This is a genomic window from Pseudomonas shirazica (assembly GCF_015168335.1).
In the GTDB taxonomy this organism is placed as follows: domain Bacteria; phylum Pseudomonadota; class Gammaproteobacteria; order Pseudomonadales; family Pseudomonadaceae; genus Aquipseudomonas; species Aquipseudomonas asiatica.
Map to the genome: position 1 here is coordinate 4,336,830 of NZ_CP063456.1, position 226,835 is coordinate 4,563,664.

General features: G+C 62.7%; 213 protein-coding genes, 3 tRNA genes, 2 pseudogenes and 1 riboswitch (2 of these 219 cut by a window edge). Of the genes and pseudogenes, 81 read left to right on the forward strand and 137 right to left on the reverse strand.

Annotated features, from left to right (window positions below; all coding sequences use genetic code 11):
- From IMX18_RS19975 to trmJ, 22 genes are all read right to left on the reverse strand, one after another.
- Positions 1-46: the 5' end (the start) of a pyridoxal phosphate-dependent aminotransferase gene (locus IMX18_RS19975; protein ID WP_217190028.1), read on the reverse strand. 1,103 nt of this gene lie to the left of the window's left edge; the window shows 46 of its 1,149 coding nt (coding positions 1-46); it begins with the start codon at positions 44-46; its stop codon lies off the left edge, out of view.
- Between the two features lie 382 nt (positions 47-428).
- Complete coding sequence (locus IMX18_RS19980; protein ID WP_217190027.1) at positions 429-1,370, reverse strand: RHS repeat-associated core domain-containing protein; 942 nt, start codon at positions 1,368-1,370, stop codon at positions 429-431.
- Between the two features lie 131 nt (positions 1,371-1,501).
- Positions 1,502-1,912: a transposase gene (locus tag IMX18_RS19985; protein ID WP_100413264.1), complete on the reverse strand. Its 411-nt coding sequence runs from the start codon at positions 1,910-1,912 to the stop codon at positions 1,502-1,504.
- A gap of 90 nt (positions 1,913-2,002) precedes the next feature.
- Positions 2,003-3,466 (reverse strand): ribosome biogenesis GTPase Der, encoded by a 1,464-nt coding sequence (gene der, locus IMX18_RS19990; protein ID WP_013971029.1) that lies wholly within the window; start codon positions 3,464-3,466, stop codon positions 2,003-2,005.
- 117 nt (positions 3,467-3,583) lie between these two features.
- The gene (gene bamB, locus IMX18_RS19995; protein ID WP_013971028.1) at positions 3,584-4,726 is read right to left on the reverse strand and encodes an outer membrane protein assembly factor BamB; all 1,143 of its coding nucleotides are present in this window, start codon (positions 4,724-4,726) and stop codon (positions 3,584-3,586) included.
- On the reverse strand, positions 4,727-5,365 hold the full coding sequence (locus IMX18_RS20000) for a tetratricopeptide repeat protein (protein ID WP_015269019.1): 639 nt from the start codon (positions 5,363-5,365) through the stop codon (positions 4,727-4,729).
- Positions 5,366-5,404: 39 nt separating this feature from the next.
- Complete coding sequence (hisS, locus tag IMX18_RS20005) at positions 5,405-6,694, reverse strand: histidine--tRNA ligase (protein WP_100413263.1); 1,290 nt, start codon at positions 6,692-6,694, stop codon at positions 5,405-5,407.
- Between the two features lie 25 nt (positions 6,695-6,719).
- On the reverse strand, positions 6,720-7,829 hold the full coding sequence (gene ispG, locus IMX18_RS20010; protein WP_003257869.1) for a flavodoxin-dependent (E)-4-hydroxy-3-methylbut-2-enyl-diphosphate synthase: 1,110 nt from the start codon (positions 7,827-7,829) through the stop codon (positions 6,720-6,722).
- Positions 7,830-7,831: 2 nt separating this feature from the next.
- Positions 7,832-8,875 (reverse strand): RodZ domain-containing protein, encoded by a 1,044-nt coding sequence (locus IMX18_RS20015; RefSeq protein WP_217190026.1) that lies wholly within the window; start codon positions 8,873-8,875, stop codon positions 7,832-7,834.
- Entirely contained in the window at positions 8,872-9,633 is a 762-nt protein-coding gene (gene pilW, locus IMX18_RS20020; protein WP_015269015.1) for a type IV pilus biogenesis/stability protein PilW, read from the reverse strand. Before pilW ends, IMX18_RS20015 begins: the two co-directional genes overlap by 4 nt.
- Before the next feature lie 14 nt (positions 9,634-9,647).
- Complete coding sequence (rlmN, locus tag IMX18_RS20025) at positions 9,648-10,793, reverse strand: dual-specificity RNA methyltransferase RlmN (protein WP_013971022.1); 1,146 nt, start codon at positions 10,791-10,793, stop codon at positions 9,648-9,650.
- A 24-nt stretch (positions 10,794-10,817) separates the two neighbouring features.
- Complete coding sequence (ndk, locus tag IMX18_RS20030) at positions 10,818-11,249, reverse strand: nucleoside-diphosphate kinase (protein ID WP_013971021.1); 432 nt, start codon at positions 11,247-11,249, stop codon at positions 10,818-10,820.
- Between the two features lie 89 nt (positions 11,250-11,338).
- Complete coding sequence (gene iscX / locus IMX18_RS20035; RefSeq protein WP_003257859.1) at positions 11,339-11,539, reverse strand: Fe-S cluster assembly protein IscX; 201 nt, start codon at positions 11,537-11,539, stop codon at positions 11,339-11,341.
- A 10-nt stretch (positions 11,540-11,549) separates the two neighbouring features.
- Positions 11,550-11,891 (reverse strand): ISC system 2Fe-2S type ferredoxin, encoded by a 342-nt coding sequence (fdx, locus tag IMX18_RS20040; RefSeq protein WP_013971020.1) that lies wholly within the window; start codon positions 11,889-11,891, stop codon positions 11,550-11,552.
- A gap of 3 nt (positions 11,892-11,894) precedes the next feature.
- Positions 11,895-13,757 (reverse strand): Fe-S protein assembly chaperone HscA, encoded by a 1,863-nt coding sequence (hscA, locus tag IMX18_RS20045; RefSeq protein ID WP_015269013.1) that lies wholly within the window; start codon positions 13,755-13,757, stop codon positions 11,895-11,897.
- A 42-nt stretch (positions 13,758-13,799) separates the two neighbouring features.
- Positions 13,800-14,321, reverse strand: a complete 522-nt coding sequence (hscB, locus tag IMX18_RS20050; protein ID WP_015269012.1) for a co-chaperone HscB — start codon at positions 14,319-14,321, stop codon at positions 13,800-13,802.
- Positions 14,322-14,329: 8 nt separating this feature from the next.
- Positions 14,330-14,653 carry an iron-sulfur cluster assembly protein IscA gene (gene iscA, locus IMX18_RS20055; protein ID WP_003257854.1) on the reverse strand — a complete coding sequence of 108 codons (324 nt, stop codon included), beginning with the start codon at positions 14,651-14,653 and terminating at the stop codon, positions 14,330-14,332.
- Between the two features lie 28 nt (positions 14,654-14,681).
- Complete coding sequence (gene iscU, locus IMX18_RS20060) at positions 14,682-15,068, reverse strand: Fe-S cluster assembly scaffold IscU (protein WP_003248539.1); 387 nt, start codon at positions 15,066-15,068, stop codon at positions 14,682-14,684.
- 46 nt (positions 15,069-15,114) lie between these two features.
- The gene (locus IMX18_RS20065) at positions 15,115-16,329 is read right to left on the reverse strand and encodes an IscS subfamily cysteine desulfurase (RefSeq protein WP_013971017.1); all 1,215 of its coding nucleotides are present in this window, start codon (positions 16,327-16,329) and stop codon (positions 15,115-15,117) included.
- Positions 16,330-16,375: 46 nt separating this feature from the next.
- A complete protein-coding gene (gene iscR, locus IMX18_RS20070) occupies positions 16,376-16,867 on the reverse strand; it encodes a Fe-S cluster assembly transcriptional regulator IscR (RefSeq protein WP_008092572.1) in 492 nt (163 codons plus the stop codon).
- 179 nt (positions 16,868-17,046) lie between these two features.
- The gene (gene cysE / locus IMX18_RS20075; protein ID WP_013971015.1) at positions 17,047-17,832 is read right to left on the reverse strand and encodes a serine O-acetyltransferase; all 786 of its coding nucleotides are present in this window, start codon (positions 17,830-17,832) and stop codon (positions 17,047-17,049) included.
- A 3-nt stretch (positions 17,833-17,835) separates the two neighbouring features.
- Positions 17,836-18,591: a tRNA (cytosine(32)/uridine(32)-2'-O)-methyltransferase TrmJ gene (gene trmJ, locus IMX18_RS20080; protein ID WP_015269011.1), complete on the reverse strand. Its 756-nt coding sequence runs from the start codon at positions 18,589-18,591 to the stop codon at positions 17,836-17,838.
- Positions 18,592-18,742: 151 nt separating this feature from the next.
- Between trmJ and suhB the strand changes: the two genes are divergently transcribed.
- Positions 18,743-19,561 (forward strand): type III secretion system regulator SuhB, encoded by an 819-nt coding sequence (gene suhB / locus IMX18_RS20085; protein ID WP_003257850.1) that lies wholly within the window; start codon positions 18,743-18,745, stop codon positions 19,559-19,561.
- Between the two features lie 216 nt (positions 19,562-19,777).
- Here the strand turns inward: suhB and IMX18_RS20090 are convergent, their stop codons facing one another.
- The 6 genes from IMX18_RS20090 to queA all read right to left on the reverse strand — a co-directional run bounded on the left by IMX18_RS20090 (position 19,778) and on the right by queA (position 25,843).
- Complete coding sequence (locus IMX18_RS20090) at positions 19,778-20,320, reverse strand: glycine zipper 2TM domain-containing protein (RefSeq protein WP_013971012.1); 543 nt, start codon at positions 20,318-20,320, stop codon at positions 19,778-19,780.
- 119 nt (positions 20,321-20,439) lie between these two features.
- The gene (gene secF / locus IMX18_RS20095) at positions 20,440-21,348 is read right to left on the reverse strand and encodes a protein translocase subunit SecF (protein ID WP_013971011.1); all 909 of its coding nucleotides are present in this window, start codon (positions 21,346-21,348) and stop codon (positions 20,440-20,442) included.
- Positions 21,349-21,358: 10 nt separating this feature from the next.
- On the reverse strand, positions 21,359-23,221 hold the full coding sequence (gene secD, locus IMX18_RS20100; RefSeq protein ID WP_015269010.1) for a protein translocase subunit SecD: 1,863 nt from the start codon (positions 23,219-23,221) through the stop codon (positions 21,359-21,361).
- 64 nt (positions 23,222-23,285) lie between these two features.
- Positions 23,286-23,621 (reverse strand): preprotein translocase subunit YajC, encoded by a 336-nt coding sequence (gene yajC, locus IMX18_RS20105; RefSeq protein ID WP_003259111.1) that lies wholly within the window; start codon positions 23,619-23,621, stop codon positions 23,286-23,288.
- 42 nt (positions 23,622-23,663) lie between these two features.
- Positions 23,664-24,779, reverse strand: coding sequence for a tRNA guanosine(34) transglycosylase Tgt (tgt, locus tag IMX18_RS20110; RefSeq protein WP_013971009.1), 1,116 nt, complete (start codon positions 24,777-24,779; stop codon positions 23,664-23,666).
- Positions 24,780-24,793: 14 nt separating this feature from the next.
- Positions 24,794-25,843 (reverse strand): tRNA preQ1(34) S-adenosylmethionine ribosyltransferase-isomerase QueA, encoded by a 1,050-nt coding sequence (gene queA, locus IMX18_RS20115; protein WP_217190025.1) that lies wholly within the window; start codon positions 25,841-25,843, stop codon positions 24,794-24,796.
- 107 nt (positions 25,844-25,950) lie between these two features.
- Here queA and IMX18_RS20120 point away from each other — a divergent pair.
- Positions 25,951-26,035 (forward strand) — tRNA-Leu (locus IMX18_RS20120).
- Positions 26,036-26,084: 49 nt separating this feature from the next.
- On the opposite strand, the gene IMX18_RS20125 is transcribed toward IMX18_RS20120, so the two are convergent.
- Positions 26,085-26,990, reverse strand: coding sequence for a LysR family transcriptional regulator (locus IMX18_RS20125; protein WP_013971007.1), 906 nt, complete (start codon positions 26,988-26,990; stop codon positions 26,085-26,087).
- A 107-nt stretch (positions 26,991-27,097) separates the two neighbouring features.
- Here IMX18_RS20125 and IMX18_RS20130 point away from each other — a divergent pair, with 107 nt between their 5' ends.
- Both IMX18_RS20130 and IMX18_RS20135 read left to right on the forward strand, forming a co-directional pair.
- Entirely contained in the window at positions 27,098-28,369 is a 1,272-nt protein-coding gene (locus IMX18_RS20130; protein ID WP_217190024.1) for a D-amino acid dehydrogenase, read from the forward strand.
- A gap of 27 nt (positions 28,370-28,396) precedes the next feature.
- Positions 28,397-29,299: a transporter substrate-binding domain-containing protein gene (locus tag IMX18_RS20135; protein ID WP_054573177.1), complete on the forward strand. Its 903-nt coding sequence runs from the start codon at positions 28,397-28,399 to the stop codon at positions 29,297-29,299.
- Between the two features lie 153 nt (positions 29,300-29,452).
- Here the strand turns inward: IMX18_RS20135 and IMX18_RS20140 are convergent, their stop codons facing one another.
- Positions 29,453-29,749 (reverse strand): addiction module antidote protein, encoded by a 297-nt coding sequence (locus IMX18_RS20140; protein ID WP_039613839.1) that lies wholly within the window; start codon positions 29,747-29,749, stop codon positions 29,453-29,455.
- A 191-nt stretch (positions 29,750-29,940) separates the two neighbouring features.
- Here IMX18_RS20140 and IMX18_RS20145 point away from each other — a divergent pair, with 191 nt between their 5' ends.
- A complete protein-coding gene (locus IMX18_RS20145; RefSeq protein ID WP_100413260.1) occupies positions 29,941-30,834 on the forward strand; it encodes a bestrophin family protein in 894 nt (297 codons plus the stop codon).
- A gap of 139 nt (positions 30,835-30,973) precedes the next feature.
- On the opposite strand, the gene phnE is transcribed toward IMX18_RS20145, so the two are convergent.
- The 4 genes from phnE to IMX18_RS20165 are packed head-to-tail and all read right to left on the reverse strand — an operon-like array spanning position 30,974 to position 34,228.
- Positions 30,974-31,741 carry a phosphonate ABC transporter, permease protein PhnE gene (phnE, locus tag IMX18_RS20150; protein ID WP_015269003.1) on the reverse strand — a complete coding sequence of 256 codons (768 nt, stop codon included), beginning with the start codon at positions 31,739-31,741 and terminating at the stop codon, positions 30,974-30,976.
- On the reverse strand, positions 31,738-32,565 hold the full coding sequence (locus tag IMX18_RS20155) for a PhnE/PtxC family ABC transporter permease (protein WP_015269002.1): 828 nt from the start codon (positions 32,563-32,565) through the stop codon (positions 31,738-31,740). Before IMX18_RS20155 ends, phnE begins: the two co-directional genes overlap by 4 nt.
- Positions 32,559-33,353, reverse strand: coding sequence for a phosphonate ABC transporter ATP-binding protein (locus IMX18_RS20160; protein WP_100413274.1), 795 nt, complete (start codon positions 33,351-33,353; stop codon positions 32,559-32,561). The genes IMX18_RS20155 and IMX18_RS20160 overlap by 7 nt, the downstream gene beginning before the upstream one ends.
- Positions 33,354-33,373: 20 nt before the next feature.
- A complete protein-coding gene (locus tag IMX18_RS20165) occupies positions 33,374-34,228 on the reverse strand; it encodes a putative selenate ABC transporter substrate-binding protein (RefSeq protein WP_015269000.1) in 855 nt (284 codons plus the stop codon).
- Positions 34,229-34,355: 127 nt separating this feature from the next.
- On the opposite strand from IMX18_RS20165, the gene selD reads away from it, so the two are divergent.
- Positions 34,356-35,390: a selenide, water dikinase SelD gene (gene selD / locus IMX18_RS20170; RefSeq protein WP_015268999.1), complete on the forward strand. Its 1,035-nt coding sequence runs from the start codon at positions 34,356-34,358 to the stop codon at positions 35,388-35,390.
- Positions 35,390-36,502, forward strand: coding sequence for a tRNA 2-selenouridine(34) synthase MnmH (gene mnmH, locus IMX18_RS20175; RefSeq protein ID WP_217190023.1), 1,113 nt, complete (start codon positions 35,390-35,392; stop codon positions 36,500-36,502). Before selD ends, mnmH begins: the two co-directional genes overlap by 1 nt.
- A 122-nt stretch (positions 36,503-36,624) precedes the next feature.
- Here mnmH and IMX18_RS20180 read toward each other — a convergent pair whose 3' ends face one another.
- The 15 genes from IMX18_RS20180 to hmpA form a co-directional block, all read right to left on the reverse strand.
- Positions 36,625-37,011 carry a lysozyme inhibitor LprI family protein gene (locus IMX18_RS20180; protein WP_100413257.1) on the reverse strand — a complete coding sequence of 129 codons (387 nt, stop codon included), beginning with the start codon at positions 37,009-37,011 and terminating at the stop codon, positions 36,625-36,627.
- 19 nt (positions 37,012-37,030) lie between these two features.
- Complete coding sequence (locus IMX18_RS20185; RefSeq protein ID WP_015268996.1) at positions 37,031-37,570, reverse strand: hypothetical protein; 540 nt, start codon at positions 37,568-37,570, stop codon at positions 37,031-37,033.
- Positions 37,571-37,582: 12 nt separating this feature from the next.
- On the reverse strand, positions 37,583-38,146 hold the full coding sequence (locus IMX18_RS20190) for a GNAT family N-acetyltransferase (RefSeq protein ID WP_012270565.1): 564 nt from the start codon (positions 38,144-38,146) through the stop codon (positions 37,583-37,585).
- A 196-nt stretch (positions 38,147-38,342) separates the two neighbouring features.
- Entirely contained in the window at positions 38,343-38,594 is a 252-nt protein-coding gene (locus tag IMX18_RS20195; protein ID WP_015268995.1) for a DUF3077 domain-containing protein, read from the reverse strand.
- Positions 38,591-38,845 carry a hypothetical protein gene (locus IMX18_RS28115; protein WP_013970985.1) on the reverse strand — a complete coding sequence of 85 codons (255 nt, stop codon included), beginning with the start codon at positions 38,843-38,845 and terminating at the stop codon, positions 38,591-38,593. The genes IMX18_RS20195 and IMX18_RS28115 overlap by 4 nt, the downstream gene beginning before the upstream one ends.
- A gap of 385 nt (positions 38,846-39,230) precedes the next feature.
- Positions 39,231-39,614 (reverse strand): YkgJ family cysteine cluster protein, encoded by a 384-nt coding sequence (locus IMX18_RS20205; RefSeq protein ID WP_003259127.1) that lies wholly within the window; start codon positions 39,612-39,614, stop codon positions 39,231-39,233.
- A gap of 159 nt (positions 39,615-39,773) precedes the next feature.
- Positions 39,774-40,901, reverse strand: coding sequence for a PH domain-containing protein (locus IMX18_RS20210; RefSeq protein ID WP_100413255.1), 1,128 nt, complete (start codon positions 40,899-40,901; stop codon positions 39,774-39,776).
- Between the two features lie 131 nt (positions 40,902-41,032).
- Positions 41,033-42,241 carry an alanine transaminase gene (gene alaC, locus IMX18_RS20215; RefSeq protein WP_013970982.1) on the reverse strand — a complete coding sequence of 403 codons (1,209 nt, stop codon included), beginning with the start codon at positions 42,239-42,241 and terminating at the stop codon, positions 41,033-41,035.
- Positions 42,242-42,517: 276 nt separating this feature from the next.
- A complete protein-coding gene (gene cyoE / locus IMX18_RS20220; RefSeq protein WP_100413254.1) occupies positions 42,518-43,405 on the reverse strand; it encodes a heme o synthase in 888 nt (295 codons plus the stop codon).
- An 11-nt stretch (positions 43,406-43,416) separates the two neighbouring features.
- Complete coding sequence (cyoD, locus tag IMX18_RS20225; RefSeq protein WP_003259128.1) at positions 43,417-43,749, reverse strand: cytochrome o ubiquinol oxidase subunit IV; 333 nt, start codon at positions 43,747-43,749, stop codon at positions 43,417-43,419.
- Positions 43,749-44,372: a cytochrome o ubiquinol oxidase subunit III gene (gene cyoC / locus IMX18_RS20230; protein ID WP_023661242.1), complete on the reverse strand. Its 624-nt coding sequence runs from the start codon at positions 44,370-44,372 to the stop codon at positions 43,749-43,751. Before cyoC ends, cyoD begins: the two co-directional genes overlap by 1 nt.
- Positions 44,373-44,375: 3 nt before the next feature.
- Positions 44,376-46,394 (reverse strand): cytochrome o ubiquinol oxidase subunit I, encoded by a 2,019-nt coding sequence (gene cyoB / locus IMX18_RS20235; RefSeq protein ID WP_013970980.1) that lies wholly within the window; start codon positions 46,392-46,394, stop codon positions 44,376-44,378.
- A 3-nt stretch (positions 46,395-46,397) separates the two neighbouring features.
- A complete protein-coding gene (gene cyoA / locus IMX18_RS20240) occupies positions 46,398-47,342 on the reverse strand; it encodes a ubiquinol oxidase subunit II (RefSeq protein ID WP_015268993.1) in 945 nt (314 codons plus the stop codon).
- A gap of 559 nt (positions 47,343-47,901) precedes the next feature.
- Complete coding sequence (locus tag IMX18_RS20245; RefSeq protein ID WP_039613829.1) at positions 47,902-48,408, reverse strand: disulfide bond formation protein B; 507 nt, start codon at positions 48,406-48,408, stop codon at positions 47,902-47,904.
- 533 nt (positions 48,409-48,941) lie between these two features.
- Complete coding sequence (gene hmpA / locus IMX18_RS20250) at positions 48,942-50,120, reverse strand: NO-inducible flavohemoprotein (RefSeq protein WP_100413253.1); 1,179 nt, start codon at positions 50,118-50,120, stop codon at positions 48,942-48,944.
- Between the two features lie 154 nt (positions 50,121-50,274).
- On the opposite strand from hmpA, the gene norR reads away from it, so the two are divergent.
- The 11 genes from norR (at position 50,275) to IMX18_RS20305 (ending at position 64,602) form a co-directional block, all read left to right on the forward strand.
- A complete protein-coding gene (gene norR, locus IMX18_RS20255) occupies positions 50,275-51,828 on the forward strand; it encodes a nitric oxide reductase transcriptional regulator NorR (RefSeq protein WP_100413252.1) in 1,554 nt (517 codons plus the stop codon).
- Positions 51,829-52,020: 192 nt separating this feature from the next.
- Positions 52,021-52,920 (forward strand): chemotaxis protein, encoded by a 900-nt coding sequence (locus IMX18_RS20260; RefSeq protein ID WP_015268990.1) that lies wholly within the window; start codon positions 52,021-52,023, stop codon positions 52,918-52,920.
- A gap of 87 nt (positions 52,921-53,007) precedes the next feature.
- The gene (locus tag IMX18_RS20265; protein ID WP_015268989.1) at positions 53,008-53,319 is read left to right on the forward strand and encodes a hypothetical protein; all 312 of its coding nucleotides are present in this window, start codon (positions 53,008-53,010) and stop codon (positions 53,317-53,319) included.
- Positions 53,316-54,050: a YkgJ family cysteine cluster protein gene (locus tag IMX18_RS20270; protein WP_015268988.1), complete on the forward strand. Its 735-nt coding sequence runs from the start codon at positions 53,316-53,318 to the stop codon at positions 54,048-54,050. Before IMX18_RS20265 ends, IMX18_RS20270 begins: the two co-directional genes overlap by 4 nt.
- A 492-nt stretch (positions 54,051-54,542) precedes the next feature.
- Positions 54,543-55,706, forward strand: a complete 1,164-nt coding sequence (locus IMX18_RS20275) for an efflux RND transporter periplasmic adaptor subunit (RefSeq protein ID WP_096009903.1) — start codon at positions 54,543-54,545, stop codon at positions 55,704-55,706.
- Positions 55,703-58,795 (forward strand): multidrug efflux RND transporter permease subunit, encoded by a 3,093-nt coding sequence (locus IMX18_RS20280; protein WP_085720791.1) that lies wholly within the window; start codon positions 55,703-55,705, stop codon positions 58,793-58,795. Before IMX18_RS20275 ends, IMX18_RS20280 begins: the two co-directional genes overlap by 4 nt.
- Positions 58,796-58,804: 9 nt before the next feature.
- Positions 58,805-59,479: a heavy metal response regulator transcription factor gene (locus IMX18_RS20285; protein ID WP_015268985.1), complete on the forward strand. Its 675-nt coding sequence runs from the start codon at positions 58,805-58,807 to the stop codon at positions 59,477-59,479.
- On the forward strand, positions 59,454-60,857 hold the full coding sequence (locus tag IMX18_RS20290) for a heavy metal sensor histidine kinase (protein ID WP_085720792.1): 1,404 nt from the start codon (positions 59,454-59,456) through the stop codon (positions 60,855-60,857). Before IMX18_RS20285 ends, IMX18_RS20290 begins: the two co-directional genes overlap by 26 nt.
- Before the next feature lie 267 nt (positions 60,858-61,124).
- The gene (locus tag IMX18_RS20295) at positions 61,125-61,349 is read left to right on the forward strand and encodes a hypothetical protein (protein WP_054572341.1); all 225 of its coding nucleotides are present in this window, start codon (positions 61,125-61,127) and stop codon (positions 61,347-61,349) included.
- A 205-nt stretch (positions 61,350-61,554) separates the two neighbouring features.
- On the forward strand, positions 61,555-62,889 hold the full coding sequence (locus IMX18_RS20300; RefSeq protein ID WP_054572342.1) for an OprD family porin: 1,335 nt from the start codon (positions 61,555-61,557) through the stop codon (positions 62,887-62,889).
- A 222-nt stretch (positions 62,890-63,111) separates the two neighbouring features.
- Positions 63,112-64,602: a GGDEF domain-containing protein gene (locus tag IMX18_RS20305; RefSeq protein ID WP_015268981.1), complete on the forward strand. Its 1,491-nt coding sequence runs from the start codon at positions 63,112-63,114 to the stop codon at positions 64,600-64,602.
- Here the strand turns inward: IMX18_RS20305 and IMX18_RS20310 are convergent.
- On the reverse strand, positions 64,599-65,075 hold the full coding sequence (locus IMX18_RS20310) for a ferritin-like domain-containing protein (RefSeq protein ID WP_013970965.1): 477 nt from the start codon (positions 65,073-65,075) through the stop codon (positions 64,599-64,601). The two genes, IMX18_RS20305 and IMX18_RS20310, sit on opposite strands and share 4 nt — an antisense overlap.
- Positions 65,076-65,278: 203 nt before the next feature.
- On the opposite strand from IMX18_RS20310, the gene IMX18_RS20315 reads away from it, so the two are divergent.
- Positions 65,279-65,500 (forward strand): DUF3820 family protein, encoded by a 222-nt coding sequence (locus IMX18_RS20315; protein ID WP_015268980.1) that lies wholly within the window; start codon positions 65,279-65,281, stop codon positions 65,498-65,500.
- Positions 65,501-65,621: 121 nt separating this feature from the next.
- On the opposite strand, the gene IMX18_RS20320 is transcribed toward IMX18_RS20315, so the two are convergent.
- Genes IMX18_RS20320 through ptsP form a run of 3 tightly spaced genes read right to left on the reverse strand, consistent with a single transcriptional unit; the run spans position 65,622 to position 71,158 of the window.
- Entirely contained in the window at positions 65,622-67,361 is a 1,740-nt protein-coding gene (locus IMX18_RS20320; RefSeq protein ID WP_015268979.1) for a PTS fructose-like transporter subunit IIB, read from the reverse strand.
- The gene (gene pfkB, locus IMX18_RS20325; protein WP_015268978.1) at positions 67,358-68,305 is read right to left on the reverse strand and encodes a 1-phosphofructokinase; all 948 of its coding nucleotides are present in this window, start codon (positions 68,303-68,305) and stop codon (positions 67,358-67,360) included. The genes IMX18_RS20320 and pfkB overlap by 4 nt, the downstream gene beginning before the upstream one ends.
- Complete coding sequence (ptsP, locus tag IMX18_RS20330; protein WP_217190022.1) at positions 68,306-71,158, reverse strand: phosphoenolpyruvate--protein phosphotransferase; 2,853 nt, start codon at positions 71,156-71,158, stop codon at positions 68,306-68,308.
- Between the two features lie 284 nt (positions 71,159-71,442).
- Between ptsP and cra the strand changes: the two genes are divergently transcribed.
- Both cra and IMX18_RS20340 read left to right on the forward strand, forming a co-directional pair.
- Positions 71,443-72,438, forward strand: a complete 996-nt coding sequence (gene cra, locus IMX18_RS20335; protein WP_004376064.1) for a catabolite repressor/activator — start codon at positions 71,443-71,445, stop codon at positions 72,436-72,438.
- A gap of 2 nt (positions 72,439-72,440) precedes the next feature.
- Positions 72,441-73,217 (forward strand): TatD family hydrolase, encoded by a 777-nt coding sequence (locus tag IMX18_RS20340; RefSeq protein ID WP_102083587.1) that lies wholly within the window; start codon positions 72,441-72,443, stop codon positions 73,215-73,217.
- A gap of 126 nt (positions 73,218-73,343) precedes the next feature.
- Here IMX18_RS20340 and ampE read toward each other — a convergent pair whose 3' ends face one another.
- The 3 genes from ampE to IMX18_RS20355 form a co-directional block, all read right to left on the reverse strand.
- A complete protein-coding gene (ampE, locus tag IMX18_RS20345) occupies positions 73,344-74,174 on the reverse strand; it encodes a regulatory signaling modulator protein AmpE (RefSeq protein ID WP_015268975.1) in 831 nt (276 codons plus the stop codon).
- Positions 74,171-74,743 (reverse strand): 1,6-anhydro-N-acetylmuramyl-L-alanine amidase AmpD, encoded by a 573-nt coding sequence (gene ampD, locus IMX18_RS20350; protein WP_096009897.1) that lies wholly within the window; start codon positions 74,741-74,743, stop codon positions 74,171-74,173. Before ampD ends, ampE begins: the two co-directional genes overlap by 4 nt.
- A gap of 209 nt (positions 74,744-74,952) precedes the next feature.
- Complete coding sequence (locus IMX18_RS20355) at positions 74,953-77,100, reverse strand: DUF1631 domain-containing protein (RefSeq protein WP_217190021.1); 2,148 nt, start codon at positions 77,098-77,100, stop codon at positions 74,953-74,955.
- Positions 77,101-77,342: 242 nt separating this feature from the next.
- On the opposite strand from IMX18_RS20355, the gene nadC reads away from it, so the two are divergent.
- Positions 77,343-78,191 carry a carboxylating nicotinate-nucleotide diphosphorylase gene (gene nadC / locus IMX18_RS20360; RefSeq protein ID WP_004376060.1) on the forward strand — a complete coding sequence of 283 codons (849 nt, stop codon included), beginning with the start codon at positions 77,343-77,345 and terminating at the stop codon, positions 78,189-78,191.
- A gap of 63 nt (positions 78,192-78,254) precedes the next feature.
- Here nadC and trxB read toward each other — a convergent pair whose 3' ends face one another.
- Entirely contained in the window at positions 78,255-79,217 is a 963-nt protein-coding gene (gene trxB / locus IMX18_RS20365; protein WP_015268972.1) for a thioredoxin-disulfide reductase, read from the reverse strand.
- A 329-nt stretch (positions 79,218-79,546) separates the two neighbouring features.
- Here trxB and cysZ point away from each other — a divergent pair, with 329 nt between their 5' ends.
- A complete protein-coding gene (cysZ, locus tag IMX18_RS20370; protein ID WP_015268971.1) occupies positions 79,547-80,275 on the forward strand; it encodes a sulfate transporter CysZ in 729 nt (242 codons plus the stop codon).
- A 45-nt stretch (positions 80,276-80,320) separates the two neighbouring features.
- Here cysZ and IMX18_RS20375 read toward each other — a convergent pair whose 3' ends face one another.
- The 4 genes and pseudogenes from IMX18_RS20375 to IMX18_RS28570 all read right to left on the reverse strand — a co-directional run.
- Complete coding sequence (locus tag IMX18_RS20375) at positions 80,321-80,938, reverse strand: GAD-like domain-containing protein (RefSeq protein ID WP_015268970.1); 618 nt, start codon at positions 80,936-80,938, stop codon at positions 80,321-80,323.
- Positions 80,939-80,956: 18 nt separating this feature from the next.
- Positions 80,957-82,303 carry a DUF6861 domain-containing protein gene (locus IMX18_RS20380; RefSeq protein WP_096009882.1) on the reverse strand — a complete coding sequence of 449 codons (1,347 nt, stop codon included), beginning with the start codon at positions 82,301-82,303 and terminating at the stop codon, positions 80,957-80,959.
- Between the two features lie 226 nt (positions 82,304-82,529).
- Positions 82,530-82,961: a methyl-accepting chemotaxis protein gene (locus IMX18_RS28565; protein WP_371034491.1), complete on the reverse strand. Its 432-nt coding sequence runs from the start codon at positions 82,959-82,961 to the stop codon at positions 82,530-82,532.
- Between the two features lie 156 nt (positions 82,962-83,117).
- Positions 83,118-83,963: pseudogene (locus IMX18_RS28570) on the reverse strand (PAS domain-containing protein); the annotation flags it as partial.
- 56 nt (positions 83,964-84,019) lie between these two features.
- Here IMX18_RS28570 and IMX18_RS20390 point away from each other — a divergent pair.
- Positions 84,020-85,210: a glycosyltransferase family 4 protein gene (locus IMX18_RS20390; RefSeq protein WP_217190778.1), complete on the forward strand. Its 1,191-nt coding sequence runs from the start codon at positions 84,020-84,022 to the stop codon at positions 85,208-85,210.
- Between the two features lie 128 nt (positions 85,211-85,338).
- Here IMX18_RS20390 and IMX18_RS20395 read toward each other — a convergent pair whose 3' ends face one another.
- Complete coding sequence (locus tag IMX18_RS20395) at positions 85,339-85,821, reverse strand: glutathione peroxidase (protein WP_015268966.1); 483 nt, start codon at positions 85,819-85,821, stop codon at positions 85,339-85,341.
- Positions 85,822-85,965: 144 nt separating this feature from the next.
- Entirely contained in the window at positions 85,966-86,451 is a 486-nt protein-coding gene (locus IMX18_RS20400; protein WP_003259610.1) for an FKBP-type peptidyl-prolyl cis-trans isomerase, read from the reverse strand.
- Here IMX18_RS20400 and IMX18_RS20405 point away from each other — a divergent pair.
- Both IMX18_RS20405 and pta read left to right on the forward strand, forming a co-directional pair.
- Positions 86,450-86,752, forward strand: coding sequence for a DUF3565 domain-containing protein (locus tag IMX18_RS20405; RefSeq protein ID WP_015268965.1), 303 nt, complete (start codon positions 86,450-86,452; stop codon positions 86,750-86,752). The two genes, IMX18_RS20400 and IMX18_RS20405, sit on opposite strands and share 2 nt — an antisense overlap.
- A 31-nt stretch (positions 86,753-86,783) precedes the next feature.
- Positions 86,784-88,871, forward strand: coding sequence for a phosphate acetyltransferase (pta, locus tag IMX18_RS20410; protein ID WP_085720802.1), 2,088 nt, complete (start codon positions 86,784-86,786; stop codon positions 88,869-88,871).
- Positions 88,872-89,006: 135 nt separating this feature from the next.
- Here pta and IMX18_RS20415 read toward each other — a convergent pair whose 3' ends face one another.
- From IMX18_RS20415 to IMX18_RS20460, 10 genes are all read right to left on the reverse strand, one after another.
- The gene (locus tag IMX18_RS20415; protein ID WP_015268963.1) at positions 89,007-89,717 is read right to left on the reverse strand and encodes a YiaD family glycine zipper/OmpA-like lipoprotein; all 711 of its coding nucleotides are present in this window, start codon (positions 89,715-89,717) and stop codon (positions 89,007-89,009) included.
- A 108-nt stretch (positions 89,718-89,825) separates the two neighbouring features.
- Complete coding sequence (locus tag IMX18_RS20420; RefSeq protein WP_013970945.1) at positions 89,826-90,470, reverse strand: MBL fold metallo-hydrolase; 645 nt, start codon at positions 90,468-90,470, stop codon at positions 89,826-89,828.
- A gap of 18 nt (positions 90,471-90,488) precedes the next feature.
- Positions 90,489-90,836, reverse strand: coding sequence for a type II toxin-antitoxin system ChpB family toxin (locus IMX18_RS20425; protein ID WP_015268962.1), 348 nt, complete (start codon positions 90,834-90,836; stop codon positions 90,489-90,491).
- Positions 90,833-91,111, reverse strand: coding sequence for an AbrB/MazE/SpoVT family DNA-binding domain-containing protein (locus IMX18_RS20430; protein ID WP_003259615.1), 279 nt, complete (start codon positions 91,109-91,111; stop codon positions 90,833-90,835). Before IMX18_RS20430 ends, IMX18_RS20425 begins: the two co-directional genes overlap by 4 nt.
- A 168-nt stretch (positions 91,112-91,279) precedes the next feature.
- Positions 91,280-91,972, reverse strand: coding sequence for a sensor histidine kinase (locus IMX18_RS20435; RefSeq protein WP_025337711.1), 693 nt, complete (start codon positions 91,970-91,972; stop codon positions 91,280-91,282).
- A complete protein-coding gene (locus tag IMX18_RS20440) occupies positions 91,969-93,576 on the reverse strand; it encodes a tetratricopeptide repeat-containing response regulator (RefSeq protein ID WP_015268960.1) in 1,608 nt (535 codons plus the stop codon). The genes IMX18_RS20435 and IMX18_RS20440 overlap by 4 nt, the downstream gene beginning before the upstream one ends.
- 159 nt (positions 93,577-93,735) lie before the next feature.
- A complete protein-coding gene (locus tag IMX18_RS20445; protein WP_217190776.1) occupies positions 93,736-96,453 on the reverse strand; it encodes a winged helix-turn-helix domain-containing protein in 2,718 nt (905 codons plus the stop codon).
- 353 nt (positions 96,454-96,806) lie between these two features.
- Entirely contained in the window at positions 96,807-98,171 is a 1,365-nt protein-coding gene (locus IMX18_RS20450; protein WP_013970939.1) for a DUF1329 domain-containing protein, read from the reverse strand.
- A gap of 25 nt (positions 98,172-98,196) precedes the next feature.
- The gene (locus tag IMX18_RS20455; RefSeq protein WP_039613806.1) at positions 98,197-100,083 is read right to left on the reverse strand and encodes a DUF1302 domain-containing protein; all 1,887 of its coding nucleotides are present in this window, start codon (positions 100,081-100,083) and stop codon (positions 98,197-98,199) included.
- Positions 100,084-100,414: 331 nt separating this feature from the next.
- Positions 100,415-102,097 carry a fatty acid--CoA ligase gene (locus IMX18_RS20460; protein ID WP_100413024.1) on the reverse strand — a complete coding sequence of 561 codons (1,683 nt, stop codon included), beginning with the start codon at positions 102,095-102,097 and terminating at the stop codon, positions 100,415-100,417.
- Between the two features lie 250 nt (positions 102,098-102,347).
- On the opposite strand from IMX18_RS20460, the gene IMX18_RS20465 reads away from it, so the two are divergent.
- From IMX18_RS20465 to IMX18_RS20475, 3 genes are all read left to right on the forward strand, one after another.
- Positions 102,348-103,313 carry a 2-hydroxyacid dehydrogenase gene (locus tag IMX18_RS20465; protein ID WP_217190775.1) on the forward strand — a complete coding sequence of 322 codons (966 nt, stop codon included), beginning with the start codon at positions 102,348-102,350 and terminating at the stop codon, positions 103,311-103,313.
- Between the two features lie 54 nt (positions 103,314-103,367).
- Positions 103,368-104,366 carry a methyltransferase gene (locus tag IMX18_RS20470; protein WP_191471967.1) on the forward strand — a complete coding sequence of 333 codons (999 nt, stop codon included), beginning with the start codon at positions 103,368-103,370 and terminating at the stop codon, positions 104,364-104,366.
- Between the two features lie 39 nt (positions 104,367-104,405).
- Positions 104,406-104,546: riboswitch (yybP-ykoY riboswitch) on the forward strand.
- Between the two features lie 87 nt (positions 104,547-104,633).
- Positions 104,634-105,218: a TMEM165/GDT1 family protein gene (locus IMX18_RS20475; protein ID WP_085720808.1), complete on the forward strand. Its 585-nt coding sequence runs from the start codon at positions 104,634-104,636 to the stop codon at positions 105,216-105,218.
- Positions 105,219-105,368: 150 nt separating this feature from the next.
- On the opposite strand, the gene IMX18_RS20480 is transcribed toward IMX18_RS20475, so the two are convergent.
- From IMX18_RS20480 to IMX18_RS20495, 4 genes are all read right to left on the reverse strand, one after another.
- Positions 105,369-106,184, reverse strand: a complete 816-nt coding sequence (locus IMX18_RS20480; protein ID WP_013970933.1) for a M48 family metallopeptidase — start codon at positions 106,182-106,184, stop codon at positions 105,369-105,371.
- A 179-nt stretch (positions 106,185-106,363) separates the two neighbouring features.
- Positions 106,364-106,984: an SOS response-associated peptidase gene (locus tag IMX18_RS20485; protein WP_003260669.1), complete on the reverse strand. Its 621-nt coding sequence runs from the start codon at positions 106,982-106,984 to the stop codon at positions 106,364-106,366.
- A gap of 15 nt (positions 106,985-106,999) precedes the next feature.
- On the reverse strand, positions 107,000-107,260 hold the full coding sequence (locus IMX18_RS20490; RefSeq protein WP_003260668.1) for a putative signal transducing protein: 261 nt from the start codon (positions 107,258-107,260) through the stop codon (positions 107,000-107,002).
- Positions 107,260-107,442 carry a CPXCG motif-containing cysteine-rich protein gene (locus IMX18_RS20495; RefSeq protein ID WP_003260667.1) on the reverse strand — a complete coding sequence of 61 codons (183 nt, stop codon included), beginning with the start codon at positions 107,440-107,442 and terminating at the stop codon, positions 107,260-107,262. Before IMX18_RS20495 ends, IMX18_RS20490 begins: the two co-directional genes overlap by 1 nt.
- Positions 107,443-107,567: 125 nt before the next feature.
- Between IMX18_RS20495 and IMX18_RS20500 the strand changes: the two genes are divergently transcribed.
- Entirely contained in the window at positions 107,568-108,734 is a 1,167-nt protein-coding gene (locus IMX18_RS20500; protein WP_024086266.1) for a 1-acyl-sn-glycerol-3-phosphate acyltransferase, read from the forward strand.
- A gap of 116 nt (positions 108,735-108,850) precedes the next feature.
- On the opposite strand, the gene IMX18_RS20505 is transcribed toward IMX18_RS20500, so the two are convergent.
- Both IMX18_RS20505 and IMX18_RS20510 read right to left on the reverse strand, forming a co-directional pair.
- Positions 108,851-109,111 carry a hypothetical protein gene (locus IMX18_RS20505; RefSeq protein ID WP_013970930.1) on the reverse strand — a complete coding sequence of 87 codons (261 nt, stop codon included), beginning with the start codon at positions 109,109-109,111 and terminating at the stop codon, positions 108,851-108,853.
- 197 nt (positions 109,112-109,308) lie between these two features.
- Positions 109,309-109,893 carry a YajG family lipoprotein gene (locus tag IMX18_RS20510; protein ID WP_013970929.1) on the reverse strand — a complete coding sequence of 195 codons (585 nt, stop codon included), beginning with the start codon at positions 109,891-109,893 and terminating at the stop codon, positions 109,309-109,311.
- Between the two features lie 145 nt (positions 109,894-110,038).
- On the opposite strand from IMX18_RS20510, the gene IMX18_RS20515 reads away from it, so the two are divergent.
- Entirely contained in the window at positions 110,039-110,272 is a 234-nt protein-coding gene (locus IMX18_RS20515) for a hypothetical protein (RefSeq protein WP_217190774.1), read from the forward strand.
- 600 nt (positions 110,273-110,872) lie between these two features.
- Positions 110,873-112,381, forward strand: coding sequence for a malate dehydrogenase (quinone) (gene mqo, locus IMX18_RS20520; RefSeq protein ID WP_217190773.1), 1,509 nt, complete (start codon positions 110,873-110,875; stop codon positions 112,379-112,381).
- Positions 112,382-112,559: 178 nt separating this feature from the next.
- On the opposite strand, the gene IMX18_RS20525 is transcribed toward mqo, so the two are convergent.
- The 4 genes from IMX18_RS20525 to IMX18_RS20540 all read right to left on the reverse strand — a co-directional run bounded on the left by IMX18_RS20525 (position 112,560) and on the right by IMX18_RS20540 (position 114,610).
- The gene (locus IMX18_RS20525) at positions 112,560-112,850 is read right to left on the reverse strand and encodes a PA4642 family protein (RefSeq protein WP_015268954.1); all 291 of its coding nucleotides are present in this window, start codon (positions 112,848-112,850) and stop codon (positions 112,560-112,562) included.
- Positions 112,851-112,918: 68 nt separating this feature from the next.
- On the reverse strand, positions 112,919-113,389 hold the full coding sequence (locus IMX18_RS20530; RefSeq protein ID WP_217190772.1) for a hypothetical protein: 471 nt from the start codon (positions 113,387-113,389) through the stop codon (positions 112,919-112,921).
- Positions 113,390-113,576: 187 nt separating this feature from the next.
- On the reverse strand, positions 113,577-114,050 hold the full coding sequence (locus tag IMX18_RS20535) for a WbuC family cupin fold metalloprotein (RefSeq protein ID WP_015268953.1): 474 nt from the start codon (positions 114,048-114,050) through the stop codon (positions 113,577-113,579).
- A gap of 2 nt (positions 114,051-114,052) precedes the next feature.
- Entirely contained in the window at positions 114,053-114,610 is a 558-nt protein-coding gene (locus IMX18_RS20540; RefSeq protein WP_003256346.1) for a hypoxanthine-guanine phosphoribosyltransferase, read from the reverse strand.
- A gap of 161 nt (positions 114,611-114,771) precedes the next feature.
- On the opposite strand from IMX18_RS20540, the gene upp reads away from it, so the two are divergent.
- Together upp and IMX18_RS20550 are read left to right on the forward strand one after the other, a co-directional pair.
- Positions 114,772-115,410, forward strand: a complete 639-nt coding sequence (gene upp / locus IMX18_RS20545; protein WP_011532223.1) for a uracil phosphoribosyltransferase — start codon at positions 114,772-114,774, stop codon at positions 115,408-115,410.
- A gap of 2 nt (positions 115,411-115,412) precedes the next feature.
- Positions 115,413-116,687 (forward strand): uracil-xanthine permease family protein, encoded by a 1,275-nt coding sequence (locus tag IMX18_RS20550; protein WP_013970921.1) that lies wholly within the window; start codon positions 115,413-115,415, stop codon positions 116,685-116,687.
- A gap of 132 nt (positions 116,688-116,819) precedes the next feature.
- Here IMX18_RS20550 and hemH read toward each other — a convergent pair whose 3' ends face one another.
- Together hemH and IMX18_RS20560 are read right to left on the reverse strand one after the other, a co-directional pair.
- Positions 116,820-117,833 carry a ferrochelatase gene (gene hemH / locus IMX18_RS20555; RefSeq protein WP_038408702.1) on the reverse strand — a complete coding sequence of 338 codons (1,014 nt, stop codon included), beginning with the start codon at positions 117,831-117,833 and terminating at the stop codon, positions 116,820-116,822.
- Positions 117,834-117,846: 13 nt separating this feature from the next.
- Positions 117,847-118,752, reverse strand: coding sequence for a TIGR01777 family oxidoreductase (locus IMX18_RS20560; RefSeq protein WP_054572345.1), 906 nt, complete (start codon positions 118,750-118,752; stop codon positions 117,847-117,849).
- A gap of 187 nt (positions 118,753-118,939) precedes the next feature.
- Here IMX18_RS20560 and IMX18_RS20565 point away from each other — a divergent pair, with 187 nt between their 5' ends.
- The 5 genes from IMX18_RS20565 (at position 118,940) to IMX18_RS20585 (ending at position 124,024) form a co-directional block, all read left to right on the forward strand.
- A complete protein-coding gene (locus IMX18_RS20565) occupies positions 118,940-119,926 on the forward strand; it encodes an NAD(P)/FAD-dependent oxidoreductase (protein ID WP_015268950.1) in 987 nt (328 codons plus the stop codon).
- 100 nt (positions 119,927-120,026) lie between these two features.
- Positions 120,027-120,995, forward strand: a complete 969-nt coding sequence (locus tag IMX18_RS20570) for a YbgA family protein (RefSeq protein WP_217190770.1) — start codon at positions 120,027-120,029, stop codon at positions 120,993-120,995.
- On the forward strand, positions 120,985-121,884 hold the full coding sequence (locus IMX18_RS20575; RefSeq protein ID WP_085720812.1) for a MerR family transcriptional regulator: 900 nt from the start codon (positions 120,985-120,987) through the stop codon (positions 121,882-121,884). The genes IMX18_RS20570 and IMX18_RS20575 overlap by 11 nt, the downstream gene beginning before the upstream one ends.
- Positions 121,875-123,317 (forward strand): deoxyribodipyrimidine photo-lyase, encoded by a 1,443-nt coding sequence (gene phrB / locus IMX18_RS20580; protein ID WP_137137907.1) that lies wholly within the window; start codon positions 121,875-121,877, stop codon positions 123,315-123,317. The genes IMX18_RS20575 and phrB overlap by 10 nt, the downstream gene beginning before the upstream one ends.
- On the forward strand, positions 123,314-124,024 hold the full coding sequence (locus IMX18_RS20585) for an SDR family oxidoreductase (RefSeq protein WP_043935321.1): 711 nt from the start codon (positions 123,314-123,316) through the stop codon (positions 124,022-124,024). The genes phrB and IMX18_RS20585 overlap by 4 nt, the downstream gene beginning before the upstream one ends.
- A gap of 231 nt (positions 124,025-124,255) precedes the next feature.
- On the opposite strand, the gene IMX18_RS20590 is transcribed toward IMX18_RS20585, so the two are convergent.
- The 6 genes from IMX18_RS20590 to hemA form a co-directional block, all read right to left on the reverse strand.
- Entirely contained in the window at positions 124,256-124,774 is a 519-nt protein-coding gene (locus IMX18_RS20590; RefSeq protein WP_015268945.1) for an acyloxyacyl hydrolase, read from the reverse strand.
- Positions 124,775-124,875: 101 nt separating this feature from the next.
- Positions 124,876-125,673, reverse strand: a complete 798-nt coding sequence (gene murI, locus IMX18_RS20595; protein WP_015268944.1) for a glutamate racemase — start codon at positions 125,671-125,673, stop codon at positions 124,876-124,878.
- The gene (locus tag IMX18_RS20600; RefSeq protein WP_013970911.1) at positions 125,666-126,421 is read right to left on the reverse strand and encodes a molybdopterin-synthase adenylyltransferase MoeB; all 756 of its coding nucleotides are present in this window, start codon (positions 126,419-126,421) and stop codon (positions 125,666-125,668) included. Before IMX18_RS20600 ends, murI begins: the two co-directional genes overlap by 8 nt.
- On the reverse strand, positions 126,415-127,245 hold the full coding sequence (gene prmC, locus IMX18_RS20605; RefSeq protein WP_054572347.1) for a peptide chain release factor N(5)-glutamine methyltransferase: 831 nt from the start codon (positions 127,243-127,245) through the stop codon (positions 126,415-126,417). Before prmC ends, IMX18_RS20600 begins: the two co-directional genes overlap by 7 nt.
- Positions 127,245-128,327: a peptide chain release factor 1 gene (gene prfA, locus IMX18_RS20610; protein WP_013970909.1), complete on the reverse strand. Its 1,083-nt coding sequence runs from the start codon at positions 128,325-128,327 to the stop codon at positions 127,245-127,247. Before prfA ends, prmC begins: the two co-directional genes overlap by 1 nt.
- Positions 128,324-129,601, reverse strand: coding sequence for a glutamyl-tRNA reductase (gene hemA, locus IMX18_RS20615; RefSeq protein ID WP_015268942.1), 1,278 nt, complete (start codon positions 129,599-129,601; stop codon positions 128,324-128,326). Before hemA ends, prfA begins: the two co-directional genes overlap by 4 nt.
- A 1,044-nt stretch (positions 129,602-130,645) precedes the next feature.
- On the opposite strand from hemA, the gene IMX18_RS20620 reads away from it, so the two are divergent.
- From IMX18_RS20620 to IMX18_RS20630, 3 genes are read left to right on the forward strand one after another with little or no spacing between them, the layout of a single operon-like run.
- A complete protein-coding gene (locus tag IMX18_RS20620; RefSeq protein WP_015268941.1) occupies positions 130,646-131,134 on the forward strand; it encodes an Hcp family type VI secretion system effector in 489 nt (162 codons plus the stop codon).
- A 9-nt stretch (positions 131,135-131,143) separates the two neighbouring features.
- A complete protein-coding gene (locus tag IMX18_RS20625) occupies positions 131,144-132,121 on the forward strand; it encodes a hypothetical protein (RefSeq protein ID WP_054572929.1) in 978 nt (325 codons plus the stop codon).
- Positions 132,118-132,477, forward strand: a complete 360-nt coding sequence (locus tag IMX18_RS20630; protein ID WP_015268939.1) for a hypothetical protein — start codon at positions 132,118-132,120, stop codon at positions 132,475-132,477. Before IMX18_RS20625 ends, IMX18_RS20630 begins: the two co-directional genes overlap by 4 nt.
- Before the next feature lie 59 nt (positions 132,478-132,536).
- Here the strand turns inward: IMX18_RS20630 and IMX18_RS20635 are convergent, their stop codons facing one another.
- On the reverse strand, positions 132,537-132,761 hold the full coding sequence (locus tag IMX18_RS20635) for a hypothetical protein (protein ID WP_015268938.1): 225 nt from the start codon (positions 132,759-132,761) through the stop codon (positions 132,537-132,539).
- A gap of 1,149 nt (positions 132,762-133,910) precedes the next feature.
- Between IMX18_RS20635 and IMX18_RS20640 the strand changes: the two genes are divergently transcribed.
- The 9 genes from IMX18_RS20640 (at position 133,911) to IMX18_RS20680 (ending at position 142,713) form a co-directional block, all read left to right on the forward strand.
- Positions 133,911-135,632 carry a tetratricopeptide repeat protein gene (locus IMX18_RS20640; RefSeq protein WP_217190768.1) on the forward strand — a complete coding sequence of 574 codons (1,722 nt, stop codon included), beginning with the start codon at positions 133,911-133,913 and terminating at the stop codon, positions 135,630-135,632.
- A gap of 4 nt (positions 135,633-135,636) precedes the next feature.
- A complete protein-coding gene (lolB, locus tag IMX18_RS20645; RefSeq protein ID WP_013970898.1) occupies positions 135,637-136,254 on the forward strand; it encodes a lipoprotein insertase outer membrane protein LolB in 618 nt (205 codons plus the stop codon).
- A gap of 3 nt (positions 136,255-136,257) precedes the next feature.
- A complete protein-coding gene (gene ispE / locus IMX18_RS20650; protein WP_013970897.1) occupies positions 136,258-137,118 on the forward strand; it encodes a 4-(cytidine 5'-diphospho)-2-C-methyl-D-erythritol kinase in 861 nt (286 codons plus the stop codon).
- 20 nt (positions 137,119-137,138) lie between these two features.
- Positions 137,139-137,213: transfer RNA gene (locus IMX18_RS20655), tRNA-Gln, on the forward strand.
- A 47-nt stretch (positions 137,214-137,260) separates the two neighbouring features.
- Positions 137,261-138,202, forward strand: coding sequence for a ribose-phosphate pyrophosphokinase (locus IMX18_RS20660; RefSeq protein ID WP_003247410.1), 942 nt, complete (start codon positions 137,261-137,263; stop codon positions 138,200-138,202).
- A gap of 121 nt (positions 138,203-138,323) precedes the next feature.
- Positions 138,324-138,917 (forward strand): 50S ribosomal protein L25/general stress protein Ctc, encoded by a 594-nt coding sequence (locus IMX18_RS20665; protein ID WP_013970896.1) that lies wholly within the window; start codon positions 138,324-138,326, stop codon positions 138,915-138,917.
- Positions 138,918-138,996: 79 nt separating this feature from the next.
- Positions 138,997-139,581, forward strand: a complete 585-nt coding sequence (gene pth, locus IMX18_RS20670) for an aminoacyl-tRNA hydrolase (RefSeq protein ID WP_008099045.1) — start codon at positions 138,997-138,999, stop codon at positions 139,579-139,581.
- 24 nt (positions 139,582-139,605) lie between these two features.
- A complete protein-coding gene (gene ychF / locus IMX18_RS20675) occupies positions 139,606-140,706 on the forward strand; it encodes a redox-regulated ATPase YchF (RefSeq protein ID WP_013970895.1) in 1,101 nt (366 codons plus the stop codon).
- 294 nt (positions 140,707-141,000) lie between these two features.
- Positions 141,001-142,713: a SulP family inorganic anion transporter gene (locus IMX18_RS20680; RefSeq protein ID WP_054572319.1), complete on the forward strand. Its 1,713-nt coding sequence runs from the start codon at positions 141,001-141,003 to the stop codon at positions 142,711-142,713.
- A gap of 119 nt (positions 142,714-142,832) precedes the next feature.
- Here the strand turns inward: IMX18_RS20680 and IMX18_RS20685 are convergent, their stop codons facing one another.
- From IMX18_RS20685 to IMX18_RS20720, 8 genes are all read right to left on the reverse strand, one after another.
- Positions 142,833-143,843 carry a DUF2955 domain-containing protein gene (locus tag IMX18_RS20685; protein WP_054572318.1) on the reverse strand — a complete coding sequence of 337 codons (1,011 nt, stop codon included), beginning with the start codon at positions 143,841-143,843 and terminating at the stop codon, positions 142,833-142,835.
- Positions 143,833-144,930 (reverse strand): HlyD family secretion protein, encoded by a 1,098-nt coding sequence (locus IMX18_RS20690; RefSeq protein ID WP_217190765.1) that lies wholly within the window; start codon positions 144,928-144,930, stop codon positions 143,833-143,835. The genes IMX18_RS20685 and IMX18_RS20690 overlap by 11 nt, the downstream gene beginning before the upstream one ends.
- Positions 144,927-146,447: an efflux transporter outer membrane subunit gene (locus IMX18_RS20695; protein ID WP_054572316.1), complete on the reverse strand. Its 1,521-nt coding sequence runs from the start codon at positions 146,445-146,447 to the stop codon at positions 144,927-144,929. The genes IMX18_RS20690 and IMX18_RS20695 overlap by 4 nt, the downstream gene beginning before the upstream one ends.
- Positions 146,448-146,460: 13 nt before the next feature.
- Positions 146,461-147,558 (reverse strand): AI-2E family transporter, encoded by a 1,098-nt coding sequence (locus IMX18_RS20700; protein WP_054572315.1) that lies wholly within the window; start codon positions 147,556-147,558, stop codon positions 146,461-146,463.
- A 39-nt stretch (positions 147,559-147,597) separates the two neighbouring features.
- Positions 147,598-148,794 carry a monovalent cation:proton antiporter-2 (CPA2) family protein gene (locus IMX18_RS20705; RefSeq protein ID WP_100413034.1) on the reverse strand — a complete coding sequence of 399 codons (1,197 nt, stop codon included), beginning with the start codon at positions 148,792-148,794 and terminating at the stop codon, positions 147,598-147,600.
- Between the two features lie 35 nt (positions 148,795-148,829).
- On the reverse strand, positions 148,830-149,648 hold the full coding sequence (ppk2, locus tag IMX18_RS20710) for a polyphosphate kinase 2 (RefSeq protein WP_015268930.1): 819 nt from the start codon (positions 149,646-149,648) through the stop codon (positions 148,830-148,832).
- Between the two features lie 185 nt (positions 149,649-149,833).
- Positions 149,834-150,454 (reverse strand): isochorismate family cysteine hydrolase YcaC, encoded by a 621-nt coding sequence (ycaC, locus tag IMX18_RS20715; protein ID WP_013970853.1) that lies wholly within the window; start codon positions 150,452-150,454, stop codon positions 149,834-149,836.
- Positions 150,455-150,566: 112 nt separating this feature from the next.
- The gene (locus IMX18_RS20720; protein WP_085720819.1) at positions 150,567-151,586 is read right to left on the reverse strand and encodes a transporter; all 1,020 of its coding nucleotides are present in this window, start codon (positions 151,584-151,586) and stop codon (positions 150,567-150,569) included.
- A gap of 473 nt (positions 151,587-152,059) precedes the next feature.
- Between IMX18_RS20720 and IMX18_RS20725 the strand changes: the two genes are divergently transcribed.
- From IMX18_RS20725 to IMX18_RS20740, 4 genes are all read left to right on the forward strand, one after another.
- Positions 152,060-152,449: a YybH family protein gene (locus IMX18_RS20725; RefSeq protein ID WP_191471976.1), complete on the forward strand. Its 390-nt coding sequence runs from the start codon at positions 152,060-152,062 to the stop codon at positions 152,447-152,449.
- A gap of 92 nt (positions 152,450-152,541) precedes the next feature.
- On the forward strand, positions 152,542-154,041 hold the full coding sequence (locus IMX18_RS20730; protein WP_015268916.1) for a purine-cytosine permease family protein: 1,500 nt from the start codon (positions 152,542-152,544) through the stop codon (positions 154,039-154,041).
- A gap of 13 nt (positions 154,042-154,054) precedes the next feature.
- Positions 154,055-155,485, forward strand: coding sequence for an aldehyde dehydrogenase family protein (locus IMX18_RS20735; RefSeq protein ID WP_061303384.1), 1,431 nt, complete (start codon positions 154,055-154,057; stop codon positions 155,483-155,485).
- Positions 155,486-155,838: 353 nt separating this feature from the next.
- Positions 155,839-157,056: a DUF3422 domain-containing protein gene (locus IMX18_RS20740; protein ID WP_096009874.1), complete on the forward strand. Its 1,218-nt coding sequence runs from the start codon at positions 155,839-155,841 to the stop codon at positions 157,054-157,056.
- A 111-nt stretch (positions 157,057-157,167) separates the two neighbouring features.
- Here the strand turns inward: IMX18_RS20740 and IMX18_RS20745 are convergent, their stop codons facing one another.
- The 6 genes from IMX18_RS20745 to IMX18_RS20770 form a co-directional block, all read right to left on the reverse strand.
- Positions 157,168-159,579, reverse strand: coding sequence for a DUF3772 domain-containing protein (locus tag IMX18_RS20745; RefSeq protein WP_100413036.1), 2,412 nt, complete (start codon positions 159,577-159,579; stop codon positions 157,168-157,170).
- 56 nt (positions 159,580-159,635) lie between these two features.
- Entirely contained in the window at positions 159,636-160,688 is a 1,053-nt protein-coding gene (gene ada / locus IMX18_RS20750; protein ID WP_015268912.1) for a bifunctional DNA-binding transcriptional regulator/O6-methylguanine-DNA methyltransferase Ada, read from the reverse strand.
- Between the two features lie 69 nt (positions 160,689-160,757).
- The gene (locus tag IMX18_RS20755) at positions 160,758-161,384 is read right to left on the reverse strand and encodes a DNA-3-methyladenine glycosylase family protein (protein WP_015268911.1); all 627 of its coding nucleotides are present in this window, start codon (positions 161,382-161,384) and stop codon (positions 160,758-160,760) included.
- A 74-nt stretch (positions 161,385-161,458) separates the two neighbouring features.
- On the reverse strand, positions 161,459-162,637 hold the full coding sequence (locus tag IMX18_RS20760) for an MFS transporter (protein ID WP_023661336.1): 1,179 nt from the start codon (positions 162,635-162,637) through the stop codon (positions 161,459-161,461).
- 83 nt (positions 162,638-162,720) lie between these two features.
- Entirely contained in the window at positions 162,721-162,858 is a 138-nt protein-coding gene (locus tag IMX18_RS20765) for a hypothetical protein (RefSeq protein WP_166674214.1), read from the reverse strand.
- Between the two features lie 225 nt (positions 162,859-163,083).
- Positions 163,084-164,298 (reverse strand): MFS transporter, encoded by a 1,215-nt coding sequence (locus tag IMX18_RS20770; protein WP_023661338.1) that lies wholly within the window; start codon positions 164,296-164,298, stop codon positions 163,084-163,086.
- A gap of 181 nt (positions 164,299-164,479) precedes the next feature.
- On the opposite strand from IMX18_RS20770, the pseudogene IMX18_RS20775 reads away from it, so the two are divergent.
- Together IMX18_RS20775 and IMX18_RS20780 are read left to right on the forward strand one after the other, a co-directional pair.
- A pseudogene (locus IMX18_RS20775) lies at positions 164,480-165,052 on the forward strand (FecR family protein); the annotation flags it as partial.
- A 100-nt stretch (positions 165,053-165,152) separates the two neighbouring features.
- A tRNA-Met gene (locus tag IMX18_RS20780) sits at positions 165,153-165,229 on the forward strand.
- A 101-nt stretch (positions 165,230-165,330) separates the two neighbouring features.
- Here the strand turns inward: IMX18_RS20780 and IMX18_RS20785 are convergent.
- A complete protein-coding gene (locus IMX18_RS20785) occupies positions 165,331-165,945 on the reverse strand; it encodes a LysE family translocator (RefSeq protein WP_217190763.1) in 615 nt (204 codons plus the stop codon).
- Positions 165,946-166,170: 225 nt separating this feature from the next.
- On the opposite strand from IMX18_RS20785, the gene IMX18_RS20790 reads away from it, so the two are divergent.
- Positions 166,171-167,088: a LysR substrate-binding domain-containing protein gene (locus tag IMX18_RS20790; RefSeq protein WP_061303392.1), complete on the forward strand. Its 918-nt coding sequence runs from the start codon at positions 166,171-166,173 to the stop codon at positions 167,086-167,088.
- Here IMX18_RS20790 and IMX18_RS20795 read toward each other — a convergent pair.
- Complete coding sequence (locus tag IMX18_RS20795; RefSeq protein ID WP_170977500.1) at positions 167,028-167,609, reverse strand: D-Ala-D-Ala carboxypeptidase family metallohydrolase; 582 nt, start codon at positions 167,607-167,609, stop codon at positions 167,028-167,030. The genes IMX18_RS20790 and IMX18_RS20795 overlap by 61 nt on opposite strands.
- 67 nt (positions 167,610-167,676) lie before the next feature.
- On the opposite strand from IMX18_RS20795, the gene IMX18_RS20800 reads away from it, so the two are divergent.
- Positions 167,677-168,834 carry a hypothetical protein gene (locus IMX18_RS20800; protein WP_015268904.1) on the forward strand — a complete coding sequence of 386 codons (1,158 nt, stop codon included), beginning with the start codon at positions 167,677-167,679 and terminating at the stop codon, positions 168,832-168,834.
- Between the two features lie 16 nt (positions 168,835-168,850).
- Here the strand turns inward: IMX18_RS20800 and rimI are convergent, their stop codons facing one another.
- On the reverse strand, positions 168,851-169,306 hold the full coding sequence (gene rimI / locus IMX18_RS20805; protein ID WP_003256329.1) for a ribosomal protein S18-alanine N-acetyltransferase: 456 nt from the start codon (positions 169,304-169,306) through the stop codon (positions 168,851-168,853).
- Entirely contained in the window at positions 169,303-170,088 is a 786-nt protein-coding gene (locus IMX18_RS20810) for a hypothetical protein (RefSeq protein ID WP_041506271.1), read from the reverse strand. Before IMX18_RS20810 ends, rimI begins: the two co-directional genes overlap by 4 nt.
- A 217-nt stretch (positions 170,089-170,305) precedes the next feature.
- Here IMX18_RS20810 and mksB point away from each other — a divergent pair, with 217 nt between their 5' ends.
- From mksB to mksF, 3 genes are read left to right on the forward strand one after another with little or no spacing between them, the layout of a single operon-like run.
- Entirely contained in the window at positions 170,306-171,595 is a 1,290-nt protein-coding gene (gene mksB / locus IMX18_RS20815; protein ID WP_024086237.1) for an Mks condensin complex protein MksB, read from the forward strand.
- Positions 171,585-172,292: an Mks condensin complex protein MksE gene (mksE, locus tag IMX18_RS20820; protein ID WP_013970824.1), complete on the forward strand. Its 708-nt coding sequence runs from the start codon at positions 171,585-171,587 to the stop codon at positions 172,290-172,292. The genes mksB and mksE overlap by 11 nt, the downstream gene beginning before the upstream one ends.
- On the forward strand, positions 172,289-175,123 hold the full coding sequence (gene mksF, locus IMX18_RS20825; protein WP_100413038.1) for an Mks condensin complex protein MksF: 2,835 nt from the start codon (positions 172,289-172,291) through the stop codon (positions 175,121-175,123). The genes mksE and mksF overlap by 4 nt, the downstream gene beginning before the upstream one ends.
- Positions 175,124-175,262: 139 nt before the next feature.
- On the opposite strand, the gene IMX18_RS20830 is transcribed toward mksF, so the two are convergent.
- From IMX18_RS20830 to rplU, 5 genes are all read right to left on the reverse strand, one after another.
- Positions 175,263-175,724 (reverse strand): CreA family protein, encoded by a 462-nt coding sequence (locus IMX18_RS20830; RefSeq protein ID WP_015268900.1) that lies wholly within the window; start codon positions 175,722-175,724, stop codon positions 175,263-175,265.
- The gene (gene proB, locus IMX18_RS20835) at positions 175,721-176,839 is read right to left on the reverse strand and encodes a glutamate 5-kinase (protein WP_015268899.1); all 1,119 of its coding nucleotides are present in this window, start codon (positions 176,837-176,839) and stop codon (positions 175,721-175,723) included. The genes IMX18_RS20830 and proB overlap by 4 nt, the downstream gene beginning before the upstream one ends.
- Before the next feature lie 85 nt (positions 176,840-176,924).
- Complete coding sequence (cgtA, locus tag IMX18_RS20840; protein WP_013970821.1) at positions 176,925-178,151, reverse strand: Obg family GTPase CgtA; 1,227 nt, start codon at positions 178,149-178,151, stop codon at positions 176,925-176,927.
- A 189-nt stretch (positions 178,152-178,340) separates the two neighbouring features.
- Positions 178,341-178,598 carry a 50S ribosomal protein L27 gene (gene rpmA / locus IMX18_RS20845; RefSeq protein ID WP_003247464.1) on the reverse strand — a complete coding sequence of 86 codons (258 nt, stop codon included), beginning with the start codon at positions 178,596-178,598 and terminating at the stop codon, positions 178,341-178,343.
- 38 nt (positions 178,599-178,636) lie between these two features.
- Complete coding sequence (gene rplU / locus IMX18_RS20850; RefSeq protein WP_003247466.1) at positions 178,637-178,951, reverse strand: 50S ribosomal protein L21; 315 nt, start codon at positions 178,949-178,951, stop codon at positions 178,637-178,639.
- Positions 178,952-179,195: 244 nt separating this feature from the next.
- Between rplU and IMX18_RS20855 the strand changes: the two genes are divergently transcribed.
- The 3 genes from IMX18_RS20855 to IMX18_RS20865 all read left to right on the forward strand — a co-directional run bounded on the left by IMX18_RS20855 (position 179,196) and on the right by IMX18_RS20865 (position 181,002).
- Positions 179,196-180,164, forward strand: coding sequence for a polyprenyl synthetase family protein (locus tag IMX18_RS20855; RefSeq protein ID WP_003256318.1), 969 nt, complete (start codon positions 179,196-179,198; stop codon positions 180,162-180,164).
- A 166-nt stretch (positions 180,165-180,330) separates the two neighbouring features.
- Positions 180,331-180,672 (forward strand): zinc ribbon domain-containing protein YjdM, encoded by a 342-nt coding sequence (locus tag IMX18_RS20860; protein WP_009686103.1) that lies wholly within the window; start codon positions 180,331-180,333, stop codon positions 180,670-180,672.
- A gap of 84 nt (positions 180,673-180,756) precedes the next feature.
- Positions 180,757-181,002 (forward strand): PA4570 family protein, encoded by a 246-nt coding sequence (locus tag IMX18_RS20865; RefSeq protein WP_003256316.1) that lies wholly within the window; start codon positions 180,757-180,759, stop codon positions 181,000-181,002.
- Positions 181,003-181,120: 118 nt separating this feature from the next.
- Here IMX18_RS20865 and bamJ read toward each other — a convergent pair whose 3' ends face one another.
- The 5 genes from bamJ to IMX18_RS20890 form a co-directional block, all read right to left on the reverse strand.
- Positions 181,121-181,738: a BamJ family beta-barrel-assembly machinery protein gene (gene bamJ, locus IMX18_RS20870; RefSeq protein WP_003256315.1), complete on the reverse strand. Its 618-nt coding sequence runs from the start codon at positions 181,736-181,738 to the stop codon at positions 181,121-181,123.
- Positions 181,739-181,823: 85 nt separating this feature from the next.
- A complete protein-coding gene (locus IMX18_RS20875; RefSeq protein ID WP_015268897.1) occupies positions 181,824-182,129 on the reverse strand; it encodes a DUF6482 family protein in 306 nt (101 codons plus the stop codon).
- A 158-nt stretch (positions 182,130-182,287) separates the two neighbouring features.
- Complete coding sequence (locus IMX18_RS20880) at positions 182,288-182,776, reverse strand: TIGR00645 family protein (protein ID WP_003247486.1); 489 nt, start codon at positions 182,774-182,776, stop codon at positions 182,288-182,290.
- Between the two features lie 152 nt (positions 182,777-182,928).
- Complete coding sequence (locus IMX18_RS20885; protein WP_003247487.1) at positions 182,929-183,267, reverse strand: PA4575 family protein; 339 nt, start codon at positions 183,265-183,267, stop codon at positions 182,929-182,931.
- A 161-nt stretch (positions 183,268-183,428) separates the two neighbouring features.
- A complete protein-coding gene (locus tag IMX18_RS20890) occupies positions 183,429-185,867 on the reverse strand; it encodes a Lon protease family protein (protein ID WP_013970817.1) in 2,439 nt (812 codons plus the stop codon).
- 253 nt (positions 185,868-186,120) lie between these two features.
- On the opposite strand from IMX18_RS20890, the gene IMX18_RS20895 reads away from it, so the two are divergent.
- The 4 genes from IMX18_RS20895 to IMX18_RS20910 all read left to right on the forward strand — a co-directional run bounded on the left by IMX18_RS20895 (position 186,121) and on the right by IMX18_RS20910 (position 189,674).
- Positions 186,121-186,609 carry a DUF3015 domain-containing protein gene (locus IMX18_RS20895; RefSeq protein WP_003256313.1) on the forward strand — a complete coding sequence of 163 codons (489 nt, stop codon included), beginning with the start codon at positions 186,121-186,123 and terminating at the stop codon, positions 186,607-186,609.
- Between the two features lie 74 nt (positions 186,610-186,683).
- Positions 186,684-188,537, forward strand: coding sequence for an Lnb N-terminal periplasmic domain-containing protein (locus IMX18_RS20900; RefSeq protein WP_217190760.1), 1,854 nt, complete (start codon positions 186,684-186,686; stop codon positions 188,535-188,537).
- A 215-nt stretch (positions 188,538-188,752) separates the two neighbouring features.
- Positions 188,753-189,109: a hypothetical protein gene (locus IMX18_RS20905; RefSeq protein ID WP_013970815.1), complete on the forward strand. Its 357-nt coding sequence runs from the start codon at positions 188,753-188,755 to the stop codon at positions 189,107-189,109.
- Between the two features lie 67 nt (positions 189,110-189,176).
- Positions 189,177-189,674 carry a GreA/GreB family elongation factor gene (locus IMX18_RS20910; RefSeq protein ID WP_015268895.1) on the forward strand — a complete coding sequence of 166 codons (498 nt, stop codon included), beginning with the start codon at positions 189,177-189,179 and terminating at the stop codon, positions 189,672-189,674.
- A 139-nt stretch (positions 189,675-189,813) separates the two neighbouring features.
- Here IMX18_RS20910 and gdhA read toward each other — a convergent pair whose 3' ends face one another.
- The 3 genes from gdhA to IMX18_RS20925 form a co-directional block, all read right to left on the reverse strand.
- Positions 189,814-191,154, reverse strand: coding sequence for an NADP-specific glutamate dehydrogenase (gdhA, locus tag IMX18_RS20915; RefSeq protein WP_015268894.1), 1,341 nt, complete (start codon positions 191,152-191,154; stop codon positions 189,814-189,816).
- Positions 191,155-191,468: 314 nt separating this feature from the next.
- Positions 191,469-193,136, reverse strand: coding sequence for an energy-dependent translational throttle protein EttA (ettA, locus tag IMX18_RS20920; protein WP_015268893.1), 1,668 nt, complete (start codon positions 193,134-193,136; stop codon positions 191,469-191,471).
- 228 nt (positions 193,137-193,364) lie between these two features.
- Positions 193,365-193,766, reverse strand: coding sequence for a hypothetical protein (locus IMX18_RS20925; RefSeq protein WP_015268892.1), 402 nt, complete (start codon positions 193,764-193,766; stop codon positions 193,365-193,367).
- Positions 193,767-194,014: 248 nt separating this feature from the next.
- Between IMX18_RS20925 and IMX18_RS20930 the strand changes: the two genes are divergently transcribed.
- From IMX18_RS20930 to IMX18_RS20940, 3 genes are all read left to right on the forward strand, one after another.
- Positions 194,015-197,845, forward strand: coding sequence for a sensor domain-containing protein (locus tag IMX18_RS20930; protein WP_137137897.1), 3,831 nt, complete (start codon positions 194,015-194,017; stop codon positions 197,843-197,845).
- A 341-nt stretch (positions 197,846-198,186) separates the two neighbouring features.
- Positions 198,187-199,440: a serine hydroxymethyltransferase gene (gene glyA / locus IMX18_RS20935; protein WP_003256308.1), complete on the forward strand. Its 1,254-nt coding sequence runs from the start codon at positions 198,187-198,189 to the stop codon at positions 199,438-199,440.
- Positions 199,441-199,633: 193 nt separating this feature from the next.
- Positions 199,634-200,587, forward strand: a complete 954-nt coding sequence (locus IMX18_RS20940) for an arsenic resistance protein (protein ID WP_139657405.1) — start codon at positions 199,634-199,636, stop codon at positions 200,585-200,587.
- 23 nt (positions 200,588-200,610) lie between these two features.
- Here the strand turns inward: IMX18_RS20940 and IMX18_RS20945 are convergent, their stop codons facing one another.
- From IMX18_RS20945 to IMX18_RS20985, 9 genes are all read right to left on the reverse strand, one after another.
- Positions 200,611-200,934, reverse strand: coding sequence for a RidA family protein (locus IMX18_RS20945; protein WP_052329203.1), 324 nt, complete (start codon positions 200,932-200,934; stop codon positions 200,611-200,613).
- A gap of 44 nt (positions 200,935-200,978) precedes the next feature.
- Entirely contained in the window at positions 200,979-202,397 is a 1,419-nt protein-coding gene (locus tag IMX18_RS20950; protein ID WP_015268888.1) for an aldehyde dehydrogenase family protein, read from the reverse strand.
- 12 nt (positions 202,398-202,409) lie between these two features.
- Positions 202,410-203,453, reverse strand: coding sequence for a homoserine dehydrogenase (locus IMX18_RS20955; protein ID WP_015268887.1), 1,044 nt, complete (start codon positions 203,451-203,453; stop codon positions 202,410-202,412).
- 209 nt (positions 203,454-203,662) lie between these two features.
- On the reverse strand, positions 203,663-204,100 hold the full coding sequence (locus IMX18_RS20960) for an Lrp/AsnC family transcriptional regulator (RefSeq protein WP_015268886.1): 438 nt from the start codon (positions 204,098-204,100) through the stop codon (positions 203,663-203,665).
- Positions 204,097-205,485, reverse strand: a complete 1,389-nt coding sequence (locus IMX18_RS20965; RefSeq protein WP_217190757.1) for a threonine synthase — start codon at positions 205,483-205,485, stop codon at positions 204,097-204,099. Before IMX18_RS20965 ends, IMX18_RS20960 begins: the two co-directional genes overlap by 4 nt.
- A 23-nt stretch (positions 205,486-205,508) precedes the next feature.
- Positions 205,509-206,393: a LysR substrate-binding domain-containing protein gene (locus tag IMX18_RS20970; protein WP_217190755.1), complete on the reverse strand. Its 885-nt coding sequence runs from the start codon at positions 206,391-206,393 to the stop codon at positions 205,509-205,511.
- 37 nt (positions 206,394-206,430) lie between these two features.
- Positions 206,431-207,879 carry an amino acid permease gene (locus IMX18_RS20975; RefSeq protein ID WP_043935306.1) on the reverse strand — a complete coding sequence of 483 codons (1,449 nt, stop codon included), beginning with the start codon at positions 207,877-207,879 and terminating at the stop codon, positions 206,431-206,433.
- Positions 207,880-208,022: 143 nt separating this feature from the next.
- Entirely contained in the window at positions 208,023-209,294 is a 1,272-nt protein-coding gene (locus IMX18_RS20980) for a cystathionine gamma-synthase family protein (protein ID WP_015268882.1), read from the reverse strand.
- 169 nt (positions 209,295-209,463) lie between these two features.
- Positions 209,464-210,348 (reverse strand): homocysteine S-methyltransferase family protein, encoded by an 885-nt coding sequence (locus IMX18_RS20985; protein WP_170976289.1) that lies wholly within the window; start codon positions 210,346-210,348, stop codon positions 209,464-209,466.
- Between the two features lie 118 nt (positions 210,349-210,466).
- Here IMX18_RS20985 and IMX18_RS20990 point away from each other — a divergent pair, with 118 nt between their 5' ends.
- The gene (locus IMX18_RS20990) at positions 210,467-211,288 is read left to right on the forward strand and encodes an ABC transporter substrate-binding protein (RefSeq protein WP_003256303.1); all 822 of its coding nucleotides are present in this window, start codon (positions 210,467-210,469) and stop codon (positions 211,286-211,288) included.
- Positions 211,285-212,106, forward strand: a complete 822-nt coding sequence (locus IMX18_RS20995) for an amino acid ABC transporter permease (protein ID WP_015268879.1) — start codon at positions 211,285-211,287, stop codon at positions 212,104-212,106. The genes IMX18_RS20990 and IMX18_RS20995 overlap by 4 nt, the downstream gene beginning before the upstream one ends.
- Before the next feature lie 157 nt (positions 212,107-212,263).
- Here the strand turns inward: IMX18_RS20995 and IMX18_RS21000 are convergent, their stop codons facing one another.
- The gene (locus IMX18_RS21000; RefSeq protein ID WP_023663598.1) at positions 212,264-213,193 is read right to left on the reverse strand and encodes a malate dehydrogenase; all 930 of its coding nucleotides are present in this window, start codon (positions 213,191-213,193) and stop codon (positions 212,264-212,266) included.
- A 269-nt stretch (positions 213,194-213,462) separates the two neighbouring features.
- On the opposite strand from IMX18_RS21000, the gene IMX18_RS21005 reads away from it, so the two are divergent.
- The 5 genes from IMX18_RS21005 to IMX18_RS21025 all read left to right on the forward strand — a co-directional run bounded on the left by IMX18_RS21005 (position 213,463) and on the right by IMX18_RS21025 (position 217,386).
- On the forward strand, positions 213,463-214,110 hold the full coding sequence (locus IMX18_RS21005; protein ID WP_100413045.1) for a hypothetical protein: 648 nt from the start codon (positions 213,463-213,465) through the stop codon (positions 214,108-214,110).
- Entirely contained in the window at positions 214,107-214,814 is a 708-nt protein-coding gene (locus IMX18_RS21010) for a hypothetical protein (protein WP_102083593.1), read from the forward strand. The genes IMX18_RS21005 and IMX18_RS21010 overlap by 4 nt, the downstream gene beginning before the upstream one ends.
- The gene (locus tag IMX18_RS21015) at positions 214,814-215,521 is read left to right on the forward strand and encodes a PP2C family protein-serine/threonine phosphatase (RefSeq protein WP_102083592.1); all 708 of its coding nucleotides are present in this window, start codon (positions 214,814-214,816) and stop codon (positions 215,519-215,521) included. The genes IMX18_RS21010 and IMX18_RS21015 overlap by 1 nt, the downstream gene beginning before the upstream one ends.
- A 97-nt stretch (positions 215,522-215,618) precedes the next feature.
- The gene (locus IMX18_RS21020; protein ID WP_137138149.1) at positions 215,619-216,056 is read left to right on the forward strand and encodes an MFS transporter; all 438 of its coding nucleotides are present in this window, start codon (positions 215,619-215,621) and stop codon (positions 216,054-216,056) included.
- Positions 216,057-216,132: 76 nt separating this feature from the next.
- On the forward strand, positions 216,133-217,386 hold the full coding sequence (locus IMX18_RS21025; protein ID WP_015268873.1) for an arsenic transporter: 1,254 nt from the start codon (positions 216,133-216,135) through the stop codon (positions 217,384-217,386).
- Between the two features lie 163 nt (positions 217,387-217,549).
- On the opposite strand, the gene IMX18_RS21030 is transcribed toward IMX18_RS21025, so the two are convergent.
- Complete coding sequence (locus IMX18_RS21030; protein WP_015268872.1) at positions 217,550-218,440, reverse strand: LysR family transcriptional regulator; 891 nt, start codon at positions 218,438-218,440, stop codon at positions 217,550-217,552.
- Between the two features lie 109 nt (positions 218,441-218,549).
- On the opposite strand from IMX18_RS21030, the gene IMX18_RS21035 reads away from it, so the two are divergent.
- Complete coding sequence (locus tag IMX18_RS21035; RefSeq protein WP_217190753.1) at positions 218,550-220,088, forward strand: MFS transporter; 1,539 nt, start codon at positions 218,550-218,552, stop codon at positions 220,086-220,088.
- Between the two features lie 968 nt (positions 220,089-221,056).
- Here IMX18_RS21035 and IMX18_RS21040 read toward each other — a convergent pair.
- Positions 221,057-221,284 (reverse strand): hypothetical protein, encoded by a 228-nt coding sequence (locus IMX18_RS21040; protein WP_063911161.1) that lies wholly within the window; start codon positions 221,282-221,284, stop codon positions 221,057-221,059.
- A 502-nt stretch (positions 221,285-221,786) separates the two neighbouring features.
- Between IMX18_RS21040 and IMX18_RS21045 the strand changes: the two genes are divergently transcribed.
- A complete protein-coding gene (locus IMX18_RS21045) occupies positions 221,787-222,056 on the forward strand; it encodes a hypothetical protein (RefSeq protein ID WP_137108960.1) in 270 nt (89 codons plus the stop codon).
- 680 nt (positions 222,057-222,736) lie between these two features.
- Here the strand turns inward: IMX18_RS21045 and rdrB are convergent.
- Positions 222,737-225,562, reverse strand: coding sequence for an antiviral RADAR system adenosine deaminase RdrB (rdrB, locus tag IMX18_RS21050; RefSeq protein ID WP_217190752.1), 2,826 nt, complete (start codon positions 225,560-225,562; stop codon positions 222,737-222,739).
- Positions 225,562-226,835: the final stretch of an antiviral RADAR system adenosine triphosphatase RdrA gene (gene rdrA / locus IMX18_RS21055; protein ID WP_217190750.1), read on the reverse strand. 1,405 nt of this gene lie beyond the right edge of the window; only the last 1,274 of its 2,679 coding nucleotides appear in the window; the start codon falls outside the window, past its right edge; its stop codon occupies positions 225,562-225,564. Before rdrA ends, rdrB begins: the two co-directional genes overlap by 1 nt.

Here is a 226,835-nt window from a genome sequence, read left to right on the forward strand (position 1 = left end):
TGGTAAAGATGGTCGTGCCGACATTCGGCAGTTTGCTGCGGATCATGGAGCCCTCTTTCCTGGGGTGTATCCGGCACGGGGTGGAGTCCGAGCATAGCGGATCGAGCGGTCAGGAAAAAGGTTGAAACTCTAGGGGAATTTGCGCTGGATCAAAGGCTGTTGTCGGTGCGGCATCCCGCTATATGGGCGTATCAAGAAACCTCGCTTCGTAGCCTAAAGCGCAAAGTGCGTGCGCGATGATCATGCAGCGTAGAACCAAGCGCGGGTGCTCATTGACAACCCACGAAATTCGAGCGCTGCCTCGAGCAGCGCTCGCTTAATTTCTGCCCTATCTCCGCTCACTACATTTTTTGCCTTATCAAATTAAACTAACTGAGGCGCCTATTTCTTAACGCTACACTTCTACTCCGATTACCTTGGTAAGCGTTTTACACTTTACGAATCGCAGAACCCTCATTGGATAAATTCAACCCTTCATCCACCGAGCGCGTTCTGCGCAAGGCCCCGCTGGATGTTTCGCCACCAGCGGGCGACCCTCGATAGGATTGACTATGAGATAACCTTAACTTTCCCGGGCGCTGAATTCTTATTTTAAACAACATCAATTCATAGGTAAAAACGTACTCATTAATCGCTTTAGCAAGACGCTTCCGCATTGAAGGATAATCGACTTTGGCACTTGCACGCGTAAAATTTTCGGGACTAGTTCCTGCGAGCCCCGCCAAGTTGGACATAAGGGATTTCGCTGATTCCTCCATGGGTGTTAGATCACTAATAAACCGCTTTTTAATTTTTGAAGTTCTGTCCAACCTCGGATCATGTTTCAGTTTGTTGGTCATCACCTGAAATTCTGACGCCATTGAATCCAATTGCCTCATAAGTTCTTTGGATCTCTTATACGCTGGCGATCTGAACCAGACCCGCAAATGACCACTTGAGTCGGTGTAATTTATAGGATCCCCATCGCAATACCCATACGCGTTCAAAACCCTAAAAGGTGAAAAACTGTCTGGAGAATAGAATCTCAGACCATTAAAAAATCTGTAACCGTTTCCCAGCAGGTACCCGTTAATTAAATTACCGTAATACTCGCCATTGAATCCTAGCAGAGAATGGCCCGATGAAAGGGAAGAACAATGGCCATAAGCAGTATAATCAAATCTCTCCCATTCCCCCTGATGCGCCATGCCATTCACGGAACCGGATTCACTGACCGACAATAAGCTGACATTACTTTCAGCACTGCCATTCCACTCAGCTAATGCTTGCCCTCCCCCTCGAAACACGGTTCGACTGCCTTGATCACCAAGGCACGCATGTATATCACCGTCACAATAAAACAGACTCAAAGTTTTACGCTGAATCCCCATACTTAGCCCCTCGCTGGCAGACACCTACTTTAGGAATAAGTCTTTCAAAGCTTGCGGCAGCGTACAACTAGCATTTTTTACAGGTAGGACCGAGTAGCAGCACGTGCCTATGGGCTGGTGAGACAATCGCACTAGAACTCGAACGGGTCGCGAATCAAGCGGTCAGGGGAAGGTTGAACGAAAAGTGGAAGAATTGGCTTTTTTGGCTTGGCGGCAGTAGAGGTGACTGGACTGCCACTGTAGTACTGCCGCTGCCAAATGCCTATCTGTGAGGACTGTCCAAGACCAAAATGCGCAGCGGTCTGGCGCAGTGAAAGCCGATGCTCGAGCATGTAGCTGAGCACTTGCTGCTTGAAATCACAGGTATAACGCCGCCCAGGCGAGCCTGAACAGATACCCTTACCGACCTGATAACTGGCAACCCAGCGCCGGAGCAGGCTGAAGTCGATACCGAAGTGTCGAGCCACCTTTCGGAAACCATTGTTGCCATTCAGGTAAGCAGTGATCGCAGTGAGCTTGAATAGCTCGGTGTACTTTTCCATAGATCCCCCAAGGGTTGGATTGGCGTCCAACTTTTGGGGGGCAGTCCAACCTGTGGGAGCGGGCAAGCCCGCGAAGAAGCTGACGCGGAATCAGCGCTTGTCGCGGCGCTTCTTCTCGGCCTTCTTGTGGTGCGACATCAGGCGGCGCTTCTTGTTGACCTGGCGATCAGTGAGGGTGTTCTTCTTGCCCTCGTACGGGTTCTCACCGCCCTTGTACTCGATGCGGATCGGCGTACCGACCAGCTTCAGCACACGCCGGTAGGTGTTCTCCAGGTAACGCGAGTACGACTTCGGAATCTTGTCGGTCTGGTTGCCGTGGATCACGATCAGCGGCGGGTTGGCACCACCAAGGTGGGCATAGCGCAGCTTGATGCGGCGGCCGTTGACCAGCGGCGGCTGGTGCTCGCTCACGGCATCTTCGAGGATCTGCGTCAGGCGGCTGGTCGGCCAACGGGTTACCGCCGACTTGAACGCGGCCTGCACCGACTTGTACAGGTGGCCCACGCCGGTGCCGTGCAGGGCGGAGATGAAGTGGATGTCGGCGAAATCGACGAAGAACAGCCGGCGCTCCAGCTCGGTCTTCACGTAGTCACGCTCGCCCGGCTCCATGCCGTCCCACTTGTTCAGGGCGATGACGATGGCACGGCCGGCTTCCAGGGCGAAGCCCAGCAGGTTCAGGTCGTGGTCCACCACGCCTTCGCGGGCGTCCATGACGAAGATCACCACGTTGGCGTCCTTGATCGCCTGCAGCGTCTTCACCACCGAGAACTTCTCGACTTCCTCGTGGATCTTGCCGCGCTTGCGCACGCCGGCGGTGTCGATGAAGGTGTACTTCTCGTCATCGCGCTCGAACGGGATGTAGATACTGTCGCGGGTGGTGCCCGGCTGGTCGTACACCACCACGCGCTCTTCGCCGAGCATGCGGTTGACCAGCGTCGACTTGCCGACGTTGGGGCGGCCGATGATGGCGATCTTGATGCCATCCTTTTCGCTCGGGCCCGGGATACGCACCGCTTCCTCGCCTTCGGCGACTTCGGCGTCCAGCGCTTCCTCGACCTGGTCGCGTGGCAGGTGGCCGAGCACGGCCTCCATCAGCGCATTGATGCCGCGGCCTTGGGAGCCGGCCACCGGGATGGCGTTGCCCATGCCCAGCGGCGAGAACTCGGCGCGAGCCACATCGGCGTCGATGTTGTCGATCTTGTTGGCAACCAGGATCGCTTCCTTGTTCCGCTTGCGCAGGTGCTCGGCGATCATCTGATCGGCAGCGGTCATGCCGGCACGGGCATCGACCAGGAACAGCACATAGTCAGCTTCTTCGATGGCCATGAGCGACTGCTCGGCCATTTTCTCGTCCATGCCCACTTCGTCACCGGTGATACCGCCGGTGTCGATCAGGATGAAGGAACGACCCTGCCAGGTGGCATCACCATACTGGCGGTCACGGGTCAGGCCCGACAGGTCACCGACGATGGCATCGCGGGTCTTGGTCAGGCGGTTGAACATGGTGGATTTGCCGACGTTCGGGCGGCCCACCAGGGCGATTACGGGAACCATTCGGCTCTCCACTCTTGAATTCTTGAAAATGCAAAGGCCGCTGCAAGGCAGCGGCCGGAGTTCGGGCGGCGTGTCCTACGCCGCGGCTTGAAGCCCGCCAAGGCTTCAAGCATAGCTTCAGCGGATGGTCAGTGCCTCGAGCTTGCCGCTGTTGCCGAAGACGTAGATGGTGTCGCCGACCACAAGTGGGCGGGCGCGCAGGCCATCACTGTCGATACGCTCACGGCCGACGAAGCGGCCATCGACCTGGCTCAGCAGGTGCAGGTAACCCTCGAAGTCGCCCACCGCCACGTAGCTGGAGAACACTTCAGGCGCGGTCAGCTGGCGGCGAGCCATGGTGTCGTTGGTCCACAGGGCGCTGGACGAGCGCTCGTCGACGCTTTCGACAGTACCGGAAGCTTCGCTGACATAGACGTTACCGTAACCCTGGGCGACACCCACGTAGCTGGAGGCATCACGCTGCCACAGCACGCGGCCGCTTTCCAGGTCCAGGCCCGCGACGCGGCCCTGGTAGGTGCTGACGTACAGGGTACCACCCGACAGCAGCAGGCCGCCGTCGATATCGACCACGCGGTCCAGCTCGGAACGGCCCTGCGGAATCGCCACACGGCTTTCCCACACCGGTACGCCGTTGTTGATGTCCACCGCCACCACCTTGCCGGTGGACAGGCCGGCGACGGCCAGGCGGTTGGTGGCGATCGGCGCGCCGGTGCCACGCAGGGTCAGCACGGCCGGGGTGTTTTCGTAGATCCAGCGACGGTCGCCAGTGGCGGCATCCAGGCCGATCAGGCGATCGTCCTGGGTCTGCACCACCACCACGTCACCGTTGTTCGCAGGCGGGGCCAGCACTTCGCTGGTCACGCGGGAGCGCCAGCGCTCCTCACCGGTGCTGGAGTCCAGGGCGATGACTTCACCCTTGAGGGTACCGATCATGACCAGGCCGTAGCCCACGCCGACAGCGCCGGAAACCGGCAGCTCGAGGTCCTTCTTCCACACCACGTCGCCGGTGATACGGTCGAGGGCAAAGACTTCGCCGTTGACGTCGGAGGCGTAGATACGGTCGTTCTCGATGGCAGGTACGAGGGTGTTGTAGGTCTCGCCCTGGCCGTCACCGATCGAACGGCTCCACTGCTTTTTCAGCACCACTTCCTCGGTGAACTTGGTCAGCTCGGCCGGAGGCAGTTCCTTCTTGCTGTTGCTGCTGCAACCTGCGGCCAGTACGGCCAGGGTCAGCACTGCTGCATGTTTCCAACCGATCACTTACGCGTCCCCTTTGGCCAAGTCATCCAGCTTCAATTGCAGGCCACCGACCGCCGCCTCATCGGACAACGCAGCCTTGGCTTTCTCGTAAGCGCTGTGCGCGTCGTCGGCGCGACCCAGTTGCACCAGCAGGTCACCTTTCAACTCTTCGCGGCTGGCCAGGAAGGCTTTGTCGGCGTCGCCGTCGAGCAACTTGAGGGCATCCTCGGCCTTGTTCTGGGCGGCCAGCACACGAGCCAGGCGCTGACGCGAAATCTCGCCCAGGGTGGCATCGGCCGGCTTGTCCAGCACGCTCTTCAACTCGGCAGCAGCGTCGTCGAGCTTGCCGGTCTCGACCGCGACCTTGGCCACGAACAGGCTGCCGTACTGGGCGTAGGCGGTACCGCCGAACTCGCTCTTGAGCTTGCCGGCCAGTTCCGCGACCTTGGTCGCGTCAGGCTGGCCAGTCGGCGTCAGGCTGGTCTCCAGCAAGGCCTGGTACAGCTGCGAGGCACCTTGCGACTGATTGTTCTGGTACTTGTGCCAGGTATTCCAGCCCAACACCACCACGCCAGCCAGCAGGGCACCGGTCAGCAGCGGCTTGCCGTTGCGGTTCCACCAGTCCTTGACCCCTGCCAGTTCATCATCGGTACTCGACACCCCAATACTCCTTTTCGCCTATTCGCTTGTTGAACCGCGTTACGCCTGCGCGATCGCGGTTTCCAGGTGCTCAGCCAGAGCATCCCAGGCAATGTTCTGTTGTTCGCCCTGACCACGCAGGGGCTTGAAGCCGATCTCTTGCTTGACCAGTTCGTCGTCACCGAGGATCAGGGCGAACAGCGCGCCGCTCTTGTCGGCTTTCTTGAACTGGCTCTTGAAGCTGCCACCGCCGGCGTTGACTGCCAGGCGCAGGCCCGGCAAGCGGTCACGCAGGCTTTCGGACAGGCGCAGGCCGGCCAGCTCCGCCTGTTCGCCAAAGGCGCACAGGTAGACGTCGATCTGGCGGCTGATGGACTCGGGCACCTTGCCCAGGGTTTCCAGCAGCAGGATCAGGCGCTCGATGCCCATGGCGAAACCGACGCCCGGGGTCGGCTTGCCGCCCATCTGTTCGACCAGGCCGTCATAACGGCCGCCGGCGCAGACAGTGCCCTGGGCGCCGAGCTTGTCGGTAACCCACTCGAACACGGTCTTGCTGTAGTAGTCCAGGCCACGCACCAGCTTGGTGTTGATCACGAACGGGATGCCGGCAGCGTCCAGGCGGGCCTTGAGGCCCTCGAAGTGCACGCGCGACTCTTCGTCCAGGTAGTCTTCCAGCTTCGGCGCGCCGACCAGCACCGCCTGGGTGTTCTGGTCCTTGCTGTCGAGAATGCGCAGCGGGTTGCTCTTCAGGCGGCGCTGGCTGTCTTCGTCCAGTTGCTCCAGGCGCGCCGAGAGGAACTCGACCAGCGCATCACGGTAGCGTGCACGTGCTTCGCTGGTGCCCAGGCTGTTGAGCTCCAGCTTGACCGCGTCCTGGATGCCCAGCAGGCCCCACAGGCGCCAGGTCAGCATGATCAGCTCGGCGTCGATGTCCGGGCCATCCAGGTTGAACACTTCCACGCCAATCTGGTGGAACTGGCGGTAGCGGCCCTTCTGCGGGCGCTCGTGGCGGAACATCTGGCCGATGTACCACAGTTTCTGCACCTGGCCGTTGCCGGTGATGCCATGCTCGAGTACGGCACGCACGCAGGCGGCAGTGCCTTCGGGGCGCAGGGTCAGCGAATCGCCGTTGCGGTCCTCGAAGGTGTACATCTCTTTTTCGACGATGTCGGTCACTTCACCGATGGAGCGCTTGAACAGCTCGGTGAACTCGACGATCGGCGTGCGGATCTGGCTGTACCCGTAGGTGTCCAGCAGGCCGGCCACGGTGCCTTCGAAGTAGCGCCACAGTGGCGACTGTTCTGGCAGGATGTCGTTCATGCCACGGATGGCTTGCAGCGATTTGCTCACGAAAAGTCCTTACGAATTCTGTGTGTCAGCCACGGACGATCAGCGCCGCGTCGGCTTCGGCCTTTTCGGCCGCTTTCTGGCGGATGAGCTTTTCCAGCTCATCGACCAGGTTGTCGTTGGTCAGCTTCTGCGCCGGCTTGCCGTCGATGTAGATCAGGTTCGGCGTGCCGCCGGTCAGCCCCACATGGGCCTCCTTGGCTTCGCCCGGGCCGTTGACCACGCAACCGATCACCGCCACGTCCAGCGGCACCAGCAGGTCTTCCAGGCGCCCTTCCAGCTCGTTCATGGTCTTGACCACATCGAAGTTCTGCCGCGAGCAGCTCGGGCAGGCGATGAAGTTGATGCCACGCGAGCGCAGGTGCAGCGACTTGAGAATGTCGTAGCCGACTTTCACTTCTTCGACCGGGTCGGCCGCCAGCGAGATACGGATGGTATCGCCAATGCCTTCGGCCAGCAGCATACCGAGGCCGACAGCGGATTTCACCGTCCCCGAACGCAGGCCACCGGCTTCGGTGATGCCCAGGTGCAGCGGCTGCACGATCTGCTTGGCCAGCAGGCGGTAGGCTTCGACGGCCATGAACACATCGGAGGCCTTGACGCTGACCTTGAAGTCCTGGAAGTCCAGGCGGTCGAGGTGCTCGACATGGCGCAGGGCCGACTCGACCAGCGCCGCCGGGGTCGGTTCGCCGTACTTCTTCTGCAGGTCCTTTTCCAGGGAGCCGGCGTTGACGCCGATACGGATCGGGATGCCCCGATCGCGGGCGGCATCGACTACCGCGCGTACACGGTCTTCACGGCCGATGTTGCCCGGGTTGATACGCAGGCAGTCGACGCCCAGTTCGGCCACGCGCAGGGCGATCTTGTAGTCGAAGTGGATGTCGGCAACCAGCGGCACGCTGACCTGCTGCTTGATGCGGCCGAACGCCTCTGCAGCGTCCATGTCCGGCACCGAGACGCGCACGATGTCCACGCCGGCATCGACCAGGCGCTGGATTTGCGCCACGGTGGCGGCCACATCGTTGGTGTCGGTGTTGGTCATGCTCTGCACCGCGATGGGGGCATCACCACCCACCGGTACATTGCCGACCCAGATTTTGCGGGATTCGCGACGTTTGATCGGAGATTCGCCGTGCATGATTACTGTCCCAACTTCAGGCGAGCGGTCTCGCCACTGGTGAACGGGGCAACATCGACGGCCTGGCCGTTGTAGCTGACCTGGGCGCCACGGGCAAAGCCCAGGCGTACCGAGAACGGCGGCTTGCCGGTCAGCTCGAGGTTGTCCCCCTTGCGCTTGATGGCGCTGAACAGCACCTTGCCGTTGCCGTCGGTGACCTGGGTCCAGCAATCGGCGACGAACTGGATGGCGACCTTGGCACTGCCAGCCGGCACTGCGGCGGCGGCAGGCTCGGCAGCGGCCACGGCCGCTACAGGTGTAGCAGGTGCAACAGCCGCCGGGGCCGGGGCAACCGGTGCTACCGGCGCAGGCGCGGCAGCAGGTGCGCTGGCGATCGCTGGCACAGGCGCCTGCTGGGCCGGTGTCGGTACTACGGCAGCGGTATCGGCAGGTGCCGGGCTTGCCGGTGCCGGTACGGCGGCAGGCTGATCGGCTGCGCCCTGCTCAAGCGGCAGCGGCGCACTCTCAGGCTGCTGGCCAGCGGAAACAGCCTGGTCTTCTGGCTCATCGAGCGGGTGAATCTGGGTGGTGCCGTCGGCGCTTTCGACTTCGACGTGCTCCAGGGCAATCTTGGCCAGCTCCTTGCCACGCAGGCTGCCCTGGTCCTGCCACCAGACGAAGCCGCCGCCGACCACTGCCACCAGCAGCAGCAGGCTGACGCCACGCAGAATGTTGTGCGACAGGCGCACGGGCTCTTCGATACGGCCCAGCGAGTGCACGTCGCTGCCTTTGGCGTGGGTGCCGGTGTAACGGTCGAAGGCGTCCACCAGGGCAGCCTGGTCCAGGTCCATCAGCTTGGCATAGGCGCGGATATAACCACGGGCGAAGGTATGCCCCGGCAGCTTGTCGAAGGCGCCGATTTCCACGTGGTTCAACGAACTGACAGTGAGGTTGAGCTTGCGGGCCACCTCGGCTTGTGACCAGTCCCGGTTCTCACGGGCCTGACGCAAAAGCTCACCGGGGTTCTGGCCAGGCGCTACTGCTACTTCGGGATGCGCGGCTTTCATCGTTGCTCCGACAGGTATTGCTGATATTCCGGCGTACCGGGATAAAGTCGTTGTAATTGCTGGCCCAGCTCGGCCAGTGTGCCTTGCTCGTCGAATACCCTGGCAAGGCGGCTGCCCAGCAGCAGGCTACGGGCATCGTGGTCGCTCAACTGGCTGAAACGATCGTAGTAGTCCCGGGCCGGCACATAATGCCTGTTTTCGTAGGACAACTCAGCCATTTCCAGCAAGGCTTTCGGCTGCCGCTGGTTGAGTTGCAGAGCTTTCTGCAGATACGCATGGGCCTGGTCGCGGCGCTCGAGCTTCAGGGCGGTCAGGCCCAGGTTCTCGTAAACGCGTGAGCGCTCAGGATACAGGGTATCGGCGCTGGCAAGGCGAAACATCTGCTCGGCCTCGGCAAATCGGCCTTGAGCATAAAGGAAACTGCCGTAATTGTTGCGAATTCGCGTGTCGCCGGTACGTGCCTTCAGCGCCTTGCGGAAGTGCGTTTCGGCCAGCGCAGGCTCGCCTTCGGCCTGAAAGACCAGCGCCAGGGCGGCGTGCGCATCGGCATCACCACCATCCAGGGCCAGGGCCTTGCCCAGCGGCGCCTTGGCCTGCTCGGTCAAACCCTGTTGCAAATAACCCAGCCCAAGCTGCACATAGGCCCGCCCCGCCTCTGCCCTGCCCTGGCGGCTGGCCAGGGGGTCGCCCGCGCCGCCCGACACGCAGCCGGCCAGCAGCGAAAGCGCAAGGATCGACAGCGCGGCGCGCAGGCTCATGGGCAAGGTCCCGGTCAGTGGCTGGCGGGGCTGTCTTGCAGCTCGGCGTCCGCGGACAGCTGGCGCACAGCGATGTAGCGCTCGCTGCGGCGGGTGCGGTCGTTGACCTGGCCGACCAGCTGACCACAGGCAGCGTCGATGTCATCACCACGGGTGGTGCGGGTGGTGACGTTGAAGCCACCATGGTGCAACAGATCCTGGAAGCGGCGAATGGCGTTGTTGCTCGGCCGCTCGTAGCCCGAGTGCGGGAACGGGTTGAACGGGATCAGGTTGATCTTGCAGGGTACGTCGCGCAGCAGCTCGATCATTTGCGCAGCATGCTCAGGCTGGTCGTTGACGTCCTTGAGCAGGGTGTACTCGATGGTCAGCACGCGCTTGCCACCCAGGGTGGACATGTAGCCCATGCACGATTCCAGCAGCATCTTCAGCGGGTACTTCTTGTTGATCGGTACCAGCTTGTTGCGCAGTTCGTCGTTCGGTGCGTGCAGCGACAGGGCCAGCGACACGTCGATGTGCTTGGCCAGCTCGTCGATCATCGGCACCACGCCCGAGGTGGACAGGGTGACGCGACGCTTGGAAATGCCATAGCCCAGATCTTCCATCATGATCTTCATGGCGGCGATGACATTGTCGAAATTCAGCAGGGGTTCGCCCATGCCCATCATGACCACGTTGGTAATGGCGCGGTCGATCTTGGCCGGAACGGTCCCGAAGGATTTGTTGGCAAGCCACACCTGGCCGATCACTTCGGCGGCGGTGAGGTTGCTGTTGAAGCCTTGCTTGCCGGTGGAGCAGAAGCTGCAGTCCAGGGCACAGCCGGCTTGCGACGACACGCACAGGGTGCCGCGATCGTCGGTGGGGATGTAGACGGTCTCGACGCAGCTGCCGGAGGCAACGCGGACCACCCACTTGCGGGTACCGTCGGCGGAAATGTCTTCACTGACCACTTCCGGGCCCCGAATCTCGGCAACGGCCTCGAGCTTTTCGCGCAAGGCCTTGCCGACATTGGTCATGGCGGCGAAATCGTCGACGCCATAGTGGTGAATCCATTTCATGACCTGACCGGCACGAAAACGCTTCTCTCCGATCGACTCGAAGAATTTTTCCATTTCCTGCAGGGTCAGGCCCAACAGGTTGATCTTGCCAGTCATGTCACTCATGGAATCACCCAAGACCTGCTTCGCTTAGCGAATGCGGTCGCACAGCTCGGTAGCGGAGAAGAAGTAAGCGATTTCGCGGGCAGCCGAAGCTTCCGAGTCGGAACCGTGAACAGCGTTTTCGTCGATGGAAACGGCGAAGTCAGCACGGATGGTGCCGGCAGCAGCTTCTTTCGGGTTGGTGGCGCCCATCAGCTCGCGGTTGGCCAGAACGGCGTTTTCGCCTTCCAGAACCTGAACGATGACCGGGCCGGAAGTCATGAAGGCAACCAGGTCACCGAAGAAGCCGCGCTCTTTGTGTTCGGCGTAGAAGCCTTCGGCTTCGGCTTTGGACAGTTGCTTCATTTTCGAAGCGACGACGCGCAGGCCGGCTTTCTCGAAACGAGTGGTGATCTCGCCGATGACGTTCTTGGCAACGGCGTCAGGCTTGATGATGGAGAAAGTACGTTGAACAGCCATGGAAAACTCCAGAAAAATGAGTGTTGCGAAAAATTAAACCCGCGAATTATACGCGGGTTCCAGGGGATTGCCTAACCTGCAGGATGCGTTCAGTCGGCTTCTTCGATCCAGGCCGCCTGGATGGCCTCGAGCACTTTCTCGCCGCCGCGTGACGGATCGTCGCTGAATTCTGGCAAGGCCAGCACCCAGCGGTGCAGATCGACGAAATTCACATAACGAGGATCGACTTCCGGCTTGCTTTCTGCAAGCTGGATGGCGATCTCAAGTACATCAATCCATTTCAGGCTCATGGGGTAAACCTCAGTGCGGCGCTTCGGCGGCGTGGTTGAGCGAATACTTGGGGATCTCGATGACCAGGTCCTGGTCAGCGACAACCACCTGGCAGCCGAGGCGCGATTGAGCCTCCAAGCCCCAGGCCTTGTCCAGCATGTCCTCTTCCAGTTCGTCGGCTTCTTCGAGCGAGTCGAAGCCCTTGCGCACGATGCAGTGGCAAGTGGTGCAGGCCTTGACGCCGCCGCAGGCGCTTTCCATCTCGATGTGATGGTCGTGGGCCAGCTCCAGGATGTTGGTCCCGGTCTCGACTTCCACGGTCAGCCCTTCGGGGCAGAACTTCTCGTGCGGCAGGAATGTCACCAGCGGCATCGGTTACTCCTCGATCTCATTCAGGTTGCGCCCGGCCAGTGCGGCTTTGACCGTCGAATCAAGGCGACGGGCGGCAAATGCGTCGGTCACCTGCGACAGACGTTTGGTCTGTTGCTCGATGGCTGCGCCATCGGTGCCGGCCAGCAAATCACGTAGTTCTTGCATCTGGAATTCGATGGCGTCGCGCTCGTCACTGCTGAGCAGGCGTTCGCCGTCGGCGTCCAGGGCGCCCTGTACCGCTTCGAGCAGGCGCTCGCCGTCCACCTGGTGCTCGCGCAGCTGGCGGGCCTGCTTGTCGGAACCTGCGTGTTCGAAGGAATCCTTGAGCATGCGGGCGATTTCGCCGTCGGTCAGGCCGTAGGACGGCTTGACCTGAATGCTGGCTTCCACGCCCGAGCCCAGCTCGCGGGCGGCGACGCTGAGCAGGCCGTCGGCGTCGACCTGGAAGGTGACGCGGATCTTTGCCGCACCGGCGACCATGGCCGGGATGCCACGCAACTCGAAGCGCGCCAGCGAGCGGCAATCGCTGATCAGCTCGCGCTCGCCCTGCAGCACGTGGATCATCATGGCCGACTGGCCATCTTTATAGGTGGTGAACTCCTGGGCACGCGCCACCGGGATGGTGGTGTTGCGCGGGATCACCTTCTCCATCAGCCCGCCCATAGTCTCAAGGCCAAGCGACAGCGGGATGACATCCAACAGCAGCAGTTCGCCACCTTCGCGGCGGTTGCCGGCCAAGGTATCGGCCTGGATGGCGGCACCGATGGCCACCACCTGGTCGGGGTCGATCGAGGTCAGCGGGGTGCGGCCGAACAGTGCTCCGACGGCTTCACGCACACGCGGTACGCGGGTCGAACCACCGACCATGACCACGGCGCTGACTTCTTCCAGCTCGATACCGCTGTCACGCACGGCGCGGCGGCAGGCCTTGAGGCTGCGGGCGACCATGGGCTCGATCATGGCTTCGAAACCGGCGCGGCTCAACTCGCCCTGCCAGGTGCCATGGCTGACGCTGACCACGTCGGCGTCGGTCAGGGCTTCCTTGGCGGCGCAGGCGGTCTGCAACAGTGCGCGCTGGGTGGCCGGGTCCAGGTCGGATGACAGCCCGGCCTGCTCGATGATCCAGCCAGCGATGGCGTGGTCGAAGTCGTCACCGCCCAAGGCGGTATCGCCACCGGTGGCCAGCACTTCGAATACGCCGGCAGTCAGGCGCAGGATGGAAATGTCGAAGGTACCGCCGCCCAGGTCATAGATGGCCACCACGCCTTCGGCGTTCTGGTCCAGGCCATAGGCCACGGCAGCGGCGGTCGGCTCGTTGAGCAGGCGCAGCACGTTCAGGCCGGCCAGGCGCGCAGCGTCCTTGGTGGCCTGGCGCTGGGCATCGTCGAAATAGGCCGGCACGGTGATAACCGCGCCCACCAGCTCACCACCGAGGGTGGCTTCGGCACGCTCGCGCAGCACCTTGAGGATATCGGCGGACACTTCCACCGGGCTTTTCGGCCCCTGCACGGTGTCGATGAACGGCATGTGCGACTCACCGCCAACGAAGCGGTACGGCAGCTGCTCGCCCAGTTGCTTGACGTCGGCCAGGCCGCGCCCCATCAAGCGCTTGACCGACAGCACGGTGTTCAGCGGGTCGCTGGAAGCGGCATCGCGTGCAGCCTGCCCCACTTCGTTGCGCCCTTCGAGGTAGCGCACCGCGGACGGCAGAATGACATTGCCCTGCGCGTCGGGCAGGGGCTCGCTACGGCCGCTGCGCAGTGCGGCGACCAGGGAGTTGGTGGTACCCAGGTCGATCCCCACCGCCAGGCGGCGCTGATGCGGCTGAGGGCTTTGACCGGGTTCGGCAATCTGCAGTAGGGCCATGCTTATCTGAATACCTTAGGTGCTATCACGGGCAGCACCGGGTTAATCGTCGAGGCGCTCTTCCAGTTGGCGCACTTCTTGGGCGAGCTTGTCGAGGAACTGCATGCGGCGCATCAGGCGTTCGGCCTTGTCGCGCTCGCCCGGGGCGTCCCAGCAGGCGGCAAAGTCCTCGTTCAGCGTGTCCTGGGCGACCTTCAGGCGCTTCTTGAACACGGCCACGCCATCGAGGTCGGCTTCGTCCTGCAGTTCTTCGAGCTCTTCACGCCACTGCATCTGCTGCAACAGGAAGTCAGGGTCGTGGACCGTGACCTCCTGAGGCACTTCGTGGCCGCCGATGGCCAGCAGGTAGCGGGCGCGACGCGGCGCACTGCGCAGTGTCTGGTAGGCGTCGTTGAGGGCCGCGGACTTTTCCAGCGCCACGCGCTGCTCGCGCTCGGAGGCGTCGGCAAAGCGGTCGGGATGGACTTCGCGGGCCAGCTCGCGATAGCGAGTGGCCAGCTTGTCGAGATCCAGGCGGAAGCTTGGCTGGAGGTCAAACAATGCGAAATGACAAGGAGTACCCACAGCCAGCCTCAAACGTTGAAGCTTTCGCCGCAGCCACACTCACCGCGCACGTTGGGGTTGTTGAACTTGAAGCCTTCGTTCAACCCTTCCTTGACGAAGTCCAGTTCGGTGCCATCGAGGTAGACCAGGCTCTTGGGATCGATGATCACCTTGACGCCATGGTTCTCGAACACCTGGTCCTCGTCCGCCAGCTCGTCGACGAACTCCAGCACGTAGGCCAGGCCCGAGCAACCGGTGGTACGCACGCCCAGGCGAATGCCTTCGCCCTTGCCGCGCCCTTCCAGGGAACGCCGCACGTGGTTGGCGGCGGCTTCTGTCATGCTGATAGCCATCAGGACTCCTTACCTCGCAACAGGCGACTTAGATCAAGCCTTTCTTCTGCTTGTAATCGCGAACGGCTGCCTTGATGGCATCTTCGGCGAGTACCGAGCAGTGGATCTTGACCGGCGGCAACGCCAGTTCTTCGGCCAGCTGGGTGTTCTTGATGGTTTCGGCTTCGTCCAGGGTCTTGCCCTTCATCCACTCGGTGGCGAGGGAGCTGGAAGCGATGGCCGAACCGCAGCCGTAGGTCTTGAACTTGGCGTCTTCGATCACGCCCTGCTCGTTGACCTTGATCTGCAGGCGCATCACGTCACCGCAGGCCGGGGCGCCGACCATGCCGGTACCGACGTCCGGGTCTTCGGCATTCATCTTGCCGACGTTGCGCGGGTTTTCGTAGTGGTCGATGACCTTTTCACTGTATGCCATGGTGCAATTCCTTCCTCATCAGGGAGCCGCTCTTGCCGGCGACTGCTTAGTGGGCGGCCCACTCGATCTTGGAGATGTCAACGCCGTCTTTGTACATGTCCCACAGCGGCGACAGCTCACGCAGTTTGTTCACGGCCTCGCAGACTTTCTGCGCGGCGTAGTCGACTTCTTCTTCGGTGGTGAAGCGGCCGAAGGAGAAGCGGATCGAGCTGTGCGCCAGCTCGTCATTGCGGCCCAGGGCGCGCAATACGTAGGACGGCTCGAGCGACGCGGAGGTGCAGGCCGAACCGGACGATACGGCGATATCCTTCAGCGACATCAGCAGCGATTCGCCTTCGACGTAGTTGAAGCTCAGGTTCAGGTTGTGCGGTACGCGGGCAGTCTTGCTGCCGTTGACGTACAGCTCTTCGAGGTCCGAGACCTGCTTGAAGAAGCGGTCGCTCAGGGCCTTGATGCGTACGTTTTCCGCGGCCATTTCCTGTTTGGCGATGGCGAAGGCTTCGCCCATGCCGACAATCTGGTGGGTCGGCAGGGTGCCCGAACGCATGCCGCGCTCATGGCCACCGCCGTGAATGATGGCTTCCAGGCGTACACGAGGCTTGCGGCTGACGTACAGTGCGCCGATGCCTTTCGGGCCGTAGACCTTGTGCGCCGAGAACGACATCAGGTCGACCTTCAGCTTTTGCAGGTCAATTTCGACCTTGCCGGCCGACTGCGCGGCGTCAACATGGAACAGCACGCCGCGCGAGCGGGTCAGTTCACCGATGGCGGCGATATCGTTGATCGAGCCAACTTCGTTGTTCACGTGCATCAGCGAAACCAGGATGGTGTCGTCGCGCAGCGCCGCCTCGACCATGGCCGGGGTGACGATGCCGTCTTCGCCTGGCTCGAGGTAGGTGACTTCGAAACCCTCACGCTCCAGCTGGCGAGCGGTATCCAGGACCGCCTTGTGCTCGATCTTGGAGGTGATGATGTGCTTGCCCTTGGTCTGATAGAAGTGCGCGACGCCCTTGAGTGCGAGGTTGTCGGACTCGGTGGCACCGCTGGTCCAGACGATTTCGCGCGGATCGGCGTTGATCAGTTCGGCAACCTGGCGGCGACCGTTCTCGACCGCTTCCTCGGCTTTCCAGCCAAAGACGTGGGAGCGCGAAGCCGGGTTACCGAAGTTCCCGTCGACCAGCAGGCAGTCGGCCATCTTCTGGGCCACGCGTGGGTCGACCGGGGTGGTCGCGGAGTAATCGAGGTAGATCGGCAACTTCATTTGTCTCTCCTATCAGGCGGTGGCGTCGCTCGTCGTCCCGGTGGGATCAATCGACGGCGGACGTCTCAATCTTGTCCAGCTGGGCGGTTCGGCCTGCGACACGACGCAGGTCCTGGCGCTGGGCGACTTCCTGCACCTCACGGCGCATGACGAGGTCGGCCAGGCTTATACCGCTGAGGAATTCATGGATCTGCTGGCTGAGGTCGCACCACAGGTGGTGGGTCAGGCAGGTATCACCGGCATGGCAGTCCCCGAGGCCCTGACAACGGGTGGCATCGACCGATTCGTTGACCGCATCGATGACCTGGGCCACCTGGATGGTTTCCATGCCCCGCGACAGCTGGTAGCCACCGCCTGGACCACGCACGCTGGAGACCAGGCTGCTGCGGCGCAGCTTGGCGAACAGCTGTTCCAGATAAGAGAGGGAAATGCCCTGGCGCTCGGAAATGTCGGCCAAAGACACCGGCCCATGCTGCGCGTGCAACGCCAGGTCGAGCATGGCGGTCACGGCGTATCGGCCTTTGGTAGTCAGTCGCATGGCTATTGGGTACCACGGGAGTTACAGGATGTGAGCGAGTATGCGATTCCCGAGCATTTAAGTCAACTATTAGACCTAGTGCTTTAGTCGGGTTTGCATCGGGGAGGCGGGCGCGATTGTAGCAGACAGGGGGCGTGAGCACACGCCCCGTATGTCACCATGATTTCAGGGCGGCGCAATCAATGTGACTGAGTGTCGCGCTGAGCCACCTGGGCAACTTCCTTGAAGTCATCTTCCGGCAGGGCTGGCAGTTCCTTGGCGCAGTAATCACTGCCCATCTTGGTCAGGGCGCCGCACATGCCCTCCAGCCGTTCGTCGACTGCCTGCAGGTGGTCGAGCATCTGGCCGATGGCACGGGCCACCGGGTCGGGCATGTCGCCACTGACGCCGTAGGCATCGAAGCCAATCTTTTCAGCCATGGCCTTACGCTTGGCCTCGACCTCGTTGTCTTCGCTCTTGACGATGATTCGCCCGGGGATACCAACCGCCGTAGCCCCGGCCGGCACGGCTTTGGTCACCACCGCATTGGAACCGATCTTGGCCCCGGCGCCGACGGTGAACGGGCCCAGCACCTTGGCCCCCGCCCCTACCACCACACCGTTTTCCAGGGTGGGGTGTCGCTTGCCTTTGTTCCAGCTGGTGCCGCCCAGGGTCACGCCCTGATAAAGAGTGACATCATCGCCGATCTCGGCGGTTTCACCGATGACGATACCCATACCGTGGTCAATGAAGAAGCGCCGTCCGATGGTGGCGCCGGGATGGATCTCGATGCCGGTCAGCCAGCGGCCGAAGTTCGATACCAGGCGGGCCAGCCACTTGAAATCACGCTTCCACAGGGCATTGCCCAGGCGGTGCAGCCAGATGGCGTGCATGCCTGGGTAGCAGGTCAGCACCTCAAAGGCGTTGCGTGCAGCCGGGTCACGGTGGAATACGCTTTGAATATCTTCACGCAGGCGTTCGAACATCTGTCAGTCCTTCCGTTTATGCGGCTCGCCCCGGACCACTTTCTGGGTCTCGGTCAGGATGCCGCGCAAAATGCTCATTTCCGAACGTTCGACCGCCACCCGCCCATACAGCCGGCGCAGGCGCGGCATCAGGTGCTTGGGCTTTTCGGGGTCGAGAAAGCCGATACCGACCAGGGTCTTCTCCAGGTGGTCGTAGAACAGCTCCATTTCGTCCATCGTCGCCAGCTCGCTGGCGTCAACCTTCTCGACTTTGCCCGGCACTGCACCGGCGGCAAGCCAGGCCATGCGCACCTCGTAGGAGAGCACCTGGACAGCGGCGGCCAGGTTCAGCGAGCTGAAGTCGGGGTTGGAGGGAATGTGCACGTGGAAGTGACATCGCTGCAGTTCTTCGTTGGTCAGGCCGGCGTGTTCACGCCCGAACACCAGGGCGATTTCCTCGCCACCGTTGGCATGCTCCACCGCCTTGGCCCCGCACTCGCGCGGGCCGATCAACGGCCAGGGGATGCTCCGCTCGCGGGCGCTGGTGCCCATTACCAGGTTGCAGCCGACCAACGCCTGCTCGAGGCTGTCGACCACTTGGGCATTGTCCAGCACATCGTCGGCACCCGAGGCTCGGGCACTGGCATCCACGGCGGGGAACTCTTTCGGCTGTACCAGCACCAGACGCGACAAGCCCATGTTTTTCATGGCACGCGCAGCGCCGCCGATGTTGCCGGGGTGGCTGGTATTGACCAGAACAACACGAATATTTTGCAGCAAGGTGTTGTGCTCACAGATGCAGGAATCAGGGCCTTCGATCTTACAGAACCGACAGACGTAACGCCATGAAAGCAAATGTGACACTTCTGCCGCCAAAGTTTTCTGCTAGAATGTTCGGCTTTCTTCTTTAACATCTCCAGGTGACCCGCCCATGCAGCCTATGCTGAATATCGCCCTGCGCGCCGCTCGCAGCGCCAGTGAACTGATTTTCCGCTCCATCGAACGCCTGGATAGCATCAAGGTCGATGAGAAAGAGGCCAAGGACTACGTCTCCGAAGTCGATCGCGCCGCCGAGCAGAGCATCGTCAACGCCCTGCGCAAGGCCTACCCGAACCACTCCATCCAGGGCGAGGAAACCGGCCTGCACGCGGGTAGCGGCGAAGAAGGCAAGGATTACCTGTGGATCATCGACCCGCTGGACGGCACCACCAACTTCCTGCGCGGCATCCCCCACTTCGCGGTCAGCATCGCCTGCAAGTACCGTGGCCGCCTTGAGCACGCCGTGATCGTCGACCCGGTTCGCCAGGAAGAATTCACTGCCAGCCGCGGCCGTGGCGCCCAGCTCAATGGTCGCCGCCTGCGTGTCAGCTCGCGCACCAGCCTGGAAGGCGCGCTGCTGGGTACCGGCTTCCCGTTCCGTGACAGCCAGATGGCCGACCTGGACAACTACCTGGGCATGTTCCGCGCCCTGACTGGCCAGACCGCCGGTATCCGCCGCGCCGGCTCCGCCAGCCTCGACCTGGCCTACGTGGCCGCCGGCCGTTTCGACGCTTTCTGGGAGTCGGGCCTGTCCGAATGGGACATGGCGGCCGGCGTACTGCTGATCCAGGAAGCGGGCGGCCTGGTGAGCGACTTCAACGGCGGCCATGACTTCCTCGAGAAGGGCCATATCGTTGCGGGCAACATCAAATGCTTCAAGGCCGTGCTGACCGCTATCCAGCCGCACCTGCCAGAGAACATGAAGCGCTAAGCGCGGATTGCTGGCAAAAAAAGCACCCCTCGGGGTGCTTTTTTATGCCTGTAACCATATCCCAAGACTTTCGCGATCCCTGTAGGAGCGGCCTTGTGTCGCGAAAGGGGTGCGAAGCGCCCCCAGAATCCGCGACCTATCAGAGATTGTCGGGGCTGCTTCGCACCCCTTTCGCGACACAAGGCCGCTCCTACAAAGAGCAGACCGCGCCGGGCCTTACTGCCCGGCTTCGCTCAGGATCAGCTTGCCATTCTTGTCCAGTGGAATGGTCGAACCGGGCTCGTGATCCATCTTCACCTGCCCGACCTTGTCGCCGATGGTGTACTTCACGTTGTAGCCCACCACCTTCTCACTGATATCGTTGACCGTATTGCAGCGGGTTTGCGTGGTGGTGTAGGTGTCACGCTCCTGCATGCCCTCCTGCACCTTGTTACCGGCATAACCACCACCGACCGCACCGGCAACGGTGGCGATCTTCTTGCCGCTACCACCACCGATCTGGTTACCCAGCAGGCCACCGGCAATGGCGCCCACCACGGTACCGGCGATCTGGTGCTGGTCCTTGACCGGCGCCTGACGCGTCACGGCGACGTCCTTGCAGACCTCACGGGGGGTTTTTACCTGTTGTTTGATCGGTTGCACGTCGGTGACCTGTGCATATTCAGGCCCCTTGTTGACCAAGCTGTAGGTCGCGACAGCACCTCCGGCAGTCACACCGACAGCACCCAGTACCGCACCCACAAGCATTGATTTGTTCACACGAACCTCCTGATCATCACCCGCGGGTCCGACCCGCCTTCTCCCAGCCTTGGAGTAAAAAAAAAGGCGCGAGTTCAACACTCGCGCCTTTTTGGCCGCCAAACGGCGTGGAGCACGCCTTATGGACGGTCGTCCACACCATCGGTCTTGGCTGGCGGGATCAGGTCTTCACTGCTCAGGTTCAGCCAGATCAGTACCACGTTGGCGATATAGATCGACGAATAGGTACCGGCCATGACGCCGATGAACAGTGCCAGCGAGAAGCCGAACAGGTTGTCGCCACCGAAGAACAGCAGCGCGGCAATGGCCAGCAAGGTCGAAACCGAGGTGGCGATGGTCCGCAGCAGGGTCTGGGTGGTGGAAACGTTGATGTTCTCGATCAGCGAGGCCTTGCGCATGACGCGGAAGTTCTCGCGCACCCGGTCGAACACGACGATGGTGTCGTTCAGCGAGTAGCCGATGATCGCCAGCACCGCTGCCAGCACCGTCAGGTCGAAGGTGATCTGGAAGAACGACAGGATACCCAGGGTCACCACCACGTCGTGGATCAGCGAGACGATCGCGCCCACGGCGAACTTCCACTGGAAGCGGAAGGCCAGGTAGATGAGGATGCCGCCCAGGGCCAGAAGCATGCCCATGCCACCCTGGTCGCGCAGCTCTTCACCCACCTGCGGACCAACGAACTCGACACGCTTGACCTTGGCCGGGTTGTCGCCGCCAGCCTTCTGCAGGGCTTCAGCTACCTTGTTGCCCAACTGCGGGTCATCACCCGGCATGCGCACCAGCAGGTCGGTGGTGGCACCGAAGCTCTGCACTACCGCCTCGTGGAAGCCGGAATTGACCAGCTCGGCACGCACCGCCTTGAGGTCGGCCGGGCGCTCGTAGGTCAGCTCGATCAGCGTACCGCCGGTGAAGTCCAGGCCGAAGTTCAGGCCCTTCTGCCACCAGCTGAACAGTGCCAGCACGGTGAGGAGCACGGTAACGGCGAACGCGACATTGCGCACGCCCATGAAGTTGATGGTTTTCATCGCAGCTCCCTCAAACCCACAGCTTCTTGATGTCACGCCCGCCGCAGGTCAGGTTGACCATTGCACGGGTCACCATGACGGCGGTGAACATCGAGGTGAAAATCCCGAGGGACATGGTGACCGCAAAGCCCTTGACCGGGCCGGTACCCATGGCGAACAGGATGCCGCCGACCAGCAGGCTGGTCAGGTTGGCGTCGATGATCGCGGTGTAGGCGCGGTTGAAGCCTTCATGAATGGCGCGTTGCACCGACATGCCGGCGTTCAGCTCTTCGCGGATACGCGAGAAGATCAGCACGTTGGCGTCCACCGCCATACCCATGGTCAACACGATACCGGCAATACCCGGCAGGGTCAGGGTAGCACCCAACAGCGACATCAGCGCCAGCAGCAGGACCATGTTGCCTGCCAGGGCGATGGTGGCGATCACACCGAAGGCGCGGTAGATGGCGATGATGAACAGCGAGACGAACAACATGCCCCACAGCGACGCATCGATACCCTTGGTGATGTTGTCGGCACCCAGGCTTGGGCCGATGGTACGCTCTTCTGCAAAGTACATCGGCGCAGCCAGGCCACCGGCACGCAGCAGCAGGGCCAGTTCGGACGATTCGCCCTGGCCGTTCAGGCCGGTGATGCGGAACTGGCTGCCCAGCGGCGACTGGATGGTCGCCAGGCTGATGATCTTCTTCTCTTCCTGGAAGCTCTGTACGGCAACGTCCTTCTCGACGCCGTCGACGGTCTGCTTGACGTAGCGGGTGACCGGCTTCTGCTCGATGAAGATCACCGCCATGCTGCGGCCGACGTTGCTGCGGGTAGCGCGGGTCATCAGCTCGCCACCGTGGCCATCCAGGCGGATGTTCACCTGCGGGCGACCTTGTTCGTCGAAGCTGGCCTGGGCGTCGGTCACCTGGTCACCAGTGATGATCAGGCCGCGCTCGACCGCGGCGGAGCGGCCGCCTTCACGGAACTCGAACACCTCGGTAGTGGCCTTGGACGCACCCGGCTCGGCACCGAAGCGGAACTCCAGGTTGGCGGTTTTACCCAGGATACGCTTGGCTTCGGCAGTGTCCTGCACGCCTGGCAGCTCGACCACGATGCGGTTGGCGCCCTGGCGCTGTACCAGCGGCTCGGCCACACCCAGCTCGTTGACCCGGTTGCGGACGGTGGTGAGGTTCTGCTTGATCGAGTATTCGCGGATCTCGGCGACTTTCGCCTGGGTCAGCGCCAGACGCAGCACGGCGAGCTCGTTGCGCTCGGTGGTGGTCAGGTCGAAGTCATTGAAATTCTTGCGGATCAGGACACGAGCCTGTTCGCGGGTAGCATCGTCAGCAAAGCCCAGCATGATGCCGCCATCCTGTTGAGGCAGGCTGCGGTAGCGGACGCGCTCTTTGCGCAGCAAGGTCTTGACCTCGCCTTCGTAGACTTTCATGCGGGCGTTCATGGCCTTGTCCATGTCCACTTCCAGCAGGAAGTGCACACCACCGGACAGGTCCAGGCCCAGCTTCATCGGGCTTGCGCCCAGGTTGCGCAGCCATTGCGGGGTAGTCTGGGCCAGGTTCAGGGCCACGACGTAATCATCGCCCAGTGCCTTGCGCACTACATCCTTGGCTGGTAGCTGGTCTTCCTGATTGGTCAGGCGGATCAGCCCGCTGCCCTTCTCACCCAGGCTCACGCCCTTGACGGCGATCTTGGCATCGCCCAGCGCCTTGCTGACGCGGTCGAGGTCGGCCTGGTTCACCTGCAGCGCCGAACTGGCACCACTGATCTGTACCGCCGGATCATCCGGGTAGAGGTTGGGAGCGGAATAAATAAAACCGATCGCCAGTACCAGCACGATCAGTGCGTATTTCCACAGAGGGTATTTGTTCAGCATCACGCCGCCCGTTCAAGACGCGGGGCGCTTTGCGCGCCCCGACTGGAAAAATGAAACCGGTAACTCAGATAGCCTTGAGCGTACCTTTTGGCAGGGTGGCCGCGATGGCACCCTTCTGGAACTTCAGCTCGACGTTGTCGGAAACTTCCAGGACCACGAAATCATCGGAAACCTTGACGATCTTGCCAGCGATGCCGCCGTTGGTGACAACTTCGTCACCCTTCTGCAAGTTGCTCAGCAGGTTCTTCTGCTCTTTTGCACGCTTGGCCTGCGGGCGCCAGATCATCAGGTAGAAGATGACCAGGAAACCGACCAGGAAAATCCACTCGAAGCCGGTACCGGCTGGGCCGGCGGCAGGTGCAGCGGCGTCCGCGTAAGCGGCGGGGATCAAGAAGCTCATTGGGCACTCCTAATGTAATTTTCTAATAATGGATGCAGACAGTCAGTCCAAAGGCGGCACAGGAAGCCCGCGCTTGGCGTAGAAGGCGTCGACAAAGGCGGCCAATTTACCTTGTTGAATAGCCTCGCGTAAACCGGCCATCAAGCGCTGGTAATGGCGCAAGTTGTGGATGGTATTCAGCATGCTGCTCAGCATTTCGCCGCACTTGTCCAGGTGATGGAGATAGGCGCGGGAGAAGTTGGTGCAGGTGTAGCAGTCACAGGTCGGATCCAGCGGCGAATCATCGTGGCGATGGAACGCATTGCGAATCTTGATCACCCCTGTATCGACGAACAGATGACCGTTGCGCGCGTTACGCGTCGGCATCACGCAGTCGAACATGTCGACGCCGCGGCGCACACCCTCAACGAGATCTTCCGGTTTGCCTACCCCCATAAGGTAACGAGGTTTGTCAGCAGGCATCTGGCCCGGCAGGTAATCCAGCACCTTGATCATTTCGTGCTTGGGCTCGCCCACCGACAGACCGCCAATGGCCAGGCCGTCGAAGCCGATGTTTTCCAGGCCTTCCAGCGAGCGCATGCGCAGGTCCTGGTACATGCCACCCTGGACGATACCGAACAGCGCCGCGGTGTTGTCGGCGTGGGCGTTCTTCGAGCGCTGGGCCCAGCGCAGCGACAGCTCCATGGACGCGCGCGCCACATCGTGCTCGGCCGGGTACGGGGTGCACTCGTCGAAGATCATCACCACGTCCGAGCCCAGGTCACGCTGCACCTGCATCGACTCTTCCGGGCCCATGAACACCTTGGCGCCATCGACCGGCGAGGCGAAGGTCACGCCCTCTTCCTTGATCTTGCGCATGGCGCCCAGGCTGAACACCTGGAAGCCACCGGAGTCGGTTAGGATCGGGCCTTTCCACTGCATGAAGTCGTGCAGGCCGTTGTGCTTCTTGATCACCTCGGTGCCCGGGCGCAGCCACAGGTGGAAGGTGTTGCCCAGGATCATCTCGGCGCCGATGGCTTCGATGTCGCGCGGCAGCATGCCCTTGACCGTGCCATAGGTACCCACCGGCATGAACGCCGGCGTTTCCACGGTGCCACGTGGGAAGGTGATGCGGCCACGACGGGCCTTGCCGTCGGTGGCCAGCAGTTCGAAGGACATTCGACAGGTGCGACTCATGCTTGATCCTCGGGCCCGCGTGGCGCCGGATTGCGGGTGATGAACATGGCATCACCGTAACTGAAGAAGCGGTACCCCTGCTCGACCGCTGCCGCGTAGGCGGCCATGGTCTCGGGGTAGCCGGCGAAGGCCGAGACCAGCATCAGCAGCGTGGACTCCGGCAGGTGGAAATTGGTGACCAAGGCGTCGACCACATGGAACGGCCGGCCCGGGTAGATGAAGATGTCGGTATCGCCGCTGAAGGCCTTGAGCACGCCATCGCGCGCTGCGCTCTCCAGCGAACGCACGCTGGTGGTGCCGACTGCGATTACCCGGCCGCCACGGGCGCGGCAAGCCTCGATGGCATCGACCACCTCCTGGCTCACTTCAAGCCACTCTCTATGCATGTGGTGGTCTTCGATCTTGTCGACCCGCACCGGCTGGAAGGTGCCCGCGCCCACGTGCAAGGTGACGAAGGCACGCTCTACACCCTTGGCGGCAATCTTCTCCAGCAACGCCTCATCGAAGTGCAAGCCTGCGGTCGGTGCGGCGACTGCACCGGCTCGTTCGGCGTACACAGTCTGGTAGCGCTCACGGTCGGCGCCCTCGTCGGGGCGGTCGATGTACGGCGGCAGCGGCATGTGGCCGACACGGTCGAGCAGCGGCAGCACCTCTTCGGTGAAGCGCAGCTCGAACAGCGTGTCATGGCGTGCGACCATTTCGGCCTCGCCGCCGCCATCGATGAGGATGACCGCGCCTACCTTGGGCGCCTTGCTGGCGCGTACATGGGCCAGCACCCGATGGCTGTCGAGCACGCGCTCGACCAGCACTTCCAGCTTGCCGCCGGAAGCTTTCTGGCCGAACAACCGCGCCGGGATCACCCGGGTGTTGTTGAACACCATCAGGTCGCCGGGGCGCAGGTACTCGAGCAGATCGGGGAATTGCCGGTGCGCCAGCGCGCCGGTTGGCCCATCGAGCACCAGCAGACGGCTGCCATGGCGCTCGGCCAACGGGTGGCGGGCGATCAGGGAATCGGGGAGTTCGAAGGAAAAATCGGCGACGCGCATGATGATGTTCGGTTCGGCAGGGCCGGGAAGTTTAGCCCAATGTGTGAAAATTGACCATGAAAGCCGATTGACCGACCAGCGGTGGCTCTCTATACTGCGCGCCACAAGCCCTGATGGCGGAATTGGTAGACGCGGCGGATTCAAAATCCGTTTTCGAAAGGAGTGGGAGTTCGAGTCTCCCTCGGGGCACCAAGATCCGGAAAAAACCGACCTTATGGTCGGTTTTTTTTTGCCCGTCCGGTCAGCGCCAGCGATCCAGCTGCCCCTGGGCACGGCTGCTGAAAATCGTCAGCAGCTCGCTCAATGTATGCGGTGACGGTTCGGCAGTGCGGGTCACCGCATACAAGGTAATCGGCAGCGCCGGGGCCAGCGGCCTGATCGCGGTCGCCCCAGGCGCCGCGCCAAGTGCGGTGAAGGGATCGATCACCGCCAGCCCAGCACCGGATTCGACCATCGCCCTGGCCAGTGAATAGGTTTGCACCGCAATGCTCACCCGTGGCGGCGGCTCCACCGCCTTGAGGTAGCTTTCGAGGCGCACCGACAGCGGGTCGGCGCTGGACAGCCCGATCATGGGCGCACCGGCCAGTGCCGCCAACGGCAGCGGCTTGCCTTCATCTTCCAGCGGCCAATAACCTGCCGGTGCCAATGCCACCAAAACCCCGCTGGCCAGCGCCTGAGCCTTGAGCGCAGGGTGATCTGGCTGTTGCAAGGTCAGGGCGACATCGATCTCCCGCATCAAAAGGTTCTGCACCAGTTCGCGACTGTGGGCGCTGGACAACTCGCAGGCGATATCCGGATAACGCTGGGTCCATTCATGAATGGCCGGCGGCAGCAGCGACAGGGCCAGTGCCGGGGTCGCACCGATCCGCAGGCTGTGGCCTGGCGCGCGACGCAGGCTTTGCGCCAGGCGTCGCACTCCTTGCAGACTCTCCGTTACCTTGTCGACCTCACGCTCCAGCTCCAGCGCTTCGGGCGTGGGCTGCAGCTTGCCGCGCACCCGCAGGAACAACGGGAAGCCCAGTTGCTGCTCGGCGTGCTGCAGAACCTTGGTCACGGCAGGTTGGGAAACGTGCAGCAACTGTGCGGCACCGCTGACCGAGCCGGTCTGGCGGATGGCCTGGAAAATCTCGATATGGCGAAGGCGCATGGCAAGTCCATAACCTTTGTTTATGGCTCAGCGATCTTTATTCATTTTTCGCCACCTGTCACCTGGCCCTAACCTCAGCCTCGTTCCAACAAAGAACAAGGACTGACATGGCTCAGCATGTATGCATCATCGGCGGTGGCGTCATTGGGCTGTCAACCGCTTATGCACTGGTACGCGACGGCTTTGACGTGACGCTGATCGAGGCTCGCGATTCGTTGGGCAGTGAAACCAGCTTCGCCAACGGCGGCCAGCTGTCCTATCGGTACGTGGCGCCCCTGGCCGACGCAGGTGTGCCATTGCAGGCCCTTGGCTGGATGCTGCGCGGTGAATCGCCGCTGCGACTGCGCCCGCGCTTCGATCGTGCCCAATGGCGCTGGATGGCAGCATTCCTTGGTGCTTGCCGCTCCTCGGTCAACCGTGCCAACGCAGGCCACCTGTTGCGCCTAGCGCTGTTGAGCCAATCGACCTTGCAAACCTGGCGAGAAGAGGATGGCCTGGACGGTTTCAACTGGCGGCGCAACGGCAAGCTGGTCACCTTCCGCCAGGCCAGCAGCTTCGAACATGCGCGCAAGAACCTTGCCGCGCCCCAGCAACAACAGGTGCTGTCGCACGCCGACTGCACCCGTCTGGACCCGGCACTGGCAGAGGCGCCCTTTGTCGGCGCCATCTATACCCCGGATGAAGAAGTCGGCGACTGCCACAGCTTTTGCCAGCAACTGGCGGCGCACCTGCAGGCGTCGGGACGCTGCAAATTCCGCCTGGGCCAAGCGGTGTCCGCAATTCGCCATGCGCATGGCGTAGTGAATTCAATTGAACTGGACGACGAAGTGCTGCCGGTGGAGCAATTGGTCGTTGCAGCCGGCCATCGCAGTGCGTTGCTGGCACTGCCGGGCATCGACCTGCCGCTGTATCCACTCAAGGGCTATAGCCTGACATTACCGATCGGTGCACAGCACAAGGCGCCGGACCTGAGCATCACCGACTACGATCGCAAGATCGTCTACGCCCGGATTGGTGAACAGTTGCGGGTGGCGGCGATGGTCGACATTGTCGGTTTCGATCCGTCGCTGGACCCCAAGCGCCTGGCCCTGCTAAAACGCCAGGCCCGCGAAACCTTCGCCAATGCTGGTGACTACGACTACGCCATCGAATGGGCCGGCATGCGGCCGGCGACCCCCAGCGGCGTACCGCTGCTGGGCGCAACGGCGTACCGCAATCTGTGGCTGAACCTTGGCCATGGAGCGCTGGGCTTTACCCTGGCCTGCGCCAGCGCACGTCTGCTGAGTGAACTGATCGGCCAGCGCCGCCCCTCCATCGACCTGCAGGGTTTCACCGCCCGTGCGGCTGGTGGAAATAACCGTACTGCAGCATGTCTCTGATCCCCTCACCTACAACGGAGAATAACAATGCGAAAAATCACGTTGATCGGCTGCACCCTTGGCCTGTTGCTAGGCACCCAGGCCCATGCTGACGAAGCAGCGCTTGGGCCTACCCTGAGCAAGATTGCCAGAGCCAACAGCATTACCCTGGGATATCGCGATGCTTCGGTACCGTTCTCTTATGTGGGCGACCATTCGGGGCTACCCATGGGCTACTCGGTAGACCTGGCGAACAAGATCGTCGAGCGGGTACAGCAGAAGCTGGCATTGCCCCAGCTCAAGGTGAAATACAACCTGGTGACATCGCAAACCCGCATTCCGCTGGTGCAGAACGGTACCGTTGACCTGGAGTGCGGCTCGACCGGCGTCACCGCAGAGCGCCAGAAACAGGTGGCGTTTTCCTATGGGTTCATCTATGTCAAAGGCCAGTTGCTGACGGCCAAAGACAGCGGGATCAAGAGTTTCGCCGACCTGCGCGGCAAGAACGTGGTGACCACCGCCGGCACCACCAACGAACGCTATCTGAAAAGCTACAACGTCGATAACAAGATGGACATGTACGTGATCAGCGCCAAGGACCATGGTGAGGCCTTCCAGATGTTGCAGTCCGGTCGGGCGGCGGCGTTCTACATGGACGATGCGCTGCTTTACGGCGAACGCGCCAAGGCCCGCGACCCGCACAATTGGGTGGTGGTCGGGGAAGAGCAGTCACGGGAAATCTACAGCTGCATGGTGCGCAAGGATGACCCACAGTTTCTCGCGCTGGTGAACGCGGCGCTGGGCGAGCTGTACAGTTCCGGGGAAATCAACGGGATCTACCAGCGCTGGTTCGAACAACCGATTCCGCCCAAAGGCTTGAACCTGGAATTCCCGATGACCAGCGAACTCAAGGCCATCTTTGCCAAGCCGGTGAGTGACCCGGTGGAGTAGCATCCAGACGACCAGCCCCTCTGGCTCACGGCCTCGCCGAGTACTGGAGGCAATGGCCTCGGCCGCTCCGGCCGCGCCCCGTTGCCAGCGCAGGAATGACCTGCCATGAAGCTGACCAACCGCCCCGTTCAGCCCTCCGAAATCCCTGTTCTGCTAGCGGGGAACTACATGGGGCTGAACGAGGAGGTCGACACCCAAGGCACGAATGACTTTCAGCACAGTGTCAAAGCGTGGTTTTGCGCCTGGACTGAGTGCCTTGTACAGACTTTCCCTTCCCAACCCACTCTCGGTGGCGATCTGCGTCATTCCCCGTGCGCGAGCGATATGGCCAAGTGCCCGAATTATTTCCTCGGTATCGCCATCTGCGAGGACCTGACTAAGGTACTCAGTGATGGCCTCATCACTACTCAACAAGGCCGCCATATCAAACGGGATCAACTTTTCGCTCATTTCACACCCATTCAAGTGTTGAAGCGGCCCACTCTGTCGCCTTACCCCTTATATGGGAACTCAGGCATTTCCCATAGCGGGGTCAGACTTTTCTCTTCACGGTCATAAAAAACCTGCAACATTCAACACCCGAACCTTCGCCGCGCCTCGACGTCCGATCCTGCATCACCCGCGTTTCGAGGTACCCCCGCGTGAAAGACATCATCACCCGCAAGTACCGCCTGGTCGTGAAGACCGTCGGCTACATCGGCTGGTCGCTGTTCTGGCTGCTGATCTGGGATGTGCTGGTCACCATCGATTTCATGCTGTTCTTCAACAGCAAGTTCACCCTGCCGCTGATCCCGTTGACCTTGCTGGGCTCGGCGCTGGTGGTGCTGGTGAGCTTTCGCAACAGCAGCGCCTACAGCCGCTGGTGGGAGGCGCGCACATTGTGGGGGGCGTTGGTGAACAGTTCGCGCAGCTTCGCGCGGCAGGTGCTGACCCTGATCGATGACCCGGATGATGGCCTGAACCCGATCAAGGCTACCCTGCTGCGCCGGCATATCGCCTATGTGAACTGCCTGGCGGCACACTTGAAGGGCGAGCGCTGCCCGGATGAACTGATGGCGTTCATCCCGCCTGCGGAATTCGAGCGGCGCAACCGTTCGAACAATTTCGCCAACGACATTCTGAGTGGTTCGGCGGCGTTGCTGGCGCGGGAATACCAGGCCGGGCGGCTGGACAGCATTCGCCTGGCAAGGCTGGAGTCAACGCTGGTGGACCTGTCCAACGCCCAAGGTGGCATGGAACGGATCGCCAATACGCCGCTGCCCTACCCTTACGTGTACTTTCCTCGGCTGTTCATCACCCTGTTCTGCCTGATCGTACCGGTGGGGCTGGTGGAATCGCTGGGCTGGTTCACGCCGCTGGCTTCGACGGTGGTGGGCTTCATGCTGCTGGCCATCGAGCGGATCGGGACGGATTTGCAGAGCCCGTTCAGACTCAGTGAACACCAGATCCAGATGGACAGCATTTGCGAGACGATTGAGCGGAACCTGGAGTCGATGCAGCGGGAGGCGCAGTGTGCCGGAGTTGTGGGTGCCTGAGGGATTTTGGGGCTGCGTTGCAGCCCATCGCGACACAAGGCCGCTCCTACAAGGGGCCGCGCAAGCATCAAAGGCGGCACTTTGCCTGTAGGAGCGGCCTTGTGTCGCGATAGGGCCGCAACGCGGCCCCGGCTATCTGTCAGGCCCGCACATAGCGCTGGCGCAACACATCACTCAACGCGTCCACCAGCAACACCAGCACCAGCATCCCCATGATCACCGTGCTGGCCTGGGCCTCCTGGAACAGGCTCAAGGTGGTGTACAGCATCTGCCCCAACCCACCCGCACCGACAAACCCCAGAACGCTGGCCATGCGGATATTGTTCTCCCACCGATACAGGCTATAAGCCAGCAACTGCGGCCACAGATTGGGCAAGGTGCCAAAGCAGAATGCCGCCACCTGGCTACCGCCCTGCAAGCGGATGGCCGCCGCCGGCTCCGGCGGTGCGTTCTCCAGCGCCTCGGCAAACAGCCGCCCCAGCACGCCAGCGGTGTGCAGCGCCAACGCCAGGGTACCGGCATTCGGCCCAAGCCCGGCAGCCAGCACCGTCAGCGCGGCCCACACCAGTTCCGGGATGGCCCGCAGGGCATTCAGCAACAACCGCGCACAGGCCTGCAGTGGCCAACCGAACCGGCCAGCGGCCGGCAGCGCCAACAGCATGCCCAGCAGCATGGCCAACAAGGTGCCCAGGCCGGACATGGCCAAGGTTTCCAGCGCCCCATGCGCTACCGCGCGCAGGTGCCCGGCAGACAGGTCCGGGTGCAGAAAACGCCCGGCATACTCGCCCATCTGCCCCAGCCCGCCGTTGCCGACCAGCGCCTGCAAGTCCAGCTCCAGGTATGCGAACGAGGCCATCACTGCAGCCACGATGGCGCCGAGCACCAGCCAGTTGATGACCCGGTTCATGCAAGCCTCCAGCGCAGGAAGCGGCTGAGCAGGTCGGCCAGCATCACCAGGACCAGGAAGGTCAGCAGCATGCTTGCCACCTCCGCTCCCGCGAACATTCGCATCGACAGGTCGATCTGCTGCCCCAGCCCGCCAGCACCGACAAAGCCCATCACCACCGAGGCGCGCACCGCGCACTCCCAGCGGTACACGGTGTAGGACACCACTTCGGAGACCGCACTGGGCAGGATGCCGTAGAAAAACGCAGCCAGGCGGCCACTACCCGCCTGCAGCAAGGCATGCGCCGGGCGCTGGTCGACCGATTCGAAGATCTCGGCATAGACCTTGCCGAGCATACCGCTGTAGGTAATGGCGATAGCCAGCACGCCCGCCGTCGGCCCCAGCCCCACGGCCCGCACGAACAGCAACGCCCAGACGATTTCCGGCACACTGCGCAGGAAAATCAGCAACCAGCGCACTGGCAGGCGTAGCAGACGCGACCACAACCCGGCGCGACCGCCATGTGAGGCGGCACGCAGCGACAAGGCACGGCTGGCCAGCAACCCGGCAGGGACCGCCAGCAGCAACGCCAACGCCATGCCGGCCGTGGCCACGGCCAGGGTCTGCAAGGTGGCCTCATAAAGCAGGGAAAGGAAGTCGGCATCGTGTGCTGGTGGCCAGAAGGCACTGGTGAAACTGGCGATCTGCTGGCGATTCTCCGCTTGCAGCAGGACCGCCGGGTTCAATTCGCTCAGCTGCACGCCAGGCCACAGCACCGCCACAGCCAGCAGGGTCAGCAGCAACCGCGGCCACAGCGCCGGGTCGCGGGCATCAAGTTTCAGCATCGCGGTATCTGCACGGTCAGGGTCGGCCCCTGGCTCGGTGGTGAAGCCAGTTGTTCATTCGCATACAACGCATCCAGCAACTGCTCGGTCACCGCTTGCGCCGGGCAGTCGAACACCACCTGCCCTTCGCGGATACCAACCACCCGCGGGAAGTGCGCCAGCGCCAGGTCCACGGCATGCAGGCTCGCCACCAGAGTGACGCCATTGGCCTGTGCGTGGCGGTTGAGCAAGGCCAGACTGTGGTCAGCCAGCACCGGGTCCATGGCCGACACCGGCTCGTCGGTCAACAACACCTGCGGCCGCTGGTACAGCGCCCGGGCAATGCCCACACGCTGCAACTGGCCACCGGACAATTGCCCGCACTGTACGAAGAGTTTGTCGGCCAACCCCAGCTCGGCCAGTGCCTGGCGCGCCCCCGGCACATCGCAGGGGTACAGCAGGTTGAACAGGCCACGCAGCATGCCCCACTGCCCCAGGCGGCCGGCCAGCACTGCCGTCACCACCCGCTGGCGCGGCGGCAAGGGCGGTGCCTGATGCACCAGGCCTACCCGCGCACGCAGGCGCTGGCGGGCTCTGGAGGACAACGCCCATGGCTGCTCGCCGAGCAGTTCCAGGCGCCCGCTGCTGGGCTGGACGGCGGTCGCCATCAGGTGCAGCAAGCTGGACTTGCCCGCCCCCGACGGGCCTATGATGGCGACGCGCTCGCCCTGGCCGATGCTCAGGCTCACGGCATCGAGCGCACGCACCTGGCCATGGCGCAGCCCGGCCTCGTGCAGATGGATCGCCACATTGGAAGCCACTGTCGATATCACTTGAGCAGGCCGGCCTCGCGCGCAGCCTGCTCGGTGCCCACGTAGTTCTCAGGTCTGGTCTCGATGAAGCGGCTGGCCGCCTGCAGGTCGAGGATCGCCTTGTGCTCCGGGTTGGCCGGGTCGAGGCCGAGGAAGGCTTTCTTGATCTTCTCTTTCAGCGCCGGGTCCATGTTGCCGCGCACGGTCCAGTTGTAGTCGAAGTAGGTCGGGGTGGTGGCGAACACCTTCACCTTGGCGGTATCGACCTTGCCGGCATCCACCAGCTTCTGCCAAACGCTGGCATTGAGCACGCCGCCATCGACCTTGCCGGCCTGCACCCAGGCCACGGTGGCATCGTGGGCGCCGGAGTAGGCAACGCGACCGAAGTAGTCTTCAGGCTTGATGTTGTCCTGCTTGAGCATGAAGTAACGCGGCATCAGGCTGCCCGAAGTGGAGGAAATGGAACCGAAGGCAAACGACTTGCCCTTGAGGTCGGCCAGGCTCTTCACATCAGGGTTGGCGGTGATGAATTTGGAAGTGAACTGCGCATCCTGTTCACGCTGCACCAGCGGCGTGGCGGCAGGGTCCTTCAAGTGCACCTGTACGAAGGTGAAGCCCCCCAGCCAGGCCAGGTCCAGGCGGCCGGAGGCCAGCGATTCGACTACCGCGGGGTAATCGGCCACAGGCACGAACTTCACCTCCATGCCCAACTGCTTGGCCAGGTACTCGCCCAACGGTTTGAACTTGCGCTGCAGTTCGGTCGGTGCTTCGTCAGGGATGGCGCTGACCCGCAGAGTGTCGGCGGCCTGGGCGACAACGGCACAGCAAGACAGCACAAGGCCGGCGGCGAGCGCCAGAGGGCGTTTGAGCATGAGGTGTTCTCCGGTTCAATAGCGGGGAAATGTCGGCCTATAGGCCGACGACGGGAATTATAAGAGGCGCAGGCGCAAAGGCCAGCTTTGCTACAATCGCGCATCAAATTGACCTCCTGAGGTGCACATGAGCGAGCCGATTCGCCTGACCCAGTACAGCCATGGTGCCGGCTGTGGCTGCAAGATATCCCCCAAGGTGCTGGATGTGATCCTCGCAGAAAGCGGCACCCAGGCTCTGGACCCGAAACTTTGGGTAGGCAACACCTCGCGCGACGACGCTGCCGTGTACGCGCTGGATGACGAGCGCGGCGTGGTCTCGACCACCGACTTCTTCATGCCGATCGTCGATGACCCGTACGACTTCGGCCGTATCGCCGCCACCAACGCCATCAGCGACATCTACGCCATGGGCGGCGACCCGCTGATGGCCATTGCCATTCTCGGCTGGCCGGTCAACGTGCTGCCACCGGAAGTGGCCCGCGAAGTGATCCGCGGCGGCCGTGCGGTATGCGCCGAAGCCGGTATCCCGCTGGCCGGCGGCCACTCCATCGACGCCCCCGAGCCGATCTTCGGCCTGGCCGTCACCGGCGTGGTCAGCAAGCGTCACCTCAAGCGCAACGACACCGCCAGCGCAGGCTGCCGCTTGTACCTGACCAAGCCACTGGGTATCGGCATCCTCACCACCGCCGAGAAAAAGGCCAAGCTGCGCCCCCAGGACCAGGGCCTTGCCCGCGACTGGATGTGCACCCTCAACACGCCAGGCAGCCGCTTCGGCAAGCTTGACGGGGTCAAGGCCATGACCGACGTCACCGGTTTCGGCCTGCTCGGCCACCTGGTGGAACTGGCCGAGGGCAGTGGCCTTACCGCTCATTTGGACTATGCCGCCGTCCCGCGCCTGCCCAGCGTCGACCACTACCTGGCCGAGGGCTGCATCCCCGGCGGCACCCTGCGCAACTTCGACAGCTATGGCCACAAGATCGGCGCCCTGAGCGACGACCAGAAGCATCTGCTGTGCGACCCGCAGACCAGTGGCGGCTTGCTGGTGGCGGTTATCCCGGAGGGTGAAGCCGAGTTCCTGGCGGTGGCCGCCGAACTGGGCCTGCAACTGGCGCCAATCGGCAAGCTGGTCGAGCGACAGAGCCACGCGGTCGAGGTGATCTGATGCGCCCCGACTGCACCGACTTTCGCCAGTTGTTCCTCGACGATGTGCCGATGATGGACATGCGTGCACCTGTCGAGTTTGCCAAGGGCGCCTTCCCCTGCGCCGTCAACCTGCCGCTGATGAATGACCAGGAGCGGCAAAAGGTCGGCACCTGCTACAAGCAGAAAGGCCAGGCTGAAGCCATCGTTCTGGGCCACAAGCTGGTCAGCGGCGAGATCAAGCAGGCACGTCTGGAGGCCTGGGCAAAGTTCGCCGAGGATCACCCGGAAGGCTACCTGTACTGCTTCCGTGGCGGCCTGCGCTCCCATCTTGTGCAGAAAGTGCTGCGCGATGAGAAGGGCATCCACTACCCCCTCGTCGAGGGCGGCTACAAGGCTATGCGCCACTTCCTGCTGGAGACTACCCAACAGGCGGTCGCGCAATGTGATTTCGTGCTCGTGGGCGGCCTGACCGGCACCGGCAAGACGGATGTGCTGCACCTGCTGGACAACGCGCTGGACCTGGAGGGCTACGCCAACCATCGCGGTTCCAGCTTTGGCAAGCGCGCCACTGCTCAGCCAGCGCAGATCGACTTCGAGAACAGGCTGGCCATAGACGTGTTGAAAAAACGCGCCCGGGGCATCGAGCAGTTCGTGCTGGAAGACGAAGGCCGAATCGTGGGCAGCTGCACCGTACCGCTGGAGTTGTACCAGGGCATGCAGCAATACCCGCTGGTGTGGCTGGAAGACAGTTTGGCCAACCGCGTGGAGCGTATCCTGCGCGACTACGTGATCGACCTGAGCGCCGAGTTCGTCAGCCTGCATGGTGAAGAAGATGGCCGGCGGCTATTTGCCGAGACACTTCTGCAGAGCATGGGCAGGATTCAAAAGCGCCTCGGCGGCGAGCGCCATCAGCGGCTGTCGGAAATCCTGCGCCAGGCGCTGGACGAGCAGCAGCGCAGTGGTTCGGTGGAGTTGCACCGGGTCTTCATCGAAAGCTTGCTGAGCGAGTATTACGACCCGATGTATGCCTACCAGCGTGCAGCGAAAGCAGAGCGTATCGAGTTTGCCGGGGATGCGGTGGAAGTGCGCGAGTATCTCAAGGCCCGGGCGCTGCGCGAACCGCGCAAGTAAAAACGGGGCCGCTTCGCGCCCCATCGCCGGCAAGCCAGCTCCCACAGGTATTGCACTGCCTGACAGGGTATGCGCTCCCTGTGGGAGCTGGCTTGCCGGCGATAGGGCCAGTACTGGCAGCCTCACTGCCCAGGGCTGAGCACGCGCTCCAGCTCCGCCGCCCGGTCGCGGGTCATGTCCATCACACAGGACCCACCTTCCAGCTGTGCCATGGTCCCGCCACTGGCCTGCACATGGAACCCGCAATTGCCATCGCGGTAGGCAAGCCACTTGCGCTGCACATCACGCAGGCTCTTCTGCTGCCCGGCATCCAGCTTGCCCATCAATTGCTTGTACACCCGGTTCAAACGCTGGTCCTGCAACTGCGTCTCGGCCCGAATGCACTCGCTCATGGCAACGGTACTGGACGCCTTGTCCATGCACTGCCCGTATCCCGGCGTGTAGTCATCCGCCTGGGCCAGCGGCAGCACACAGGCCACTGCCAGGCCCGTCAGGTAATGCTTGGTCATCAACCCCTCCTTGTGGGTATCACAGCGTCTGTGGCTGTTCCGGCGGCATCAGCACCTTGCCCGGCTCGAAGCGCAGCGATGGCATCTGCGTGGCCGCATACAACGCCACGCCAAGCGCCGCGATCAACACCACATCCAGCCAGCTCCAGCCCGGCATGTCGTCGGCGCTGCGTGCCCTCCAGCAATGCCAGGCCTGGCCCATGCAAAACACCACCATTGCCGCCAGCCACAGGTAGAAACCGGCACCAAAACCGGTCAGGTCATGGAACTCATAGCTCTGATTGTCCGGCAGGCGGTCAATTCCAAAGCTGCTGGCCGCCAGATACACAGCCACCAGCCCGACCAGCAATGCCAGCCGGCGAAAGCGTCGATGGGCAAGGACCGCCAGGGCCAGCAGCGGGTTGGCAAACCACTGGTACAACCCGAAGGGCATACCCCAAGGCCCGTACAACAGCATCTGCAGGGCCGGCATGTGGCGGTCACCACTCATCAGCGCGCCGTCGAAGAACAGTGCGAGCAGGTAAAGCAGCAGGCTGGCGCTCAGGTAGAAAACTGGCAAGAGATTTACTTCCTATGCAACCGGGGGCTCTAGCAGAAGGCCATAAATACCCGAATCGGACAACTCGCCGGCAACGCACCAACGCGCACGCAATGTGCCTTCCAGCACAAAGCCCTGGCGCTCCAGAGTGCGTGCCGAACCTTGGTTGCGCGGGTCGATCTCGCCTTCCAGGCGGCGCATGTGCAGGGTGTGGGCGAGGTAATCGATGAAGCAGGTCAGTGCTTCGTCCATGTAACCCCTGCCCTGCACCGCGCTGGCCAGGCAGTAGCCGATTTCACCACGGCGAGAGACATCGTCGATATTGAACAGCTGGACCATACCGATCAGTTCGCCGTTGTCACGGCGGTACATGCCAAGCTTGAGCTGGTCACCATTGGCATAGGCTTCGCGGTCGGCGGCCAGGGCGCTTTCGGCTTCGGCCAGGTCTTGCCAAGGTGCATGGTGCCAATAGCGCATGACCTCGGGGTCGGCCATGATCGCCAGCCATTGCGCGGCATCGGCATGGCGCATGGGGCGCAATTGCAGACGCGGGCTGTCGAGGCAGAGGTCACTGGGGAAACTGCGGGGTGGGGTCACGCCGGATCTCCTGTCCATTGCTGGGGAGATGACAGTTTAACGTCAAGCGATCGGTTCAAGCATCCCGGGGCTGCTGCGCAGCCCTATCGCCGGCAAGCCAGGCTCCCACAGGTACACCACAGGCCAGGAGCCTTGCACTATACCTGTGGGAGCCTGGCTTGCCGGCGATGGGCCGCAAAGCGGCCCCAAAAATCGTTCAGGCGCCCCGATTCAAGCCCATTTCCATGTCATTGATCAGCGCCTTGGCCATGGCACTGAGAATGCGCGCCGCGCTGCCAGCGATCTTGTCGCCCTCCATCTCGGCCTCTTCGTTCAAATGCTTGATACAGCCGATCAGCACCGACAATTCATCGAATGCCAGATCAAGCGGTACACCCGGCTCTATCCGGTACAGCTCAAGGAATTTCTCCGCACCTACGGTGGTGCGGGATTTGAGGTGGTCGCTCATGCCTGGGCCTCCTGCGCCTTTATGTGGGCTAACAAGGCGTGCAACAGGGCAGTTTGCGTCGACATGTTTTCGAGAAGGGTGGAACGCAGGTCCGGGGCTTCTGCGTCGAGGTATTGGAGGATGGTGTTGGAGAGAATGTCCATGACCTGGGTAGCCTGGGACTTCGCGGCTTGGTAAGTAAGGTCTGTAACGGGTGGATCAGGTACAAGTTTTTTCATAGTCATCTCGGAAATATTTTCAGAGGCAACCACTCGCATCCTTCTCACAGATAAGGTGGCAGCCGTACGCGAGGTGAGAAGACCAGTGTCCGAGGCACCGGCCAGACCGAAGTCTGCACGCGCACGGCTGCCATAACTGGCAAGCCATCTCGAAACACCGGGCTTCTCACACCCGATCGCCAATTGTGACGACGCCGAAACGTTATCTCTGAGGTAGCTACTTGCCTATCAGACGGCATCCGACTTAGGCCGTAGGATAATTCCTAATCCCTGGCAACCTGAAGCATTTGGTTGCAGGTTCAGAATCTTCTTACAGCTGATGGCCCTTTCGCGGGTAAACCCGCTCCTACAGGGTACGGTGATACCTGTAGGAGCGGGTTTACCCGCGAAAGGGCCGGTACAGGCTAACGAAATACGATCAGGCCACCTCAGCCCCATCATCCGGCCAATGCGGCTCGTTGGCCCCGGGCGGGGTCAGTGGTGGCAGGCCATACGCCGCCCGCGCATCGTCGCAGCTGGGGTTATGCACCCCACCCTCCCACGACGCCTCGAACTCGCGGCAGGGGCTGGAACGGTTGGCGTAGATGGTGCAAGCCACTTCCTGGCCGATCTCGCCCTGCAGGCTGATGCAGCGGCAGGGTTTGGCATCGGTGCCGATCATGGCAACACGGGTGGGGTTGATCTGTACCACCAGGTCGTCCGGCACAAGGCCCCCGGCGGACTGGCATTCGCCCCAGAAAAAGGACACACGGAAGTACCCGCAGCAGGCGCCGCAGTCAAGGCAAGGGTTGTATTCGGACATGATGGCACGGAGGGAAGGTTGTTGTTATCGGGGCTGGCCCGCGGCGCCATTTTCAATCCAAGCCGGGGCGGCTGGATAGAGGGGAATGCAAAAAATATTTGCCGCTGATCCGGCAATTGAACACGGGCGACCAACGACTTCCCCGGCCGCCCATTCAAGTCAGCGTAATGCCTTGTAGGTGTTGACATCCCAGCGCTGCTGGCCAAGGCCCTCGGTCGGCTCATAGCCATCACCACACACCTTGCTGAAGTGAATGCAGGTCTCGCCGCAATACACCAAGCGGTCGTCATCTTCGCCCTCGGTAAGTACGGTATACGACTCGCTACGCATGGCCTTGTAACTCCCTTCGGCAGCGGCCATGACCATGTGATATCGCATCAACTGCTCGTCGCTCAGGAACAGGCGCCTGTCCAGTTGCACACCCCAGCGGGTCAGGCAGACCTCGGCAAAATGACGAACGATCAATCCCGGCTCCGCCAGTACCTTGCCATCACTCGCACCGTCGATGGAGGCGTTGCCCACCAGCGTGGCGTGGCGGCCTGGTATCGGGTAGATGCATATCCGTGTACCCGGTTCGACCGAAGGGATCACGCAGGCAAAGCCTTTGGATCGCTCGTCCCGCGAATAGAAACCCACATACTCGCGGACATTGCCCGCCAAGGTTACCCGCTGGCTTTGCAGGTTACCGATGCCCGGCACCGGGTCGATGGCGAAGATATTCACGGGTATGTCCCGCAATACAGGGTCCTGCGCCATGGCGTTGGCCAGCATGTGGCAACTGATCCCTCCCCTGCTCCAACCCACCAGGTTCACCTGGGTCGGCAAGCGCGGCTTGCGGAACAGGTTGATGATGCGCTCTTGCAGCTCCTGTGGCGTCGGGTGGCGTTCGCCGTAGTCATAGGTGCGCCAGAACCAGGAAGCTGTAGAGGTGGCATCCGGGATCGGAACCGCGGCCTCCTTCAGCCGCTCGTATTCTTCCTCGCTCAGCTTGGTGCGCTGCCAGCTGCTTTCGCCCTTGATCACCTTCAGCACATGGTTGACGTTCTCTTCCCAGCCGCTGCCGAACAACTGGCCGCTCCAGTTGAAATAACCACCGGGCTCGACGAACAGATTGTCATCCTGGAGGTTGCCGCTGCCGGGGCCGTCAACGGCAATCCAGTGAGCGAACTCGCGGCCCTGGTCATTGCTGGCCAGGGTCGAGACCAGCTCACCATTCCAGAAGTTGGGGTTGGCATCGTCGAAGCGGTGGGAGCCGGTGCCGCAGAAATAGGCGGTGAAGACACTCATCTTTCGGGTCTCTGAAGTGAGAAATGAGTGCAGAAAAATAGTTATCTGGGTAGCTGTAGAGCAGTAGGAAAGTGCTCCTACAGGTACGGCGCAGGCCGTGCGGCATGTGCCGTACCTGTAGACATGGGGGCTTACTTACGAGTCAGGCCATCAGCCCGGAACATCTGCCGGATCCCGCGAATCGCCTGGCGAATACGATCCTGGTTCTCGATCAGGGCAAAACGCACATGGTCATCACCATAATCACCAAAACCGATCCCCGGCGACACACAAACCTTGGCTTCGGCCAGCAGTTTCTTGGAAAACTCCAGCGAGCCCAGGTGCGCATACTCCGGCGGGATCTTCGCCCATACGTACATCGAAGCCTTGGGGTTCTCGACCATCCAGCCCAGCTCGTGCAGCCCTTTCACCAGCAGGTTGCGGCGCTGGCGGTATTGCTCGGCAATGTCTCGTACGCACTGCTGGTCGCCTTCCAGTGCTGCAATGGCAGCCACCTGCAGCGGGGTGAAGGTGCCGTAGTCGTGGTAGCTCTTGATCCGCGCCAAGGCACTGACCAACTCGGGGTTGCCGACCATGAAGCCGATCCGCCAGCCAGCCATGTTGTAGCTCTTGGACAGGGTGAAGAACTCCACCGCGATGTCCTTGGCCCCCGGCACCTGCATGATCGACGGGGCCTTCCAGCCATCGTAGACGATGTCGGCATAGGCCAGGTCATGGACCACCAGCACGCCATACTGCTTGGCCAGGGCCACCACGCGCTCGAAGAAGTCCAGCTCCACGCACTGAGCGGTGGGGTTGGACGGGAAGCCGAGGATCATCATCTTCGGCTTGGGGATCGACTCGCGGATGGCCCGCTCGAGTTCGTTGAAAAAGTCCACGCCCGGCACCAGCGGTACCGAACGCACCTGGGCACCGGCGATCACCGCCCCGTAGATATGGATCGGGTAGCTGGGGTTGGGCACCAGCACTGTGTCGCCCTGGTCGAGGGTAGCCAGCATCAGGTGCGCCAGGCCTTCCTTCGAGCCGATGGTGACGATGGCTTCGCTTTCCGGGTCGATGTCGACCTCGTAGCGTTCCTTGTACCAGTTGGAGATGGCCCGACGCAGGCGCGGGATGCCGCGAGAGGTGGAGTAGCCGTGGGTATCTTCACGCTGGGCGACCTGCACCAGCTTCTCGACGATGTGCGGCGGGGTGGCGCCATCGGGGTTGCCCATGCTCAGGTCGATGATGTCCTCGCCACGGCGGCGGGCGGCCATCTTGAGCTCGGCAGTGATGTTGAAGACGTAAGGGGGCAGACGATCGATGCGCGCAAAGCGGCGCGGCGAACCTGGGTTGGCCATGGCTTCCTCTGAGTACGTAAGCGCCCGGAACCGTCCGAGCGACGCTGGCCGATGTGGCGGCCTGAATCAGAAGATAGTGCCGATACAGGATACCTGTAAAGGACAATTTCCTGTTTTCATAGATCTTTTCAGATGTATTTTTTGAAAATAAGAAATTTATATTCTGCTGTGCCGGCCTTGTTCGCGGGCGAGCCCGCGAACAAGGCCGGCACAGAAAAACGCCCATAAAAAACCCCGGCACAGTGGCCGGGGTTTTTCGTGAAACAGGCAGCAGTATCAGCGTGCGTATGTCATCAGCACTTCCGCAGCGGTCTGGCTGTCCACACCCATCATCACGCTCAGGGCAGTGACGGTGAGGATGGAGAAGCCGAACACCTTGCGTGCCCACTTGCTGTCGTCCTCGGCCTTGTAGCCAGCCCAGGCCATGTACAGCCAGTACAGGCCCATGGCTGCTGCCACGGCCAGATAGCCGAGGCCGGCGTAACCGCCGAGGGTAAGCATCAGGGTTGCGAGCACGAAAGCCAGCACGTACAGCACGATCTGCTTCTTCGCCGCGAGGATGCCACGTGCCACCGGCAGGACCGGAATGTTGGCAGCGCTGTAATCCTTGAAGCGGAAGATCGCGATGGCGAAGCTGTGCGGCATCTGCCACAGGCTGAACATCACCAGCAGGGTAAATGCAGCCAGGTCGAAGCTGTTGCTCACGGCGCAATAGCCGATCACCGGAGGCATGGCACCAGACAGGCTGCCGACCAAGGTGCCGTGCACCGATTTACGCTTCAGCCACAGGCTGTAGAAACCGACGTAGACGATGAAGCCGATCAGCGCACAGAACGCCGACAGCGGGTTGGCCTGGACATACAGCAGGCTGAAACCCGCCACCCCGAGCAGGGTGGCGTAGATCAGCGCGAGGGGCAGCGACATGCCGCCCTGGACCATGACGCGGTTCTTGGTGCGCTCCATCTTGTGGTCGATGTCACGGTCGATGCAGTTGTTGAACACGCATCCGGACGCAACCACCAGCGAAGTACCGATCACCACCGCCAGGAACAGGGCGAAATCCACATGGCCCTTCGAGGCAAGGAAGAAACCGCCTGCCACGGAAAGCACGTTACCGAAAATGATCCCCGGTTTGGTGATTTGGATAAAGTGCTTAACGGACATGCAGTCTTACCTCACTTGGCCAACATTTCGAAGTGGATGCTGAACATGATCCACAGCGACAGGCCGACAAGCAGAGCGATCACCAGGGTGGTGAACAGGAACGTCGAAACGTTGTTGCGTTGCTCTTTCGAGCGGTCCATGTGCAGGAAGTACACGAGGTGCACTACTACCTGGATCACGGCCATGGCAACAATGATCAGAACGGTCAGGTTCTTCGGCAGGCTTGGCGACATGGCCAGGCCGAACGGGATCGCAGTCAGGATGATCGACAGGATGAAGCCGATCATGTACGACTTGACGCTGCCGTGGTTACCTTCGTGATGAGTGTCGTGTGCGTTAGCCATTACAGAACTCCCAGCAGGTAGACGACGGTGAATACGCAGATCCAGACCACGTCCAGGAAGTGCCAGAACAGGCTCAGGCAGCTCATGCGGGTCTTGGCGGTCGGCGTGATGCCGTGCTTGTTGATCTGGTACATCATGATTGCCATCCAGATCAGGCCGGCGGTCACGTGCAGACCGTGGGTACCTACCAGGGCGAAGAAGCCCGACAGGAAACCACTGCGGTTCGGGCCGTAGCCCTCGGCGATCAGGTGATGGAATTCGTAGATTTCCATCGCGATGAAGCCTGCACCGAACAGGAAGGTCACAGCCAACCAGCCCAGTACGCCAGCTTTCTTGCCGTCGAACATCTTCAGCATGGCGAAGCCGAAGGTGATCGAGGACAGCAGCAGGAACAGCGTTTCAACAGCTACGAAATCGAGCTGGAAGATGTCATGACCCGACGGGCCGCCGGCAAAACTGCCGGACAGCACCGCGTAGGTGGCGAAGAGCGACGCAAACAGGATGCAGTCGGTCATCAGGTACAGCCAGAAACCGAGTACGGTCATCTGGCCCGAGTCGTGGTGGTGGTCGTCATGCCCATGGTCGTGACCATGAGCAGCACCGTGCATTACTTGACTGGACATTGATTACACCCGCTCAAACGATTCGACACGTGCGCCGGCAGGCAGAGCACCTGCTTTGGCCAGCGCTTTCATGCGCTCGCCTTCGATGCGCGCCACTTCTTCGGCCGGAACCATGTAGCCCTGGTCGTCACGCGCAGCGTGGCGAACGAAGACAGCGATGGTTGCAACCAGGCTCGCGCCAACCAGCCACCAGATGTGCCAGATGAAGGCGAAGCCGAAGACGGTCAGGAACAGGCCCATGAACAAACCGGTGGAGGTGTTGCTCGGCATGTGGATCGCTTCGTACTTGGCCGCAGGCTTGTAGGCAACACCGGCTTCCTTGGCTTCGTGCCAGGCGTCCAGACCAACCTTCTCAGGCATGTGGGCGAAGTTGTAGAACGGAGGTGGCGACGAAGTCGACCATTCCAGGGTACGGCCGCCCCATGGGTCGCCGGTCACGTCCAGGTTCTGGTTGCGGTCGCGAACCGATACGTACAGCTGGATCAGCTGGCAGGCGATACCGAACAGGATCAGCACGGCGCCGACAACGGCTACGTACAGGTAGGGTTCCCACAGTGGGTTGTCGGAGTGGTTCAGACGACGAGTCATGCCCATGAAGCCCAGGGCGTACAGCGGCATGAACGCTACGTAGAAGCCCGAGATCCAGAACCAGAAGGCAGCCTTGCCCCACTTCTCGTTCAGGGTGAAACCAAAGGCTTTCGGGAACCAGTAGGCGAAGCCGGCGATGTAGCCGAATACCGCACCACCGATGATCACGTTGTGGAAGTGAGCAATTACGAACAGGCTGTTGTGCAGCACGAAGTCAGCACCTGGAACAGCCAGCAGAACACCAGTCATGCCACCGATGGAGAAGGTGATCATGAAGCCCAGGGTCCACATGATCGGCGCGGTGAAGCGCAGACGGCCCTGGTAGATGGTGAACAGCCAGTTGAACAGCTTCACACCGGTCGGAATGGAGATCAGCATCGTCGCCAGGCCGAAGAAGGTGTTGACGCTGGCGCCGGCACCCATGGTGAAGAAGTGGTGCAGCCATACAGCGAAGCCCAGCACGGCGATGGCGCCCGATGCGTAGATCATCGAGTGGTGGCCGAACAGACGCTTGCCTGCGAAGGTGGAGGTAACTTCCGAGAACACACCGAAGGCCGGCAGGATCAGGATGTAAACCTCAGGGTGACCCCACGCCCAGAACAGGTTGACGTACATCATCGGGTTCCCACCAAGCTCGTTGGTGAAGATGTGGAAGTCCAGATAACGGTCAACAGTCAGCAGAGCGAGTGCAGCGGTCAGGATCGGGAAGGAAGCCACGATCAGCACGTTGGCCCAGGTGCAGGTCCAGGTGAAGATCGGCATGTCCATCAGTTTCATGCCAGGTGCGCGCATCTTCATCACGGTGACGAGGAAGTTCACGCCGGTAAGCGTCGTACCCAGGCCTGAGAGCTGTAGCGCCCAGATGTAGTAGTCGACACCCACCCCAGGGCTGTACTGAATGCCCGCGAGCGGCGGATAGGCAACCCAGCCGGTCTTGGCGAATTCACCAACGCCCAGCGAGATGTTGACCAGCAGCACGCCTGCCAGCAGCAGGTAGAAGCTCAGGGAGTTCAGGAACGGGAAGGCAACGTCACGTGCACCGATCTGCAGAGGAACCGCCAGGTTCATCAGGCCGGTGAAGAACGGCATCGCCATGAAGATGATCATGATCACACCGTGAGCGGTGAAGATCTGGTCATAGTGTTCAGGCGGCAGGTAGCCTTCGGAGCCACCGGTAGCGGCAGCCAGCTGGGTACGCATCATGATGGCGTCGGCAAAGCCGCGCAGCAGCATGACCATCGCGACGATGATGTACATCACCCCGATTTTCTTGTGGTCGACAGTCGTCAACCACTCGCTCCACAAGTAGGTCCACTTGCGGAAGTAGGTGATAGCACCGACGACAGCGATACCACCGAGCGCGATCATGGCAAGCGTCACCATGACTATCGGCTCGTGATAGGGTATCGCCTCCAGGCTTAGTTTACCGAACATCTCTTACTCCTCTGCACCGGCAGCTGGTTGCATACTCGATTCCACACCCTTGGTAGTGGCCAGATCTTTGCTGCCTGCTTCTTCGTGGCTCGGACGACCGCGGTTCATGCCTTCGTACTTGTCGACGATCAGCTGGAACTGGTCAGGCGAAGCCTCGCTATACAGCGCGACTGGGTTGTTTTCGCTTGGTTTGGCCAAGGCGTCGTATTCGGCCTTGTCCAGCTTCTTCGGCGACTGCTTGACCTCGGCGACCCACTTGTCGAAGTCTTCCTGAGAGGTGGCAGTAGCCTTGAATTTCATGCCGGTGAAGCCAGCACCGCTGTAGTTGGCGCTGATACCGTCGAACTCGCCGTTTTCGTTGGCGATCAGGTGCAGCTTGGTGGTCATGCCGGCCATGGCGTAGATCTGGCCGCCCAGGCCCGGGATGAAGAACGAGTTCATCACGGCGTCGGAAGTGACGCGGAAGTTGACCGGAGTGTTAGCCGGGAAGACGATCTTGTTGACCGTGGCAATGCCCTGCTCCGGGTAGATGAACAGCCATTTCCAGTCCAGTGCGACCACGTCGATCTGCACCGGCTTCACATCGGAATCCAGCGGACGGTACGGGTCCAGCTTGTGGGTGGAGTGGTAGGTGAAGTAGCCCAGGGCGATGATGATCAGGATCGGGATGATCCACACCGCGGCTTCGATCTTGGTCGAGTGCGACCAGTCGGGGGTGTAGGTGGCAGCCTTGTTGGAAGCACGGTACTTCCAGGCGAAAACCACGGTCATGATAATGACAGGAATCACCACCAGCAGCATCAGGCCGGTAGCGATCAGGATCAGGTTCTTTTGCTCAATGCCGACCTGACCTTTCGGGTCGAGCAGGGTCCAGTTGCACCCACTGAGTAAAAGCATGCCTAAAAAGGGCAATATGCCAAACAGTCTGGGGTAACGCTTTTTACTCATCTCACGACCTCTAGATCAGCTTGCTTCAATGCAATTTGTGTTTTGGTAGCCAGCACTTCGTCCTGCCAAGTGAGGCATTTCGCGCCCGAACTCGCTCCTGCCCGGGGTCCGACTGCAGGACCTTGGCGTCAAGCGGGTTAGCGGTGCTTATGGTTTCGTAGGCAACAGGCCTGTACTTCAGACCAAGTCCATTTGGTGCGGGAAAACGCGGAGGGGGATCCGCCCGGTATCGCCGTTGGGCGAAACTTGACGAAGTCAGCAAAAAGGAGCGCTGAGGCTTCCTTCAATCCTGCGACTCGCAAGCAGTGCCGAACGGAAATTGGGGGCGATTGTAGATAGGTCGCCAACCCTTGACTATGACTTATTGAGCAACAGTCCTTTACAGAATCTGCAACAATACCGCTCAAAAATTCAACTTCGCGACAGTTTGTCGCACCCCGCTTGATAGGCCCCAAAGCCGCATTCTGCAAGGCCTCCGGGTTGATCTGGATCAAGCGGTGAGCGAATTTCCCCTCTTCTCATGCGGCGTAAAAGACCACATGCCATTCGGTACTTTTGTCTAAGCCTGGCGTCGGTTGCGATAGATCCCGAGCGGAACCAGTACAGCCGTAAGGACGAACGCCACCAGTGCCCATTGCGCCAGCGACAGACCGAGGATCGGCGGGTACGGCGTGCTGCAGAAGCCGTCGACCTGGAACACCAGCGGCCAGAGCTTGGCCAGCGGCAGGTCGTCCACGATCGGCTGCAAGGTGTCGATGCCGCAACTGACCATGGGGTTGGCGAGTATATACACATGGTTGCCGGCCGCAACGATTCCGCCGATGGCGCTGAGCACCACCAGTGCCTCGAAGAAGGTGAGGCTACGGCGCCCGGGCATGGCCGCAGCGATGAAGGCGAACACGGCGATGAACAACAGCGCATAACGTTGCAGGATGCACAGCGGGCATGGTGCCTCGCCCAGGACTATCTGCATGTAGAGGGCGCCACCGATCAGCGAAATGCAGATCAGGCCCAACAGTACCAGAAAGCGCCGTTCCCGATTCAGGCGCGATGTTTGTTCGTTCATTGCCGGTTCCTTCGATGGATAGTGGCAGCGTGATCTGCCTGCCTGGCGCAATTCTACACGCTGGGCAGGACCTTTGACGTGCCGAGGAAGCGGCGTGATAACGCTGCGCGGGGCTATCCGGTGTGGCTGAGACCGGCCGCAACGACGTCGGTTCAACGCCGTGCGGCAAAAAAGCGGCTGACCGGGTGCCGCGCAGGAGCAAGCCCCTCGACACCCGGGAGTGAAGGATACCGTGATTAAAGGAGGATTAAAGATGAAAGCTGCGCAGCCGCTTTCATCTCTCCTTTATATATAGGCAGGAAGGTGAAGTGTGGCCCAGCGGCTGGGATGAATACGATGTAAGCCTGTACCGGCCTCTTCGCGGGTAAACCCGCTCCCACAGGGATCGCGCAGGCATTGAAATCTGCGCGATCCCTGTGGGGGCTGGTTTGTTGAAAACCACTAAATTTCCCACAGATCCCCACAAGGTTTGAAACCTGTGCGGTCCCTGTGGGAGCGGGTTTACCCGCGAAGAGGCCAGTGCAGGCGCTACATCACTCCAGCGCAGCCGCCGGCCCGAAGAACTCGTAGCGGCTCTGCTGCTCTGGCACACCCAAGCCCTTCAGCTGGCGCTTGACCGCAGCCATGAAGCCCTTGGGGCCGAGGAAGTAGGCATCCACGTCTCGCTCTTGCGGCAGCCACTCGGCCAGCAAGTCCTCGCTCAGCAGGCCCACGGCATCAGCCGCGGCATCATCATGCGGTTCGGCATAGCAGTAGAAGCGCTTGAGCTGTGGGTGACGCTCGGCCAGCTCGTCGATCCAGGCGCGGAACGCATGCACGGCGCCGTTACGGGCGCAGTGAATGAAATGCACCTCACGCTGGGTTTGCAACGCCGCCTGCAACATTGGCAGGGTCGGAGTAATACCCACGCCACCGCTGATCAGCACCAGCGGCTTGTCGCTCGCCGCCAGGGTGAAATCGCCAGCCGGCGGGAACAGCTGCAGGGTATCGCCCACCGCCAGCACATCGTGCAGGTAGTTGGAGACCTTGCCACCCGCCTCGCGCTTGACGCTGATGCGGTATTCCTTGCCGTCGCACAGTGCCGACAGGGAGTAGTTGCGGCGCTGCTCGGCGCCGTCGATGTCCAGCTTCAGGCCGATGTACTGGCCAGGCTCGGCCTTGAGCACCGGTTTGCCATCCACCGGGGCAAAGTAGAACGAAACGATTTCGCTGCTTTCCTGCTCACGGCGCACCAGGCGGAATTCGCGGGTGCCGCGCCAGCCGCCTTCGGCTTCTTCCTTCTGTTTATAGAGGTTCTCTTCCGCGCCGATCAGGATGTCGGCCAACTGGCCATAGGCCGCGCCCCAGGCGTCGATCACGGCGGGAGTGGCGATTTCCTTGCCCAGCACTTCTTCGATGGCGCGCAGCAGGCAGCTGCCGACGATCGGGTAGTGCTCCGGCAGAATCTGCAGGGCGACGTGCTTGTTGATGATCTGGCCGACAAGGCCGCCAAGCTGCTCCAGCTGGTCGATGTGGCGGGCATACATCAATACCCCGTTGGCCAGGGCGCGCGGTTGGTCACCGCTGGCCTGGTGGGCCTGGTTGAACAGCGGGCGCACTTGCGGGTACTCGCTGAGCATCATCTTGTAGAAGTGGGTGGTCAGCGCTTCGCCGCCGCTTTCCAGCAGGGGGACAGTGGCCTTGATGATTGCACGTTGTTCGGCATTGAGCATTGCAACAACTCCTGAGCCTGTGGCTTCAAATGACTGCCCGAGCTATTACACCAATCATGCCAACTCTTATCTCCAGCAAAATCAGGGGTTTGACACAGGTCATGTCAAAACGACCCACCTCGACGTATAGTCATATCGACCCACAGGAGTCCATATGACCACGAAGCCCCTGCTCACCACCCTGCTGCCCCTGGTCAGCGACCTTTCCCGCGACCTGCCCGACCAGGAACGCTATCGCCGCCTGCTGCAGGCCATGCGTGGGTTGCTGCCCTGCGATGCCGCCGCGCTGCTGCGCCTGGACGGCGAATGGCTGGTGCCGCTGGCAGTGGACGGCCTGAGCCCCGATACCTTGGGCCGGCGCTTCCGAGTCAGCGAGCATCCACGCTTCCAGATCCTGCTAAGCAGCCGGGAACCCACCCGCTTCGCCAGCGACTCCGAGCTACCCGACCCTTACGACGGCCTGGTCAACGCCCCTGATGCCAACCTGGAAGTACATGACTGCATGGGTTGCCCGTTGATGGTCGACGAGCGCCCTTGGGGCCTGGTCACCCTCGATGCCCTGACCCCCGGGCAGTTCCAGAGCCTGGAGCTGGGCGCTCTGCAGGCCTTCGCCAGCCTTGCCGCCGCCACGGTAACCGTGGCCGAGCGCATCGAGCACCTGGCCCTGCGCGCGGAAGACGAACACCACCGCGCGGAAATCTACCGCCAGGCCAGCGGCCAGGACAAAGAGCTGATTGGCCAGAGCCCCGCGCACAAGCGCCTGGTCGAGGAAATCCGCCTGGTCGGTGGCAGTGACCTGACCGTACTGATAACCGGTGAGACCGGCGTCGGCAAGGAGTTGGTGGCCCAGGCCCTGCACCAGGCCAGCAACCGCGCTGACAAGCCGTTGGTCAGCCTCAACTGCGCCGCCCTGCCTGACACCCTGGTGGAAAGCGAACTGTTCGGCCATGTACGCGGAGCCTTCACCGGCGCCCATGGCGAGCGCCGCGGCAAGTTCGAGCTCGCCAACGGCGGCACACTGTTCCTCGACGAAGTCGGTGAACTGCCACTGACGGTGCAGGCCAAATTGTTGCGCGTACTGCAGAGCGGCCAGTTGCAACGCCTGGGCTCGGATCGCGAACACCGGGTGGATGTGCGCCTGATCGCAGCCACCAATCGCGACCTGGCAGCAGAGGTGCGTATTGGCAACTTCCGCGCCGACTTCTACCACCGCCTCAGCGTATACCCGCTGCACGTTCCGCCGTTGCGCGAACGTGGGCGGGATGTGCTGCTACTGGCTGGCTACTTCCTCGAACAGAACCGTTCGCGCCTGGGCCTGAACAGCCTGCGCCTGAGCAGCGAAGCCCAGGCCGCGCTGCTGGCCTACGACTGGCCAGGCAACGTACGTGAACTGGAACATCTGATCGGCCGCTCGGCGCTCAAGGCGCTGGGCCAACATTCCGACAGGCCACGCATCCTCACCCTGGAAGCCATCGACCTGGACCTGCGCGCAACCGCAACGCCCGGCACCCCGCCCTCCCCTGCTGTGCCCTTGCCGGCGGCACCGCTACCCGAAGGGGGCCTGCGCGAAGCCGTCGACGACTACCAGCGCCAGCTGATCGAGGCCTGCCTGCAGCGGCACCAGGAAAACTGGGCAGCGGCTGCCCGGGAACTCGGCCTGGACCGCGCCAACCTTAGCCGCCTGGCCCGTCGGCTGGGGCTGCGCTGAGTTGGAATCCTGGGGGCGCTTTGCGCCCCATCGCGACACAAGGCCGCTCCTACAAGGGACCGCGCCCCCCCCTGTAGGAGCGGCCTTGTGTCGCGATGGGCTGCAAAGCAGCCCCACAATCCCCACACCCGCTAAAGCCCGACCAAACCAGGCCGATAACCGGTTATTCCCCTGTTCCCCACGAAGGTCACCATGGCCACGCAAAATGCCCGCGCGGACTCGCTGTCCCTGCTGCTGTTCACCCTGCGCAGCGGCAAGTTGATGGCAATCAACCTGCTCAAGGTCAGCGAGATAATCCCCTGCCCACCGTTGACCAAGCTGCCCGAATCGCACCCCCACGTGAAGGGCGTGGCAACCCTGCGCGGCAATTCGCTGTCGGTCATCGACCTGTCCCGCGCCATTGGCGAACGGCCGCTGGCCGACCCTGACGGCGGCTGCCTGATCGTCACCGAGATCAGCCGCTCGCGCCAGGGCCTGCATGTGCAGGCGGTCAGCCGCATCGTGCATTGCCTGAGCACCGACATCAAACCACCCCCTTATGGCTCGGGCAGCCGCTCGTTCATCACCGGCGTGACCAGGGTCGACAACACTCTGGTGCAGGTGCTGGACATCGAAAAAGTCATCCACGCCATCGCCCCGCCGGTGCCCGAACCGCATCACGCCACCCTGAGCGAGGAAGACGCCAGCCTGCTGGCCGCCGCCAATATCCTGGTGGTGGACGACAGCCAGGTAGCCCTGCAACAGTCGGTGCACACCCTGCGCAACCTCGGCGTCGAATGCCATACCGCGCGCAGCGCCAAGGACGCCATCAACGTGTTGCTGGAGCTGCAGGGCACCGCGCAGGAAATCAACGTGATCGTCTCCGACATCGAAATGAGCGAAATGGACGGCTACGCGTTCACACGCACCCTGCGCGAAACCCCCGACTTCCAGCACCTGTACATACTGCTGCACACCTCGCTGGACAGCGCGATGAGCAGTGAAAAGGCGACCCAGGCCGGGGCCAATGCCATCCTCACCAAGTTTTCCTCGCCAGAGCTGACCGATTGTCTGGTGGTGGCGGCGCGCGCCGTGGTGTTCGCCGAGCGCTGATATATTCGGAGACAAACTCCCCGGCTTGCCGTCGGGGTCGAGTCGGGCATAATTCGCCCCCCTCGCAAGTAACTTGCCGGAATCCGTATGAAGTTTTTCAGCTCTATCCTGATCAGTTTCGCCCTCTTCAGCGGTATCGCCCAGGCCTCCAGCAGCCAGGCCTGGAACGAGCAGCGCCAGCAGATGCTCAAGTCTTGCCTGGCCGCCAGCCAGTTCAAGGATGCTCACGCCCGCAGCAAGCCCGCCGAGTTCGATGACCAGGTCGGCATGAGTGCCCTGCTGATCGAAGGCGTCTACCCCCAGAAGCACATGCAGCAGCGTACCGGCACCGAGCTGTGCCTGTACGACCGCCAGCACCAGCGCGCCTTCGTCAGCGAGTGGAGCCCGGAGGTCAAGTGACCGACAGCCTGCGTTTCGCCTGTACCGGCTGCGGCAAGTGCTGTACCGGCCACCACGTGCCCTTGACCCTGGCCGAAGCGCGCCGCTGGGCGGACAACGACGGCCAGGTGGTGGTACTGATCGAAGCCTTCGTGGCGGACGGCCGTGGCATGCCGGTAGAGCAGCGTGATCATGTGCTGCGTCGCTCCCATCCCGTACCCTGCGGCGACAGCGAGGTACGCGTCTCGGTGACCTTTGCCGCCTTCAACCCCGGGCGCTGCCGCAACCTCGACGACAACGACCTGTGCACCATCTATGACCAACGGCCGCTGGTCTGTCGCATCTACCCGGTGGAAATAAACCCGCATATCCCGCTGCGGCCAGGCAGCAAGGACTGCCCGCCGGAAGCCTGGCAACAGGGGCCGGAGCTGATTCACGGCAGGCAACTGGTCGATGCCGGGCTGGAGGCGCTGGTGCAGGCCTCGCGCCAGGCCGACCGCGATGACATCGCCGCCAAGGTGGCGGTGTGCCAGGCGCTGGGCATGACCACCAGTGCGCTCAAGGGCAACGGATTTACTGCCTACCTGCCTGACATGGGGGCCTTCCGCGCGGGTCTGGCGCAGGTACCGGAGGCTGGCCTGGCACAGTGGACCCTGCACGTGGAGGACGCGGCGCTGGTGGCGAGCTTGCAGGAACATGGTTTGCGCACCACCAATGAGCCCCCGGTGTATTACGCTTTCATCAGCTTCTAGCTATGCCTCGGCGGGGGCAACCGCCTTGCACAGCAACCAAAGCCTGCCGCGGTCCCTGTGGGAGATTACCCAGCCCTTTTGGGCTGCGCTGTCGCGCAGAGAACAAATATCGCTCGTCTGACGCGGCCTTTGTAGGAGCAGCCTTGTGCTGCGAAGAGGCCGGTACAAGCAACAGACAGGCTTTGTCAGTACCGGCCTCTTCGCAGCACAAGGCTGCTCCTACAGAACCTCGCCGAACCAATGAGTCATGTGTTGTTCTATGAGAGCGGGCGTGCCCGCGAACACCGGCACAGCCGTTGCCATCCACCGCGTTGCATTCTTCGCGGGCATGCCCGCTCCCACAGGGGTCGCAGTTCGCATGCCAGATGTGTGATGGAGGCGCAGGCAATTCTGACAGCGCTGTCAGCCAGCGGTCACGCTGCCGACCCGGTTCGGGGGCTATAAGATTGAATACAGCCACTTCCCTCCCCTATGGCCAAGGTGCCCGCACCGATGCGACGTCCGTCCCGCCCTGTCATCCTCGCCGCCCTGGCGCTCATGGTCCTGGCGGTAGCGGGCCTCTGGTTCGGCCAGCGCCAGCCAGCACCTGCCACCCGCGCGCAAACCGCCATCCCGGTGCGCGTGGTCAGCGTCGTCCAGCAGAACGTGCCGCGCTATGCCAGCGCCATCGGCTCGGTGCTGTCGCTGCACAGCGTCGAGGTGCGCCCGCAAGTGGAGGGGGTACTGACCCAGGTGCTGGTCAAGGAAGGCCAGTGGGTGAAGGAAGGTGACCTGCTGGCCACCCTCGACGATCGCGCCATCCGCGCCAACCTCGACCAGGCCCGTGCCGAACTTGGCCAGAGCCAGGCGCAGATCCAGGTAGCCAACGTCGACCTGCAGCGCTACCGCCTGCTGAGTACCGACAACGGCGTTTCGAAGCAGACTCTCGACCAGCAGCAGGCCCTGGTCAACCGCCTGCAAGCCACGGTCAAGGGCAACCAGGCGGCCATCGCCAATGCCGAGGTGCAGCTGTCGTACACGCAGATCCGCTCGCCAGTGACCGGCCGGGTGGGCATTCGCAACGTCGACCCCGGCAACCTGGTGCGCACCAGCGATACCCGCAGCCTGTTCAGCGTCACCCAGATCGACCCGATCGCCGTCGAATTCGCCCTGCCGCAGCAAATGCTGCCAACCCTCCAAAGCCTGCTGAAGGCGCCCACCCCGGCACTGGTGCAGGCCTACATGGATGCCGACGGCGAACGCAGCCTGCTGGGTGAAGGCCACCTGGCACTGATCGACAACCAGATCTCCGCCACCACCGGTACCGTGCGGGTAAAGGCCGAGTTCGACAACAAGGACGGTCACCTGTGGCCCGGCCAGTTGGTCACCATCCGCCTACGCACCGCAGTGGAAGAAAACGCCCTGGTAGTGCCGCCCCCGGTGGTACAGCGCGGCGTCGACGGGCACTTCGTCTACCGCCTGGACGGTGACAAGGTCACCAGCGTGCCGGTCAAGGTGCTGTACCAGGACAGCGGGCTGAACATCATTGCCGGGGTCAAGCCGGGCGAGCGCCTGGTGCTCGATGGCCAGTCGCGACTCAAGCCAGGTTCGCGGGTCGAGGTGGCCCCCGATGCCCCCGCGCCGTCGGAAATGGCCGACCGGCGGAGCCAGCCATGAACACGCGCAACGGCGTTTCGGCCTGGTGCATCGACCACCCCATCGCCACCCTCCTGCTGACCTTCGCCCTGGTGCTGCTGGGGGCCATCGCCTTCCCGCGCCTGCCGGTGGCACCACTGCCGGAAGCCGACTTCCCGACCATCCAGGTCACCGCCCAGCTGCCCGGCGCCAGCCCGGAAACCATGGCCTCGTCAGTGGCCACGCCGCTGGAAGTGCAGTTCAGCGCCATCCCCGGCATGACCCAGATGACCAGCAGCAGCGCACTGGGCTCGACCAACCTGATCCTGCAGTTCACGCTCGACAAGAACATCGACACCGCCGCCCAGGAAGTGCAGGCGGCCATCAACACCGCCACCGCGCGCCTGCCGCAAGACCTGCCCAACCCGCCGACCTGGCGCAAGGTCAACCCGGCCGACAGCCCGGTGCTGGTGCTGACGGTCAGCTCCAGCCAGATGCCTGGCAACGACCTCAGCGACTACGCCGAAACCCTGCTCGCGCGCCAGCTGAGCCAGATCGACGGGGTCGGCCTGATCAACATCACCGGGCAACTGCGCCCGGCGATCCGCGTGCAGGCGCAACCCGAGAAACTGGCCGCCATCGGCCTGACACTGGCTGACTTGCGCCAGGCCATCCAGCAGACCAGCCTGAACCTGGCCAAGGGCGCGCTGTACGGCGAACACAGCGTTTCGACCATCGCCGCCAACGACCAGTTGTTCCATCCCGACGACTACGCCCAGCTGATCGTCTCCTACCGTGACGGTGCACCAGTGCACCTGAGGGACGTGGCAAAGGTGATCAATGGCGCCGAGAACGCCTACGTCAAAGCCTGGTCCGGCGACCAGCCCGGGTTGAACCTGGTGATTTTCCGCCAGCCTGGCGCCAACATCGTCGATACCGTGGACCGGGTACTGGCTGCCCTGCCCAAGCTGCAGGAGATGCTGCCAGCCTCGGTCGAAGTGTCGGTGCTGCAGGACCGCACCCAGACCATCCGTGCCTCGCTGCATGAAGTGGAGCTGACCCTGATGATCGCCGTGGCCTTGGTGATCGGGGTGATGGCGCTGTTCCTGCGACAGTGGTCGGCGACCATGGTGGTGTCCAGCGTGCTTGGCGTATCGCTGATCGCCAGTTGCGCGCTGATGTACATCTTCGGCTTCAGCCTGAACAACCTGACCCTGGTGGCCATCGTCATCTCGGTGGGCTTCGTGGTCGACGATGCCATCGTCGTGGTGGAAAACATCCACCGTCACCTGGAGGCCGGCGACGACAGCCGCACGGCAGCGCTCAAGGGCGCCGGGGAAATCGGCTTCACCGTGGTGTCGATCAGTTTCTCGCTGATCGCCGCGTTCATCCCGCTGCTGTTCATGGGCGGCGTGGTCGGCCGGCTGTTCAAGGAGTTCGCCCTTACCGCCACTGCCACCATCCTGATTTCGGTGGTGGTCTCGCTGACCCTGGCGCCAACCCTGTGCGCACTGTTCATGCGCCGCCCGCCCGGAGAGCACAAGGGCGGCTTCGGCGAGCGGCTGGTCAGGTGGTACGAAAAGGGCCTGGACCGCGCCCTCGCCCACCAGCGTCTGACGCTCGGCGTGTTTGGCCTGACCCTGGCCCTGGCGGTGGCCGGTTACGTGGGTATTCCAAAGGGCTTTTTCCCGCTGCAGGACACCGGCTTCATCCTTGGCACCAGCGAGGCGGCGGCGGATGTGTCGTACCCGTCGATGATCGAGAAGCACAAGGCGCTGGCCAAAATCATCGAGGCCGACCCGGCGGTGCGCGCGTTCTCCCACTCGGTGGGCGTCACCGGCAGCAACCAGACCATCGCCAACGGCCGCTTCTGGATCGCCCTCAAGCCCCGTGGCGAACGCGATGTGTCGGCCAGCGAACTGATCGACCGGCTGCGGCCCAAACTGGCCCAGGTGCCAGGCATCGTCCTGTACATGCGTGCAGGCCAGGACATCAACCTTAGCTCCGGCCCGTCGCGTACCCAGTACCAGTACGTGCTCAAGAGCAACGACGGCATGGCACTGAACCTGTGGACCCAGCGCCTGACCGAGCGCCTGCGGGAAAACCCGGCGTTCCGCGACCTGTCCAACGACCTGCAACTGGGCGCCAGCGTCACCCGCATCGATATCGACCGCCAGGCCGCGGCACGTTTCGGCCTGACCACCACCGACGTCGACCAGGCGTTGTACGACGCCTTCGGCCAGCGGCAGATCAGTGAATTCCAGACCGAGACCAACCAGTACAAGGTGATCCTCGAACTGGATGCCCGCCAGCGCGGCAAGGCCGAAAGCCTCAACTACTTCTACCTGCGCTCGCCGCTGACCAACGAGATGGTGCCGCTGTCGGCAGTAGCCCATGTAGCGCCGCCCAGCACCGGGCCGCTGTCGATCAGCCACGATGGCCTGTTCCCGGCGGCCAACCTGTCGTTCAACCTGGCCCCGGGCGTGGCCCTGGGCGATGCGGTGACCATCCTCGAGCGCACCCAGCGCGAGCTCGGCATGCCCGACTCCATCAGCGGCAACTTCCAGGGCGCGGCCCAGGCCTTCCAGAGTTCGCTGTCGAGCCAGCCGTGGCTGATCCTGGCAGCGCTGGTGGCGGTGTACATCATCCTCGGCGTGCTGTACGAAAGCTTCGTCCACCCGCTGACGATCATCTCCACCCTGCCCTCGGCCGGCCTCGGCGCGCTGATCCTGTTGTGGGCCTTGGGCCAGGACTTCAGCATCATGGGGCTGATCGGCGTGGTGCTTCTGATCGGTATCGTCAAGAAAAACGGCATCCTGCTGATCGACTTCGCCCTGGAGGCCCAACGCCGCCAGGGCTTGACCCCGGAGCAGGCGATCCACCAGGCCTGCCTGACGCGCTTCCGGCCGATCATCATGACCACCCTGGCCGCCTTGCTCGGCGCGGTGCCGCTGATGTTCGGCTTCGGCACCGGTTCCGAACTGCGCCAGCCACTGGGCATCGCCGTGGTTGGTGGCCTGCTGGTGAGCCAGGCGCTGACGCTGTTCACCACCCCGGTCATATACTTGGCCCTGGAGCGCCTGTTCCACCGCCGCCAGGCCGCCCGTGCGGCGGCGCCCAGTGCCAGTTAGGACAAGACCATGCGTGTGCTGATCATCGAAGACGAAGAAAAAACCGCCGACTACCTGCATCGCGGCCTCAGCGAGCAGGGGTTTACCGTGGACCTGGCGCGGGACGGCATCGAGGGCCTGCACCTGGCCCTGGAAGGTGACTACGCGGTGATCGTGCTGGACGTGATGCTGCCGGGCATGGACGGCTATGGCGTGCTGCGCGCCCTGCGCGCACGCAAGCAGACGCCGGTCATCATGCTGACCGCCCGTGAAAGGGTCGAAGACCGTATCCATGGCCTGCGCGAGGGCGCCGACGACTACTTGGGCAAGCCGTTTTCCTTCCTCGAACTGGTCGCCCGCCTGCAAGCCCTGACACGCCGTAGCAGCAATCATGAACCGCTGCAGGTGCAGGTAGGTGACCTGTGGATCGACCTGATGGCGCGCAAGGCCACCCGCGCCGGCCAACGCCTTGAGCTGACGGCCAAGGAGTTCTCGCTGCTCAGCGTGCTGGCCCGCCGGCAGGGCGAAATTCTGTCAAAGACAGCGATTGCAGAGCTGGTCTGGGACATCAATTTCGACAGCGATGCCAACGTCGTCGAAGTGGCGATCAAGCGCCTGCGCGCCAAGCTCGACGGGCCTTTCGACAACAAGTTGCTGCACACCATCCGAGGCATGGGCTATGTCCTGGAAAGCCGTGCGGGGTAATTCCATCGCGCTGCGCCTGTCGGCGCTGTTCATCCTGGTGGCGCTGGGCGTGTTCCTGCTGATCGGTTCGGCGCTGTACCGCCAGGTAGACCGCAGCCTCGACCTGCTGCCGCAAGCCGAGCTGGACGCGCGCTTCAGTGTGCTCGAGTCCACCCTCAACCGCTTCGGCACACCGGAGCACTGGGTCAAGATCAACAACAAGCTCAACCTGCTAAGTGAAGAGGACAAGCGCATTCGCTTCTGGGTGGTCAGTAGCAATCCGGCCTACGAATACGGCCACCCCAGCGAGCTGGTCCGCGCCTTCGCCGAAGGCGTGCAGGGCATGCGCGACCTGCGCCTGCCTGACCGGCCCTACCCTTACAAGGTGCTGGTCAGCGAACTACCGGCACTGGGCGAGCGGCCGCCGCTGCGCTTTCTGATCGGCATCGACACCGAAACATTCTGGCAGGCGCAACATAGCCTGCTGGTGGCGATTGTCGGGCTGGCGGTGCTCGGCGTGCTGCTGGCCTCGCTGCTGGGCTACTGGGTGGCGCGCATCGGCCTGCGCCCACTGTTGGCGTTGTCCGTTGAGGCCCAGGCCCTGGCCCCACCGCGCCTGGACGGGCGCCTGCAGACCCACGCCCTGGCCCCGGAGCTTGCACAGTTTGCAGGTGCCTTCAATGCCGCACTGGACCGGGTAAGCCAGGCCTACTCGCGGCTGGAGGCGTTCAATGCCGACGTCGCCCACGAACTGCGCTCGCCGCTGACCAACCTAATCGGCCAGACCCAGGTTGCACTGACCCGAGGGCGCAGCGCCGAGCATTATTTCGAAGTGCTGCAATCGAACCTTGAGGAGCTGGAGCGCCTGCGCAGCATCATCAACGACATGCTGTTCCTGGCCAGTGCCGACCAGGGCAGCAAGGCCACTGCCCTGACCCAGGCCTCGCTGGCCCAGGAAGTGGCGACCACCCTGGACTACCTGGACTACATTCTCGAAGATGCGCAAGTCAGCGTGAGTGTGAGCGGTGACGCCCAGGCGCCCATCGAAAAGGCCCAGCTGCGCCGGGCGCTGATCAACCTGCTGAACAACGCCGTGCAGCACACCGCACCGCACCAGGTGATCGAGGTGCAGATCGCTGCCGGGCCGGAGCAGGTCAGTATCGCCGTGAGCAACCCGGGGCCGGCGATCGACGATGAGCACCTGCCGTTGTTGTTCGAACGCTTCTACCGGGTGGATGCGGCACGTAGCAACAGTGGTGGGGGTAACCATGGGTTGGGGTTGGCGATCGTCAAGGCGATTGCGCTGATGCATGGTGGGGAGGTGTTCGTGCGTAGTGCCGCGGGGGCCAATACCTTTGGTATCCAGTTACCAACCTCAAGGCCTACCCCTCCCGTGTAGGAGCAGCCTTGCGCTGCGAAAGGGCCGGTAGATCCCAATATCCTCTAATGCCTTCACTGGCCCTTTCGCAGCACAAGGCTGCTCCTACAAAGAAGCGCGGAAGTGCTCTAGGCTGCGGGTTTGCGGCGAAAGTCCAATTGCTTTTACTGCGATAGTTACCTTTTGCGCAACAGTGCTTATCGCTCTTCGCTCTGTTTCAAGTGCATTGAAAGGACTAACTTTACCCCCGTCCTCATTAGCACTTGCACCGCAAGAAGGTAGTTTCAAATGTCCAACAGTATGGGTATTGCCAGCGTCTTCGTCCTGTCTTCCCTGTTGTTGTCGCCCCTGGCCATGGCTGAAGAATCCAAGGCTTTCGTCACCCGTAATGCTGAGTTCGCCGCAGTCCACCAAGAGGCCCGCGAAGCCGTAGCCGCACAGCAGGTAGACACCGTAAAAGACGCTAACCAGACAGCTTCCAAGGTCTCTGTCGATGCCAATGCCGACAGCTGATCAAGTGCTGTCGCTGCTCCCGTTTTCCCTTGGCTACGCCATGGGCACTACCAGTGCCGATATGTTAGCCTTTTAAAGCCGCTGCCGATCAGCGGCTTTTTTTATGTGCTTCAACTATCAGCCAAGCTGTAACGTTCACCTATAAAAAAGACGCACATTCGAAAATAAAAACTGCCCCACCGCCAGACCCAAGGAGCTAGTACCGGTGCCTTCCGCGTTTCGTTTTACCCCGCTGTTCATTGCGTTGACTGCAACGATCCCTTTCGCCGCCCAGGCAGATGAAGACAAGGCTGATGGCTTCATCGAAGGCTCGTCCTTCAACCTGCATTTCCGTAATGCCTACTTCAACCGCGATAACCACAACGCCGGAGTGCGCGACACCCGCGAGTGGGGCCAAGGTGCGGTTGCACGTTTCGAGTCGGGCTACACCCCGGGTGTGGTCGGCTTTGGCCTGGACGCCCATGCCATGCTGGGTCTGAAGCTCGATGGGGGCGGCGGCCATGCTGGCACCAGCATCCTGCCGACCCACCAGAAGAACGAAGACGAACTGGGTGCTGCCCCGCACTCGTTCTCCACCGCCGGTGCCGCGGTCAAGCTCAAGGCGTTCGACACCGAGCTGAAAGCCGGTGACCTGTTCCTCACCAACCCGGTGATTGCTGGCGGCGAAACCCGCATGCTGCCGCAGACCTTCCGTGGTGTGAGCCTGACCAACACCAGCATCGACGGCCTGCTGCTCGAAGGCGGCCAGGTGAGCTTCACCAAGCCGTACAACCAGAGCGGCCACCGCCGCATCGACACCTACTACGGTTCGTTGGGCGAGCATGACAAAAGCAAGCACCTGAACTGGGCCGGCGCGTCGTGGAGTGGCACCCCGAACATCACTGCCAACCTGTATGCAGCCGAACTGAAGGACATCTGGAACCAGTACTACGCCGATTTCGACTACACCTATGTGGTCAACGATCTCGTCAGCCTGAACCCGGGCGTGCACTTCTATCACACTCAGGACACCGGCCAGGCACTGCTGGGCAAGATCGACAACAACACCTACAGCGTGCATTTCACCGTCAACGCCGGGTTCCACAGCGTCACCGCCGCCTATCAGCGGGTCAATGGCAACACGCCGTTCGACTACATCAACCTGGGCGACAGCGTCTACCTGGACAACTCGCGCATGTACTCGGACTTCAACGCACCGAACGAGCGCTCGTGGAAGCTGCAGTACAACTATGACTTCGCTGGTGTGGGCATCCCTGGCCTGAGTACGGTGCTGTCGTACTCGCGCGGTGAAGCCGACCTGACCAAGGCCACCCAGGACACTACCCACTACGACTACTACCGTGCCGATGGCAAGAACGCCATGCACTGGGAACGCGACGTAGACGTGAAGTACGTGTTCCAGGAAGGAGACCTCAAGGACCTGTCGGTGCTGGTGCGCTATGCCACCCACCGTGGCAGCCAGGGTTATGCGTCGATCGACAGCAACAGCGACAACGATGAACTGCGGGTGATCGTGGATTACCCATTGAACGTGTTCTGATCCAGACCCGGGTGCGAGGGCTTCGCCCTCGTTTCGCCGGCAAGCCAGCTCCCACCTTGACCGCATTGACCTCAAGCTTTTGCGGTACTTGTGGGAGCTGGCTTGCCGGCGATGGGCTGCGCAGCAGCCCCTGCGTGATTCCGTCGGACAAATCTTGTCCGACAATCCCCGCTTCCCTAGAATGTCGCCGCCGCGAATGGCCCTGCCCACGCAGTAGCGAGCATGACCTCCCGATCACCGCGTTTCGCACTCTACAGGTCACACCCCGAGCTGCTCCTCAACCTGGGCAGTTGCCTTGCCGTGCTCGCCATCGTGGCCATCGTCAGCTACCTGCTGGCGCGGGAGCGCGACAATATCGAGCTGTCGGCGATCCGCTCGTCCAACAATATTGTCCAGCTGATCGAAAGCGACATCCTGCGCAACGTCGAACTCTACGACCAGTCGCTGCAGGGCCTGATCTGGGCGGTCGGGCGCAAGGAGCTGCCGGAAATACCCGGCCCGGTGCGCCAACGCCTGCTATTCAATGAAGCCTTCGTCGACCGCAAGCGCGGTGACGTGCTGTGGCTGGACAAGCAAGGCAACGTGGTGGGCGACTCCACCAGCAGCGTGCCACGCAAGGCCAACTTCAGCGGTACAGGGGTATTCCAGGCCCATCTGCACAACGCCAACCTCGGCCTGCTGGTCGGCCCGCCATTCAAGGCCAGGCTCGGCGACCTGGATTGGTGCATCAGTTTCAGCCGGCGCATTTCCGGGCCCAATGGCGAGTTCGTCGGCCTGGCCGCGGGGGCACTGCGCCTGTCGTACTTCAGTGACCTGTTCCAGCGCCTGGACATCGGCGACGATAGCAGCATCAACCTGCTCAACACAGACGGCCAACTGTTGGCCCGCCAGCCCAGCCGCGCGCAAGACCCGGCGATTGGCAGCAATTATGCCGAACGGCCCAATTTCAAACGCATTCTCAGCGAGCAGAACGGCAGCTTTACCGCACGCTCCAGCCGCAACGGCACCCCGCGCATGTACACCTTTGCCCGGGTCGCTCAGTTGCCGCTGATCGTGCTGGTCGTGCGTTCGGCCGATGAAGTTTTCGAGTCGTGGCGCCGCACTGCGATCGTGGTCGGCGTCGCCACAGGGGTACTGTGTGTGGGTATCCTCTGGCTGACCCTGCTGCTGGGCCGCGAGTTGCGCCGCCGGCAAGAGGCCGAACAGGGTCTGGCCAACCTGGCCGCCACCGACAGCCTGACCGGCTTGCCCAACCGCCGCCACCTGGACCAGGTACTCCGTCAGGAATGGGCCCGCGCCCAGCGCAATCGCAAGTCATTGGCAGTGCTGATGGTGGATGTGGATCACTTCAAGGCATTCAACCAGCGCCACGGCCACGCCGGTGGCGACCATGCCTTGCGCGAAGTGGCCAGGACCATCGAGGCGTGCATCCGGCGCCCGGCCGATCTGGCGGCGCGCTATGGGGGTGAAGAATTCCAGGTGGTGTTGCCGGAAACTGACCTGGCCGGTGCGCAACTGCTGGCGGAGCGCATCCGCGCCAGCGTCGAGGCGCTGGCACCGTTTGCCGACGATGCCCACTCTGTCACGGTGAGCATCGGCATTGGCCTGTCAGGCACCCAGCACGACCTGGCGAGGGTGCTGGGTGCTGCCGATGAAGCGCTCTACCGGGCCAAGGCCAAAGGCCGCAACCGGGTAGAGGGGCCTGCGGACTAGCTGCGGGCGCGCGCGGCGTTGCGCAAGGCTCTGACCTGATCATGGTTACGCTGCACACCTTGCAGCTGTTTTTCCACCAAGGTGTAGGTCTGGTCGCTGGCGGTGCGGCCCAGCTTGACCAGTTTCTCGCGAGCTTCCTTGTAGGCCTTGAGGGCATGGTCCTCGCCCCGCTCCACCTCGTTCAGCACCGCTTCCTCATCCTTGCCGGTGACCATCGCCTTGAGGTTTACCCAACCCCGATGCAGGTCACCGCTGATGCTGGTGGAGGTTTCCGGGTCGCCACCCAGGCGACGCACTTCGCTCTGCAGTTCGCCGGCGGCATTGGCGCACTCACCGGCACGTTGAACGAAGAACGCTTTAAGTTCGGGGTTCTTCACATCATCGGCCGAGGCCTTGAAACCTTTCTCACCATCCTTGCTGTACTCGATCAGGTCGTTGAGCACGTCGATCACGTCTTTGTTGGGATTGCTCATGGCACAAACTCCTTGGCAGGTGATAGTCATCTGTAAAAGAGCAGCGTTCGTGCCAAGCGAGGACTATCTATAAAGTCCTTAAAAATCAACAACATAAAAACATAAGGTCTGAGCTTGATCACGGCGTTCTGCATGATTGCCGCTTGGGCCTTCGTGCAGATTGCAGTATGGTCGGCGCTTTTCAACAGCCAGGTGCGCCGATGATGAAGCCGGAAACCCTCGAACTGCTGGTCACCCGCACCATGCCGTTTGGCAAGTACCAGGGACGAATCATTGCCGACCTGCCAGGGGATTACCTGGCCTGGTTTGCGCGCAAGGGTTTCCCGGCGGGGGAATTGGGTGGGTTGCTGGCGCTGATGCACGAGATCGATCACAACGGGCTGGGCGATCTGCTTGTGCCGTTGCGGCAGAAGCACGGGCGTTGACCTGTTCCGGCCTCTTCGCGGGCACGCCCGCTCCCACAGTTACTGCATGATCCTGAAGCTTGCAGTGACCCTGTGGGAGCGGGCGTGCCCGCGAAGAGGCCAGTAAGGCCCGCTGAAATCTCTAACCCTTCACCGGCGCTACCGCCAACTCCACCCGCTCGCTCTTCTTGATCACCGCATACACCACCGCCGTCAGCAGGCTGCCCGCCACGATCGCCAACAAGTACAGCAGCGCATGGTTGATCGCATTGGGTATCAGCAACACGAACAGGCCGCCGTGCGGCGCCATCAGCTTGCAGCCGAAGTACATCGACAATGCCCCGGTCAATGCCCCGCCGGCCACGCTGGCCGGGATCACCCGCAGCGGGTCCTTGGCGGCAAACGGGATCGCCCCTTCGGATATGAAGCACAGCCCCAGCGCCAGGGCCGCCTTGCCCGCTTCACGCTCGCTCTGGGCAAACTTGCGTCGGGCCAGGAAGCTGGCGATACCCAGGCCAATCGGCGGCACCATGCCGGCGGCCATGGTCGCTGCCATCGGTGCATAGCTCGACGAGGCCAACAGCCCCACCGAGAAGGCATAGGCGGCCTTGTTGATCGGCCCTCCCAGATCGACGCACATCATGCCGCCCAGCAACAGGCCCAAGAGGATGGCATTGGTGGTGCCCATGCTGTCGAGAAAATGCGTGAGCCCTTCCAGCATCGCCGCCACCGGCTGGCCGACCACGTAGATCATCACCAGGCCGGTGAACAGGCTGGCCAGCAGCGGGATGATCAGGATCGGCTTGAGTGCCTCCAGGCTGCTGGGCAGGCGCGCCCAGCGGGCAATGGCCTTGGCGCTGTAGCCGGCGAGGAAGCCGGCGACGATACCACCGATGAAACCGGCGCCCAGGGTGCTGGCCAGCAGGCCGCCGATCATGCCGGGCGCCAGCCCCGGGCGGTCGGCGATGGACCAGGCGATGTAGCCCGCCAGCAGCGGCACCATCAACTTGAACGCAGCCTCGCCACCGATCTGCATCAACGCCGCCGGCAAGGTGCCCGCTTCTTTGTAAGCCTCGATACCGAATACGAACGACAGGGCAATCAGCAGGCCGCCAGCCACCACCATCGGCAGCATGAACGACACGCCTGTGAGCAGGTGCTTGTATACCCCGCTCTTCTCGCCCTTGGCTGGCGTGCTCGCCGCTGCGGCATCGCCGCTGTTTTCCACCTTGGCATCAGCCAGGGCCTTGTCGAGGGTCGCGCGGGCCTGCTTGAGGGCGATACCGGTGCCACAACGGTAAATGCGCTTGCCAGCGAAACGCGCGGTGGGCACTTCGATGTCGGCGGCCAGCAGCACTACATCCGCTGCTGCGATGGCTTCGGCAGACAAGGGGTTGCGCGCACCGACCGAGCCCTGGGTCTCGACGGTGAGCTCGTAGCCCAGTTGCTGCGCAGCCTGCTGCAAGGCTTCCGCGGCCATGAATGTATGCGCGACGCCAGTCGGGCAAGCCGTGACGGCGACGATGCGTGCGCCAGCGCTGCCAGTTTCAGCCGGAAGGCCTGGCACCGTGGCCAGCAGACGGGCGTTGGAAGCCGCCTCATCGAGGAAGCCTTCGCGGTCGGCCAAAGCCTGGGATGGCGTGCTCTGGTACACGCGCTTGCCGACGAAACGCTCCAGGTCCACCGGGCCGGTGCTGACCACCAGCACCCAGTCGGCCTCGGCGATCTGCGTGGCGCTCAGTTGCCGCTCGGGGTGGCCGGCATCCTGCACTTCGACGCTGGTACTCCAGCCTCGCCGCTGGGCTGCGGCGGACAGCAAGCGCGCGCTCAGCACGCTTGATACCTGGCCGTTGGGGCAGGCAGTGACAATGGCAATGTTCATCGGCAACCCTCTTTTTGTTCTTTCAGTTGCACGGCAGCTTCCAGACGCGCCAGTTGCTCGCGGTCAAGGATGCCGAAACCAACCTGGGTAACAGCCTGTGCAGCGATGGCGGTTGCACGGGTCAAGGTCTGCGCCGGGGCTTCGCCCTGCAGCAGGCCGTGGACCATGCCGGCCACCAGCGAATCACCTGCACCCACTGTGCTGGCAACCTGCACCTTGGGCGGGCAAGCATGTACGGCATGGCCGTGGGTGAACCAGCTGACGCCCTGCTCTCCCGCCGACACCACCACGTGTTCGACGCCACTGGCCAGCAGGCGCTCGGCAGCAGCGCGCTGCTGCGCCGGGTTATCCACAGCCAGGCCGAGCACCTCGCCCAACTCTTCGGTATTGGGCTTGACCAGCCAGGGCGAGCTCTGCAGGCCGGCACGCAGGGCTTCGCCGCTGCTGTCCAGGGCCACCTTCAGGCCTTGCGCCTTGAGCTGTTCGAGCAACTGTCGGAACCAGTCGGCGCTGATCCCACGCGGCAGGCTACCAGCCACCACCACCGCATCGTGGCCCGGGGCAACCTGCGCCAGGCAGCGCAGCAATGCACTGCGCGCCGCTTCGTCGACTTCCGGGCCTTGGCCGTTGATGTCGGTGACACGGCCATCGGCTTCGACCAGCTTGATATTACTGCGGGTTTCGCCCGGCACGCGGACAAAGCAGTCGACGAAGCCGCGCCAGTCGATCAGCGCCTCGAAAGGCTGCAGGTTGTCACGCCCGAGGAAGCCGCCAACAGTGACGGTGTGGCCCAGGTCGGCCAGTACCTGGGCAACGTTCAGCCCCTTGCCTGCGGCGTGGCTGTGCTGCTCCTGGCTGCGATTGACCTGCCCTGGGCGCAGGGTACCCAGGCCGATGGTGATATCCAGCGCAGGGTTCAGGGTGAGGGTGAGGATCTTGGCCATTCAGTAACGCTCCACCAGCGCGCGAACCGCTGCGGCGCTGTCCTGTTGCAGGGCCTCGCGCGCCAGGGCGCGGGCCGTCTGGTGATCGGCCTGGCGAACCAGGGCCTTGACTTCGGCAATGCTGCGCGCGGCGACGCTGAGTTCGTCCACGTCCAGGCCCAGCAGCACGGCCACTGCCTGCGGGTCGGCCGCCAGCTCGCCGCACACGCCCACCCACTTGCCATGGGCATGGGCGGCGCGCACGGTCATGTCGATCAGGCTGAGCACCGCCGGGTGCAGGCCGTCGGCCTGGGCCGAGAGACTGGGGTGACCACGGTCGATGGCCAAGGTGTACTGGGTCAGGTCGTTGGTGCCGATGCTGAAAAAGTCCACTTCGCGCGCCAGTTGTGGTGCCAACAGCGCTGCCGAGGGCACTTCGACCATGATACCCAGTTGCAGGTCGGCTACCGGGATCTCGGCGCGCAGGCGCTCGACCATGGCGCGCGCCTCGCGCCATTCATGCACCTGCCCGACCATCGGGAACATGATGCGCAGCGGGCGCTGGTCGGCAGCGCGCAGCAAGGCGCGCAACTGGTCTTCCATCACCTGCGGGCGCTGCAGGGTAAGGCGTATGCCGCGCACACCGAGGAACGGGTTTTCCTCGGCAGCGATCGGCCAGTACGGCAGCGGCTTGTCGCCACCAACATCGAGGGTGCGCACCACCAGCGGGCGCCCGTCGAGGCCATCGAGCACGCGGCGGTACTCGGCTTCCTGGGTCGCCACGTCCGGGGCCTGGGTGTGGGCCATGAAAATCAACTCGGTGCGCAGCAGGCCCACGCCTTCGGCGCCCTGCTCCACTACCTTGGCGATGCCGTTGCTCTCGCCGATGTTGGCAAACACCTCGACAGCGTGACCATCGCGAGTGACCGCCGGCTCGAAGCGGTTGGCCCAGGCGGCCTGCAAGCGTTGCTCGCGCAGGTCGCGCTCGGCCAGGGCCTTTTGCAGTTCATCCGCCGGCGGCGCCACGCTGACCACGCCACGCTGGCCATCGAGCAGCAACGGCGTGCCGCTGTCCAACAGCAGTATCGACGCCCCCGCGCCCACCACCGCCGGAATACCCAAGGCACGGGCGACGATGGCACTGTGGGCGGTGGCGCCACCCTGAGCGGTGACGATACCGGCGACGCGGCTCGGGTCCAGCCGGGCGACATCGGACGGGCCGACTTCGGTCATTACCAGCACGTAGGGTTGCTCGGGTTCAGCCTGGGCCTGCACGCCACACAACTGCGCCAGCACGCGGCGGCCGATGTCACGCAGGTCGGCAGCACGTTCGGCGAGCAAGGCATCGTGCAGCGACTCCTGTTGACGCGCCGCCGCCTCGATCACTGCCATCCATGCTGCCGCGGCGCTTTCGCCCTGGCCCAGGCGCTGCTCGACATCGTCGCTCAGGGCCGGGTCTGCGAGCATTTCCTGATGGGTGACGAAGATTTCGCCAATGGCCTTGTCGCTGCGCTGGACCAAGGCCTGCAGCTCGCCATTCACGGTCGCCACAGCTTCACGCAGCTTCTGCCGCTCCTGGGCGCAGGACTCACCGCGCAGGGGGTAGTCGAACTCACGCTCGACACACACATGGGCCGGGCCACAGGCAATGCCGGGCGCAGCACCCACGCCGTGGATACGGCTACCGGCCGCGGGCGCTTGCAGCACTTCGGCCGCTGCGCCAGCTACAACCTCAGCACTCTGCGGCAGTGGCTCCACCTCTTCACCCAGGCCTTGTTCGATGGCGGCCAACAGCACCGGCAAGGCATCGGGGGCGATGCCGGGCTCAGCCACCAGTTCCAGTGTCTGGCCACGTCGGGCGCCGAGACTGAGCAGCTTGCTCAGGCTCTTCACCGACACCGCCGGCTGCGCGCTATCCGCCAGCCGCACACGGATTTCCCCATCGAAACCTTTGGCCAGTTGCGCCAATACCTTTGCCGGGCGGGCATGCAAACCGTGCGGGTTGGCCAGCACCACGCGCGCACTGGGCCAGCCTGCCGGCGCCTCACCGCCTAGCACCTCCAGCACCGCGCGGCTGCTGGTGGCCTGGTAGAGCATCTGCCCGCGGCCTTCGATCAGCACTTCGCACAGGCGTTCGAGCAAGGCCTGGTGGGCTGCACCGAGGCTGGCCAGGCAGAACAGGCCGTTGAGCGGTTGGTCGCGGTAACGCAGCGGCTGCTGCGGGGTGATGAAGGCCAGCCCCGGCTGGCGCACCTGGCGCTCGCTGTGCAGCCACCACAGGCCCTCGCCCAGCGGCAGCGGTTCGGCCTGCTGCAGGACGGCGGCAAAACCGCTATCGACGCAGTCGGCGCGCTGTAACAGGCGGGCGCCGCGCCAGGCCAGTTCATCGAAGTCTTCGGCCGGCAGGTTCAGGCCGACCAACTGCGCATCCAGCGCCAGTTCCTGAGGCGCGCCCTGCAACAGCTTCAGCAACGCCTCCGCGGAACCGGCGCGGCGCAGAGCTTCGGCCAGGTCGGTCTCGCCCAGGGCGCGGGTCAGCAGTTGCAACAGGCGCAGGTGCTCATCGGAACGGGCAGCGATGCCGATAGCCAGATAGACCATCTGGCCATCGCCCCAGTCCACGCCCTCGGGAAACTGCAACAGGCGCACGCCGGTGGCGTACACCAGGTCACGGGTCTGCGGCGTGCCATGGGGGATGGCAATGCCCTGCCCAAGGAAGGTGGAGCCTTGTGCCTCTCGGGCCTGCAGCCCTTGCAGGTATCCCTCGGCGACCAGGCCGTCAGCGACCAGCCGGTCGGCCAGCAGGCGCAATGCCTCGGCCTTGTCGGCGGCCTTCTGGCCCATGGCTATCTGCTCCTTGGCGAGCTCGAGCATGACCTTCTCCTTTTGCAGTTCCCGGTCGGGTACTGGAGTATTGTTGTGGAATTCACATGAACGGCCAGTTCAACAGCCTTGCACCGATGGCAGCCGAGGCAGAAAATTCGGCAGCTGAAACGATTAATCTGACCAGGCGGCCACGTTACTCGATAATCTGCCGATGAAAAAGCCCCATCCTGTCGGACAATTGCGACAATGGTCGTCTGCGCGTGGCGCCCTCGCCGGGTCAAACTACCCGGTCAGGGCTCACAGCCAGCCCCGGTAATAACAAGGAAAATTCGGTGAAACTCAGCGATATCGCCCGTCTGGCCGGTGTGTCCGTGACCACTGCCAGCTACGTCATCAATGGCAAGGCCGAACAGCAGCGCATCAGCAACAGCACTGTCGAGCGGGTACGCGCGGTGGTCGAGGCCCACGGCTTCACCCCCAACCCGCAGGCCGCTGGCCTGCGCAGCCGGCATACCCGCACTCTGGGCTTCATTCTCCCGGATCTGGAGAACCCCAGCTACGCCCGCATTGCCAAGCAGCTCGAACAAGGTGCCCGCGCCCGTGGCTACCAGTTGCTGATTGCCAGCAGCGACGACCAGCCCGACAGCGAGCGCCAGTTGCAACAGCTGTTCCGCGCCCGCCGTTGCGATGCACTGTTCGTCGCCAGCTGCCTGCCGCCAGAAGACGACAGCTACCGCGAGCTGCAGGACAAAGGCCTGCCGGTAATCGCCATCGACCGCCGCCTGGACCCTGCGCACTTCTGCTCGGTGATCAGCGACGACCGCGACGCCAGCCGCCAGCTGGCCGCCAGCTTGTTGAGCGCCGCCCCGCGCAGCATCGCCTTGATCGGCGCCCGCCCCGAGCTGTCGGTCAGCCAGGCACGTGCCGGTGGCTTCGACGAAGCCCTGCAAGGCTATGCCGGCGAGGTTCGCCGCTATCAGGGCGAAGCGTTCAGCCGAGAGTGCGGCCAGCGCCTGATGCAGCAACTGATCGATGACCTTGGCGGCCTGCCGGATGCCCTGGTGACAACCTCCTACGTGCTGCTGCAAGGGGTGTTCGACACCCTGCAGGCGCGCACTGCCGACTCACGCCAGCTGCAGCTGGGTACCTTTGGCGACAACCAGTTGCTCGACTTCCTGCCGCTGCCAGTCAATGCCATGGCCCAGCAGCATGGCCTGATTGCCGCCACCGCGCTGGAACTGGCACTGGCCGCGATCGAGGACAAACGCTACGAACCTGGCGTGCATGCCGTCGGTCGAACGTTCAAGCAACGCATTACAGCGGCCTGAATATGCGCCTGATCGACACCCACACCCACCTGGACTTCCCCGACTTCGACGCCGACCGCCAACAACTGCTGGCCAACGCGGTGTCGCGCGGGGTGGAGAGGATGGTGGTGCTGGGGGTGTACCAGGCGAATTTCCAGCGGGTGTGGGACCTGGCCTGTGCCGACCAGCGCCTGTTCGCCGCGCTCGGCCTGCACCCGATCTACCTTGACCAGCATCGCCCGGAGCACCTGGCGCAGCTGCGCGAGTGGCTGGAGCGCCTGCGCGGCGACCCACGGCTATGTGCCGTGGGCGAGTTTGGCCTGGACTATTACCTCGAAGACCTGGACAAGGCCCGCCAGCAGGCGCTGTTCGAAGCGCAACTGCAGATGGCCTGCGACTTTGAACTGCCCGCCCTGCTCCACGTGCGCCGCAGCCATGCGCAGGTGATCGCCACGCTCAAGCGCTACAAGCCGGCGCGGGCGGGGGTGATACATGCGTTTGCCGGCAGTTACGAAGAGGCCCGCGAGTACATCAAGCTGGGCTTCCGGCTTGGGCTTGGCGGTGCGGGTACCTGGCCGCAGGCCCTACGGCTGCGCAAGACCCTGGCGCGGTTGCCGCTGGACAGCGTGGTGCTGGAGACCGATGCGCCGGACATGGCGCCGGTTATGTTCCCCGGGGTAAGGAACAGCCCGGAACACCTGCCGGAGATTGCCGGGGCGCTGGCGCAGGTGATGGGTGTGGAAGTTGGCGAACTGGCTCAAGCCAGCACCCGCAATGCTTGCGAGTTGTTTGGCTGGTAGCTGAAGTGCTGCACCTGCGTGGGCCTCTTCGCGGGCTTGCCCGCTCCTACAGGGACCGCGCAAATCTCGAGGCCGGCGCAGTACCTGTGGGAGCGGGCAAGCCCGCGAAGAAGCCAGCGTGTCAGTTCAGACAAGCACCGTCCACAGCGCAAACCCGGCATACCACAGCACCGCACAGCGCAGCAGCAGCTCCCACAGGCTGTCGAGCCGCCCCAGCCCGCGCTGGCTGTCTTCTTCTTCGGGAATGTCATCGGCAATGCGCCCGACCCTGGCAACCAGGTGGGCGGCGCTGATGTGCCAGTTGAGCACCTCGTGCAGCATCACCCGGGTGACCGCGAGAAAGTTGCCGACCAGGGCGAAACTCAAGGCCAGCACCCGTACCGGCAGCCAGTCCATGATATGCCTGAGCTGCTCGGCACGGGCCTTCAACGCCGGTTGCTTGCTGTGTTCGCCACACAGAGCCAGCAAGCGATAGGCCAGGGCTGCACCCGGGCCCAGCACGAAGTACCAGAAGATCACCGCGAAAAAGCCTTGGTACACCTGCCACAGCAGGTTGCCCTGCACCTGCACCAACAGGCTTTGCGGCTCGTCGGCCGCCAGACCTAGGTCGCGCTCGGCCACGTGCAGCGCGGCCTGGTCATCACCGCGCCGCCAGGCATCACGGAACGGCCCCATCGATGCCTTGGCATCGCCGCGGCCCAGACTGTAGATCAGCACCAGCAGGTGCACCGGCAACGCCAGCAAGCCATACGCCACCGGGTCCAGAACATGCAGCAGCAAAACCAGCAGCGCTACCGGTGCCAACACCAGAATGGCCAGCGTCCACCATGGGTGCACCTTGCCGCTGCGCTCCAGGCGCACCAGTTCGCCGAGGAAGAACCCATCTCGCTGCACCTGATGGCGCAGGGCCGAGAACTTCTCGACCCAAAGCGCCAGCAACAACACCAGAAAACTCATGCCTTTTCCTCGTTTTGCTGCAGCGCCTTTCGGTAGCGCGGCCAGTCGAAGGCCGGGCCGGGGTCGGTCTTGCGCTGCGGGGCAATGTCGCTATGGCCCTGGATGCGGTCCAGCCCGATGGCCGGCCAGGCACCGCGGATGTGCCGGGTAAGTTGCTCCAGCACCGCGTACTGGGCATCGGTATAGGGCAGGTCGTCGGTGCCTTCCAGTTCTATACCGATGGAGAAATCGTTACAGCCTTCACGCCCGTCGAAGCACGACACACCAGCATGCCAGGCGCGGTCGAGCAACGACACGAACTGGGTCACCGCACCGTCACGCTCGACGAACAGGTGCGCCGATACGGTCAGGTGGTTGATGCTGGCGAAGTACGAGTGCTCATTGGGGTCCAGGCGGTTCTGGAAGAATTGCTGGACCTTGCCGGTACCGAAGCAGGCCGGCGGCAGGCTGATGTTGTGAATAACCAGCAGGGAAATCGATTCGCCTTCGGGGCGAGCATTGAAGTTCGGCGAGGGGCAGTGGGTGATTCCGATTCCGTGGAACCAGCCAGTGGCACGGTCCAATTGCATGGGGCAGATCCTGAGAGCGCCGTGAACAGGTCAACAGTATGCCCTGCGGCCAACGGCGTTTGCATGTGAATCATTGTAATGCTGTGGGAGCGGGCGTGCCCGCGAACACCGGCGCAGCCGGTGCCATCCACCGCGGCGCTTGTTTCGCGGGCACGCCCGCTCCCACAGAGATCGTGCCAGCTTGCAGATAATGCGCAAGACAGTTGTACCTACCGCCGCAGCCCGTCGAGCACCGCCTCAAGCGCCCGCTCGAACAAAAGCCCGTCATCCAGCACCCGCACCTCACCTCGATGCAGTGCCCGGGCCAGGCTGGCCCCGTTCCATTCGCGTACTTTCATGCCGGTGCGGTTGGCGAACACCAGCCGGTCGCTACTGTCGACGCGCGCCACCAGTTTGCAGCGCAGCGGTTCGTCCTCGTCCAGCACTTCGACCCAGGTACCGATACGCAGGCGCTGCACCTGACGCACCGCCACAGCCTGCCCGTCGGCAAACTGCGACGGAGCACAAGCGGGTTCCTCGGCAATCGCCAGGACGATGTCCTCGGCCACCAGCACTTCGCTCAAGGGCCGGCCCTCAGTGCCGGGCTGTATCGCGGTACCCGCGCAGGCACGCAGGTGCAGCTGTTCCAGTTGCAGGAAGAATTCGCGGGTCGCTGCCGAGTCCAGGGCCACGCTGGCCAGGCCATCGCGCAGTGCCTTGAGCAGGCCCGGTACCTGCTGCAGCAAGGCATGCGGCTCATGCGGCGGAGTGATGCTGGCCAGCAGCGTGTCCATCGTCTGCAAGGCATCCCGCCAGGCCTGGGATGCTTCACCTTGCTTGAGCCAGGCCAGCAGCAGTACCTGGCTCCAGGCTTGCACCAGCATCTGTACCACCACTTGCGGCAATAACCTGCCGCGCAGCCGTTGGTTGAGAGCATGCTGCACCTGCTGCCTGGCCTGCAGTGTTCGGGCGCGCCCTTCTTCGGCGTCGCGGGTGCGTTGTTCGAGCAGCTCGTTGCGCCGCCGCTCGTCCTGGTTAAAAGCGAGGAAGTCTTCGAGCAGTTCGGCGAACAGGCTGGTATCTTCGGCAAAATCATTGAGAAGGCGCTGGACGATACGCTCCACCCGCAGGTGCAGGCTGTCACGCATACCGTCGCCGCCGCATTCCCAGCCGATTGCCGCGCCAGCGATCTCGTTGAGCAGCCGGCGGGCCGGGTGGCTGGCCCGACTGAGCAGCCCCTTGTCCAGCAGGGCCACTTTAAGCAGCGGAATGTGCAAACGCCCGATCAGCGCACGCAGGCTGGCCGGCAAGTTGTCGTCGTCCTGGATGAAGGCGAACAGCAGGCCAACCAGGTTGATCATGTCCTCGTCGGCAACATCGATACGCCGGCGTGTGCCGCTGCGCACGCTGACCCGCAACAGCAATTGTTCAAGCTGTTGGCCAAGTTCGAAATCGTCGGCCTCGTGGGTAGCGGGCACATAGTGCTGCAAATGCGAAAGCAGGCGCAGCAGGTCGGCGGTGCTGATTGGCTGGGCGGCGGCCACCGCCTGCAAACGAGGCGCGAACTTTCCACGCACCGGGGCCAGCAGTGTTTGCAACGAGGCAAAGAAAGCCTGCCCTGCCGCGTCCGAGCCCACCTCGTGGCCCAGGTTCGCCGGCCCACGACCTGCGCTCATGCGCCGATCTTCGGCACGCCGACGTGGTGCCGACGGCAATTCAGGCAGTACACCGGCGGCGGCCAGCAACTGGTTGGCTTCGCCATAGATCACGTCGACATCGCGCAACACATAGCGCTCGAACAGTTTGAGCAGGACCAGCTTGACCCGCAGGCCAACCCCCAGGTTGCGGCCAGCGTCGAGGAAGTAGCCGCATAGCGCTGCGGGCCCCAGCGGGTTGTGCTGCTCGTGCAGGGGGCGGTCGAGCAGTACCTGCAAGCGCAGGCCCAGTTGCTGCAGGGCAATACCGTCGCGTGACAGCACACGCGCGACCATGCCTTCTATCGCGCCAGCCCGTTCCACGTGGGCCTTGCTGCGCAGGTTGCCCGGCTCGACCATGTGCGCCAGCAGGTCAACCTGGCCGATACGGGCAAAGGCATCATAGAACGTGTCGAGAAAACCGCGCTCGATACTCTTGCGCTTCAGGCGCAGGTCGCGCATGGCCTCAAAATACAGGTTCTGGTCACTGCGGTCCAAGGCCTTGTCGGCCATCTCGAAAAGGGTGTCGTCAGCATTGTCGAACAAGGCCTGCAGGCCCTGACGCAACTGCAAGGCGGCCTTGTCGCGCACCTGCAGGAGCAATACCGGAAGGCAAGGCAGAGGCGCACGCCCGCCTCGATCGATGGCTGCCGCCAAGGGCACCACCTTGCCTTCTTTTTGCATCCTGTACTCCTTGCAGGGTGTCTCGCCCGAAGGGGCTGAAGATCGTCAAAGTCATGACGCCAAATACTGGTCACCATTATCGGTAAAAATCCGCATAGCTGCCAGCGCCGTTTCACTTGCTGGCTAATGACCCTGATTTACCCCGCCTGCTCACACCGGCCGACTAAAGGTCATCGCCAAGGCGACTGTACACACCGGCCCCCTGCCCTATAATCGCCGGCATCTAGCTTGTGGAGCCGACCATGCCGAACCTACGCCTTGCCGACCTGACCGCTGAAATCGAAGCCAACGTGCGCCGTGCGCTGTTGGAGGACATCGGCAGTGGCGATATCACCGCGCAGTTGATCCCGGCCGAGCGCCTGGCCAAGGCGACCATCATTACCCGCGAAGACTGCGTGATCGCCGGCACCGCCTGGGTCGATGCCGTGTTCCGCCAACTCGACCCACGCGTGGCCGTGCACTGGCAGGTGGCCGATGGCGAGCGCGCCACGGCTAACCAGCCGCTGTTCCATCTGGAGGGCCCCGCGCGTTCGCTGCTCAGTGGTGAGCGCAGTGCATTGAACTTCCTGCAGATGCTGTCGGGTGTCGCCACTCGTGCGCGCTTCCTTGCCGACCTGGTGGAAGGCACCCAGGTACGCCTGCTGGACACCCGCAAGACCCTGCCGGGCCTGCGCCTGGCGCAGAAGTATGCAGTGACCTGCGGCGGTTGCGACAACCACCGCATCGGCCTGTACGACGCCTTCCTGATCAAGGAAAACCACATCGCAGCCAGCGGCGGCGTGGCCGCGGCCGTGGCGGCGGCGCACCGCATTGCGCCGGGCAAGCCGGTGGAAATTGAAGTGGAAAGCCTGGATGAGCTGCGCCAGGCACTGGCCGCTGGTGCCGACATCATCATGCTCGACGAGCTGACCCTGGAAGAGATGCGCGAAGCAGTGCGCATTACTGCGGGCAAGGCCAAGCTGGAAGCCAGTGGCGGGGTCAACGAGACGACCTTGCGGGTGATTGCCGAGACTGGGGTGGACTACATCTCGATTGGTGCCATGACCAAGGATGTGAAGGCGGTGGACCTGTCGATGCGTTTGAGCCTGTAAGCTGATTGCAGGCATGAAAAAACCGGCCTCAGGGCCGGTTTTTTCATTGGGGGCGCTCTCGGATCAGAACGAAGCGTTGGCCAGCCCATCCAGGTAACGCTCGACATCCAGCGCCGCCATGCAGCCGGCACCGGCCGAGGTAATGGCCTGGCGATAAACGTGGTCGGCCACGTCACCGGCGGCGAACACGCCCTCGATGTTGGTGGCGGTGGCATTGCCCTCACGGCCGCCGTTGACCACCAGGTAGCCGTCCTTGAGGGTCAGCTGGCCTTCGAACAGCGAGGTGTTCGGGGTGTGGCCAATGGCGATGAACACGCCGTCGACCTTGATTTCGTCGCTGCTGCCATCGTTGTTCTTCAGGCGCGCACCAGTCACGCCCATGTTGTCACCCAGCACTTCGTCCAGGGTGGCGTTGAGCTTGAGCTCGATCTTGCCTTCGGCCACACGGGCGTGCAGCTTGTCGACCAGGATCTTCTCGGCGCGGAAGGTATCGCGACGGTGTACCAGAGTCACCTTGCTGGCGATGTTGGCCAGGTACAGCGCCTCTTCCACGGCAGTGTTGCCGCCACCCACCACAGCGACCGGCTTGTTGCGGTAGAAGAAGCCGTCGCAGGTGGCGCAGGCCGAAACACCCTTGCCCATGAAGGTTTCTTCCGACGGCAGGCCCAGGTAGCGGGCGCTGGCGCCAGTGGCGATGATCAGCGCGTCGCAGGTGTACTTGCCGCTGTCACCCTGCAGGGTGAAGGGCTTGTTGGCCAGGTCGACGGCGTTGATGTGGTCGAAGACGATTTCGGTTTCGAAACGCTCGGCGTGCTCCTGCATGCGCTGCATCAGCGCCGGGCCGGTCAGGCCATGGGGGTCGCCCGGCCAGTTGTCGACTTCGGTGGTGGTGGTCAGCTGGCCGCCGGCCTGCATACCGGTGATCAGCAGCGGCTTGAGGTTGGCACGGGCGGCATACACCGCGGCGCTGTAACCGGCAGGGCCGGAACCGAGAATGATGACGCGCGAATGACGTACTTCAGACATGTCGAACTCCTGTCGAGCGGGCCGCAGGGCCGGCATCGGTGCACCGGCTGCGCCAGCAGGAAAATTAAAAAGGACCCACGCAGCACTTGGGGAAGGCTACAACGCGCAGGCCCAGAAAGCGGAAAGTTGAGCGCACTGTAGCGAGGTCGCAAAGATTAAGGAAATATCCTTCGACAATCCACCTCATAGGCATCGTCTATTCAGCGATTTCATCGATAGCCAAGCCCTGCTGCTTTTGTTACAGCCCGTTTCCCACCCGCTGCCCGCCTTTCGTCGGCGCGGCAAACTCGGTAAGGTCAGCGCGTTTTCCTTCTCTGCGGAGTCTCTCGATGCAAGCCCCTGTCCTCTCTGGCCCCCAGTACCTGCGCGAAGGCCTGAAACTGGTGCTGAGCCCCAATCTGCGGTTGTTCGTGCTGCTGCCGCTGGCGGTCAACCTGCTGCTGTTTGGCGGTCTGATCTACTTCGCCGGCCACCAATTCAGCCTGTGGGTGGACGCCCTGATGCCGAGCTTGCCGAGCTGGCTGAGCTTTCTCACCTACATCCTCTGGCCGCTGTTCGTCGCCCTGGTGGTGCTGATGGTGTTCTTCACATTCACCCTGGTGGCCAACATCATCGCCGCGCCGTTCAATGGCTTTCTGGCGGAAAAGGTCGAGGTTGTGGTGCGTGGCGAGGACAATTTCCCCGCGTTCAGCTGGGGCGAACTGGTGGCCATGGTGCCACGTACCTTCGGCCGTGAAATGCGCAAGCTGGGCTACTTCCTGCCGCGGGCCATCGGCCTGTTCATCCTGTCGCTGATCCCGGTGGTCAACGTGGTGGCGGCGCCGCTTTGGCTGATCTTCGGGGTGTGGATGATGGCTATCCAGTACATCGACTACCCGGCGGACAACAACAAGATGAGCTGGCAGGACATGCTCGCCTGGCTGCGCCAGAAACGCTGGCAGAGTCTGGGCTTTGGCGGCATTACCTACCTGGCGTTGATGATCCCGCTGGTGAACGTGCTGATGATGCCGGCGGCGGTGGCCGGGGCTACGTTGTTCTGGGTGCGGGAGCGGAACTGAAGGGGCGAGGGGCTGCAGGGCAGCCCCTTTCCGCAGATTGCATTTTCAAAAGTCGGAGAAACTGTAGGGCTCGAGGGTGGCAATCTGAGAAAGCAGTATTAGATGCTCCACTGCCTTAACCTTCTCAAGGTTAGCAAGGTCGCTTGAGCCGCCGAACGCCAGGGCTGGAACGAACCCATACATTTCATCATGCTTTAGCATGCCCAGTTTTTTCTTTGCTGGCTCGAACATGCCATCAAAGTCAACAGACGCCTTCTCTTTCCCAAGGAAGAAACCTTGCACTTCCCTGTCCATATCCGCCGCCGTCAACTCATATTCACTTCCCCTATATCGTGAAATATGAGCCAAAATCTTTACTGAGAAACCCGTTTGCTCCCCAAAGAGATACAGGTCACCAAATGCACCGCGAGCGATCAGGTGGTATCTATCCCGCCTCTCCAATATTGTGCCTTCGATAAGCGAGGCAGTTACCTCTTCATATTCCTGGGGATTGACAGTCCAAAATATCCCGTCACCATATCCGCACCAACCGTGCTCACACCAATACTCTAACAATTTGTTCGGCAAGATCCCTCTGTATCGATCCAGACTTGAGAGAGGAACCTCCTGTCGAAAAAACGGCTCACCAACTTGCTCTACAAACAGGGAAAAAATCTCATCCACGGCGAAACCCTCAAGCAACTAGCATTTATGCAGTTTTACATTTAACAGGCCTGACCCCACACCCGATCTTGAAGCTTTCTCGGCAGCCGCTTTCAAACCATAAACTCTGCTTTTCCATTGTGGGCCTATGCTCGAGTTAACTTGCCTGTCGCCAAAGTCAGAAATAGTATCCCGTCCACCGGCGATCAAGTCAGGATTATGCAAAGCTGCGAGAGATGACATGGTTTCCTTTGCTTGCTTCACCGAGAGCTTTCTAGCTTCAATGGCACTCATAGTTTTCATCAGATCCCTCTGAATCCTCTCCTGCAACTTATCATAAAGTTCCTTTCTCGCTATTTTTGCAATGCGCGGATCTCGCTTGGCCGGATTAGCGATATTTTCGAGAAACTCTTCAACCGTCAGCCGATTCAACCCATCCTGCTGCCCCTTCAACTGCCGTTCAAACTCGCCATGCTTGGCGGGTGGCAATTTGTCGGCCTTGAAGCACGCCACGGTATGCAACGGCATGCTACCGGGCTTCCCTGTCGAGGGCTCCTTGTCTTTCCCTGCCGGCCGATCAGGCTGCATCGGTTGCGGCTCACCCACCGCCCCCTTGCGCCGCTCCGGCACCTGCAGGTCCGGCCGTTTCTTCAACCCCTCTTCATGCTTGAGCATCCATTGCCCCAGCCGCGCACCTTTGCGGCTGGCCGCCATCTCCTGCGCGAGCACCCGGGCATCACCGCGGCCGCGGGTGAGGTACGACACGATCGCCCCCAACAACAGCAGCACGACTTCCACGTGGGCTTGGGCAATCTGATGCGTCGCCCGGGATATCGCATAGGGGTCGTCCCGGCAGAGCGGGCCCGTGCCTTCATTGCCGCAGGTGCCTTCCCAGGCGAAGCGAATGCCGTCGACGTAGTACTCGCCGATACGCGGCAAGCCCTCGATGAAGAACTCGGCGATGGAAGCCAGCCCTAGCGCGCCGAGGATCCAGCCACTGACCTTGAGGCCCATGGCCGCGCCCGCGCCGGCAAACGGAATGGTTCCGGCGCCGCCGGCGAATGCGCCAACCCCCGCGCCAAGCAGGCCACCGGTAATGGTGCTGCCGGCGACGATCATCGCCATCTGCCGCACGACCATCAGCAGTTCGTCGACGATGCTGTTGATGTCGAGGTCGGCGAAGCGCTGGCGCAGCATGTGCGCCGCCTGCCATTCGGCGTGGTAGAAGGCGGTGCGGACGGCTTCTATCCGGCGCAGGTTGAGGCCTAGCGAGGCGACCTCTTCATTGAGGCTGGTGCGGAACTGGCCACCGCTTTGGTAGCCCACCAGGGCGATGACACGTGACTCGATCTCGTGCCAGGAGGGCACGAGGTAATCCAGGTACATGAGGTGTCTCCCTGACAGCGTGGGCAGGGGGAAATCCCATCATGGATTCGGATCGGAGGTTTCTGAGTCAGTTGTAGGAAAATGCGACTTCTTTTACAGCAGGTTCAGCGAAGTTGAGCTGTTCAGCCGGCACCATGGACAAGGTTGGGGATCTTTGTCGTGCCTGAGATCGAGCCCCATCTGGGCGGGGGCTCGACTGCATAGGCGCTACAAACCTCAGGCCATATCAAAGACTCAACTGGCTGGAAAACTGCCCCACCACATCCACCACCCGCTTCGCACCATCCTGAATCTCGACGATCACGCTCCCTGTCTCGTCCGCCAGTGCCAGGCCCTGCTCGGCCTGGCGCTTGCTGGTGTCGATGATCGCCACTGCCGCTTGGGCCAGTTGCTCGTTCTGCTGTACCACGCGGGCGATTTCCTCGGTGGCGGTGCTGGTGCGCGAGGCCAGTTGGCGCACTTCATCGGCAACCACGGCAAACCCACGCCCTTGTTCGCCAGCGCGGGCCGCTTCGATGGCCGCGTTCAGCGCCAGCAGGTTGGTCTGCCCGGCAATGTCGCTGATGGTCTTGATGATCGAGCCGATCACCCGCGACTGGGTATCCAGTGCCTGGATACCCTCTGCCGCCTCTTGCATCGACGCTTCCAGCCCGCGCATCACGCTGACGCTCTGGGTGACCACATCGGTGGCCTTGCGGGCACTGGCATCGGTACCCAGCGAGGTGTTGTAGGCGACATCCGCCGCCTCGGCCACCGCCTGCTCCTGGTTGACCTGATCGGTGATGACGGTGGCGAACTTCACCACCTTGTACAGCACGTCATGGGCATCGAAAATCGGGTTGTATGAAGCTTCCAGCCAGACCACCCGGCCGTGGGCATCGATACGCTTGAAGCGGTCGGCAACGTACTCGCCACGGCGCAGCTTGTCCCAGAACGCCTGGTAGCCGGCCGAGTTGGCCTCCTCCGGCTCGCAGAAGATGCGGTGATGCTTGCCCCGGATCTGCTCCAGGCCGTAACCGACAGCGCCCAGGAACCGGTCGTTGGCAGTGAGGATGGTGCCATCGAGATCGAACTCGATCACCGCGGTGGAGCGCATCAGGGCCTTGATCAGGCTTTCGTGCTCGCGGGAGGTCTCGATGGTGCGGGTAAGGTCGCTGGAATGCAGCGTGAAATACTTGATGCGCCCCTCGCTGTTCTTGACCGGCTGCAGGATGGACCGTAACCAGGCTTCCTGGCCATTGCCACGCAGCAGGCGGAATGCACCGTTCAGGTGTTCACCGCGGCTGATTGCGCCCTTCATGCGCTGGTAGAAATCCAGCGTCTTCACATGGGCGGGGACGATGTCCTCGATGTTGCGCCCAAGCAATTGTTCGGCACGGTAGAGCATCTCGCTCTCGAAGTTGCCGTTGACCATCTCGATCCGCCCCTGTGGGTCGAGTTGCAGTACCAGCATCTCGCTGTCGAGGCTACTCTTGACCTGCTCGATGGACATCAGGTCTTCGCGCAGCTGCCGTATTTCTTGCTTGAGCTTGTTGTTGAACATCACCGCTCTCCTGGAGCGCATTGTCGAATGCATCTTCATCGGCTGCCGATGCCCCCTCTTGAGCACCCATGCAAGGAAAAATTCACAAGGCGAAAAGCGTCGGCGATCAGGCGTCATCTGTACGTCACATGACAGTCACATTGGCGCAATCCAGCAGGCGGACACTTTTTGTCATGAATACACCCGCCCTACGCATTTCCCTGGTCAGCGAAACCTTCCCACCCGAGATCAACGGCGTGGCCAACACCCTTGGCCGCCTCAGCGAGGGGTTGCGCCAACGCGGCCATGAGATCGAAGTGGTGCGCCCACGCCAGGCCGGAGAAGCACCGCGGCACAGCGACCCGAACCTGATGCTGTGCCGTGGCTGGCCACTGCCTGGCTACCCGGGCTTGCAGTGGGGCGAGGTATCGATGCACAAGCTGTTGCGCCGCTGGCGTCGACAGCGCCCGGATGTGCTGTACATCGCCACCGAGGGGCCGCTTGGGCTCAGTGCACTGCGCGCGGCCCGGCGCCTCGGGGTTGCGGTGGTCAGTGGCTTCCACACCAACTTCCCGCAGTATTCCGGCCAGTACGGGCTGGGCCTGCTGACGCGCCTGCTCACCAACTACCTGCGCTGGTTCCATCGGCGCACGGCGATCACCCTGGTACCCAGCCTCAGCCAGCGCCTGGAGCTCGAACGCCGTGGCTTCGAACGCCTGGAGCTACTGGCCCGGGGGGTCGATGCCTGCCTGTTCAACCCGGCCCGGCGCAACCCCGCATTACGGGAAAGCTGGGGGCTCGGCCCGGATGATATCGCCGTGCTGCATGTGGGGCGGCTGGCGGCAGAAAAGAACCTGGGCTTGCTGCGCCCAAGCCTGGAGGCCCTGCAGAAAGCTTATCCACACAAACGTCTGCGCCTGATCATGGTCGGTGACGGCCCGCAGCGTGCCGCCCTCGAACAGCAGGTACCGGATGCCATGTTCTGCAGCGCCCAGCGTGGCGAGGTGCTGGCCGAACACTATGCCAGCGGTGACCTGTTCCTGTTTCCGAGCCTGACCGAAACCTTTGGCAATGTGGTGCTCGAAGCCATGGCCTCCGGGTTGGCGGTGGTCGCCTATGACGAGGCGGCCGCCGCGCAGCATATTCGCCATGGCCATAGCGGTGCGCTGGCCATGCCGGGGGATCAGGCGGCGTTCATCGATGCAGCCTGCTGGCTGCTGGAGGAAGAAGAGACGTTACGGCGGGTGCGCCTGAATGCGCGAAAGCATGCCAGCCACCAAGGATGGCCAGGGATTGTCGAGCAGTTTGAGGGGTATCTGCATGCAGCCCGGAACCAGGCTGCGACCTCGCCAGCTTCGAGGCTGGGTGCTACGCGATCTGTGTAGGAGCGGCCTTGTGCCGCGAATGGGCCGCGAAGCGGCCCCAGGCATTCGGCATCATGGCAGCCATCGTGGGCCGCGCTGCGGCCCATTCGCGGCACTAGGCCGCTCCTACAGGGACCGCGTCAGGCGCTTCAGGCCAAGGCTTTCTCGATAGCCTGCACCACCGCAGGATCATCCGGCGCAGTGCGCGGCGAAAAACGCGCCAGCACCCGCCCGTCCTTGCCCACCAGGAACTTCTCGAAGTTCCAGGTAATGTCGCCCGGGAACTCTGCCCCCTCACCCGCCAGCAGGCGGTACAGCGAATGGCGCTGCGGCCCGTTGACCTCCAGCTTGGCACCCAGCGGGAAGCTCACCCCGTAGTTGAGGCTGCAGAACTCCTGGATTTCCTTTTCGCTGCCAGGCTCCTGCCCGGCAAACTGGTTGCACGGCAGGCCAAGCACGTTGAAGCCCTTGTCCTTGTAATTCTGGTAGAGGTTCTCCAGGGCCTTGTATTGCGGCGTGAGACCACACTTGGAGGCAACGTTGACCACCAGCACCACTTGGCCCTTGAACGGTGCGAGGGGCAGCTCCCCGCCGTTCAACGCGTCCAGTTTCAGGTCGTGAAATGCACTCATGATGAATCCCCTCTCAGGTTCCCGGTTGCCGCGCAGGCGAATTACGCCCACTAAAAAGGCGCTCGTCCAAACCGTCCACCTCCCGTAGGAAGGCAAATCGGCTTGCCCGAGCGCCTGGCGACTTTCTGAGCTTAGCGCAGAAAATCAGTGGTGATGGCCACCTTCACCGTGGATGTGGCGGTGAGCGATTTCTTCGTCGCTGGCATCACGAACGTTGACCACCTTGACCTGGAAGGTCAGACGCTGGCCGGCCAGCGGGTGGTTGCCGTCGACAGTCACGTCGTCGCCGTCGATGTCGCGGATGGTGACGATCTGCATCTGGCCATCCGGCGCCGAAGCGTGGAACTGCATGCCCACTTCCAGTTCGTCGACACCTTCGAACAGGCTGCGGTTCAGGGTGCTGACCAGCTCGGCCAGGTATTCGCCGTAGGCATCTTCCGGCTCGATGGAAACGTTCAGCTCGTCACCGGCCTGCTTGCCTTCCAGGGCTTTTTCCAGGCCCGGGATGATGTTGCCGGCACCGTGCAGGTAAACCAGCGGTGCACCGCCGGCGGAGCTGTCGATGGTCTCCCCGGCGTCGTTGGTCAGGGTATAGTCGATGGAGACAGCCTTGTTGGCGGCGATCAGCATGGGGCAAGACCTTTTGCAAAAGTATGTAGAGCGGACAAGTGTAACCAAGCCATCGCCCGATTGCGAACGCACCGCGGACGAGCAACGGCCCATCAGTCGGATCACCGGCTTCCACCAGGACGAAGAGGGCCACTGGGTGGCCGAGCTGTCCTGCGGCCACACCCAGCACCTGCGCCACCAGCCGCCGTGGCAGGCGCGCCCCTGGGTGCTCGACCCGGCCCAACGCGCGCAGCGCATCGGCCAGCCTTTCGCTTGCGGCTGGTGCGCACAAGGGGCCGATAGCGCTACCCTTGGCCGTTAATTTCTTGCACCGCTTATTTCGAGAAGCACGCATGCAGACATTTTTCATTGCGCCGACCGATTTCGGTGTCGGCCTGACTTCCATCAGCCTGGGTCTGGTGCGCACCCTGGAGCGGGCCGGCCTGAAGGTCGGCTTCTTCAAGCCGATCGCCCAGCCTCACCCGGGTGACACCGGCCCCGAGCGCTCCACCGAGCTGGTTGCCCGTACCCACGGCATCAAGCCCCCTGTGCCGCTGAGCCTGTCCCATGTCGAGCGCATGCTGGGCGATGGCCAGCTGGACGAGTTGCTCGAAGAAATCATCCGCCTTTACCAGCAAGCCTGCATCGGCAACGACGTGGTGGTGGTCGAAGGCATGGTGCCCACGCGCCACGCCAGCTATGCGGCGCGGGTCAACCTGCACCTGGCCAAGAGCCTGGATGCCGAGGTGATACTGGTATCGGCGCCGGAAAACGAAGTGCTCAGCGAGTTGTCCGGCCGGGTCGAACTGCAGGCCCAGCTGTTCGGCGGCCCGCGCGACCCGAAGGTGCTCGGGGTAATCCTCAACAAGGTGCGCACCGACGAAAGCATGGCGGACTTTTCCACCCGCCTGCGCGAGCACTCGCCACTACTGCGCGGTAACGACTTCCGCCTGCTGGGCTGCATCCCCTACCAGCCTGAACTGAACGCCCCGCGCACCCGCGATGTGGCCGACCTGCTCGGTGCCCAGGTGCTCAATGCCGGCGACTATGAACAGCGGCGCATGAGCAAGATCATCATCTGCGCGCGTACCGTTGCCAACACGGTGCCACTGCTCACCTCGGGTACCCTGGTGGTGACCCCGGGCGACCGCGACGACATCATCCTCGCCGTCAGCCTGGCGGCGATCAACGGCGTCCCGCTGGCCGGCCTGCTGCTGACCAGCGACAGCAAACCTGACGCGCGTATCCTTGGTCTGTGCCGAGGTGCCCTGCAGGCCGGCCTGCCGATCCTCTCGGTCAGTACCGGCTCGTACGACACTGCCAACCAGCTCAACTCGCTGAACCGCGAAATCCCGGTGGACGACCGCGAGCGCGCCGAATTCATCACCGACTTCGTCGCCAGCCATCTCGACGCCGCTTGGCTGCACCAGCGTTGCGGCACCCCGCGTGAATTGCGCCTGTCGCCAGCCGTGTTCCGCTACCAGTTGATCCAGCGGGCACAGCAGGCGAACAAGCGCATCGTCCTGCCGGAGGGTGCCGAGCCTCTGCTCGTTCAGGCAGCAGCCATCTGTCAGGCTCGCGGCATTGCCCGCTGCGTGCTGCTGGCCAAGCCTGAGGATGTCGACGCGGTGGCCCGAGCCCAGGGCATCACCTTGCCACCGGGCCTGGAGATTCTCGACCCAGAGCTGATTCGCGGGCGCTATGTGGAACCGATGGTCGAGCTGCGCAAGAGCAAGAACCTCAATGCACCAATGGCCGAGCAGCAACTGGAGGATCCGGTGGTGATCGGTACCATGATGCTGGCTCTGGACGAAGTGGACGGCCTGGTCTCGGGCCTGGTGCACTCCACCGCCAACACCATCCGCCCGGCACTGCAACTGATCAAGACCGCACCGGGCTCGAGCCTGGTGTCGTCGGTGTTCTTCATGCTGTTCCCCGAGCAGGTGCTGGTGTACGGCGACTGCGTGATGAACCCACACCCGAGTGCTGTCGAACTGGCCGAGATCGCCCGGCAGAGTGCCGAATCGGCGCAGGCCTTCGGCATCGCGCCACGGGTGGCGATGATCAGTTATTCAAGCGATTCGGCCAGCGACGAGGAAGTCGAGAAAGTACGCGAAGCGACCCGCCTGGCACAAGGCGCGGCGCAAGAGCTGCTGATCGACGGGCCGTTGCAGTATGACGCGGCGGCCAACCCGGCGATTGCACGGGACCTGGCGCCGGGCAGCCCGGTAGCCGGGCGGGCGACGGTATTCGTGTTCCCTGACCTGAATACCGGCAACACGACCCACAAGGCGGTGCAACGCAGCACCGACGGGGTCAGCCTGGGACCGATGCTGCAAGGGTTGCGCAAACCGGTGAACGACTTGCCGCGCGGGGCTCAGGTTGACGATATCGTGCATACCATTGCCCTGACGGCGATCCAGGCCAGCGTGGGGGGTTAAAAGCTGGTGCTGCTTTGCAGCCCATCGCCGGCAAGCCAGCTCCCACAGGATTTGCATAGCCCTTGAGCCTTGTGCAGTACCTGTGGGAGCTGGCTTGCCGGCGATGGGCCGCAAAGCGGCCCCAGGGTTGATGCCTTACTGCTGAACCTGCCCCTGGTCATACTGCTGACCCGGAATCGGCTTCAGGTTCACTTCCACACGGCGGTTCTGCGCACGGCCATTGGCGTCGGCGTTGCTGGCGATCGGCTGGTCCGGGCCCATGCCACGTACAGTGATACGCGAGGCATCCACACCCTGCGAGGTCAGGTAGGTGCTGACCGCCTGCGCACGGCGCTGGGACAGGTCCATGTTGTGCTGGCGGCTGCCAGTGCTGTCGGTGAAGCCGACCACTTCGATGGTGTTCTGGTTGAACTGCTTGAACGAGCCAGCCAGGTTGTTCAGCGGCGAGTAGAAGCTTGGCGCGATGTTGGCCGAGTCGGTTGCGAAGGTGATGTTGCCCGGCATGATCAGCTTGATCTGGTCACCCTGGCGCTGAACTTCCACACCGGTATTGGCCATTTGCGCGCGCAATTCGGCTTCCTGCTTGTCGGCGTAGTAGCCATAACCGGCTGCAGCGGCACCCACGGCAGCAGCGCCGATCAGTGCGCCCTTGCCACGGTTGTTGTGGTCGATGGCGGCACCGGCGATAGCACCGGCCAGCGCGCCCAGGCCGCCGTATTTGGCAGTTTTGCTCATCCCGGTGGAGCCCTGCGCCTGCCCTTGGCTGTCATAAGGGTTCTGGCCGGCACAGCCGGTCATCAGGGCAGCGGCGGTTGCGACGATAATCAGACGACGCATGGTGAACATGGACAAGCTCCTACTGAATTCATGAATGCGACAGATCATAAAGGGATCTATGCCAGCCTTGGATTGCATCGGCGCCGAAAAATTCCGTGAAAGTGCCTTCATGTGCCATCAGGCACGCACAAAGGGGTTCTCGCGCATTTCGTCGCCCAGGCGGGTATCAGGCCCGTGGCCGGTCACCACGATGGCCTCTTCGTCCAGCCGGTACAGCCGCTCCCTGATGGAACGGACGATGGCCCGCTGGTCGCCACCCCACAAATCGGTACGGCCAATGCCCCGGCGGAACAGGGTATCGCCGGCGATCAGCAGCTTGGCGTCGGCAAACCAGAAGCTCATCGAGCCTGGCGTGTGGCCTGGCGTATGCAAGGCCACTCCACATCCACAGGCCAGCTCCTCGTCATCCCCCAGCCAGCGGTCTGGCGCGGGTACCGGAGTGTAGGGCACGCCGAACATCTGGCACTGCATTTCCAGGTTGTCCCACAGCGACTGGTCGTCCTTGTGCAGGTGCAGCGTGGCGCCGGTCAGCTCCTTGAGCTTGCCCGAGGCGAGGAAGTGATCGAAGTGCGCGTGGGTGTGGATGATGCTCACCAGCGTCAGCCCGTGGGCCTGCAGGCGGGCCAGGATCTTGTCCGGGTCACCGCCCGGGTCGACGACGATGGCCTTTTTGGTCAGCGGGTCGCCGATCAGGGTGCAGTTGCACTGCAGGGGGCCTACGGGGAAGGTTTCGCGGATGAGCGCTGACGATGGATTCTGCATAGGGAATACGGGAACCGGTTAATCGAAGAGGGTCTGTACGCGAGCCAGTGCATCAAGGATGACGACCTCGGGTACCGACTCTATGCGTTTGGCAAATCTGGCTTCAAGGTCGACTGTGCGCACCTGATTGCAGAGCATCACGCCCTGAGTCTGCGTACCCGCACCGCTGAGCGTGACGGCGAAACCCGCATGCCTGGCAAAATCGCCACCTTGAGTGATCGGCACTACCACAGCCAGGCCTGACGCATTGAACGCAGCGGGAGTGAGCACCAGCGCAGGTCGCCCAGCCCCCTGCTGCTCCCGTCCAACAGTCGGATCGAGATTGATGCGGACGATATCGCCCCTGGCGAACTTCACCCGTTTCACACTTCACGCCCTACTGGTGGCATCGCGTTCCAGTCGGCCATGTCCTCTGGCTCCGGTGCATCCAGGTCGCACTGAGCCATCAGCTCTTCAAGGGTGTATTTGGGTTTCGACCTGACGGGTTTGAGCACCATGGTCTCACCCGCGGTGTCCAGGCTCAAGGTAGAGCCGACTCCGAGACGCATCTGCTTGAGCACTGCAGCCGGCAAGCGAATCGCGGCGCTGTTACCCCACTGTTGAATCTTGATCTGCATGAGTATCTCCCAAGGTAGATACATAGTAGAAACCCTCCAAATGATTGCAAGCGAAATGTAGAGACGTCGTATCTACACTGTCATTTGCCCGGTATGGACAAAAGCCCTGCAACCTCAAGAAGGAAATGCCCTACATCACCTTGGGAACCTACTTTCCAGCTGCAAAAATTTGAAACGCAATCCTTGTCAGTTTCAAGGCAAAAACAACCTGAACAACCCACCCCCAAGCGCCCCGCCATTAGAGATCTCGATCCGCCCGCGCACCCCTCCGCTTTCATGCAGTGCCGCGATCCGCGCCGCAAAATACAGGCCCAGGCCGGTACTGCCGCTGGTCGAGTCGATACCCTGAATGAATTCTTCCTGGCGTTCGAGCATGCGCTGTGGATAACCCGGGCCGTCATCGTTGACGCAGATGGCCAGCTGGTTGTCTGCCTCTTCGATGGTGATCAGCAAGGCATGCGCGGCAAAGCGGGTGGCGTTGGTGATCACGTTGGCGATCACCGAGGCCACCAGCTCGCGGTCGAAGAAGCCCAGCGGGTTGTCGGTGTCGATGCGCCAGGTGGCTAGGATGTCCTTGTGCTTGAGCACTTCCTCGTGTGCCGCCAGCTGGGCTTCGATGAAATCGTCCAGTTCGTGGTAGTCCGGGCACACCGGCAACTGGTTCACGCCCAGTTTGTACAACCCCAGCAACTGCACCAGCATGCCGTTGAGGTGACGAAACTCATGCTCCATCACCCCTTGCTCGGCACCACCGCGCAGCTCCTCGGGCAAGCGCTGCATCCACTGGTTGTGGGACTGGATCAGCGCCGACAGGGAGTTCTTCAGGTCGTGCACGGTGGAGGCGATCACCGTGGAAAAATCCAGCCCCTGGTTGTCTTGATTCATGCGCCGAACACTCGGATGTGCAGTTTGCGGTAGCGGTCGTAGCGGTTGTCGCTGGCGGGGATGCCGGCCACGCTGGTCAGGGCGTCGCGGCACTCCTGCATGATCGCGGGCTGAGGGTTGTCTCCGCCGATGCGCAGCAGCGCCTGGGCAGTGTTGAGGGCGATGCTGATGTTCTTCGGCTGCAAACCCAGCGCCTTGCGGAACAGCTGCAACGCCTCGCCGAGCTGCCCTCCCTGGTAACTGCGCACACCCTGGCGATTGAGGGTGACAGCTTCGGTAATGGCGTTGAGCACGCTGGGGTCGTCCGTCAGCTTGCCGACCCTCTCCATGACCTTGGGGTCGTCGCCATAACTTTCCACACAGCTCTTCAGCACGCCGATGGCAGCAGCTTCCTGCCCCATGGCCTGCAACTGCACGGCAACGGTCAGAGCCGAATCGACCGAGAAGAACTGGTTCATCTTGTCCAGACGCTGGATCGCCTGTTCGGTCAGCTTTGCAGCCGTTTCAGGGTCGCCGGCCTGCTGCAGGCTGGCGGCCTTCATCATGCGGGCACGCACCTGCAGGCCTTGGTCCTCGGGGTTTTCCTTGGCCACTTCGCTGAGTGTGCTGTTGATCTCGACCCGTGTGCGCGCATCCAGGCCAAAACCGGCATTCCTGCTCATCAGCGCCTGCACCAGGCCCAGGTTGTTCTCGGCGTCCTTGTAGCGCGAGCTCTGGCCCTGATTCACCGCATGGCGAAATGCCTTCGAGGCACTCTCGAAGTCTTCGTTTTCCAACGCCAGCTTGCCCAGCGTCGACTGCCGGCGCACCGATAGCGGCGACAGGCGCACGGCTTCTTCAAGCATGTTCTGCGCACGCCTGGTTTCGCCTTGGGCCACCAGCACCTCGGCCATGCCATCGTACAGGCCCGGCATGATCGGGAAGGCCTTGAGCGCCTGCTCGTACACGCCCTGGGCCTGGGCATTCTGGCCACGCTTGTGCATCAGGCTGCCCAACGCCGAGTAGGCCCATGGCTGCGGGCGGCTGGCCAGGATGGCCTTGAGGAACTTCTCCAGTTCCTCGAAGCGGTTGAGGTTGCGCAAGGCATCTGCCCGATAGCGCAGGCACAGCGGGGCCAGGCGTGGGTCGCGCTTGCACAGCTCGGCGCAGGCAGCCAGCACTTCGGCCGGGCGATTGCGGTCCAGGGCCTGCAGGATCGGCTTGAGCAGGGTCTTGCGCTGGTACAGTTTCTCGACACGCTGGGCCAGGCCAACTCGGTTGAACGGCTTGGTCAGATAGGCATCAGGCTCGTGCTCGATGGCGCTGAGGACAATGGCCTGGCTGCTCTCGGCCGTGACCATGATGAATATGCACTCATGGCTGATGTGCTTGTCGAGGATCAGGTCTTCGAGCACCTGCTGGCCGTTCTTCTTGCCGTCGCCCAGGTGGAAGTCCTGCAGGATGACGTCATAGCGCTTTTGCGCGCACATGCGCAGCGCCTGCTCGCCGCTGTCGGCGGTGTCCACATCACGCACGCCCAGTTCGCGCAGCATGGAACGGGTCGACGTACGAAAGTCGGTAAAGTCGTCGACGATCAGAAAGCTCTTTTGCCCGTACTGCAGCATCAACACGACCTGCCTTGGAATGATTGAAAAATCGCGCGAGGCGATGCCACCGATAGCTGTATCGGCAGCTGGTCGGGAAAGATGAGGGTAGAGCACTGGCGGCCACGAGCCACGGCCTCGAGCCATCACTTCAACGAGCAAGACCTTGCTGGGCCAATATCACACCAGCAGCCCCAGGGACTTGGCCTTCGCCACCGCCTGGGTACGCCGTTCCACCCCCAGCTTGCTGTTGATATGGCTGGCGTGGGTTTTCACCGTGTGCAGGGAAATGAACAACCGCTCGCTGATCTGCTGGTTGGAACAACCCTGGGCAATCAGCTCGAGCACGGCCAACTCGCGGCTACTCAGGGCTTCGCCGCTGCCGATGCTGGCGCTTGGTATCTGCGGCAGGCGCTTGAGCAACTCGGCCTGCACCGGGCAGGCAGCAACTGCCTGGAGCTGTTCGAGAAGCCACTGCGGGTGCTGCTCCAGCAAAGGCTGGAACGGTTGCAACACGCCGCCCTGGGCTGCCACCAGCAACCGTGGCAACAACTGGGCGGCCTGCTCTTCCCGACCTTCGCCCAGCAACAAGCCAAGCCACTGGCACATGGCACTGACGCTGAGCATCATGCCGCCACTGGCCTGGCCGCGCTCGACCAGGCTGGCCAGGCGTTGCGCCGCGTCGTCGCTACGCGACTGGATACGCTCGAGCGATGCCTGCTGCAAGGCGATGTGCAACGGCAGCAACGGGTGGAACTCCGGGGCCGCCGCCGGTTGCTCGCCGCCATAGGTCTGACCCAGGCGCAGCAGCCAGGACTCGGCCAGGTCGATGCGCCCCTGGGCCAGCCACAACTCGCATTTGACCAGGGTGATCATGGCCAGGTAGTAGACCGGCGGCACATCCCAGATGTGCATCAGCCGCTCGGCCTCGGCCAGTTCGGCAAAAGCCTCGGCAAAGTGCCCTTCCCGGCCATCGAGCGTAGCGATCACGCAGTGGCCGATGAGCACACTGATATCACGGCAGGCCCGCGCCTCGCCCAGCCCCGCACGCAAGCGGGCACGGCCCTGGGACGGCTGCAGGCGCGATACCAGCAGGTAGCCTTCGTAAAGCGTCAAGCGGGCGCGCACGGCATACAGCCGCTGTGCCGACAGCCCTTGCAGGCGTTGCAGCCCCTCGCGCACTTCGTCCAGTGCGCGCAACACCTCGCCACGGGCATGCAGCACCCGCGCCCGGTCGTAATGGGCCAGGGCCTCGAACAACGGGTTGCCGACACGCTGGGCCAACTCCAGCGCCTCACGGTTCCAGCCGCGGGCCCGCCAGAAATCGCCATCGGCTATCGCCAGGTTGGACAGCGTCGACAGGCATACCAGGCGTTGGCCATAACGCTTGCTCGGCAAGCTCTGCAGCGCTTCACCGCAATAGGCCAGGGTGCGCTCGCGATCACCACGGCCACGGGCGATCACACCACTCAGCGCCAGCCACTGGGCCAGCATGGACTTTTGCGCGGTTGCCGAAGGCGCGGGCAGGAAGCGGCTGAGATACCCCGCCAGGTCCTCGGCCGCGTCCAACTGGCACGCCAGGCCCAACGCCCAGCTGTACAGCACGATCAGCCGCGGCGTGCTGATCAGCAGGCTGTCGGGCAGGTCCATCTTCCAGCGCAGCAACATGCCGACGTTCTGTTCGGCCAGCAGTTGCTCCTCGGACAGGCTCTGCACCAGGTCGGCGGCGACATCGAGGTAACCGGCGCGCAGGGCCTGTTCTACCGCTTCGTCCAGCAGGCCCTGGCTTTCGAACCAGCGGCAGGCACGCAACTGCAGGTCGGCCAGCGGCTCGCTGGCCTGGCGGCTGCGCAACAGGTCGGAGAACAGGTGGTGATAGCGGAACCAGTGGCCATGCTCGTCCAGCGGCACCAGGAACACCTGGTGCGCCTGCAAGAAACGCAGGATCGCGGCACTGTCGTGGCGGCCGCGTACGGCATCGCACAGCGGGGAGCAGAAACGTTCCTGGCAGGCCGTTTCGTACAGGAAGGCCTGTACATCGGCGGGCAGCATGTCGATGACTTCTTCCAGCAGATAGTCACGGATCAGGCCCTCGCCGCCATGCAAGGCCTGGGGCAAGGCCTGCTCGTCAGCGGACTCGCTTGCCGCCAGCTGCCAGAAACGCAACCCGGCCACCCAACCGTCGCTGCGCTGGATCAGGTTGTCCAGGGCCTGGCCACGCAGGCCGGTGGGTTGACGGCCGATCACCGCCAGTGATTCTTCGGTAGTCAGGCGCAAGTCCTGCTCGTTGAGTTCGACCAGTTGCCGCGACAGGCGCAGGCGCGCCAGGTGCCAATCCGGGCGTTGGCGGCTGGTGACCAGCAGCACCAGGCCGGGGGGCAGGTGATTGAGGAAGAACTGCAGGCAGCGGTCGAGCACCGGCCCCTGGGCCAGGTGATAGTCGTCCAGCACCAGCAACAAGGGAGTATCGGCTTGCAGGTACAGCGCCAACTCGTCTAGCAGGCCGTCGAGCCATTCCTCGAAGGCGAACGGCTGGTGGCGCTGGCGCATTTTCAGCAGGCCCATGGCCTGGCCGCCCAGCGCCGGGCAGTACTGCTGCAGGCCTTCGAGCAGGCGTTCGAGGAATCGGCCAGGGTCGGCATCCCGTTGGCTCAGGCCCAGCCACAGGCTACGCCAGTGCTCGGGCAGCGCTTCGCAAAATTCGATGGCAAGGGAGCTTTTGCCGAACCCCGCCGGGGCGTTGACCAGTAACAACCGCCCGCCGAGACCGGCTTGCAGCCGCTGACACAGGCGCAGGCGCGGCACATGGCCGTCCGGCAAGGGCGGCCGGAAGAAACGCACGTCCAGCAGGCCCAGGGCCTGGCTGGTGAATCCATGCGTACGGGACAGATCTGTCATGGCCGGCTCGTTCTGGTTGGAAGACTACGGCGGTATGGATGCTTGCGAGACTAGCGGGTAACGCTACGCATTTGAAGATGATGGGCGCAATTCCACTGGAAAAGACTGCGACAAAAAGCAACATGACTAATGGACAGCGGCTGGGGCGGGGGTTTGGGGAGGTATTCACCAGCTTTATTGCCTGTTCCGGCCTCTTCGCGGGTGAACCCGCTCCTACAGGGATTGCGCAGGCTTCAAGCCCAGTGCAGTACCTGCGGGAGCGGGCGCGCCCGCGAAGGGGCCGGTACAGGAAATAAAAACGCCCCGGGCTAGCCGGGGCGCTCTGAGATGACACGGCGTGACGCGTTTTCAGATCAGCGAATACCCGACTGGCGCAGTGCCGCTGGCTGGAAGTCAGCCTTGCTGGCACTGAAGCCGAAGTCGTAGGCGCGCTTCTCTTCGTTCTTCATGCCCAAGGCCAGGTAACGGCCCGACTGCAGGTCATAGATGGCTTCCAGGGTGTACCACGGGACTTCCACGTTGTAGTACGGCTGGGCATGTGCCTCGGACACGCGCCACAGTTGGCCACGGCCGTCGTACTGGTCAATCACCGCCGCCTGCCAGGTGTCCTCGTCGATGTAGAAGTCACGCTTGGCATAGATGTGCCGCTGGCCCGGCTTGAGGGTGGCGACCACGTGCCATACACGGCGCAGCTCGTAACGGGCCAGGTCCTGATTGATGTGCCCGGCCTTGATGATGTCGGTGTACTTGAGCTTGGGGTCGTCGAGTTTGAAGGCGTTGGACGCGATGTACATCTCCTTCTTGCCTTCCAGCTTCCAGTCATAGCGGTCTGGCGCACCGTTGAACATGTCCAGGTTGTCGGAGGTGCGCAAACCGTCGGCGGCGGTACCCGGGCCGTCGTACGACACTTGTGGTGCCTGGCGTACGCGGCGCTGACCGGCGTTGTAGATCCACGCCTTGCGTGGTTCCTTCACCTGGTCGAGGGTTTCGTGCACCAGCAGCACGGTACCGGCCAGGCGCGCAGGCGCGGTCACTTCCTGCTTGAAGTAGAACAGGATGTTGCCCGGGTTGTTCGGGTCGTAATCCTTCATTCTTTCGCGGAAGACGAACTGGTCGGAGAAGTATACCGGGTTGAAAGAGCCGTTCTGCTGCGGCGTTGCCTGGGTCACCAGACGGCTGACGCTACCGCCCCGGTAGCGGGTGATGTGGTTCCAGATCACCTCCAGGCCGCTTTTCGGGATCGGGAACGGTACAGCCGTGCGGAAGTTGTTCAGACCGTTGCCGCCTTCGACCAGGGTGGTCTTGGTAGCGTTTTCCTTGATGGCAGCGAACACATCGGCCGGCACCGTGGAACCGCGATGGGTCTTGAATACCGGGATCTTGAAGGTGTCCGGATAGCGCTTGAGCATGGCCAGCTGGCCCGGCGAGAGCTTGTCCTTGTACTGGTCGGCGTTCTGCGCGGTGATGGTGAACAGCGGCTTGTCACTGCCGTACGGGTCGGACAGGAAGCCCTTGCCGTCGACGCTGCCCGCGCTCTTGGACAGCGGTTCCCACGGGCCGATCGAGCCATCGGCGTTGCCAGCCTTTTCGGCACCCATCGGAGTCAAGGTACTGCCCAGCTTGGCCGCCTCGTCGGCGGATACTGCAGCCATGACGCTGGTCGCCAGCAGGGACAGGCCCAGCACACCGGCTTGCAGCAGACTTCTGGTCTTGTTCATGTCGTGTCGTCCTGGATCTGAATGCTTAGAAGTTCACGCCGAAGCTGAGCGCGACGAAGTCGCGGTCATCCACGGTGGTGTACTTGCCATCGAAGAAGTTGGTGTACGACAGGCTTGCCGTGTAGGTGTTCTGGTACTCGGCGTCGAGGCCCAGGCTGACGGCCTTGCGGCCTTCCTCGAAGTTGGCGCCAGGGCCCGGCGAATAGCCGGAGACGTCATGCGACCAGGCCACGCTGGGTTTCAGGTTGACCCCGGCAAAGACATCGTTGTAGTCCCAGATGACTCGGGCGCGGTAACCCCAGGAAGTGCTGGTGGTAAAGCCATCGTTCTCGCAGTTGCGGCTCAGGTTGGCGGTGGAGGCACCGGCACCAGCGCCTGCGATGGTGCTGGCATTCAGGGCCTGACAGGTGTTTGCCCCACCGGTGGATGGCAGCGGGCCTGGACCAAACACCGGATCGCGACCGTAGCGGGTATCGTGGGCGCTCTCCAGGCCGCCCACATGGGTGACACCCAGCTCGCCCACCACGGTCATGCGGCTGGCGCCCATTACCTGGTCGAAGAAATGCGTGAGGGTGGTCTGGAACTGAGTGATCTCCTTGCGGCGATACCCGTGCAAGTCCTGCCCCGGCGTACCGGTCAGCAGCGAAGCGTTGCTCAAGGCACCGCCAATGGGGCGGACCCCGGCGAACAGGATATCCGTGGTATTCAGTTGCACCGGCGCGTTGGGGCGGTAGCTGAGTTCGCCGCTCCAGGCGGTCCCGGTGGGCAACGTGGTAGAGAAGCTCAAGCCATAAAGGCGGATGTCCTCGGGGTATTCGACGAAGTACTCGGAGTTACCTGCCACGATCAGCGGTGCCAATGCGCGCAGCTGTGCAGGCAATGCGCTCAGGCCGGCGAACACTGAAGGCGCGGCCCCGGTAGCACTGAAGATTGGCGCACGGCTGTGGTAGTTCATGAAGTAGGCGCCAAACTCGGTGTCCAGCGGCTCGAACATGTAGCGCATTGCCACGCCAAACTGGCCGCTGTCACGCGCATCGCGGTCGGCGCCGCGGCGCACCATCACCCCTTCCTCATTGATGTCCACGCCACGGGTGGCAAGGAATTGCTGCGCCGCCCCCGGCACTGTGCGACTGCTGTTGAGCACGCGCAGGTTGTCGGTACAGCCGTCGGCAATGATGTCTGGCTGGGAGAAGAAGGTGCCGCAGTTGTCGACGACCGTCTGGTCCCATTCGATCTGGTAGAAAGCCTCCGCCGACAGGTTGTCGGTCAGGCTCTGCGAAATGTAGAACATGTTGACCGGAATCAGGCCTTCCTTGATCTCGGCCCCCGGGCGGCGGAACGCCGACACGTCGATCGGGTTGATCGAGTTGATGCCGCCACCGATGAAGGTACTTTCACCCCAGCTCACCACCTGCTTGCCCAAGCGCACCGAGCCTGGCTGATCGCCGATGGAGTAGTTGTGGTAGACGAATGCGTCGAGCAGTTCGGCACCGGACGATTTGGCGCCTTCCTTGCGGTTGGAGTCGCTGATGTCCTTGAACTCGCGGCCTTCGTCCTTCAGTTCGAAGTCGTACCAGTACTTGCCGCGGACGAACACACCGGTGTCGCCGTACTTGAGCTCCAGGTCATGGATACCCTTGAAGATCTTGGAGAAGGTTTCGCCCTTCTTGAAGTTCAGGTGGCCATCGTCGGATGTCTGCGACAGGCCCTTGCCGCCGTTGTTCACCCCGATCAGGTTCTTGTTCGGGTTGGCCGTCGACCAGCTGGCGCCGATGGAGAGCGACGAGTCGAACTGGCCTTCGATTTCACCAATGTTGAAACTGACAGCGAAAGCAGGACTTGCGAGCGTGGAAGCAAGGCTGACGGCCAGGGGCAACTTGGCCCGGCGCCAGAACAGGTTTGCAGATTTCATCGACGCTACTCCATGTACTTTTTTTGTTATGGCAGTGAGTCCTTTCAAGAACGGCCCGAGCGACCGGTTTGCAGGCTTGCGCCCGCGGCGACACGGCTTGCGCATGTCGCCTCCCCCATTCCTGAAAATCCCCTGGCCCCGACTATAGCCAGCAAGGCACAGGCGCTTGATCCCTCTAAAGTGTGATTTGCGCTCCGTGCGGCCAACTCGCTGCCATGTTGCCCCGGCTGCGCGCTGGCAGTGCTAAAGGATGGCGTATTTCTGCCGTTTGGCAAGGCTCCACCCCTCTATCATGCGGGTCGCGCGCTGCAGTACGCGACCCGCATGGCGGTTACAGCGTGGAGAGGAACGCGCTGTTGCTGGCCTGCCACTGGACGATGTCCTGGCGGATGCGTTTCTTGTCGAGCTTGCCGACACTGGTCTTGGGAATTTCGGTAACAACGGCGATCTGGCTTGGAATCGCCCACTTGTTGATGTGCCCTTGCTCGACGAACGGCTTGAGGTGTTCCTTCAGCGCCTTGGCGTCGATGACCTGGTCTTCGCGCACCACCAGCAGTGCAAACGGGCGTTCACCCCACTGCGGGTCGGCCACCCCTACCACCGCCACTTCGCGCACGGCCGGGTGACGGCTGATCAGGTCTTCGAGGTCGAGCGAGGAAATCCACTCGCCACCGGTCTTGATCACATCCTTGATACGGTCGCGGATGTCGATATAGCCCATGCCGTCGAGCGTGGCGACATCACCGGTATGCAACCAGCCGCCCTGCCACAGCTCCTCGCTCTTTTCCGGTTCCTTGAAGTAGCCCATGGTCAGCCATGGCGCACGCAGCACCAGTTCGCCCTGGGTTTCACCGTCGGCGGGCAGGAAGTTGCCGTCGCCGTCGACGATGGCCGCCTCCACCAGCGGCACCGGCACGCCGGCCTTGATGCGGTAGGTGACGCGCTCATCCTCGCTGCCGGCCTGCAGTTCGTCGTTCAGGTGGGCGGCGGAAATCAGCGGGCAGGTCTCGGACATGCCATACGCAGCGGTCAGCTGGATGCCGCGTGCCAGGGCGGCCTGGTACAACGAGCGGTTGAGTGCGCTGCCGCCGATGATGATCTTCCAGCCGCCGAAGTCCTGACCTTGGGAGGTCGGGCAGTTGAGCAGCATCTGCAGGATGGTCGGCACGCAATGGGAGAAGGTGACCTTCTCTTCGCGCCACAGTTTGACCAGCATGTCCGGCTCGTAGCGCCCCGGATACACCTGCTTCATGCCGAGCATGGTGGCGGCGTAGGGAATGCCCCAGGCGTGCACGTGGAACATCGGCGTGATGGGCATGTACACGTCGTTGCTACCCAGCAGGCGCACGCTGTCGATGCTGCCAGTCACTGAAGCTTCGGCCAGGGTGTGCAGCACCAGTTGCCGATGAGTGAAGTACACACCCTTGGGGTTGCCGGTGGTGCCAGTGGTGTAGAAGGTGGTGGCCACCGAGTTCTCGTCGAAGTCCGGGAAATCGTAGCGCGGGCTGGCAGCGGCCAGCAGTTGCTCGTACTCGCCCACCAGGTTGGGCAGCTCGGCTGACTTGTCCGGGCCGTCGGTCAGCAGCACGGTCTTGTCGACGGTGGTCAGTTGCCCGGCGATGGCCTGGTACAGGCCGACGAAGTCACTGTTGACCAGCACCACGCGGTCTTCGGCGTGGTTCATGGTGTATAGAATCTGCTCGGGCGACAGGCGCACGTTGATGGTGTGCACCACCGCACCGATCATCGGGATGGCGAACATGCATTCCAGGTAGCGGTGGCTGTCCCAGTCCATCACCGCCACGGTGTCACCGGCCTTTACCCCGGCTTCGGTCAGCACGTTGGCCAGGCGCGCGATGCGCTCGTTCAGCTGGGGGTAGGTCAGCCGCATCTGGTCTCGGTAGACGATTTCGCGGGTCTTTTCATAGCGGCTGCCAGACATCAGCAGTCGCTTTATCAGCAGGGGGTAGGCGTAGGCGCCCTCGGCGGGCTTGATGATGCGGGTCTGCAACATGGGTATCCCTTTTCTGGAAAGCGGGCCGGACAAGTCTGAGAACTACTGTAGTTCGCCAATGTGAAGGCTAAATCAGCCGAAGGAATGATTTGCGTGATGAAGGTATGAGTGGCGGGCGTTGACGGGCGGCAAGGTTGAACTAGACACTGCGGCGGCAGCTTCAGGTTATGTGGTGAAGCTGATGGCCTATTCGCGGGTCAACCCGCGAATGGCCGCGACACCGAAATCCCGCCCAGCCTCGGAGAACTTCATGCCCAGCCCGCGTCGCGCCGTGTTTCTCGATCACCAGTCCCTGGACCTGGGCGATCTCGACCTCTCGCCCCTGAAGCAGCAGTTCGACGAGTTCGAACTGTTCGCCGCCACCCGTCCTGAGCAGGTCGCCGAACGCCTTCAGGGCGCGGTAGCGGTGGTCAGCAACAAGGTCATGCTCGACGCCGCGACCCTGGCCGCCAACCCGCAACTGAAGCTGATCCTGGTGGCCGCCACCGGCACCAACAACGTCGACCTGGCGGCCGCCCGCGCCCAGGGCATCACCGTGTGCAACTGCCAGGGCTACGGCACACCGTCCGTCGCCCAGCACACCCTCGCCCTGCTACTGGCACTGGCCACCCGCCTGTGCGACTACAACCAGGCGGTAGCCGACGGCCAGTGGGCCAAGGCCAGCCAGTTCTGCCTGCTGGACTTCCCCATCGTCGAGCTGGAGGGCAAGACCCTTGGCTTGCTCGGCCACGGTGAACTGGGCGGCGCGGTGGCGCGACTGGCCGAAGCCTTCGGCATGCGCGTGCTCAGCGGGCAGATCCCCGGCCGCCCGGAACGCGCCGACCGGTTGCCGCTGGACGAGTTGCTGCCGCAAGTCGACGCCCTGACCCTGCACTGCCCGCTGAACGAACACACCCGACACATGCTCGGGGCCCGCGAACTGGCCCTGCTCAAGCCAAACGCGCTGGTGGTCAACACCGCCCGCGGCGGCCTTATCGACGAGCAGGCGCTGGCCGACGCCCTGCGCAGTGGCCACCTGGGCGGTGCCGCCACCGACGTGCTGAGCGTGGAGCCACCGATCAACGGCAACCCGCTGCTCGAGCCCGGCATCCCGCGCCTGATCATCACCCCGCACAGCGCCTGGGGCGCGGTGGAGTCGCGCCAGCGCATCGTCGGCCAGCTCAGCGAGAACGCCCAGGCCTTCTTCGCCGGGCAGCCACGCCGCGTGGTTAGCTGAGCCCGACGCCCGCCTCTGCTAAACTGCGCCACTTTTTTCCAGGAGGCGTCGTCCATGGACCCGCGCAGTGAAGTGTTGCTCCGCCAGGCAGAGCTGTTCCAGGGCCCGCTGCTGCTCGCCGGCGCCCCCGCCGACGGCCTGCTTGGCCAGTTGCCCCGGGCCCGAGCCTGGAGCTGGCATGCGGGCGACCAGGCCATGCTCGAAAGCCGCTTCGCCGGCCGCAGCCACTATGCGGTGGAGCCCCCTGAAGTGACTTTCGACAGCGCCGTGCTGTTCCTGCCCAAGTCCCGCGAACTGGCCGCCTACCTGCTCAACGCCCTGGCCTCGCGCCTGGCGGGCCGCGAGCTGTACCTGGTCGGCGAGAAACGTGGTGGCATCGAGGGTGCGGCCAAGCAGCTGCAGGCCTTTGGCAAGCCGCGCAAGCTCGACAGCGCCCGCCATTGCCAGCTGTGGCAGGTGACCATCGAGCACGCGCCAGAGGCCAAGCCCTTGGAAAGCCTGGCCGAACGCTTCGAGCTCAGCCTGGAAGACGGCCCGCTGCAAGTAGTCAGCCTGCCCGGTGTGTTCAGCCATGGCCGCCTCGATCGCGGTACCGCCCTGCTGCTCAAGCACCTCGACGGCCTGCCGAGCGGGCATGTGCTGGACTTCGGCTGCGGTGCCGGGGTGCTGGGCGCCACGGTCAAACGCCGTTATCCACAAAACCGGGTGACCCTGCTGGATGTGGATGCCTTCGCCGTGGCCGCCAGCCGCCTGACCTTGGCCGCCAATGGTCTGGAGGGCGAAGTGATCAGCGGCGACGGCATCGACGCGGCGCCGACCGAGCTGAGCCTGATCCTGAGCAACCCGCCGTTCCACACCGGGGTGCACACCAACTACCAGGCATCGGAAAACTTGCTGAAAAAATCAGCCGTTCATCTGCGAAAAGGTGGCGAAATGCGCTTGGTTGCCAACAGTTTCCTGCGCTACCAGCCACTGATCGAAGGGGCGCTGGGCAACTGCCAGGTACGCGACGAGGCGGACGGTTTCCGCATCTACCAGGCAACACACGGATAAAAACAGCGCTTGCCGAAAGCGTTTTGCCTAGGCAGAATCCGCACCGTCCTAGGGGAGTAGTCTCCCGCGAGCGCCCAGCTCGCCCGGTACGCGTCAACATACTTGGTCCACAGACCATGGCGCGTGCGACCCACCATGCCAGCCTGCATGGCGAGATCCGCATAGACGGATCCAGGGTTTGACAAGACCTATGACACGCACACCTTACCCGGGGCGGGGAGGCTGTACGTGTCATAGCCATGTCGACCCGCCCCCGTAGGAATCCTGATGCTGGAATCTTTGCTGGTCCCCACCGCCATCGTTGCCCTCGCCGAAATCGGCGACAAGACGCAATTGCTCGCGCTCATACTCGCTGCCCGCTTCCGCAAGCCCTGGCCGATCATCGCCGGCATCATCGCCGCCACCTTGGCCAACCATGCCGCGGCTGGTGCCGTGGGCGCGTGGGTAGGCAGCTTCTTCAGCGACTCGGCACTGCACTGGATCCTGGCTGCGAGCTTCACCGCCACTGCGCTGTGGACCCTGGTTCCGGACAAGATGGATGACGACGAGAACCCGGCGCGCCGCTTCGGGCCGTTCCTGACCACGCTGATCGCGTTCTTCCTGGCTGAAATCGGTGACAAGACCCAGGTCGCCACGGTAATGCTGGCAGCACAGTACCCGTACCTGATCATGGTCATTATCGGTACCACCCTGGGCATGCTGATTGCCAACGTGCCGGTGGTTTTGGCGGGTAACTTCGCGGCGGACAAACTGCCGCTGACGCTGATCCGTCGCCTGGCGGCTACGGCGTTCTTCGTGCTGGCGATCGTGGCCGTGTACTCGGCGATGCAAGCCAGTGGCTGGGTGAGCTAACCCGAAAGGCGACAGGCTGACGCCGAACCTCTAGGAGCAGCCTTGCGCTGCGAAGAGGCCGGTACAGGCACCAGGAAATGTGGTGCTCTTACCGACCCTTTCGCAGCACAAGGCTGCTCCTACAAGGGGTAAGCATCTGGAAGTCGGGGCTTACTTCTTGGCCGCCTGATACAGCGGCATCACCTTCGGAATCGCCGCCTGCAACGAAGCAATGCGGCTCTGGGACGCCGGGTGAGTGCTCATGAACTCAGGCGGCGCGCCCTCGGAAGCCTGGCTCATCTTGTTCCACAAGGTGATCGCGGCATTCGGGTCGTAACCGGCACGCGCCGAGAGCTCCAGGCCGATCAGGTCGGCTTCGTTCTCGTTGGCCCGGCTGTTGGGCAGGGTCATGGCATAGTTCACCACGGTATCGGCCATGGCCATGCTGCCCTGGCCGAGGCCAAACAGGGCACCGGCGCCCTGGCGCGCCATTTCCACGCCATACGCCTTCGACATCGCCTCGCGGCTGTGCTCACGCAAAGCGTGGGCGATCTCGTGGCCCACCACCGCAGCAATTTCCGCATCGGTGAGCTTGAGCTGATCGATCAGGCCGGTGTAGACGATGATCTTGCCGCCCGGGCCGCAGTTGGCGTTGAGCTCGTCGCTCTTGATCACGTTGACTTCCCAGTTCCATTGCGCGGCATCCGGTCGGAACTTGGGGGTCTGGGCGATCAGGCGGTTGGCAATTACCTGCACACGCTTGGCATCTGCGCTGGACTTGTCGAGCACGCCTTTGTTCGATGCTTCACCCAGGGTCTGCTGGTACGACTGGGCGTACATCTGGTTGACCTCATCGGTCGAGAGCATGCTGAACATGTACTGCTGGCGCTCGACGCCGACAGCACCGCCGCTGGTGGTATTAACCGCCTGGCAGCCGGCCAGCAGGATGCCAGCACTCAACAGGCTGACGACAAAAGACTTACGCATGAAAACACTCCCTTTTTACATGCGCCGTATCGTAGGCCGAGTCGCTTGGGGCCGCCATAGCCGCAGGGAAGATTTTCGTCGCCTGTGCCGGCCCCTTCGCGGGTGAACCCGCTCCTAAAGGGGTAATGCGATCGTTGTAGGAGCAGCTTCAGCCGCGAAGAGGCCGACACAGCCATACATCAGGCCGGGGTCAGGCACTCCGGCGCATCCAGCTTCGGATCATTGACGAAGTGCGCCAGGGCCCGCTCGCGCAATGTCGCCGGCGGGCTGGCCAGCAATTCATGCAGACGGGCCAGCGGCGTGTCCGGGTCAAGCCAGGCCGCCTGCCCTGCCTCGTCCAGTATCAGCGGCCGACGCTGGTTCATCGCCGCCTGGGTCACCACCGCACAACTCAGCCAAACCTGGTCCTGCACCGGGTAGGCCTCCCACACGGCGGCGAAGTACAAAGATGCGCCCTCCCCCGGAGTCAGCCAGTACGGGCGCTTGCGCACGCTGCCGCGCCATTCGTAAAAGCCGTTGGCCGGCATCAGGCAGCGACGCAGGCGAAACGCGTCGCGAAACATCGGCTGCTCGGCCAGGGTTTCGGCGCGGGCATGGGCGGGGGTGCGGGACAGGTCGGTGAGCCAGGCCGGGGTCAGCCCCCAGCGCGCCTTGGCCAGTTGCAACTGGCCGTCAAGCTGGCGCTGGATCAGCACCGAAGCCCCAGGCGAGATGTTCCATTGGGCTGGCTGGCCAACGGGAAAGCCCGGCAGACTGGCAAGAGCCTGGGGCCAGCGAAACAGGGCGTAACGTCCACACATGGGCGAATTCAGAACCTAGCAGATCAAGGTACCGGGGAAACTCTCCGGTTCGTCGCCAACCAGTGGCTGGGCATCATTGTACGCATCGATCAGCTGCCGTGCGTACTCGGCCTGTTCATCAGCCACGGCAAGCCCAAGCAAGCCCTGCATCGGCAGTTCACCGGCAGCACCGATCAGGTCACGACCAACCAGATGCGCATCGATCCCCTCGCTGGCGAGCATGCCCGCCAGCATTTCAGCCTCGAGCAGGTTTTCCGGTTCGTAAATACGCTGCATCAGTCATTCTCACCGAATACATCCAGCATCCACTCCTCGCCATGAACTTGCAGCACGAAGCGGATAGGTTTGCAGCATACCTGACAGTCCTCGATGTACTCCTGATCGCCACCGGACAGGTCCACCGTGGTTTCGACTTCTTCGCCACAATAAGGGCAATCGTAGATAGCAGTTTGCAGCATCGCGGCCTCCGGGGTGACTTATGCGTATAATTGCCGGTCTGTTTACAGGGCCTGTGTGTGTCCGAGCCGTTTTTCGGAGCCCGCCCCTACCTTATTACCCTAGCCGTTTCCAACAAGAGAGCATGATGGGCGAATTCGATGCCATCCGACCGTACGACGACGCTGAGGTCCCTGCCGTTCTGGCACGCCTGCTCAGCGACCCGGCATTCCTCGATATCCTCACCCACTTCCGCTTCCCGCGTGCGGCCGGTGCTCTCGGCTGGTTGCTCAAGCCGCTGATCGCCCGCCGCCTGCGCAAGGAATTCGCCGGTGTCACCTGTGTCTCGACCTTGCAGGACAAAGTCGAGTACTACGTCGACCAGACCATCGACCGCGCCACCGACGGCGTCACTTATTCGGGCGTGGAGCAGCTCAAGGCCGGCACCGCCTACCTGTTTCTGGCCAACCACCGTGACATCGTCATGGACCCGGCCTTCGTCAACTACGCGGTGTACCACGCCGGCCTGCCCACGCCGCGTATCGCCATTGGCGACAACCTGCTGCAAAAGCCGTTTGTCAGCGACATGATGCGCCTGAACAAGAGCTTCATCGTGCACCGCTCGATCAGTGGGCGCCGCGAGAAGCTGGCGGCCTACCAGTTGCTCTCAGCCTACATCAACCACTCGATCCGCAACGACGCCACGTCGATCTGGATCGCCCAGGCAGAAGGCCGGGCCAAGGATGGTGACGACCGCACCGATTCGGCGATCCTCAAGATGTTCCACATGAGCCGCAAGGACGAGCCGTTCGGCGCGGTGATCCAGAGCCTGAACCTGACACCGGTTTCGATCAGCTACGAATATGACCCGTGCGACCAGGCCAAGGCCCGCGAGTTGTACATCCGCGCCACCACCGGCACCTACAAGAAGGCGCCGGGCGAGGACGACAACAGCATCGCCAAGGGCATTACCGGCTACAAGGGCCGGGTGCACATCAATTTCGCCCCGCCGGTGACCGAGTATCACGAGGATACCAAGCAACTGGCAGCGGAAATCGACCGGCAGATCCTCGGTGGCTACCGACTGTTCCCGGTGCACTACCTGGCCTATGCGATGTGGGATGGCAAGGATGAGGCGCTACAGGTGCCGAGCGCCGAGAAGGTGTTCCCGGCCGATGAGCTGGCTCGGGCCAAGGAGGAATGGCAACGCCGCCTGGATGCCTGCCCTGAGGAGCAGCGGCCGTACCTTGTGCTGCAGTATGCGACGCCGGTGCGCAACCAGTACCAGGTCAGGCAGCAGGCACCGGTTGCCTGAGCGATCCTAGGGCTGCTTTGCAGCCCATCGCGACACAAGGCCGCTCCTACAGGGGATCGCACATACCTGTAGGAGCGGCCTTGTGTCGCGATGGGCCGCAAAGCGGCCCTAAAATCTCAAATCCAGGTACTGAACCAGGACAGCAGCAACGCCATCGCAAGGCACGAAAAACCGAGAATGTAGAAGTACCGCGGCACCCGAAGGTCGAACGCGTCCACCACCCCCTCGTCCACCGCCATGTATTCGCGGGTCTCGGCCTCGCGCCGCCGCGCACTGTGCAGTAGCAACCCGCCCGGGCAGGTCAGCAGCAGCGCCAGCAGATTGATCAGCTTGGTCGGGTGGGCGGCCAGGAACCCCCAGAGCACTTGCAAGGACATCACGCAACCTCGGTATGAGCGACGGCAAAGGCCGGCATTCTACCCAAGTCATGCCCAGACGCCCGGTTCAGGCGACAAAGTGTCATCAAATTTCATCTGGCATGGCATGAAGATTTGCCGGCCTCTTCGCGGGCACAGACAACAAAAAACCCGCTGCCTGGAACACAGGCAGCGGGTTTTGTTTTATAGCTGAAGGCTTACTGCCCCAGCACCTGACCGATGGTCGGGTCCTTGAACATGCGGGTCAGGGCATCGCTCAGCACATCGCCCACCAGCTGGGTGTTGGTTTCCTGGTTCGGCGCCATGCCGAAACGCTGGTCCAGCGAAGCGCCGTAACGGCCACTGTAGCGGCGGCCGCCATTGGACACGTCGGCACGGAAGGTGGCGCCGATGGTAGCCTCGGTCACGTACAGGTTGTCTTTCGGCGACTGGTACTTCAGTTCGGCCAGGGTCACGGTCAGCTGCGGCGCGTTGTAGGCGTTCGGCGTCGGGGTGAAGCCGAGCAGGCGTACGGCGGCTTCGGCCTGGGCCTGCAGCTTGGGCACGATGTCGTTGCCACTCACGCTGATGGTGCTGGTCTCGGGATACATGCCACCGCGAGTGCCCAGGGACTGCGAGGCCCGGCCGTCAACAACCCGGACCACTACCGGCTGGCCATGGCCGACCGGCGCGAGCTGGGCCTTGAGCGTGGGTTGCGGATTGAGTTGTTGCGGGCTGTGGGCACAACCGACCAGGCTGAGGCTGGCCACGGCGATCAAACCGAACAACAGACGTTGCAACATGCGCGTTACTCCAGAAAAAGCGGCGAAGGCCCACAGTATACCTAGCCACGCATCGACCAGTCATCGGTCCGGCCCGCTTGTCACAATCGTTTCATCGCCGCGCCCTTATCCTTGCGCCAAGCCCTAACGCACAGGACTCGCTGCCATGGCCTCGCTCTGGACCCTGCTCTTCCAACGCCCGCGCCACAACACCTATGCCCGCCTCGATGCCGACGGCAAATGCCTGGCCTTCAAGCAATGCAGCCAGGCGCCCAGCGGCAGCGGCTGGGTCCAGATCGGCGAAATCCGGCTCGCCTGGCTGGGCCGCCAGCTGCCCGCCAGTGCCCGGGTTTGCGCCCGCGCAAGCCGCCGCTGGCACCAGCGCATCCTCGCGGCCTGACAAACGCTGCAATAAAAACCACGAATGGCGACATTTCTGCCCGCGACATCGCTATAATCTCCCCCCGATTATAAGGACGTCTCCTGATCGGGCCCCGCACTCGCCGATTGACCCCGGCAACTTCAATGCTTCGCCCACAGAGAGCCTTCCACTCAGGTCTTGCATCGGCTGTCGTGCCTGCTTTTCCGGCCCTTCACACTGCATGAACCTGCGGGTTGCCATCGCGCAGTCCCCTTTTGAGGTTCACGTCTCCAAAAGAGCGTGAAAAAACGGTTTTCACAACTTCACAAGAGTGTGGCGAGCAAATGAACAGTCTGGCATGTGCAAAAGCGGCAGATGTGTCCCGAACAGCCCTGAACAGGCGGCAAATGCGCTCATCCCGTATGAGTGTCTGAGCCGTTCCATAACGCACGCACGACACCTTGACCATAAGTCGAATTGCCGCACCCGTGGCAAACCGCGTTCAATACGCGAACCCGAAGACTGATTGGCGGTGTCCGCGGAAGTTGCAAGAACTGCGAAAAGTCGGACATGGCGACCCTGGCGAACCCAGGTCCTATGCTGTCAATTAGGTAGCTGTAGATTGTGGAGACGCGTTAAATGGCGCAGAACGAATCGGTTGATGTGGTACTGGTAGGCGCAGGCATCATGAGTGCCACCCTGGCCGTACTGCTCAAGGAGCTCGACCCGACCCTGAAGCTTGAGGTCGTGGAGGCGATGGACTCCGGAGCCGCGGAAAGCTCCAACCCCTGGAACAACGCAGGCACCGGCCACGCCGGCCTGTGCGAGCTTAACTACACGCCCCAGGCCGCCGATGGCAGCATCGACATCAAGAAGGCCGTGCACATCAACACCCAGTTCGAGGTTTCGCGCCAGTTCTGGGCCTACCTGAGCAAGAAGGGTAACTTCGGCTCGGCACGTGCCTTCATCAACCCTGTCCCGCACCTGAGCTACGTCGAGGGTAACAAGGGTGTTTCCTTCCTCAAGAAGCGCTATGAGCTGCTCAAGCAGCACCATGCCTTTGCGGACATGGAATACACCGAAGACAAGGCCGTGATGAAGGACTGGATGCCGCTGATGATGCCAGGCCGCCCAGCCGACCAGCACATCGCCGCCACCCGCGTGCTCAAGGGCACCGACGTCAACTTCGGCGCCCTGACCAACAAGCTGCTGAAGCTGCTGGGCGACTCGCAGGACGCCCAGGTCAAGTACAGCAAGAAGGTCGTTGGCCTGCGCCGTAACGGCAAGGGCTGGACCGTGAGCATCAAGGACGTCAACAGCGGCGGTAGCCGTGAAGTGGACGCCCGCTTCGTCTTCCTCGGCGCCGGCGGCGCGGCCCTGCCGCTGCTGCAGCTGTCGGGCATTCCGGAAAGCAAAGGCTTCGGCGGCTTCCCGGTCAGCGGCCAGTGGCTGCGTTGCGACAACCCGGAAATCGTCAAGCAGCACCAGGCCAAGGTCTACAGCCAGGCTGCGGTCGGCGCCCCGCCGATGTCGGTACCGCACCTGGATACCCGCGTGGTCGATGGCAAGAAATCGCTGCTGTTCGGTCCATATGCCGGCTTCACCACCAAGTTCCTCAAGCACGGTTCGCTGATGGACCTGCCGCTGTCGGTGCGCATGGGCAACATCGGCCCGATGCTCGCCGTGGCCCGTGACAACATGGACCTGACCAAGTACCTGGTCAGCGAAGTGATGCAGTCGATGGAGCAGCGCCTGGAAGCCCTGCGTCGCTTCTACCCGCAGGCCAAGGCCGAAGACTGGCGCCTGGAAGTGGCTGGTCAGCGCGTGCAGATCATCAAGAAAGACCCGAAGAAAGGCGGCGTGCTGCAGTTCGGTACCGAGCTGGTCTCGGCCCAGGACGGCAGCCTGGCTGCACTGCTCGGCGCATCGCCGGGTGCTTCGGTGACCGTGTCGATCATGCTGGAACTGATCGAGCGCTGCTTCCCCGAGCAGGCCAAAGGTGCCTGGGCTGCCAAGCTCAAGGAAATCTTCCCGGCTCGCGAGAAGACCCTGGCGACCGATGCTGTCCTGTACCACAAGATCAGTGCCGACAACGACGTGGCGCTGGACCTGGTGGAAAGCAGCCCGGCGGCCAAGCATTACGCCTGATTCGGCCGGTAACGAAAAAACGCCCCTCGGGGCGTTTTTTTGTGCCTGGATCCTAGTAAGCCTGTTTCGGCCCTTTCGCGGGTAAACCCGCTCCCACAAGGACCGCACCACAGCTAATGGCTGTGCTGTTCCTGTGGGAGCGGGTTTACCCGCGAAGAGGCCGGAGCAGGTTTACAAATCAGCCACGGGCCTTGGCGATGATCTCGATGTAATCCGACGCATTGCGCTGGTCGGCAATCTGCTCGACAAAGGTCTTGCCGTGCTCGTCCTTGCCATCCAGGTCCAGCCCAGCCTCGACGAAGAAGCCGACAAAACGCTCGAAATCGTCGATGCGCAGGCCGCGGTAGGCCTTGACCAGCTTGTGCAGCGACGGCGATGTCACGCCATCGGCCGGCTCGAACTGAAGGAACGACTTGATGTAGTCGTCGCTGATCTCGTCACCGATTACCTGTTTCTTGTCTTTACGCATTGCCGACTCCAACTGGACCATCACGAAATTTCGAAGGCCGGCAGTGTACCCCCCGCAGGCCGGGCGCCTCAACGCGTACGTACGGTACCGGTGTGCAGGTCGGCCCAGACGTGGCCGTTGCCGTACGTGAGAAACTGCACATACAGCGTCTCGTTGCGCAGCAGGTCCATGATCACGCGGTAGTCGCTGAGCGGGTAATTCAGGCTCAGGGTGCGGGCTTTTTCGTCGTATACGGGTTTCTTCAGGCTCTTGGCCGCTTCACCGTCAAAAGTCAGCAGCACCTGGGCTATGGTCGCGCCCTTGCTCAGCGGCTTGCCCTTGAGGCGCACCTGCAACGACGAGGTGATCGGGATCGGCTGCTGGTCGGATTGGCGTTGGGTACCCACTACCACCGAGTAGTCGGTCACTTGCAGCAATTGCTGGCCGGTCGGCGCTTCCTGGCGCAGGGACTGGTCGTCAGGTGGCAGGAACTGGCTGTGCAGCGGTGCGGCGGCGAGTGGCAGGCTGACCGCCAGCAGGAGGGGAAGAAACGCACGCATGTGAGGCTCCTTGAATGAAGGAGCACTCTAGCACGGCCTGCACAGGCTCTTGTAGGAGCGGCCTTGTGTCGCGATGGGCCGCAAAGCGGCCCCGGCCATGTTGGTGGCGAAGCTTCAATCGAGGGGCTGCTGCGCAGCCCGATCGCGACACAAGGCCGCTCCTACAGTTGAGTGCGCCGGCCCGACATCAATCGAACTGCGCGCGCATCCAGGCCTGGTACTCGTCCACGCCCTCTTCTCCTTCGCGCGGCGCCCAGTGCGCATGTTCGCCTTCACCCACCGGCCGATACGGTCCGGCCTTGCACTCGAACAGGATGCTGTCCGGCTCCAGCACCACAAGCCCATGGTAAATACCAGGCGCCAGGTCCACACCCAGGCAATCGCCGCCCGCCTGCAGCACTCGCTTGTCGGTCACCGCCCCCTGCTCGTTGAAGAGCAGCAGGCCAAGGCAACCCTTGAGCACGACCAGCGTTTCGGCTTTGTCATCGCTCAGGTGCCGATGCGGCGGGATATAGGTGCTCGGTTGCAGCCCGACTGCCATGCGGTGGCAAGGCTCTTCCATCTCATGGAAATTGTGATGTTGCCGCCCGCGCGGGTTGGCTGCAGCCTTTGCGGCCAGCCCGGCGAACAGCGATTGGTCGATGAACGCAGGCTGGCGCATGATCACAGCCCCTTTACGGCGAAGATGCCGTTGGCGTTGCGCCAGTAGCCTTTGTAGTCCATGCCGTAACCGAAGATATAGCGGTCGACGCAGGGCAAGCCCACGTAGTTGGCCTTGAGTTCCGGGCTGGCCTTGCGGTCATGGTCCTTGTCGATCAGTACTGCGGTGTGCACCGAGCGCGCACCGGCGTGCTTGCAGAACTCGATGATGGCGCTGAGGGTGTGCCCTTCGTCGAGGATGTCATCGACGATCAGTACGTCACGGTCGATGAACGATACTTCGGGCTTGGCCTTCCAGAACAGCTCGCCGCCGCTGGTCTGGTTGCGGTAGCGGGTAGCGTGCAGGTAGCTGGCTTCCAGTGGGAACTGCAGGTGGGTCAGCAGTTTGCCCGAGAAGATCAGGCCGCCGTTCATCACACAGAACACCACCGGGTTCTTGTCGTGCAGGTCCTTGCAGATCTGCTCGCCGACTTTGGCGATGGCCGCTTCGACTTCGGCTTCGGTGTACAGGCAGTCAGCTTCACGCATGACTTGACGGATATGCTCGAGATCGGCGGACATGGCGCTCTCCGGGGGTGCATTTTGGAAAAGCGGGCAAAGGTACGCATCCGCTCGTCACAGATCAAGCATTTATGGACTAACGTCCAGAATGACCAGACGACAGCACAGGCTGAATAGATTAATCTAGCGCGGTTTTTTTGCCCGCCTTTCGGAGCCCCCCTATGCCCACTCGTGAGATCCGCCATCCGCTGATCCGCCACAAGCTCGGCCTGATGCGCCGTGCCGATATCAGCACCAAGAATTTTCGCGAACTTGCCCAGGAAGTCGGCGCGCTCCTGACCTACGAAGCCACCCAGGACCTGCCGCTCGAAACCTACGAGATCGATGGCTGGTGCGGCAAGGTGCAAGTTGAAAAAATCGCCGGCAAGAAGATTACCGTGGTACCGATCCTGCGAGCCGGCATCGGCATGCTCGACGGCGTGCTCAGCCTGATCCCGGGCGCCAAGGTCAGCGCCGTCGGCGTTGCCCGCAACGAGGAAACCCTCGAAGCCCACACCTACCTGGAAAAGCTCGCGCCGGACATCAACCAGCGCCTGGCCCTGATCATCGACCCGATGCTGGCCACCGGCGGTTCGATGGTCGCCACCATCGACCTGCTGAAAAAGGCCGGCTGCAAAGAGATCCGCGCCATGGTCCTGGTCGCTGCGCCAGAAGGCATCGAAGTGGTGGAAAAAGCCCACCCGGACGTGCAGATCTACACCGCCTCGATCGACCAGCGCCTGAACGAACACGGCTACATCGTGCCGGGCCTGGGCGATGCCGGTGACAAGATCTTCGGCACCAAGCAAAAGGACGCCTGACCATGCAGGACGGCTTCAACGACCCGCTCTGGCGCCAGGTCGTTTCGGGCGCGCAGATGCTCTTCGTGGCATTTGGCGCGCTGGTGCTGATGCCACTGATCACCGGCCTCGATCCGAACGTAGCGCTGTTCACTGCCGGCATCGGCACCCTGCTGTTCCAGCTGGTCACCGGCCGCCAGGTACCCGTGTTCCTGGCCTCGAGCTTTGCTTTCATCACCCCGATCATCCTCGCCAAGGGCCAGTTCGGCCTGGCCGAGACCATGGGTGGTGTGATGGCCGCAGGTTTCGTGTACACCTTCATGGGCCTGATGGTAAAAATCAAAGGCACTGGCTTCATCGACCGCATGCTGCCGCCGGTGGTGATCGGCCCGGTGATCATCTCCATCGGCCTGGCCATGGCGCCGATCGCCGCCAACATGGCGATGGGCAAGGCCGGTGACGGCAGCGTGCTGCTGCCGTACAAGACCGCCATGATGATCTCGATGCCGGCCCTGCTGACAACGCTGATCGTTGCCGTGTTCGGCAAGGGCATCTTCCGTCTGGTGCCGATCATTGCCGGCGTGTTCGTAGGCTTTGCCCTGTCGTTCGCCTTTGGCGTGGTCGACACTGCCAAGATCGCCGCCGCGCCGTGGCTGGAGCTGCCCAACTTCACCGCGCCAGCATTCAACTGGCAGGCCATCCTGTTCATCGTCCCGGTTGCCCTGGCACCGGCGATCGAGCACATCGGCGGGGTGATCGCAGTCGGCAGCGTGACCGGCCGCGACTACCTGAAGAAGCCCGGCCTGCACCGCACCCTGCTGGGCGACGGCCTGGCCACCACCGCAGCCGGCCTGTTCGGCGGCCCGCCCAACACCACCTATGCCGAAGTCACCGGCGCGGTGATGCTGACCAAGAACTACAACCCGAAGATCATGACCTGGGCGGCGATTTTCGCTATCACCCTCGCCTTCATCGGCAAGTTCGGCGCACTACTGCAAAGCATCCCGGTACCGGTGATGGGTGGCATCCTGTGCCTGCTGTTCGGCTCGATCGCGGCGGTGGGCATGAACACCATGATCCGCCACAAGATCGACTTGGCTGAAGCGCGCAACCTGGTGATCGTGTCGGTGACACTGGTGTTCGGTATCGGCGGCGTACTGATCGGCAGTGGTGATGGCCCGGATGACTGGGGCCTGAAGGGCATCGCCCTGTGCGCGATCGTGGCTATCGCCCTGAACCTGATCTTGCCGGGCAATGATGGCTGGAAGCACAAGAAGCTGGATGATCAGTTGCCTTGATTCGGCTTTAGCCTGACCTGGCCCTATCGCCGGCAAGCCAGCTCCCACAGGTATCCCACAGATTTCGAGAACTGTGGAATACCTGTGGGAGCTGGCTTGCCGGCGATAGGGCCAGTACAGGCAACCTGAAAGTCAGGCCTTTTCGCACATCCCCGCCAGCGCCTTCACCCACTCCGGGTGATCATTCAGGCAAGGCACCAGCACCAGCTCCTGCCCGCCGGCCTCGACAAACTGCTCGCTCCCGCGCATGCCGATCTCTTCCAGGGTCTCGATGCAATCGGCCACGAACGCCGGGCACATTACCAGCAGCTTCTTCACCCCAGCCTTGGCCAGCTCGTCCAGCCGCGCCTCGGTATAGGGTTCGATCCACTTGGCCCGCCCCAGTCGTGACTGGAACGACACCGACCATTTGCCATCGGGTATGCCCATCTTCTGAGCAAAGGCCCTGGCCGTTGCCAGGCACTGCCCGCGGTAGCAGACCGCGCGCATGTCGGCACTGGCATCCTTGCAGCAATCGGCCGCCTGGAAGTCATGCTTGCCGGTAGGGTCCAGCTTCTTCAAGTGGCGCTCCGGCAAGCCATGGAAGCTCAGCAACAGGTGATCGTAATCCTGCTCCAGGTAAGGCCGGGCGCTGGCGACCAGTGCCTCGATGTAGTCCGGGTGCTCGTAGAATGGCTGCAGCACGCGAAGTTGCAACGGCAACTGGCGTTCACTGACCGTCTGCCTGGCCAGTTCCACCACAGTGGTCACCGTGCTGTCAGCGAACTGTGGATACAGCGGCGCCAGGGTCACCTTGCGCACACCCTGGGCCACCAGGCGCTCCAGCACCTCAGGCAAGGCCGGCTGGCCATAGCGCATGGCAATCTCCACCGGGCCATGGGGCCAGTGCTCGACCATCGCCGCCTGCAGGCGACGGGTCAGCACTACCAGCGGCGAGCCCTCCTCCCACCAGATCGAGCCATAGGCATGCGCCGACTGCTCCGGGCGCTTGATCAGGATCAGCGACACCAGCAGGCGCCGTACCGGCCAGGGCAGGTCGATCACATACGGGTCCATGAGGAACTGGTTGAGGTAGCGGCGCACATCGGCCACCGAGGTGGAGGCCGGGGAACCCAGGTTGACCAGCAGCAGGGCGTGATCGGTCATGCAGCGTCCTATGTCAGAGGCGGCTGGACAGGTTGTCCAGAGCCGATTGCAAATCGTTGAAGCGGAAGGTGAAGCCTGCCGCCAGCAAGCGTGCCGGGCGGGCGCGCTGGCCGCCGAGTAGCAGGGTCGACAGCTCACCCAGCCCCGCCTTGAGCAGCAGTGCCGGCACTGGCAGCAGCGCCGGCCGGTGCAAGGTGCGGCCCAGGCGCCTGGCGAACTCGCGGTTGCGCACCGGCTCCGGGGCGCAGGCATTATAAGGACCGCTGGCATCCTTGTGCTGCAAGAGAAAATCAATCAGGGCGACCTGGTCGTCTATATGGACCCAAGGCATCCACTGCCGCCCGTCGCCCAAAGGCCCGCCCAGCCCCAGTTTGAAGGGCAGGCGCAGGCGCGACAAAAAGCCGCCATCACTGGCCAGAACCAACCCGGTACGCACCAGCACCACGCGAATGCCCTGGGCCTGGGAACGCAGCGCCGTCTCTTCCCAGGCGATGCACAGCTGGCTGGCGAAATCTTCGCGCACCGGCGGTGAAGCCTCGGTCAGCTCGCGTTCGCCACCGTCTCCATACCAGCCCACCGCCGAGCCGGAAATCAACACTTCCGGGCGCTGTTCGCGGCTGCCCAGCCAGGCCAGCAACTGCTCGGTGAGGGTGACGCGGCTGGCCCACAGCAGGTTGCGCCGGGTCGCCGTCCAGGGCCGGTCGGCAATCGGGGCGCCGGCGAGGTTGATCACCGCGTCCAGCTGATCGTCCGCCTCCAGTTGCTCCAGGCGGGCGACGCCACGCACGCCGGTCCCACAAATTTTCGGCACCTGTTCAGGCCGCCGACTCCACACCGTCAGGCGATGACCCTGGCCGAGCCAGTACTGGCACAGGTGCTTGCCAATCAACCCGGTGCCGCCTGTCAGCAATATATGCATGGCTGTGTCCTCGCAGAATGCGGCGGTGGTCTATTTTTAACATCAAGGCACTTTTTTGACCCGACGCTCTCGGATAAACATAGGCCAACCTGCCTGCCAACACGGAATAACCTTATACAACATTTGAGCATTGTACAGGTTTGCCTGACAGCGTAGTCTGCTTACAGCAAGGTTTGAAGAGGCCATCATGACAGTACCTATCGCCATCATCGGGGCCGGTATCGCCGGTCTGTCAGCCGCCCAGGCCTTGCAGAAGGCCGGGCAATCCGTGCATTTGTTCGACAAGGGCCACGGCAGTGGCGGGCGCATGGCCAGCAAGCGCAGCGAAGCTGGCGCGCTGGACCTCGGCGCCCAATACTTCACGGCCCGTGACCGCCGCTTCGTCGAGCAGGTACAGCAATGGGTTGCCGCCGGTTGGGCCGCGCAATGGAAGCCACAGCTGTACAACTACCGGGATGGTGAACTCAGCCCCTCCCCCGACGAGCAGACGCGCTGGGTGGGCGTGCCGCGCATGAGTGCAATCACCCGCGGCCTGCTCAAGGACGTGACGGTCAACTTCGGCTGCCGCATCGCCGAAGTGTTCCGCGGCAAGCAGTACTGGCACCTGCAGGACACCGAAGGCTGCAGCCACGGCCCCTACAGCCGCGTGGTGATCGCCGTGCCGGCACCGCAGGCCACGCCGCTGCTTGCCGCTACCCCGAAGCTCGCGGCCGTGGCCGCCGGTGTGCAGATGGAGCCCACCTGGGCCGTCGCCCTGGCCTTCCAGACCCCGCTGGACACCCCGATGCAAGGCTGCTTCGTGCAGGACAACCCGCTCGACTGGCTGGCGCGCAACCGCAGCAAGCCCGAGCGTGACGAGCAGCTCGACACCTGGGTACTGCACGCCACCTCGGACTGGAGCCGGCAACACATCGACCTGCCCAAGGAGGAAGTGATCGAACAGCTGTGGGGCGAATTCGCCGAGCTGGTTGGCTGTGTGGTGCCCGCACCTACTTTTGCCTTGGCCCACCGCTGGCTGTATGCCCGTCCGAGCAGCAACCATGAATGGGGCGCGCTGGCCGATGCTGACCAAGGCTTGTATGCCTGCGGCGACTGGTGCCTGTCCGGCCGTGTCGAAGGCGCCTGGCTCAGTGGCCAGGAAGCGGCGCGTCGGCTGCTCGAACATCTCGAGTGATGTAGGGTTATACAAAAAAAACTGTTTGCATAACTTCCGGGCTGTGCTGGAATGAACCTGTACAACTATTTTGTCTCGTACAGGTTTTTGGAGGCAGCCCATGCACGACTCATCCGCCCACAGCAAGCCGCGTATCGCCATCAGCGCCTGCCTGACCGGGCACAGCGTGCGCTATAACGGCGGCCACAAGGCCTCCGACCTGTGCCGTATGCAACTCGAGGAACATTTCGACTGGTTGCCGGTATGCCCGGAGGTGGCCATCGGCCTGGGCGTGCCGCGCGACCCGATCCGCCTGGTCGGCGACCCCGAGCAGCCGGAAGTGGTAGGCACCCGCAACCCCGGAATGGACCTGACCGGGCCGCTGCGCAGCTATGGCGAGCAAATGGCGGCGGAACTCGATGATATCTGCGGCTACATCTTCATGCAGAAATCGCCTTCCTGTGGCCTGGAGCGGGTCAAGGTATACCAGGACAATGGCCACCCTGCCTTTCACGGTGGGCGGGGAGTGTATGCCCAGGCGTTCTGCGCACGGCGGCCGGACCTGCCGGTAGAAGAAGAAGGCCGCCTGCACGACCCCGTACTGCGCGAGAACTTCATCAGCCGCGTGTACGCCTACGCCGACTGGCAGCGCCTGCTGGCCGAAGGCCTGAGCCGTGGCGCTCTGGTGCAATTCCACTCACGCTACAAGTACCTGTTGATGGCCAACAACCCGCAGGCCTATCGCAGCCTCGGGCGCCTGCTCGGCAGCATGAGCAAGGACGATGACCCGCAAAGCATCGGCCCGCGCTACTTCAGCCAGCTGATGCAGGCTCTGCGCCGCTGTGCCAGCCGCGGCACTCATTGCAACGTGCTGCAGCATCTGAGCGGCTACTTCAAGGACATCCTCACACGGCAGGACAAAGCCGAGCTGCAGGCCATCATCGGCCAATACCAGCAAGGCGTGGTGCCGCTGGTAGTGCCGCTGACCCTGCTCAAGCACCATTTGCGCAAGCATCCCGATCCGTATCTGCAGCAGCAGGCCTACCTTCAGCCGCACCCCGAGAGCCTGGGCCTGCGCAATGCCGTCTGAGATCCTGTTGCCCATCGGCGAACTGGCTCGCCGCACGGGCGTCAATCCCGTCACCCTGCGAGCCTGGGAGCGCCGCTACGGCCTGCTCAAGCCCCAACGTACCGCCAAGGGCCATCGCCTGTATCGGCTGGAGCAGGTCAAACGAGTAGAAGCGATCCTTGCCTGGCTGCAGCGCGGCGCCTCCGTCGGCCAGGTACGAGAGCTGCTCGACAAACCGGCCAGCACGCCGCCGAAAGGCGACTGGCAAGCCCGGCAGTTCCAACTGATCGAGGCCATCGCCACGCTGTCGCAGCGCGCCCTCGACCAGCAGCTCAACCAGGCGATGGCCCTGTACCCGGCCGTCACTCTGTGCGAGCAATTGCTGTTGCCGCTGCTCGACCTCCTCGACCTGCGCTGGCGCAACTATTTCAACGCACGGCTGGAACAGGTGTTTTTCCACAGCTGGTTGCGCAGCAAGCTGGGCGCCAGGGTCTACCACGACAACCAGTTACTGCATGGGCCTGCCATCTTGCTGGCCGAAGACAGCGAACACACTTTCAGCCCCGGTTTGTGGTTGTGCGCCTGGCTGTTCACCAGCAACGGCCTGCCGGTTGAAGTGCTGGAGCACACCATTGCTGGCGCGCACCTGCAACGCGCAGCCACCATGCTCAAGCCACGCGCCGTGCTCCTGCACCTGGGGCCACGTATCGATGACAAGGCGTTGCACCGTACCCTGTCCAACCTGCCCGTGCCGACCCTAGCTGGCGGGCCGACGCTGGCGCTGCATGAAACCCGGCTGCGCGCCCTGGGGCTGCCCAATCTTGCTCTGTTCGATACCCCGCAGGCGGCATTGCGTTTGCTGCAAGCCCATGACCGCCAGCCTGGAGAGATGACCGCACCATGCACCTGACCTGGCTGCGCAGCGACCTGCGCATCGATGACAACACCGCGCTAGCCGCCGCCAGCGAACGCGGCCCGACCCTCGCACTGTGGCTGGTCAGCCCCGGGCAATGGCTGGCCCACGACGACGCCGCCTGCAAAGTCGACTTCTGGCTGCGCAACCTGCGCGACCTGCGCCAGTCGCTGGAGCGCTTGAACATCCCCCTGCTGATCCGCAGGATCGACACCTGGGACCAGGCGCCACAGGCCGTACTCGATGTCTGCCGCCAACATCAGGTGCAAAGCGTGCACTGGAACGAGGAGTACGGCATCAACGAGCAATGTCGCGACGACGCCACCCGCGCGCTGCTGGAAAAGTCAGCCATCCAGGCCCACAGCCACCTCGACCAGCTGTTGTTCCGCCCGGGCACCATCCTTACCCGCGGCGGCGACTACTTCCAGGTGTTCAGCCAGTTCAAGAAGAGCTGCCTGGAGCACCTGCACCGCAGCCTCCCTGCCCTGGCCCGCCAGATAAAACGCCAGGCACCGCTGCAGGTCAGCAGCGACCCGATCCCACAGCACGTGGACGGCTTCGAAAAACCCGCGCAGGCGCTGCGCGACCACTGGCCGGCCGGCGAAGCCGAAGCGCAGGTGCGGCTGACCCGTTTTCTCGATGAAACCATCGACGATTACCAACAGCTGCGTGACTTGCCTGCAAAGCCCGGTACCAGCCAGCTCTCCGCCTATCTGGCCGCCGGCGTGATCTCGCCACGCCAGTGCCTGCACGGTGCCCTGGCCAGCAACCGCGGCGAGTTCGACAGCGGCAGCAGCGGCGTGCAAACCTGGATCAACGAGCTGCTCTGGCGCGAATTCTACAAACACATCCTGACCGGTTATCCACAGGTCTCGCGTCACCGCGCCTTCCGCGCCCAGACCGAAGCCCTGCCCTGGCGCGATGCACCGGCCGACCTCGAAGCATGGGAACAGGGCCGAACCGGCTTCCCGATCATCGACGCCGCCATGCGCCAACTGCTGCACACCGGGTGGATGCACAACCGCCTGCGCATGATCGTGGCCATGTTCCTCAGCAAGAACCTGCTGATCGACTGGCGCAAGGGCGAGCGGCATTTCATGCGCCACTTGATAGACGGCGACCTGGCCGCCAACAACGGCGGTTGGCAGTGGAGCGCGTCCACTGGCACCGACGCAGTGCCCTATTTCCGCATCTTCAACCCGGTTTCACAGTCGCAGCGATTCGACCCGCAAGGGCGTTTCATTCGGCACTGGCTGCCGGAATTGCAGGGGGTGGATGAAAAAGCCATTCATTTCCCCGTGAAGTCGGCCGATCTTTTTGCTAGATATTCCTACCACAGTCCAATTGTCGATCTCGACAGCAGTCGTCAGCGCGCACTGGAGGCATTCAAGAACCTCCCGCGCCGGCAGGATCAGAGGGCAGCATCTTGAACAACGCACGCAGTATCTGGGTGACGGGAGCAGGCAATGGACTTGGCCTGGCTTTAGTGGAGGGGCTGCTCGGGCAAGGACACCGGGTAGCTGCAAGCGCGAAGCATGGCGAGGCACTGGATGCCTTGGGTGCACGCTATGGCAGCCAGCTGTTGCGCTTGCCGTGGCAGTTGCACGAAGAACATCAGGCGGCCCAGGCCAGCCAGCAGATCTGCCATGCCTGGTGCGCGCTGGATGGCTTGATCATCAACGCCGGTACCAGCGATTACCTGGCGGACGATGTGGCTGACAGCGAGTTGTTCGAGGCGATCGTCACGGACAACCAGTTGGCCGGCGAGCATTGCCTGGCCAGTGCGCTGCCGTTGTTGGCGAAGGGTGACTCGCCGCAGGTGATGGCGGTGTTCAACCGTTATTCAGCGCTGCAGTTGCATGCACCGACGCAGGTGCCTGCGGGCTGGAACAACATGCCGCAATGGATGCGCGAGCAGCGTCAGGCGTTGAAGGCGCAGGGGGTTGAGCTGACCGTGGTGGGGCCGCAGTCGCTGAAGACACCCGTGACACCGGCGCAGGCGATACCGGAGGCGTGGACGCCGCAGAATGCGGCGGAAGAGTTGCTGCGGCGGTGGCCGCAGAGGGAGCCCGAGCTTGTGCTGGAGGCTTTGGATCTCAATGGCCTGTGGCCTTTGTCACACAAGCAATCGATGTAGTGACCGTACCGGCTTCCACCTAGACCACATCGACTTGAAGCCATGCGCAGGGCCTGTAGGAGCAGCCTTGTGCTGCGAAGAGACCATTACTGCAGAAGAACATCTGCTGCCCTACCGCCCCCTTCGCAGCACAAGGCTGCTCCTACAGGGTAATGAGGTAGCCTGAGTAATGGGGCAAGACAGTTGCTCCTCAGGTACCTCAGGCAATGCGAGCCCCCGTGGAAGGAGAGCTCAGAGCGTCATGCGGTAATGCAGGCTATAGCTCTCCACCCCATCGTTGGGCTGCTTGATGCCCGCGTTGGAATAGTGAATCGCCCGCACGCCAATCTCATGCCCACCGGCAAAGCGCAATCCAAAGCCGATGCGATCCTCGAACTGGAATGCCGAGCCCAGCTCGTTGTCTTCCAGCTCGGTGCTGGAGAATGCCGCCACGCCAATCCCAGCCTCTATATAAGGCTTCACCGACTCCCCGGCAAACTCGTAGACGAACACCGGCGCGAACGACAGGCTATGGTTGCTCGCGGTCTCGTCACCATCCCAATAGCTGTAGGCCCCATCCCAATACCCCGTCAGGCGCCCGACGCTGGTCTGCCACCAACTCGCTTCCCAATTCGATTGCAGCCCCAACCGGTAGACCATGGTCGAGTCACCGGTCTGCCCCACCGAAAACGAAACGTCGGCAGCCTGCGCCGACAGTGAGTGCCCCAGGGTGAAGACGGCAGCCGCCGCCAAGCCGAGCAGCTTCTTCATGAGCAACATCCTTCTTTGCTGTTATTGGTATCCGCCTCATTTCAGGCAAGGCGGTAGAAAACGGCAGCGGTACAATAGTTCAGCTTCTTTTCACGTTTTTTTCACAATGAAAAGCTTTGCACACTGTCCGACTTATGCCACAGCAAAGGCAGGATCTTCCTGAGAGATTGCGGATCGGCACTGGTCCAGAAGCGGGTATCCCTGGCCGGCCCATCGGCCAACAGGTCATCCGCGCCCAGCAGCCGCTGCAGTTGGCGCGCCACTGCAGCACCGGTATCGATGATGGCGACGTCGGCTGGCACCATGCCGGCCAGCAACGGGCGCAGGAAGGGGTAATGGGTGCAACCGAGAATCAACGTATCACAGCCAGCGGCCAGCAACGGCTGCACATAACCTTGCAGCAACTGGCGCAGCGCCGGGCTGGCCAGGTCACCGGTCTCGATCAGATCGACCAGGCCCGGGCAAGGTTGGGTGATGACCTGTACGTCATTGGCAAAACGATCGAGCAAGGCAGCGAACTTAGCACTCTGCAGGGTACCGGTAGTGGCCAGCACACCGACCACGCCAGAGCGCGTAGCGGCGGCAGCGGGCTTCACCGCCGGCTCCATGCCCACCAGCGGCCAGTTCGGGTACAACTCGCGCAGGTCGGCCACCGCCGCCACCGTGGCGGTATTGCAGGCCAGTACCATGGCCTTGGCGCCCTGTTCATGGAAGAACGCAGCAATGCGCCGGAGACGCTCACGGATATAGTCCGGCGACTTCTCTCCGTAGGGTATGTGGCCGCAATCGCCCACGTACAGCAGCGTCTCGTTGGGCAGCAGGCGCTGGATCTCGGCGAGTACCGACAAGCCGCCAACCCCGGAGTCCATCACGCCGACCGGCGCCGATCGCTCAGCCATCGCGCTTACCACAGACCGCACAAGCCGGGTCGCGCTTGACCCGCAATTCGCGGATACGAGTGCCGAGAGCATCGATCAACAGCAGGCGGCCGACCAGCGGCTCGCCGAACCCGGCCAGCAGCTTCATCGCCTCCAGCGCCTGCAGGCTGCCTACCAGGCCCACCAATGGGCCGATCACGCCGGCTTCGCTGCAGGTCAGTTCGGCTTCGCTGCCATGGCCGTACAGGCAATGGTAGCAAGGGCTGTAGTCACGCCGTGGGTCGAACACCGACAACTGCCCTTCCAGGCGGATCGCCGCACCGCTGACCAGCGGCTTGCCAGCCGCGACGCAGGCAGCGTTGACCGCCTCGCGGGTACCGAAATTGTCAGAGCAGTCCAGCACCAGGTCGACCGCTGCCACAGCGGCCGCCAGCGAGTCCTCGTCCAGAGCCTGGCGATGGGCAACCAGGCTGATTTCCGGGTTGATTGCCTGCAGGCGCTGCAGGGCCGAATCGACCTTGCTCATGCCCACGCTCGCACTGTCGTGGATCACCTGGCGTTGCAGGTTGGTCAGGTCGACGGTGTCAAAGTCCGCCAGGTGCAGCTCACCGACCCCGGCGGCGGCCAGGTACAAGGCGACGGGCGAGCCAAGGCCGCCAAGCCCGACGATCAGCGCCTTGCTCTGCTTGAGCCGCAACTGGCCGTCGATGTCGATCTGGGCCAGCAAAACCTGCCGGCTGTAACGCAGCAGTTCCTGATCACTCAGCATGGCAGGCGCCCCAGGGTAATGCGTTCATGGCCGCCCAGGTCCGTGCGGCTGACGACCTCGATGAAGCCTTGTTCAGCCAGCAAGGCGCGCACCGCCGCTGCCTGATCGTAGCCGTGTTCCAGCAGTAACCAGCCACCCGGTACCAGGTGCGCGGGCGCCTGGGCAACTATCACGCGCAGATCGTCCAGGCCATCAGCACCGGCCACCAGCGCACTGCTGGGCTCGAAGCGTACATCACCGGCGACCAAATGCGGGTCTGCGGCAGCGATGTAGGGCGGGTTGCTGACAATCAGGTCGAAACGCTCGCCGGCCAGACTGTCGAACCAGTGGCTGAGCCGTACCTGGGCGTTTGCCAGGCCCAGCCGCTGGCGGTTGCGCTCAGCCAGGGCTGCAGCCTCCTCCACGCGGTCCACTGCGGTCACCTGCCAGGCCGGGCGATCGCTGGCCAGGGCCAAGGCAATCGCGCCGGTGCCGGTGCCCAGGTCAAGGACCTTGGCCGGCGTGGCGGGTTGCAGTTCAAGGGCAGCTTCGACCAGCAGCTCGGTATCCGGCCGCGGGATCAGGGTATGCGGTGCCACTTCCAGGTCGATCTTCCAGAAGCCCTGCAGCCCGAGAATGTAGGCGACCGGTTCGCCGCCACGGCGGCGCTGCAGGTAGCCAGCATAGGTCTCGGCATCTTCGCTGCTGACGATTCGCTCGGGCCAGGTGTGCAGGTAGCTGCGCGATTTGCCGATGGCCGCGGCCAACAGCAACTCGGCATCCAGCCGCTCGGTAGGCGACTCTGGCAACTGCGCGTTGCGCAGCAGGCTGGCGATGATGGTCATCAGTCCCCCAGAGCGGCCAGTTGATCGGCCTGGTATTCGGCCAGCAGCGGCTCGATCACCGCCTCTACCCCGCCGGCGAGGATGTCGTCCAGCGAGTACAGGGTCAGGTTGATACGGTGGTCGGTCACCCGCCCCTGTGGATAATTGTACGTACGGATGCGCTCGGAACGGTCGCCAGAGCCGACCAGCAGCTTGCGCTCGGTGGCGATGGCGTTCTGCGCGGCGCTGGTCTGCATGTCGTTGAGCTTGGCCGACAGCCAGGACATGGCGCGGGCACGGTTCTTGTGCTGCGAGCGCTCTTCCTGGCACTCGACCACGATACCGGTGGGCAAGTGGGTGATCCGGATCGCCGAGTCAGTCTTGTTGACGTGCTGGCCGCCGGCACCGGATGCGCGATAGGTATCCACCCGCAGGTCGGCCGGGTTGATCTCGATAGCCGCCTGCTCGTCCGGCTCGGGCAGTACCGCCACGGTGCACGCGGAGGTGTGGATACGGCCCTGGGATTCGGTCTCGGGCACGCGCTGCACGCGGTGCGCGCCAGACTCGAACTTGAGCTTGCCGTACACGCTCTCGCCTTCGACGCGGGCGATGATTTCCTTGTAGCCGCCGTGCTCGCCTTCGTTCTCGGAGAGGATTTCCAGGCGCCAGCCACGCTTTTCGGCGTAGCGCGAATACATGCGGAAGAGGTCGCCGGAGAAGATCGCCGCCTCGTCGCCACCGGTGCCGGCGCGGATTTCGAGGAACACGTTGCGGCCGTCGTTGGGGTCCTTGGGCAACAGCATGCGTTGCAGCTGCGACTCCAGCGTCAGCAGTTGTTCCTTGGCTTCACGCACTTCTTCCACGGCCATTTCGCGCAGGTCCGGGTCACTGTCCTTGAGCAGCGCCTGGGCACCTTCGAGGTCGTCCTGGACTTTGCGCCACTCTTTATAAGCAGCGTAGACCGGCTCGACTTCGGCGTATTCACGGGAATAGGCGCGAAAGCGCGTCTGGTCGGAAATGACCTCGGCATCACCAAGCAGAGCGGTGAGTTCTTCGAAGCGGTCCTGGAGGATTTCCAGTTTGTTCAGCAGCGACGCTTTCATTGCGGGGATTTGTCCGTCGAGCCCTCGTTGAGGGCAAAGAGTTCCTGGGCCATGGCCAGCGCATCGAGGCGGCCCTCGGCCGAGAGCCTTTTCAATTGCACGCTGGGCGCGTGCAGGAGTTTGTTGGTCAGCCCCCGGGCCAGTTGGGCCAGTACGTCTTCGGGGTTGCCGCCGTTGGCCAGCAGCCGCTGGGCCTTTTGCAGTTCTTCGTCGCGCAGGCGCTCGCATTGCTGGCGATAGGCCTTGAGCACATCCACCGCGGCCAGCTCGCGCAGGCGCAGCATGAAGTCCTCTGCCCCCACCGACACCAGCTCTTCGGCGGCCTGGGCCGCGCCCTGGCGACTTTTGAGGTTTTCTGCCACAACGTCGTGCAGGTCATCGACAGTGTACAGGTAGACGTCATCCAGTTCGCCGACTTCGGTTTCGATATCGCGCGGTACGGCAATGTCGACCATGAAAATCGGCTTGTGCCGGCGCTGCTTCAGCGCGCTCTCGACAGCACCCTTGCCAAGGATCGGCAACTGGCTGGCAGTGGAACTGATGACGATATCGCTGTTGGCCAGTTCCTGTGGGATGTCGGCCAGCAGAACCGCGTGCGCACCGAACTGCTCGGCCAGGATGCTGGCCCGCTCAAGGGTACGGTTGGCCACGACGATACGGCGCACGCCCTGCTCATGCAGGTGGCGGGCGACCAGGGTGATGGTTTCGCCAGCACCGATCAGCAGGGCCTGGCTGCGGCCCAGGTCGCTGAAGATCTGCTTGGCCAGGCTGACCGCGGCAAACGCCACCGACACCGGGTTTTCGCCGATGGCAGTGTCGGTGCGCACCTGCTTGGCGGCACTGAAGGTGGCCTGGAACAGGCGCCCGAGCAACGGGCCGACGGTGCCGGCCTCACGCGCCACGGCATAGGCGGACTTCATCTGGCCGAGGATCTGCGGTTCGCCGAGCACCAGCGAGTCCAGGCCGGAGGCCACCCGCATCATGTGCTTTACCGCCTCGTGCTCTTCGTGCACGTAGGCGCTGGCGCGCAGCTCGTCCAGGCTGAGGCGGTGGTAGTCGGCGAGCCATTGCAGCACCACATCGGCGGACAGGTGGTCCTGCTCGATATAGAGCTCGCTACGGTTGCAGGTCGACAGAATCGCCGCTTCGCGGCTGGATGTCAGCCGGCAGAGCTGCTGCAGGGCGTCTACCAGCTGCTCTGGGGTAAACGCCACGCGCTCGCGTACGTCTACCGAGGCAGTCTTATGGTTGATACCAAGTGCAAGAAAGGCCATGCAAGGTCGCTGGTTGTGACGGGAAGCCGATAATTGTCCTCTTTCGCAGGTTTCAGGACAACCACCGTTCGCTATTGCGCTGATAGCGCTGCGGCTATCGCCGGCTTCAGGCCAGCATCAGCGGCAACTTCAGCTCACACCCCCGCTTTTGATCTGGCTTTTGATCTGGCTTTTGATCTTGATCTTGATCTTCGCGACTTCAGGAGGCCGAACGCAGGCCTTGCGGAGGGAGGTGACGGGCATGGATGCCCGTCAAGCGCTGAGGCCCCATGGATGGGGCCTGCAGCGCGTACTCCCGGGAGCAAGGCCGGAGTGAGGGAACCCCGGAGCGCAGCGTAGGGGCCGGATGATGGGAGCGCAGCGTTTTTTGGTTACTTTTTGCCGCGTTTGGCAAAAAGTGACTCGCCGTAAGGGCGAAAAGGTGAGTCAGCGTCGCCATCGCATACGGACTGTTCGCCATATCAAAACCGTCGCTTAAGCTTTTTGGCTTTTTGGCTTTTTGGCTTTTTGGCTTTTTGGAGGTGGGCATTCACATCGAGCAGGCATTCATTCGTGACGGCGGCGCAAAGTCACCTTTCCGCCCTTACGGCGGGTCCCTTTTTGTCGTGGCAAAAAGGAACCAAAAACCGTCGGCTCCCATCATCCGGCCCCTACGCTTCGCTCCGGGGTCCCCTCGCTACGGGCCTGCTCCCGGGAGTACGCGCTGCAGGCCCCATCCATGGGGCCTCAGCGCTTGACGGGCATCCATGCCCGTCACCTCCCTCCGCAGTCCCTTCGCTCGGCCTCCTGAAGTCGCAATCGGCGGCGCCTGAACTACCGCGCGCTTAGAAGCAAGAACCAGAACCATCGGCTCGACATCTCCTTAGTTAATTACACCGACCAAGTCGAGAGGACTTTTGACATATCTCTACAAGACTTATCCACAGTCTTGTAGTCCTTTTCCCAAATACATGCCCAGCTGTTGCTCCACCCTCTTTCCGCGCCTAGCCTTGACGCCGCTACATCGATATTCCTCACCCACATGATGACCAAGGAGCGGTAGATATGGCTTTGGACGCGTATTTGAAAATCGACGATATTCCAGGCGAAGCCTTGGACGAGAAGTACGGCAAGTGGATTGAAGTCACCGGTTATGATTTCGGTGTAAGCCAAAGCCCCTCTGCCACTGCAAGCTCGGCAGGGGGTGCCACTTCGGGGCGCACCGAAGTGAGCCATTTCACTTTTACCAAGTTTCTCGACAGCGCCAGTTGCAAACTCATGGAGGCCAGTTGCGCGGGGCAGCATCTCAAGGAAGTCAAACTCGCGCTGTGCCGCGCGGGCGGTGACAAGCTGAAGTACTACGAGATCATCCTAGAAGAAGTGATCATTGCCGATTACGCCCAGAGCGCCGCCGACGGCGTGCCTATCGAGGTGGTTCGCCTCGATTACGGCAGAATCAAGACCACCTATACCCTGCAGAAGCGCATCGACGGCTCGGGCGGCGGCAATATTGCCGGTGGTTGGGACCGGATCGGCAACAAGAAGTACGCGTGAGGTATCGCCATGTACGAAGCCCGCGCTTTCATCAACCCCAGGATGCAGAACTATCACACGCTCAAGGCCGGCCTTGCGCTTGGCGGGCATGCCGCAAGCAAGTTCGACATCCTGAATGCACACATTTACAACAGTGTGGTCAGAAGCGGCGAACTGGTGATCGTCGGCGACTGGTCTACACCTTCGTGTACCAGTCAGGAGGCTTATCTGATGTCTCAGGCCTCCATCACGCATATGGGGCTGATGCGCAGTGGCCAGGGGGCTGATGAGTTTTTTCTGGATAATTTCGAGTTGCTGAAGAGCTTGCTTGCCCATGCTTCACTGGGCGCAGGCGTGGTCAGCGACGGCTGGAGCAGGCATCTGAAGGCCATTCAGGACACGTTGCTGGAGATCGAGAAATTGCACAGAGAACATCTGGGTTCAGGGACGCTCAAAAACCGTGACCAGTTTTATGCCAAGCGTGCGGCACTGTTCTCGAAGCTTGACGAACAGTTGGGCAAACTGGCGGCGTTCGGCTCGGATTTGCGTAACAAGGGATCGATTAAAAGGACACTGGCCATATCCACGAAACGCTATTTGCACACCGGTGAGATTGCAGGGTATGCGAATAAGGTTGCCGGGGTAGGCAAGGCTGCCAGTTTGATAAAAAAAGGTACTTACATTGGCATAGCGCTTGATGTCGCAGCAACGGGCCTGGCGATTCGCCAAGCCTGTATGCTCGGCAGAGAAGATGAGTGCACGCGTGCAAAATTTCTCAATGGTGCGTCATTAGCCGGTGGTCTGACCGGCAGCGGCATAGGTGGATACATAGGAGGGACCATTGTTGCGCCCTTTGTATGTGCGGCTCTGGGAGTAGGGACGGCCGGTTTGGGGTCAATTACCTGCGCAGTCATTGGTGCTGCCGCAGGGGGGAAGCTAGGCGGTGACTTCGGAGGAGAAAAAGGCGAGGTGCTTGGTGACTTCCTATATCGAGAGTTCTCGCAATGATCAATATGGAACCGGGTCTGATCGCACTTATTCTCATCACCTCAATCGCAATCGCAATTACTGTCCAAATTTACGTTGCACATAAATACACCGAGCACTTTGAGTCTTTCTTACCCACCTCTCGTATCGTATCTGACAACATAAAAAACTATAAGCATGCTGGACTAATAGGAAAACTGATAAGAACTGGTCAAATTGCAACACTACTGGCCACACCCAAAATCTTCACTTATAGGGGCGCAGCAGATATCGAGGAAGTACAAAAATTTCCGCGCCGTGAAAGGCTTGTCTTGGTCAACCTCTGGGCTATTCACATCATATTATTCCTTGCACTCGTGCTGTCTCACTATCTATGACCCAATGGAGATACGACTTCGTATTCTGTTCAAGGACAAAGTTCTCCCGCAGCAATCGATCATTGGAAACTCAAGGCCGGCACTCGACGCGTGGCAAGGACTTGCAAACGACTGAGATTGTGGGGTGTGCAGTTAAGATCATAGGTGTGGTCAGGGCTGCCAACCTGATCAAAAAAGACACCTATATAGGTATTGCGCTGGAAGTCGCCGCGACGGGTCTTGAAATCCATAAAGCCTGCACCGCTGGCCGCGACAATGAGTGTAGAAAAGCTAAATACGTCCATGGATCTTCCTTGACAGGCAGTGTCGCCGTGGGAGGGATAGCAACAAGCTACGGCGGTGCTATTGCCACTAATATTTGTCTCGCTCTTGGCGTGCCCACAGTCGGTACAGGCGTACTTGTCTGCGCTGTTATTGGTGGGGCTGCGGGAGCCACAGGAGGAAGCATGCTTGGCGGTGCTGTAGGGGAAGCGCTCGGCGAAGTATTGTATGAAAAGGTAGGCAGCGAATGAGCACTGAAGCGGGTATTGTTGCATTTATAATTTTGGCCGCCATGACCGTCACGCTTTGCGTATCGTTCTACATATCAATCTATCATCTTGACAGGATCGAATCACTACTACCGAATAGCGCATTCGTGAGCGGGAATAAAAACCTTTTCACAAGCAGGCCTAATTGGAAAGGTAATGCGCACACTCTCAATATCAATACTACTAACAGTGCCAAAAATATATGCGCGAAAAAGCTTGGTTGACCTTGATGAGGTCACGAACTTCCCTATACGCATGAAGCGCACCCTGATCGTCTTAGGGGCTATGCACCCAACACTTATCGGAGCACTTATTTTATTTCGCATTTGGTTGCGCCCCCTTGGGCCTATTCCGTGACATCGGACGCCAAGAGGCTGGCTGTTGAGACATCAGCCCTAAGCTTTTTGCTTTCAGGTGTAGGCATTCACATCGAGTAGACATTCATTCGCGATAGTGGCGCCACGTCACCTTGACGCCCTTACGGCGGAACCCTTTTTGTCGTGGCAAAATGGAACCAAAAACCGTCGGCTCCCATCATCCGGCCCCTACGCTTCGCTCCGGGGCACCCTCGCTATGGGCCTGCTCCCGAGAGTACGCGCTGCAGGCCCCATCCATGGGGCCTCAGCGCTTGACGGGCATCCATGCCCGTCACCTCCCTCCGCAGTCCCTTCGCTCGGCCTCCTGAAGTCGCAATCTGCGGCGCCTGAACTATCGCGCGCTCAGAAGCAAGAGCAAGAGCAAAAATTCTGTGTTCTGGGCGCCGTGGCAGGCTCTGCGGCGAACCGCGCGGGCACAGCGCGGTCTGCATAAGCGAAGCGCAGCTTCATACCTTCGCAGGTGGGTTTGCCACCGCGCTTGTGTCATCATGCTCCGACCGCCGGTGAGTCCTTTTTAAAGCCTTCTATGAACAAACCATACGCATTGCTGCTTGCCTTCGCCCTGCTCCAGGGCTGCCAGAGCCTGGCCCCGCAAAAGGCCGAGCCTCCCGTCGCCGAGGCCGGCAAGAGCGAGGCGGAAAAACCCGTGGTGTATGGCTCGTTCAAGCAGGACACGCTCTACAGCCTGCTGGTGGCCGAACTGGCCGGCCAGCGCAACCGCTTCGACATCGCCCTGGCCAACTACACCGACCAGGCCGCGAAAACCCAGGACCCGGGGGTTTCCGAGCGCGCCTACCGCATTGCCGAATACCTCGGCGCCGACGAACCGGCACTGGACAACGCCCTGGTCTGGGCCCGCAACGACCCGCAGAACCTCGACGCCCAGCGCGCCGCCGCCATCCAGCTGGCCCGCGCCGGCCGCTATGACGACTCCATGACTTACATGGAAAAGGTCCTGCAGGGCCAAGGCGACACCCATTTCGATTTCCTCGCCCTGTCCGCCGCCGAAACCGACCAGAGCACCCGCGACGGCTTGCTGCAAAGCTTCGAACGCCTGCTGGTGAAGTACCCGGACAACAGCCAGCTGGTGTTCGGCAAGGCCCTGCTGCTGAACCAGGACGGCAAGGCCGAAGAAGCCTTGGAGTTGCTCGAGTCGCACCCGCCGCAAAACGGCGAAGTCGCCCCGGTCCTGCTGCGCGCGCGCCTGCTGCAAGCCCTGGACCGCGGCCCGGAGGCCCTGCCACTGCTGCGCGGGGCGATTCGCGACAACCCGGACGACAAGCGCCTGCGCCTGACCTACGCGCGCACCCTGGTCGAACAGGACCGCATCGCCGATGCCAAGGGCGAGTTCCTCAGCCTGGTCCAGCAATACCCCGAGGACGACGAGCTGCGCTATTCGCTGGCGCTGGTGTGCCTGGAAAACAAGGACTGGGATGAAGCCGAGGGCTACCTGCAGGAGCTGATCGAACGCGACAGCAACGTCGACGCCGCGCACCTGAACCTGGGCCGCATCCGCGAAGAGCGCCACGACCCTGCAGGCGCCCTGCGTGAATACGCCCTGGTCGGCCCGGGCCCCGACTACCTGCCGGCGCAGCTGCGCCAGGCCGACATCCTGATTGCCAACGGCCGTGGTACCGAAGCCTCGCGCCTGCTCGCCGATGCCCGCGAATCCCAGCCGGACTACGCCATACAGCTGTTCCTGATCGAATCGGAAAGCTACAGCAACAACAACAAGGACGCCCAGGCCAGCCAGGTGCTGCAGCAAGCCATCCAGCGCTACCCGGACGACCTCAACCTGCTGTACACCCGTGCCATGCTGGCGGAAAAGCGTGACGACCTGCCGCAGATGGAAAAAGACCTGCGCGCCATCATCGCCCGCGAGCCGGAAAACGCCATGGCCCTGAACGCCCTCGGCTACACCCTGGCCGACCGCACCACCCGCTACAGCGAAGCCAAGGCGCTGATCGACAAGGCCCATCAGCTGACCCCGGATGACCCGGCGGTGCTCGACAGCCTGGGTTGGGTCAATTACCGCCTGGGCAACCTCGACGAGGCTGAAACCTACCTGCGCAAGGCTTTTGCCAGCTTCCCAGACCACGAAGTGGCCGCCCACCTGGGCGAAGTGCTATGGGCCAACGGCAAGCGCCGCGAAGCCCGCCAGGTCTGGGCCAAGGGCTTCGAAGCCCAGGCCGACAGCCCCATCCTGCGCAAGACCATCATGCGCCTGACCGGATCCGAGACTCTCTAACGCCATGTTCCTGCGCCATTGCATTACCTTCACCCTGATCGCCCTGCTGGCCGGCTGTGCCGGCTTCGGTAGTCGCGAGGCCCTGCAGGGCCACGGCGACCCGCAGCAGTGGCGCGCCCATAAAGAGCAACTGAGCAGCCTCGATGGCTGGCAGATCAACGGCAAGGTCGGCATCCGTGCCCCGCGCGACTCCGGCAGCGGCACGCTGTTCTGGCTGCAACGCCAGGACTACTACGACATTCGCCTGGCCGGCCCGCTGGGCCGTGGCGCCGCTCGCCTGACCGGCCGCCCCGGCGGCGTGGTACTGGAAGTGGCCAACCAGGGCCGCTACGAGGCTCTCAGCCCCGAAGCCCTGCTGGAAGAACAACTGGGCTGGCAGTTGCCGGTCTCACACCTGGTCTGGTGGGTCCGCGGCCTGCCGGCCCCCGACAGCAAGAGCAAGCTGACCCTGGACGGCGACAGCCGCCTGGCCAGCCTCGACCAGGACGGCTGGCAGGTGCAATACCTGAGCTACACGGAACAGAACGGCTACTGGCTGCCCGAGCGTATGAAGCTGCACGGCAAGGACCTCGACGTGACACTGGTGGTCAAGGACTGGCAACCCCGCCAGCTGGGGCACTGATACATGCAGACCCTCACCCTGCCCGCTCCGGCCAAGCTCAACCTGTGGCTGCACATCATCGGCCGCCGTGCGGACGGCTATCACGAGCTGGAAACCGTGTTCCAGTTTCTCGATCACGGCGACGAACTGAGCTTTGCCGTGCGTGACGACGGCGTGATCCGCCTGCACACCGAGATCGAAGCAGTGCCGCATGACAGCAACCTGATCGTGCGTGCTGCGCGCAAGCTGCAGGAACAATCCGGCACGACGTTGGGCGCCGATATCTGGCTGACCAAGGTGCTGCCCATGGGCGGCGGCATCGGCGGCGGCAGCTCGGATGCCGCCACTACCCTGTTGGCCCTCGCCCACCTGTGGCAACTGGACTGGGACGAAGACCGCCTGGCCGCACTGGGCCTGAGCCTGGGCGCCGACGTACCGGTATTCGTGCGCGGCCACGCGGCATTCGCCCAGGGCGTGGGTGAACAATTGACCCCGGTTGACCCGGAAGAGCCCTGGTATGTCGTGCTTGTGCCGCAAGTGTCTGTCAGCACAGTAGAAATTTTTTCACATCCACAGTTGACACGTGATTCGCTCCCCCTTAAGATGCGCCCCGTTCCCGAGGGAAACAGTCGAAATGACTGCCAACCGGTGGTAGAGCAGAGTTACCCGGAAGTTCGCAATGCGTTGAATTCACTGGGTAAATTCACTGAGGCTCGACTGACCGGTACTGGAAGTTGTGTGTTTGGGGCCTTCCCAAGCAAAGCCGAAGCTGATAAAGTTCTGGCCCTTCTTTCAGCGACCCAAACAGGGTTTGTGGCGAAAGGAAGCAACGTTTCGATGTTGCATCGCAAGCTGCAAAGTCTGGTCAAGAAGTCGAGCGCATAAGCGTTCGCAGCAACAGATACAGGGGCGTCGCCAAGCGGTAAGGCAGCAGGTTTTGATCCTGCCATGCGTTGGTTCGAATCCAGCCGCCCCTGCCATTTTCCTTATACTCATCCAGGTTACCCTCAGCCTTCAGGTACTGCGCGTGTCCAAGATGATGGTCTTTACGGGGAACGCCAACCCCGATCTGGCTCGGCGTGTCGTACGTCAGCTGCATATCCCTCTCGGTGACGTTTCTGTCGGTAAGTTCTCCGACGGCGAGATCAGCACTGAGATCAATGAGAATGTCCGCGGTAAAGACGTCTTCATTATTCAGCCGACCTGTGCCCCGACCAACGATAACCTGATGGAACTGGTAGTGATGGCCGACGCCTTCCGCCGCTCCTCAGCATCCCGAATCACCGCCGTGATTCCTTACTTCGGATACGCCCGCCAGGACCGCCGTCCGCGTTCGGCACGTGTAGCCATCAGCGCCAAAGTCGTCGCTGACATGCTCACTGTCGTAGGTATCGACCGTGTACTCACCGTCGACCTGCACGCTGACCAGATCCAGGGTTTCTTCGATATCCCGGTCGACAACATCTACGGTTCGCCCGTACTGGTCGACGATATCGAGGACCAGCGTTTCGAGAACCTGATGATCGTCTCCCCGGACATCGGTGGTGTCGTGCGCGCACGTGCCGTCGCCAAGTCCCTGGGCGTCGACCTGGGTATCATCGACAAACGCCGCGAGAAGGCTAACCACTCCGAGGTCATGCACATCATCGGCGACGTCGAAGGGCGCACCTGCATCCTGGTAGACGACATGGTCGACACCGCCGGCACCCTGTGCCACGCGGCCAAAGCCCTGAAAGAACACGGCGCTGCCAAGGTTTACGCCTACTGCACGCACCCTGTCCTGTCGGGCCGCGCGATCGAGAACATCGAGAAGTCGGTACTGGACGAGCTGGTGGTGACCAACACCGTTCCGCTGTCCGCCGCTGCTCAAGCCTGTGACCGTATCCGCCAACTGGATATCGCACCGGTTGTCGCTGAAGCGGTCCGCCGCATCAGCAACGAAGAATCGATCAGCGCGATGTTCCGCTAAGCGGAACACACGCTGACGAAAAGCGCCCCGCCCCAACACTGGTTGTTGGGGCGGGGCTTTTTTGCCATCCCCGTTGGCGCTGGTCGCAAACGCCCTCGGGGGGCTACTTTGGAGAAACAAAATGACCGAATTCACTCTGAACGCCCAAGCGCGTACTGACCTGGGGAAAGGTGCGAGCCGCCGCCTGCGTCACTCCGCGAACATCCCAGCCGTTGTCTACGGTGGTAACCAGGACGCTCAGTCCCTGACCATCCTGGCCAAGGAAATCACCAAGCTGTTCGAAAACGAGGCTGCCTTCAGCCACGTTCTGGAACTGAACGTCGACGGCGCCAAGCAAAACGTCGTGGTCAAGGCTCTGCAGCGCCACCCGGCCAAAGGCTTCATCATGCACGCCGACTTCGTTCGCGTCGTTGCTGGCCAGAAACTGACCGCCAAGGTACCGGTTCACTTCATCAATGAAGAAGCCCCGGTCAAGAAAGGCGGCGAGATCTCCCACGTAGAAGCCGAGATCGAAGTTTCCTGCGAAGCCAAAGACCTGCCTGAGTTCATCGAAGTCGACCTGGCCAACGCTGAAATCGGCACCATCATCCACCTGTCGGACCTGAAAGCTCCGAAAGGCGTAGAGTTCGTAGCTCTGGCCCACGGTGATGACAAAGCTGTTGCCAACGTTCACGCTCCACGCGTTGCTCCAGAAGCAGAAGGCGCTGCCGAGTAATCCACTCGCGCGCCGGCGTTGATCGGGTTACAGTGCCGCGCGCCCTGTAACCCACCAACTCCAAGGAAGAGCCCCTGACGTGACCGCCATCCAGTTGATCGTCGGCCTGGGTAACCCCGGCCCCGAATACGAACAGACCCGGCATAACGCAGGGGCTCTTTTCGTTGAACGCATTGCCAGCGCCCAGCGCGTCTCGTTGACCGCTGACCGCAAATATTTCGGCCTGACGGCTAAGTTCAGCCATCAGGGCAACGACGTTCGTCTGCTCATCCCCACCACCTACATGAACCGTAGCGGCCAGTCCGTGGCGGCCTTGGCCAATTTCTTCCGCATCAAGCCGGAAGCGATCCTGGTGGCGCATGACGAACTCGACCTGCCCCCGGGCGTCGCCAAGCTCAAGCGCGGCGGTGGCCATGGTGGGCACAACGGCCTGCGCGACATCATCGCGCAGCTCGGCAACCAGAACGACTTCCACCGCCTGCGGCTTGGCATCGGCCACCCGGGCGACGCCAAACTGGTCTCCAACTTCGTCCTGGGCCGCGCGCCACGCGCCGAGCAGGAGAAGCTCGACGCCAGCATCGATTTTGCCCTCGGCGTGCTGCCGGACGTGCTTGCCGGCGACTTCGCCAAGGCGATGCGCGAGCTGCACAGCCAGAAGGCCTGATTTCCTTTAGAGAGGGGAATACCCATGGGTTTCAATTGCGGCATCGTCGGCCTGCCCAACGTCGGCAAGTCCACCCTGTTCAACGCCCTGACCAAGTCTGGCATCGCGGCGGAGAACTTCCCCTTCTGCACCATCGAGCCTAACAGCGGCATCGTGCCGATGCCCGATGCGCGCTTGAATGCACTGGCTGAAATCGTCAAGCCAAACCGCATCCTGCCGACCACCATGGAGTTCGTCGACATCGCCGGCCTGGTGGCTGGTGCCTCGAAAGGCGAAGGCCTGGGCAACAAGTTCCTCGCCAACATCCGCGAGACCGACGCCATTGCCCACGTGGTGCGCTGCTTCGAAGACGAGAACGTGATCCACGTTTCCAACAGCGTCGACCCCAAGCGTGACATCGAGATCATCGACCTCGAGCTGATCTTCGCCGACCTCGACAGCTGCGAGAAGCAGCTGCAGAAGGTTGCCCGCAACGCCAAGGGCGGCGACAAGGAAGCCCTGGCGCAGAAGGCCATCCTCGAACAGCTGATCCCGCACTTCACCGAAGGCAAGCCAGCGCGCAGCCTGATGAAGAACATGAGCGCCGAAGACAAGGCGGTCATCCGCGGCTTCCACCTGCTGACCAGCAAGCCGGTCATGTACATCGCCAACGTGGCCGAAGACGGCTTCGACAACAACCCGCACCTGGACGTGGTCAAGGCCATCGCCGAGGAAGAAGGCGCGGTAGTGGTGCCGGTGTGCAACAAGATCGAAGCGGAAATCGCCGAACTGGAAGACGGTGAAGAGAAGGATATGTTCCTCGAGGCCCTGGGCCTGGAAGAGCCTGGCCTGAACCGCGTTATCCGCGCCGGTTATGAGCTGCTGAACCTGCAGACCTACTTCACTGCCGGCGTGCAGGAAGTACGCGCCTGGACCGTACGCGTCGGTGCTACCGCACCACAGGCCGCTGGCGTGATCCACACCGACTTCGAAAAAGGTTTCATCCGCGCTGAAGTGGTGGCCTATGACGACTTCATCCAGTTCAAGGGTGAGAGCGGTGCCAAGGAAGCCGGTAAATGGCGTTTGGAAGGCAAGGACTACATCGTCAAGGACGGTGACGTGATGCACTTCCGCTTCAACGTCTAAGCGCCAGACTGCAGTACCTACGAACCCCTTGAGGCCAACGCCTCAAGGGGTTTTGTTTTTTCTGATCATGCACACCCCCTTCAGGAGCAGCCCCAACAATATTTGCAACGCCGCTGAAATCAGGGGCTGCTTTGCAGCCCTTTCGCGACACAAGGCCGCTCCTACAACGGAACGCGTCGCCTGAACCAACGCATTCCCCTGTAGGAGCGGCCTTGTGTCGCGATGGGCCGCAGAGCGGCCCCGGAATTCAGCATCTAAGCTGTGATTCAGCACCCTCCCCTGGACGCACGCACCATGCCCGAAAAAACCCGCCTCGACTGGCAACGCTGGTTACCCGGCCTGGTCACCCTGCTCCACTACCAACCCGCCTGGCTGCCCAAAGACATCGCCGCAGGCCTGGTGCTCACCACCATGCTGGTGCCGGTGGGTATCGCTTATGCCGAAGCTTCCGGCGTACCTGGCATCTACGGCCTGTACGCCACCATCATCCCGCTGTTGGCCTACGCCCTGTTCGGCCCCAGCCGCATCCTGGTGCTGGGCCCGGACTCGGCGCTGGCCGCGCCGATCCTGGCAGTGGTGGTGCAATACGCCGCCAGCGACCCGCAACGGGCAATCGCCATCGCCAGCATGATGGCCCTGGTCGCCGGGGCGTTCTGTGTGATCGCCGGTTTGCTGCGCCTGGGCTTCATCACCGAACTGCTGTCCAAGCCGATCCGCTATGGCTACATGAACGGCATCGCCCTCACGGTGCTGATCAGCCAGTTGCCCAAACTGTTCGGCCTGTCGGTCGACAGCCAGGGCCCGCTGCGGGATACCTGGAACCTGATCCAGGCATTGCTCGCCGGCCATGGCCATTGGCCAAGCTTCGTGGTCGGTGGCGGTAGCCTGGCGCTGATCCTGCTGCTCAAGCCGTTCAAGCGTTTGCCGGGCATTCTCATTGCTGTGGTGCTGGCCACGCTGGCGGTGAGCCTGCTGGGGCTCGACCAGCAAGGCGTGAAAGTGCTCGGCGAACTGCCCCAGGGGCTACCCAGCTTCGTGTTCCCCTGGGTCAGCGATATCGACCTGGTGGAGGTGCTGCTCGGCGGCATCGCAGTAGCGTTGGTGTCGTTCGCCGATACCAGTGTGCTGTCACGTTCATACGCCGCGCGCATGAAGGCCCCGGTCAACCCCAACCAGGAAATGTTCGGCCTGGGTGTGGCCAACCTGGCCTCGGGGCTGTTCCAGGGCATCCCCATCAGCAGCAGCTCATCGCGCACCCCCGTGGCCGAAGCGGCCGGCTCGCAGACTCAGCTCACCGGCATCATCGGCGCGCTGGCGGTGACCCTGTTGCTGCTGGTGGCGCCCAACCTGATGCAACACCTGCCCAACAGCGCCCTGGCGGCAGTGGTGATTGCCGCAGCATTGGGCCTGTTCGAGTTCGCCGACCTCAAGCGCATCTTCCGCATGCAGCAATGGGAATTCTGGCTGTCGTTCACCTGTTTCGTCGGTGTGGCGGTGTTCGGGGCGATTCCCGGTATCGGCATTGCCGTGGCGATATCAGTGATCGAATTCCTGTGGGACGGCTGGCGGCCGCATCATGCGGTGCTGGGACGGGTGGATGGCACCCGCGGTTACCATGATGTGCAGCGTTATCCACAGGCCCGACGCATTCCGGGGCTGGTGCTGCTGCGTTGGGATGCCCCGCTGTTCTTTGCCAATGCCGAACAGTTCCAGAGCACGGTGATGGCGGCGGTGGATGCATCGCCTACCCCGGTACAACGGCTGGTGATCGCGGCAGAGCCGGTGACCAGCATCGATATCACCTCGGCGGACATGCTGGCCGAGCTGGACCGGGCGCTGGAGGCGCGGGGGGTGGAGTTGCAGTTTGCCGAGATGAAGGACCCGGTAAAGGACAAGATGCGGCAGTTCGAGTTGTTCGAGCATATGGGGGAGTCGGCATTTCATCCCACTGTTGGGGCAGCGGTGGATGCCTACCTTGAAGAGAGTGGGGTTGACTGGAAGCCCTAGGTTTTCCTGGGCTGGCCTCTTCGCGGGCATGCCCGCTCCCACAGGGACCGCACAAACCTCAAGGTTGTCGCTGTACCTGTGGGAGCGGGCGTGCCCGCGAAGAGGCCAGTACAGAAGAACTAAGCAGTCCGAACCCGCCGCCGATCAATCCATATGAGCATGGCACTGGCGTACACCGACACCGCCAGAAACAGCGCCATGCGCACGGCAAAGGCGCGGTAAACATCCTGCCCTCCCGCGCTGTCCTGCACCGACTGCCCCAGCAAGATCAGCATGGTCGTCAGGCAACTCACCCAGTACGCCGGGCTTTGCCTGGTATCCACCGCCCGGTAAAGCCTGCGCCCCTGCCAAAGGACGAACAGCAGCACCCACAGGAAAAACATCCACAGGTGCACGAACAGGCTCAACGCGCCCCACATCAATATCGCCAGCAACCCGGCCAGCAAGGTCGAGCCGATCAGTTCGCGGCTGGCATGCCGTGCGCGGGTCTCACCGGCCTGCTGCCCCAGGCTCACTGCCTTCATGATCAGCGGCATGTACTGGTCCGGGGCGATCAGCGCCAGCAAGAAGGCCGGCATGACGATCAACGTAGCACGCAAGGCAACCCAGCTCACCTGGTCACTGTCGAGCAGAGGCGGTGCCGGTTGCGCCGGCGCATCGGCCGGCTCGGGAAACAGCACATGCGCCGCTGCCGTGCCCAGCACCGCCAGCAGCATGCCTTTGGCCAGCGCTTCGACCACCGACAGCGCCAGGCTGAAGTCGCTGGTGCCGGCGGCAGCGATCATGGTCAGGCCGATAACCAGCAAATTGGCCAACAGGCCATTGCCGCCTTTCAGTGCATAACGCAAGGTAAGGAAAACCCCCACACTCACCAGCAACACCCCGCTTACCGGGGCATGGCGCAGCAGCGGAATCAGCAGCAGCCCGCTGCCGCAGGCAAGCAGCACCAGCACCGCCAAGGCCGGTGCCGCACGCAGGGGCAAGGGCTGGCTGCGCATGGCCAGCAACAACACCGCGAACACCGGCGCCAGGATCGGTACCGGCAAGCCGATGCCGAAACTCACCGCCAGGCAAAGCGCCACGCCCCAGGCCAGGCGCAGGGCACGCAGGCGGCGTAGTTCAATAGGCATACGACAGCCAGCTCATCAGCCACATGAACAGCCGGCCTAGCAGGTTCAATGGGTTGCCCTCGCTTGGCAGGGCCATGACTTCGGCCTGGCCACCGACCCGCAATACGGTCTTGTCCTGCAACTGGTCACGCTCCAGTTCGACGATAACCGGGAAGCGCTGTGCGGAGCGCAGCCACTCGCGGCTGTTCTGTACGGTCGGCAACGTACCTGGCGGGGCACTCTGGCCTACGCTCACACCGTAGCCGATGCTGCGAATGCGCCCCTTCAACACCGTGCCGGGCAGCGCATCGAGCACTACCAGCACCGGGGTTTCAGGGCGCAGCCGACCTAGGTTGTTCTCGGTCATGTCGGCACTTATCCACACGTCATGGATGGCGATCAGGGTCATCATCGGGCTGCCGGCGCCGACATAATGGCCAACGTCGGTGCGCAGGTCGGTGATCAGCCCGTTTGCATCGGCGCGTACCACGGTACGCGCCAGGTCCAGCCGGGCTTTTTCCACATTGGCCGCCGCGCTGCGCAGTTGGGCGTTGTCGTCCTGCGCCCCGCCCTGCTGCTCACGGGCCCGCTCCACTTCGGCACGGGCTGCCGCGACCTGGCTGATGGCCTGATCGCGGTTGGCCTGGGCGCCCTCCAGGCGGCGCACCGATACCGTGCCCGGGTCTTCATCGATCAGGCGCTTGAGCCGCTCGGCGTCCTGCCGCGCCTTGCGCTCGTTGGCCTGGGCCGCCACCAGCGCCGCCTGGGCCGAGTCGATGCCAGCGGTGTGGGCACCGATCTGCCGGCGTACCGTGTCCAGGTCGGCTTCGGCGCGGGCCAGGGCGATGCGGTACTGTTCCTGGTCCAGTTCGAACAGCACATCGCCCTTGCGTACTTCCTGGTTGTTGCCCACCGCCACACGCTTCACCTGCCCAGCCACCTCGGCACTCACCGGCACCACGTAGGCCTGCAGGCGGGCCTGCTGGGTATAGGGCGTGAAACGGTCGGCCAGCAGGTACCACAGCAGGCTCACGGCAATCAGCAGCAGCACCCAGCGCATGCCGCGATCGGGGGCTGGCGGGGGTGGCGTCGGCGTAGCGTCGCTCATTTCGTTTCACCTTGTGCATGTGCGCTGGGGCCCGGCTCGTCGAGCAGTTCGCCCCAATCGGTGCGTTGCTGCATCTGCTGGCGGGTGGCCGGGTCGATCGGTGCGCGGCTGGCGTCCCAGCCGCCGCCAAGGGCCTTGTACAGCGTCACCAGGCTGCTGACGGCATTGCCGCGGCTGACCAGGTAGCCGTCCTGTTGCTGCAGCAGCAGTTGCTGGGCGTCGAGCACGCGCTGGAAGTCGGCAAAGCCTTCGCGGTACTGCGAGCTGGCCAGGTTCAGCGAGCGCTGCGCGGCCTGCGAGGCCTGGTCGCGGATACTTGCGCTCTGCAGCGAGCGCACCAGCCCGCTGGCGGCATCGTCGGCCTCACGGGCGGCTTCGCGCACATCCTGGTGATACAGCTCGATCAGTTGCTGCAAGCGGGCATCTTCCACGCGCACAGCGTTCTTGCGTCGGCCGTAGTCGAACGGGTTCCAGATCAGGCTGGGCCCGGCGGCGATGTCGAAGGTATCAGGCAAATGATTGGCCGTGACGAAACTCCAGCCGATGCTGCCCAACAGGCTCAGTTGTGGATAAAGGTCGGCCTCGGCCACCCCGACCAGCGCCGACTGCGCCGCTACCGCCTGCTCGGCGGCACGGATGTCCGGGCGGCGCTGCAGCAGGCGGGCGGGCACATCCTGCAGCACGGCACGGTTCGGCAACGGCAACTGGCCGTGACCGGCATCCAGCTGTGGCAGCGGCCCGGGCGCGCGGCCCAGCAGCGAGCACAGCACGTTGCGCAGGGCATTGAGCTGGTTCTGGAACTCGGGGATGGTGGCCTGGGTAGCCAGATACTGGGTGCGCGCCTGTTGCCAGTCGAGTTCGTCGTTTTCGCCATGACGGAACAGCCGCTCGGTTATCTCCAGGCTGCGCTCCTGGCGGCGGGCGTTTTCTTCGGCGATATCCAGCCGCGCCTCGGCGGTGCGCAGGGCAAAGTAGGTGTCGGCCACCTGCGCACGCAACAGCAGCATGGCATCGGCGTAATTGGCCTGGGAGGCGAAGTAGACGGCGTCGGCGCTTTCGATTGCGCGACTGAAGCGCCCCCAGAAGTCGATTTCCCAGCCGATGTCGAAGCCCGCGCTGGATTGCCAGAACACCGAATCGCGAGCGGTGGCGGTACCGGACTGATCCTGTTTCAGGTAAAGGCTCTGTGCGCGCAGTTGCTGCAGCTGTGGATAACGCCCGGTCTGCACGATGGCCAACTGGGCGCGGGCTTCGGCAACGCGCAAACCAGCCACGCGCAGGTTGCTGTTATTGGCATCGGCCTCGGCGATCAAGGCATCCAGGGCAGGGTCGGCGAACACGGCCCACCACTGGCGCAGGTCGGGCGCCGCGGCCTGCTGCCCGGCCTGCTCCAGCAGCGGGGTGTTCCAGGTGCCCAGCCACGGGTCCTGCGTCGGCTGGAAATCCGGGCCGACCTGGGTACAGCCCACCAACGCGGCAGCCAGGCTCAGTGCACAACCACAGAAGCGTCCGGGCATGGCAGGCCTTGGCTTACGCCGACGGTTCGACGGGATTTTCCGGCACCTGCAGCGCCACCCACTGCCAGAACAGTACATAAGTGACGCCCAGGATCACCGGCCCGATGAACAGGCCGATGATGCCTTTGACCACCATGCCGCCCAGTGCCCCGATCAGCACCACCGGCATCGGCACGTCCACCCCGCGCCCCAGCAGCAGCGGCTTGAGCACGTTGTCGGCAAGCCCGGCGACGAAGGTGTAGATGGCGAAAATGATGGTCGCCACGGTAAAGCCTTCGACGTTGAAGATGTAGATGATCACCGGCACCGTTATCAACGTGGCCGGTGCCTGGGCAATCCCCAGCATGAGGATGACGATTGCCAGCATCCCCGCCCCCGGTACCCCTTTGATGACGAAGCCGACACCGATCAGCAGCATCTGGATGAAGGCAATGCCGATCACGCCCTGGGCCACCGCGCGAATGGTGGCGGTGCACAGCTTGGCCAATGGCTTGCCGCGCTCCTCCCCCGACACCCGCATGGCGATGCGCTGCGCCGCGATTTCGCCGCGGTCACCGAACGCCATGATGATGCCCGAGACGATGATCGCCGCGATGAACAGCAGGAACGCGCCGCCTGCGCTGGCTGCTGCCCCCAGCACCGTGCGCCCGGCACCCTTGAGCTGGGGCATCCACTGGTTCAGCACACCGGCCATGTTTTCCGAGGCGGCCAGCCACAAGGCATGCACCTTCGGCCCGATCAGCGGCCAGGCCGCCACCGAGTCGGGAGGGGCCGGCACGCTCCAGGTACCGCTCTTGAGCAGCGTCACCAGGCTGTCCACCGACTCGCCGATGGACATCACCACCAGGTAGATCGGCACCAGCAGCACGACCAGTACCAGCAGAACGACCAGCGTCGCCGAAAGCCCGTCCTTGAGCCCTGTGCGGCGCTGGATGCGGCAATACAACGGGTACAAGGTCACCGCCAGGATCACCGACCACAGCATCAGCTCCAGGAACGGCTGGAACGTCTGGAAGGCGAATATCACCAGCGCAGCCACCAGGCCGGCCTTGATGAGCACATCGAGCAAGCCCCGCGACAGGCGGCTGTCCATCTTGATACCCGGTTGCATGCTTCACCTCCGAACTCCAGGTGCGCCATGTGGCGCGATTCAGTGGCCCGCTTCAGGGGCTGCCGGTGTGGGGCTGTCGTCACGCAACTGCCGCGCCAGGGCCATCATTACCAACGGCACTACCGCCATCGACAAGGTGATGGCCAGCACCAGCAGGTCATGCACCTGCTGCGCAAGCACCTGATGATCCAACGCCAGCTTGAACACCACGAAGGCAAACTCGCCGCCAGACGCCAGCACCACGCTCAGGCACAGCGCCTGGGCCTGGGTGAGCCCACCTGCGGTGCGGCCCAGGCCATAAAGCAGCGGCAATTTGATCATCACCAGCAGCAGGGTCAGCCCCAGCACCATTAACGGCATGCCGAACAGCAGGCGCAGGTCGGCGCTCATCCCCACGCCAACGAAGAACAGCCCCAGCAGCAAACCCTTGATGGGCTCGATCTGGGTTTCCAGTTCGTGACGGAAAGGCGACTCGGCCATCAATACGCCCGCCAGAAATGCCCCCAGCGCCATCGACACGCCCACGTGCTCCATCACCCAGGCGGTGCCCAGCACCACCAGCAAGGCGGTAGCGGTAGACAGCTCGGGCAGGCCCGAACCGACTGTCCATTTGAAGACAGGGGTCAACAGGTAGCGGCCAAAGATGATCAGCACACCTATGCCAACCACCACCGCCAACACCGGCCAGGCGCCTTCGTCGGCGGTACTGACATCACCACCGAGCAGCGGCACCACGGCAATCAGCGGGATCGCGGCAATGTCCTGGAACAGCAGGATCGCCACGGCCAGGCGGCCGTGCGGCTTGCCCAGGTCCTTGCGCTCGGCCAGTACCTGCAGGCCAAACGCTGTGGACGACAGCGCAAGGCCCAGGCCCAGCACGATGGCAGCCGGCTTCGACTGGCCGAACAGCCAGTACGCCAGCAGGCCAAGCACTACAGCACTCAGGCCCACTTGTAGCGAGCCGACGCCAAACAGCGCCCGGCGCATGCTCCACAAACGTCGCGGCGACAGCTCCAGGCCGATGACGAACAGCAGCATCACCACACCCATCTCCGACAGGCGTGCCACGTTATCCGGGTTGTTCAGCAAGCCAAATACCGATGGCCCTATGAGGATGCCCGCCAGCAGATAGCCGGGCACCGCCCCCATTTTCAATCGCTGCGCCAGCGGTACCAGAAGCACCACGGCCAGCAGGAACACCACCGTCGCCTGCAACAGGCTGCCATCATGTGGCATAGGCTCGCACCCTCGCTGCTCCCCGTGGGGAGAGATCAGAAACGCTCTTCGACGACCTTGAACGGGTAGTTGACGGCCTTGTATTTGCCGATCTTGCCGCGCTTGGGCAACTTCACCAGCCCGTCGCGGGTAATGTCCTTGTAGGGAATGCGCGTCAGCAGATGGCTGATGATGTTCAGCCGGGCACGGCGCTTGTCGTTGGAATGGGCCATGAACCACGGTGCCCAGGACGAATCAGAGGCGGCGAACATGTCGTCGCGGGCCCGGGTGTATTCATCCCAGCGTGTGTATGACTTGAGGTCCATCGGCGACAGCTTCCACAGCTTGCGGCCATCGTTGATACGGTCCTGCAGGCGGCGGGTCTGCTCTTCGGCGCTGACCTCCAGCCAGTACTTGATGAGGATGATCCCCGACTCGACCATCATCTTTTCGAACAGCGGCACCACGGTGAGAAACTTGCTGCTCTGCTCTTCACTGCAGAAGCCCATCACTCGCTCGACACCGGCGCGGTTGTACCAGCTGCGGTCGAAGATCACTACCTCGCCCGCGGCAGGCAGGTGGCCCAGGTAGCGTTGCACATACATCTGGCTCTTTTCCCGCTCGGTTGGCGCCGGCAGCGCCACCACGCGGAATACTCGCGGGCTGACGCGCTCGGTAATGGCCTTGATGGTACCGCCCTTGCCGGCGCCATCGCGGCCCTCGAAGACAATGCACACCTTCAGGCCCTTGGCCACCACCCATTCCTGCAGCTTCACCAGCTCCACATGCAGCTGCTTGAGTTCCTTCTCGTACGCCTTGCCGCCCAGTTTCTCTGGATGGTCCTTGGGGTCTCTCTTCCTGGACGACTTCGACATGGCGCTCTCCTGAGGGCGAATGAAGAGTCAGTATGGTCGATCCATGGCAGTTTGCCGCTTCGCTTGTGGTGAGTGTTCCGGGGAGGGTGTGGGAGCGGGTTTACCCGCGAATGCGTCATTGAAGCTACCGACGCATTCGCGGGTGAACCCGCTCCCACAGGGTACTCGGTGCCTCCAAGGCCGGACTACTTGGCCATCTTGTTATAGCTGGTCATCAGGTTGCGGTAGTCCGGAATATGGTTGGAGAACAGGGTCCCCAGCCCTTCAATGTCATTGCGCCAGTCACGGTGCAGCTCGCAGGCCACGCCGAACCAGGTCATCAGTTGCGCCCCGGCGGCCTCCATGCGCCGCCAGGCCGAGTCACGGGTCAGTTCGTTGAAGGTGCCGGAGGCATCGGTGACGACAAATACCTCGAAGCCCTCCTCCAGCGCCGACAGAGCCGGGAAGGCCACGCACACTTCGGTCACCACGCCGGCGATCAGCAGCTGCTTCTTGCCGGTAGCCTTGACGGCCTTGACGAAGTCCTCGTTGTCCCAGGCGTTGATGTTGCCAGGCCGGGCGATGTACGGGGCGTCGGGGAACTGCTCTTTCAGTTCGGGCACCAGCGGGCCGTTGGGGCCGGTCTCGAAACTGGTGGTGAGAATGGTCGGCAGCTTGAAGTACTTGGCCAGGTCCGACAGGGCCAGGACGTTGTTCTTGAAGCGGTCGGGGTCGATGTCCCTTACCAGCGAGAGCAGGCCGGTCTGGTGGTCGACCAGCAGCACGGCGGCGTTGTTCTTGTCCAGACGCTTGTATTGGAAGGCCATGACGGGTTTCCTTGCTTTAGCAGGTTGGAGTATCAGCGTAGGCAAGGATGGCGGGGTGGGGAGGCCGTCGGTCGATTCGTTTTGGCCTGTCCCGGCCAACACAACAATTGAGTCAGTACTCGCGCCGCTTGCGAAACGCCCAGCGCCCCACCAGCACGGTGAAGGTCGCCACCAGGGCCACCAGCACCCAGAAACCATGGGGGTTTTCCGCCAGCGGCACACCCCCGACGTTCATGCCGAAGAAGCCGGCGATGATGTTGATCGGCAGCGCCAGCACGGTCACCACGGTCAGGGTGAACAGGGTGCGGTTGGTCTGTTCGTTGAGCTTGGCGGCGATTTCTTCCTGCAACAGCTTGATCCGCTCACCGAGGGCGGTGAGGTCGCTGATCACCAGGGTGAACTCTTCTGTGGCCGCGCGCAGCTGGCGTATGTCCTGTTCCTGCAGCCAGTCGGGCGGCCGGTTGAGCAGGCGCAGCAGCGCCCCCGGCTCCAGCGCCAGCAGGCGCTGCAAGCGCACCAGCACCCGGCGCATGCTGCCCAGTTCGGCGCGGTTGTCGCTCAGGCGCTGGGACAGCAACTGGTCTTCGATGCGGTCGACGCTGGCGGTGGTTTCACGCACGATCTGGGTCAGCACATCGCCCTGGTCGCGCAACAGATGGACCAGCAACTCGATGGACGAATGAAAGCGCTCGCCATGCTTGACCGACGAGCGCAGCTTGTCCACCGAATGCAGCGGCTGCAACCGCGCGCTTACCAGCAACTGGCTGCTGGCGCAGGCCCACAGCGTGGAGATGTCCGAGGACACCAGGCCGAAGTTGAACACCACATCGTTGACCACCGCCAGCAGCGCCGAGTCGGCGTGTTCGATACGGGTCGAGCGCGAACCTTCGCGCAGGGTTTCGAAGAAGGCTTCGGGCAACTGCAGGTGGGTGCGCAACCAGCGTTCGCAGGCAGCGTGGGCCAGGTTCAGGTGCACCCAGAGAAACTCGCCAGGTTCCAGCGGCTGGCCGAGCGTGCGCAACAATTGCGCCGAATCGATTTCGCGCCCCGGCTGGCCAGGGCGGAAGGCGAAGGCGTAGAGCAGGCCGAACAGGTCGTGGTCCTGTGGCAGATGCAGCGCGGGATGGCCCATTCGAACTCGCAATGAGGCACGGGGAGATGGCAGAAAGGTTGCTGAATATTCGTTGCAGTCAGATGACAGCAGACTCCGCAAGCACGGCCAGCACAATCCCTGTGGGAGATTACCCAGCCCTTTTGGGCTGCGCTGTCGCGCAGAGAACAAATATCGCTCGTCTGACGCGGCCTTTGTAGGAGCAGCCTTGTGCTGCGAAGAGGCCGGTACAAGCGATAGAAAGGCTTTGTCAGTACCGGCCTCTTCGCAGCACAAGGCTGCTCCTACAGAACCTCGCCGAACCAATGAGTCATGTGCTGTTCTATGAGAGCGGGCACGCCCGCTCCCACAGGACGCGCAGTGCGAAACCTGAGAAAGCGCAGCCATCACTTCACAAATTCCTGAACTGATTATTTGCCCGCAGCGATTTTTCCCCTCGCCAACCGCCACCAGAATCGCTTCACCACAATCACAAGAACCGTGAGGCCACTCCCGTGGACCAGACACTCCAGGTACGGCAAGCCGCCGCCGACCTCGTTGCGGCGTTCGCCAGCAACGACACCGTTCGCTATTTCGCCTGCTTCAGCGAAGACGCCACCTTCCTTTTCCACACCCTGCCGCAACCGCTGCTGTCGCGCCATGCCTACGAGCAACTCTGGGCTCAGTGGCAAGCCGACGGGTTTGCCGTGCTCGCCTGCGAATCGGGCAATGCCCAGGTGAGCCTGCAAGGTGACGTGGCGATCTTCATGCACGATGTGGCCACGCACATCCGCATCGCCGGCGAAGAACACCAGTTGAGCGAGCGCGAGACCATCGTCTTCCGCCGCCACGGCGAACGGTGGCTGGCCTGCCACGAGCACCTGTCGGTCGTATCGCCGGCCTGATCCCCTTTACGCGGCCCTGCCGCCCTGCCATCGCACCCACAAGAAGGCCCGCGCACTGCGCCGGCCCACAACAACCGCGCTGGAGCATCACCATGAGCCACTCGACCGGTATCGAGACCAATGGCGTCGAACAGATCCCCGACGATCAACGCGACGCCTCCCCGCTGGACCTGTTCCGCCTGATCTTCGGCGGCGCCAATACCTTCGCCACGGCCGTGCTGGGCAGCTTCCCGGTGCTGTTCGGGCTGTCGTTCCAGGCCGGTGTGTGGGCGATCCTGCTCGGCGTCGGCGTGGGCGCGCTGATCCTCGCGCCCATGGGCCTGTTCGGCGCGCTCAACGGCACCAACAACGCGGTGTCGTCGGGTGCGCACTTTGGCGTACACGGGCGCATCGTCGGTTCGTTCCTGTCGCTGCTCACCGCGGTGGCGTTCTTTTCGCTGTCGGTGTGGAGTTCGGGCGACGCCCTGGTCGGCGGCGCCAAGCGCCTGGCCGGCCTGCCGGAAACCGACCTGACCCTGGGCCTGGCCTACGGCCTGTTCGCGGTACTGGTGCTGGTGGTGTGTATCTTTGGCTTCCGCTTCATGCTGTGGGTCAACAAGATCGCCGTGTGGGCCTCGAGCCTGCTGTTCCTGCTGGGCATCGTTGCCTTTGCCGGGCCGTTCGACACCGGTTATGCGGGTAGCGTAAACCTAGGCCAGGCGGGCTTCTGGGCGGCATTCGTCGGTGCGGCGATCCTGGCCATGAGCAACCCGGTGTCGTTCGGTGCGTTCCTCGGCGACTGGTCGCGCTACATCCCGCGTGAAACGCCCAAGGCGCGCATCATGCTGGCGGTGATCGCGGCCCAGGGCGCGACACTGATCCCGTTCCTGTTCGGCCTGTGCACCGCCACCCTGGTGGCCACCCAGGCGCCGGACTACATCGCCGCCAACAACTACGTCGGTGGCCTGCTGGCGGTGGCGCCAAGCTGGTTCTTCCTGCCGGTGTGCCTGATTGCGGTGATCGGTGGCATGTCCACCGGCACCACCGCGCTGTACGGCACCGGCCTGGACATGTCCAGTGTGTTCCCACGCCTGCTCAGCCGTGCCGGCGCCACACTGCTGATCGGCGTGCTGGCGATCGGCTTCATCTTCGTCGGCCGCTTCACCTTCAACCTGGTGCAGAGCGTGTCGACCTTCGCCGTGCTGATCATCACCTGCACCAGCCCGTGGATGGTGATCATGATCCTCGGCCTGATCACCCGCCGCGGCTTCTACCATGCCGACGACCTGCAGGTGTTCACCCGCGGCCAACGTGGCGGCCACTACTGGTTCCTGCATGGCTGGAACTGGCGCGGCATGGGGGCGTGGATCCCCAGCGCGGCGGTGGGCCTGTGCTTCGTCAACCTGCCAGGGCAGTTCGTCGGCCCACTGGGCGACCTGGCCGGCGGCATAGACCTGAGCCTGCCGGTCACCCTGGGGCTGGCCGGTGTGCTGTACCTGCTGCTGCTCAACCTGTTCCCCGAACCTGCCGGCGTGTATGGCCCCCAGGGCCCGCGTTGGGTGCGTTGCAAAAGCACCGCGCACTCGCCGGTAACCACCGCCGAAACGGCCTGACTGGAAACCGACCATGACCACTTCCCACTACATCGCCGGCCGCTGGGTCGAAGGCCAGGGCAGCGACTGCATCAGCGTCAATGACCCGGCCCTTGGGCAACCCTTTGCCGAACTGAAGGCCGCCAGCGTCGCCCAGGTAGACCAGGCAGTGACCGCTGCCCGCGGCGCCCTGCCCGCCTGGAAAAACACCAGCGCCAGCGAACGCGCCGCCTACCTGCGCGGCTTTGCCGAACAACTCGGGCAGCGCCGTGAAGCGTTGATCACCTTGCAGATGCGCAACAACGGCAAGCCACGTCACGAGGCGGAAATCGACCTGGACGACGCCATCGCCACCTTCGGCTACTACGCCGAACTGGCCGAGCAACTGCCATCGAAGAACCGCGATGTGCCGTTGGCTGCGCCGGGTTTCAGCGCTCGCACCCGCCTGGAACCGGTGGGCGTGGTCGGCCTGATCGTGCCGTGGAACTTCCCGCTGGTGACCAGCGCCTGGAAGCTCGCCCCGGCCCTGGCCGCCGGTTGCACCGTGGTGCTCAAGCCATCGGAAGTCACCCCGCTGATCGAACAGGCCTACGGCCAGATCGCCGATGCCCTGGGGCTGCCGCCCGGGGTGCTGAACATCGTCAACGGCAAGGCCGAGACCGGTGCTGCGCTGAGCAACCACAATGGCCTGGACAAGCTGTCGTTCACCGGCAGCAACAGTGTCGGCAGCCAGGTAATGCGCAGCGCTTCGGCGCAGTGCCGGCCGGTGACGCTGGAGCTGGGCGGCAAGTCGGCGATCGTGGTGTTCGATGATTGCGACGTGGGCCAGGCAGTGGAATGGATCGTCGCCGGCATTACCTGGAACGCCGGGCAGATGTGCTCGGCCACTTCGCGGCTGCTGGTGCAGGACGGCATTGCCGATGCATTGCTGCCGCGTTTGCAGGCCGCACTGGAACAGCTACGGGTCGGTAATCCATTGACCGAAGAGGTCGACATGGGGCCGCTGACCAGCCAGGCGCAGTGGCTGAAGGTGGCCGGCTACTTTGCCACGGCGCGGGAGGAAGGCCTGCAGTGCCTGGCCGGAGGCAAGGCGCTGGACCGGGAGGGCTGGTTCGTCAGCCCGACGCTGTATGCCGATGTGCCGAAAGACAGCCGCCTGTGGACCGAGGAAATCTTTGGCCCGGTGCTGTGCGCGCGTCGCTTTGCGACCGAGGAACAGGCGATTGCCGAGGCCAACGATAGCCGTTTCGGGCTGGTGGCTACGGTGTGCTCCGCCGACCTGGAGCGCGCCGAGCGGGTGGCCGATGCGCTGGAGGTTGGCCATGTGTGGATCAACTCGGTGCAGGCGGTGTTCGTCGAGACCTCGTGGGGTGGTACCAAGGGTAGCGGGATCGGGCGTGAGCTGGGGCCTTGGGGGTTGTCGGCCTACCAGTCGGTCAAGCATGTGACGCGCTGTCTGGGTTGAAATTTCCGGGGCCGCTTTGCGGCCCTTTCGCGACACAAGGCCGCTCCTACAAGAACCGCGTATGACCATGCATAACGTGCATAACGTGCAAATGACCCGGGCGCTCAACCAGTTGCTGAACCGCGAATAAGGCCTGGAATTGATGCCGGGCTCACCGGCCTCTTCGCGGGTAAACCCGCTCCCACAGGTACCGCGCTGCCCTTCAGGCCTGCGCTATCCCTGTGGGAGCGGGTTTACCCGCGAAGAGGCCGGCACAGGCGATACAAAACTTTGCGTCCGCGTGACTTTCCCCTCCCCCCGCAAAGTCCCACTTCCTGGTACCCCCACAATCACAACACCAGGCCGGACCACCCATGCACCCTCAACGCACCGCCTTGCACAACGAGCTGCACGCCCGCCCGTCACTGTATTTCGACGGCCCGGCGCATGTCTTCCACCTGGCCTTGCTCGGCGGCGATGCTGCCTGTGCGGCACTGCTGCAACGCTGCTGCCCGGATGCCCTGGACACCGCAGCCGCCCAAGGCATCACCCGCCTGGATGGCCATCCGTTCAAGTGGGAACGGCACACCGAGTTCTTCACCCTGACCCTGGTGGTGCCCTGCACTGCCGCCGATACCGAGTGGCAAACGCTGCCGCCGGTGCTGGCCGAGGCTATCGCCCCGCAAGCGGCGCAGGTGATCAACGCGGTGCAGGTGCTGGTCCGTGACGAACAGGAACTGGACCTGCCCCACTACGGTTTCAAGGACCCGTGCGGCTCCTGCGTCGGCGGTGGCGATGCGGTGGTGTGGAGCGATTTTCGCCTGACCGAGGACGGCACCAACCGCTTCCTGTTCATCAACCGTCGCCTCAATGCCTACCGACAGGGCCGCATGATCCGCCGTCTGCTGGAGATCGAGACCTACCGCATGATGGCCTCGCTGACCCTGACCACGGCCAAGGACCTGAGCCAGGAACTGGATGCCTTCGACAAGACCCTGGTCAACCTCTCGGAGCGAAGTGCCGGTGTCGATGACCATGATTCCAAAGGCTTGCTGGAAGCCATTGCCCACCTGTCACGCCAGGTGGTCAGCCGTACGGTGAAAACCCGCCACCGCTTCGGCGCCACGCAAGCCTATGCGCAACTGGTGTTCGAACGCCTGGGCGAGCTGCGGGAAAGCCATGTGGGCGACTGCCAGCGCCTGGGGGTTTTCATCGAACGCCGGTTCAAGCCGACCGTGCGCTACTGCGCGGCCACCGAGCAGCGCCTGGAGCAGCTGGCAAAGAATGTGGCCAACCTGGGCGACCTGTTGCAGGCGCGGGTACAGGTGGAAATGGAAGAGCAGAACGCCGGGATCCTGCGCAGCCTCAATGCCCGGGCTGATGCCCAGGTGAAGATTCAACGGGCGGTGGAGGGGCTGTCGATCATTGCCATCACCTACTACCTGCTGAACTTGTTCAAGCTGCTGTATGGCGGGCTGAATGTGCTGGGGTTGGGGCTGACGGCGCGGGATGGGCTGTTGGCCATGGCGCCGCCTGTGCTGTTGGTGTTGCTGGTGATTTTGCTGAGGATCAGGCAGGCCAAGCAGCATTGAGGCAGGGGGCTGCCTTGCAGCCCAATCGCCGGCAAGCCAGCTCCCACAAGGACCGCGTCGACTTCAAGCCATACGCAGTACCTGTGGGAGCTGGCTTGCCGGCGATTGGCTTCACACCGACTCGTCAGCCGAGCGAGCGCCCTCCTGCACCAACACCATGCTCTGCGGCGACGACAGGGGGATGCCCTCGTCACGCAGGCGCCCAAGGATGGTGAACAACAGGTCACTGCGCGTACCGGACACCTGCCGCGGCCCCGCCACGTAACCACTCACACCTATCACCATGCCGCTGCTGGTCAGGTCCTTGAAGGTGACCGAGGTAGCCGGCGCATCCAGAATCGCCTCGTGCTCCTGGTAAGCCGCCAGCAGCAGTTCACGCACGCGGTTGGCATCGGTCTCCAGCGGCATGGTCAGGGTAATGCCGACCACGCCCAGGGCGTTGCCCATGGTCACGTTACGCACGTTCTGCGAGATGAACTGCGAGTTGGGCACGATAACCGTCGAGCGGTCGGACATCTGGATCTCGGTGGCGCGCACGTTGATACGGCGAATGTCGCCCTCGACACCCGCCAGGCTGACCCAGTCGCCCACCTTGACCGGGCGCTCGGTCAGCAGGATCAGGCCGGAAATGAAGTTCTGCACGATCTGCTGCAAGCCGAAACCGATACCCACCGACAGGGCACTGACCACCCAGGTCAGGCTGGTGAGGTTGATGCGCAGGGTCGACATCACCAGCATGGCCAGGAAGATGAAGCCCAGGTAACCCACCAGAGTCACCAGCGAGGCACGCATGCCGGCGTCCATGTCGGTTTCCGGTAGCAGGCGATCGCTCAGCCAGCGCTTGACCACGCGGATGGCGAACAGGCCGCCGAGGAACATCACCACTGCCAACAGAATGTCCTGGGGGACAATGTTCATGTTGCCCAGCAGCTTGCCGCCGGTCTCGTCCCAATCACCCAGGCTCAACAGCAGTTCGCTGGGGCTGGTGCCCGACGGCATCAGTGCCAGCAACAACGCCAGGAACAGCACCACGGTGCGGCCGATACCGGCCAGGATGGTGCTGGCCTGGGCCTGGTGACGTGGCGCCAGGCCCAGGGTCGAGGCCAGCGCCAGGCCGCCGGGCTGGCGGGGCGACAGCAGGGTTTCGCAGAGGTCGCCAAAGAACGTGGTCAGCAGGTAGGCACAGGTAATCACCAGGCTGACCCACAGCAGCTTGGCGGTGAGGAAGTAGGCGAGTGTCAGGTAACCGGCGAGCAAGGCCAGCAGGATCAACGTAAGCCAGATCACCATCACGAACGGGATCAGCCCGGCCAGGCCTGTGGGGCGCTCCAGGTCATGCTTGCGCAGGGTGCGGCGGTAACGCAGCAGCGCACCGGCGAAGGTGAACGCCACTACCAGCGCGGTCAGGCCGTTGACCGCCACGGTCAGCGCCAGGCTGGCACCGATCACGCTGTTGATGCGTTCCATGGTCATCATGACCATCAGCGCCAACGCCAGCACCTTGGGGAACCAGCCCAGGGCGCTGGCCACTTCATCGTGAATAGGTGGCAGGCGCCAGGACGGGCGCTGCAGCATCAGCATGGCGCGGCCCAGGCCGGTGATGAAGGCACTGAACACCACCAGGGCAAGTACATGATTGGCCAGGCTGGCGATATCGGCGCCCAACTCGGCGCTGCTCTCCAGCCCCCAACGCAGCAGCGAGACCGAGCCGGCGATGGTGCCCAAGGTTGCCAGGCTGACACCCAGCGCCAGCGCACTGCGGCGCAGGCGGCCTTCGGGCAGCCAGCTGACCATGGCGCCGGCGAGAAGGCGCTCGAGCACGCGGCGCACCAAGGTCCAGACCAGGATTGCCGCTACCAGGCTGGTAATGAACAGCCAGCGATTTTCAGCGCTGAAGGCACTGCTGATGGCATCAGCCGTCTCACCACGCAGGTCACGCAGGCGTGCCACATCGTCCTGGGTGGGGCGAATGATGCTCTGCCAGAACGCCGGGCTCAGCGGTGAGGCCGCGCGGCTGGTGATCTGCGAGTTGAACTGGCTGCGGCGCAGGTTGACGATTTGCGTGGACAAGTCGCGCGCCGACTGGGTCAGCTTGGAGGCCTGGTCCTGCTGCGCCACCAAGGCCTTCTTCTCGGCCTCCAGCGCTTTACGCTGCTGGGTCAGGGTAGCCGCCTCGTCCGGCTGGACCGGGCCGATGACCTTGAGCTTGTCGTCGACTTTTTCAACATCAGTGGTGCGCAGGGCAGTCAACGCGTCGGCCTGACGCTGCACCTGCATTGCGCCCAGGCGCAACTGCGAAAGCAGATCATCATTGGCGTCGCTGGTAACGCCCTGGCGTATCTGGTCCAGCCGCTCGCTCAACTGCTCGATGCTGGCGTTTTCATCCAGCACGTCCGCTTCGGCAACCGCCAGATTGGACAATGGCGTGGCCGGGGCCGACCAGGCCGGGCTGGCAATGGCAAGCATCAGGGCCATGAAAACCATCAGGCCTGGACAATAACGGGCAAGGCTGACACGCCTCATCGAATATTCCTCTTTACAATTCGATTTGGCGGAGGATTCTACGCGGCTTCACGCGATCAGGAGAGTGCCGTTTCTCGTTTGAGCAACTGCTGTTTGCGCTCGATGCCCCAGCGGTAGCCACTGATGTCGCCGTCGCGGCGGACCACCCGATGACAGGGGATGGCCACGGCGATGTGGTTGGCCGCGCAGGCCATGGCCACCGCACGCACCGCCTTGGGCGCGCCGATGCGCTCGGCGATGTCGGTGTAGCTGACCCGGCTGCCGGCCGGCACCTCGCGCAGGGCTTGCCACACCCGCTCCTGGAACGCAGTGCCTTGCACATCCAGTGGCAAGGCCAGGCCCAGCGCGGGTGCTTCGACGAATCCCACCACCTCGGCGACCAACCGTTCGTAAGCACTGTCGCCGCCGACCAGGTGGGCCTTGGGGAACTGGTCCTGCAGGTCGTGCAGCAGGGCCTCGGGATCGTCGCCCAGCAGGATCGCGCAAATGCCCTTCTCGCTCTGGGCCACCAGGATGGCACCCAAGGAGCATTGGCCAAGGGCGAAGTGGATGGTTGCCCCGGCGCCGCCGGCGCGGTATTGCCGCGGACGCATGCCCAGGCGCTGGTCGGCGCTTTCGTAGAAGCGGCTGTTGGAGTTATAGCCGGCGTCATAGATGGCATCGGTGACAGAGCGCTGGCCATCTTCCAGGTGGGCGCGCAGGCGCCGGGCACGGAAAGCGGTGGCATAGGCCTTGGGGGTCAGACCGGTTTCGGCCTTGAACAGGCGATGCAGGTGAAAAGGGCTGACGGCCAGTTGGGCGCTGAGTTGGTCGAGGCTGGGTGCCGGGTCGATGGCTTCGATCAGGCGGCAGGCGCGGGTGACCAGCTGGCTGTGGCGGGTGGCGCTGGTGGTGGCGGTGCAACGTTTGCAGGCGCGGTAGCCGGCGGTTTCGGCGGCAGCTGGGGTGTCGTAGAACTCGACGTTGGTTCGCTTGGCAAGACGCGATTTGCAGCCGGGGTGGCAGTAGATGCCGGTGGTGCGCACGGCGTAGACGAAGTGGCCGGTGGCGGCGGTTTCGCGGGATTCTACGGCTTGCCAGCGTTGGTCGGGGGTGGTGTAGGGGTTCATTGGTAAATGTCCAGATAGGTTGTTGCCTGTGCCGGCCTCTTCGCGGGCCGGCACAGGCAGTGCAAAACCTCAGGCCCGCCACAGGTACCAGGCCGCCACGGTGCGGTATGGGCGCCAGCCGCCACCCAGCGAACGCATTTGCGCCGGCGTCGGCGCCTTGTCCAGCCCCTTCAGCCGCCGATAACCCTCGCGCACGCCAAAATCGTCGACCGGCAGAACGTCCGAACGCGCCAGGCTGTAGATCAGCAACATCTCCACCGTCCACCGCCCTACCCCGCGCAATGCCACCAGCCGTTCGATCAACGCCTCGTCAGCCATGGCCAGTGCCTCTTCCCGGCTCGGCACCAGGCCATCCAGCCGGCCTTGGGCAATACCCTGGATCGTCGCCATCTTGCTCGCGGAAAAACCACAGGCGCGCATGGTTTGCGGTGCAACCGCCAGCAACTGTTCCGGCCCAGGGAAACTGGCCTCCGGAAACAGCGCCAAAAGCCGCCCCAGAATTGCCTCGGCAGCACGGGCATGCAACTGCTGGTAGGCAATCGCTCGCACCAGCACTTCGTAAGGTTCACGCCCCGGCGTGGCCTGGTGCAGGCAAGGCCCGGTCGCCTCGATATGCCGCGACCAGTCCGGGTCGAGCGCCGCAAGGTATTCAGTGGCCTCACGGTAGGCTTCAGGCGATAGGTCGGACAGGATCATGGCACCTCCAACGGGTCGATTGCAGGCCCAGCTTAACGCAGCCGTTCATCGGACAAACGCCGATTCTTGCGCGGCTAATTCCTGGCAGGGTATTGCTCGGCACCATCGCCCCGCAACCGCACCGTGCGCCGGTAAGACTGCCGGGCAAAGCACACGAACAACCCGGCCATCAGCGCCAGCGCGATGGGCAGACCATGCGGCGCCACATCCATCGCCGCACCGCTGACCAGCGGCCCGACCAGGCTACCCACACCCCACAGCAAGCCCACGCTGGCATTGGCGGTAACCAGGTCCTGCCCCTTGAAGCGCTGCCCGATCAGTACCAGCGCCAGGGTATAGATGCCGCCTGCCACGGCGCCCAGCAGCACCAGCAGCGGCCATAGCAACCAGGTCAGGTTCAGCAGCCAGGGCAGGCCGATACCGATCGCCATCGCCAGCAGCCCGCATACCAGGTGCAGCCCGGTGCGCTCCACCCGGTCGGCCAACCAGCCAAGCGGCAACTGGAACAACATGTCACCGGCAAACACGACGGTCACCATCAGCGCCGCCACGCCCACGGCAAAGCCATGGCTGGTGGCATACACCGGCAGCAGCGACAGCACCACGGCATCGAAGAACGAGAAGAACAGCACCGCCACGCATAACGCCGGCGCCACACGGAAGAAGCCGGCCAGGCCGAAGCTCTTTTCACCTTCTTCATGTTCCACATGGTCGTTGGGTACGGTCAGCACGATGCACAGCAGCGCCAGGCCATAGCAGGCGGTGACCACACCGGTGATCCACGGGCTGTCGGCGCCCAGCACCGCCAGCATGGCCGGGCCGAGCACCTGGAAGCCGGTAAAGCTGGTGGCGTACAGGGCCATGATCTTGCCGCGGTTGTGCTCCGGGCACAGTTCGTTGACCCACGACTCGCCGAGGATGATGGCGATACCCATGCCCAGCCCCAGGCCCAGGCGCAACAGCGCCAGCTGCCACAGCGAACCGAACGCCGACTCGAGCAAGGCAATGCTGAGCGTGCACAGGCTGAAGCACAGCAGGTAGATGGTGCGCCGGGTCAGGTGGCGACAGCAGGCGTCGACCAGGAACGCCGAGAGCATCATGCCCGCAGCGGGGATGGCCGAGATGATGCCGATTTCCAGGGTGCTCGCACCGGCTTCATGCAGGCGCAACGACACCAGCGGCAGGCTGGCCCCCAAACTGAAACCCACGACCGAAACGGCGAACAACAGGCCCGCCAGCAAACGCATGTTCATGTACCACTCCTTGCAAACCGAAAAGACGTGCAGACACAGGCGCGCACGCCAGGGCGGCGAGCGACGCGAAAGCGCAGATCAGTTCAGGCGAGGTGTGGCGAGAAGGTGAAGGCAAAAAGCACGCTGCGGCGACGCTTGAGCACCGTGTCGCTCGGCCACGCACGACGCAGGGCCTGGAAGGCAGGCTGGCGGGCGTTTGGCAGGGACTGGGTACGGCACATTGCTTTGACTACTACGCAAGTGGTTGAAGAAAGGGCGGACTCTAGGCCAAGGGTGGTCAAGTCGTCAAATTTCGGAGAGCAACCGCCTTGCATGCTCTCCAGACCTGCGCGGGCCCTTGTAGGAGCAGCCTTGTGCTGCGAAGAGGCCGGCAAGACAACAAATTGTCTTCGGCAGTAATGGCCTCTTCGCAGCACAAGGCTGCTCCTACAGGTTCTGTGCATCTTTCAGCGCTTGCCGGTACTCGGCAAGAACACCGCCAGCAACCCGAACAACGGCAGGAACGAACACACCTCGTATACGTACTCGATGCCACGCAGGTCCGCCACATACCCCAGCAAGGCCGCACCGATGCCACCAAAGCCGAACATCAGCCCGAAGAAGATCCCGGCAATCATGCCCACGCTGCCCGGTACCAGCTCCTGCGCATACACCACGATCGCGGAAAACGCCGAAGCCAGGATAAAGCCGATCACCACGCTCAACACGGTGGTCCAGAACAGATCGGCATACGGCAACACCAGGGTGAACGGCGCCACGCCGAGGATCGAGAACCAGATCACGGCCTTGCGCCCGATGCGGTCACCGATCGGCCCGCCAAAGAAGGTACCCGCCGCCACCGCACCAAGGAACAGGAACAGGTGCAGCTGCGAGCTGGCCACCGACACATCGAACTTCTCGATCAGGTAGAAGGTGAAATAGCTGGTAAAGCTGGCCATGTAGAAGTACTTGGAGAACACCAGCAGGCCCAGCACGATCAGCGCCGCCACCACCCGCCCGCGGGAAATGCCGTGGGTCGCCTGCACAGCCTTGCGCGCCTTGGCCTGGTTGAGGTGCTCCTTGTACCAGCCACGCAGCATCAGGGTGACGCCGAGAAAGAACAGCGCAGCCAGGCCGAACCAGGCCACGTGGCTCTGGCCGAACGGAATGACAATGGCTGCCGCCAGCAGCGGCCCCAAAGCCGACCCGGTGTTGCCACCGACCTGGAAGGTCGACTGGGCCAGGCCGAAGCGCCCGCCCGATGCCAGGCGCGCAATACGCGAGGTTTCCGGGTGGAAGGTCGACGAGCCGATACCCACCAGGGCCGAGGCCAGCAGAATCATCGGGAAGCTGCCGACGAAGGCCAGCATCACGATACCCACCAGGGTACACAGGGTGCCCAGTGGCAGCAGGTTCGGTGCCGGTCGGCGATCGGTAAAGAAACCGACCCAAGGCTGCAGCAGCGAGGCGGTGATCTGGAACGTCAGGGTGATCATGCCGATCTGGGCGAAACTCAGGTCGTAGTTGGCCTTGAGCATCGGGTAGATCGCCGGCAGCACAGACTGGATCAGGTCATTGATCAGGTGCGCCAGGGCGCAGAAACCGATTATGCGCATCACCAGCGGCGTGGCTTGGCTCGCCGCTGCACTGGTGGGCGCCGTGGAGGCGCTACTGATAGCCATGTGCCTGAATCTCCGTCCGTAGTTTGGGATCCGATTATCGGAAAACAAATAGATACATAGCTACCTTTTATTTCCTTTGTCCGCGACACACTTGAAAATGGTTATCAATATAATTAGCATCCTTGGCCAAATACCCGTCATCGTTGGGCGAAACGGCCCTAATCGCGAGCACACCAACCCCATGAGCCCAATGCCCGTTCGCGTCCGTCCACGGCAGATCAACGCGCACCGCAGCCATCTGGGCAAATGGCTGGCGCTATTGTTCCTCCTGGGGCTGGCCGCTACCGCCTACCTGTACTGGCCGCTGATACAGCGCCTGGGCAGCGAATTGCATACCGATGCAGGTGAGCGCCGTAGCATCCGCCTGGCCGATGGCACCACCCTGCACCTGGGCAGCGCCAGTGCGATGAACGCCGACCTGCGTGGCCGCACGCGCCAACTGCACCTGGTGCAGGGCCGGGTATACCTGGAAGTGATGCTCGACGGCAGGGCCATGGAGATAGCAGTGGGCGACGCGCGCATCCAGGTGTTCGGTACCCGCCTGCAGGTCGCCCGCCATGCAGGCCATGACGAACTGGTGGTACTCAGTGGCAAGGCCATGGTTATCCAAGGCAGCGAACAGCGCATGGTATCGATGGGTGAGCGGGTAACCTTCGATGGCGCGCATATCGGCCCGGTACGGAAAGCCGACCTCAAGGCCGCCGATGGCTGGCGCAGCGGGCAGTTGAAAGCCGGTGACATGCCGTTGGGCAAGGCAGAACCCGGGCCTGGCCGCTAAGTTTTTGAAAGCGTGCAAATTTTTTTTGAAATGAGTGTTGACAGGGGGGCCGTTCAAGAGAATAATGCGCGCCATCGGCTACATAGCTCAGTTGGTTAGAGCATAGCATTCATAATGCTGGGGTCCGGGGTTCAAGTCCCTGTGTAGCCACCAAACAAGACGAAGGGCTTACCGCAAGGTAAGCCCTTTTTCTTTGTCTGCTGAAAATTACCACAGGCCTGCACCCTTCCCGCACAGGGCATGCAATTGCCACCTCAACGCATTCCGGTCACCGCCACGGCCAGGCCCAACCCGATCAGCGCCAGGCCGATTACCCGGTCCACCAGCCTTTGCCGCTCGATCATCGCCTTGCGCAATGCCGCGCTGGAGAAGAACACCGCCACCAGGCTGAACCACAGCCAGTGGGCAACGGACATGAAAGCGCCGTAGGCAAAATCCAGCGCCAGCGAGCTGCCAGGCTGCACCACCTGGGTGAACGCACTGATCATGAACAGCATGGTCTTGGGGTTGAGGGCGTTGGTCAGAAAGCCCGTGCGCAGGGCCTGCGTTACGCTGGCTGCGGTTGCGGCAACCCCGTCGAGGCTGATACGCCGGGTGTTGGTCAGCGACTGGAAACCCAGGTAGACCAGGTAACCCGCACCCAGCACTTTCATGCCCAGGAACAGGGTCGGGCTCTGGCTGATGATCACCGCGATGCCCAGCACCGTGTACAGGACGTGCACCTGCACTCCCAGGGCAATGCCCACGGCGGCAGCCAGCCCGGCCTTGCGGCCCTGTGCATAACTGCTGCGGGTGACCATGGCGAAGTCGGCACCGGGGCTGATGACGGCGAGCAGGGTGAACAGGGCGACGGCAATGAGTTCGGTCATGCTGGAGGCTCTCGATAGACGATGGAAATGCACAGACCAGGTCATTATCGAGAGCTTATAGCCCAGCAAAAATCGATTTATAGTGAGGTAAATCTGATAGCTTTCCTCACAGATATCTAGCGCCTGTGTCGGCCTCTTCGCGGGTAAACCCGCTCCTACAGGGGCGGCGCATCGCCTGTGTGCGGGTTTACCCGCGAGAGGCCGGCACAGACAAACAGGAATGCCATGAAACTGCCGCCACTCAACGCCTTCCGCTACTTCGACATAGCCGCCCAGACCGAGAGCTTCGTGCGCGCCGCCGAGCACCTGCATGTCACCCATGGCGCAGTCAGCCGCCAGGTGCGTCTGCTTGAAGAAAGCCTTGGTGTGGAGTTGTTCGAGCGCCGCAACCGGGCCATTTTCCTCACCCCTGCCGGCCGTGCCTTGCAGGGCACTACCCAGGCGATCTTCGAGCAGCTCGAAGGTGCCGTGCAGCGTTTGCAACAACAGGCCCGCGACAACGTACTGGTGCTGTCGTGCGAGCCGACCATCGCCATGCGCTGGCTGATCCCGCGCCTGCCCCGCTTCCACGCCGCCCATCCCGACCTGCAGTTGCACCTGGTGGCCGCTGGCGGGCCATTGGACTTCGCACGTAGTGGTGTCGACCTGGCAATTCGCCGCGATGACTTCCACTGGGACAAACAGCTGTACAACCAGAAGATCTGCGACGAATGGATCGGCCCGGTCTGCCACCCCACCGCCCCCCTCCAACTCGAAGGCCAGCGCTTGCTGCACAGCGCCACCCGCCCCGGCGCCTGGCCCAACTGGCTGCGCCTGAGCGGCCAACAGGTCCGGCACACCGAGCGCAGCGACTACCAGCACTTCTACCTGTCGATTCAGGCCGCCAGCGCCGGCTTGGGCCTGGCCATGGCCTCAGCCCTCATGGTGCGCGACGAACTCGACAATGGGCAATTGCAGGCACCGTTCGGCTTCGTGCGTGACGGCTCGGCCTACCACCTGCTCAGCCCCTTGCCGCTGGAAGACGACGGCAAGCGCCAGCGCTTCGCCACGTGGGTGATGGGCGAATGCCGGAGCTGCCTGGCTCATCTGGGCTTGATACAGAACGACGAACCCGCACGGCCGTCACCACCCCAGGTACGGTAACCCGCGGTATCCACATGAATACGCCCGGAGTGGTAGCGCCCCAGGCCCATGTTCCAGGCCTGGCCGTATTGCTGCCAGAACCGGCACAGCGGGTTGGGGTCCGCCCAGTCGGGCAGCAGGATATCGACAGCGAACGCCCGGGCATGGGCGCTGTTGGCCGCCCCGCCGGCGCAGGCATTCAGCCGCGGGGCTCGATAGGCTGAAACCACCTCGAACTGACGCAGGATGCCCTGGTCATGAAGCGTCTTTATCAGCGAGAGCGTCGAGCGCACTGCCGGCCAGTTGCTGGCGGGCGGCACGGCGAAGGGGGACGCGTGGCACAGCTTCCAGTCCGAAGCCGAACGCAGCAGCTGATGGATCGGCACCACGCCATAAAGACGGGCATCCACAAGCATCTCGCGAAATGGCCGTGTCTGATGGTCCCCGGCCCATTGCGCGAACAACCAGATATCACGCTCATCGGCCTGCGCTCCTGCACCCAACATGCCCAGCACCAGCGGCAGCCATCCAGCCCTTTTCATCCCTGCTCCCCTTGCCACAGTATGTGCCACGCTGCCGAATACGGCTGCGCCCAACAAGGAGTTAAGCATGCACAAGATGGCATTACCGAGCCTTGCCGCCCTGGCCTTCAGCGGCCTTGCAGCCGCCGATGCGCGAATCGACCTGGGCGACGCCCAGCGCGTCACCCGCCTTTTCGCCTTCCCCAACAACTGCCACGTGATCTGTTATCGCGACTGGACCCTGGAGCAAACCGTAGAACACTATCTGACACAGAGCGTACGCCGCGACGGCCATGCCGCGGCCCAGGTGCATGTAAGCCGCGACAACGATCGCCTGCACGCAAACATCAGTGGCGTACCCGCCAACTATGCAAAACCCCTGCGCAAGCTGCTCGACAGCGGTGAACTGGCCTATCAGGCGGCCACCCGGCTGAACGAGGACGGCAAATGGTCCTACGACTGGTATCTGTTCCTGCCGCTGGGCATGGCCCTGCAGAACCGCCGCAGCATCGAACTGCTGCACTTCCCGCCGGACTACTCGCTGACCCAGGCCCAGGACTACCTGCGCTCCAACACCACCGACCGCTGGGCTGAGCTGTTGACATTCAACGGCGTCGACGCCAGCCAGACCCCGGCCTACCAGACCATCATCGATATCGCTCCCATCGCCGCACCCGCCAGCGCGGGTGAAACGCTGAAGGAAACCTACAGCTACTTCAAGGACTACCAGGTGCGCATGGTCAGCGAGATGACCCTGCAAAACCCCGCCAGGCCTCTGCCGATGGTGGCATTCGGCGCGCCGGTACGCAGCTGGATCCAGCAGCAGTACGGGCCGCAGGTTAATGTGCTGGGCCTGGTCAGTATCAGCCCGCAGGCAGGTGCCAAGGTACCGGTACTGGGTGCCAACCACCCTAGTGCCATCTGGTATGCGGCAGACAAGGACAGCCACGGCGGCAACCAGGATGCAGCTGATGCTGCCGGCTTGAAAATGATGGGGCAGGACCTGACGGCAGCCTGCTGGCAGGCAGGGATGGGGCGCAATCAACGGGCCGATGCCAAGCTGACGCTGGATGCCTGCTCGACCAAGTGGCAGGTTACACAGAAGAAACAGACCTGCGAGCTGTTCTTCCGCACCATTCGCAAGTACACGCCGGAGCAGGCGGCGGCAAAATGCAATACCGGCAGCGTGACCAGAAGCCTGCGCGACCTGGCCAAGCCGATGGAGGCTCAGCCACAGGACCTGTGATTGAAGCCCGCCCTGCTCAATCTTCGAGCAGGGTGCAGGCCATCACCAAGGCGTCTTCACGGCCGCCGGCAACCGGGTAATAGTCGCGGCGGCGGCCGATTTCGTTGAAACCATAGCGTTCGTACAAACGATAGGCCGACTGGTTGCTGGCACGCACTTCCAGGAAGCACTCGCGGCCATTGAGCTGGTAGGCCCGGGCCATTAGGTGCTCGAGCAGGCGCAGGCCCAGGCCGCGGCCCTGGTTTTCCGGCTTGACGGTGATGTTGAGCAGGTGGGCCTCGTCGATGATCACGTTGATCACGCCATGGCCCACCTGCTGCTGGCCGTCGAACATCAGCCAGACTTCATACGATTTGAGCGCATCCTGAAAGATCCCTCGAGTCCAGGGATGACTGAACGCGGCATATTCGATCTTAAGTACGGCATCCAGATCCGCCTCGGTCATCCGGCGGAAGCTGATCGAGTCACTCATTCAACGCTCTTCCAGCGCGCCATCAGCTGGCGCATGGCTTTCCAGACGTCCGCCTTGCGCTGCGGCTCGTCCATCAACAGTTCAAGGCCCGGCAAGGCCCAGGCTTCGCCCAGGCCCTCGAGCTTCAGGGTTTGGTAATAGGCTTCGCCGTCGACATTGGCGGCAAAGCGCAGCGCCGGCAGGCCGACCAGCCACAGGCAGGTGCACGGGGCGTCCTCCAGGCGCGCCTGGACAAAGCCCTGGACAAAATCGCGCGCCGCCTCCGGGCCCTGGTCCATGTTGCCGCGCACCAGCAGCGGCCAGCGCACCGGCTCGCCGATGATCTGCGGTGCGTCGGGCAGGCCGGCGGCGCGCAGCATGTCCTTGAGCAGCAGGTACGACGGGTCGCGGCTCTGGAACGGCTGGCCGGTGGCCAACTCCACCAGTAGCAGGCAGCTGCCGGCTCGTAGCAGCTGCAGCGAGAAGCGCGGGGGTGGCACCATGGCCGGGCGCGGTGGCGTGGCTTGCTCATCGGCCTCGACAGGCTTGGCGGCCGGCTTGGGCGCACTGCCCGGGCGCGGAATCTCGATTTTCGGCCGCTCGCCGGAGCGGGCCTGGGGGGTGACTGGCGCCTCGTTGGCAGCCGGTGCCGGCCTGACGTCGAAGTCGAGGTCCTCGACCGGCGCCACCGGCAGCAGCAGCTCGGGCCGCGACGGTGCGGCGAACGGCAGTTCGGCGCGCGGCAGCCAGTGCACCACTTGCATGGCGGAAAGGTAGGCGCGGCGACGGGGTTCGGTGAGCAAGGGGCGGGTTTCCGAGGGGTGGAGACAATAGGGGATTCTAACGTGTACGCCGTGTTTTTTGCAGCGCCTATCAGACCGAGCGCCGCGCGGGCGGCGCTCGGTCTGATAGGCAACACAAAAACCAAGACGTACTCCACCATTACAGACCAAGGGGTGAAAACCTCCCCCCCGGATGCAGTACAATCGCCCCCTTTTTCTTGGCAACGAGTCGAAGCCAATGATCGAACCCAAGCGCGTCCTGCGCGCCCTAGCCGAACACTGGGCCCTGATCGAGCCGCTGTGCGAGCGTTTCGACCAGGGCACCCTGAGCCTGGTCGAATTGCGTCAGCATGTGGCCCGCCAGCAGGTCGAGAGCACCCCGCAGGACATCACCCAGCTGCTCGACGTGTGGATCCGCCTGGATATCCTGGTCCCGGTGGCCAAGAGCCCGAACCGTTTCGAGCTCAACGCGCAGATCCACGACTTCCTCGCCTACCTGCGCCGCGAACACCGGCTGGGCCTGTGCCTGGAGATCGAAGCCTACCTGCGCCACCTGGAGCGCCTGGCCGGGCATATCCAGGACGCCTTCGACAACCGCGACAGCGACGACCTGGCGCGCCAGCTGCGCCTGCTCGACATGCGCGTGCGCGATGTACTGAAGAAGCTCGACAACGACGAACAGGCACTGGTGGCCGTGGCCGAACGGGCCAAGACCAGCAACCGCCAGATCCCGCTGCGCCAGCGCTATGCCGAAGTACTGGCGACCTGGGACGAGTATGTCGAGCCGATGATCCAGCTGGTCAACGCCGACGGCGCCTTCGAACAGGGCGTGCGCAAGGTCGAGACCGTGCTGCTGAAGCTGCTGGGCGAACAGGCGCGCCTGGGCCACCTGGTCGACGACGACATGCTGCTGCGCACCCATGCGCGCATCCTGGAAATGCAGACCAGCGCCCAGCTGACCCTGCGCCACGCCCGCGAATTGCTGCTGCCGCTGCGTGAAGAAGCCCGCCGGCACAACGCCGTGACCCGTGGCGCCGCACTGGCCCTGTCGGTGATCCGGCGCAAGGGCATCGACGCCGTACCGCAAGCGGCCATGCCGATGTTCACCCGCCCGCAAAGCACCTTCCTCGGCAGCGCCAGCCAGGTCGAGGCCTATGTCTACGCCCTGGCCCGCTTCGAGCCCAAGCCGGCACGCTTCCCCAAGGCCCACAAGACCCAGTCCGGCGCCCTGCCCCGCGCACCGCGCACGGTCAAGGAAATGGCCGAACGCTGCGAACAGGCCCTGCCGCTGCCCGACCTGATGGTCTGGCTGCTGGAGCAGGAACCCGAAGGCGCCACCGACGAGCTGCTGTACTGGTTCTCGCGCCTGTCGCGGGAAAAGCGCTTCAAGCGCGAACGCCTCGACCGCCGCGAGTACATCACCCAGGAACACCTGGTCAGCCTGCGCTCGTTCGCCCTGACCTCCAGCCGCGAAGACGCCGCCAGCGCGCCTACCGAATCCAACGCGAGCCCAGCCCATGCATCTTGATCTTTCCGAACTGTCCCAGCTCGCGCCGATCTTCCGCGAGCTGTTCAAAGGCTTCCACGTCAGCCGCCGCGACCCCGAGCTGTATGCCCAGCTGTCGAACTTCCAGGACCAGTACCGCACCCTGTTCAAGGCCCTGGGCTTCGAACTGGTGTGCGACACCCGTGGGTTCTACTACTTCGTGCCGGACATGACCGCCGCGCAGGTCAACAAGACCGCGCAGCGCCTGTCGCTGTTCACCTTCATCCTGGTCGAACACCTGGCCGACCAGGGCCGCGACCCGATGGCCGTGCTCGATGGCGGCAGCATCGGCCGTGACGAACTGCCCTCGCTGCTGGACAAATACCGCGACCTGTTCCTGCAGGCCGAAGTGCAGACCGTGGACGAGCTGGAAGAAAAAATCCTGCGCCGCATGACCCAGCTCGGCTTCGCCTTCGAGGAAGGCGGCATCTACCGCTTCCTGCCGCCGATGCATCGCTTCCTCGACGTGTGCCTGGCCGTGCAGCAGGACCGCGACCTGGCAGCCACCCTGCACAGCGACCTGCCGCTGCCGACCCCGGTACTGGTCGAGGAAGAAAGCCCCGAAGAACTCAACCGCACCGACGACCCGCTCGACCTCAGCCCCTTCGAGGGCGAGGAAAGCGAAGAGGAAGCCCTGGCCCGGGCCATCCGCGAAGAGCAACAGGAGATTGACGCATGAGCCAGGAACGCTACGGCATCCGCCGCTTCGCACTGCTCAACACCGCCGGCTACAGCCTTGGCCTGTTCCCGCTGGAGCACCCACTGTCGGTATACGGTGCCAACAACCTGGGTAAATCGGCGTCGATCAACGCCCTACAGTTCCCGATCCTGGCGCGCATGTCGGACATGAGCTTCGGCAAGTACAGCCTCGAGCAGTCGCGCCGCTTCTACTTCGCCAGCGATACCTCGTACATTCTCTGCGAACTGAGCCTGCCCCACGGCCCGCACGTCATCGGCGTTGTCGGCCGCGGCCCGGGCGGCGGTTTCGGCCACCAGTTCTTTGCCTACAAGGGCGAACTGGACCTGGCCCACTACCAGAAGAACGACACCTGCCTGCGCCAGAAAGAGCTGTTCACCAACCTCGAGCGCCTGGGGATCAAGGCCTACGAGCTGAAGCCGGACGAACTGCGTCGTCTGCTGGTCGGTGGCCACACCTCGGTGCCGCTGGACCTGACCATGATCCCGCTGCGCTCGACCAGCGAGCAAAGCCTGAAAACCTTCCGCGCGCTGTTCATCAACCTGCTGCACATGCGCGAAATCACCGCCGCCAAGCTTAAGCAGCTGTTCCTCGACGCCTTCGAGCACAGCCTGCGCTCCGGCAGCGTCGACTACATCGCCGCGTGCGAGGAAGCCTTCCGCGACGTGCGCCGCATGGAACAGGACTACAACGCCCTGGTCGCCGCCGGCCCGCTGGTCGAGGCCCTGGCCGGTGGCGTGGCCCAGCGCGACATCCTGCGCGGCAAGCTGCACCGCATTTCACCAGTGCTCGACACCCTGCTGGGCACCTGGCAGGAATACGCCATGGCGCGCAAGGAAGAGCTGGTGATCCAGGCCGAGCACTACCGTGGCGAGCAGGACCGCCTGCAGAACGACCAGCGCGGCGGTACTCAGGAACTGATGCGCCTGGAGCGTGAAATTACCGGTATCCAGCGCTGGCTGGGCGAACTGTCGGTGCTCAAGCATCGCTTCGCCCTGGTCGATGACGTCAAGGTGCTGGAGCAGCAACTGCTGGCGGCCAAGGACGCCCACGACGAACTGGCCGGCGCCCTGGCCCAGTCGCGGCAGTTCAGCGCCGAAGACCTGGACGAACGCGTCCGCGACCTGGAAAAGCGCCTGAAGCAGGTCAAGCAACAGCTCGACCACGCCGACAACAACAGCTACGCCCGCCTGCGCGAAGAGTTCTCGCAGCAGGACGTCGACCGCCTGATGCGCCTGTTCAATGGCGCGCTGTTCAGCCTGCCGCTGGGTGAGCGCGGTATCGAACTGGACGACAGCGACCTGTGGGTAAAATCGCTGGAAGCGGTGCTCGACGGCTTCAAGGGCGAACGCTTCGAAGCCCCGGGCCTGTCCATCGACCTGTCGCACATCGACCCACCGGCACTGCAGGCCCTGGCCGACCGTGCCGCCCTGCGTGACCAGAAAGAGCGCCTGGAAAAAGAGCTGAAGCAGCTCAAGACCCAGCAAGCCGTGGCCGCCGACCGCTCCGCCTCCAAGGCGCAGACCGAAGCCCTTTACCAGGAAGTACTGGACGCGCAGAAAGCGCTGGAAGACTTCCGCCGCAGCGAAACCCTGGCCGCCGAAGAGCCCGAGAAGCTGGAGCAGCTGTCACAGCTCGAAGCCGCCCAGGACGAACTCAAACGCTCCAGCGACGCCTTCACTGAACGTGTCCAGCAGCTGTCGGCCAAGCTGCAGCTGGTCGGCCGGCAGATCGGCGACCTTGAGGCCAAGCAGCGCACCCTGGAAGACGCCCTGCGCCGTCGCCAGCTGCTGCCGGCCGACCTGCCCTACGGCACGCCGTACATGGAAGCCATCGACGACTCGATGGACAACCTGCTGCCACTGCTCAACGACTACCAGGACAGCTGGCAGAGCCTGCAACGGGTCGACAACCAGATCGAGGCGCTGTACGCCCAGGTGCGCCTGAAAGGCGTGGCAAAGTTCGACAGTGAAGACGACATGGAACGCCGCCTGCAGCTGCTGGTGAATGCCTACGCGCACCGCACCGACGAAGCCCTGACCTTGGCCAAGGCCCGCCGCGCAGCGGTCACCGACATCGCCCGGACCCTGCGCAACATCCGCAGCGACTACGACAGCCTCGAGCACCAGTTGGCGCTGTTCAACCGCGAGATCAACAGGCGCCAGGTATCCAACCTGGAGAGCTTCCGTGTGGTGCTGGCGCCGAACAAGGAAGCGCTCAAGCACATCGACCAGATCATCCACAGCGCCGGTCAGTACGAAGAAGGCGAAACCCTGTCGGTATTCGACCTGACCCAGAGCGCCGAGCAGGACAACAAGAACGAAGAGGCCAAGGAATACCTGGCACGGCTGGTGGCGGCCAACCACAACCAGCTGGGCCTGAAGGACCTGTTCGAGCTGGCGTTCGAGATCACCAAGGTCAACGGCCAGCCGGTGATCCATGCCGACATCGACGGCGCGGCATCCAACGGCACCACCATGACCATCAAGGCGCTGACCAACATGTACCTGTTGCTGCACCTGATGGACCGCGACCTGGCCGGGCGTATCCGCCTGCCGTACTACCTGGACGAAGCGGCGGACATCGACGAACGCAACCAGGCTGCACTGCTGGAGACCAGCCTGCAGCTCGGCTTCGTGCCGATCCTGGCGAGCGTGAAGCCGCAGGTGTCGGCGCGCGTGGCGATCGACCTGGAAGGTGGCAGTGGGCCGAATGGCATCTACATCGACGAGGCGGACTGGAAGTTCATCAGCCGTCGCGATGAGGTGAAGGCGGTTGTGCGTGAGGATCATCAGGCCGAGGAATTGGCCTGATATCGGAGTAGTGGGGCCGCTTTGCGGCCCTTTCGCAGCACAAGGCTGCTCCTACAAAGGTATGCATACGCCGATCAATGTAGGAACAGCCTTGTGCTGCGAATGGAGGCCGAAGGCCTCCCAAAAATCTACCAAGCTATCAATGAGCCCAAGGCAGAATCGGAATCGCGGTCACCGCATTCTGCGGGCTGCCTTCGATCATGCGGTCGCTGTACACCAGGTACACCAGCGTATTGCGCTTCTTGTCGAGGAAGCGCACCACCTGCATGGTCTTGAACACCAGCGAGGTGCGCTCCTTGAACACTTCCTCGCCATCCTTCAGCTCACCCTTGAAGCTGATCGGCCCGACCTGACGACAGGCAATCGATGCCTCCGCCCGGTCCTCCGCCAACCCCAACCCACCCTTCACGCCGCCAGTCTTGGCCCGCGACAGGTAGCAGGTCACACCCTCGACCTTGGGGTCGTCGAACGCCTCGACCACAATGCGGTCATTCGGCCCGAGGAACTTGAACACGGTGGACACCTGGCCGATTTCCTCGGCCCCGGCCAGCATTGGCAGCACCAATGCCGCCACGCCGATTACCCGCTTCAGCACGCTCATACCAGCACCAGGTTGTCGCGGTGCACCAACTCCGGTTCTGCGCTGTAGCCCAGCAGGCTTTCGATGGCATCGGATGGCTGGCCGATGATCTTCTGCGCCTCAAGGGCGCTGTAGTTGGCCAGCCCACGGGCTACTTCCAGGCCGTCCGGGCCGACGCACACCACCATCTCGCCACGACGGAAGCTGCCCTGCACGGTCTTCACGCCAACCGGCAGCAGGCTCTTGTTGGCCTGGCGCAGCGCCTGCACGGCACCGGCATCCAGCACCAGGGTGCCACGGGTCTGCAGATGGCCGGCCAGCCACTGCTTGCGCGCGGCAAGCATGCCGCGCTCGGGCGACAGCAAGGTACCCAGGCGTTCGCCAGCCTTGAGGCGATCCAGCACGCGCTCGATGCGACCACCGATGATGATGGTGTGGGCACCGGAACGGGCAGCCAGGCGCGCGGCGCGCAGCTTGGTCTGCATGCCGCCACGACCCAGCGCGCCACCGGTACCGCCGGCCACGGCATCCAGTGCCGGGTCGTCGGCGCGAGCCTCGTAGATCAGCTGGGCTTCGGGGTTGTTGCGCGGGTCGGCGTCGAACATGCCATCGCGGTCGGTGAGAATCACCAGCAGGTCAGCCTCGACCAGGTTGGCCACCAGCGCCGCCAGGGTGTCGTTGTCGCCGAAGCGGATCTCATCGGTGACCACGGTATCGTTTTCGTTGATCACCGGCACCACGCCCAGGTCGACCAGCGTGCGCAGGGTGCTGCGGGCGTTCAGGTAGCGCTTGCGGTCGGACAGGTCGTCATGGGTCAGCAGGATTTGCGCGGTGTGCTTGCCGTGCTCGCCGAAGCTCGACTCCCAGGCCTGCACCAGGCGCATCTGGCCGATCGAGGCAGCCGCCTGCAGCTCGTTCATCGCACTCGGTCGCGACGTCCAGCCCAGCTGGCTCATGCCGGCAGCCACGGCCCCGGAGGAGACCAGTACCAACTCCACGCCTGCCTCACGCAGCGCGACCATCTGCTCGACCCAAACGGCCATGGCACCGCGATCGAGGCCTTTGCCATCGGCGGTCAGCAGAGCACTGCCAATCTTCACGACCCAGCGCTTGGCGCCCGTCACCTTGCTTCGCATCTTCTTCCAACCTATGTCGAATCTGTAGATACCGTGGATACAAAAACGCCGCTCCAAAGAGCGGCGTTTAGTGTACTGCAACCGGTCAGTCGCGCACGTAAATGATTTCCGGGCCGTCTTCGTCGTCCTCGAAATCATCGTCCCAACCATCATCGTCGCCGATGTCGTGCACGCTCTTGACACCAGTACGGCGCAGGGTACGGGCGTCGTCCAGGGCCTGCAGCTGGGCACGGGCTTCGTCTTCGATGCGCTGGTCGAGGTCGGCCAGCTCTTCGGCGTAGGCCGGGTCGTTGGCCAGGCGGTCGGCGCGGTCTTCGAGGTAGCGCATCAGGTCGTGGCTGAGCTTTTCGGTGCCCTGCTTGGAGATGGCCGAAATCACGTAGACCGGGCCCTCCCACTGCAGGCGCTCGACCACTTCCTTGACCCGCTCGTCGCGCTCGTCATCCATGACCATGTCGGCCTTGTTCAGCACCAGCCAGCGCTCACGCTCAGCCAGCGACGGGCTGAAGCGGGTCAGCTCGTTGACGATGACTTCGGCGGCATCGGCTGGGCTGCTTCCGTCCAGCGGCGCCATGTCCACCAGGTGCAGCAGTACGCGGGTACGCGCCAGGTGCTTGAGGAAGCGGATACCCAGGCCGGCGCCTTCGGAAGCACCTTCGATCAGGCCGGGAATGTCGGCGATGACGAAGCTCTTCCAGCGGTCGACGCTGACCACACCCAGGTTCGGCACCAGGGTGGTGAACGGGTAGTCGGCCACTTTCGGCTTGGCGGCCGAAACCGAGCGAATGAAAGTGCTCTTGCCGGCATTCGGCAGGCCCAGCAGGCCGACGTCAGCCAGCACTTTCATTTCCATCTTCAGGTCACGCTGGTCACCTGGCTTGCCCGGGGTGGTCTGGCGCGGTGCACGGTTGGTGCTGGACTTGAAGCGGGTGTTGCCCAGGCCGTGCCAGCCGCCTTGGGCGACCATCAGTTTCTGGCCCGGGGTGACCAGGTCACCGATCACTTCCTGGGTGGAGGCGTCGATCACGGTAGTGCCGACCGGCACACGCAGGTACAGGTCGTCGCCCTTCTTGCCGGTGCAGTCGGTGCTGCCGCCGTTGGCGCCACGCTGGGCCTCGTGGTGACGGGTGTAGCGATAGTCGACCAGGGTGTTGAGGTTTTCGTCGGCGATCATGTACACCGAACCACCGTCGCCACCGTCACCACCGTTGGGGCCACCGTTCTCGATGAATTTCTCGCGACGGAAGCTCATGCAACCGTTGCCACCGTCACCGGCCTTGACCCGAATGGATACTTCGTCAACAAACTTCATTCAAAACCGCCTCTCGCCTGCTGGCGAGTTGAATACCTGAAAAACCTGAGGCTCTTGCAAAAATGAGCGCGGCGGCCCCGTACGACCGTAGAAACCCACGCCGGCAGCCCATACAAACAGCTTTGCAAGAGGCTCACCACAAACGAAAAAGCCCCGTCGCATGACGGGGCTTCTGGAGCGACGTCGCGATTAAGCGGCGACGATGCTCACGTAACGGCGCATGAACTCGCCTTTTTTCTCGAACTTGATCACGCCTTCGATCTTGGCGAACAAGGTGTGATCCTTGCCCATGCCAACACCGTAGCCAGCGTGGAATTCGGTGCCGCGCTGACGGACGATGATGTTGCCTGGCTTGATAACCTGGCCGCCATACATCTTCACGCCAAGGCGTTTCGATTCTGAGTCGCGACCGTTACGAGTACTACCACCAGCCTTCTTGTGAGCCATGGTTCAATTCTCCAAATAAATTCAGGGGATCTAGGGGATTAAGCCTGGATACCGGTGATTTTGATCTCGGTGAACCACTGGCGGTGGCCCATACGCTTCATGTGGTGCTTACGACGACGGAACTTGATGATGCGAACCTTGTCGTGGCGGCCTTGCGAAACGACTTCGGCCACTACTTTAGCGCCAGCAACAACTGGAGCACCGATGGTGACTTCTTCACCGTTGGCGACCAGCAGGACGCGATCGAAGGTCACGGATTCGCCAGTGGCGACTTCCAGTTTTTCGATCTTGAGGAATTCACCTTCAGCGACTTTGTACTGCTTGCCGCCGGTAACGATTACTGCGTAAGACATGGTATTTCTCCGATAATCCTGCTCACCCAGCGCTTTATATGATGAGTATTGGCTGGCATGGCTGCACAGGGCTGGAACGGCCCGGCGCAATTGCGTAAGGCAGGTGCTGCCCAGGAAGTTAGGGTGCGCGATTGTACGCAACCGCGGTTTTGCTTGCAAGTGCCGCCCCCGGGGCGCTGGCACCGCGCCTTGACACACCGGGACCCGCGACCTAGCATGCCGCGCAACCTCACTGGAGCAGCCGATGCAACCCCAATCCTTCTACCGCGCGGTGGCTGATGATTTCAGCGCCGTCGACGAGATCATCAAGAAGCAGCTGACCTCGCGCGTGCCGCTGGTATCGAAGATCGGCGACTATATCACGTCCGCCGGTGGCAAGCGCCTGCGCCCCCTGCTGGTGCTGCTGTGTGGCAAGGCCCTGGGCCGCGAAGGCGACGACCTGCGCCTGCTGGCTGCCACCATCGAATTCCTGCACACCGCTACCCTGCTGCACGACGACGTGGTCGACATGTCCGGCATGCGCCGTGGCCGCTCCACCGCCAATGCCCTGTGGGGCAACGCGCCGAGCGTGCTGGTGGGTGACTTCCTCTATTCGCGCTCGTTCGAGATGATGGTCGAACTGGGCTCGATGCCGGTCATGCAGATCCTGTCCAAGGCCACCCGCGTGATTGCCGAAGGTGAGGTGCTGCAGCTGTCGCGGGTACGCGACGCCAGCACCACCGAGGAAGTCTACATGGAGGTCATCCGCGGCAAGACCGCGATGCTGTTCGAGGCTTCGACCCACAGCGCCGCCGCGCTGGCCGAAGCAACCGACGAACAGCGCGAGGCCTTGCGTACCTTCGGTGACCACCTGGGCGTGGCGTTCCAGCTGGTCGACGACCTGCTGGACTACAAGGGTGACTCGCAGACCCTGGGCAAGAACGTCGGTGACGACCTGGCCGAAGGCAAGCCTACCCTGCCGCTGATCTACACCATGCGCGAAGGCACCGCCGAACAGGCTGCGCTGGTGCGCCAGGCGATCCAAAAGGGTGGCCTGGAAGACCTGGAGCAGATTCGCGTGGCAGTCGAGGAGTCGGGTGCTCTGAAGTACACGGCGGAGCTTGCGCGTGACTATGTGAAGCGTGCCATCCAGTGCCTGGAAGTACTGCCGGCCAGCGAATATCGTGATGCGCTGGTCGAGTTGAGCGAGTTTGCTGTCGCGCGTACTCACTGATAGACCGAGTCGTCTTCATTCGCGGGCAAGCCCGCTCCTACAGGATTGCGTCGCCTGTATGAGCTGGCTTGCCCGCGATGCTTTTGTACGGACATAATCACTTCTGAAAAAATACCTTATACTATTCGGGTTTTTAACCGCCCGTCTGTTTGTTTGAGGAACCGAAGTGAGCACTCTGCCACCCTGCCCGAAATGCAACTCCGAATACACCTATGAGGATGGCACGCAGCTGATCTGCCCTGAATGCGCCCACGAGTGGTCGGCCAGCGGCGACGCCGAAGCGGCCAGCGACGAGGTGGTGAAGAAGGACTCGGTCGGCAACATCCTGCAGGATGGCGACACCGTCACCGTGATCAAGGACCTCAAGGTCAAGGGCTCGTCCCTGGTGGTCAAGGTCGGCACCAAGGTCAAGAACATCCGCCTGTGCGACGGCGACCACGACATCGACTGCAAGATCGACGGCATCGGCGCCATGAAGCTGAAGTCCGAGTTCGTACGCAAGGTCTGATTTTCCATAAAACCGCCAATTGGCGCTTGCTATTCAGATAATAAGAATTATTCTCATTGGGACTGCTATCCAAGGAGAATAGCCATGACTTATCTGATCGACGCCTGGCTGGACCGCCCTCACCCCTACCTGCGCATTCTTCATCGGGAAACCGGCGAAGTGTGCGCGGTGCTTGAAGAAGAAGCACTCGACGAGCTGCGTGACCAGGGCGACCTGGACATGAGCGGGCTGAATTCGAGTGAACCGGGGGTACTCAAGGAGCTGGTGCGGAATCTGTTTCTGTTCTGCTATGCGCGGGCGTTGCGCCCCGGGGGGACAGACTGGAACTGACGGACCTGGCGAGGGCTTCGCCCTCGATCGCGACACAAGGCCGCTCCTACAAGTGTATGCGTTCCCCTGTAGAAGCGGCCTTGTGTCGCGAATGGGCCGCAAAGCGGCCCCAGCGGCATTACAGAACGTCGAGCAGCTCGACGTCGAACACCAGCACGCTGTGCGGCGGGATGCTGCCAACGCCTTGGGCACCGTAGGCCAGCTCGCTCGGCACGTACAGGCGCCATTTGCTGCCAGCGTTCATCAGCTGCAGGGCTTCGGTCCAGCCAGCGATCACACCACCTACCGGGAATTCAGCCGGCTGACCACGATCGTAGGAGCTGTCGAACACAGTGCCGTCGATCAGGGTGCCGTGGTAGTGGGTGCGCACATTGTCTTCGCGGGTCGGCTTGGCGCCTTCACCTGCGGTCAGTACTTCGAACTGCAGGCCCGAAGCCAGGGTGGTGATGCCGTCACGCTTGGCGTTCTCGACCAGGAATGCCTTGCCAGCGGCAGCAGCGGCTTCAGCCTTGGCAGCTGCTTCGGCTTGCATCACTTCGCGGATCACCTTGAAGCTGGCCGACAGGTCGGCTTCGCTGACGCGGCTGTCGGCGCCGTTGAAGGCATCGGTCAGGCCAGCCAGGATGGCTTCCAGGCTGACGCCCGGTGGCGGGTTGTCGCGCAGCTGGCCGCCCAGCTGACGGCCGATGCCGTAGCTGACGCGCGTTTCGTCGGTGGACAGGTTGAGTTCGGACATTGTCGTGCTCCACTGCAGGGCGCAGTGAAGCCGCGCCCTTGATGAAAAGGGCGAGCAGCCTAGCACACTGGGGCGCTGCGAGCAGCTACCAGGCCGAGCGCTGGGAAATCGGCACCTTCAAGTCTTCTTCCGGGTGCGTGCCCATGCCGCACATTTCGTCCTGCACCGACCAGTGCACCAGGTTCATCGAGACCATGGGGATGGTTTGCAGCAACTTGCGTGCATCCTCCACCGAATGCACGCGCAAGCGTTCACCACGGGCATCGGACAGGGGGTGGGGGTGGCCTTTGATCCGCGCTTCGAGCAGGTAGTCACCGCCTTCGATGGCGATCAGGTTCAGTTCGTCGACATGGCCAGCCCTGGCCTCGGTGTTGAGCTGATGCAGGTTCATGAGAGCACCTCGCGATGGGAACCACGCATGAGAGCTCATTTTTTGTACAGAAAGGGCGAATGCACAAGGCATGACTGACGCCGCTCGTCAGTTGGACCGCGCCGGCCTCTTCGCGGGCTTGCCCGCTCCCACAGGGATGGCGAAGAGGCCTGAAAGGTTCAGTGCTTGGTCAGCTTGTCCAGGTAACCCATGCAGAATGCCGAGACCACGAAGGTCATGTGGATGATCACGTACCACATCAGGTAATCGGTGGAGATGTTCTGTGCGTCCATGAACACCCGCAGCAGGTGGATGGACGAAATGGCCACGATCGACGCGGCAACCTTCATCTTCAGCGACGAAGAGTCCATCTTGCCCAGCCAGTTAAGCTTTTCCTTGCTCTCGTCGATGTCCAGTTGCGAAACGAAGTTCTCGTAGCCGGAGATCATCACCATCACCAGCAGGCCGCCCACCAGCGACATGTCGATCAGCGACAGGATCACCAGGATCAGGTCGGCTTCGCTGAGGGCGAAGACGTTGGGCAGGACGTGGACCACTTCCTGGAAGAATTTCAGCGCCAGGGCCAGCAGGCCGAGGGACAGGCCGAAGTAGATGGGGGCGAGCAGCCAGCGCGAGGCATACATCGCATTTTCGAGGATACGTTCCATGGAGTGTCGGGACTCATCAGGTGACTAAAAAAGCGACGGCGAGTATAGCCAGCCACCTGTTACAGCAAAAGCCCGGGGCTGCCATGCAGCCCATTCGCTTGTAGGAGCAGCCTTGTGCTGCGAATGGGCCGCAAAGCGGCCCCCTGCATCAATCAGGTCTCAGGATGAAACTGGTAATCCCCCAGATTCCGACACCGCTCACCATTGATCCGCCGCAACTGCGCCTGCAAATGCAAACACCAGATCTGCGGATCCTCGGCCACCTGATACCCATGCAAGGTCAGGCTGTCGACAATGGCATTGAGCACAGATTCGGCCACCAGCGGCCCATGGAACGGCCCTTGGGCCTTGATCGCGGACGGTTGTTCACCGGCCATGCCGGCGGCGAACAGCAGCGTCCACATGCCGTTATCCCCGGCCAGCGGACGGATGCTGCATTCGATGCGGGTCACCAGGCCCAGGCACTGGCGTGTGAGGCTGAGATTGCGCATGGCCGCGCCCCCTCCAATAAGCCTTGTTCAGCCTGAACCTCAGGCTGTTTCCATCCTGAACGCTGTTACCGTCCTTAAGTTCCAGCATAGAAGAACGGTACAGAAAGATGGAAAACCGGCGCTGAACGGTAGCACATCGCCGCCAGCGCCGGTTTCTTGACTCAGGCCGGCTTGGCCTGGGCAATCACCTCTTCCAGGCGCTCTTTCTCCGCCTTCTCGATTTCTTCCTCGCTGATCATCTCGGCAATCTCACGCAGGCGCTCCACCACCCGCGCGTTGACGCTGCCTTCGGTGAACTGGCCCTTGTCATCCAGCACACCGGCCTCCTCGCCCACCAGCAGGCTCAACGCCTCGTCGGCCTGGCTGACCGCGTACACGTGGAACATGCCGTTCTCCACTGCCTGCAGCACACGCTCGTCGAGCATCAGCGTGGCAACGTTGGCACGCGGGATGATCACTCCCTGCTCGCCGGTCAGGCCACGCGCCTCGCACAAGCGGAAGAAGCCTTCGATCTTCTCGTTGACCCCACCCACCGCCTGCACTTCACCAAACTGGTTGATCGAGCCGGTGATGGCGAAGCACTGCTTGAGCGGCGTACGCGACAAGGCCGAGATCAGCGTGCAGGCTTCGCCCAGCGAGGCGCTGTCACCGTCCACATAGCCGTAGGACTGTTCCAGGGCGATGCTCGCCGAGATCGCCAGCGGGAACTCCTGGGCATAGCGGCTGCCCAGGTAGCCGGTGAGGATCATCACACCCTTGGAGTGGATCGGCTGGCCGAGGTTTACCTCACGCTCGATGTCGACGATACCGCTGCCGCCCGGGTACACGGTGGCGGAGATACGCGCCGGCATACCGAACGCCGAATCACCCACTTCCAGCACGGTCAGGCCGTTGCACTTGCCGATGGCCGCGCCTTCGGTGTCGATCAGGATGATGCCGGCGAGCATGTCGTCCAGCACCCGCTGCGAAACACGCCCGGTGCGGGTGGCCTTGGCCTTGAGCGCACGCTCGATGTGCCCGGCGTCGGTCATTTCGTCACTGGCCAGCTGGCGGATGAAATCAGCTTCGCTGACCAGCTGGAACAGGTCGCCGATACGTGCCGACAGGCGCGACTGGTTTTCTGCCAGGCGGGCGCTGTAGGTGGCCAGACGCGCCACCGCGTCACTGGTCAGTGGCGCCATGCCCTCTTCGTTGGTGCGGGTGCGCAACAGCTGGGCGAACTGCTCCAGGTTCTCATCGACCATGGGCATGTCTTCGTCGAAGTCCACCAGCACCCGGAACATCTCCTGGAAGTCCGGGTCGTGGTCCTGCAGCGCGTAGTAAAGCTGGCGCGAACCGATGATGACCAGCTTGATGTTCAGCGGGATCATCTGCGGCGTCAGGCTGACGGTAGCCACCCGCCCCAGCTCGCCCAGTGGCGACTCCATCTTCAACTTGCGCGACTGCAGCGCACGCTTGAGTGCGTCCCAGACGAACGGCTCGCCCAACATCTTCTCGGCTTCCAGAATCAGGAAGCCGCCGTTGGCGCGGTGTAGCGCGCCTGGGCGCAGCTGGCGGTACGAGGTGTACAGCGCACCCTGGTCGGTGCTGTATTCGATACGGCCAAACAGGTTGTCGTAGGTCGGGTGCGGCTCGAACACCACCGGCGCACCGCCGTCGGCGTGGTGGCCGACCACCAGGCTTGGCGCGTACTGCTCTTCCAGCAGCTTGCGCGCAGCCGCGTCGGTCTTGCTGTCATCGACCAGTTGCTCGACCACGGTACGCAGCAGGTTCAGCTGCACCGACTGCAGGTAGGCGCAGACCGCAGCGTTCTCGGCGTACTTCTCCGACAGCGGCGCCAGCAACGGCTGCAGGGCCAGGGTGATGGTTTCCTCGTTGAGCTGGCGCAGCTGGTTGTTCGACTCGCGCTTCCATTGCGGCAGGCTGGCCAGCTCTTCGTTCAGGCGTTCCTCGAGCAGGGCGATATCCTCGTGGAACTGCTCGCGCACCTCTTCCGGCAACTGGGCGAATTCGGCTTCATCCAGCGCCTTGCCGTCGGCCATCGGGGTGAAGGCGACGTTGCTGGCATCGCGGTACAGGGCCACGTCCTTTTCCAGCGAGGCGCGCTCGATCACATCCAGGGCGCGGTCGTAACGCTGGTTGAAGGCGCGGTCGATGGCGCCTTTCTTCTGCTGGTAGGACGGGTGCTCGAATACCGCAGGGAAGGTCGACAACAGGTTGTCGATCAGCCCGTTCATGTCGGCGATGAACGCCCCGGCGGTGCCGGACGGCAATTCCAGTGCGCGGGGTTCACGCGTGTCATCGAAGTGGTTGACGTAAACCCAGTCGGCCGGGGTCTGCTGACGCTTGCCCTCGGCCTTGAGGTAGCGCTTGACGAACGAGAAGCGGCCGGTTCCGGGCTCGCCCATCACGTACACGTTGTAACCAGGGCGCGGCATGGCCACGCCAAACTGCAGGGCCTCGACAGCACGTTCCTGGCCCAGGACTCCGCGAAACGGCTCCAGATCGTCGGTATTGGTAAAGGCAAACTGCTCGGGGGAGAAACGCCGGGTCAGGGCTTCAGGCGCGAGACGCAGGCGCGCAGCGACAGGATCGGGCATTGGGTTTCCTTACTTCGGCGGGGCAGATACGCAGCATTCTGGCGCTGCCCGCGCGCGCCTTGCAAGGCTCCGCAGGACTTTATGTCGCAGCCGGTGCGGGTCATGCAACAGCAAATTTTTCGCAATCAACAACGCAACTCTTAGATCGTGCCTAAACTCCAAGCTGCGCGGGTGGGTGAAAAGCTTTCCCGACCTGGCAACCGAGTTGCCAGAAACCCTGACCCTTGGTTAAGTCAAATAGAGAACAAATGCTATGAAACGGATTCTTCTGGGTACTCTGTTCACCGTGGTCTCGATCAATGCCATGGCCGAAGCGCCAGGCGGCCCGAACTGCGGCTGGGGCAACATGCTGTTCGAAGGCCAGCGCGGCACTCCGGCACACTTCCTGGCTTCCACCACCAACGGCACCTCCGGTAACGCCACCTTCGGCATGACCTCCGGCACCAACGGCTGCTCGACCAAAGCGTCGCTGACCTACGGCGGCAAGTCCTGGTTCGCCATGAACGGCATGATGAATGAACTTTCCGAAGACATGGCCATGGGCCAGGGCGAAGCACTGACCACCTATGCCGTGGTTCTCGGCGTGGCCCCTGAAGACCGTGGCTACTTCGCATCGGTCACCCATCAGCACTTCAACCAGATCTTCAGCAGCGCCGACGTCACTGCCGAAACCGTCCACAGCAACACCCTGGCTGTTCTGAAGAACGACCCACGCCTGGCCAAATACGCAACCGAGGCCTGAGTGCAGCTCCTCCCGCCCCGGCCCCGGGGCGGGTTTCGCCTTTTTTCGGCATCGTTAAGAAGTAGTTGCCCGACATGCTCAAACGCTTCGTATCCCTGGCGCTGTGTGCCTGCGCCCCTGCTCATGCCGCGCCCGTGCTGGACCAAGGCCGTGTCCAGCAACTGGCCAACACCCCTTACTGGATTGCCCTGGGCCATTACGAAACCGCCAAGCTGGGTGGCTGGCGCAGCTATGTGGACGATGATGCGTTCTTCCTCGCCGAGGATGGCGCGCACCACCCCGACCAGGAACTGAAAGCCACGGTCGAAGCGCTGTACGCCCCGGCCAGCCTCGGCGACAAACATGCCCAGTGCGTATTCCCGGCGCGCACCCGCTGGCTGCGCGAACAGCTCGACTTGCAAGACTTGCCGCAACCTGACTGCCAGGAGTTCACCACCTGGTACCAGTCTATCGACCCACACAGTGCGGCGCTGATCTTCCCGGCGGCCTACCTGAACAGCCCGTCATCGATGTTCGGCCACACCTTGCTGCGCATCGACCAGTCCAACACCCGCAGCGACGACACCACGCTGCTGAGCTACGCAATCAACTTCGGCGCCTACATCGAAGGCAGCGACAACAGCATCCTGTATGCCTGGAAGGGCCTGATGGGTGGCTACCCGGGCCTGTTCGCGCTGATGCCCTACCAGGAGAAACTGTCCGAATACCGCAGCCTGGAAAACCGCGACCTGTGGGAGTACCAACTGGACCTGACCCCGGAAGAAACCGGGCGCATGGTCGAACATGTGTGGGAGCTGAAGCAGATCCAGTTCGACTACTTCTTCTTCGATGAGAACTGCTCGTACCGCCTGCTGGAGCTGCTGCAGGTGGCCCGGCCGGGCCTTGACCTGACCTCGCAGTTCCCGCTGACCGCCATCCCGACCGACACGGTGAAGGCCGTGAAGCAGTCCGGCATGGTCGCCAGCGAGACGTACCGCCCCTCTCGCGAACGTGAACTGCTGGCCCGGGCCGAGCCGCTCGATCACGACGAAAAGCGCCAGGTGCTGGCTGTAAGTGCCAACACCGGGCAACTGCAGAGCCCCGAATTCAAGGCCCTCCCCCGCCAGCGCCAGGCGCTGGTGCAGGACGCCGCGTACCGCCTGGAGCGTTACCGTGCCAATGGCCAGGAGCGCGACCCTGGGCAGGCGAAACGCAGCTTCGAACTGCTGCGGGCAATCAACAGCAACCCGCCCCCACCCCTGCAGATCGAGCGCCCAGGCCTGCCCGAGGACGGCCATGACTCGCGCACCTGGCAGCTGGGCGTAGGCACCCGCGAAGACCGCGCCTACGCCGAGTACGGCCTGCGCATGGCCTACCACGACCTGAATGACAACGCCTATGGCTTCCCGCTGGGGGCGCAGATCGAGATCCTGCAGCTGAAGCTGCGCCAGTACGAAGGCAATGACTGGCAGGTGCAGCGCCTGGACCTGGCCACCATCCGTTCGCTGACACCGCGCAACGAGCTGCTCAAGCCCTGGTCGTGGCAGGTGGCCGGCGGGCTGGAGCGCGTGCCGGGCAAGCATGATGACGAAGTGCTGGTAAGCCATGTGAACGGCGGGGCCGGCGGCACCTGGCAACTGGCCGACGGGTTGCTGGGCTTTGCCCTGGGCACGGTGCGGGTCGAGCACCACAATGATTTTGCCCAGTTCATCGCCCCGGCGGCGGGCTTCAATGGCGGGCTGCTGTGGCGCAACGGGCTGGGCAACATGACGCTGGAGGCCAAGGGCGATTATTTCACCAATGGCGAAGTACGGCGCAGTTTGAGCCTGAACCAGCAATGGGAGATCAGCCAGAACCTGGGCCTGCGGTTGAGTGCATCGCGAGAGTTCAGCCACCTGGCCACGGCGCAGAACGAGGTGATGCTGGAGTTGAAGTGGTATCACTACTGAGGCCGCTTTGCGGCCTTTCGCGGGCATGCCCGCTCCCACAGGTACTGCACTGGCCTCGAATCCTGGGGTGATCCTGTGGGAGCGGGCGTGCCCGCGAATGGGCCAGTGAGGTCAGCAGAGCAGTGTGAACCAACCGACTCTTTGACACTGTTTTAACGACTCCCCGACAAATCGCCACCTAGACTTTCCAGTATCAACCGGAGGGTTTTGTGGTTATGTCGCGGTACTGGTTCGGCGTGTGCATGGCGTTGTTGCTGTCTGGTTGCGAAACCACCCACGAGCAGATGGTCCACCAGGGTTATCCCCCCGCCTATGCCGATGGCTTCCAGGACGGCTGCAGCAGCGGCCGACAGGCGGCAGGGCTGATGGTCGGCGCTTTTCGCAAGGACGTGCCGCGCTACCTGCACGAGCGCCAGTACGAAAGCGGCTGGGACGACGGCTTTCGCCAGTGCCACGCCATGCAGAACAGCGAAGAACAGCGCCAGTACCACGAGCGCTTCTGGGACCAGCGCGAGCGCGACTGGGAGCAGGAAAAGGACCGCGACGCCGCACGCGCCTATCGCCACAACTGAGTCGCAAACGGACATCCCTTGAAACCGGCGGCCTGCGATGATGGTCTCCTGCAAAAGGAGGCCACGCATGAGCCGAGCATTCGTCAACGAAGACCAAGCCGCCGCCCAGGCTGATCAGCCGGTCGAGCGACGGGTCAGCGAACAACCCAACTACGTCACTGCCAGTGGCCTGCGCCAGCTGCAGGAGCGCGTGACCGAGCTGAATGCCCTGCGCAGCGAACTGCAGGCACAAGGTGAACGTGGCGACAAGCAGCGGCTGGCGGATACCGAACGGGACCTGCGCTACTTCAGCGCGCGATTGCAAAGCGCCCAGGTTGTGCCGGCGGCGACATCGCGCAGCAAGGTGCAGATTGGCAGCCGGGTGCGGTTTGTCGATGCGCAGGACCAGGAGCAAGTAGTAAGGCTGGTGGGCGAGGATGAGGCGGATGCCGGGCGGGGGTTGATAAACTGGGGTTCGCCGTTGGGGCGGGCTTTGCTCGGGGCGGGGCCAGGGGATGAGGTGGTCTGGCGGCGGCCGGTGGGGGAGCAGGTGATCGAAGTGGTTGAGGTTTTTGGTGAAGATTGAGGACCTGGGGGCTGCTTTGCAGCCCATCGCGACACAAGGCCGCTCCTACAAGGACCGCGTCATTTCTGAACATGCGCGATACCTGTAGGAGCGGCCTTGTGTCGCGAAAGGGCCGCAAAGCGGCCCCAACGGCCTCAGATCAAACCACGCCCTGCGCCAACATCGCATCAGCCACTTTCACGAAGCCCGCGATGTTCGCACCTTTGACGTAATTGATGCTGCCATCCGCCTCTTCACCGTAATGCACGCAAGCATGGTGAATCGACTGCATGATGTTGTGCAGCTTGCTGTCCACCTCACCGGCAGTCCACAGCAGGCGCATGGCGTTCTGCGACATCTCCAGGCCCGACACGGCCACGCCGCCGGCGTTGGAGGCCTTGCCCGGGGCGTACAGGATGCCGGCCTCCAGGAAGATATCCACAGCCTCCAGGGTAGTCGGCATGTTGGCGCCTTCGGCCACGCAGATGCAGCCATTGCGCAGCAAGGTGCGGGCGTCTTCGGCGTCCAGTTCGTTCTGCGTGGCACACGGCAGGGCGATGTCGCACGGCAGGCTCCACGGGGTCTGGCCCTTGCGGAACTCCAGGCCGAACTGCGCGGCCAGTTCGCTGATGCGGCCACGCTTGACGTTCTTCAGCTCCATCACCGCATCCCACTGGGCATCGGTCAGGCCAGCTTCGGCGTACAGGGTGCCTTCGGAGTCAGACAGCGAAATCACCTTGCCGCCCAGGTCCATGACCTTGCGCGCGGCATACTGGGCCACGTTACCCGAACCGGAAATCGCCACGCGGCAGCCATCGATACGCTTGTCCTGGCGCTTGAGCATTTCCTCGGCGAAGTACACGCAGCCGTAACCGGTGGCTTCCGGACGGATCAGGCTGCCGCCGTAGGTCATGCCCTTGCCGGTCAGCACCGAAGTGAACTGGTTGGCCAGGCGCTTGTACTGGCCGAACATGAAGCCGATTTCGCGGGCACCCACGCCGATGTCACCGGCCGGGACGTCCAGGTCAGCGCCAATGTGGCGGTACAGCTCGCTCATGAACGCCTGGCAGAAACGCATGACTTCGGCGTCGCTCTTGCCTTTGGGGTCGAAGTCCGAGCCGCCTTTGCCGCCGCCCATGGGCAGCGAGGTGAGAGAGTTCTTGAACACCTGCTCGAAGGCCAGGAACTTCAGCACGCCCAGGTTGACCGACGGGTGGAAGCGCAGGCCGCCCTTGTACGGGCCGATGGCGCTGCTCATCTGGATGCGGTAGCCGCGGTTGACCTGCACCTTGCCCTGGTCATCGACCCAGGACACGCGGAACAGTACGGCGCGCTCGGGCTCGACCATACGCTCCAGAATGCCGGCCTGCAGGTAATGTGGGTTGGCCTCGAGGAATGGCCACAGGCTGCGCAGCACTTCTTCCACAGCCTGGTGGAATTCAGGTTGGGCCGGATCGCGTTGCTTCAGGCGCGCGAGGAAATTGTCGACAGATTCGATCATGGTAGACATCTCACCAAGAGGATTGGACTTATTGGTTTTTTTCAGGAATGTACCAAGAAGCAATCGCACCGGAATAGGGCGAAATGTCGTTTTTTTGAAATTATTTGGTGCGTTTTATATAAGTGTATACAAAACCCGGGACGGCGGCGGCTTCATTCGCGGGCTCGCCCGCTCCCACAGGTTCATCACAGGCCTTGGGTTTCAGGGGCTCCTGTGGGAACGGGCATGCCCGCGAATGAAGCCAGCACCACTTCCCAGTCGGGCACAAAAATGGGGCCTCGAAGGGCCCCATTCTTGTGCATCAGAACACCGGCTTACTGGGCCAGCTTCTTGTGCCGTACACGGTGCGGCTGGGCAGCAGCATCGCCCAGGCGCTTCTTGCGGTCGGCTTCGTACTCGGTGTAGTTACCCTCGAAGAACACCACGTTCGAGTCGTCTTCGTACGCCAGGATGTGGGTAGCCACACGGTCCAGGAACCAACGGTCGTGGGAGATCACGATCGCCGCGCCCGGGAAGTCCAGCAGGGCCTCTTCCAGCGAACGCAGGGTTTCGACGTCGAGGTCGTTGGACGGTTCGTCGAGCAGCAGGACGTTACCGCCCTCCTTCAGGGTCAGAGCCAGGTGCAGGCGGCCACGCTCACCACCGGACAGGTCCTTGACGAACTTCTGCTGGTCGCCACCCTTGAAATTGAAGCGGCCCACATAGGTACGCGACGGGATCTCGTAGTTGCCGATGCGGATCATGTCAGAGCCGTCGGAAACCTGCTGGAACACGGTCTTGCCGCCGTCCAGGTCTTCGCGGCTCTGGTCGACGCAGGCCAGCTGCACGGTTTCACCGATCTCGATGCTGCCCGAGTCCGGCTGTTCCTTGCCCATCAGCATGCGGAACAGGGTCGACTTACCGGCACCGTTACCACCGATCACACCGACGATGGCGCCTTTAGGCATGGAGAACGACAGGTTGTCGATCAGCACGCGGTCGCCGTAGCCCTTGGTGACGTTCTTGAACTCGATGACCTTGTCGCCCAGGCGCGGGCCGGCCGGGATGTAGATCTCGTTGGTTTCGCTGCGTTTCTGGAATTCCTGCGACTGCATTTCTTCAAAGCGCTGCAGACGTGCCTTGGACTTGGACTGGCGGGCCTTGGCGCCTTTGCGCACCCACTCCAGTTCCTCTTTCATGGCCTTTTCGTGGGCGCTCTGCTGCTTGGATTCCTGCGCCAGACGCTCGGACTTGGCTTCCAGCCAGCCCGAGTAGTTGCCTTCGTACGGGATACCGGCGCCGCGGTCCAGTTCCAGGATCCAGCCAGCGACGTTGTCGAGGAAGTAACGGTCGTGGGTAATGGCTACCACGGTGCCTGGGAAGTCGTGCAGGAAGCGCTCCAGCCAGGCCACCGAGTCGGCGTCCAGGTGGTTGGTCGGTTCGTCCAGCAGCAGCATGTCTGGGGCCGACAGCAGCAGGCGGCACAGGGCCACGCGGCGCTTCTCACCACCGGACAGGTGCTCGATGCGTGCATCCCAGGCCGGCAGGCGCAGGGCGTCGGCGGCAACGTCCAGCTGGCGCTCCAGGTTGTGGCCGTCAGCGGCCTGCAGGATGGCTTCCAGCTTGGCCTGCTCGGCGGCCAGCTTGTCGAAGTCGGCATCCGGTTCGGCGTAGGCAGCATAGACCTCGTCCAGGCGCGCCTGGGCGTCCTTGATCACGCTGACCGCTTCCTCGACCACTTCGCGCACCGACTTGTTCGGGTCCAGTTGCGGTTCCTGTGGCAGGTAGCCGACGTTGATGTCGGGCATCGGACGGGCTTCGCCGTCGAATTCCTTGTCGACGCCCGCCATGATCCGCAGCAGGGTCGATTTACCCGCGCCGTTCAGGCCGAGCACGCCGATCTTGGCGCCCGGGAAGAACGACAGGGAAATGTTCTTGAGAATTTCCCGCTTCGGCGGCACGACCTTGCTCAGCCGATGCATGGTGTAGACGTATTGAGCCAAAACCAAGCCCTCTAATCAGATAGGTAAAGACATCGACGATCGCCCCGGCGCGCTGGCCAGGGGGATGTATTTACGGGGTGTCATTGAACAAAGTCGACCATTCTACGCCAACGCGCGGCGTTGCATAGGAGGGGCGGATGGTGGGGGGTAGGACCGGGGGGAATCTATTGCCTGTACCGGCCTCTTCGCGGCTGAAGCCGCGAAAGGGCCGGTACAGCTGCAGATGACTCAGACGTGACGCTGCTTGGCCTTGCCCCGCGGCAAGCGGCAACGGTCGCCCTGCTCGGCCAGGCGCGCGGCCCAGGCGGACTTCACGCTGAAGCCACCGCTACGAGTCGGCTGCTGCTCGGCAGCTTTTGCCGGTTTGGCGGCCGCAGGCACGCTGACAACCTTGACCGCCGGCTTGACCTCGGCCACGGCGACTGCCGGCTCAACTGCCGCCTTGGCGGTCTTGCGCAGTTCGGCCAGCGATGGGCTCTTGCTCTTGGCGACAGCTGCCGCCTCGGGTTTGCTCAGCGAACGCTGGCAAGACTTGCAGGATACGTCCTCGGTCACGGCAGTGCTGACAAGGGTCTGACTGCTGCGCCCGCAGGCGGAATCGAGGCCATTGGAGGAAAAGTGAGTAACCAAAACCGAACATCTCCGATGCGTTGTCATTTGAAGCGGGCGCTATTCTCGCACAGGTTGCAGGGGCTTGCCGAACCACCGGGCAGGCACCACCGGTCACATCGGCTGGCACTTTGCCATAATCCTAGGCATGCTAGCCCGTTTCGGGTGTCCGGCCTTATAGTGCGCCACCGCGGTCTGGCAACCAGACACCGGCACACACCGTGCATGATCCATCCCTGCCATCGCCAGCCCAATCGCAGGATCAACGCTTGACCAATCTTACTCATCCGTCGACATTGCGTTCCGCGCCACAGGCGCCCGTGGCCTCGCTGCGCGGGTCGATCAAGGGTGCGCTGGCGCTGCTGGCCCTGATCCTGCTGGGCCTGCTGCTGTGGCAGCTGTTCGCCCAGTTCAACCATACCCAGGCCGACCTGCGCAAACAGAGCCTGGACGCCACCGCCGAACTGGCCGACCACCTGAGCCTGAACATGGCCCTCAAGGCGCAACAGGCCGTGAATGTGGTGCAGCCCTACGTCAAGGCGCCGACGCCCTCGGCCCTGCCCAGCCTCATGGGCACCCTTCGCGAGCGCCTGCCGGCCCTGCAGAGCATGGCCTGGCTGGACGCTACCGGGCAGGTGCAGGCCGACAGCCTGGCCGGCAGCCCCGACCGCCATTTGCTTGACGAGCTGCTTAGGCTGAACCAGGGCAGCCCGTACTTCTTCACCAATTCGGGCGACAACCGCACCGTCTACCTATTGCTACGCCAGGCCACCGAACAAGGCCGCGGCTACTGGCTGCTGCGCCTGTCGCCGGACTACTACCGCACCCTCACCCTCCACCTGGATGGTGCCGGCCACCCGCTGTGGCTGTTGGAAAACAGCCGCAACGGCGAGGTACTGCAAAGCCATGCGCCGGCCGTTACCAGCAACCAACCGCTGCAAAGCGTGATGCTGGCTTTCATCGACAACAGTACCTGGCAGTTGCGCGGCCTGTTCGACGCCAAGCTGGCCCAACAGAAGCTGCTGCCGGCGCTGCTCGGCAAATGCCTGCTGGTGCTGTTCTGCGCCCTGCTGCCGATGCTGGCCCTGGTCAACATGCGCCGCCGCCAACGGGCGCTGCAGGACGACCGCCGGCGCTATCAGGAAATTTTCGAAGGCACCGGCGTGGCCTTGTGTGTGCTCGACCTGTCCAGCCTGCCCGGCCAACTCGACCGTTACCACCTGCGCAACCGTGCCGCGCTCAAACACAGCCTGGCCCTGGACCCCAACCTGCGCCGCTCGCTGCTGCTGGAGCTGAAGATCACCGAGATCAACCAGGTGGCCCGCCAACTGTTGAACATCGACAGCCACGAAGGTGCCTGGCAGCGCCTGATCGATGGCACTGGCGATGGCCGCGACAGCATCGGCATGCAACTGATCGACGCGCTGATCGAGCAGCGCCCGCTGCTGGAGCTGGAGGTGCGCCTGCCGGCGCCGCTGGGTGGCGAGCTGCACCTGTGGCTGATGGCCCGCCTGCCGCAGCAGCGCCGCGACTACCAGGCGGTCATCCTCAGCATCAGCGACATCACCAGCCGCAAGCAGGTGGAGCTGTCGCTGCTGGAGCGCGAAAGCTTCTGGTCGGACGTGGTGCGCACCGTGCCCGACCAGTTGTATGTGCAGGACGTGCTCAGCCAGCGCATGATCTTCAGCAACCGCCACCTCGGCCAGACCTTGGGCTACGACCGTACCGAGCTGGCGCAGATGGGCGAGCGCTTCTGGGAACTGCTGCTGCACCCCGAGGATGCCACGCACTACCAGGCGCTGCGCCAGCAACAGCGGGACAGCGGCCATGACCAGCCGCTGCACTGCCAGCTGCGTTTCCGCCACCGCGATGGCGGCTGGCGCTGCTACGACATCCGCGAACAAGTGCTGACCCGTGACGCCGACGGCCTGGTGACACGCATCATCGGCGTGGGTAAGGACGTGACGGTGCAGATCGAGGCCAGCCAGTCGCTGCGCGACAGCGAGCAGCGCTACCGCATGCTCGCCGAAAGCATCAGCGACGTGATCTTCTCCACCGACAACCTGCTCCAGCTCAACTACGTAAGCCCCTCGGTGCAAAGCGTGCTGGGCTACCAGGCCGACTGGATCTTCGCCAACGGCTGGCAGTCGATCATCGCCAACCCGTCCCAGCTTACCGGCATCTACAGCCTGATGGAGCGCGTCAGCAAGGCCATGGGCGACCCGGCCCAGCTGGCCCAGCTACGCAACCAACTGCCCACCCAGCTGTTCCTTTTCGACTGCCTGCGCGCCGATGGCCGCAAGATCCCCATCGAACTGCGCCTGGTGCTGGTGTGGGACGATGAAGAGCGCTTCGAAGGCGTGCTCGGGGTTGGCCGCGACATCAGCCAGCAACGCCGTGCCGAGAAAGACCTGCGCATGGCAGCGACGGTATTCGAGCACTCCACCTCGGCCATCCTCATCACCGACCCGGCGGGCTATATCGTCCAGGCCAACGAAGCGTTCAGCCGCGTCAGTGGCTACGCCGTCAGCGAGGTGCTCGACCAGTTGCCGGGCATGCTTACCGTCGACGAGCAGCAGGAAGGCCACCTGCGCTACGTGGTGAAGCAGCTTTACCAGCGAGGCAGCTGGGAGGGCGAAATGTGGCTCAAGCGCCGCGACGGCGACCACTACCCGGCCTGGGTCGGCATTACCGCAGTGCTGGACGACGAAGGCGACCTGGCCAGCTACGTGTGTTTCTTCACCGACATCAGCGAGCGCAAGGCCAGCGAACAGCGCATCCACCGCCTGGCCTACTACGACGCCCTCACCCACCTGCCCAACCGCACGTTGTTCCAAGACCGTCTGTACAACGCCCTGCAGCAGGCCGAGCGGCAAAAGGCCTGGGTGGTGCTGATGTTCCTCGACCTGGACCGCTTCAAACCGATCAACGACTCCCTCGGCCACGCTGCCGGCGACCGCATGCTCAAGGACATGGCCCAGCGCCTGCTGGCCTGTGTGGACAACGACGACACCGTGGCGCGCATGGGCGGCGACGAGTTCACCCTGCTGCTGCAACCGCGCGCGACCCGCGAGATGGCACTCAACCGCGCCATCCACGTGGCCGAGAACATCCTCGGCAGCCTGGTGCGGCCGTTCGTGCTGGAAAACCGCGAGTTCTTCGTTACCGCCAGTATCGGCATCGCCCTCAGCCCGCAGGACGGCAGCGAGCTGAGCCAGCTGATGAAAAACGCCGACACCGCCATGTACCACGCCAAGGAGCGCGGCAAGAACAACTTCCAGTTCTACCAGGCGGAGATGAACGCCAGCGCCCTGGAACGCCTGGAGCTGGAGAGCGACCTGCGCCATGCCATGGAGCAGAACGAGTTCATCCTCTACTACCAGCCGCAGTTCAGTGGCGACGGCAAGCGCCTGACCGGCGCCGAAGCCCTGCTACGCTGGCGCCACCCGACCCGCGGCCTGGTGCCGCCGGGCGATTTCATCCCGGTGATCGAAGAACTGGGCCTGGTGGTGGACGTGGGCGACTGGGTGCTGCGCGAGGCCAGCCGCCAGCTCAAGGCCTGGCACAAGGCCAAGGTGCGCGTGCCCAAGGTGTCGGTGAACATCTCGGCGCGGCAGTTTTCCGACGGCCAGCTGGGTACGCGCATCGCCACCATTCTGGAAGAAACCGGCCTGCCACCGGCGTGCCTGGAGCTGGAGCTGACCGAAAGCATCCTGATGCGCGAAGTGAACGAAGCCATGCAGATTCTCGCCAGCCTGAAAAACCTCGGCCTGAGCATCGCGGTGGACGACTTCGGCACCGGTTATTCGTCGCTGAACTACCTCAAGCAGTTCCCGATCGACGTGCTGAAGATCGACCGCACCTTCGTCGACGGCCTGCCCGAAGGCGAACAGGATGCGCAAATTGCCCGGGCGATCATCGCCATGGCCCACAGCCTCAACCTGGCGGTGATCGCCGAAGGGGTGGAGACCCACGAGCAGCTGGAGTTCCTGCGCGAGCATGGTTGCGACGAGGTGCAGGGCTACCTGTTCGGGCGGCCGATGCCGGCGCATCAGTTCGAGGCGCAGTTCGCCAACGAGAAGCTCTTCATGTTCCATTGACCCCGACGCCTCCTGGCGTGCGCGGACTCTGTAGGAGCGGCCTTGTGTCGCGAAAGGACCGCAACGCGGTCCCGACAATTTCGGCGGCAACGCTGCAATCGCGGGGCCGCTGCGCGCCCCTTTCGCGACACAAGGCCGCTCCTACAGGGACCGCGCCCGGCCTGAGAAGCGCACCCTTAAAAACGGACCTGCGAGTCAACTCCAGTTCCCGCCCAGCCCAGACACGGCGCGGGATGCAACGTGAAGCCCATTGGTCCGCGACTTGATGCCACTTCATATGCCAGCCGCGGATCAATCGGTTAGAATGCCCCCCCAATTCACCCCGATCCTTGAGGACCGCCATGTTCAGCCGTGATTTGACCATTGCCAAGTACGACGCCGAGCTCTTCGAAGCCATGCAGCAAGAAGCTCTGCGCCAGGAAGAGCATATCGAGCTGATCGCTTCGGAAAACTACACCAGCCCGGCAGTCATGGAGGCACAGGGCTCGGTCCTGACCAACAAGTACGCCGAAGGCTACCCAGGCAAGCGCTACTACGGTGGTTGCGAGTACGTCGACGTCGTCGAGCAACTGGCCATCGACCGTGCCAAGGAACTGTTCGGCGCCGACTACGCCAACGTTCAGCCGCACGCCGGCTCCCAGGCCAACGCCGCCGTCTACCTGGCCCTGCTGTCGGCCGGTGACACCATCCTGGGCATGAGCCTGGCCCACGGTGGCCACCTGACCCACGGTGCTTCGGTAAGCTCCTCGGGCAAGCTGTACAACGCCATCCAGTACGGCATCGACAGCAACGGCCTGATCGACTACGACGAAGTCGAGCGCCTGGCTGTCGAGCACAAGCCGAAGATGATCGTTGCCGGCTTCTCGGCCTACTCGCAGGTTCTGGACTTCGCCCGCTTCCGCGCCATCGCCGACAAGGTCGGTGCCTACCTGTTCGTCGACATGGCCCACGTTGCCGGCCTGGTTGCCGCTGGCGTGTACCCGAACCCAGTTCCGTTCGCCGACGTGGTCACCACCACCACCCACAAGACCCTGCGCGGCCCGCGCGGCGGCCTGATCCTCGCTCGCAAGAACGAAGAGATCGAGAAGAAGCTGAACTCCGCCGTCTTCCCTGGCGCCCAGGGTGGCCCGCTGGAGCACGTCATCGCTGCCAAGGCCATCTGCTTCAAGGAAGCCCTGCAGCCTGAGTTCAAGGCTTACCAGCAGCAGGTAGTGAAGAACGCCCAGGCCATGGCCAGCGTGTTCATCGAGCGTGGTTTCGACGTGGTTTCCGGTGGCACCCAGAACCACCTGTTCCTGCTGTCGCTGATCAAGCAGGAAATCTCCGGCAAGGACGCTGACGCCGCCTTGGGCAAAGCCTTCATCACCGTCAACAAGAACTCGGTACCGAACGACCCACGTTCCCCGTTCGTCACCTCGGGCCTGCGTTTCGGCACCCCAGCCGTTACCACCCGTGGTTTCAAGGAAGCCGAGTGCCGCGAGCTGGCTGGCTGGATCTGCGACATCCTGGCTGACCTGAACAACGAAGCGGTTATCGACGCCGTGCGTGAGAAGGTCAAGGCCATCTGCAAGAAGCTGCCGGTTTACGGCAACTGATTGGCGATTGCCTGACAGGAAAAAGCCCGGCCTAGTGCCGGGCTTTTTCGTTTTCAGGTGGCGAATCCTGTGGGAGCGGGCGTGCCCGCGAAGAAGACGACTCGGTGGATGGCACCGGCTGCGCCGGTATTCGCGGGCACGCCCGCTCCCACAGGTTATGATTGCGTTCCTCCCTTCAAGCACAGGCCCTACCTTGACCAGAGAGCAACTTGAAACCCACCAGGTCCCGATCTATTTCGTCGCCGTGCTTGCCGCCGTCACGTTCGGCCTGCTGACCAGCGACACTGCACAGCTCCTGGAGGCGCTGGTCACCCCCGCCATCGCGGTGCTGATGTACGCGATGTTCCTGCAGATCCCCTTCCTCGACTTGCGCCAGGGTCTGGGCAACCGCCGCTTCACTTCCGCCCTGCTGCTGGCCAACTTCGTCCTCGTGCCGCTACTGGTATGGGCCATCACCCGCGGGCTGGTCGAGCACCCGGCGATCCTCATCGGCGCGCTGCTGGTGTTGCTGACACCGTGCATCGATTACGTGGTGGTTTTCACCCACATCGGCAAAGGCGACTCCCGCCTGACCCTGGCCGCCACCCCTGTGCTGCTGTTGGTACAACTGGCAATGCTGCCGCTCTACCTGGCCCTGATGCTGGGTGACAACAGCAGCGTGGCCATCTCCATCACCCCGTTCGTGGAAGCCTTCGTGCTACTGATCGTGCTGCCGATGGTCCTCGCCGTACTCACCAGCGCCGGCGCCCGTCGCTCACGCACGGTCTCGACCTGGAACGACGCCTGGGCGTGGATGCCGGTACCGGCCATGGCTCTGGTGCTGGTGGTGGTCATCGCCTCGCAGATTGCCGTGGTACTGCGTGATTTCGACCGTTTGCTGCCGGTGATTCCGGTGTACATCGGCTTCATGCTGCTGGCGCCAGTGCTCGGGTTCGTTGCGGCGCGCTTGCTGCGCTTGCCGGTGACCGAGGCACGCTCGGTAACCTTCAGCGCCGCCACGCGCAATTCGCTGGTAGTGCTGCCGCTGGCGCTGGCGTTGCCGGAAGACATGCGCGGTTTGGCGGCGGCAGCTGTGATTACGCAGACATTGGTGGAACTGCTAGGCGAACTGGTCTACGTAAAGGCGATACCCCGGTTTGTGCGCTGACCCGGGGCGTCAGCCGCTTTGGGTCAGGAGCGCTCAGGGCACACGGCAAACACCTGCACCTCGACCAGGTACCCCTCTCCAAGGTCTGCGCCTACGCAAGCCCGTGGAGGTTTCGGATACCCCTTCAACCAGGCGTCGTACACCTCATTGACCAGGTCGAAGTGGCTGTAGTCGGCGATCCATAACTGAACCCGGGTCAAATGCTCCTTATCGACGTTGGCCTCTGCCATCAGCCCATCGATCGTACCCAACGCCTGCCGCAACTGGCCCTGTACATCCTGCTGCAGGTCGTCCGCAACCACGCCTGCCGTTTCGAACAGGCCCCTGTAGCAGACCGCCAGCGACATCCGCTCGCCTTGTCCATAACGTTCGATCATCAAGGTTCCCCCTCTCAACCCATCTGGTTGAGGCAGACGACTTTGGGCTGGGTCATGTCCTCGTAGGCGAACCGCACCCCCTCGCGGCCAAGGCTTCCATATTTCGAGCCACCGAATGGCATGGCATCGAAGCGGTAGTCGGACGAGTCGTTGATCATCACGCCGCCCGCCTCGATACGCCGTGCCAGGCTCAACGCCAAGGACAGGTCTCGGGTAAACACACCAGCGTGCAAGCTGTACTCCGGGGCATTGGCCAGCGCTATGGCCTGCTCGATCTCCTCGAAGGGCGCCAGCATCACCACCGGTGCGAACACCTCTTCACGCCACAGCCGGCTGGCGTGGTCAACACCTTCCAGCACCGTCGGCGAATAGGTAGCCCCCTGGCGCTTGTGACCACAGAGCAGGCGAGCGCCGCCTTGAAGGGCCTGGTTCACGCGCTCTTCAATCTGCCGGGCCGAGCCTTCGGTGATCATCGGCCCCATGTCGGTTTCGCGCAGGCCTGGATCACCTACCACCATGGCCTGGGTCAAGGCCACGAAGCGCTGGCGGAATGCCTCATAGATGGAAGCTTCCACCAGGATGCGCTGGGTGCCGATGCAGTTCTGCCCGGCTGCCCAGAACGCGCCAGATACACAAGACTCGACAGTGGCCTCGAGGTCGCAGTCCTTCAGTACCAGCACCGGGGCGTTGCCACCCAGGTCCATGGCCAGTTTTTTCAGGCCCGCCCCCCGGGCAATCTGTTCGCCTGTGGCGAAACCGCCGGTGAAGGAAATCATCCGCACTTCACGCACGGCCACCAGGGCCTTGCCCAGTTCGGCACCGCCAGTGGCCACGGTGACGACGGCCTCTGGCAGCCCCGCGTCGACCAGGTACTGCACCAGCTTCAAGGCAGAAAGCGGGGCCAGCTCCGAGGGTTTGAGAATGACCGCATTGCCCCCGGCAATCGCTGGCCCCAACTTGTGCGCCACCAGGTTGAGCGGGTCGTTGTACGGCGTGATGGCCAGGATCAGCCCCAGCGGCTCGCGTGTGAACCAGCCCTGACGCGATTCGGAGCCTTCGTAGGCATCGAACGGCACCACCTCGCCGGCATTGCGCCGCGCTTCCTCGGCAGACAGCTTGAGCGTGTTGATGCAGCGTTTCACCTCCTTCTCGGCCTGACGCAGGGTCTTGCCCGCTTCGTCGACAATCAGGCCGGCAAAATCGGCTGCATCGCGCTCAATCAGCCGGGCCGCCTGCTCCAGGATGCTCGCGCGACGGTGCCGAGGCAGCGCGGCACTTTCGTGCACGCCCTGCCGAGCACGCACGAGCAGACCTGGCACGGCATCGGCAGCAAGGTTGGCGACGCTGCCGACCAGGCTACCGTCGAACGGGCTGTAGACATCGATCAAGGCGGGTTGCTGGACGGCTACCCGGGACACGGAAGTCAGGCTCATGAAGGTTGCTCCTCAGGCCGAGCGGCCAGCAGTGTGGATGGCGACGATATCCGACAACAGGGCGAATGCCGTTTCGACACGCCCCGCACCCGGGCCGGACACGGTTACAGCGCCCAGCAATTCGGTGTTGAACGCAACCGCATTGGTGGCACCGGAAATACCCGCCAGAGGGTGGTTGCCGGGCAACAGGCGCGCTTCGACGCAGGCACGCACCGAACCATCGGTTTCACGGCTGGCACTGCCGATCAGTTTCCAGCGCTGGCCCGCCGCCTGCGCTTGCTGGATAGCAGCGCTATCGAGGCTGCTGATCCCGCTGCAGGTCACATCATTCACCTGCAAGCAAGCGCCGAGCAGCTCGTTGGCGAGGATCACCACTTTCAGGCGTACGTCATACCCCTCCACATCGGCGCTCGGGTCAGCCTCGGCATAGCCAAGTGCTTGCGCCTGGGCCACTGCATCGGCAAAACCGAGTCCCTCTTCCATGCGCGTCAGCACATAGTTGGAGGTGCCGTTGAGGATGCCCTCGAACCCCACCAGGCCTGCACCGGCCAACGTCTGGCGCGCCATGCGCAGCACCGGCGTACCGCTCATGACCGCGCCTTCGTACTCGAACGACACACCATTGGCCTTGGCCAGGGCCTTCAGCGCCGCAGCATGCAAGGCGATCGGCCCCTTGTTGGTAGTGACCACATGCTTGCCAGCTTCCAGCGCCCAACGGCAGAAGGTTGCCGCCGGTTCACCGTCCTTGGGGTTGGTGAATGTGGCCTCGGCGATGATGTCGGCACCGGACTGCTTGATCACCGATTCGTTGAACGCTTCAGCCGAACCTTGCGGGATCTGCGCCAGCGCCCCCTTCTGAGCAGGCAGTGCAGCCAGCGTGGCCGCATCCAGACCGTTGCGGTCGATTGCCGACCCCAGGAACAGGTCGGTCACGCCAACGATCTTCAGGCCAAAGCCCAGCTCTTGCTGCCAGCGCGCATTGCGTTCGGCGATCAGTTGGGCCAGGGCACGGTTCACACCGCCAAAGCCAACAAGTGCAATTTTGTATTCGGTCATGGTTCGCTGTCCTTTCCAGGCGGTTGGTCGATGGGGACAAGCGTAAGAGCCGTGCAATGCCAGTTGAATATGGCAATCCGCTGTATTTACTGGCCAATCTGACCAGTAGCCGATGCACGCCTGAGCGCCGCCGGAATGCAAAACGCCGCCAGGGCGCAAACCCGGGCGGCGTTGTTGTAGCGAGGGTTACCAAACGGCAAGCGCGCGTCTCAGATCACCGTGGCCAGGACGAACGATGTCACGGTGTTCTCGACCCCAGGCATGGCGGCAATCTCCTTCCATACATGGTGCACCCGTTCCGGGCTGGAAGCCTCGACGCGCAGCAGCAGGTCGAATTCGCCGCTGAGCACTTCACACTGGATCACCTCGGGGATCTGGCGCAATGCATCGAGCACAGCCTCTCCGCGCATGCGGTCGTAGCGGTAGACGAAGATGACCGCGTTGATCAGCGAGGTCGGTCGTCGCCCCTCACCGATACGCAGGGTATAGCCCTGGATGGCCCCGTCACGCTCCAGGCGCTCGATGCGCTGGCGTACCGCATTACGCGACAGGTTCACCTTGAGCCCCAGTTCGGCATGGGCAATGCGTGCATTGGCGGTGAGCTCGGCGAGAATACGCTCGTCCAGGGGGTCGAGGATGCGCTTCATCGTCCTGCCTGCAACCGGGCCAGTATTTCATGAACCCCCGCCAGGTCCTCTGGCGCCAGCAGCGGCCCAACGCCTGCGCTGCCAACACCACAGGCCGGCACCTCGCCATGCCAGGCCCCAAGCTCCGCCAGCAACCCGGCAGACTTTTCCGGGGCAAACTGGCCCAGCGTGACGATCGGCGCACCAATGTTGCGCCGGTGCAGGCGCCCGGCGAATGCCCCGGTGGCAGCGTGTGGGTCTACTGCGCAGCCGGTTTCCTGGAACAGCGTGACGATTTCTTCGCGAATCAGCGCGTCATCCACGGCATAGGAGTCGAACAGCATGCGCGCGTGCAGCCACTGGCGGTTGCCGATGCTCAACTCGCCACAATCCTCGAAATGCTCCATCAGTGCCCGGGTCGCGCCACCATCGCGGTCATACAGCTCCCAGACGAAACGTTCCAGGTTGGAGAACAGCGAAAAGTCCATGACCGGCGACAAGGTCTGGCTGGTGGAGCCACGGCTGTAGCGATTGCAGTGGATGAACCGGTGCAAGGCATCGTTGCGGTTGGTGGAAACAATGATCTGGTTGATTGGCAGGCCCATTTTCTGGGCAATGAACCCCGCGTAGATCTCGGCAAAACTGGCCGTGGGGATGCTGAAACCCACCGGCCGAATCCCCCCACCCAGCTGAAGCGCCGCGTGGAAATAGAACACGATCTGCGCCAGCACGCCGACCCAGTTGGTCGAGTTGAAGCTCACGGGAATCAGCCCGGGGCACGGCCATGCACGCAGCAGCGCCGACACCAGTGACTGGCAGTCATCGAAGCTGCCGTCCACGGCCATGCAGCTCACGCTTTCGGAAGCGGCACTGCGCATCACCGCCGCCCGGTCGGCCGGTGTCCCGGCACTGGGGTAAAGCGCCAGCAAGCGTGCCGTAGGGCAATGCCGCAAGGCTTCGATAGCGGCCACCGCCGTATCGCCGTTGCTGGCACCGACCAGCATGACCCGTTCGCAATCGGGGCCCAGGAAATGGCGGATGAGCCGCGCCTGCAATTGCGCGGCGAAATCCTTGGAGGAACGGGTAGGCCCGTGAAACAGCTGCAGGATCCATTCGTTATGGCCAATCTGCTGCAACGGTGCGATGCCACGGTGCTTGAAGCCGCGGTAGCTGTCGCTTACCAGCGCTCTCAGGGTCGGCTCATCGAGCGTGTCGCCGACAAACGGCGCCATTACCCGCCAGGCCAGTTCGTCGAACGGCAACCACGACCAGCTGGCAATATCCTGCTGGCTGAACGTCGGCACCGCAGTCGGCACGTAAAGCCCGCCATCGTCGGCCAGCCCGGAAAGCAGCGCCGTGCGGAAATCAACCCGTGTCTCGTTGCCGCGCGTGGATGTGTACTGCATCGGTGCTCCAGGTAAATATTTGATTAACGGTGGGCCATCGCCACCAACCAGTGGCTGAAGGCTTGGGCATCCGTGGACAACGCCTCAGCCAGGCCACGTACCAGGTAAAACGACTCGCTCGCCTCGATGCGCTGCGCAAAAGGCGCCACCAGCCGCCCCTCCTGCAGCAAGTCCTCGACCAGCGACGAGCGCGCCAGTGCCACCCCAAGCCCCAGTTCCGCCATGCGCAAGGTCGCCACCAGGGTGTCGAACTGCAGGCCGCTGGAAGAATCGACCTGATCGGCGCCTACCCGCTCCAGCCAATAACCCCACCCCTCCTCGTAACCCAGCACATGCAGCAACGGGACGCGGGCCAGGTCGTGCGGCTCGCGTAGCGGGGAGCCGGCAATCAGCGCAGGGGAGCAGACTGGCACCAGCAGGTCGCGGGTCAGGCGCTGCGCTTCCACGCCAGCCCACTGGCCGCTGCCCCAGCGGATTTCCAGGTCATCCTCTGCATCCAGTTCCTTGACCCACAGGTTGCTGATGTAGCGGATGTCCACCTGCGGGTGCGAACGGCGAAAATCGGCCAGGCGGGGCGCCAGCCAGAAATGCAGGAACGACAGGCTGCCGCGCACTTTCAGGGGCCGACGCTGGCGTTGCCCGAAAATTTCATTGGTGCCTACCGCCAGGCGGCTTATCGCATCCTGCACCACCGGCAGGTAGGACTGGCCTTCTTCGGTCAACCCCAGCCCCCGGGGCAGGCGCTTGAACAGCGCCACCCCCAACTGGCTCTCCAGGTGGCGGATCTGCTGGCTCACGGCCCCTTGGGTGAGGTGCAGTTCCTCGGCTGCATGGGTGAAGTTCAGGTAACGCGCCGACACTTCGAAGGCTCTGAGCCAGTTCAAGGGGGGCAGGGTTTTCTGGGTCATCGGCGGTTTCTCGTGGCAACGTTCCGGTGCCCTAGTATCACCCTGCTCTGGCGGCCTCGGAACCTGTTGCCAAGGCTTCCGGTTGCAGCGGGCGACGGTCGCGGTACTTGCGGGTCAGCCAGTAGGCCAGGTAACACCAGGCGATAAATGGAAGACCAAAGTACAGGGCCACGCGCTGTGCCGGGTCGAAGGCAATGCCGACGCAGGCCAGCACGCAGCAGAAGATGGCCGCCAGCGGCACGAACGGGTAGCCGCGCACGCGGAACTTGAGGTCTTCGAGCTTGCCGCCATTGGCGATGTAATGGCGACGGAATGCCATCTGGCTGGCCGCGATGCTGATCCACACCACCACCACCGCCAACCCGGAAATGGACACCAGCGCCAGGTAGATGGTGTCGGGGGCAAACACACTGCTCAGCAGCGATGCCATGCCACCGGCCATGCTCAGGACGATGGCATTGAACGGCGTGCCACGACGCGACAGCGCCGCGTACCGGCGGGGCATGTTGCCTTGGTCGCTGAGGGTCCACAGCATGCGCGCCGCTGCATAAAGCCCGGAATTGGCCGCCGACAGCAGTGCAGTGATGATGACGAAGTTCATGATGTCCGCCGCATAGGGGATACCGATCATGGCAAAGACCATCACGAACGGGCTTTCAACCACCCCGGCCTGTTCACGCGGCAACAAGGTAGCCAATACGAAGATGGTGCCGACGAAGAACAGCGCCAGCCGCAGGACCGTGGTACGGATGGCCTTGGGTACGTTCTTTTCCGGGTCGCGGGTTTCGCCGGCGGCGATGCCGATCAACTCGGTACCCGAGAACGCGAAGGCCACCGCCAGCAGGGTCATGGCGATCGACCAGAAGCCCGTAGGGAACAGCCCCTCGCGGGTGAAGTTGCCCAGCCCGACACTGTGCGCCTGGGTAATTTCGAAAACGCCCAGGATCGCGCCGCCGCCCACCACCAGGAAGGCGATAACCGCCAGCACCTTGATCAGTGACAACCAGAATTCGGTTTCGGCAAACGACCGCACCGAAATGATATTGCTGATGAACACCGCAAACCCGAACAGCGCACTCCATATCCACACCGGCGTATCGGGGAACCAACGCACCATCAGGATACCGGCGGCGGTGAATTCCGAGCCGATGGCCACGGTCCAGGTCAGCCAGTACATCCAGGCCACCATGTAGCCTGTACCCGGCCCGAGGTAGCGCGTGGCGTAACTGCTGAACGAGCCGACTTCCGGCATGTGTACCGCCAGTTCGCCCAGGCACATCATCACCAGGTAGACCATGATCGCGCCGAGGATATAGGCGATGACCGCCCCCAGCGGGCCCGCCTGGTTGACGGTGTAGCCCGACGTCAGGAACAGGCCGGTACCGATGACACCGCCCAGCGCCAGCATGACGATATGGCGGGTTTGCATATCCTGCTTGAAGCTATGCGCCGAAGCATTTCTCGTTGTCGTTGTCTGCAGGGACATTGTGGTTTACTCATGAAAGTTGGCGGGCAAGGACGTTGCAACGACCTCGTCTTGGCAGAGCGAAGCGAATTGCCTTGCATATTGTTTTTGTTCGACTTCATGAAGTGGCACCCACCGCAAGGAGCGGGTGCTACACGCCTGCCTCAGGCCTGTGCTTCGGCCAGGCAGGCGTCTTCGTCACCGTGCAATTCCTTTGCTGCGGCCAACTCCTGGCGCACCGATGCACAGGCCTGTGCCAGGTCTGCCAGCAGGTCCTCGGTGTCCTCGATGCCCACCGAAATGCGCACCAGCCCTTCGGAAATGCCCAGGGCCAGCCGTTCTTCGAGGGTGTTTTCCACATGGCTGGTGGTACGCGCCGGGCCGTAGATGGTTTCTACCGCGCCCAGGTTGCCCGCCCGATGGGCGTACTTCAGGCGCGGCAGCAGCCGCGCTACGGTGGGCATGCCGCCTTTGAGCACGAAGCTGACAATGGCGCCGAAGCCACGCATCTGCGCCTTGGCGATCGCATGGCCCGGATGCTGGGGCAACCCCGGGTAGTTGACCGCTTCGACCAGCGGTTCGGTAGTCAGGTAATGCGCCAGGGCCTGGGCACTGGCCTGTTGCTGACGCAGGCGCAGGGCCAGGGTCTTGATACCGCGGATGATCAGGTAGGCGGAAAACGGGTCCAGCGCCGCACCGTTGATCTCGCGGTAGTGGCGCACCTGGGCCATCAACGACTCGGCACCGCACACCACCCCGCCCAGTACATCACCGTGCCCGGACAGGAATTTGGTGGCACTGTGCACCACCACATCCACGCCCAGGGCCAGCGGGTTCTGGTTCAGCGGGGTGGCGAAGGTGTTATCGGCCACTACCACGGCGCCAGCCTTCCGGGCGGCAGCGCTCAGGCGCTGGATGTCCAGTACCTTGAGGGTGGGGTTGGTAGGGGTTTCCAGATACAGCAGGTCGCAACCCGCGGCGATCTCGCGCTCCAGTGCTTCGGTGTCGAGGGTGTCGCACAGGCAGACCTGCACACCCATGCGCGGCAGGAACTCTTCGAAGATCTTGTTGGTACCGCCGTAACTGTCACGGGTCGACACCACACGCTTGCCGCTTGAGAGGAAGGTATGCAGCACGGCACTGATGGCAGCCATGCCGCTGCTGAATGCCACCGCCGACTCGGACTGTTCCAGCTCGCAGAGCTTGGCTTCCAGGGTAGCGACTGTCGGGTTGCTCATGCGGCTGTAGATGTAGCCGGGCAGCTTGCCCTGCGCCACGTCGTACCAGGCATCGATGTCGTTGTAGCCGTAGGCGGCACTGACCACGATCGGGGTCTGGGTAGCGTTGTAGGGGTGCTGGACCTGCTCCCCGCTCCACACCACACGCGTACCGATACCGGCCGCTGCATTGCCCTCGAATTTCTCGTTCTTGTTCATATCCGGTTCCCGCACCGCTGAGTTGTGTACACCGATTCGGCATCGGCTTTCAGCGGACTATAGGGGCATGGCGGGGGGACTGAAAAACGATGGAATCCGGGTCTGAGTAACGTTTTTTTTAATGGCTGGGGCCGAGCGGGTGCGGAAGCCGCCCTGCCCCTTCAAGGCTTTACGCCAGGTTGCGTTTCAGCTCGGCGATATGCTCCGGGCCAATGCCACAGCAGCCACCGATCATGCTGGCACCCCGTTCACGCCAATCGTTGGCCCATGCCAGGTAACCCGGCGGGTCAAGGTCTTCGCGCAGCTCATCCAGGCCGTCGTTGGCGGTGGCTTCCTTCGGCTGCGGCGGGAAGGCGTTGGCATAGGCACCAATGGCGATGTCGGCGTTGTGTCGCTCGATTACCGAGCGCGCTACATCCAGTGCAGCGCCAATGACCTCGGGCTGGCTGCAGTTGAACAGCACGGCCGCCGCGCCCAGGCCGACCACGGCTTCGATGGCATCGGCCACTGGCTCGCCGGAGCGCAGGCGTGGCACCTCGTCGACCTCTTCGTCCTGCAGGGTGAACGACACCCAGAACGGCCTGCCGTCTGCCGGCAATTGGCCGTGAATGGCTCGCACCTCGGCAACCGAGCTCTGGGTTTCGGCCAGCCACAAGTCAACATGCGGGGCCAGGCCCTGCAGCAACGGGGCCAGCACCTCCTCGACGCGCTCGGGCTGGAACAGGTCCGGGCGATAGGAGCCGAACAGCGGCGGCAGCGAGCCGGCCACCTTGACCGGGTGCGCTGCGGTATCGGCGGCATGCCGCGCCAGCTGGCCTGCGATATTGGCCAGTTGTCGCCCTTCCTTTGCAAAACGCTCTTCGCCGATGTGGAACGGCACCACCGCATAGCTGTTGCTGGTAATGACCTGGGCACCGGCAGCGATGAACGCTGCGTGCACACCAACCACCGCTTCCGGCGCCTCGCTCAGCGCCAGCGCCGACCACTCGGGCTGACGAAACGGCGCCCCACTGCGCTGCAGCTCACGGCCCATGCCACCGTCGAGAATTACCATCGCTCGCTGTTTCATATAACTACTCTAAAGGTGCTTATGAATAAAATTCATTATGTAGGTGACATTTATAACTATTAAATATCGCTTCCTATAATTGGCCAACATTTCAGGTATGTCCATGCGATTTTCTACTGTGCTCGGTGCGGGCCTTGTGCTGCTCGCAACTGCTTCCCAGGCCTTTGCCGGTGCCACGCTGGAGCGGGTTGAATCGCGCAAGGAACTGGTCAACGTCCTGATGGAAAGCTACCCACCGTTTTCCTTCCTCAATGACCAGAACCAGCTGGACGGTTTCGACGTGGATGTGGCCAAGGCCGTGGCGGACAAGCTCGGCGTCAAGCTGCGCCTGGAAACCCCTTCGTGGGACGTGATCGCCGCAGGCCGCTGGAGCGGCCGCTACGACATCTGCATCTGCTCGATGACCCCGAGCAAGGCCCGCGCCGAAGTGTTCGACTTCCCGGTGGAGTACTACGCATCGCCTGCGGTGATCGTGGTCAACGCCAAGGATGAGCGCATCCATGGCGCCAAGGACCTGGAAGGCCGCAAGGTAGGCCTGACCAGTGCATCGAGCTACGAGAGCTACCTGAACAAGAACCTGGTGATCGAAGGCGACGAAGACAAGAAGATCGAATACCCCTTCGATTTCGTGCAGATCGCGCCCTACGACACCGACAACGTCGCCTTCCAGGACCTTGGCCTGGGTGCCGGCGTACGCCTGGACGCCATCCTCACCAACCTGGTGACCGCGCAGCCGCGCCTGGACCAGGACAAGCGCTTCAAGCTGGCAGGTGCCCCGCTGTATGAAGAGCCGAACTCGGTGGCCATCGAGAAAGGCGACCCCGAGTGGGATGCCAAGGTGCGCCAGGTGTTTGCCGAGTTGAAGGCTGACGGCACCCTGGCCAAGCTGTCGCAGAAATGGATTGGCGCCGATATCAGCAAATGAGCACCTTCCCCTCATCCCCCAAGCCCGTGGCCAAGCCCACGGGTGCCGGCCTGTTCGGCTTTCGCACCCGGCTGTTGCTGACCTGGCTGGCGCTGTTTGGCCTGTTCGTCGCGTTTTTCCTCAGTTTCGATCTGAAGTTCTCGATCATCCTGGAGAAGTTTCCGAACCTCGCCGGTTTCAAGCTGGGGCCCAACGGCTTTCTGCAAGGCGCGGCACTGACCCTGTTCCTGTGCCTGTGCTCGATGCTGGTGTCGGTACTGTTCGGCTTCGCCGCCGCGCTGGCGCGGTTGTCGAACAGCGCGGTGCTGGTGGGTGTCGCCAGCTTCTACACCTCGTTCTTCCGCGGCACCCCCCTGCTGATCCAGATTCTGCTGATCTACCTGGGGCTGCCACAGCTGGGCCTGGTACCGGGCGCCATCAGCGCCGGCATCATCGCCTTGTCGCTGAACTACGGGGCCTACCTGAGCGAAATCTTCCGCGCCGGCATCCTCGGCGTCGCGCGCGGGCAACGTGAAGCGGCACTGGCGCTGGGCATGCGCACGCCGCAGATCTTCTGGCATATCGTCCTGCCCCAGGCCATGCGGGTGATCATTCCGCCTACGGCCAACCAGTTCATCTCGATGCTGAAGGATTCATCGCTGATATCGGTGATGGGGGTATGGGAGGTGATGTTCCTGGCGCAGTCGTACGGGCGGTCGAGCTATCGATACCTGGAGATGCTGACCACGGCGGCGGTGATCTACTGGGTGCTGTCGATCCTGCTCGAGCTGGTGCAGGCGCGGCTGGAGCGGCATTTTGGCAAGGCTTACCAGCGCTAGGGGCCAGGCTGGGTTGGCAGCCCCCCCCTTATTGAACTGCACGTAAACTCATTGAATTAGCAGGGACACTGTGGGAGCGGCTTTAGCCGCGAACACCGGCGCAGCCGGTGCCATGCACCGCGTTGGATTCTTCGCGGCTAAAGCCACTCCCACAGCGTTACAGCGCCTTCATTTCAGCAATATCCCGCGCCACCTGATCAGCCGATTGGTCGAACATCGCCTGCTCCTGCGCATCCAGCGGCAACTCGATCACCCGCGCCAACCCCTCCTCTGCCAGCACGCAGGGCACACCCATGGCAATATCCGTGCGCCCGTACTCGCCTTCCAGAATCGCCACCGCCGGCAAGATGCGGTTTCGCCCGTTGGCGATCGCATCGACCATCTGCGCAATCGCCACGCCCGGCGCATCGCAGGCGCTGCCCAGCTTCTTCAGCCCCAGGATCTCGCCACCACCCTTGCGGGTGCGCTCGACGATCTGCTCGATCTGCTCACTGGACAGGAAGTGCGACAACGGCACCGAACCGATCTGGCAGTAGCGCATCAGCGGCACCATGCTGTCGCCATGCCCGCCCAGGACCAGCGCCGTGATATCCCGGGCAGAGAACCCGGTCTGCTCGGCGATGAAACACTTCATGCGTGCGGTATCCAGCACCCCCGCCTGGCCGAACACCTTGGTGCGCCCTAGCCCGCTCAAGCTCCAGGCGCGATAGGTGAGCACATCGACCGGGTTCGAAACCACCAGCACGGTCGCAGTTGGTGCATGCAGCTTGATGTCGGCCATGATGCCGTCGAGGATTGGCAGGTTGATACTCAGTACATCCTGACGCGACTGCCCCGGCTTGCGCGGCACGCCTGCAGTGATGACCACCAGCTCAGAGCCGTCCAGCATTTCAGCCTTGGCCCCGCCGTGAACCCGGGTATCGGAACCCGACTCGACTGCCGCCTGCCACACATCCAGCGCCTTGCCTTGCGCCATCTCGCCCTGCACATCCATCAACACCAGCTCACGGCACAACTCTTCCCGAGCGATGATCTGCGCCGCCGCCTCGCCGACCATGCCGGCACCCACGATTGTCAGTTTGTTCACACGACACCTCCCAGCGGCGCGCGCCACCAGGAACACGCCTGCGATACACAGAAGTATTGACCGCTGAGGGGAAAAGGCCACTCGAAGGCAAATGTATGCGTCGCCTGGAGCCGCGAGCTATCGGAAAACACGGGCGAAGCTCGTGCCATCCGCCGCAGGGTCCGCGCCCTCAATTCACAAAAAATTCATTTCACTGCTTGCACTACAGCAGTCAGCGTGATCTATTTGTCCCATGTCCCGGGACCAGGGACAAATAGGTGAAATATCATATGAAAGGTCAAGACATAGGTTTATTACTCAAGCTAGTTTGCCTCCACCGGCATGAGTCGCATGGAAAGGCTGTGGGGGCGTGGCCGCACGACTGGAAAGACTGGGAGGAGGAAAGCGATGACCACATTCCGCGTTACCAGGGGCAGCCAGATTTTTTTGAGGAGGGGACCCCACATTTCTCTTCCTACACCGCCCGAGCACTGGAGCTACAAACGGGCATCAGCAAGACCCAGATAAACATCTCCTTGAAGCATTGCACGCAAATTGGATTGGTCAAAGCTGACCGCAAATCGGGCGTGCCTAGAGCGAACACCAAGGCCCTTTTTGAGTTCATCGTTTACGGTCTGAAGTATGTTTTTCCGGTTCGAGCCGGAGAGCTGACTCGTGGCATTGCAACCAGCTTTGCAGCGCCAGTTCTGGACAAGAGCTTGATTAGCGCTGGTGAGCATGTGCCGGTCTGGTCATATGCCCGTGGCAATACCATGGGAATGAAGATCGAGCCGCTGTTCAAGACCGCAGCAGATGCCGCTCGAAGAGATCCGGAAATGTACGCCCTGCTAGCACTGGTCGATGCCATACGGCTGGGACAGCCCCGCGAACGAAACCTTGCGGCAGAACTGCTGCAGGATCGCCTGGAGTTGCCATGAGCGTTTTCAGTACCCTTCGAAGCATGCTATGCGAGGTTGCCAAAGCATTGGGGCCCGAACTTCGCCAGCAGATGACCTTTGTTGGTGGCTGCACCACGGGCTTGCTACTGACGGACGCTTTCACCCGGGAGCAAGTACGCAGTACCGACGATGTTGACCTGATCGTGCACGTCATGGGCCCCATAGGCTTCGCCCGTTTGCAGGAGACGCTCAGCGCGCGCGGTTTCCGGGTCAGCCCACAAGAAGATGTCGATGACTTCCCCATCTGCGCGATGAAACTTGGCGATCTTCGCGTCGATTTCATGCCGGACGACGATTCCCTTGGATTCAGCAACCGCTGGTACAAAGACGCAATGGCCTCTTCTACGGCCTATGACCTAGAGGAGGAAGTTACTATCAACCTGGTCAACCCCGTGTACTTCATGGCCACCAAACTGGAAGCCTGGACAGGGCGCGGACAGGGGGATGCCCTGTCGAGCCGTGACATAGAAGATGTCCTCAACTTGATTGACGGGCGCCCGGAGCTAGCAGACGAAATCGAATCTGCCTCTATCGAAGTACGCGACTACATCAGCCAGGAGATTGGTCAGCTACTGACTGACAGGAACTTTGAATATGCAGTCAACGCCCAGGCCAGAGGCGATGCGGATCGCGAAGGTCTGCTGTTCGAACGGTTAGAAGCCCTGGCAGGAGTGAACCGCTGATGCAGATTGGCTGGCTCAGTCGCCAGGGCAAGGCACGGCTCAGCAACAACGATGCAGCAGCTTTCGGGCGCAATGGTGACTACGTGTTGGCCATTCTCGTGGATGCTGCCGAAAGAGGCGACGGACAAGGCCTCGCCCGACACTGGTCCCGTACCGTGGTCGACGTTGCAGTTGGAGAGGCCCAGCAACTGAGCCCCGAAGGGCTGGTCAGTATCATGCGTGCCGAACAGCAACGCTTGCGACAAGATTATCTACACGCCATCGCCAGCTATTGCTGCGTACTCATCGACCTTCAGCAGCAATTGATCCATGTTGGGCATGTTGGCGATTGCCTGGTGGGACTCCAGCGACCCGGCATGCCCATCAACTGGGTGAACAGGCCGCACAATCTGCAGGAACAGGCGATTTGGCCGGGGGAGATCTCGGGGGTTAACGAATCACGGCATCTGCTGACCCGCTCACTGAACGCAAGGCGCTTTTGCATTCCGGACTGGCAGATGACACAACTCCCATGGGATGGACGGCTGCTGCTATGCAGTGACGGGTACTGGCATGAACATCTACATTCGGGTATCGAACTGCAAAGCGTCAACGATGACGCTAGCATGCTAAGCCTGGAATATGGTGAGCCAGCCATTGAACTACAGGCGGACTGCGACAATTTCCGGGAATGCATTCCGAGCACAGTGACTACTACTTCGGCCTGACGCGTTGTGCTGGCAGGCAGAATGGTAGCCCCTCACTAGCACAGCGCATACCTAAAAAACTGCGCTGTTTCCATCCACATGACATCGATTGATTCCCGTGGCGCTTTGGGCCGGGCGGCATGCCTCTCGGCACGGGTATCGGGCACTGATCCTTGCCGCCCTCCTGGCCTTGCCCTTGCGCGGGCTGATCGCCGGTTGCTGGGAGTCCCCGTGGGCCCTGATTCCGGTACAGGCCCTTGATGGAATCGGGGCAGGCCTGCTGGGTGTCGCCTTGCCTGGGCTTGTCGCTTCCATCCTGCGCGGCACTGGGCACATCAATGCAGGGCTTGGTGCAGTGATGACGATACAGGGAATAGGCGCGGCCATGAGCCACGCACTCGCCGGCTGGATCGCGCAACATTTCGGCTATGGCACCGCCTTCGTTGTTCTCGGTATCGTGGCTGCAATCGGGCTACTCACCTATCAGACAGGCCTTAGGAAGGGACACCCAAGCCGGCAATTGCCAGCTCAGCCAAATAACGTTGACACGATATAGCGTGCTGCACGCCATCCACCAAAGGCTGGCACCCGGCCAAGCCGCGCCAACTCATTCATTCACCTGAGTAAACTGCATGCCTGTATTTGATCCATCCTCGCTCATCTGGGCCGTCGCCGCCGTAGCGACCGGTGGGGTAATCCTGCGCCCCTGGCGGGTGCCGGAATATGTCTGGGCAGTCGGCGCCGCTGTATTGCTGACCGCGTTTGGCCTGGTGCCACTACCCACGGCCCTCGGCGCTGTCGCCGAGGGTGGCGATGTTTACCTGTTTCTGATCGGTATGATGGTGCTGGCCGAACTAGCACGCCAGGAAGGCCTGTTCGACTGGCTGGCCATGTACGCCGTGCAGCACGCACGGGGCTCCGGCCAGCGCCTGTTCGACCTGGTGTTCCTGGTGGGGGTACTGGTAACGGTGTTCCTCTCCAACGATGCCACGGCTGTGGTGCTTACCCCAGCGGTGTACGCCGCATGCAGGGCGGCCAAGGCCGAGCCGCTGCCCTATCTGTTCATCTGTGCCTTCATCGCCAATGCCGCCAGTTTTGTGCTGCCCATTTCCAACCCGGCCAACCTGGTAGTGTTCGGCAGCCAGATGCCGCCGTTGCTGGATTGGCTGCGGCAGTTCACCTTGCCGTCGCTTGCGGCCATCGGCCTGACCTACCTTGTGCTGCGGCTGGCCCAGCGCAAACAGATACGCCAGCCCCTGGCAACGACTATCGACATGCAACCGCTGTCCAGCGGTGCACGCTTGTGCGCGCTGGGTATCGTGCTGACAGGCGCCCTGTTGCTGCTGACCTCCGCCCTGGACCGGCAGCTCGGCTTGCCCACCTTCTGCGCCGGCATCGCCACGGCCGGGCTGATCCACCTGCGCCAGCGGCGCAACCCGATGCCGGTGCTCAAAGGCGTGGCATGGGGCGTACTGCCGTTGGTCGCGGGCCTGTTCGTGCTGGTGGAAGCGGTGGCACAGACGGGTGTGATCGAGCACCTGGCCCATGGCTTGGCCGCGCTGGCGCGCAGCTCCGAGCACCAGGCGAGCTGGGGCGCCGGCGTGGTCGCGGCTATCGCCGGCAACCTGATGAACAATCTGCCGACCGGCCTGATCGCAGGTTCCGTTGGCCATATTGTCGATTTACCCGCGAAAACTACTGCGGCGCTGCTGATTGGCGTCGACCTCGGTCCGAACCTGTCGATTACCGGCTCCCTGGCCACTTTGCTCTGGCTGGTTGCCGTTCGCCGTGAAGGCGAACACGTCGGTGCCTTGGACTTCCTGCGCCTGGGGGCACTGGTAATGCCGCCTGCCTTGATCGGGGCGTTGGGGTTGCTTCATTTGTGAAGCGCTCGCAAGCGGTCCGCGTACCGTGTGGGAGCGGGCGTGCCCGCGAAGAATCCAACGCGATGCCTGGCACCGGCTGCGCCGGTGTTCGCGGCGGTTCGACGCCTCGACACACCCGCTCCCACAAGGTCACTGCCAACTCAATGAGTTATGGCCTGGCAACTTACGCCTTGAACAAACGCTCGGCGATGAAGTCGACGAACACTCGGATCTTCGGCGACAGGTGGCGGCTCGATTGCCACAGCGCCCAGAACTGGCCCTGGTCGGAGGTATGCGCATCAAGCAGGCTTTCCAGTGCGCCGGTCCTGACCGATTCACGTACCAGAAAGTCCGGCATGTAGGCGATACCATGGCCGTCCACCGCAGCCATCAGCATTGCCTCCATGTTGTTCAGCGTCAGCACCGTGGGTAAGCGCAACTGGGTAATCTCGGGATCGGCGCCGAGGCTCCAGTCCATGATCTTGCCGGTCGTGACAAAGCGATAGCGCAGGCAGTCGTGTCGCTCCAGGTCGGCTAGCGTCTGGGGCCGCCCCTTGCGTGCCAGGTAGGTAGGCGCTGCGCACAGGACAAAGCGGAACGGCCCGAGCTTGCGCGACATCAATTTTGAATCGGCTAGCCCACCACTGCGGATCACCACATCGAAGCCATCGTCGATCAGGTCGACCAGGTGGTCGTTGAAGTCCATTTCCAGTTCGATTTCAGGGTATGCCTTGCGAAAAGCCGGCATCAACGGCAGCAGAAAACGGTAGCCGATGGTCGGGAGGCTGACCCGCAAGCGACCACGCGGGGCCTGTATCGCATGGGACAGCATGGCCTCCGCATCCTGGAGGTCGTCGAGGATGCGCCGGCAGCGCTCATAGAACAGCTGGCCTTCCGCCGTCAGGCTGACCTTGCGCGTACTGCGCTGGAACAGCCGCACCTTCAACGAACTCTCCAGGCGGGCAACGTTCTTGCCGACCGCCGATGCGGAAATACCCATCGCCCGCGCCGCGCTGACAAAGCTCAACGACTCGGCGGTTTTCACGAAGGCGAGGATGCCGTTCAGGCTTTCCATGGCATTACTTCCTTTTTATCCATTATGAGTGGAGTTCCAGCCTGTTTATCCAGCATTGCGGCCACTATAGATTTAACGCACACGGTGCTACAACAGGAGGGATAGCGCAATGGATCAGGCTACTGATCACACCCCGCACGCGGGCCGTTACTATGTTCTGGCAGCCATCTGCCTGGCCGCCCTGGTGCTGCCGCTGAGTTTCACCGGTGGCGCCGTGGCCACGCCGGCCATCGGCAAGGCCTTCGATGCCGAGCCGTCCTCGCTTACCTGGATCACCAACGCCTTCATGCTCAGTTTCGGCAGCCTGCTGATGGCAGCCGGAACCCTGTCGGACATTTACGGACGAAAGCGCCTGTTCACGCTGGGCCTGGCCATGTTCGTCATCGTCAGCATCCTGCTGGCGAGCGTCTACAGCATCGTCTGGCTTGATGCCTTGCGGGCAGTGCAGGGCGTTGCTGCCGCCGCTGCCCTGGCCAGCGGTTCCGCCGCCTTGGCCCAAGAGTTCGAGGACCAGGCCCGCACGCGCGCGTTCAGCCTGCTTGGCACCACGTTCGGGCTGGGCCTGGCGTTCGGGCCGATGGTCAGCGGCCTGCTGATCGAACAGTTCGGCTGGCGCTCGATCTTCGTCAGCACCGCGGTCCTTGCTGCGATCTCGCTGCTGGCGGCGTTGTCACGGATGCGCGAAAGTTTCAACCCCGAAGCGCCCAAGCTGGACCTGCCCGGTGTGCTTGCCTTCTCGAGCATGCTCGCACTGTTTACCACTGCGATCATCCTGGGGCCGCAGGCCGGCTGGCGCTCCCCGCTGATCCTGGGCCTGTTCGGCGGCGCGGCACTGAGCTTGCTGGCGTTCGTGACCATCGAGCTGCGCGCCAGGCAGCCGATGCTCGAGCTGAGCCTGCTGAAATACCCGCGCTTTGTCGGGGTGCAGATTCTGCCGATCGGCACCTGTTATTGCTACATCGTGCTGATCGTACTGCTTCCGTTTCGCTTGATCGGCGTAGAAGGCATCGCCCCGATGCACAGCGGCCTGATCATGCTGGCACTGTCGGCGCCGATGCTGGTGGTCCCGCTGCTGGCCGCCTGGTTGACCCGCTGGGTAAGTGCTGGCGTGCTGTCGGCTGCAGGCTTCCTGGTGGCTGCCGCGGGGTTGTACCTGTTGGCCCATGCCGCTATTGGCGATTACCAGCAACTGGTGCTGGCAATGCTGGTGATTGGTATCGGCACCGGTTTCCCTTGGGGCCTGATGGACGGGCTGGCGGTTAGCGTGATCCCCAAAGAGCAAGCAGGCATGGCCGCCGGCATCTTCAACACCACCCGGGTAGCGGGCGAAGGTGTCGCCCTGGCGATCACCATCGCCCTGCTCACCGCGTTGGTAGGTAACAGTCTCGGGCGCGTACTGCCTGCCGGCGATTACAGCGAACTGGCGCAGCGCCTGGTGATGGGCGACCTGGGCCAGGTTCAGGGCGTTGACCCCATGCTGCTGCAGGCCGCGTATCTGGACGGCTTCGGCACCTTGGTGCTGGTGCTGATCGGCTTCACCGTGTTGTCGGCTGGTGCGGCGTTCTTCTTGCTTGGGCAAGACGAGCAGGCAAGGCATGCCAAAGCGCCTCACAGCAGCCTGCCAGCCTCCGATTCGGTGCGGGGCTGACGACGGCATGGCGATTACACGCAACAACGGGATCTTGCCTAACGCTCAGGGGCCTGGCCGCTTCGCTCCATGACCTTCCCACACTGTTCGCTGGCCAAACGGCTGATGATCCGGATCGCCTGATGGATACCGGCCGTGTTACGAAAACTCAGGCGCGGGTTGTGTTCGCACTCCAGCATTTCGTCGTGCTGGAGGGACTAGCGCGGTCCCTGTAGGAGCTGGCTTGCCTGCGATGGGCTGCGCAGCAGCCCCATAACCCTACCCGACAGGAATACACCACCAGGAGGCCTTTAGCAGAGGGCCAGCCGCAAGGGTGATATCTGGCCCGCCATTCATCGATGATCCAGCCTAACGCTCAGGGTCCTGGCCGCTTCGTTCCATGACCTTTCCACACTGCTCACTGGCCAAACGGCTGATGATCCGGATCGCCTGATGGATACCGGCCGTGTTACGAAAACTCAGGCGCGGGTTGTGTTCGCACTCCAGCATTTCGTCGTGCTGGAGGGACTAGCGCGGTCCCTGTAGGAGCTGGCTTGCCTGCGATGGGCTGCGCAGCAGCCCCATAACCCTACCCGACAGGAATACACCACCAGAAGGCCATTAGCAGAAGGCCAGCCGCAAGCGTGATATCCGGCCCGCCGCTCATCAATGACCCTGCCTAACTAACAGGGTCCTGCCCGTTTCGCTCCATCACCTTCCCACACTGCTCACTGGCCAAACGGCTGATGATCCGGATCGCCTGATGGATACCGGCCGTGTTGCGAAAACTCAGGCGCGGGTTGTGTTCGCACTCCAGCATTTCGTCGTGCTGGAGGGACTAGCGCGGTCCCTGTAGGAGCTGGCTTGCCTGCGAAGGGCTGCGCAGCAGCCCCATAACCGTACCCGACAGGAATAAACCACCAGGCGGCCTTGAGCAGAGGGCCAGCCGCAATGGTGATATCTGGCCCGCCGCTCATCAATGATACTGCCTAACCAACAGGGTCCTGGCCGTTTCGCTCCATCACCTTCCCACACTGCTCACTGGCCAAACGGCTGATGATCCGGATCGCCTGATGGATACCGGCCGTGTTACGAAAGCTCAGGCGGGGGTTGTGTTCGCATTCCAGCATTTCGTCGTGCTGCACCAGGGCTTCGCCTAGCAGTTCGAGGGTCCAAGCGTAGCTTTGGATGGTGGATAGGCGTTCTTGGTCAGTCATGACGTGCCTCCCTTGTTGCAGAGACAGAGCGAGATTGACTGGAGGTGAGATCGTCGAAGGCCGCCGAGGTACGACGGTGGAGAACGGATACGAGGATCTTTAGCGGATTTTCGGTGGTCATGCATGAGTTCCTTTCGTGATGGAACTGCCACCGCTCGCGGCCAAGCAAGTTAAGGTGGCAGCAGTACGCGGGTTGGCCGACCGGGACGAAAGGAGCCCGGCACACCCGAAGGTGTCCCGCGCACCACCGCCATAACGCGACATCGCGGGCACAAAAAAAGCGCCTGCGATGAAGACTGGGCGCTGATGCGCCTTTCGATTCCGACCGGCCAAGGTCGCATCACCGATGCTTCGGTGACGGGAGGACTTTATTCCCGAGTGGCTGTTTTCGCAAGTTTCCAAGAGTAGGAAAGGACTATGCGTTTCGTAGGAAGATGGCCATCAGGGGCCTTTAGGGAAACTCCGAACAAGTTGCTCACCAGCCGGAAATGGACGGTTAGGGATGCCGAAAAGCCCGATTTCCAGCCGCAGGGTATTGCAGTGTGTCTGCCGGCTATGTGATGACCAAGCTGGGCCAGCAGCTGGAGATCGTGATGGAAAGCTTGGCCATCTGAAAATATCTCTACCGGTGCAGGCACTATCTAAAAAATTTTCTCCAAACGCCCCGAAAACACTGGGCGAAAGCCAAATGCCAGCCACCCATTATCTTGAAACCAGTGCAATCGGAAGTGAAAAGCCGCAGACCATTCACTCAGGCGAAGCGGTGGGCTGAAGGTAGCCTGAGCGGCCAAACACAGAATGAGGCAGAAAAAAATGCCCGCACAAGGCGGGCATTTTTGGAGGGGCCAAAACCAGGAAAACCTGCATCGTGCCAACAAGATCTGGTGCGGAGACAGGAGTCGCACTAATAGAAAACACCTTGAATTTAATGACTATTATTGTTGAGCATCAAAAATTTTATCTCTAAAACTATCCCCAAGCGATCATCAGATCTAAACAGCATGGGCATTTTGTAAAGGGTACGTCATACCCGACGAGGGGCGGTGCGCTTGGTTCGCCAAATGCAGCAAGCCCTGCGAAAGGGGCGCTAATCAATGTGATCGAAAGCGGCCTAAAAAGCTCTACCACAGTGGCATCAGAGCCATCCTAGCCGCGTTGCTATCGTTCCATAGCTGCCGGTGGCGAAAGGCAGCAATCGGCCAGAAACAATGAATCTTGACCAACGGCTGTAAGTCCGATGCTGAATGTTTCGAACCGCATGCAGTTCCCGGCGTAAACCATCGACGGCCCTACTGTCGCTTCAACCACCGAGTAACTGGCTAAATTCGAGGACTGAGGATAGATGGACCTTGGACTGCCGCCGATAGAGATTCGCTCAGATTCGCAGGGGCCAGCCAATCGAGTTGGCAACTACCTCCGAAGGTGCTATCTCTCAGCATGAGCCCATATGAGTCAATGCGCATCCTCAAAGTGCATCATCCCACGCTGACGTATTTCCTCTACCCACATGTCGGCGACCTGCTTGGAATGACCGCGACTTATCGCGGCCTCGTGTATCAGGTGATACTCCATTCGCAGGGTAGTTGGGATCATTCCGGGGTCGTCTGTGTTGACCGTGACCGGGATAGGCTGCTTGCGGAGATTAAATTGGTTGAATCTGGCTCCATACTCTAAGTCCCTACGATTCGGGGGGTTCCAACGATAAATTGGGTGATCACTATGGGTTTGCAATTGACCGATATAAACGTTGGAGCTGGGATTGGTTTCAATCGAAAGTCCAAGTTTTCTGTAGCGCTCGATGCAGGCGTCCTGCAGAGCCAGCATAAAGCGAAGGTCGTCGGCATCGTCGTGGTCGTGGAGATATGTGACACCATCCGTATCGAATGACTCCAGCCGCCGCTGACCACGTGTGACGCAGTGGTGCGGCATCACGGTCAAACGTACATGGCGCACTGGCTTCTGTGCCTCAGTAGGCGGCCGGCTCTCGAGATGACGAGCCCGTAAGAGATAGAGACCCTCAGCCGCAGTTATCGAAGGGTGCTTGACATGCTCACGTAGCCTTACGATGTCTGGAACGCCCGCATCCAGCTTCGAATCAGTGATTCCTGTATGGATCTGGTGCACAGCCATGTGTGCGCAGTTCTTTCGCAGCGCCCACGCACCGTACAAGTTCTTCAGATCCAACCAAGTCGGGGCGGGAGTTTCTTTCTTCCAAGGAAACCACGAGACATATGGCAACATGCGCGCAATCCGCGATTCAAGCCTCGGGCGGACGCGTCGTGCCTCTTTGAGGAAGCGCAACTCAACTGCTTTGCGCCAAGCCCACACCAGGTTGTCGACATGCTCGTCCACCGACAATAGCGTCTCGCCATGCCTTTCCAGCCATTCGTCGGGCGGGATTCCCAAGGAAAGCGCGTGCCCTAGGCGATCGCCCGCACGCATATCGCAGAATTGAACAGCCTCGTCGACATTGCGAAGGCCGGATAGAGGATGCGCATAGTCCTCCCCAGCGTGGATGCTGAGGTGAAGCTTCAGAATAGGCTCCTGTGATCGACTCGACTCGCTCAGCGGGTCACGCGTGCCTGTAGTTTTCCTCAGCCAACGCAGCATTGGCGCAAACATTTCGATCGACCAACGGGTCTCATCTCCAACAACGTCAAGCCCCCGGATCAACTCCGCCGGAAGAACGAAATGGCTGGTTCCGCTGCCCTGTGAATCCCAGCACGGCTGTCCGAGATCCCAACGGTCCACCGAGCGCAGCAAGTCGCGCAGCCCCCTTGCTTGCTTCCAGAGCTCGGGTCGTGAAGAATCTTTTACACGGTTGAAGTGAACGCAGAAGTGCCAATGACTACGAGAAAAGGCAAATCCCGTGGAGGCAGAGGGAGGACCACTCTTATTAGCAAGTGTCAGAATGTGAGCATGCACGGCACGCGCAAAGGCCAACGCAGCGTCGCGTGCCTTCAAGCTGCCAGAGCAAATCTTGATCTCGGCTTTATCGCCTGTCTTGGCGAAGAGACGCCGTGCAGCCTCCCCCATTGATGTTTCCTGCCATTTCTCGTGAAAAGCAGCCTCGGTCCGCAATGGAGAGTGGAAAAAATCCGTGGTGAACCGCCTCAGTCCGTGGCCGTTCATCAACATCTGCCTCCGGAGAACCATCATGTCTGCAACCATCAAAAGGATGAGTGCCCGCATCACGGGCTTATTTTTTTTGATGCGATAGGTGCGCAGCAGCAGAATGAAGAGCCAGCACCATGCTCGCTGAAACTCATGCTTCCGTGCGGCACCAGCCAGACGTTGAAGCAGCCACTTACTAGTAACCGGCTGTTTGCCTTCGTCAGCGGTAGCACTGCCACAGGGCCCGACTTCGGCTGCTCCCTCTCCCTTTATAACGATCCCGCGCTCCATGAAGTCCCAGTCAATCGTCGGATTGGACGCGACCAGCTCAGCGTCGTCCCAGCATGCCTTGAGCAAATCGATTATTCGCTCATCAGCAACGAAAGAATCCACGGCATCGTCGTGTCCCCAGATTCCGACAAGCACCATGAGACTACGACGAATCCGGCGAATGCGTCGGAATTGGTTCGCGTCCTGCTGTGAGTGAATAGTGTCGGTAGATGGACATTTGTGTCCAAGAATAATCTGCGCCAGAACGACATCGTCCCCGGCTATGCCATTGAGGTGCACATGAGTTTCGGCGAATGGAAGAGAATGAAAGCGCGATCCAACGAACAGTGTCGTGAGTTCGGCCACAGATTTCTCTAATGTCGATTGCTTGCCCTGTCCTTTTGAAGCAGTACGCTTCACCAAGTGCCAAGCGACGAGGAGTGTTGGATCCAGCTCCGATAACACTTCGGCATAGCGTTGCACATGCACATCCCTAAAATGCAAACCACGGCCCGAATCGACCAGAATAGCGTGGTTCAGGTCATCGAGCGCTGGTATCTCCGCATTCTCGAGAAAGGGTTGGTCGCAAAGACGGCTGGCCGCCATTTGGGATTCGTTCAAGCGATGCGCGCAGCCGGTGCGCTGATCAATCTCGGCTTGGATCGCTAGATGGAGTTCATTACGCAGGGCGCCCAACCTGAGTGCAGGAAAAGACGGAGCGGCTTTTTTCTGCGACTCAGGCCGTTCCTCTTCCTTACCGTAGCTTTTGCAGGGGCTGTCGAGGGCAGCGACTGCTTTCGACAGCTGAGCAAGATGCTCATAGAGCTTGTTGGCTGCTAACTCGCCACCGAGCAATGCACCAAGTGCGCGTTCTGGCGTGGAGCGAATAAGCATTAGGCCGGCCCTGAACTCGAATTCTCATTTTCCAATTCGTCGATGGCTTGACGCAAGGTTCCCAGTTGAGACAACTCTGGAAATTTTCGTGAAACATGCGACATCACAGACTCTCCAAAACGCGCTGAAGAAACTCCCCTTGGTGCATTCCGTCGAAGTGCCTTTTTGACTGCCTGAATGGTCAGGCGAGTAACGTTTGTCGAAAGCCCAAGGGACCGCAACAGGAATTTACGGCCATCAGTCTCTTCTGGTTCTGGCACCGTTTCTTCGTCCCGCGCTTTTGCAAATTCGAAGAGCGCCTGTAAGTGCGAGCGCAGTGGATGCGTCCCCAGGGCCCAAGTAGTAGATATCACCTGCTCTCCAAACACTGTTGCATGTTCCACTTTTCGCTCGACTAGTGGTTTGATGTTTTGGATATACAGATTATTTTGGCTGAAGTCGCCTGTACGCTTCAACAAATTCACATTGGAGATCTCGGTACTGAGATCGAATAATGGCCCTTTCTCGAAACTGGCAAGTGCGGCCCAGAAGGAATTGAATGCGGAGAGTCCGGATGCAGCAACATCGCTAAGCGATTCGCCCTTAGGCTGCTCGCTCAATCCCAGTGGGCGAATGAACAGTGGAGCCTGATTAAACGCCTTATTCAAAGCACAGTACACCAGCCATGGAGAACGAGGCAGGCGGTTCGCGTGAACACTTCGCCTCCACTCATTGATAGCAGTTACTAGCTCTTCGATCACTAGCCCCCGGTTTTGCTGCAGATCAAGGTCTTCCACGCCATACCGGATCCCCGAAGCAGAATCACCATCCGCATCGAATTCCGACAACTCGATATCATCAATCGAGAACCTTACGGCCTTGGTCGCTGCAACGCGAACAGCACTGTGGAATGGCGCATTAGCCAAAATGCGATTGATGTCGCTGCTCGATATATCACGAACAAGACTCGTTACAACAAGTTCAAGTACCCGACCGCTACAAATCAATGTAGCCCGCTTACTTGAACTGTAAAAATTGTGATGCGCGATCAGCTCAATGAGAACTCGCGCCCTTTCGGAGAATAGAAGATCTTCGGCCGGCTCGTGACTCACATCCCAATTGGTGGGTACCACGGCGCGACCAACTTCGGGAGTGGCGAACGGAAGGATGGCTTGGTCTTTCAAAGTGCTGACCCAGGATTCTGGAAGCCGTCCACTCAAGTCCATGCCCCATGCGAGCTTTGCTCGCGTCTCGATGTATCTGAGCTCAGGACGAGTGATCTGTCGCAAAGGTA

Excerpts from the sequence above, each read along its gene's own strand:
- IMX18_RS19980 (WP_217190027.1), bottom strand. The coding sequence starts at position 1,370 with ATGGGGATTCAGCGTAAAACTTTGAGTCTGTTTTATTGTGACGGTGAT.
- IMX18_RS19985 (WP_100413264.1), bottom strand. The coding sequence starts at position 1,912 with ATGGAAAAGTACACCGAGCTATTCAAGCTCACTGCGATCACTGCTTAC.
- der (WP_013971029.1), bottom strand. The coding sequence starts at position 3,466 with ATGGTTCCCGTAATCGCCCTGGTGGGCCGCCCGAACGTCGGCAAATCC.
- ispG (WP_003257869.1), bottom strand. The coding sequence starts at position 7,829 with ATGCACGGCGAATCTCCGATCAAACGTCGCGAATCCCGCAAAATCTGG.
- IMX18_RS20015 (WP_217190026.1), bottom strand. The coding sequence starts at position 8,875 with ATGAAAGCCGCGCATCCCGAAGTAGCAGTAGCGCCTGGCCAGAACCCC.
- pilW (WP_015269015.1), bottom strand. The coding sequence starts at position 9,633 with ATGAGCCTGCGCGCCGCGCTGTCGATCCTTGCGCTTTCGCTGCTGGCC.
- rlmN (WP_013971022.1), bottom strand. The coding sequence starts at position 10,793 with ATGAGTGACATGACTGGCAAGATCAACCTGTTGGGCCTGACCCTGCAG.
- ndk (WP_013971021.1), bottom strand. The coding sequence starts at position 11,249 with ATGGCTGTTCAACGTACTTTCTCCATCATCAAGCCTGACGCCGTTGCC.
- iscX (WP_003257859.1), bottom strand. The coding sequence starts at position 11,539 with ATGAGCCTGAAATGGATTGATGTACTTGAGATCGCCATCCAGCTTGCA.
- fdx (WP_013971020.1), bottom strand. The coding sequence starts at position 11,891 with ATGCCGCTGGTGACATTCCTGCCGCACGAGAAGTTCTGCCCCGAAGGG.
- hscA (WP_015269013.1), bottom strand. The coding sequence starts at position 13,757 with ATGGCCCTACTGCAGATTGCCGAACCCGGTCAAAGCCCTCAGCCGCAT.
- iscA (WP_003257854.1), bottom strand. The coding sequence starts at position 14,653 with ATGGCTATCAGCATGACAGAAGCCGCCGCCAACCACGTGCGGCGTTCC.
- iscU (WP_003248539.1), bottom strand. The coding sequence starts at position 15,068 with ATGGCATACAGTGAAAAGGTCATCGACCACTACGAAAACCCGCGCAAC.
- IMX18_RS20065 (WP_013971017.1), bottom strand. The coding sequence starts at position 16,329 with ATGAAGTTGCCGATCTACCTCGATTACTCCGCGACCACCCCGGTCGAC.
- iscR (WP_008092572.1), bottom strand. The coding sequence starts at position 16,867 with ATGCGACTGACTACCAAAGGCCGATACGCCGTGACCGCCATGCTCGAC.
- cysE (WP_013971015.1), bottom strand. The coding sequence starts at position 17,832 with ATGTTCGAACGCCTGCGTGAAGATATTCAAAGCGTATTCCACCGTGAC.
- suhB (WP_003257850.1), top strand. The coding sequence starts at position 18,743 with ATGCAGCCTATGCTGAATATCGCCCTGCGCGCCGCTCGCAGCGCCAGT.
- secF (WP_013971011.1), bottom strand. The coding sequence starts at position 21,348 with ATGAAAACCATCAACTTCATGGGCGTGCGCAATGTCGCGTTCGCCGTT.
- secD (WP_015269010.1), bottom strand. The coding sequence starts at position 23,221 with ATGCTGAACAAATACCCTCTGTGGAAATACGCACTGATCGTGCTGGTA.
- yajC (WP_003259111.1), bottom strand. The coding sequence starts at position 23,621 with ATGAGCTTCTTGATCCCCGCCGCTTACGCGGACGCCGCTGCACCTGCC.
- tgt (WP_013971009.1), bottom strand. The coding sequence starts at position 24,779 with ATGTCCTTCGAACTGCTGGCCACCGACGGCAAGGCCCGTCGTGGCCGC.
- queA (WP_217190025.1), bottom strand. The coding sequence starts at position 25,843 with ATGCGCGTCGCCGATTTTTCCTTCGAACTCCCCGATTCCCTGATCGCC.
- IMX18_RS20125 (WP_013971007.1), bottom strand. The coding sequence starts at position 26,990 with ATGCGCCTTCGCCATATCGAGATTTTCCAGGCCATCCGCCAGACCGGC.
- IMX18_RS20130 (WP_217190024.1), top strand. The coding sequence starts at position 27,098 with ATGGCTCAGCATGTATGCATCATCGGCGGTGGCGTCATTGGGCTGTCA.
- IMX18_RS20135 (WP_054573177.1), top strand. The coding sequence starts at position 28,397 with ATGCGAAAAATCACGTTGATCGGCTGCACCCTTGGCCTGTTGCTAGGC.
- IMX18_RS20140 (WP_039613839.1), bottom strand. The coding sequence starts at position 29,749 with ATGAGCGAAAAGTTGATCCCGTTTGATATGGCGGCCTTGTTGAGTAGT.
- phnE (WP_015269003.1), bottom strand. The coding sequence starts at position 31,741 with ATGAACCGGGTCATCAACTGGCTGGTGCTCGGCGCCATCGTGGCTGCA.
- IMX18_RS20155 (WP_015269002.1), bottom strand. The coding sequence starts at position 32,565 with ATGCTGAAACTTGATGCCCGCGACCCGGCGCTGTGGCCGCGGTTGCTG.
- IMX18_RS20165 (WP_015269000.1), bottom strand. The coding sequence starts at position 34,228 with ATGCTCAAACGCCCTCTGGCGCTCGCCGCCGGCCTTGTGCTGTCTTGC.
- selD (WP_015268999.1), top strand. The coding sequence starts at position 34,356 with ATGAGCGAGCCGATTCGCCTGACCCAGTACAGCCATGGTGCCGGCTGT.
- mnmH (WP_217190023.1), top strand. The coding sequence starts at position 35,390 with ATGCGCCCCGACTGCACCGACTTTCGCCAGTTGTTCCTCGACGATGTG.
- IMX18_RS20180 (WP_100413257.1), bottom strand. The coding sequence starts at position 37,011 with ATGACCAAGCATTACCTGACGGGCCTGGCAGTGGCCTGTGTGCTGCCG.
- IMX18_RS20195 (WP_015268995.1), bottom strand. The coding sequence starts at position 38,594 with ATGAGCGACCACCTCAAATCCCGCACCACCGTAGGTGCGGAGAAATTC.
- IMX18_RS20205 (WP_003259127.1), bottom strand. The coding sequence starts at position 39,614 with ATGTCCGAATACAACCCTTGCCTTGACTGCGGCGCCTGCTGCGGGTAC.
- IMX18_RS20210 (WP_100413255.1), bottom strand. The coding sequence starts at position 40,901 with ATGAGTGTCTTCACCGCCTATTTCTGCGGCACCGGCTCCCACCGCTTC.
- alaC (WP_013970982.1), bottom strand. The coding sequence starts at position 42,241 with ATGGCCAACCCAGGTTCGCCGCGCCGCTTTGCGCGCATCGATCGTCTG.
- cyoE (WP_100413254.1), bottom strand. The coding sequence starts at position 43,405 with ATGTCCGTTAAGCACTTTATCCAAATCACCAAACCGGGGATCATTTTC.
- cyoD (WP_003259128.1), bottom strand. The coding sequence starts at position 43,749 with ATGGCTAACGCACACGACACTCATCACGAAGGTAACCACGGCAGCGTC.
- cyoC (WP_023661242.1), bottom strand. The coding sequence starts at position 44,372 with ATGTCCAGTCAAGTAATGCACGGTGCTGCTCATGGTCACGACCATGGG.
- cyoB (WP_013970980.1), bottom strand. The coding sequence starts at position 46,394 with ATGTTCGGTAAACTAAGCCTGGAGGCGATACCCTATCACGAGCCGATA.
- cyoA (WP_015268993.1), bottom strand. The coding sequence starts at position 47,342 with ATGAGTAAAAAGCGTTACCCCAGACTGTTTGGCATATTGCCCTTTTTA.
- IMX18_RS20245 (WP_039613829.1), bottom strand. The coding sequence starts at position 48,408 with ATGAACGAACAAACATCGCGCCTGAATCGGGAACGGCGCTTTCTGGTA.
- hmpA (WP_100413253.1), bottom strand. The coding sequence starts at position 50,120 with ATGCTCAATGCCGAACAACGTGCAATCATCAAGGCCACTGTCCCCCTG.
- norR (WP_100413252.1), top strand. The coding sequence starts at position 50,275 with ATGACCACGAAGCCCCTGCTCACCACCCTGCTGCCCCTGGTCAGCGAC.
- IMX18_RS20260 (WP_015268990.1), top strand. The coding sequence starts at position 52,021 with ATGGCCACGCAAAATGCCCGCGCGGACTCGCTGTCCCTGCTGCTGTTC.
- IMX18_RS20265 (WP_015268989.1), top strand. The coding sequence starts at position 53,008 with ATGAAGTTTTTCAGCTCTATCCTGATCAGTTTCGCCCTCTTCAGCGGT.
- IMX18_RS20275 (WP_096009903.1), top strand. The coding sequence starts at position 54,543 with ATGCGACGTCCGTCCCGCCCTGTCATCCTCGCCGCCCTGGCGCTCATG.
- IMX18_RS20280 (WP_085720791.1), top strand. The coding sequence starts at position 55,703 with ATGAACACGCGCAACGGCGTTTCGGCCTGGTGCATCGACCACCCCATC.
- IMX18_RS20285 (WP_015268985.1), top strand. The coding sequence starts at position 58,805 with ATGCGTGTGCTGATCATCGAAGACGAAGAAAAAACCGCCGACTACCTG.
- IMX18_RS20290 (WP_085720792.1), top strand. The coding sequence starts at position 59,454 with ATGTCCTGGAAAGCCGTGCGGGGTAATTCCATCGCGCTGCGCCTGTCG.
- IMX18_RS20295 (WP_054572341.1), top strand. The coding sequence starts at position 61,125 with ATGTCCAACAGTATGGGTATTGCCAGCGTCTTCGTCCTGTCTTCCCTG.
- IMX18_RS20305 (WP_015268981.1), top strand. The coding sequence starts at position 63,112 with ATGACCTCCCGATCACCGCGTTTCGCACTCTACAGGTCACACCCCGAG.
- IMX18_RS20310 (WP_013970965.1), bottom strand. The coding sequence starts at position 65,075 with ATGAGCAATCCCAACAAAGACGTGATCGACGTGCTCAACGACCTGATC.
- IMX18_RS20315 (WP_015268980.1), top strand. The coding sequence starts at position 65,279 with ATGAAGCCGGAAACCCTCGAACTGCTGGTCACCCGCACCATGCCGTTT.
- IMX18_RS20320 (WP_015268979.1), bottom strand. The coding sequence starts at position 67,361 with ATGAACATTGCCATTGTCACTGCCTGCCCCAACGGCCAGGTATCAAGC.
- pfkB (WP_015268978.1), bottom strand. The coding sequence starts at position 68,305 with ATGGCCAAGATCCTCACCCTCACCCTGAACCCTGCGCTGGATATCACC.
- ptsP (WP_217190022.1), bottom strand. The coding sequence starts at position 71,158 with ATGCTCGAGCTCGCCAAGGAGCAGATAGCCATGGGCCAGAAGGCCGCC.
- IMX18_RS20340 (WP_102083587.1), top strand. The coding sequence starts at position 72,441 with ATGCGCCTGATCGACACCCACACCCACCTGGACTTCCCCGACTTCGAC.
- ampE (WP_015268975.1), bottom strand. The coding sequence starts at position 74,174 with ATGAGTTTTCTGGTGTTGTTGCTGGCGCTTTGGGTCGAGAAGTTCTCG.
- ampD (WP_096009897.1), bottom strand. The coding sequence starts at position 74,743 with ATGCAATTGGACCGTGCCACTGGCTGGTTCCACGGAATCGGAATCACC.
- IMX18_RS20355 (WP_217190021.1), bottom strand. The coding sequence starts at position 77,100 with ATGCAAAAAGAAGGCAAGGTGGTGCCCTTGGCGGCAGCCATCGATCGA.
- nadC (WP_004376060.1), top strand. The coding sequence starts at position 77,343 with ATGCCGAACCTACGCCTTGCCGACCTGACCGCTGAAATCGAAGCCAAC.
- trxB (WP_015268972.1), bottom strand. The coding sequence starts at position 79,217 with ATGTCTGAAGTACGTCATTCGCGCGTCATCATTCTCGGTTCCGGCCCT.
- cysZ (WP_015268971.1), top strand. The coding sequence starts at position 79,547 with ATGCAAGCCCCTGTCCTCTCTGGCCCCCAGTACCTGCGCGAAGGCCTG.
- IMX18_RS20380 (WP_096009882.1), bottom strand. The coding sequence starts at position 82,303 with ATGTACCTGGATTACCTCGTGCCCTCCTGGCACGAGATCGAGTCACGT.
- IMX18_RS28565 (WP_371034491.1), bottom strand. The coding sequence starts at position 82,961 with ATGCGCGGGCTGGAAGCGTCGATGCAAGAGGCGGCAGAGGGTATCCAG.
- IMX18_RS20390 (WP_217190778.1), top strand. The coding sequence starts at position 84,020 with ATGAATACACCCGCCCTACGCATTTCCCTGGTCAGCGAAACCTTCCCA.
- IMX18_RS20395 (WP_015268966.1), bottom strand. The coding sequence starts at position 85,821 with ATGAGTGCATTTCACGACCTGAAACTGGACGCGTTGAACGGCGGGGAG.
- IMX18_RS20405 (WP_015268965.1), top strand. The coding sequence starts at position 86,450 with ATGGGGCAAGACCTTTTGCAAAAGTATGTAGAGCGGACAAGTGTAACC.
- IMX18_RS20400 (WP_003259610.1), bottom strand. The coding sequence starts at position 86,451 with ATGCTGATCGCCGCCAACAAGGCTGTCTCCATCGACTATACCCTGACC.
- pta (WP_085720802.1), top strand. The coding sequence starts at position 86,784 with ATGCAGACATTTTTCATTGCGCCGACCGATTTCGGTGTCGGCCTGACT.
- IMX18_RS20415 (WP_015268963.1), bottom strand. The coding sequence starts at position 89,717 with ATGTTCACCATGCGTCGTCTGATTATCGTCGCAACCGCCGCTGCCCTG.
- IMX18_RS20420 (WP_013970945.1), bottom strand. The coding sequence starts at position 90,470 with ATGCAGAATCCATCGTCAGCGCTCATCCGCGAAACCTTCCCCGTAGGC.
- IMX18_RS20430 (WP_003259615.1), bottom strand. The coding sequence starts at position 91,111 with ATGTATCTACCTTGGGAGATACTCATGCAGATCAAGATTCAACAGTGG.
- IMX18_RS20435 (WP_025337711.1), bottom strand. The coding sequence starts at position 91,972 with ATGAATCAAGACAACCAGGGGCTGGATTTTTCCACGGTGATCGCCTCC.
- IMX18_RS20440 (WP_015268960.1), bottom strand. The coding sequence starts at position 93,576 with ATGCTGCAGTACGGGCAAAAGAGCTTTCTGATCGTCGACGACTTTACC.
- IMX18_RS20445 (WP_217190776.1), bottom strand. The coding sequence starts at position 96,453 with ATGACAGATCTGTCCCGTACGCATGGATTCACCAGCCAGGCCCTGGGC.
- IMX18_RS20450 (WP_013970939.1), bottom strand. The coding sequence starts at position 98,171 with ATGAACAAGACCAGAAGTCTGCTGCAAGCCGGTGTGCTGGGCCTGTCC.
- IMX18_RS20455 (WP_039613806.1), bottom strand. The coding sequence starts at position 100,083 with ATGAAATCTGCAAACCTGTTCTGGCGCCGGGCCAAGTTGCCCCTGGCC.
- IMX18_RS20460 (WP_100413024.1), bottom strand. The coding sequence starts at position 102,097 with ATGTTGCAGACCCGCATCATCAAGCCCGCCGAGGGCGCCTACGCCTAC.
- IMX18_RS20465 (WP_217190775.1), top strand. The coding sequence starts at position 102,348 with ATGCCCAGCCCGCGTCGCGCCGTGTTTCTCGATCACCAGTCCCTGGAC.
- IMX18_RS20470 (WP_191471967.1), top strand. The coding sequence starts at position 103,368 with ATGGACCCGCGCAGTGAAGTGTTGCTCCGCCAGGCAGAGCTGTTCCAG.
- IMX18_RS20475 (WP_085720808.1), top strand. The coding sequence starts at position 104,634 with ATGCTGGAATCTTTGCTGGTCCCCACCGCCATCGTTGCCCTCGCCGAA.
- IMX18_RS20480 (WP_013970933.1), bottom strand. The coding sequence starts at position 106,184 with ATGCGTAAGTCTTTTGTCGTCAGCCTGTTGAGTGCTGGCATCCTGCTG.
- IMX18_RS20485 (WP_003260669.1), bottom strand. The coding sequence starts at position 106,984 with ATGTGTGGACGTTACGCCCTGTTTCGCTGGCCCCAGGCTCTTGCCAGT.
- IMX18_RS20490 (WP_003260668.1), bottom strand. The coding sequence starts at position 107,260 with ATGCAGCGTATTTACGAACCGGAAAACCTGCTCGAGGCTGAAATGCTG.
- IMX18_RS20495 (WP_003260667.1), bottom strand. The coding sequence starts at position 107,442 with ATGCTGCAAACTGCTATCTACGATTGCCCTTATTGTGGCGAAGAAGTC.
- IMX18_RS20500 (WP_024086266.1), top strand. The coding sequence starts at position 107,568 with ATGGGCGAATTCGATGCCATCCGACCGTACGACGACGCTGAGGTCCCT.
- IMX18_RS20505 (WP_013970930.1), bottom strand. The coding sequence starts at position 109,111 with ATGTCCTTGCAAGTGCTCTGGGGGTTCCTGGCCGCCCACCCGACCAAG.
- IMX18_RS20510 (WP_013970929.1), bottom strand. The coding sequence starts at position 109,893 with ATGTTGCAACGTCTGTTGTTCGGTTTGATCGCCGTGGCCAGCCTCAGC.
- IMX18_RS20515 (WP_217190774.1), top strand. The coding sequence starts at position 110,039 with ATGGCCTCGCTCTGGACCCTGCTCTTCCAACGCCCGCGCCACAACACC.
- mqo (WP_217190773.1), top strand. The coding sequence starts at position 110,873 with ATGGCGCAGAACGAATCGGTTGATGTGGTACTGGTAGGCGCAGGCATC.
- IMX18_RS20525 (WP_015268954.1), bottom strand. The coding sequence starts at position 112,850 with ATGCGTAAAGACAAGAAACAGGTAATCGGTGACGAGATCAGCGACGAC.
- IMX18_RS20530 (WP_217190772.1), bottom strand. The coding sequence starts at position 113,389 with ATGCGTGCGTTTCTTCCCCTCCTGCTGGCGGTCAGCCTGCCACTCGCC.
- IMX18_RS20535 (WP_015268953.1), bottom strand. The coding sequence starts at position 114,050 with ATGCGCCAGCCTGCGTTCATCGACCAATCGCTGTTCGCCGGGCTGGCC.
- IMX18_RS20540 (WP_003256346.1), bottom strand. The coding sequence starts at position 114,610 with ATGTCCGCCGATCTCGAGCATATCCGTCAAGTCATGCGTGAAGCTGAC.
- upp (WP_011532223.1), top strand. The coding sequence starts at position 114,772 with ATGCCCACTCGTGAGATCCGCCATCCGCTGATCCGCCACAAGCTCGGC.
- IMX18_RS20550 (WP_013970921.1), top strand. The coding sequence starts at position 115,413 with ATGCAGGACGGCTTCAACGACCCGCTCTGGCGCCAGGTCGTTTCGGGC.
- hemH (WP_038408702.1), bottom strand. The coding sequence starts at position 117,833 with ATGACCGATCACGCCCTGCTGCTGGTCAACCTGGGTTCCCCGGCCTCC.
- IMX18_RS20560 (WP_054572345.1), bottom strand. The coding sequence starts at position 118,752 with ATGCATATATTGCTGACAGGCGGCACCGGGTTGATTGGCAAGCACCTG.
- IMX18_RS20565 (WP_015268950.1), top strand. The coding sequence starts at position 118,940 with ATGACAGTACCTATCGCCATCATCGGGGCCGGTATCGCCGGTCTGTCA.
- IMX18_RS20570 (WP_217190770.1), top strand. The coding sequence starts at position 120,027 with ATGCACGACTCATCCGCCCACAGCAAGCCGCGTATCGCCATCAGCGCC.
- IMX18_RS20575 (WP_085720812.1), top strand. The coding sequence starts at position 120,985 with ATGCCGTCTGAGATCCTGTTGCCCATCGGCGAACTGGCTCGCCGCACG.
- phrB (WP_137137907.1), top strand. The coding sequence starts at position 121,875 with ATGCACCTGACCTGGCTGCGCAGCGACCTGCGCATCGATGACAACACC.
- IMX18_RS20590 (WP_015268945.1), bottom strand. The coding sequence starts at position 124,774 with ATGAAGAAGCTGCTCGGCTTGGCGGCGGCTGCCGTCTTCACCCTGGGG.
- murI (WP_015268944.1), bottom strand. The coding sequence starts at position 125,673 with ATGGCTGAGCGATCGGCGCCGGTCGGCGTGATGGACTCCGGGGTTGGC.
- IMX18_RS20600 (WP_013970911.1), bottom strand. The coding sequence starts at position 126,421 with ATGCTGAGTGATCAGGAACTGCTGCGTTACAGCCGGCAGGTTTTGCTG.
- prmC (WP_054572347.1), bottom strand. The coding sequence starts at position 127,245 with ATGACCATCATCGCCAGCCTGCTGCGCAACGCGCAGTTGCCAGAGTCG.
- prfA (WP_013970909.1), bottom strand. The coding sequence starts at position 128,327 with ATGAAAGCGTCGCTGCTGAACAAACTGGAAATCCTCCAGGACCGCTTC.
- hemA (WP_015268942.1), bottom strand. The coding sequence starts at position 129,601 with ATGGCCTTTCTTGCACTTGGTATCAACCATAAGACTGCCTCGGTAGAC.
- IMX18_RS20620 (WP_015268941.1), top strand. The coding sequence starts at position 130,646 with ATGGCTTTGGACGCGTATTTGAAAATCGACGATATTCCAGGCGAAGCC.
- IMX18_RS20625 (WP_054572929.1), top strand. The coding sequence starts at position 131,144 with ATGTACGAAGCCCGCGCTTTCATCAACCCCAGGATGCAGAACTATCAC.
- IMX18_RS20630 (WP_015268939.1), top strand. The coding sequence starts at position 132,118 with ATGATCAATATGGAACCGGGTCTGATCGCACTTATTCTCATCACCTCA.
- IMX18_RS20635 (WP_015268938.1), bottom strand. The coding sequence starts at position 132,761 with ATGGACGTATTTAGCTTTTCTACACTCATTGTCGCGGCCAGCGGTGCA.
- IMX18_RS20640 (WP_217190768.1), top strand. The coding sequence starts at position 133,911 with ATGAACAAACCATACGCATTGCTGCTTGCCTTCGCCCTGCTCCAGGGC.
- lolB (WP_013970898.1), top strand. The coding sequence starts at position 135,637 with ATGTTCCTGCGCCATTGCATTACCTTCACCCTGATCGCCCTGCTGGCC.
- ispE (WP_013970897.1), top strand. The coding sequence starts at position 136,258 with ATGCAGACCCTCACCCTGCCCGCTCCGGCCAAGCTCAACCTGTGGCTG.
- IMX18_RS20665 (WP_013970896.1), top strand. The coding sequence starts at position 138,324 with ATGACCGAATTCACTCTGAACGCCCAAGCGCGTACTGACCTGGGGAAA.
- ychF (WP_013970895.1), top strand. The coding sequence starts at position 139,606 with ATGGGTTTCAATTGCGGCATCGTCGGCCTGCCCAACGTCGGCAAGTCC.
- IMX18_RS20680 (WP_054572319.1), top strand. The coding sequence starts at position 141,001 with ATGCCCGAAAAAACCCGCCTCGACTGGCAACGCTGGTTACCCGGCCTG.
- IMX18_RS20685 (WP_054572318.1), bottom strand. The coding sequence starts at position 143,843 with ATGCCTATTGAACTACGCCGCCTGCGTGCCCTGCGCCTGGCCTGGGGC.
- IMX18_RS20690 (WP_217190765.1), bottom strand. The coding sequence starts at position 144,930 with ATGAGCGACGCTACGCCGACGCCACCCCCGCCAGCCCCCGATCGCGGC.
- IMX18_RS20695 (WP_054572316.1), bottom strand. The coding sequence starts at position 146,447 with ATGCCCGGACGCTTCTGTGGTTGTGCACTGAGCCTGGCTGCCGCGTTG.
- IMX18_RS20700 (WP_054572315.1), bottom strand. The coding sequence starts at position 147,558 with ATGCAACCGGGTATCAAGATGGACAGCCGCCTGTCGCGGGGCTTGCTC.
- IMX18_RS20705 (WP_100413034.1), bottom strand. The coding sequence starts at position 148,794 with ATGCCACATGATGGCAGCCTGTTGCAGGCGACGGTGGTGTTCCTGCTG.
- ppk2 (WP_015268930.1), bottom strand. The coding sequence starts at position 149,648 with ATGTCGAAGTCGTCCAGGAAGAGAGACCCCAAGGACCATCCAGAGAAA.
- ycaC (WP_013970853.1), bottom strand. The coding sequence starts at position 150,454 with ATGGCCTTCCAATACAAGCGTCTGGACAAGAACAACGCCGCCGTGCTG.
- IMX18_RS20720 (WP_085720819.1), bottom strand. The coding sequence starts at position 151,586 with ATGGGCCATCCCGCGCTGCATCTGCCACAGGACCACGACCTGTTCGGC.
- IMX18_RS20730 (WP_015268916.1), top strand. The coding sequence starts at position 152,542 with ATGAGCCACTCGACCGGTATCGAGACCAATGGCGTCGAACAGATCCCC.
- IMX18_RS20735 (WP_061303384.1), top strand. The coding sequence starts at position 154,055 with ATGACCACTTCCCACTACATCGCCGGCCGCTGGGTCGAAGGCCAGGGC.
- IMX18_RS20740 (WP_096009874.1), top strand. The coding sequence starts at position 155,839 with ATGCACCCTCAACGCACCGCCTTGCACAACGAGCTGCACGCCCGCCCG.
- IMX18_RS20745 (WP_100413036.1), bottom strand. The coding sequence starts at position 159,579 with ATGAGGCGTGTCAGCCTTGCCCGTTATTGTCCAGGCCTGATGGTTTTC.
- ada (WP_015268912.1), bottom strand. The coding sequence starts at position 160,688 with ATGAACCCCTACACCACCCCCGACCAACGCTGGCAAGCCGTAGAATCC.
- IMX18_RS20755 (WP_015268911.1), bottom strand. The coding sequence starts at position 161,384 with ATGATCCTGTCCGACCTATCGCCTGAAGCCTACCGTGAGGCCACTGAA.
- IMX18_RS20760 (WP_023661336.1), bottom strand. The coding sequence starts at position 162,637 with ATGAACATGCGTTTGCTGGCGGGCCTGTTGTTCGCCGTTTCGGTCGTG.
- IMX18_RS20765 (WP_166674214.1), bottom strand. The coding sequence starts at position 162,858 with ATGTGCCGTACCCAGTCCCTGCCAAACGCCCGCCAGCCTGCCTTCCAG.
- IMX18_RS20770 (WP_023661338.1), bottom strand. The coding sequence starts at position 164,298 with ATGGCTATCAGTAGCGCCTCCACGGCGCCCACCAGTGCAGCGGCGAGC.
- IMX18_RS20785 (WP_217190763.1), bottom strand. The coding sequence starts at position 165,945 with ATGACCGAACTCATTGCCGTCGCCCTGTTCACCCTGCTCGCCGTCATC.
- IMX18_RS20790 (WP_061303392.1), top strand. The coding sequence starts at position 166,171 with ATGAAACTGCCGCCACTCAACGCCTTCCGCTACTTCGACATAGCCGCC.
- IMX18_RS20795 (WP_170977500.1), bottom strand. The coding sequence starts at position 167,609 with ATGAAAAGGGCTGGATGGCTGCCGCTGGTGCTGGGCATGTTGGGTGCA.
- IMX18_RS20800 (WP_015268904.1), top strand. The coding sequence starts at position 167,677 with ATGCACAAGATGGCATTACCGAGCCTTGCCGCCCTGGCCTTCAGCGGC.
- rimI (WP_003256329.1), bottom strand. The coding sequence starts at position 169,306 with ATGAGTGACTCGATCAGCTTCCGCCGGATGACCGAGGCGGATCTGGAT.
- mksB (WP_024086237.1), top strand. The coding sequence starts at position 170,306 with ATGATCGAACCCAAGCGCGTCCTGCGCGCCCTAGCCGAACACTGGGCC.
- mksE (WP_013970824.1), top strand. The coding sequence starts at position 171,585 with ATGCATCTTGATCTTTCCGAACTGTCCCAGCTCGCGCCGATCTTCCGC.
- mksF (WP_100413038.1), top strand. The coding sequence starts at position 172,289 with ATGAGCCAGGAACGCTACGGCATCCGCCGCTTCGCACTGCTCAACACC.
- IMX18_RS20830 (WP_015268900.1), bottom strand. The coding sequence starts at position 175,724 with ATGAGCGTGCTGAAGCGGGTAATCGGCGTGGCGGCATTGGTGCTGCCA.
- proB (WP_015268899.1), bottom strand. The coding sequence starts at position 176,839 with ATGCGAAGCAAGGTGACGGGCGCCAAGCGCTGGGTCGTGAAGATTGGC.
- cgtA (WP_013970821.1), bottom strand. The coding sequence starts at position 178,151 with ATGAAGTTTGTTGACGAAGTATCCATTCGGGTCAAGGCCGGTGACGGT.
- rpmA (WP_003247464.1), bottom strand. The coding sequence starts at position 178,598 with ATGGCTCACAAGAAGGCTGGTGGTAGTACTCGTAACGGTCGCGACTCA.
- rplU (WP_003247466.1), bottom strand. The coding sequence starts at position 178,951 with ATGTCTTACGCAGTAATCGTTACCGGCGGCAAGCAGTACAAAGTCGCT.
- IMX18_RS20855 (WP_003256318.1), top strand. The coding sequence starts at position 179,196 with ATGCAACCCCAATCCTTCTACCGCGCGGTGGCTGATGATTTCAGCGCC.
- IMX18_RS20865 (WP_003256316.1), top strand. The coding sequence starts at position 180,757 with ATGACTTATCTGATCGACGCCTGGCTGGACCGCCCTCACCCCTACCTG.
- bamJ (WP_003256315.1), bottom strand. The coding sequence starts at position 181,738 with ATGTCCGAACTCAACCTGTCCACCGACGAAACGCGCGTCAGCTACGGC.
- IMX18_RS20875 (WP_015268897.1), bottom strand. The coding sequence starts at position 182,129 with ATGAACCTGCATCAGCTCAACACCGAGGCCAGGGCTGGCCATGTCGAC.
- IMX18_RS20880 (WP_003247486.1), bottom strand. The coding sequence starts at position 182,776 with ATGGAACGTATCCTCGAAAATGCGATGTATGCCTCGCGCTGGCTGCTC.
- IMX18_RS20885 (WP_003247487.1), bottom strand. The coding sequence starts at position 183,267 with ATGCGCAATCTCAGCCTCACACGCCAGTGCCTGGGCCTGGTGACCCGC.
- IMX18_RS20890 (WP_013970817.1), bottom strand. The coding sequence starts at position 185,867 with ATGCCCGATCCTGTCGCTGCGCGCCTGCGTCTCGCGCCTGAAGCCCTG.
- IMX18_RS20895 (WP_003256313.1), top strand. The coding sequence starts at position 186,121 with ATGAAACGGATTCTTCTGGGTACTCTGTTCACCGTGGTCTCGATCAAT.
- IMX18_RS20900 (WP_217190760.1), top strand. The coding sequence starts at position 186,684 with ATGCTCAAACGCTTCGTATCCCTGGCGCTGTGTGCCTGCGCCCCTGCT.
- IMX18_RS20905 (WP_013970815.1), top strand. The coding sequence starts at position 188,753 with ATGTCGCGGTACTGGTTCGGCGTGTGCATGGCGTTGTTGCTGTCTGGT.
- IMX18_RS20910 (WP_015268895.1), top strand. The coding sequence starts at position 189,177 with ATGAGCCGAGCATTCGTCAACGAAGACCAAGCCGCCGCCCAGGCTGAT.
- gdhA (WP_015268894.1), bottom strand. The coding sequence starts at position 191,154 with ATGATCGAATCTGTCGACAATTTCCTCGCGCGCCTGAAGCAACGCGAT.
- glyA (WP_003256308.1), top strand. The coding sequence starts at position 198,187 with ATGTTCAGCCGTGATTTGACCATTGCCAAGTACGACGCCGAGCTCTTC.
- IMX18_RS20945 (WP_052329203.1), bottom strand. The coding sequence starts at position 200,934 with ATGTCGCTGGCGGTCTGCTACAGGGGCCTGTTCGAAACGGCAGGCGTG.
- IMX18_RS20950 (WP_015268888.1), bottom strand. The coding sequence starts at position 202,397 with ATGAGCCTGACTTCCGTGTCCCGGGTAGCCGTCCAGCAACCCGCCTTG.
- IMX18_RS20955 (WP_015268887.1), bottom strand. The coding sequence starts at position 203,453 with ATGACCGAATACAAAATTGCACTTGTTGGCTTTGGCGGTGTGAACCGT.
- IMX18_RS20960 (WP_015268886.1), bottom strand. The coding sequence starts at position 204,100 with ATGAAGCGCATCCTCGACCCCCTGGACGAGCGTATTCTCGCCGAGCTC.
- IMX18_RS20965 (WP_217190757.1), bottom strand. The coding sequence starts at position 205,485 with ATGCAGTACACATCCACGCGCGGCAACGAGACACGGGTTGATTTCCGC.
- IMX18_RS20970 (WP_217190755.1), bottom strand. The coding sequence starts at position 206,393 with ATGACCCAGAAAACCCTGCCCCCCTTGAACTGGCTCAGAGCCTTCGAA.
- IMX18_RS20975 (WP_043935306.1), bottom strand. The coding sequence starts at position 207,879 with ATGTCCCTGCAGACAACGACAACGAGAAATGCTTCGGCGCATAGCTTC.
- IMX18_RS20980 (WP_015268882.1), bottom strand. The coding sequence starts at position 209,294 with ATGAACAAGAACGAGAAATTCGAGGGCAATGCAGCGGCCGGTATCGGT.
- IMX18_RS20985 (WP_170976289.1), bottom strand. The coding sequence starts at position 210,348 with ATGGTAATTCTCGACGGTGGCATGGGCCGTGAGCTGCAGCGCAGTGGG.
- IMX18_RS20990 (WP_003256303.1), top strand. The coding sequence starts at position 210,467 with ATGCGATTTTCTACTGTGCTCGGTGCGGGCCTTGTGCTGCTCGCAACT.
- IMX18_RS20995 (WP_015268879.1), top strand. The coding sequence starts at position 211,285 with ATGAGCACCTTCCCCTCATCCCCCAAGCCCGTGGCCAAGCCCACGGGT.
- IMX18_RS21005 (WP_100413045.1), top strand. The coding sequence starts at position 213,463 with ATGAAAGGTCAAGACATAGGTTTATTACTCAAGCTAGTTTGCCTCCAC.
- IMX18_RS21010 (WP_102083593.1), top strand. The coding sequence starts at position 214,107 with ATGAGCGTTTTCAGTACCCTTCGAAGCATGCTATGCGAGGTTGCCAAA.
- IMX18_RS21015 (WP_102083592.1), top strand. The coding sequence starts at position 214,814 with ATGCAGATTGGCTGGCTCAGTCGCCAGGGCAAGGCACGGCTCAGCAAC.
- IMX18_RS21025 (WP_015268873.1), top strand. The coding sequence starts at position 216,133 with ATGCCTGTATTTGATCCATCCTCGCTCATCTGGGCCGTCGCCGCCGTA.
- IMX18_RS21030 (WP_015268872.1), bottom strand. The coding sequence starts at position 218,440 with ATGGAAAGCCTGAACGGCATCCTCGCCTTCGTGAAAACCGCCGAGTCG.
- IMX18_RS21035 (WP_217190753.1), top strand. The coding sequence starts at position 218,550 with ATGGATCAGGCTACTGATCACACCCCGCACGCGGGCCGTTACTATGTT.
- IMX18_RS21040 (WP_063911161.1), bottom strand. The coding sequence starts at position 221,284 with ATGACTGACCAAGAACGCCTATCCACCATCCAAAGCTACGCTTGGACC.
- IMX18_RS21045 (WP_137108960.1), top strand. The coding sequence starts at position 221,787 with ATGCCGAAAAGCCCGATTTCCAGCCGCAGGGTATTGCAGTGTGTCTGC.
- rdrB (WP_217190752.1), bottom strand. The coding sequence starts at position 225,562 with ATGCTTATTCGCTCCACGCCAGAACGCGCACTTGGTGCATTGCTCGGT.